Source organism: Spirosoma oryzicola (genome assembly GCF_021233055.1).
GTDB classification, from domain to species: domain Bacteria; phylum Bacteroidota; class Bacteroidia; order Cytophagales; family Spirosomataceae; genus Spirosoma; species Spirosoma oryzicola.
The window spans coordinates 4,417,901-4,648,586 of sequence record NZ_CP089538.1; the positions used below are offsets into that span (position 1 = coordinate 4,417,901).

Below are 230,686 nucleotides of genomic sequence, written 5' to 3' on the forward strand. Positions count from 1 at the left end.
GACATCGTCAACATTGGCATCGGCGGTTCGGACCTGGGCCCGGTCATGGTAACCGAAGCGCTGAAACCGTACGCGAGCCCTGATCTGCGGGTCCATTTTGTGTCGAACGTGGATGGTGTGCATATCTACGAAACGCTACAGACGGTTAAGCCTGAAACGACGCTGTTTCTGATTGCCTCGAAAACCTTTACGACGCAGGAGACAATGACCAATGCCCAAACCGCCCGGCAGTGGTTCCTCGATACGGCAAAGGATGAAGCAGCTATTGCCAAACACTTTGCTGCTCTTTCGACAAACAAGGCTGCGGTAGAAAAATTTGGTATCGATCCGGCCAACATGTTTGGTTTCTGGGACTGGGTTGGCGGACGCTATTCGCTTTGGTCAGCTATCGGCTTATCAATTGCTTTATACATTGGCTTCGATAACTTTGAAGAACTGCTGGAAGGTGGTCACGCAATGGATTTGCACTTCCGGGACACCCCCGCCGAGCAAAGCTTACCCGTGGTGCTGGCTCTAGTCGGCATCTGGTACAACAATTTCTTCGGCGCTCAGACCGAAGCGATTCTTCCGTATGACCAGTACATGCACCGCTTTGCGGCTTACTTCCAGCAGGGCGATATGGAAAGTAACGGTAAATCGGTTGACCGCGATGGCCAGCCGGTTGACTGGCAAACGGGTCCGATCATCTGGGGTGAACCCGGCACCAACGGTCAGCACGCGTTTTACCAGCTTATCCACCAGGGCACGAAATTGATTCCTTGTGATTTTCTGGCTCCGGCCATCAGTCAGCGGCCCATTGGCGACCACCACAAGATTTTGCTGGCTAACTTCTTCGCGCAGACGGAAGCGCTGATGAACGGCAAAAATGCGGAAGAAGCCGGGGATGAACTGCGTAAAGCGGGCAAAAGCGACGAAGAGGTTGCTTTCCTGACCCCATTCAAGGAATTCTCCGGTAACCGGCCAACCAATTCGATTCTGTTCAAAAAACTCACCCCTCGCACCTTGGGCAGCCTGATTGCGCTTTACGAGCACAAGATTTTCACGCAGGGTATCATCTGGGATATTTACAGTTTTGATCAGTGGGGCGTAGAGTTAGGAAAGCAGTTGGCAAGCCGAATTTTACCCGAGTTACAGGACGACGCTCCGGTTAATACTCACGACAGCTCGACCAATGGTTTGATCAATGCGTTTAAAAAATTACGCAACGAATAGAAAAAAATTGGCTGTAAGCGTCAAAAAAGCATTTTCTCAAAAAACAGGTCAAAAATATTGTTTATCCTCCTATGAGAAGATGATCAAACTGCCAGATTTATTTCTTTGTGTATTTTATACAGATTAAAGTTTCCAGTTCATCATAAAATTTAGAAACCTAACGGTCCGTAATCCGAACAAATTGGAAAAATCTAAAAACATTGTTTGTAACAGGGCTGTTAATGGGGTGTAATACAAATTACACCCTTTTTTTATACAACTCAACGCTGTAGAAAAATTATGAAAGCTCAAATTACACTACTCGCAGCTGGTCTGCTATGTGCTGGTCTGGCGAACGGACAAAGCACTACAAATGCTTATTCGACGACTACATCATCTTACAATTCGTCTCCAACGACCGAGACAAACAGTACCTATTCGACGACGCCCACCACAACGTCATCGGAGAACACGTCGGACATGAATGCCAACAGTACCTATTCAACGACACCTTCGACGAACAGCTACAACAACACGGGTGCTACAACAACAACTACGACTGACACCTACACGACCACGGCGCGCGACAAAAAAACCAACGATTACAAAAACTTCGTGTTTGGTATCTACGCGGGTCTGAACACAACCAAATTTAAAGGTGAGTCAATCAATACCGGTGGTGGCAGCGAAAATCTGACAGGTCGTTTGGGTTATCAGGCTGGTTTCTTCGTGCGGGGTGGTGGTCGTCTTTACGGTCAGATCGGTGCTGAGTATTTCGCATCTAGCTCGAACTACTTCGTAGCAGGCTCAGGTCAATCGCCAGCGGATATTAGAGACCAAATCAACCTCAAATACATCCAGGTTCCAGTTTATATCGGTTACAAACTGGTTGAATCAGATCGTGGTATTTCGGCAGTACGTCTGCAAGTGGGTGTTGAATACGCGAACCAGATTGGATCGAGCAGCAACTCATTCGGTAACCTGAACAACCTAGAGTTCAAAAACGGTACGTTCAACGGCTTAGGTCAGTTAGGTTTTGATGCAGGTCCTGTCTTCCTTGATCTAACGTATCACCACGGCTTCAGCGACGTTATCAACCGCAACACAGGATTTGCAGGATCGCAGCGCCGGATTCTGAGCGCAAGCGTAGGCTTCAAATTCTAATCATAGGTTCTTCATCAACAGACAAAGCCGTCTCTTTCAGGGGCGGCTTTTTTATGACTAGTATCGCTGGTTTACGACCTCATCCGTGACGAACCACAAATAAGCCAAACATTCAATAAGGCGACATAGTTGTAAGAAAACATAGGTATGTACCTTTTGCTCAACTCAACACGTTATGAAAAAATCACTAAATGCAGCATTGCTACTGGCAGGAGTGTGCAGTGCAGGCTTGGCTTTAGGCCAGCAAAATTCTTACAATGACCGCTACGATCGAGATTACCGCCCATCGCGTCGGGACGAACGCCGAATGTACGAAGAGCGTATCGACGAACGACGGGAATTTAATCAGCGAAACGACGATAACCGCCGGTACGACAATCGCTACGAAGACCGGATGGGAAATAGCCGGAACTACGGTCGCATGTTCGATGAGCGCGATCTAAGTAAAGCGTACGATGAAGGATTCGAAGATGGCCAACGTAGTGTAGAAGTTGAAGAGCGGAAGCAGCGTCGGGAAAACTACAAGAATTTTACGCTGGGAATCTATGCGGGTGCCAACTCAACCCGGTTTGAGGGCGAGGATGTGCAAGGCAACAATCTGAGCGGTCGGCTAGGTTACCAACTAGGCTTCTTTGTACGGGGTGGTGGCCGCGTTTACGGTCAGATTGGGGCCGAATACCTTACATCTAGTTCCGACTTTTTCCGGGCTGGCGATGGTCAGGTAAATGGTATCAGCGATATTACCTCTAACGTAGATCAAAAATACATTCACGTTCCTGCGTATATCGGTGTGAAGATCGCGCAATCAGAGCGGGGTATCTCCGGTGTTCGCCTTCAGATTGGGGCTGAATACGCGGCTCCGCTGGGCGTCAACAACAACGCATTTAACTTTTCTCAGAGTGATTTTGCCGCAGCAACCGTCAACGGTTTGGCCAACATTGGTTTTGATGCGGGTCCGCTGTTCCTTGATTTCGTTTACCACTACGGATTTGCAGATGTGCTGAACAACGTCAGCAACACCAAGCGCCGGATTCTGGGCGTCAATTTGGGTGTTAAGTTCTAAAAAAGAACTTCATTTCTACTAGTCGATAGTCGTTCGTTAATACCGTAAGTTTGTTAGTCCCTACTGCAAACGACTGTTGACGAACAACTATCGACTATTTTTATGAATACGCTATTCCCTATTTTTGTCAAAGCTGAAAACCTGCATACGCTCATTGTGGGTGGTGGTTATGTAGGACTGGAAAAGTTAACGGCTCTGCTCGGCAATTCACCGAATGGCCGTATTACGCTGGTTGCCCCCGAAATCCGCTCCGAGATCCAGGAATTAGCCCAAAAATACCCCAAGCTAGAGCTGATTCAGGAGCCTTACCACGAGTTGTTCCTGGCCGATAAAGATCTGGTCATCGTCGGAACCAACGATAAGAACGTTAATCGACAGGTTCAGGCCGATTGTAAATCCAGACGGATTCTGGTCAACGTAGCCGATACACCCGACCTGTGCGACTTTTACCTTAGTTCGGTTGTGAAGAAGGGAGATCTGAAAATCGCTATCTCGACCAACGGTAAGTCGCCCACCTTTGCCAAACGATTCCGCGAAGTACTCGAAGATATTCTACCCGATAGTTTACAGGAAACACTCGACAACCTGACCGCCATTCGCAATCAGTTGAAAGGTGACTTCGTTCAAAAAATGGAAAAACTAAACGAGATTACGAAGGTGTTGAAATAAGCGCAAATAGCGCTAAAACAAACCTGATCCGAATAGATGATCAAGCGATACCGGTTCGTTGTGCAGAACAAAAATGTACACTAACACAGCAAGTACTAAATAACTAAAGGCAAGCCACTTCTTTTTCTGAGCGAACTCAAGCGGATGGTGATAGTAGTCGTAAATCATTGATGCTGACAGTCCCATTACCATCAAAAAAAACGAGAACACCCCAAAATCGGTACGGTACATACTCACCGAATGCATGAACCGCGCCCCCGACACAATATAAAGCAGCCAGCAAGCAAAGCCCGCCCGGTAAAGGTAGACGCTCAGCCGCCTGTCATTTTTTAGATCAAAGAGATCGTCGGTGAATTTCTCGGACATGATATGGGTTGTTTGAATTACGAAGCCGCCCGTGCGGTGAAAATACAAACTCTACGCTATAAACGCAAAAAGTACGATGCTTGATTCACAACCAGTTGACGCCGTCCAAGAATTTAATACCATGCAGGTAGAACTCGTTCGTGTTGACGATGCCTTTCACTTTGAAGCCGTCGGCACATCGGGGGTAGCTCAGCACATCGACGCAGCAACGGATATTGGTGGCCATAACGCGGGCGCGCGCCCGATGGAAATGCTGCTGATGGGACTTGCGGGTTGCTCGGCTATTGATGTCATTCTTATCCTTCAGAAACAAAAGCAGGTTATCGAGGACTTTCGTTTAAAGGTGGACGGTCTGCGGGAGAAAGGCGCTACGCCCGCACCGTTCAAGAAAATACATATCACTTATTTGCTGAAAGGCCAGCTAAGCGAAGACAAAGTCAAACGAGCTATCGATCTATCGATGGATAAATACTGCTCGGCAACGGCTCAATTCCGGCCATCCGCCGAAATAACCTATTCATTCGAGATTTCTGAGTAACTCCGTAAGCCTCTGAGACGATCAGCGATCATCTCAGAGGCTCTCGAACGGTTATGATTTGTACGCTGATTTTTTACGGAGGGCATCGTAGCGTAGCAGCCCTTCCAGAAAATAGTAATCTGCGTAGATCAGGGGCGTATCAATTTCGCTCTTGCCGGGTTTGTTGCCCACGCTATGCTTCAGGATAAAGTTGTTGTTCTCTCCTGCATTAGCTTTATAGGCCGGACTCGCCAGACTTTGCAGCATCTTTACTGCCGATTGGTAATACGTTTTGGCCGAAGGACCACCGTAGGTCGATAATTCAAGCAGCGCTGAAGCCGCAATAGCTCCCGCCGACGCATCACGCTCCTCATTTGGGATGTTAGGCGCATTGAAATCCCAGTACGGAATCTTGTCTGCTGGCAAGTTTGGGTGATTTAGATAAAAATCGGCAATATGCCGGGCCTGCTCCAGATACTTTTTGTCTTTCGTTTCGCGGTACATCACCGTATACCCATACAAACCCCACGCCTGTCCACGCGCCCAGGCCGAATTATCAGCCGCTCCCTGTGCTGTTTTCTTATCGGCTACGGTGCCATCTGAGTTATAACAAACTACGTGATAGCTACTATGATCAGGCCGGAAATGATTTTTCAGGGTGTTATCGGCGTGCGTAATGGCGATGTTGCGTAGCTCTTTATTACCGGATTCCTTGGCGGCCCAGAACAGAAACTCCAGATTCATCATATTGTCGATGATCACCGGGTAATTGTAGTTCTGAAATTTGTTCCACGACTTGATCACCCCCACTTTAGGATCAAAACGAGTGGCCAGCGACTTGGCTCCGGTCAGCATAATCGGCTTGTACGCTTCGTTTTTGGTTAAGCGATACCCGTTTCCAAACGGACAATACAGCATAAAGCCGAGGTCGTGCGTACCCGTATTGTACTGTTCCTTCGCTACCGCCATCGACCATTTGTGAGCTGCTTCTTTCAAGGCCGGGGTCTTGGTCCGCTCATACAAATACCATAACGATCCTCCGAAGAATCCACTGCACCACCAGTCTGACTTCATATTGCGGATGCTCCCGTCAGGATTGGTCGATTGGGGAAATTTGGTGGTGTCAGGGTGGGTTTTCAGCATGCCTTCATACTGCTGAGCGGCAAACGCAAACTCTTTGTCAACGTCGATGGGCGACTGAGCCGCGACGGAAAAGGTTAGCAAGGCTAAGGGAATAATGAAAAAACGTTTCATAAAAAATGAGAGTTAGGAAAGTCCGTTGTGTTACCGCAGATCGGCAATGGCTGTCATGTCCATATCGGCGTAGTCTGTATTTTCACCCGCCATACCCCAGATAAATGAGTAGTTCGTTGTGCCGCAACCTGAATGGATGGACCACGGTGGCGATAAAACAGCCTGATGATTGGCGACCAGCAAATGCCGGGTCTCGGTGGGTTGTCCCATCAGATGAACAATCCGGTGGGCCGGGTCGAGATCGAAGTAAAAGTAAGCTTCCATCCGCCGGTCGTGAACGTGGGCAGGCATCGTATTCCAGACACTACCCGGCTGGAGAATAGTAAGCCCCATCACCAGTTGGCAACTCGGCAACCCGTCGCGATGAATGTAGCGGTAGATCACCCGTTCGTTAGCACCTTCTTTCGATCCCATCGGTGCCGAAAACACATCCTGCTGTGCCGCTTTCTGGGTTGGATAACTCGTATGTGCCGGAGCTGACAGCAAGTAATAAAGAGCCGGATCGTTGGCGTTCTGACTCCCAAACGTGATGTGACGGCTTCCGCGCCCGATGTATAAGCAATCCAGTTTACCCAGTTCGTACGCTTGCCCATCGACCTGAATGGTTCCAGCGCCCCCCACATTGATCACCCCCAGTTCACGTCGTTCCAAAAAGTAATCGCTTTTCAGTTCGCTGTAGGTTGGCAGCTCTGTCGATGTGTCAACGGGCTTGGCACCACCGACGATAACCCGATCGAAATGGCTATAACACAGTTGCACGGTGTCGGCAACAAAAAGGGTTTCAATCAGAAAGTTCTCTCGAAGGCCATTCGTATCTAAACGACGGGTTTCGTTTGGTCCAATTGCGTAACGTACCTGCATGGGTAAAGTATGATAGTTAATGCTAATGAAAGGCTGTTTTCTCTGGTAAATCCAATTTCTATCGTCGGTAATCTACCCGATTGAACTACCTCAATCACTGGCTTTTTCCTGAATATTACCCGAATTATACAACTATTCGCAAGAATCAGCTGACAAAATCCTTGATAATGGCGACGATTTTTATGCAAACGATGCCGCAACCGTTTGCATTCTGAGCGGAACAGAATGCCGCTTGGTCTATTTTTCCGCCGATATTTTTTGGTGAAGCGTTTATGAAGGTACCTGAGTATTTGTGAAGAGCCGGAGACGGTCTAAGAAATCTACAATCCGGCTATTTGCCAACGCGAAGCCATGCGTGTGGGCAGGAGGGGCTACATAATCTACTATCCGACTGGGTTAGCAGAACGATCTACACCGAATAGAGATAGCTGTGACGCATGATGCGTGAGGGTAGCAAGTGGGATTCTTTGTTTTCCTGAATCGACAAAGGAAGTGTTTGAGTTGGTCCTCGTCTTTTTCTGGTCAGCCTTAATGGGATAAAGAAACAAAAAGGGCTGATGTAAAAAGACGTCTACACGCCCACATCAGCCCTTTTTAGTCACTACTGTTTTTTGATATCACCCCGAATCTCCCCGGCAGGGTAGAGCGTAGTGTGCAGGTTTGCGTAGTAGAATCCGTTCAGCATGCTATCCACTTTCGTCTGTGGCAAAGCAGCTGTCGTTCCCGTGATTGGCGATGTAAGGCTATTAAACGGAACGTCGATGGGACCAGTACCGTTTGCGTTCGTGATCCGGTGCAAATGCCCACCCGTCAGCGATGACGAGAACGGACCCGTATAAGTAAGCGTGTAGCTGAGCACCCGCGTCGTCGTGTTCAGATCGCCAACGAAATTACCGGTAGCAGTTGATGTGGTTGACGTCGGTTTCTCACTGGCACCGTTTAGGGTTGCCACCAGACGCGTGGTTGTTGGTGTTGTCGTACTGGGAACAGTGGTTGGGTTCTCTTCGTCTTTGCACGACATAAACGACATTCCTAGTGCCAGAAAGGCTACCATTGAGAAGAGTGTGTTTTTTTTGATCATAAAATTAGGGTGTCTGTGTACTGATGTTAAAAGATCGGAGACGAACAAAGGTACGCAGTTTCAATAAGTAGAATAGAGGAATAAACGGTTTATTGCTTAGCATTGAACAAACCGAGGAAACGGGCAAACTGTTTACGTCTCGATAAGGACTCTAACGACTCATTGTCAGATTATTTCCAAAACGCGACAGAATCTTCTAATTTTGAGCCACGAACAGGAATCCATTTTGTGAATTCCTTGGTTATTTCTATAGAGTATACCTTTTTTAGTAACCCCGTTATCTTATTTGCTATGGCTTTTGATTTAGACATGATTCAGCGCGTTTACGCAAACCTCGGCGAACGCGTCGAAGCAGCCCGGAAGGCAGTGGGCAGACCGCTGACCTTGTCGGAAAAGGTTTTATACAGCCACCTGTTTGCCGGAACGCCCACGCAGGCGTTTGAGCGGGGTAAGGCCTACGTGGATTTTGCACCCGACCGGGTAGCGATGCAGGATGCTACGGCTCAAATGGCTCTGCTGCAATTTATGCAGGCAGGTCGGCCTCAGGTAGCCGTTCCGTCAACTGTTCACTGTGACCACCTCATTCAGGCCGAAGTAGGTGCTGACAAAGATCTGGATATTGCTAAGAGCAAAAACAAAGAAGTATACGACTTTCTGTCGTCTATTTCCAATAAATATGGCATTGGCTTCTGGAAGCCCGGCGCCGGTATCATTCACCAGGTCGTGATTGAGAACTACGCGTTTCCGGGTGGTATGATGATCGGTACGGACTCACACACGCCAAACGCGGGTGGTCTGGGTATGATCGCTATCGGTGTTGGTGGTGCGGATGCCTGCGACGTGATGGCTGGTCTGGCCTGGGAACTGAAGATGCCGAAACTGATTGGCGTGAAGTTAACCGGTAAACTAAGCGGATGGGCGTCAGCGAAAGACGTTATCCTGCGGGTAGCTGGTATCCTGACCGTAAAAGGCGGTACGGGCTGCATCGTTGAGTATTTTGGCGAAGGGGCTGAAAGCTTGTCAGCAACGGGTAAAGGAACGATCTGTAACATGGGTGCTGAGATCGGTGCGACTACCTCGATCTTCGCTTATGACGAAAAGATGGCCGATTACCTGCGCGCTACAAACCGCGCCGATATTGCCGACGCAGCGACTGCCGTAAAAGCTGATCTTCGTTCGGACGAAGAAGTATACGCTGATCCGGCTACGTATTACGATCAATTAATCGAAATTAACCTATCGGAACTGGAGCCGCACATCAACGGTCCGTTCACGCCCGATCTTGCGTGGCCGCTGTCGAACTTTGCGAAAGCCGTAAAAGAAAACAACTGGCCTGAGAAACTTGAAGTAGGTCTGATCGGTTCGTGCACCAACTCGAGCTACGAAGACATGACCCGTTCGGCTTCGGTAGCAGCACAAGCAACAGCGAAGAACCTGAAAACGAAAGCTGAATTCACGGTAACGCCGGGTTCAGAATTGGTTCGGTTCACGGCTGAGCGTGACGGTCTGCTGGATACGTTCGAAGAAATCGGTGGTGTCGTCCTGGCGAACGCTTGCGGTCCTTGTATTGGTCAATGGGCACGTCATATGGACGATCCAACCCGTAAGAACTCGATTATTACGTCATTCAACCGGAACTTCGCGAAACGGAACGACGGTAACGCCAGCACGCACGCGTTCGTAGCCTCGCCTGAAATTGTAACGGCATTGGCGATTGCGGGTGATCTGACGTTCAACCCGATGACCGATACGCTGACCAACGAAGCAGGTGAGCAGGTTATGCTTGACGAGCCACAAGGTATCGAGCAGCCCGTTAAAGGCTATGCCGTTGACGATGCTGGTTATCAGGCTCCGGCAGCCGATGGCTCAGGGGTACAGGTTATCGTTAGCCCAACCTCGGATCGTCTGCAACTGCTGGCTCCGTTCGCAGCTTGGGAAGGTACTGATCTAACGGGTCTGAAACTGCTGATTAAAGCGAAAGGCAAGTGTACGACTGACCATATTTCGATGGCAGGTCCGTGGTTGAAATACCGTGGTCACCTCGACAACATCTCGAACAACATGCTGATCGGTGCGGTGAACTACTTCAACGAGAAAACCAACAGCGTGAAAAACCAACTGACGGGCGAGTACGGCGAAGTTCCAGCCGTACAGCGGGCTTACAAAGCAGCTGGCATCGGTTCGATTGTGGTTGGTGACGAAAACTACGGTGAAGGTTCATCGCGCGAACATGCCGCTATGGAGCCTCGCTTCCTGGGCGTTCGGGCGATCCTGGTGCGTTCATTCGCCCGGATTCACGAAACGAACCTGAAAAAACAAGGTATGCTGGCGTTGACCTTCGCGAATCCTGCCGATTACGACAAGATTCAGGAAGATGATGTCATCGACATCGAAGGACTGACCGAATTTGCACCAGGTCGCCCGCTCGAAATCGTGCTGCATCACGCCGATGGTACGACGGACGAGTTCCTGGTTAACCATACCTACAACGAAGGTCAGATCGAGTGGTTCAAAGCCGGTGCTGCTCTGAACATCATTCGGATGAAGCAGAACGCATAAGCACCTGCATTCGTTATTGTCAATAAACCCGATCCGCTGGCGGATCGGGTTTATTTTTTTTAGAATTAGTACAACTACTCAGGCTGGTAAGACAGCGTGAAGGATTTATAAACGTCGTTGCTCCAGGACTGACGGTTTTCGAGTACCAGTTGCCCGGTTCCCACCCGCAGTACGTGAATGTGCACCGTTCTGATGCCTCCTCCCCCAATACCAGCCGATTCGTAAAGCGTATACGCGTTATTGACAATGGTTAGCTGCTCGTTGTTTATCTGAGTTATTTCCCAACGGTACCCGGTAGTGGGGTTCTCCTCGAGCCGCAACTCAATCTGATCGCCTTCCGCCACAGCAATCGTCTCTTGGCTGACGCTATCGGTCACTTGAATTGTTTTCATAAGATTAAACACACCCTGTAGTCACTTCCGTCTGTTATCCGATTAGGCGTCGAAAGCTGTAGTTTTCGCAAAAGACCGTTACCACACGTAAATTTCCGTCGTTACGCCAGCGTCGATGGCGTAATCGATTCTTGAATTTTTCGCACGGGCAGCCGATGCCAGTGTAGTCATGGCTTCACAGGCCGCATCGGTATTGGTCGTTAGCTTTACCCAGCCCGTTCCGTTGATACTCATCCAGGAGTTGCGGGCATTGAACGTCGTGTACAAACCGTTGACTCGCTTATCCGTATTCCAGACAGCCGCTCCGATAGCATCGTTCTGACTAGCGGAAGTCGGAGGAGTCAGCGTGGGATCCGTCATAACATCAAGGGCTGATTTACTGGACTCACTGATTGGAAGGGATGGTGGCGTACCGTTCACGGCAACAGTGACGGCGCCATCGGTAGGCGGATTTTTCTGGGGAGATGTCATTTTCTTAGACATGTTAAGAATTATTTTTTAAAACACGTAAGCAGTGGTAATCAAACCATTATCGACGTACACATTCACGTCCGCGTTGGTAATTTTAGCGGTTGCAAGCTGCGTCAGCGTGTTGATGAACCCATCATCGTTGTTGTTGGAAATTTTCTTCCAACCTTCGTCCGACAGGTAAGCCCAGGCGTTGCGTTCTTCGTTTTTCGTCCAGAGACCAACCACTTTTTTAGTATTAATCCAGCGCGTGTCCACAATGGAATTCGCACCCATCATTTCCGAATCGATACCACATTGTCCGTACCCGATTCTAAAAAAACCGTTATCACCCCAGCCCGTCCCCCAACTATTTTTAGCGATCCAGCATCCGGCACCGTCATCGTAGCCAATAATGCAGACGCAGTGTCCACCCTCGAGTTTATTCGATGTTTTCTTGTAAACACCGGACTTATAGCTGTAAAAATCGTCGTATACGGTAAAACAGGCTTCCATGGGACCGTTCTTGGAAATCCAGTCCTTCATGTCGGCGATGTTGGTCAATCGGGTGTAGCCGCTGATCTTGGTTACGCGGTTGGCCCAGTCGGCACAGCGCCCGGTGCAGTTTTGGTCACCGGCTGTGTAGGGGTAGCACGTTTCGTCGGTAACTCCGATATCCCGAAAACCGTCCATCGCCGGACCCGGCCACCAGCCTCCCGAACTTCCCCCGCAGGTCCGCCCCTGCGAACGGGCGATGCAGTAAAACAAATGAGCCTCTGACAAATCAACGGGATAGGCTGCCCCACGAATGATTTTCAAGCGGCTTTCTACGGCCGCAACCGTTCCAAAAGCCACGCAGGAACCGCAGCCCCCCTGATTTTTCACACCCGTTACAAAATTTTGCCCGTTGACATTCCGCCAATCGATAGAAGCGGGTGCCATTATGGCTTCATTGCTTGCCAAATTCGCTTGATACGCATCGAGATTGGCCGCTGCAATCTGTTCCTGCTCTTCAAGGCTGGGTTCGTTCGGACCGGGGACGTAGCCCAGATAATTCCGGCGCTCCTCCTCCGACAAATTGTTGAGCGATGTAAAACCAGCGGTCCATGTGTGACCTGAGCTGGCAATTGCTTCCTGAATGGCTCGTAACTCTTCTGAATTTGCCATGTTTTTTTGGTTTGGGAAAAGGTTATCACTGAAGCGTATGATCGGTGAACAATTCCGTACCGCTTCCTCAGGGTGTCGGCCAAGACGCCTGCGCAGTTTACAAAACCGACATGGTCAGGTTTGCGAACCAGACAGCTATTTTATTCGCTTCGCGAGCAGCGATAACAGGCAATCTGGCAATGGTACGGATTTACGCATGGATCAATAAGCCCACTCAAAAACTTCATAAGCAAAGTAATAGCGCAGTACTATTACTACTTCGTTTTCTTGATTTATCGGTATAACTATCTGATTATCAAATAAAATCATGTGAATATAGGATACTACCGGTACGACGATTTCAATAAGCGACGGACAAGTAAGCGCTCCCGAAAAACCAACTCCCTCTATCGATACAAGCCGTCAAAAACAGCGGGGCCGGGCCATTTCGAAAAATGGCCCGGCCCCGCTATGCATACCGATTTTTGGCAGATCGGTACTTTTGTCTATGGATACGCTACGGCGTTCGTGTCAAACTCGAATTGGTTTCTGAATTTATTTTAGTTTTTCCATTGCCTTCTTCATGCCAGCAAATTGCCGTTTCTTCTGCAATACGACTGGCGCGGCAACTCGTTCACGACAATCGAATAGACCACAACGTTCACAGGCTTCGTTGACCACCCGATGCGGAACTTCGTTCGATGCCGTATTCATAAATTTCATTTTACTTCTTAATGCGTCATTCACGGCAAAGCACATGGAAACACTGATGTTCTGCTGCGTCTGGGAATGAAACGGATGGGCGACGGAAACAATAAGGTACTGAAGACCCGAATCCGCGTATTCGGAGAGTTGCGCCCGACAAAGCGTTTCGTCAAAGCCTTTGGTTTGCTGAAGAGACTGGAGTTCCTGCAAAATCGTCCAGGCGATCCACCGTCGGCAAAAATGTTCGTCAACAATACCCCGTGGTCCTTGCTGACGCGACAGATGCATCTCTTTGGTTAACTGAAACGTAGACTGTCCGGCAGTATGGTTGAAGCGGTAAAAGAATAACTGGTCGATACCAAAGTGGCTCGGCAACACATTACTCAGCCGATAGAAGAACCGCTCGGGTGTTGAGCCAAAATCGGCGATGAGCTGTAAAAAAGCTTCGTTACTCCAGGTATCACGCGCAAATAAATCCGTCAATCTGGCAACGAGTGCGTCGCGCCGAATGAGAATCGCTCCCGCAAAATACGAAGCTTTATAGTTGTTCAGGATCTGTTCAAACGACTCGGCTTCAACCCATGAATACGTATAGGGCCTGTTTTTCAGATTCATGTACTGAAAGCCAACCTCCCGCGCCAAAATAAACGACCGTTGTTCTCCCGACAGGGCGACATTCAGGTATAACCGGCGGTGTTCGGGGCGGAACACGGAGCGCAGGGATACCAGCTCGGGTTGCGTAAGCGGATCAAAAAACTCAATCTGAACTTCGTAGCGCGTCTTGAGTAAATTCATCAGCAACGCTTCACTGACCGGCTGTCCAGCCTGAGCAAAATCATTCAGAAAGCGCTCGGCGTCGGCTTCGATCTCCGGAAAATGGTTGTCGTGCATTTCCTGATACGACCGTAGCATAGCCAGGTATAACCGCTCAACACTCATGTTGTAACTCAGCGCAATGTCCATGAACGTGCGGATCATGGCACTCACCTTGGCGGGGGCTTCAGCCAGTAACTCCAGCAGATCGGAAGGGTCGATTCCGAACAGTTCGAGTGGAATTTCGGTCAGAAACTTTGAGCGGAGCAAGTCCGAAATTGGCTCTAGCTTTTTGCTTAGTTTTAGCGAAACCAGCGTATCGTAATCCACTTGCATCGCATTGGCCAACGCAGCTATCTTATCCGCTTTAGGGTATTTCCGGCCTTTTTCGATCTCGGTAACGTAGGAAACCGAAAGCCCTGACTGCTGTGCCAGCTCACTGACTGACAAGCCTTTGTCTAATCGCATCTGGCGCATTTTCAGGCCAAATAACAGGCGTATATGGTCAGCGGGTAGATTCAATGGATACGTGAGTAATTAATGAGAAGATAGACCGTACGGCGAGACGGCCGACTAATAATATGCTATTAAAGAATTGGTAAAATTACAAAACTGTAGCGAATCAACCTTATACGTCTGCTCATAGATCTCACTCATAGTAACATGAATTATCAGGTAATATCAAAAATAGTGTAGCTCTGAACAGCAACAAATAGTAAAAAACAGTGGCAACATAAGTGACTCCTGATTAATTCGTCAGTCAATAAGTTACAAACTACCTTAGTTATGGATACGCAGGATACGATCAAGTACAAATATGAAGCGTTAAAAGCGGCCAGCGTTTCACAGGATCTTGGCACAATAAACGATCTTGTCGTTGATATTCTTTCGTTGCTCCATAAAGAATGGAGTAGCGTAGCTGGTATTCAGAAAGATACGTTTGAAGAGGCTTATTGTCAGGTAGATAACACATTCGCTGCTCATAAAAAAACAAAGCAGGACACCAGCAACAGCAGTTATTTGAATGAAATTGGCTTGCAAATTGGCCGTGATTTGTATCCGGTCCTATCCTCCCCCACCCGACGCTCGCCCGTAAAAAATAAGTATACCATAAGCTAACCTATTGTTTTACCATATAGCCTCTACTGAGTACAAGGTGACGTTTTACCGGGCTGGGTGCCCATAACCTCACTTTCTGTTTGCTAGGTGGCAAGGCTATTAAAGAGTCTGGTTATCATCTTGTTGGATTTTATATTCTTACTTCTAGCAACGATGATGCTCTTTATCAATGGAACCAGCCGGGGCATCCAGTGCTCGAACTTAGGTTATTGGGTAAAAGACTACGAGTCGGCTTTCGAAACGTTAACGCAGTTGGTAGCTGAGCAGTGGACCTTGCAGGACGCTACCATTGTCGATGAGCATAATCGTATGAGCATACCCGTAGAAGCGTTTGACGGGCAACCAATCCAAGTACACATTCACACCCTGCAACAACAATGGAACCGCATCTTGTTCGCTAAACCTGAACTGCTAGAACTATCGGACGAACAATGGCTCAAAAATCACTTCACCCAGCTAGATACGTATTATAAGGACATGTTGACGCATTTAGAAAAAATGATTGTCCTGTACGAAATAAGAAAAACAAAGCTGAATGTTATGCGTGACAAAGACCTTAGAACTCGCGTAAGAGCACAGTATGACCTGCTGTTGGAAGGCAACAAAAGAATGTACAAGCAGATAAGAAACAGTCGTCAGAAAAACCAGATTCGGCTCAATCGATTTGACAAGGAAACGTAGCTACATAACTGCTCTGCTGTTTGTTAAGCTTCGTCTATTGCTATCGTTCGAATTTTGAACGCTTGCTGCTGAGCATCTTCCGCTTTCTGCCAGTACGTTTGGGCAGCTTCAGGATTGCCCCCTTCGTCAAACGCTTGGGCCGCCTGGTTCATCAAGATCGTTACTTCGTCCAGGCTACGGACAGCACTCCATAACGAATCTTCTACACCTTGTTTTATTTCGGCCAACAACGAACTGGCTGTATAAGCATGGCCGGTATGGCAGCGGTACCGGATAATCGTACCCTCCCGGATGCTGACCAATGAACCATGACATTGCGGACAGGTTAACGGCGTTAACTCTCCTTCTTGCAAAATATTCATAGCAAATGCACTATCAGTCATTGCGGTTTTAACTTCTGTTTCCATTCGCTTACGCTCTAGCCCGGAGAGAGTCGGTTGCGGGCTGACATCCTGCTGAATCAGTTCACTCAGTAAAGGAGCTAACTGAGCCAGTTCAACAACATAATCGACTTCTACATGCTGCTGGACACTTTCGGGCATACTGGGATACATGGCTTCCTCAGGCTGCTGAATAACGCTTATTCCGCCTAGCCGCTTGATCGACCACATGCCGGACGTTCCGTCGTCGAGCAGCCCTGTCAGGACAATACCAATCACGCGTGGACCGTACGTATAGGCAGCAGAACGAAATAACGCGTCAATAGACGGACGAAAGCGGTTCTCTTTTGGCCCTTTCTTGACTAATACACGATCTTCTTCTATGAGCAAATGATGGTCAGGCGGAGCGACATAGATATGTCCTGTTTTAATGGACTCTCCATCGACCGCATGAGACGCGGGTAACTTACCAGAGAAATTAAGAATCGTAGGTAGGTAGCTGGTCGTATAAGGTGCCACATGCTGAACGATGAAAATTGAAGCGGGTAAGTCGGCGGGTAGCGTAGCAGCTAGCTCTTTGAGAGCGTAAATGCCACCGGCTGAAGCGCCGATTACGATGATGTCACGTTTAGCCATATACTGATAGTGGAGTAAGTCCTACTATGACAGGGTCGTAAGACAACAGGTTTGTACGAAACCCTGATAAGCTGAATTAGTGAGGCAAAGGAGTTTATTGGTACTTCTTCATTAGCACACCAAAATCTGCTTCGGGCCATTCGCCTTTACGTGGCTTTTCGGTATTGCCTGAATAGGTAAACATCCTAATGGTAACATAAGAATCGGGCAAACGGACGCAAAAATAAAGCCCGGACCAGTTCAGGTTCGGGCTTGTTCATGTCTTAACGTTGAGTGAGAAGCAATCGATCTATAGCTAGGCTACATGTAAAAGTAGCGAACAACTGAAGTATGAAGTAATCGTATGAATCATCGTTTGCCTAAATCATGCCACATATGCTTTCTATACATAATTTACTGTATATAAGCACCTTGCGACTTGGTCCACAAGTATGAAATAGCTAATATTGTGGCTTTTTTACTCAATAGTGTACTGACAAGCACACATACCAGATGTACTTGCTGAAAGTAATCTTGTTTGTGCGTTACAAGTTTTCGACCCGATTTTTGATGCAGCTATAAACCCAGCAGGGAAGGTCTATCACGCTGGACAAATTGAGGATATTAAAAAGACTAGTTCATATAATTATTAAGATATTTCCATATAAAATAAATCGGTAACAAAACTATTTGCGTTTATATACCACATACCACTTCACTAATTAGCTATGAATAAGAATAAGCCAAAGCTCAGACCAGATCAGGTGTCTAAAGAAGGCCTTAGCATTCAGGAGTTTACAAATCTGTTTGCTCAATATAAAAGAGCGATGTACGAAAGCCTGTACCAGCCAAAAGGAAATCTCCAGCCTTTGTATTGTCCGCTACCCATTCGATAAGTTGTATAAAAAGCGTTTTTCCGAACAACGTAAAAACGGTCTGTGCACAATCAATGATTAGATCTTCTCATTAGCAGAAATCTATATACCTCTCTCTACTAGCTGTAAATAGGCATGGCCTTCTATAGCTAGCAGAGGAATTTTGCGGCAATATTGATAATACTTGACAATTGTTAGGCTAAGTCGAAAGGCATTTAGAAGACTATTGTATGCGTAGTCTATAGTGCAGATAACTGTTGCGTTACTTGCATTATTACCAAACAGCAGAAAGCCCGATACGAAGTTCGTACCGGGCTTTTGTTATTCATTGTATCTCTTTTGCAGAGAGAGAGGGATTCGAACCCCCGGACCTGTTACAGTCTTCGGTTTTCAAGACCGACGCAATCGACCACTCTGCCATCTCTCTTTACGGGTGCAAATATACGAACGTTTTGAGATTTGTCAACCCATAACGGAACATTTTAGGGCAAAAAGCGTAATTTTGGGCAATGTTTAAAGAGCGAAAACGTAAATGAGCGGATGTACAGTACGCTTCCATTACTCATAAACCTTTTCCTCTTTCATTCTTTCGCTCTTTATAATGGACGCAACAGAATCGTTACCCACGCTTGACACTGCCCGCAAACTGGGCTTGCTCCCCGACGAATTTGACCGTATCAACCAGATCCTGGGTCGTCAGCCAAATTTTACTGAACTGAGTATCTTCTCGGTGATGTGGTCGGAACATTGCTCGTATAAGAACTCCATCGTCTGGCTTAAGACCCTCCCCCGCGACTCGGAACGGATGCTGGCAAAAGCCGGAGAAGAAAACGCCGGACTGGTTGACATTGGCGACGGGCTAGCCTGCTCGTTTAAAATCGAATCCCACAACCACCCTTCCGCCCTGGAACCTTACCAGGGTGCTGCAACGGGCGTTGGTGGTATCAACCGCGACATTTTTACGATGGGCGCGCGACCCATTGCCCAGCTCAACTCGCTTCGTTTTGGTAGCCTCGATCTGCCAAAAACCAAACGGTTGTTGCGCGGTGTCGTCAAAGGGATTGGCGATTATGGCAACGCATTCGGCATTCCGACCGTTGGTGGTGAAATCTATTTTGACGAGTGTTACAACACAAACCCCCTCGTCAATGCCTTTTCAGCAGGTATTGTTGAGGTCGGCAAAGTAGCGAAAGCCACTTCGTACGGCGTCGGCAATCCAGTATTTATCGTTGGCTCGGCAACGGGCAAAGACGGTATCCACGGGGCTACGTTTGCGTCGGAAGATATCTCGGCAGCATCGACGGATAAGTTGCCTGCGGTTCAGGTGGGCGATCCGTTCATGGAGAAGTTGCTGTTGGAAGCCACGCTCGAAATCATTGCAACGGGCTACGTGATCGGCATTCAGGATATGGGTGCGGCTGGTATTATCTGCTCGACATCTGAAATGAGCGCCAAAGGTGAGCACGGCATGATTATCGACCTGGATAAAGTGCCTACGCGCCAACCTAACATGGCTCCTTTTGAAATATTGCTTTCTGAATCGCAGGAACGAATGCTGGTTGTGATTGAGAAAGGAAAAGAATCCGTTATCCAAGCTATTTTCGACAAGTGGGATTTGAACTGCGCGCAGATCGGTGAAGTAACCGATACGCAACGCCTGCATTTCTACCGTTATGGCGAACTCGTGGCCGATGTTCCGGCTTATGATCTTGTGCTAGGTGGCGGGGCTCCGCAATATCATCGCGAATACAGCGAACCGGCCTATATCAAAGAGTACGCCAAATTCGATCCATCGGACGTGGATGATCTGGAAAAAGATGAATTGAAGAAAGTAGCCCAGCACCTGCTATCGCACCCGAATATCTGCTCCCGCAAATGGGTCTACGAACAGTATGACTCGATGGTAGGTACTGCCAATCGGAGCACCAATGCGCCTTCTGACGCTGCTATCGTGCGCGTAAAAGGTTCTGACAAATCCATTGTTATTACGGTTGACTGCAACAGTCGCTACGTCAATGCCAACCCGCGCAAGGGAGCAATGATCGCCGTTGCCGAAGCCGCCCGGAACATTGTTTGTTCGGGTGGTGAGCCGCTGGCCGTTACCAACAACCTGAACTTTGGTAATCCTTACGTGCCGGAGGTTTACTGGCAGTTTGTGGAAGCCGTACAGGGAATGGGTGAAGCCTGCCGCCGGTTCAGTACGCCCGTGACCGGTGGTAACGTTAGCTTCTACAACCAAAGCTCTGATGACGGTCCGGTCTTTCCGACACCAACCATCGGCATGCTGGGCCTGATGGAAGATCCGACGCACCAGATGACACTCGATTTCAAGAATGAAGGTGATTTGATTTTCCTGGTGGGTCCCATAACCGATGATATTGCTTCGTCGGAGTACCTGTACTCATACCGGGGTATCAAAGCGTCTCCGGCACCAAGTTTCGATTTCGAAACCGAATGGCGTGTTCAGGAGTCGATCAAAACCATGATCCGCAACGGCTGGATTCAGTCGGCGCACGATATTTCGGACGGTGGCCTGTTCGTTACGCTGGCTGAGTCGGCAATGGCGGGAGGTAAAGGATTCCAGATTGAGACCGATGATCGCTATCGGTTGGACGCGTTCCTGTTTGGCGAAAGCCAGAGCCGGGTCGTAGTTTCCGTTTCGCCCGACAAGCAGCATCTGGTCGCCAATTATCTGGAAGATACGATCCTTCCTTTCCGGTACCTGGGTAAAGTGACGGCGGGCGGTTTTGACGTCGACGACGTGGCCGTTGCCGACTTCGCCGACGCAAAAGCTCTTTATGATAACGCACTGGGCAAGATCATGGGCAACTAACTCCGTATAGCCATGAATAAAGCTTATTTTGAAGCGTACCTAGAACGCCAGAAAGCCGCTTACGATGCCATTCCAATCGATCAGGTTGAACGAATCATCAACCTGATCAAAACGTGTTGGGAAGAAGATCGGCAGCTTTTTGCCTTTGGCAACGGGGGAAGCGCGTCAAACGTATCGCATTTTATCACCGATCTCGGCAAAAGTGCGTCTGACTGCATGGGCAAGCGTTTTCGCTGTCATTCCCTGAACGAAAGTATTTCGTGGATAACAGCCTTAGGAAATGATTATGCCTACGAAGATGTGTACGTGCAGCAACTGCATAACTACGCTCAACCCGGTGATCTGGTGCTAACGCTGAGCGTTAGCGGTAATTCCCCCAATGTGGTCAAAGCTGTCCACTGGGCCAAGGAACATGGGCTGAAAACGGTAGCGTTAGTCGGTGGTAAAGGTGGCCGTTTGGCTGCTATCGCGGACGAAGTGATTATCGTTCAGGATGAGCATTACGGTCGTGTCGAAGATGCGCAGATGACTATTTGTCACATGCTTTGCTACGGCTTTATTGATACAGTGTAGAAAAGAAGTAAGTAGAGACGTAAAATACGTCTCTACTTATCATGAATAGCGGTCATTCCGCCAGGGGTAAGCGGTATTGGAATAGCCGCGTTCTTCCCAGAACCCTAGCTGGTTCTTTGTCAGAAACTCAATTCGCTTAATCCACTTCGACCCTTTCCAGGCGTAAAGCTGCGGAGTAATCATGCGCAATGGTCCACCGTGTTCACGAGCGAGTGGCTGACCGTCGGCGGTATGAACGAGCAATACGTCGAGCTTCAAGGCTTCTTCCAGCGATAGATTTGTCGAGTAACCGTCGTATCCATAGCACATTACGTGCGTCGCCGTTTCTTTGGGTTCGGCCAGAGCTGCCAAATCCATGAACCGAACGCCTACCCAGGGTACGTTCAGCCGTGACCAGGTTGTCACGCAATGAAAATCACTCGTATCCTCAACCTGTGGTAAAGCCATCAGATCGTCCCACTTGAGCCGAACGGGGTTGTTTACCTCACCGTCGATGTTTAGCTGCCATTTGTCGAGCGGGATGTTTGGCTGGTAACCAAGATCCAGAACCGGCCATTTAGCCGTTACCGTTTGCCCAATCGGTACGGTAGGCATTCCATGTCGATTTAGCGGGCCGGTGCCACGGGGCGTCTCATCGATCATCGATGGCGTCTGGGCGATTTTCTCCTCAAACCGTCGTTTCAGCTTCATCCGGGCTTCAACGATCCGGTCAAGTTTATCCGTCTGTTCGGATGGTGTGTTCGTGTCCATACGTTTACTGTTTCCTATACAACTACAAACGACAGGGGTAGTTTAAGCGACCCGAACGTAACTTCCCAGTAGCTTAACTTCGGCAGCGTGGTGGTTTAGAATTTCCTGCAAAGCCGGTTCGTCCGAGTGACCTTCGCACTCAATCAGGAACCAGTAGCGGAACGTCGCACCTTCCCGCAGGGGACGGCTTTCGATCTTGGTCAGGTTGATTTTACGTGCGTTAAATTCCTGAAGAAACTCCGCAAGTACCCCCGGCGATTCGGTATTGGCAAGCTTGGCAATGAGGGTGGTCTTGTCGCTACCGCTTGGCTGATTCTTAAAGTTTTTCGCCAGAATCAGAAATCGCGTCCGGTTGAGGTCGCTGTCTTCAATGTTATCAAACAGAATCGGAACGTCGAACAACTTGGCTGCAATATGCGAACAGACTGCCGCCGTATTCGGCTCCAGCGCAGCTAGTTTGGCAGCTCTCGATGTCGACTCAACCGGGATCAGCTCCGCCTGTAGCCCTTCGAACGAATCTTTAAGAAATTTGCTACACTGCCGGAACGCAATGTCCTTGGAATAGATATGCGTGATGCTAGCGAGATTATCGGCTTGGGAAGCAAAGGTAAAGTGAACCGGTATCTGCGCTTCAGCCGCGATGGATAGATCTTTTTCGAGAAGCAGGTCGATGGTTTCCAGTACCACCCCTTCCTGGTTGTTCTCGATAGGAACGACCCCAAAGCGTACTCTGCCGGTTTCCACGCTTTCAAACACCGAGCGGATGGTAGGTAACGCCATGTATGCGCTCATCGCCCCAAAACGACTCTCGGCGGCCTGATGCGTAAAGCTTCCTTCTGGTCCCAGGAAGGCTACTCGTTCGGGTAATTCGAGGTTACGCGAAACGGCAAAGATTTCGAGAAAAATAGCTTCGATGGCTGAGCGGTTCATTAAACCGTCGTTCATCTGCTGCAAACGGTCTATTATTTGCTTTTCGCGCTCGGGCCGGTAGATAACGGTATTGGAGGAGCGCTTTAGCTCGCCAACCTGACGAACCAGCTCCATTCGTTGGTTCAACAACGAAAGTAACTGATCATCAATGGTGTCGATGCTATTACGGAGGGATTCGAGAGTCATTCTACTACGGTTTCAGCTTTAAGTTTTCAGTTTTCGGCCACGCTGATTTGCAAATGACCCACTGAAAACTGAAAACTCAAAAACTGTAAACCTAAAACTTACGCTAAAGCGGCATCTTCGATGTCTTTTTCAATGCGGAGGTTATCGATAATGAACCGCTGACGGTCGGGCGTATTCTTGCCCATGTAATAACTGAGCAGCTTGGAGATTGAGGTTTCTTTCTCCATAATCACCGGCTCCAGACGCATGTTTTCGCCGATGAACAGTCCGAACTCTTCCGGCGAAATCTCCCCTAGTCCCTTGAACCGGGTGATCTCCACCTTTTTGCCCCCTTTGGTCAACTTATCGATGGCCGCCTGTTTCTCTTCGTCCGAATAACAATAGGTTGTCTCTTTGTGATTCTTTGGATTGCGTACCCGGAACAAAGGAGTTTCAAGAATGTACAAATGCCCGTTCCGAACCAGATCGGGGAAGAATTGCAGGAAGAAGGTCAGCATCAGCAGCCGGATGTGCATGCCGTCAACGTCGGCGTCCGTGGCAATCACGATTCGATTGTAACGCAATCCTTCCAGGCCATCTTCAATATCGAGGGCGTGCTGAAGCAAGTTAAATTCCTCGTTTTCATATACCACTTTCTTGGTCAGGCCAAAGCAGTTGAGCGGTTTACCCCGCAAGCTAAATACTGCCTGCGACTGTACGTTGCGCGATTTTGTGATTGATCCACTCGCCGAATCTCCCTCGGTAATGAACAGGGTCGATTGATAGCGATCTTCCGCTTTCAGGTCGGGCAGGTGGTTGCGACAGTCACGCAGCTTTTTGTTGTGAAGACTCGCTTTTTTGGCACGATCATTGGCCAATTTCTTGATGCCAGCGAGTTCCTTCCGCTCCCGTTCCGATTGCTCAATCCGCTTTTTAAGCGCATCGCGCACGGTGGGGTTCATATGAAGAAAATCGTCCAGGCGCTCTTTAATGAAATCTTTGACAAATGAGTTGACGGACTGCGCATTCGGCTCGGGCGACATGTTGATCGAACCCAGCTTCGTTTTGGTCTGCGATTCGAAGACCGGCTCCTGAACCCGAATACTGATGGCCGCAATAATTGACGCACGGACATCGGCTACGTCATAATTCTTGTCAAAGTGTTTGCGAATGGTTTCAACCACGGCTTCGCGCAGGGCCTGGAGGTGGGTTCCTCCCTGGGTTGTATACTGCCCGTTAACGAACGAGTAGTATTCTTCCCCGTATTGATTACCGTGCGTCATAGCGACTTCCAGATCATGCCCTTTCAGGTGAATAATCGGGTAGCGCAAGGAGTCTTCGTCTTTTTTGGTCTTGTCCCGAAGAAGGTCGAGCAAGCCATTCTGCGAAACGTATTTTTGTTTGTTAAACGTAATGGTCAGACCCGCATTCAGGTAGCAGTAATTCCAGACCATGTTTTCCAGAAACTGCGGGATATAATGAAAATGCTTAAACACCGTATCGTCCGGCTCGAAACAGATAAGCGTTCCGTTGCGCTCGTTCGTCGGCTCGTCCCCCTGATTTTTCAGTTCGCCCCGGTCAAACTCAGCCCAGACGGTCCGACCATCACGAAATGCCTGTACCCGAAAGTAGCTCGACAGCGCGTTCACGGCTTTGGTGCCGACACCGTTCAGGCCCACCGATTTCTGAAAGGCTCCGGAATCGTATTTACCACCGGTGTTGATTTTAGAAACGACTTCAACCACTTTACCGAGCGGAATTCCCCGACCGTAGTCACGAACTTCGACCCGGTGATCGGTTACACGCACGTCGATGTTCTTCCCAAAGCCCATCACGTGTTCGTCAATGCAGTTGTCGATGGTTTCTTTGAGCAGAACGTATATACCGTCGTCGGCGGCTGATCCGTCGCCAAGTTTACCAATATACATGCCCGGCCGCAGACGAATGTGTTCACGCCAATCAAGGGATCGGATGCTGTCTTCGTTGTACTGCGCGGGCTGAGGTGTCTGTTCTGTCATAGACGATTTATAGGTATTTTAAAGTAAAGCAACTAACGCTGCCTACTAACGTGTAAATTGTAACATTAGAAAAATCATACCAGCATGAGGTATGGAAAGAAAAGGTTCCTTACAGTAAGAAATCGTTCATAATCCGGCAAAAGTTCATTTACTTTGCCGACTGAACACAAGAAACGTACTACACAGGCAATTATGTCGTTACATACAAGCCCATACAACTGCTTAAGCGGTAGGCTTCGACATCTTAAAAATATGCAAAAAATTCGAAATAATCACAACTTCGTGTTAAAATATTTTTACGACATTACGGCTCTATTCACGCGTCAACTAAGCACTAGCCTCACCATAGTCAGTGTAGTTTTATTTAGCCTGTCTGCACAGGCACAGGTAGCACCTGCCCCAGCTGCTGGCACCGGAGCAGGTAGCGGAGCTTCGGGAACATCGGGTGCGGGTGGCGTGCGTTCGGGCGCTTCTCCAGGCGCAACGCAGGGCGCGCCCGCCGGTTCAGGGGTTGCGTTGCCACCAGGTGTCAACATAAATAATCTGCCTGCCAATATACAACAGCAAATCCGGCAACAAGCCGGACAGGGAAACGGCAGAGGAGCTAACGGCGCAACGACACCTGCCGACCAGTCGACCAGTCAGAACGAGCGTAACATAGACTCGACAGGCACGGGTGTAGAAACCAACCAAAAGAATACGGCTGTAGAATCCGGTTATGAAGCTGCCCGTCGTCAAGAACAGGAAGAGCAACGACGGAAGATATTTGGCTATTCACTTTTCAATGATCCAGCCATTCAGGCAACGTTCCAGCCTAACGTAAACATGGCGACCCCCCGGAACTACATCGTTGGTCCCGGCGATCAGCTCAACATTCGCCTGTACGGCTTTTCAGAATTTGACTTTAGTCAGAAAGTATCGCCGGAAGGGGCGGTCTACTTTGCCAATCAAACCGGTATAGGTCCTATTTACGTCACAGGCCTGACCGTTGAACAGGCTAAAGCAAGAATGGTCAGCCGACTAGCTACCAAATTTGTCGGGCTTCGCAATTCATCGTACGGTCCGGCCAATACGTTTCTGGAAGTATCATTGGGTACGATTCGAAGCATTCGGGTAACGGTAACGGGTGATGCGGTCCGGCCTGGTACGTACACCATGTCGTCGTTGTCAACCGTTATGAACGCCATCTATCAGGCTGGTGGTCCCAACGAGCTAGGTTCGTTCAGAAGAGTACAGTTGATTCGTAATAACAAAGTTGTTGCAACGCTTGATTTATACGATTACCTGCTCAACGGCACACAACGAAACGATTTCCGTCTACAGGACAACGACAATATTCGCTTTACGACCTACCTCGAGCACGTTGAAATAACGGGAACCGTCAAGCGCAATAATATCTTTGAAATGATACCGGGCGAAACCTTTGACCGGCTCCTGTTTTACGCTGGTGATTTCGCGGCTAATGCCTACAAAGGGCGGGTTAAAGTCAGACGCTTAACGGATCGTGAATTGAAAGTAGTGGATGTCACAACGTCCGAGTTTAAAACCTTCGTGATGCAGGATGGAGACTTGGTAACGGTTGAACAACTACTGGATCGTTTTGAGAACCAGGTTACCATTGAAGGAGCTGTGTACCGCCCTGGTCAGTACTCGCTCGATCAGAATAAGTCTCTGAAGCAACTCATCAATTCGGCAGAGGGCCTCAAAGGCGATGCGTTTCAAGGACGCGTAAACATTATCAGAACGCGTGAAGACTTAGCCATCGAAAACATCACGGTCAATCTGGGTGATATTTTGGCAGGAACAGCTCCCGACCTTCAGCTACAGCGCGAAGACCAGATCATCATCACGTCTCGCTTCGACTTGGCCGAGCAAGCGGCTATATCCGTACAGGGAGAAGTCAATTTGCCAATCGAGGGCGTTCCCTACATGGCGAACATGACACTCGAAGATGCCTTGTTACGGGCTGGTGGCTTAAAAGAGTCAGCCGCAGCTTCGCTGGTGGAAGTTGTGCGTCGTAAAAAAGATGCTGATCCTCGTTCGTCTTCTGCACAGATTGCGGAGACGTTCCGATTCAATGTTAACCGGGATCTGTCTATCGGTGCCGATCAGAACAGATTCGTGCTGGAGCCTTTCGACCAGGTTATTGTTCGGAGATCACCTAACTACCGCGTACAGACCTACGCGAACGTAGAAGGTGAAGTGATCATACCAGGCGCTTATCCAATCCGTAGCAAAGACCAGAAAATTTCGGATCTGGTAACATTGGCGGGCGGTCTGACTCCCCAGGCCTACGTTGAAGGAGCTACACTGATTCGACGCGTACAACTCAGTGCCGATGAGCTAGCCCGGCGCCAAAAGTCGGTCGAAGACTTAGCGGAAGCAACAACTACCGGCAAAGCTGTTGTGGAAACCGAAACGCTGTCGCCTGATCAGCCTGAATCGATTGGTATCAACCTAAAGAAAATCCTAACTCAACCTGGGTCATCGGAAGACATTCTGGTGCAGGAAGGCGACATTTTACGGATTCCTAAATTATTAGAAACAGTACGGGTTCAAGGCGAAGTATTGCTACCAACAACGGTGAAATTCCGCACGGGCCAGACCTTCCAGGATTATATTTCACAATCGGGCGGCTTTACATCGAAGTCGCAACGGCGGAAGTCGTTTATTGTGTACGCGAATGGATCGGTTGACCGGACACGTAAATTTATATTCTTCAACATTTATCCAAGAGTTGAGCCCGGATCGGAAGTAATTATTCCGAAAAAGACGTCTGTACCGTTGACGCCACAACAGATTCTAAGCTCTACAGCAGGTACTATCTCATCACTGCTGTCTGTAATTGGACTAGTCATTGCCTTAAGTAACGTTGCTAGATAAACCTTCTCAGGACATGAGTGCTACAAACCTGACAACAACAGATACGAATGGTCTTGCCCCGAAGGCATTGCCACCCGATCAGATTTCGCCCAAGTCCGTTGTGGTCCGTCTGTTTAAAATTAAAGACGTAGCCCGGCGTAACTGGAAGTTACTGCTAATTATGGTCGCCATTGGTGGAACCATCGGTTTCATCTACGACATCACGCATAAGAAGCAGCCCGTTTACAACGCGACGATGACATTCAACCTGGGTGGCGGTAGCAGCAACAGCTCCTTTGGTGACCTGAGCGCGCTGGCTGGTGCGTTTGGTTTATCGCAGGGGGCACCGGATGCCAGCATTTTCGTTGGTGATAACTTTCTGATCTACGCCAAGTCGAGACCGGTTGTCGACAAGACATTGATGAAAACCGTTAAAATCGACGGTCGCGATACATTGCTAGTCAATTACTACATCCGACACAGCGGTATCCGGGACGAAGAATGGGAAGACAGTGACAGCCTGCGATCCTTTTATTTCACGCGAAGCAAGAAGCCAGAAGAGTACACCAAGCTTGAGCGTATTGTGATGTCACAAATATACGCGCGCATCAAGGGGGAAATGAGCGTAACGCAACCCGAGCGGAAGTCATCCTTCATGGAATTGCGTAGTGCTATGCAGGACGAGATGCTGGCAGCGTCATTCCTCGAAAATCACCTGGCAACGATTGAGCAGGACTATCGTCAGAAGCAAACGAAGAAAACAAGCGAAATGTATGAACTGCTCAGAACACGGGCCGACTCAATTGCTCGCATTCTGACTGGCACTGAAAACAAACTAGCGCAGTACATGGACCAGAACCAGCAAATGGTTGTGGCGCAGGGACAGATTACGCAGACAAAATTGACGCGTAACTCTACCTTCTTAAGCACTATCTATTACCAGGCATTGCAGAATGCGGAAAACATGCGCTTATCGTTGATTCGTGAAGCTCCTCTGTTTACCATCATCGAACCCGTTGAGCTACCGCTTTACAAAGAGATCATTACGCCGGTTGGTATGCAGGCTGGTATTGCACTCGGATTGATACTAGCATTTATCATTATATTTTTGCGGGAAACTTACCGTTCCGTGATGCGAGAAGGATAATACGTACTGGTTCGAACCAGTACGTATTATCAACTCACCACCACCATGAAAACACACGAAGTAGTTATAGAACCCGGCCGCGCAGAACGGCACTATTGGCGCGATTTGTGGCGAAACCGAGAATTGCTGTATATTTTATCGATGCGGGATGTATCGGTTCGTTACAAGCAGACTGCTCTCGGTACGGCATGGGGCTTGATCCGCCCGTTGACAACGATGCTCATCATGGTATTTGTTTTCAGTAAAATCGCCAAACTACCTGCTGACCCCGGTGTCCCCTATCCACTTATGGTCCTGGGCGGCATTACGATCTGGACGTTTTTCTCTACGGCATTCACGCAGATCAGCAACAGTGTCACGCTCAATTCTAACCTTGTCACGAAAGTTTACTTTCCACGACTGATCATGCCAATCAGCTCGATAGCCGTTAGCTTTCTTGACTTTTTGGTGTCGCTCGGGCTTTTTATTATTCTAGCGATCTGGTATCAGTTCATCCCTGACTGGCACTTATTACTTGTCCCGTTCTTTATTGTTTTGGCCGCTTTGGCAGCCTTTGCGTTCGGGTTATTTTTTGCGGTTGTCAACGTCCGTTTTCGGGACATCGGTCAGCTTATTCCATTTATTGTGCAGGTCGGTTTTTATGCCTGTCCGATTGCCTACAGCAGCCGATTGGTAGCGATGGAACGGTGGTACCCACTGTACATTCTTAACCCGCTCGTGGGTATTATTGATGGCTTTCGTTGGGCTTTGCTCGGTGAAAAAGCGTATTTTAACCCCCAGAGTCTTTTAGCCTCCGTTATTATTGTTGGCATTTGTTTAAGTTTGTCACTTTACTTCTTCCGGAAGCGCGAGAATACGTTTGTTGATGATATATAATAGTCGCTCCTTATTGGTTACTGTTAGAATTTCTTTCTGCACAAGAACCTACAAGGAACAGCTAATACCTAGATGCTATGTCCGTCATTACTGTCGAAAATATAAGTAAGCACTACATCATTGACCACCAGAAAGGCAAGGGTGTTAACACCCTGCGGGACGTACTAACTGAAAATTTAAAGCAGTTATTCGGTGGAAAAAAAGCGCAGGAGCAACATACACGAGAGGAATTCTGGGCCTTGCGGGACGTAAGTTTCTCCATCGAGCAAGGGGATCGTGTCGGTATTGTTGGACATAATGGCGCGGGGAAGTCAACGCTTCTGAAAATATTAAGCAAAATTATTGAACCCTCCTCGGGCTCCGTTCGCATTCGTGGACGAGTGGCTTCGCTGCTGGAAGTCGGAACCGGCTTTCACCCGGAGTTGACGGGTCGGGAGAACATCTACCTGAACGGCTCATTGCTGGGCATGAGCCGCAGCGAGATTCGGAAGCAGTTTGATGAAATCGTTGCGTTTGCCGGAGTCGAGAAATTTCTGGACACACCCGTCAAACGCTATTCGTCGGGTATGTACGTCCGGTTAGGCTTCGCTATTTCAGCGCACCTTGATCCTGAAATCATGATCGTCGATGAGGTGTTGGCCGTTGGTGACGCTGAGTTTCAGAAAAAGAGCTTGGGCAAAATGCGCGACAACTCGGCCAGCGGTCGAACGATTCTTTTCGTTAGCCACAACCTGACGGCGGTTCAGGCGCTTTGCAACAAAACGCTATACTTCGAGAAAGGACAGCTACTCGAAAATGGGGAGACTAACCAAGTTATTGCAACGTACTTAAGCAAAGTCTCGAAAACCAAGCTGCTTCGGCAATGGGCAACGCCGGAAGAAGCTCCCGGCAACGACCTCGTTCGGATCAAGCGAATCGAGTTGATTCCCGACTATCAGGATGAGCTGACCCATATCGATGTGCGGACGCCGATGAAGTTTCGGTTTGAGTTCTGGAACATGATGGACCACGCCAACCTGAACTTGTCGATGCACCTTAACTCACTTACCGGCGAATGTATTTTCAACGTCGGTACGCAGTCGAAACCGTACGAAAAAGGGTTGATTGTAGGTGAGTGCACAATTCCAGGGTATTTCCTCAATGACGGCTCCTACACCATCTCGATTATGGTGGTAAAAGACACCGTTACCCCACTCTACGTCATGGAAGAGGGTATTACGTTCGAGGTGGAAGACTATCGGGAGGGCATTGCCTGGTATGGTAAGTGGCCAGGTTACGTACGCCCACAGTTTCCTTTCGCAATGGGTATGCTTGAACCAGCAGTTGTTAAATGAGTTTTCAGTTCCTTCTGATTGCTGAACTGAAAACTGAAAACTTGACCAATGATTAACGTTACTAAATCATACCTGCCAGACTTTGACGAGTACACCAACTACCTGAAGGGGATCTGGGAACGCGTACATCTGACCAACGACGGTCCGTTACTGCGCGAACTGGAAGGAAAGTTAAAGGATGTTCTAGGCGTCAAACACCTGAAATACTGCACAAACGGCACGATTGTCCTGCAAATGGCTCTCAAGGCGATGGACATCACGAAAGAAGTGATTACAACGCCCTTCTCGTACGTAGCCACAACCAATGCGCTGCTCTGGGAAGGTTGTACGCCCGTCTTTGCTGACATTCGGCCTGATGACTACAACATTGATCCGGATAAAATAGAACCGCTTATCACCGAAAACACGCAGGCTATTATGGCTACGCACGTGTACGGTAATGCTTGCCGGATTGAGCAGATTCAGGCTATTGCGGAGAAATACAAGCTAAAAGTTATCTACGATGCGGCCCATACATTCGGCGCATCTTATCAGGGCCGCTCGGTTCTTAGCTACGGAGATGTCAGCACGTGTAGCTTCCACGCCACCAAAGTTTTCCATACGGTCGAAGGAGGCTGTATTGTAACTGACGATGACGAATTAGCCCAGAAACTACATTTCTATCGTTCGTTCGGCCATCGCAACGACGATTACTACAGCATTGGTATAAACGCTAAAAACTCGGAGTTCCACGCGGCAATGGGGCTTTGCGTTCTCCCTAAAGTTCCGGATTTGATCGCGGCTCGCAAGCAGGTATTTAGCTGGTATGGCGCCCGGTTAAATTTTGAAAAAATTACGCGCCCGACGTTGACGCCGGGTGTCGATTACAATTACGCTTACTACCCGATCGTACTGGATTCAGAAGCAACGTTATTACGTGTGATGGACGCCTTGAAAGCGCAGGATATTGTGCCAAGAAGGTATTTCTATCCTTCACTTAATACGTTACCCTTCTCGGTCGGCCACCAACCCTGTCCGGTATCTGAAGATGCATCCCTGCGGGTTCTGTGCTTACCTCTGTATCCAGACCTCCCCAAGGAAGACGTTGACCGGATTGCAGCCATTGTCAATGAAGCCGTTGCTATTATGAGTGAACCAGTATAGCGAAGTGACTGGCCTTTTTTGTCAATCTATCTTTCGTTATCATGACTGTTCTTTTTCTTGCTTCGTTCTTTCTCTACATTATTTACCTCGGACGACTCGCGACTAAGCTATGTCGTGAGTCACTTACCGAGTGGTTCCTAACGACTTTTTTGCTTGGTGCGGGCAGCACCATTCTGACCGGGTTCATTCTATCGGCGTTTTATCTTACGGCTAATACGTTTGCCTGGGCGGGTGCCGTGTTTGTAACGGCAACTATTCTCGGCTTTTTGCTGAACCGATTGATCGCACCGAGAAACCGTGCCGAACCTCAAGGTTTTTCTGTTTTGGCTCTCTTCCAGCAACGCTGGCAAACGTTCGGTGATTGGTTTAGTGGTCTCTCGACGTACACTAAATTCCTGTTTTCAATACTTTTCGCAACGCTGTCTGTTATTGCGATTACCAATTTACTGCTGGTATTCTTCACCGTTCCAAACGAATGGGACAGCATGACGGGGCATTTGAACCGGGTCATGCAGTATGTTCAGCGAGGAACCATGCGGCATTTCGGCGGTACCAACTGGAATATCGATACGTATCCGAAAAGCGTCTGTACACTACAGATTTATTCGTTTCTGATTACTGGCCGCTTCGAAAATGGATTCAAATTTATCCACCATCTAAGCTATTGGACGGCTATTGTTGCTGTTTTCGGCATTGTACGACGAATAGCCGCTAACCGCCCTGAGAGAACGTCGCTATCAGCCAGTTTTTTCTGTGCGCTGGCTTATGCTCTGCTTCCAGACTTTCTGATGCAGTCCATCACGACGGAAACGGATATTGTGTTGACGGCCTACCTGAGTGTGCTGCTCTACATGCTGTTCACGTATCGACAAACTCAGGATAACCGCTATCTCTGGTTGGCGGGTATGGCATTTGGTATCGCTTTTGGCCACAAAATCACATTTGCGCTACTACTACCATCGGTGTTTGTCATTATGATACACACTGTTTTTCTGTCGCCTTCCTGGGTTACAACCTTTGCACGGACCTGGCGTCTGGCCGCTGCTATTGTAGTAGGAGTTTGTCTGTGGACACTTCCAACGGGCTACCTGAAAAACATTGAGGTGTTCGGTCATCCGATTGGGCCGCCAACGGCCTTAAAACACCAATCGGTAGAACGCGCCGGATCGTTTAGAAACCTGATGGAGCAGGGAAGCCGAAACGTTGTGCGCTATGGCTATGATCACGTTAACCTGGATGGTATTCGAAATCTGAAAGTTGGCGCGGACCTGAATCATATCATGCGGCAACCGCTTGTGGTGCTTGAAGATAAGCTTCATATGCGGCTGGACGAAGAGACCGATTTTTCGATTCAACCGTTTTCCTTCGACCGTCGATTTATTTTTTACAATGCAAACCCGTATTGGGGCGTGTTTGGCTTCGGCCTTATTTTCCCGTTGCTATTGCTGGTCCTGGTCGGCTATGTTCGATCAACGGCTCACATTTTTCTGGGGATAGCCCTACTGCTGCATTTTGTGGCGCTCTCCTACTCGGCCCCCTACGATCCGTTCAAAGGGCGCTATTTCATCGAAACCGGCTTATTTGGCGCTACTTTTCTAGCTCTTATTTTTCTCCATCCCCGTACCACAGTGGAATCGCCAGGTCGGTCTATCTGGAAAAGTTATGTGGGTTTGGTAACTGTACTTGGTTGCGTATCGGCATTGCTGTGTGTATTTCTGAATACGCGCGCTTTACCCTTTGCCTGGACAACACCCGATGGCAGGCATATTCTATCCGCATTCGAGTCGGATCGTGTTCGACAAATTACGCTTGGCCGGCCCGATACCTACGTTGCTTACAAACGTTTCGATGAGCTTGTCCCCGAAAACGCGACGGTTGCGCTCGGTACGATCAATGATGATTACGAGTATCCGCTTTATGGTCCACATCTGTCTCGTAGACTAATTGCCATTAATCCGTTTGAACAGGGACTAAAGCCTATTCCTGCGAACGCAGATTACTTATTCTTCGCCAAAAGTGTGATTGCACCCCGGCCCGGTGATATTCGGTTAGGAACCGACACAACCCTGCGCGAAGGAGTGGTTGTACCGGGCGAAGATTATTACCTACGTAAACTACACTGATGGTCCGGGAATGGCGTTGCTTTCGTAATGCGCCTGATTTCATGGACTGTCCTACTTAATTTGAAATTCGATGACTCTAGCCATCATGCAGCCTTATTTTCTGCCTTACATTGGCTACATGCAGTTGATGAACGCGGTTGATACGTTCGTGCTGTATGACGATGTAGCGTTTATTAACCGGGGCTGGATCAATAGAAATAAACTGCTTATAAACGGGCAGGAATATCTTTTTACTGTGCCGCTGAAAGACGCCAGTCAAAACAAGCCGATCAACGAGGTACACTTAGCTGACGACCCAAAATGGCGTGGAAAGCTGCTAAAAACAATCGAACAGGGTTATCGGAAGGCACCCCATTACGGAACGGTAATGCCAGTGACCGAAAAAATGGTGAATTTTACGACCGATTCAATCGCTGATCTGATTTATTTCAGCCTCGTTGAACTCAATCAGCACCTCGGCCTGACAACTCGCTTGGTACAATCGTCTACAATTTACAACAACGGTCATCTGAAAGCGCAGGAGCGCATTCTAGATATCTGCCAACAGGAAAAAGCGTCGGCTTATATTAACCCGATTGGCGGCATGGAATTGTACGACAAACCTACCTTCGCTCAAGAAAAAATCGCCTTGAGTTTTATCAAAGCAAAACGGGTCGAGTATCCCCAGTTTAATCGGAATCAGGAATTTATACCCTGGCTTTCTATTTTGGATGTGCTTATGTTCAACGATGTGACTACCGTTCGGGCGATGTTGGATGAATATGAACTCGTTTGATTAGTGAATACCTGAATGCTTAACTACCCGCGTTTGCGGTCTGATCACTCAACAATTCAGTCTATATGGCAAAGGTTATCATTTTTGGGGTAATGGATACCGCCGAGCTGGCTCACTTCTACCTTACTCACGATTCTGAACACGAGGTAGCGGCCTTCACGGTCAGCCGGGAATACATGAATGGCTCAGAATTCAAAGGTTTACCCTTGGTCGCTTTTGAAGATGTAGAGACGTTGTTTTCACCGCAGGAGTATAAATTCTTCGCTCCGATGACGGGACGGGGTATGAACCGCAACCGTGAGCGAATTTACCTTGAAGCGAAGGCCAAAGGCTACGAATTTATCTCTTACGTTAGCTCAAAGGCTACGACATTCGGTAATCCAATCGGCGAAAACTGCTTTATCCTGGAAGACAACACCATTCAGCCTTTCACCACAATTGGCAATAACGTTGTACTCTGGAGCGGCAACCACATCGGCCACCACGGACAGATTAAGGATCACGTCTTTTTTACGTCGCATGTGGTCATGTCGGGTCATTGCGTGATTGAGCCGTATTGCTTCTTTGGGGTTAACAGCACCATTCGCGATTTTCTGCATATCGCAACCGGTACGCTGGTAGGGATGGCAACTGCCATTTACAAAGACACCGACGAATGGGGTGTGTACATCGGAAACCCGGCCAAGAAATTACCGACACCAAGTCACGAAACGTATTAAGTTCATGGTTTCGGGTATACGCTACGCTTGTTAGAGCGAGAACAGCTAGAAAACCCTAAACCCACAAACGGTCTGCTACACTCTGAAAAAGTTACTGTTAATCGGCAATGATGCCAACCGGGCCGGAGCACAGCTGGTGTTACTAAACATCATGCGGTTACTGAAAGCGGAAGGATTCCAGATGCATTTGCTTTTGGGTGAAGGCGGGCCGCTTCTTGACGAGTATCGATCCGTGTGTACCGTTACGGTCTGGCCTGCATCTGACCGATATGTGATGGGCGTTTTAGCCGATAAGGTTCTGGGAAAACTAGGCTTGTGGGAGCAATTTTATCAACGCCAGCAACAAAAACGTCAGGCGGAAATCCGCTCAATTCTTAAGCTAGATTCCTTTGATCTGGTATTCGTCAATACCGTTACCAGCAGTCGGTGGTTTAGTCAGTTAGGCATTCCTGAAACCATTCCGGTGGTAACTTTTGTCCATGAACTGGCCATGTCTGTGCGGATTTACACCCGCCCCAATGAATTAGCTTATCTGTTAGGTCGAACCAATCATTTGCTGGCTGTATCCGAAGCAACCGCCCGGTACTACAAAGAAGAACATCACTTCGATCCGTCCCGCATTACGCTGTTTACGCTCATTGACACACCATCGTTGAAGCGCAACGTAGACAAGGCACGACAACAGCCCAATATCTATAAGGAGCTAGGCTTACCCAACAACGCCTTGATTGTCGGTGGATGCGGTAATGCGGAATGGCGCAAAGGAAATGATTTATTCGTAACCCTTGCCCGACAGGTAATCGGTAGAACACCCGAAGCCAACGTTCATTTTGTCTGGGTCGGCATATCGCCTGGGCCGTTGTACGACGACCTGCTGATGGACATTCAGAAAGCAGGGATCGCCGAACGGGTTCACCTGATCGCGCCCACCCCGGATGTACTGCGATACATGAGCCATTTTGATGTGTTTGCGCTTTGTTCGCGTGAAGACCCCTACCCGTTGGTTGTGTTTGAAGCCGGTTTGAGTGAAGTACCCGTTGTTTGTTTCGACGGTGCGGGCGGCTCTCCCGAACTGATTGAAGCCGACGGTGGTTTCGCGGTTCCTTACCTCGACCTCGACGCGATGAGCAGCCGCATTGTTACGTTGTTGAATAATCCTGAACAGCGTCGGCAGATGGGGAAACGGCTTAGCGAAAAAATTCTCGAACGTCACCCTGCGCAACAAAGCATCGAAACTCTCGTAACTTTGTTTCATCAATTAACCTAGGATCACGCGTGTCACAGCCCGTCGTTGTGGCATTTTCCAAACGCAACACCGCGAATGTCCAAGATTCCTTCTGGCCATATGCCTCAGTTAGATTCCCTGCGGACATTCGCGGTGTTGCTGGTGGTTATTTACCACTGGTTTCCAACGGGCGAGGGATTCAATCGACTTCCCAACGGCACGATTGGCGTGATGGTCTTTTTCGTAATCAGCGGTTTTCTAATTACGCGCATTCTTATCGAAAACCGCAATCGGATAGCCGCAGGTCAGAGTACGCTTACCGATACGTATCGCAATTTCTTTGTCCGGCGCGCCTTACGGATTTTTCCGCTTTATTACCTCGCCATTACGTTTGTTCGCGTTTTTCATCCCGAAACATCGGACATTGACGATCAACCACTTTATTATTATCTGTACGGGTATAATATCTTGTTGAGCAAGACAGGTAACTGGGCTGATATTCTATCCCCTTTCTGGACATTAGGCGTTGAAGAACAATTGTATCTGGTCTGGCCCTGGCTTGTCTTGCTGACCCCGCGTCACCTGTTTCGGTGGGTCATTGTTGGCATGGTCGTAGTAGGTGTGCTATTCCGTGGTTATGGGTATTCGCAGGGCAATCTGGATGGTGTACTGACACCTGCCAGTTTCGATGCTTTTGGGTTGGGAGCCTTGTGGGCCTACGTGGCGACCAGTCAACCCGATGCTTTACCGTCTTTTCTGAAAAGATTATCGCTAGCAGCAGCTTTGGCATTACCCGGCTTTATTGCCCTACAGCTATTACCCGGTGATGATTTATTGGTCGTCCTGTTCCAGCGTTTATTCATTTCAGTCCTGGCCTTGTTTATCATCGTACGAGCCAGTATGGGCATAAACGGCTTGGCCGGACACGTACTCAACAGCAAAGCCTTGCAATACGTCGGTCGCATTAGCTACGGTATCTACGTCTTTCACATGCTCGTACCGGGCTTTGTTACGCCTGTTGTCATGCGCGTACTGAATCGTGTTGGTATAAACCTAACGCTGGGCTTCTGGTCACATCGAATTATTAGTCTTGTAATGCTATTAATCGTAGCTTCGCTGTCCTGGTATTTGTTTGAGAAGCCGATTAACGAGTTAAAACGATATTTTTCCTATACTAAATCAGTCGGTAAGTCAGTTGGTCAATCAGTGAGCTAGTTCGAAAAGCCCAGATATTCAGACTCCTTTCCGACCTGTAGTTATGACACTTGCTTTCACTATATGCTCCATTAATTATTTAGCTCAGGCCCGAACGTTAGGCGATTCACTCAAAGAAACGAATCCCGACTATACGTACGTAATTGGGCTGGTTGATAAGCTTAGTGTAGCCAACCTGCCCGCCGAGCTGATGCCGGAGTACGCCATGCTGGAGGTAGACAAGATCGGTATCCCCGATTTTGCCGCTATGTGCGACCGGTATGATATTACAGAACTCAACACCGCTGTCAAGCCTTTCTACATCGATTACTTCTTCAAGAATAATCCAGATGTCACTCAACTTATTTATTTTGACCCTGACATCATCATTTACCAACCGCTGCATAAACTGAACCAGGCGCTGCAACAACACAGTCTGGTGTTGACTCCGCACACATGTTCACCCACACCGGACTGGGAACGCCCCAACGAGATCCACCATTTAGGTACGGGAATTTTCAACCTGGGTTTTATTGGCCTGCGTAAGGACCAGACAGCACAAGAGTTTGTTGATTGGTGGAAAGAGCGACTGGTCTACGAATGCCGGATCGATCTATGCAACGGTCTTTTTGTTGATCAACACTGGGTTAATTTTGCACCAGTTTACTACGACAATGTTTTGATTGATCGTCACGTAGGCTATAACGTTGCTTACTGGAATTTACACGAGCGCTATTTCTCCCAGGATTCAGGTGGACAATGGCGCGTAAATGACACCGAGCTTCTTCAATTTTTTCATTACAGTGGGTACAACCCCTACCGGCCAAACGATGTGTCTAAGTACCAAACGCGGTTTACGTTTGATCCTGTGGAAATTCCCGGTCAGGAGCGCCCCGATGTAAAACCACTCTTTGATATCTATCGGAACAGGCTATTGAAAAACCACAATGATATTTATCGGAAATACCCCTGCGTATACATAAAACCCCCGAAGGTACTCCGGTACAAACGGGTGAGAAAGGTGCTAAACACGCCCTTTACTAGACTTATTTCGCTCTTAGAAACGCATTGATATGGCTTATTGGTCGCGCCAACGAGCCCTCTGGACTCACCGTTATAATAAATATACCCACATTGTGGGTAAGTATTGGTCGTTCGTTTGGAAATACCTCGAATTACGTCAGCTTAAATCTAAGCTGGGCGATAAGCCGCTGGTAGCGATCATCTTGTCCGAACAGATGGGTGATATCATTGCCTGTGAGCCTGTTGCACGTGAAGTTCGGCAACGCCATCCTGATGCACACATCCTTTGGGTTGTTCGGCAGCAATATGCTGAACTGGTTAAATACCACCCGGACTTAGACGGTTTTTTTGTTGAAAAGTGCCCTAGTGAGCGAGTCCTGCTGTTGCGTACCGGTATTTTCGATCAGGTCTATAACATGCATATTTCGCACCGCAAGTGCAAATACTGCCCGGAAGATCCGATCAACCCAACTGCTGATCAGATCAATCTGACGTTTGATAATTACTACGACCGTGGAGACTTGCTGTACATGTTTTCACAGGCTGCCGGTTTACCGGCTCTGACAGCAGAGCCTAAAATGTACATTCCAGAGGAAGTTCGACAGCGCGTAGCGGCACTTCAACTTCAGGAATCCCCGATTGTCATTCACTGTCAATCAAGTCATATTATGCGCGACTGGCCGGTAGAGAACTGGAACCGGCTGGTAAAATGGCTGCTTGATATGTATCCTTATCCCGTCATAGAAGTTGGCCTGCAATCGATTATCACTGAAGCGCACCCCAATTTCCGAAGCCTATGCGGTCAGTTGAGCCTGCTGGAAACGGCTGAGGTAATCCGGCAATCGCATTTATTTATCGGGATTGATAGCGGTCCGGCTCACATGGCTAACGCAACCGGTGCTACCAGCATTCTTTTACTTGGCCAGTTGTTCGACTTTGTCGATTACCTTCCTTATTCGGGACGTTACAAACGTGGGGAGGATGTTACCATTCTGAATAATTTCGGCCATCCCTGTGCGGAACTTCCTTACGCGTGGGTACAGGACGCTGTCTTACAGCGATTAGGTCAACCAAAATTTGTATGAAGTATCCGGTATCCGTGAGCGTCGGCGTAGTCATCCCTGTTTATAAACCAGATTTAACTGATAACGAGCGCATTGCGTTGACGCAGTGCATGCGCGTTTTAGGCCATTACCCGGTCTGGCTTGTAGCTCCACAATCCCTCGACATTTCTCTTTACCAGAAATTATACCCTTCTTTGCAAGTCAAAACGTTCGATGATTCGTTTTTTGCCAGTATTCAGGGCTACAATAAGTTGATGCTTTCAGAGGTCTTCTACAAGGCATTCACCGATGTAGAGTACATCCTCATTCATCAGTTAGACGCATTTGTTTTTCGCGACGAACTGGCGGACTGGTGTCAGAAAGGATACGATTACATTGGAGCGCCCTGGTTGCGGGATCGGGATTTTACGGGCTGGCGCGACGAGCTTTGGTTTACGGTCAAACAACGAGCTGCCACGTGGCTTGATTTAAAAAAGCCAGACGGCGTGACACCTAAAGAAATTATTAGTTTAAATGGTGTGGGCAACGGAGGACTTTCGCTACGTCGCGTTTCGGCTATGCTGCGCCATTTACCCGAACTAAAGCAAAAAATAAACAAGTACGAGCAAATTCATGTACACCAGTATAACGAAGATGTGTTCTGGGGAATCGAAGTCAATCGGTACTGGCCCCGGTTACGCATTCCAGACTATCGGGAAGCCATGAAATTTGCCATTGAGTTTTACCCAAAGCGGGCTGTTGAAGACTATAACAAGGGGCAGTTGCCGTTCGGATGCCATGCTTGGGATATTCACGGCACCGCCTATTGGCGACCTATTTTTGCTCAGTATGGTTACCAAATTTGATTAGTGAGAATGGAAAATCCGGTTCGACCGACAATATCGGTTGCCTTGTGTACCTATAACGGTGAAACTTACTTACCTGCGCAGTGGCAAAGCCTACTCGACCAGCACTTATTACCCGATGAGATAGTGGTATGCGACGACCGCTCCACCGATGGTACAGTCGCCCTGCTGGAACGCTTAGCCGCTGAGGCTCCTTTCCGCGTACGGATTCTGGTCAACGATGTCCAACTGGGCTCCAATAAAAACTTTGAGCGCGCTCTGTCAGAATGTACTGGCGATTTAATTTTCATCTGTGATCAGGACGACTATTGGTTTCCCAACAAGATCAGTGTGATGACTGATTATATGGAGAAGCACCCCAATGATCAGCTTGCTTTCTCTGACGCCTGGGTGACTGATGAACATTTGCAGGGACGCGAACGACGGTTCTGGACCTGGATTCGCTTCGATGAAGAGGCACAAAATCGTTGGCGAACGGGCGAGATGATGGAAGTAATGCTCGATGGCAATCGGGTCATGGGTTGTGCAACGGTTGTTCGTCGATCTTTTCTGAACAGAGTGATGCCTTTTCCCGACGAAGTTCCCGGCTATATCTACGATGGCTGGCTTGGTCTGGTAGGAGCCGCTTACAACGCCATTCAATTCGTTGATGAGCCGCTGCTGTTGTACCGAACGCACGTCCGGCAGCAGGTAGGTGTTCGTCAAAAAGAGCCACCTCAGCGCGTTCGTTTGCGAGACCGTTTTTCCAGACACCGCGCTATAAAGCTAGCCCCCTTGCGTGAAAAGCAGGCGACACTGGCTACGATCAGTCGCTTGCTGGCCGAGCGAGTACCGCAGGAAGCGCCAGGACTTACGTTACTTCGTCGTCGTCTTTCTCATTTTACGATGCGAAGCTGCCTGCCGCATGATCGACTGCGACGCTTGAAACCCGTGTTAAACAGCCTTCAGCAAGGTAATTATAACCGCTATGCCGACGCTGCCGCTAACTGGTATGCGCCGTATCTGGCGGCTCTTGGTGATGTGCTTGAATAATTAGTTCTGACTCGACTGTGCTACTAACCCTTTGTACGATCCGACAACTGCCGCAGGCATTGTCATTAGGCGATAGTTTTACGAAATATGCGTCTACGGATAAATCCTATCCCGTTATCATTGGTCTAGTTGACGATCCCGCTAATTTGCCGGCCGGTTTTCAATCGCCTTACCCTCTTTGGCCAGTTAGTGAATGGATGGATCAGGATCAGATTCGCACGCTTTCTAGTCAATACACGCCAACAGAGTTTGCAGCGGCCTGTAAACCAGCCTTTATCCAGGAGACCTTCCGGCGTTTTCCCGACCAGAACAGCCTGATCTATGCCGATCCAAATAGTCTGTTCTTTAGTAGCCTAGAACCGATCTGGCAGCAACTCAAGTCCGCCAATGTGTTGCTGACTCCTCACATCACCCGCGCTCCTGGCGGCTCTGCTAAACCGGGTCAGGAATGGCCCGACGAAAAGTTTTTCCAGAACATTGGCCTATACAGCGCTGACTTTTTGGCCTTTCGGCGGTCGGCTGAAACCGATAGATTGCTAGCCTGGTGGAGAGATCGTGCTGAAACCCGCGCTTTTATCGATTTCTGTAAAAGCTTATGTACGGATCAAATCTGGCTGATGCATCTGCCGGTTTTCTTTCAGAACGTAGCGATTGTTAAAGATACGACCTGGCACGTAGCCCTCTGGAACCTTCCTCAACGGCGTTTGCAGCAGGAAAACGGTACATGGAAAGTAAGTGGCAATACAGCGCCGTTGTTATTCATGAACGCTAAAGGGCTGTATAATCCGAACGAAGGCTTTTTTCCCTATCAAAATCGCCTAAAATTCGCGGAAAGGCCAGATGTGGTATCGCTGATTGCGGCTTACAGAAAAACCATTTCGGCCCATAACGATCCGAACATGACAGCCACTCAGTCTGCGTATGGGCAGCAACCGGAGCCTGTTGTATTGCGAGGTTGGCGTCGGGTAACTGTCGAAGCCATGCGCATTGTCACAAAGTTCGTGGAAGAAGTCCCACTCCCTGTCCTACGATAAATATCCAGCTAAGGAGAGTCAGGTATAATCTTGGCTTTGTCGCTATAAGTTGTATTTTTGCAGGCGTATTTTCTCAAAAAAATACAAACTAGCTGATTCTTGTTCAATGAATGTTCTATACGACCATCAATGCTTTACAGGGCTGACATACGGGGGAGTATCCCGCTATTTCTTCGACTTGATGAGTTCGTTTTCCAATCGCTCTGACATCGAGTTTGAACTGTCTCTGCGGCTTTCCAACAACGAGTATCTTAGTAAAGCGTCATTTAGCAGGCACCTTCGCTATCGGCAGTTAGCCCATCTCCGGAATGTAAACCGGGCGGCCTCACTGTTTAATCGGCTGTATAGCTTACAACGCATCAAGGCTGGTCAGTATGATATTTTTCATCCTACTTACTACCACCGGTACTTTTTAAAATCCATTAATAGACCGTTCGTTCTGACCTTTCACGATGCCACTAGTGAACGCTATGGTAAGCAATACCCTGACGTTGGCGAAGGGCTATACGAGGTAAAGAAGCAACTGTTGCACCGGGCCGACCGGATTATTTCAGTCTCAGAATTTTCCAAGCAGGAAATTCTGAGATTCTTCCCGATTCAGCCTGATAAAATTAGTGTCATTCACCTGGGCACTAATTTTAAAGACGATTCTTTACAAAACGCACCAAGAGCTTTTGATTTTCCTTACCTGCTGTTTGTGGGAAAACGGGGGCTCTACAAAAATTTCAATGTCTTTTTTCGGGCCATTCGACCGGTTCTGAACCGTTATCCCGATTTGCATCTGGTTTGCGCTGGCGGTGGCGCTTTCACCGCTGAAGAACAGGGCTTGTTCCATTCGGCCCGAGTTAATGAACGCGTTCATTATCGCCCGATTACTGATGCAAGTTTGTTTGGACTCTACCGGCACGCGCAGGCTTTTGTCTTTCCGTCACTCAACGAAGGGTTTGGCATTCCTGTTCTGGAAGCATTTAGCGCTGGCTGTCCGGTCATCGTTAGTGATCGAAGTTCCTTGCCCGAAGTTGCTGCCGACGCTGCCGTTTATTTTGATCCTGAAGACGATGAATCGATTGCTGATGCGGTTGAAAAAGTCGTTATGAACGACAGCCTACGTAATGAACTGCGCCAGAAAGGTGCCGAACGGCTAACGCATTTTTCGTGCGAACAAACAGCTCGTCAAACACTGGCCGTCTACCAATCTTTACTGTAAACTCATGACCCGTTCCGATAACTCGCTTTCTTCGTTCGTTACGCAGCCCTATCAACCGCTTGTGGCAAACGATGGCCGATCTTATCCGAAGCTAACGGTGGTAACGCCTTCGTATAACCAGGATGAGTATCTGGAGCGTACGATTTTAAGTGTATTGAATCAGCAATACCCAAATCTTGAGTATTTTATAATTGATGGTGGTTCGACAGACGGAAGCTTAGACATCATAAAAAAGTACGAACCGTATCTGGCAGGCTGGGTGAGCGAGAAAGATCGCGGACAAACAGACGCGATTAATAAAGGTTTTCGACTGGCGACTGGCGACTATGTAGCCTTTCAGAATTCGGACGATGTTTTTGCGCCAAACGCGTTCACGCGGGTAGCCGATGCCTGGCGGAAAAATCCAGATACGGACGTTTTTTTCGGTGATATGTATATTACTGACGAAGATGACGTTATTCTCGAAGAGATGCGTGCGCCGAAGTTCTGCGTCGAATGTCAGATCTACGAAGGAATGCAGGTTTTTAACCAATCGCTATTCATAAGCAGAAAGCGTTTAGAGCAGTTCGGACTGCTGGATGAGAGTCTTCGCTTTGTGATTGATTACGAAATTGTATCGCGCCTAGGGGTTCAGCCAAGCGTTCGCTTTCAGCACGTTGACGGCTTTTGGGGAGGATTTCGCGTTCAGCCCAATGCCAAATCGTCTACGATTCAAACCGTTGGGCTTAATGAACACCAACTGGTGAAGGAAAAGTACCGTCCTCAGCTACAAAGTTCGCTTGGGCCTTCGTTCTGGAGTCGGTATTGTCGGTTACGCAAACTGGTCACATTTGTCTTACAGGGTGAGTTTGGTTATGTCCGACACCGGCTACAGCTACGTCGTTCCAACCAAAATTGAATTTACGTTCGTCGTCCATGTGCGAGTCAACAGCGTATCTAATCTGCTGACCGTACGTAATAAACCATACTATTTATGAGCGGTCTCATTCGTTTTTTGCAGACACTCGATTACATGCGCCTTGTGCTGGGTATATGCATCCTTGTAGATGGATACCCACTCATTTTCTTTTTCCGGGAAACCCTCAAGCTAGCTCCGGGCAGCACGGCCTTTACGGCGGCAGCGCTGGCAGGTGGATTAGTGCTGATGGTTCCTTTCACACTTTTCAGGCGCTTGTACCGTCCAAACATCACTATGTTAGGGCTGGGCGTTGGATTCCTGCTGCTCTGTATATTTTATATGTATGTGTACATGGGTGATCCCGGTTTCAAGGATTACACCAAGGATATGATCTATTATACATACATTTTCATTTTCATTTTTCTCCTTATAAACATTCCCAACGATATTATCAGGGTGTTTATCCCGGTTGTCATTCTGTTTACGTTTATATCCAATCTGGGTCTTATCTACTCCCTGATGACAAATCCAACTTGGGCACTTGGGCAACGAGCGACCATTACGTTGGGTGATAACGATGAAGGTTCGGGAAACCCCCACGCGTTTGCCCGCAACGCGTTTATGGGCCTAGTAGCCTGCGCGATTTGGCTGGTACGACCACAAACAGGTGTAATCTTTCGGTTATTCGCGTTGTTTGCCGGCATTCTGAACCTCGCTATTCTGATATTGACGCAAACGCGGTCTGGTATTTTGGCTATGCTGATAGCGTTAGCCTTTTTTATGTTCTACAATGTACGTCCGGCCCAAATTCGAATGGCAGTCCGGGGTATTTTTCGACCCATTCCTATTATCACAATTATCCTAGGTTTCGTTGGCGTGGTCATCTTCTTTCAGAAGTTTAGTGATACCTACGGAATCTTGTATAGTTATGTACTGGCCTTTGCGGAACGGAATCTTGAAAACGTGTACGCTTTATTGGGACTAAAAGCAAAAGGAGCGGCCTATCAGGCAACGCTGGACGCTTCGGCAGCGAACCGATCCGTCAGCGCAAACTTCTTCTCGAATGTATTATCCGGACACTTATATATGCTGATTCTAGGCTACGGGTATAAGTTTTTGTATCTCGACGTACCGGTCATGGAAGCCTTAACGAATCATGGCATACTGGGTTTCGTGTTTTTTGGCGGTCTGAATGGCCTGATTTTCTATCACATATTGACAATCATGCGGACCAATCCGAACCCGTTGAGCACGTTTTTAGCTTATTTCTATATGTTGATCCTTGTCACCCTGTTTACCAACGGACGACCCAACGAAATAGCCTTCTGGTTTCCCTTGGCACTGATGATTCGGTTTATTGGCGTTGAGCACTTATTCCCGACTTATTTATCAAATCATCCAACAGCGGCTGACGGTACGGATCAATATGTTGTTGTACCTAACAATCAGGCCTCCTGATGCGTATTCTGATTGTTCATAACATCCTATGGGCACACTATAAATCCGTTGTGTTTCAAGCATTACAGCGCCTGGTTGATCAACGACCTGATGTGACTGTGCTTGTGCTGCAAATTGCGCGTAACGAACGCTCCAGAGCTGGGCTGGAAGCTGAAGTAGGCACGACAGCCCCTACTTATGCTTATGACTACGACTTACTTTTTGATCGGTATTTAGAGGATGTAACCTTGGTTGAGCGAATGCAAGCTCTGCTCCAGAAAGCCAGGAAATTTCGACCCGATGTAATACACCTTACTGGTTACTACGACCCAGCTCAACTATTACTGCTAGGATGGGCTAAGGTTCAGGGCATACCCGTTGTAATGCAGAATGAGAGCACAGCCGTAGATCACAAGCGAGGCAGCTTAAAAGAGTACTTTAAACGGTTCGTCTTTAGTCAATGTGCCGGTTTTTTTTGTTTTGGTAGTCAGTCCGCTCAATACCTGATTCAATTAGGCGTAAAATCGGCAAAGATCCTGCTTCAGAAAAACGCGGTAGATAATGCTACGCTTCGTTCGGTTTACGAAAAATCCGTTAGCCAACGCTCTAACCAGCAGCAGGCTTTGGGCTTACGACAGCATAATTTCATTTTCGTTGGCCGGCTGATCGAATTCAAAAATTTACCAACGCTCATTACAGCATTTGCGCAGGCTATTACTCAGTCGGCCATGGCGCATCAGTGGGGCTTGGTTTTACTGGGCGATGGTGTAGAGAAAGACTCTTTACAAACTCAGATCAATGCGTTAAACCTTACTGATCGGGTAACTCTGTTATCAGGTCGTCCGTGGTTCAGGGTACCGGAGATACTGGCTCTCAGCGATGTCCTAGTGCTACCAAGCCGGTCAGAACCTTGGGGTTTGGTTGTTAATGAAGCAATGGCTTGTAGTTTACCCGCTATTGTGTCAGAACGATGCGGCTGCGTTCCGGATTTAGTGCACGACGGTCAGAATGGCTTTGTGTTTAATCCTGATCAGCCTGCTCAATTAGCCGATCAGCTTAAGCAAGTTATGGACGGATTGGTTGATCTAAAGCGGATGAAAAACGCGGCTGAACAATCAGTTGTCCCTTATTCTCCCGAAGCGGTAGCTCAGGAAATGTTTGACGGTTTTAGTAAAATCACGACATAACGTTTTACTTCGCAGCACGTTTATGCGAATCTTAAATATTTGTGCTTATACCTGGGAAGCCGGAGGCCCACCCAAAATCATCTTCGACCACACGCAGGTTGCTTTGCGCTATGGTCATCAGGTCGATATTCTCAGCCCCATTACTGCTGGCGAAAAACCGTATCCGGTTCCAGAGGGTGCTAGACTGATTTTATGCCGACGCACACCGGTGATCAGCCGTTACTTCAGAGAATTCTCGGGCGAGCTTTATCAGTATATCAAAAAGCACAGCAAAGAATACGACGTTATTCACTGTCACGGTCTCTGGCATTTTGGAACGCTGGCTCCGTTCATGATTGATCACAGTGTAGCAAAAGTGATCACGATTCATGGCGTGCTCGACCGCTGGGTATACGCGCACAACAATTGGAAAAAACAGTTGATGGACACGCTGGCTCAGAAACGATTTCTCCGCCGGGCGGATCTAATTCAAATAAACAACACAGACGAGCGAGAAGACATACTTCGCTATCTGGGTACTCCTCATTCCAATGTTGTTATCCTTCCGAATGGCATTAAGCTGAGTGATTTTGCGCAGTTACCGCCAAAAGGCAGGTTTCGACAGAAATTTGGCTTACCCTCGTCCAAAAAGCTGGTCTTATTCATGAGCCGGCTTAATGTAAAAAAAGGGCTTGGCCTGTTATTACCGGCATTCAAAGAATATGTCCGCCACCATCCAGATACTGTCCTGGCAATAGCCGGGGGTAACGATGGCTATGAAGCGACTACCCGGCAGTTTATAGAAGACAATAAGCTTGGTGATTCTATTCACCTTGTAGGTATGCTGACCGGTGACGACAAGAAGGCAGCCCTTGTAGACGCCGATCTATTCACGCTGCCTTCGTACTCGGAGGGCTTTTCTATGGCGGTGCTCGAGGCTATGGCGGCTGGCACCCCCGCTTTAGTGTCGGATCGAGTCGGTTTTGGTGAGACTATCCGTCAACATGAAGCCGCTGGCCTCATCAGTGATCTGACTCCTGAAGCGCTTCAGAAAGAGCTAGAAAAAATGCTTGGCGATTCTCAACTCCGCCAGCAGGTTGCCCGAAATGCTACTACACTGGTACAAACACAGTACGATATCGACATTGTTGCTAAGCGCCTGCTGGATGAATACGAAAAAATTGTACGCGCAAAAAAACTTAAATCGTCACCTGTTTCTGAACTACCTTAGACCAGTCTACCTGCCGATCAGCCTCCGCCAGATCAACGAAAGGAAACTCCATTAGAAGCTGTTTGAGCTTGGGCAAGCAGTTTTTCAGACCGTAGTACGATTTGAACTGGCGCGACCGGCTCAGACCCGGAATCATGGGTTGTTCTGCGTCGAAGTCGCGGGGGTGAAAATACGTCATTACGTAGGGCGAGCGGTTCATCAAGCCCCTAATTGCCCGGTAAGGTAGCAAGCGGAAATAGCCCCCGCCTGAGAAGATCAAATCCTGACCCATCACTGCCGCCGTATTGATCGGAAACTCCTTTAGCAACGTGCCATTGATATTCAGGTAGCCCGGCTCGAACATGCCCAAAGACGCGTCGCCACCGTGCGCCCGCCGAGCCGAAAAGACGGAACAATCAATTTCGATACCTTGCTCCATCAAAATCGGGAAAACCCAGCGATTGTAGGCTTTGATCGAGAAGCCGGGCGCTCGGTACGACCGAACTTTCTTACCCGTAATATCCTGCAAATGCTTAATGGATCGTTCCAGATCAGCCTGAAACTCAGCCGGGGTCTGCTCGTAAGCAAGCTGGTGCGCGTACGAATGCGTTGCAATTTCGTACCCTGCCGCATCAATGCGACGGATAACGTCAGGATGCTTGTCAGCTACCCACCCTAAGCAAAAGAAAGTCGCTCGGCTGTTTGTGTCTTCCAAAAGCTGAAAAATGCGGTCCATATTGGCATGAATCCGCGTTTCGTAGCGGCTCCATTCAGCCTCAGTTCGCGTCGACGCATTGTCCAGAATATGAAACCACTCTTCAATATCAAATGTCAGGATATTCATAAGTATAAACGTCGCTAACAACCGGAGCAGACCGTTGCTAGCGACTACAATTAATAGAAACGCTTTCCGGCGGCAAGAAACGCTTTAACGTCATCGCGGGTCGGGAACGTAAAATAGGTCATTTGGGCAGCGTCATTTTCGATTAGCTTATAATCGCCCGAGTGGATCTTCTCAATGGACTCCAGGATAGCGTCCATGCCCATTTTCTTTGTAACATCGATCAACTGAGCCTGACTCATCCCCCCGATCTCCAATTTTTTCTGAACGAGAATCGGCCCACTGTCAATACCTTCGTCAACAAAGAAGACAGATACACCTGTATGTGTCTCACCGTTTTTCAAGACCCAGAACGACGGCATTAAACCCCGGTACTTCGGTAAAAGAGCGGTGTGGAGATTGATGCAACCGTACGTCGCCACATCTAACAGCTTCCGTTTGAAAATCTGATTACCGGCAATTGACACTAACAAATCAGGTTTGTAAGCCCGGATCTTCTCCAGATTTTCGTCTTTGTTAATCGCTCCTTCGATTGTAATCAGAGGTATGTTCCGGTCAGCCAGCACCTTTCTGACGTTATTACGGCTATCCATTTTAGAAAGCACGTACTTAAATCCGTACCGGACAAAGAAGGGTAACCCAAAAATATCGTAGGTTTTCTTCATCTTCTCCCCGAAGCTTTCCCGCTTACCAAATGGCGATACGTCAAAAACTACGGTAGCTACAACTTCAGCATAGGGAGGCAGTTTTTTCAGCAGGTAATCAATATTTCGGGCGAGGTAGAACGGATCGTCCTGCGTCAGAATCACAAGGCGCATAAATCGTTAGATAGAGGTTGTTGGTCACAAAACTAAGCAATCCATCGTAAAGCAACGCTTCATTTCTTAACGAACGATAATCTTGTGGCTAAGCTGTTGTCCATCTGCCGTTTCCAGATAGGCGATGTAAAGACCCGCAGCGGCTTCTTCCAAACCAATTGACAACTCATCATAAGCCTTACCGCGCCAGTCTTTCACCAGCCGCCCCATCAGATCCCGCACAGCAACCGACGTGATTGTCATATTCTTCGCTTCGATGTGCAAAGTACGGTCAGCAGCCAATGGATTCGGATAGAGTCGTACGGGAGGCTCCACTTCTGCAACACCCAGGACGAGTGGTTTCGAAACAACCTCGTTACTGTATGCTGACTCCGAAGTATTGCTGTACGCGCGGAGCCGATAATAGTACGTGCCGAACGGATTTGACAAACTGCCGTCTGTATATGAACTTGGCAAGACAGATGAGTTCGTAGTAAAGGTGATAAGTCGCTTAAATCCACCTCGTGTGCTATCGCTTCGTTCCAGAACTAGTGTCTGAGCCGTTGGGGGTGTTGTCCAGCTTAGTTGGATAGCTTTTTCAGAAATCGGTTTTGCAGCCAGGGTCGTTATAGTCGAGATGGCGTCCGCAATGGGTACGCCATCGAAGCTAAACGCCCGCATTCCTCGCGAATTTTTAAGCGTTGGTCCGTTGTAAAAAGGGGACAAGGCATCCGAAAAATAAGCGGGAAGGTACCGAATTGATTTAGCCGACGACGGCTGTCTAAGGCTTACGACTACTTGGTTTCCTTTAGTGGTTCCCCCCGAAAGAAGTCCAGCCTGTCCGTCCAGATAAAAGTAATCTTTCAGCGCCCGACTTCCAATCATCTGCCCGGTTGCGAAGTTGTAATAGGCTGTATCTTTCCAGACCATCTGCATGTCGTTATCGAACACAAGCGTGATGGAGTCTTTACGAGCGTTATAGAACACTTTTTTAATATCCGGCGAGTTAATCTGCAAGGTGTCTTTGTAGCCATAAAAGTCCCGCGCTATCTGCCGGAACTGCTCATAAGCCAGTTGCTGATGTCCGAGCGGATCATAATGGATTCCATCATAACCGCGTCCGCCGATTGTCGCAATCGATTCTACGTTAGAAAACAAATATTTCGTTCGTCGCTGGAAGTCTCGCAGAGCAGCCGCCCCTTCCACTTTATCGGCCAGAATGTTGATTTGGCCAACGTACAGCCGGGCATTTCCATAGTCTTCGTGAAACTGATTGTAGAGCGTTTTAAATTTCTCGTCATAACCGGCAGGTTCATTACCAGCCTCGTCTTCGCCCTGCTTCCAGATAATGGCTTTTACATTTTTATCGACGCCAGCCCACTTCGCCCGAAAAAGTAATCGTCCGTAGAATGTGCTTAAATCGGCATGATTGGCCGGATTCCTCGCCGAAAGCGCTAGAATTCCCGTTCCACCGTAAGCCCCGTTCAGGACCAGCGTTGGTATGCCATACTGCTCTAGAATTAGCCGCTGGAGTGTCAATCCGAACCCACCTACGCTCCCATACGGGTCTTTGGCCCCGTACCACCGCATATCGTTCGGAATGTCCGTAGATCCATAAACGTAACTGGCATTACGCAGGTATTTATCATCAAAATTAAAGGCATAATATTCTTCAAGACCCGACAGCGCCAAGGCATTCGATTGGCCGTGAATGATATAAACGTCTCCGCAGACAATACGCTTCCGATCCGCTACTAACGTAGAGTCAATCCCCTTGTACATAAAAACCCGGAATTCATATTCGGCCCGTTCCGCTTTAATTGTGCTCGTCAACTTAAACGACGCATTAGCGACTGACGACACAAGCGTCTGGCTAACAGCTTGTATTAGCTGGCCTTCGCGCAGCACCTGCATCCCAATTTTCTGGTAGCCAGTATTGGTAACGGTACCGCTAACGGTTACATCGGCTTGGCCGGCGGCATTGCGCGGATAAAGCTGAAGGTCTCGCGGTATCTGGTCGAAACGTACTTGCGCTGTGACCGTAAAATAGCATAAAAACAATATCAAGCTGGTGTGGAGTAACTTCATTGACTTTTTCCTCTCTAAAAAAAGTGATAATATTGCACCATAAATCAGGAGTAAACGCTTCTGTAAAAATAACCGGATTTCGGAATTACAAGCTGTTTTTGATAAAGCGATTTTAACAGGAGTATTACTTGGGCATGGCCGACGTATCAGTCATAATTTTAACGCATAACGAGGAAAAACACATTGCCCGGTGCTTGCAGAGCCTGCATCCCTTTACTGACAAAGTATTTATTGTCGACTCGTTTTCAACCGACCGAACCGTCGAAATTGCTCGTTCGCTCGGTGCAGTTGTTGTACAGAACCCCTGGGTTAATTACGCGATGCAGTTCAACTACGGCATTGATAATACGCCGTTTAAGACGACCTGGCTGATGCGGATGGATGCGGATGAGTATGTACTACCTGAATTAGCGGCTGAAATCAATCAGCGTCTGGCGACGTTATCACATGATGTGTCGGGCATATACGTTAAGCGACGAGTTCTTTTTTTCGACAAATGGATACGGCATGGTGCTTACTATCCAATCTGGCTGCTGCGGCTATGGCGCCGTCAGCAAGGTATCTGCGAGGAAACCTGGATGGACGAACACATTAAGTTATCACAAGGTAAATCCATTCAGTTTCAGCACGATCTGGTTGATCATAATCTGAACAACCTTACTTGGTGGACACAAAAACATAACAATTATGCCATCCGGGAAGTCATTGATTTATTGAACATTAAATACAATTTCGACAAGACGCAACGAGTCGAACCTAAATTATTTGGCTCGCAGGAACAACGAGTCCGTTACCTAAAAATACAATATGCGTCATTACCTTTGTTTACCAGACCGTTTTTGTATTTTTTCTATCGGTACTTTGTTCGACTAGGGTTTCTGGATGGAAGACGAGGATTAGTTTGGCACTTTTTGCAAGGACTTTGGTACCGTTTCTTGGTAGACGCCAAAATGTTCGAAGTGTATTTTCACGCTGGACGAGACAAACAGGCAATTATCGAATTTTTCAGAACGCATTATGGCAAAGACCTCAGCCCAAACAACCGACCCTGAGAAGGCAGTCGGCCGCACGGATCTGTCGGTTTATGATATTAGTTGGTATAAGCCCGGTCCGCGCTGGAAAATCATTTTATGGTTTCTGGTAAACTCGGTTACGCTCAATACATATCTGCCTATTCCTATTGCCATCAAACGATTTATCTTGAAACTGTTTGGGGCAAAATTAGGCGTTGGCGTAGTTATCAAGCCTGCCGTCAACATCAAATACCCTTGGTTTCTGCGGGTAGGCAATCACGTCTGGATTGGCGAACAGGTATGGATTGACAATTTAAGCGAGGTTGTGATCGGCGATCATAGCTGCCTGTCTCAAGGTGCTCTTATTTTGACAGGCAACCATAATTATCGGCGATCCACTTTTGATCTAACAAGCCAACCTATTACAATTGACGACGGCGTCTGGATCGGTGCTAAAGCGGTAGTCTGCCCAGGGGTACGTTGTCATTCGCATTCGGTTTTGGCGGTTAATTCGGTAGCTACCCGTTCGCTGGAAGAATACGGAATCTATCAGGGTAACCCGGCGGTCTGGGTTCGTAAACGAGACATTGCAGCGTGAAAGTATCTATCATTACGGTTGTCTTCAACGGAGCCGAACACATCCGGGATTGCATCGAATCAGTCCTGAACCAGACATATACAGATATAGAGTATATCGTTGTAGACGGAAAATCGACAGATGGAACTGTTGACATTATTCGCTCTTATGGTACAAAAATTGCTCGATTTGTATCTGAACCGGATAAAGGGTTATATGATGCAATGAATAAAGGCATTGGCATGGCTACCGGCGACGTGATTGGCTTGCTCAATGCGGATGATTTTTACCGGCATGATCGGGTTATTGACAACATGGTTGCTACGTTTGTCCGGACAAACAGCGATGCGGTTTATGGCGACATGATTTATGTAGACCGACTTGATAGTCAAAAGCTTAAGCGTTACTGGCGTTCAGGCTGGTATCGGGACAATGCTTTTTTGTGGGGCTGGATGCCCGGCCATCTGTCGTTTTTTGCCAAACGATGGTTGTACGAAAAACACGGTCTTTTCCGACTCGACATGAAGAGTGCCGCCGATTATGAATTGATGTTACGCTTTATTCACAAAAACAAAGCCAAGCTGGCTTATATGGACGAAGTGACGATTGTTATGCGGGCGGGTGGTATTAGCAATAGCAGCCTTAAAAACAGGATTCGGGCCAATCAGGAAGACCGAATCGCCTGGGAACTGAATGGATTGACTCCTTATTTTTTCACCTTATGGCTAAAACCATTGCGCAAACTAAAACAATACATTACCAAACCCCCAGCCATACCGACAACTACGGTTAAGTAGTAGCCGTACCGTTTGATCAAATTATACTTGTGCTTTTGCGTAAAGAATAGATTTTTACGCCAACCTAAAGTACCTCTGCACTTAGTTTTGTGCAAAAAAACGCTCCACACCTTTTAACATAAATGGGCTTTGTCTGATAAACTGCTCTAATAAAGGGTCACTCGGTGGTAATTCACCTAACTAAAAAGCCTTATGAATCTCGATCTATTAATTGCTTACCTACAGAATAAGATGACCGATGAACTGTTCAAGCTCGGCTTGTATCAGTGCATTCTTTCTTTTCTGGTAGCCTGTTTTGTATCTGTCGTATCGATTCCGGTCGTCATAAAGATTTCCGAGCTTAAATCGCTCATGGAAAAACCGGGAGAACGCCGTGCACACTCCACCCCTACACCAACATTCGGTGGTATCGCTATTTATGCTGCCGTTCTGATTGCTTACTTCCTATGGCCTAGCATTGACCAGACGGATGTATACCGGACAAATTTGTCAGTGGCGGGGATGACTATCCTGTTTTTCATTGGTATTAAGGATGATCTGGTAGGGATCGATCCCAACAAAAAAATTATATTCCAGATTCTGGCGGCAATGATTCTGATTTTTTTCGGCGATCTGCGCGTCGATTACCTGTACGGAATCATGGGTTTCCACCACATCGCCGAAATTGTTGGCATCCTGTTGACGTGCTTCATTTTTATCGCGCTCACCAATGCTATTAACCTTATCGACGGTATTGATGGATTGGCGGGTGGTATTGCGACCATTGCCAGCGGCACATTTGGGGCGTGGTTTTTACTGACTAACCACTTCGCGATGGCTTGCTTAGCCTTTACACTGACCGGAGCACTGCTAGGCTTTTTGCGGTTTAACTTCTCGAAGACCAGTAAAATCTTCATGGGCAATACAGGCTCCCTGATTATCGGTTTCATGCTGGCTTTTTTCGCCGTTCGTTTTGTCAATCTAAACGCTTCTTACCGCTTCGAACCTACAGCTTTCTTCAATGCGCCCATCATCGCCATCGTTATTCTGATTGTCCCCATATTTGATACATTGCGCGTGTTTCTGGTGCGCATTCTTGCACGTCGCTCACCGTTCTCCGCCGACCGCAACCACATGCACCATATCTTACTGGATAATGGCCTTTCTCACGCTCAGGCTACGGCTGTACTTTGCGGAGCATCACTGGCAAACACCCTGCTGTTTTTTCTGCTACACCGCAATATCACAAATACCCAATCCCTGCTGATTTTAGGAGGTTTGTTTGGGGTTTATATGATTGCAAGCTTTTCGCTGAAGATGCGAGCTATGTACGTATCAACCCACCCACGTCGTCGCCGGGCGGTTTTACGTCGGGAGCTGCAAAGTGGCATCATTGGCCGTCGTATCGTAGACTACCTATAGCCCCTAACGGCGGCTTAGTTTTTCTCATTTACTTAGATTATGGAAAAGCAGGACTGTACTACACCAGTCCTGCTTTTTCGTTTCGTTTAACCGAGGTTAGAAACAAGTTACGCTGGCGTAAACGGGATTTTAAGAAGGTCTCTTTTGCTAGGCTAGCCGGTTTTGACAAATAACAGAGCCCACATCAACTTTTAGATAGCTGATTTTGTTATCCTCACAAGTCAGATACTGTTTCATCTGTTATCTTTGCGGCTTCATTTGGCCGTCACGTTCTATTTCTATTATGTTATCGATCAGCAATTTACAAGCCTTTATTGGCGACAAACAAATACTAAAAGGTCTCGACCTGCAAGTTAATGCCGGTGAAGTCCACGCAATTATGGGTCCAAACGGGGCTGGTAAGAGCACGTTGGCATCCGTTCTGGCAGGTCGTGAGGACTACGAAGTAACGGGCGGTAGTGTGTTGTTTGATGGCAAAGATCTCCTGGAGATGTCCCCTGAAGATCGGGCGGCAGAAGGAATTTTCTTGGCGTTTCAGTATCCGGTCGAAATTCCGGGTGTGAGTACGACCAACTTTCTGAAAACAGCCATGAACGAGATTCGCAAATATCGGGGGCAGGAGCCACTCGATGCGGTGCAGTTCCTGAAGTTGATGAAAGAGAAGATGAAACTCGTCAACATCGACCAGTCGCTCCTGAGCCGATCGCTAAACGAAGGCTTTTCGGGAGGAGAAAAAAAGCGGAACGAAATTTTCCAAATGGCCATGCTCGAACCTAAGCTGGCTATTCTGGATGAGACGGATTCGGGATTGGATATCGACGCATTGCGGATTGTAGCTGATGGGGTCAACAAACTTCGTTCGCCGGAACGGGCTACTATCGTTGTTACCCACTACCAGCGCTTACTGGACTACATTGTTCCAGACTATGTGCACGTATTGTACAAAGGCCGCATCGTTAAGTCGGGACCTAAAGAACTGGCTCTTGAGCTGGAAGAAAAAGGGTACGACTGGATCAAAGCCGAAGCAATATAGTCCTCATCAAGCAGTAACGAGTCGGCAGTTAGCCTAACCTATTTACTGCTTGCCGTTAACTGCCAACCGAATATGAATCCTTCTTACGCATCATATAACGAATTTAAAAACCAGCTCCTGGCCGCTTTTCGAACCAACGAAGAGCGCATGAACGGAGAAAGTAAAACCCCGTTGCACCAGCTTCGCCGGGCGGCTTTAAACCAGTTCGATCTGTTGGGCTTTCCGACCATTCGACACGAAGAATGGAAGTATTCCAACGTTAGTGGGTTGTTCAAGGAAGCTTTTGACCTCGAAAGTCCGACTACGCTCACTACAGAAGACCTAGTCCCACTGGAGATACCCAATCTGGATGGTAATATTCTGTACTTTGTCAATGGTCGCTATCAACCCGAACTTTCGCGGATTATCAGCCCCTCAGAACAAGTACAGATTTCAAGTTTTGCAGAAGCGACAAAAGCAAATCCTGATCTGGTAGGTTCGCATTTCGCTCGTTATGCCGACTATCAGGACAACGCATTCACGGCTCTCAATACGGCTTTGGCCAGCGATGGTGTCGTGATTCACGTACCTGCCAACAAGACGGTTGAGCAACCTATCATTTTACGCTTTGTCACGGATGCCCGACAGCAGAATATCGCGTCTCAACCACGTAACCTCATCATCGTCGGTGAGAACGCAGAGGTAACCGTAGCAGAATCGTACAGAACGCTTGGCGATCGTTCCAGCTTTGTCAATGTCGTGACGGAGATTGCGCTGGACCGTGAAGCGCGGATGCAGTATTACAAAGTCCAGGACGAGAGTGAGAAAGCTTACCACATCGGTACAACACAGGTAAGCCAGACCGACAGTAGTCATTTTTATTCGGCTACCGTCACGCTTAACGGCAACTTCATCCGTAACAATCTCAATATTGTTCTCAACGGTCAGCACGCCGAAGCATTTATGTACGGCCTTTACATGCCGAACGGGCGTCAGCATATCGACAACCACACGCTTGTTGACCACGCTATGCCTAATTCGTACAGCAGTGAGTTGTACAAAGGCATTCTTGACGACAATAGTACGGGGGTCTTTAACGGCAAGATTTACGTACGGCCCGATGCCCAGAAAACCAATGCCTACCAATCGTGTAAAAACGTGGTGTTGTCTTTGGGAGCGTCCATGAACACCAAACCGCAGCTGGAAATTTTTGCCGACGACGTGAAGTGCTCTCACGGCACGACGACGGGTCAGCTTAACGACGAAGCGCTGTTTTATATGCGGTCGCGGGGTATTCCAAAAGACGAAGCAAGAACGTTACTTCTTTACGCCTTCTCGCAGGATGTACTAAGCCAGATCAAGATTCAACCTATTCGGGAATACCTGGAACGGGTTGTAACAGAAAAGCTAACTAAGTAAGCGGAGCACAAATTTTTTGCAGAAAGCCGGGTAATCGTCAACGATGCCCGGCTTTTTCTATGGAAGCTGGTTTTCTTTTTTTACGCTTCATTGACGGCAGCCTGTTGCTTTCCAGCGATTCATTTAAAAAACTTACAGACTATGGACGCAAATTAATTCCAGCTTATTTTAGCGTATCTTTTCCGAACGATGAGAACACTCTTATTTATTTCTTGCTGGCTTTTCATCAATACGTTTACGCTTGGTCAAAGCATACGCTTCACATTCGAGGGAGATTCAACCACACTGCCATTCGTTCGGGATAGTCTGCGAGGAATTTCCGGACTTGAAATAATACCCGCTACTGGTGATTGGCATTTTGTCAGCGATAGAGGCTGGCACTTTACGTTCACATCCATCCATAAAATCGGAGACTTAAGTGACGGTGCCCGTGTTAAGGCTGCTCAGAAAACCCCATTTTGGTTTGAAAGCATCCGCTACAACGCCCAGGACAGCACTTATTTCTGGACGGACGAGCATGAATTTGTAACTTCGCTTCATTACGGAAAAACAATCGGTAATGACGATTGCAAATTACTGATAAAGATCCCTCTTCCTGGTTCGAACAAAGGACTTGAAGGAATAGCATTGACACCTTCCGGCACTCTTTGGGTAGCCCCTGAAGCAGGTTGGGAAGGCCAAACGCAACTAAATCAGGACACGATCAGCTTTATCCGGTATGCGGACCCACAGGTTGCTGATCCCATTGCCGAGCGGTACAAATACAGAATTGATCGTTGCCCGTTCGCGCAGGGAGAAGAGCGGTTAGGCGGTATTTCGGAAATACTCGCTGTTGATGATCAGCGTTTACTAGTATTAGAACGCTGCTATGATGCCGCACAAAAACGTGTAACAGCTAAATTGTACCTGGCTACCTTGGACACAACGGCCAAAACGTTACAGAAACAGCTGGCTTTCGATTTCAATACTCAGTTTCCCGGAATCGTTTGTAACTTGGAGGCAATGGCTTGGGCGGATGCTCAGAAACAAACACTTGTTTTGGTTGCAGATGATAATTTTCGTCGGCAAGGAACATTGCGAAATCAGATTATCCTACTTCAACGGCGCTGAAAGTAACTAGGTCACCTGGTAAGGAGTATTTAGATCATTTATACGTGATCGTTATTTCGCTTACGACTTGGTATAAATGGCATTGCTGCCAACTTATCAAATAGGATAAAACTAATATTTAACTTAACAATATAATATATGATCGCTACAACCGCGTTAAAAGATAATGCAACTCTAATTTTTAACAAAAGTTTTATAAGCATAAATAAGCATCACATTAAATAAATAGGCATAGTAAATTTCTAATTAGGTATTACTAGCTTTCCTTTTATTATTTATAAAATCGTTATAATTATATAGTTACCTAAACAGCTTTATTTTAAACTAATAAATACCGTAGCAGCTTGATTAGGACTTAAAATGTAAACTTGATTTAATTCCTAAATTACTCAGATAGACCTTATTGTCTTTGACTGGAATTGCCCCCTCTTTATCTTCGAGTGATTTATAAGGCAGGTAACTAACAAATTGTTGGCAAAACTTGCTCTCCACCGTGCTTCACTTTTCTTAGAAATAGCCAGTTGTCCACTACGCTGGTGACCAGTAAGTATTACTACTGGTTAATTGTACATTTTATCAGTTTCATCGGAGCTTGTAAATGTATTTCACAGGGCTACTTTGTCCAAAAACGGTTTCTATTACCAATTGTAAATAAGTCTGAGTGGTTTTCTGAAGCGCTTAGGCTAAGTCAGAAGTACCACACCAGGGGATCAATGATGCATAACGTGACAAGGAAAAAAGAAAATTTCTGTGTAATCGCATGGGTAGGTTTAATAACAATTGTTCTTTTGGGGGGTTCTCTAGGAGGCTGTACGTCGGCTAAGAAATTAGTCTACTTTCAGGAAACGACCACCCGCGACGATACGGTGACAATACCGGAACCATTTATTCCTACCATTAAGAAAGGCGATTTGCTGTCGGTTCAGGTTAGTAGCCTCAATCCCGAAGCATCAACCTATTTTAATCCTTCAGCCATGGCTGAAGCTAGCGTAGTCCCTAACACGACCAATCAGCTAACGAGGGCGTCTGGTTATTTAGTTGGCCAAGATGGTACCATAAAACTACCTCTGATCGGCCAATTGACAGTAGTCGACCTTACGACCGCCAAAGCTGGTGAGTTAATCAGCAGTCGGCTTAAGTCTTACCTGAAAGAACCAACTGTCAACGTACGAAATCTTAATTTCAGAATCTCGGTACTTGGTGAAGTAGCACGGCCATCGCTCTTTACGATCCCCAGCGAGCAGATCACATTACCTGAAGCGCTGGGCTTAGCAGGTGATCTAACGATTTACGGCCGCCGTGATAACGTCTTGATCATTCGGGAGCAGGGCAATCAGCGCGTTTTTGCCCGCATTGACCTGACCCGACGCGACGCCTTTCGGTCGCCTTATTACACGCTGCACCCCAACGATGTGGTTTATATTGAGCCAGCTAAGGTGCGTGTTACCAGCGTAGACAGAGCCTATCAACTTGCCCCAATCATAACGGGGATTTTATCAATTATTGCCATCATAGCAACCCGCCCTTAACGAAACCACCACAACCCCTGAACGTTACTTTTAATTGATATGGCATCCAAATCGGCACATTCGTACGCTAATTATCAGGTAGTCGAGTCGCAGGAGTCCCCCCTGCGTACCTACTTACTACCTTACTTCCGACACTGGCCGTGGTTCGTGCTGTCGCTAGCCCTGGCACTGGCAGGTGCTTATGCGTACCTGCTTTACAAGCAGCCTATTTACCGTATCCAGGCTAGTCTTATGCTTCAAGACGAAAAGCGGGGTACAGTAGATAATACGCCACTGAAAGAACTGGAAACGTACTCGCCCAAAAAGGCAGTTGAAAATGAACTGGAAGTAATCCATTCGTCAATGCTTATGGATCGGGTGGTGACAAACCTGCATCTGGATACCCGCTACTACCGAAAAGCGTCTTTCGGCAAACGGGAGATTTACGGCGATTCGCCAATTTGGTTACTCGTTGAATCAGGCAAACCCGAGCTCTACAAGAAGATGCTTGAGGTGTCTTTTCCGTCTAGCCAGTCTATTCAGATCAACAACCAGACTTACCCGCTAAACCAACGCATCCAGACACCGCTGGGCACTATGCGCGTTATGACCCGCAAGCCGATAAGCGCCGAAACGGCACCGATGCTGGTGCAGGTCATGCCACAAGCTGCGGCTGTTGGCTTGTACCTGGGTAATCTGAAGGCAGAACCAACGAGCAAAACATCTGCGGTTATTCATCTTACGCTCGAAGATCCCGTACCTCAGAAAGGGGAAGCCATTCTGAATAGCCTTATCAATGAATATAACCAGGCGGCCATTGCCGATAAAAGCAAAGTAACTGCTAATACGCTCAAGTTCATCGAGAACCGACTGAATATGGTGTCGAGCGAGCTGTCCTCGGTTGAGAGAAACGTAGAGCAGTATAAGTCTACACTGGGCATTACTGATCTTAGCTCACAAGCGCAGACAATGTTGCAAACCGCTCAACAGAACGACGCGCAGCTCAATCAGGTGACCATTCAATTGGCGGCACTCAACGATCTACAGGAGTTTGTCAACGATAAGTCTGATAAACGGGGTAGTACCCCCGCAACGGTTGGTTTGAATGATCCGGCCCTCTTGGGTCAGATCGACAAGCTGTCTCAGCTGGAGCTTAAGCGTAAGGAACTGATCCAAACAACGTCGGAGGAAAACCCAAACCTCCAGATTATTGACAACCAGATCAAGGATACGAAGAACAACATTGAGCATAACATCAAGACCATGAAGTCTATGCTCAGCCGTTCGCAACAGCAGTACGTCGCTCAAAACCAGAATCTGGAAAGTGTTATCCGGAAGATTCCAAAGCAAGAGCGTACCCTGATGGATATTACCCGTCAGCAAACCATCAAAAATAATCTGTACACGTACCTGTTGCAGAAGCGCGAAGAAATGGCGGTCACGTTTGCGGCTACAATATCGGATAGCCGTACTATTGATGCCGCCAAGAGTAGCATCAGCCCAGTTAAGCCAGTAGGTATTGTTATCTACGCCCTGTTTGGGTTAGTCGGTCTGCTGGTACCAACGGCAGCTATCGCCGGTAAACGTGCCATGAATACGCGGGTGATGCGTCGGGGCGATGTCGAGGAAGTTACGCAGGTACCCATCATGGGAGAGGTAATGAGCAAGAAGCACCGTGACGTGTTAGTGGTAGCACCAAACAATCGGTCGGTTATTGCCGAACAGATTCGGGCGATCCGTACGAACCTCAACATCGATAAACATGATTCGGAGGAAAGTCAGGTGATGCTGTTCACGTCCAGCATCAGTGGTGAAGGAAAATCCTTTCTGTCACTGAATCTAGGCGCCAGTCTCGCTTTGTTACGCCAGCCGACCGTCATTTTAGAAATGGACATGCGGATGCCTCGTCTGCACCAGTCATTCAACATTGACAACTCGATTGGGTTGAGCAACTACCTGAACGGAGAAGCGACTATAGGAGAAATCCTGAAACCCATTCCAGGTTATCCTAACTACTTCCTTATTCCGAGTGGTCCTCTACCACCAGATCCATCGGAACTATTGAGTGGTCCGGCCATTAAGCAATTATTGCAGTCGTTACGCCAACAGTTCCGCTATGTCATCATGGATGCTCCGCCAGTCGGCGTAGTGACTGACGCCCAAATCGTTGCTCCGTATGCCGATAGCACACTGTTCGTTATTCGTCATGGCGTAACGCCCTTACAAAGTTTGAAAATGCTGAATACGCTTTACCGCGAACAGCGCTTCCAAAACATGAGTATCATTCTGAATGCGGTAGGTGGTAGCGACGCAAGCGCATACCATTTTAATCATGGTTACAAAAATAGCTACTCGTACAAGTAGCCCGCGATCCTGATTCTAACCGAGCGTTTGGCCTTTCAAAAAGCTGAACCAGCGCCTTCGGGCGAACCCTATTAAACAACAGGCTAATCCAACACTGTGAACATAACTAGTAATTCATATGCAGGCTTCTACCAATGGCAAAACAATCGACCTGTATCTAGACTACGACGTTCAAACGCGTCCAAATACCAGCAGAATGATCAGTGGAATTAAAAAGCGGGTATTCGACATAACAGTAGCTAGCTTGGTATCAGTGGCTATTCTTAGTTGGCTAATACCGCTTATAGCTATACTCATCAAGATGAACTCGCGGGGTCCTGCCTTTTTCATACAACCGCGAACGGGAAGAAGTGGGCGTGTCTTCCCGTGTCTGAAGTTTCGGACAATGCGGTATGAACCCGGTGCAGACTTTAAACAAGCTAGATTCGGCGATGATCGGGTAACGCGTATCGGCAAAATACTACGCAAGACGAATCTTGATGAAATGCCTCAGTTTCTGAATGTACTGGCAGGGCACATGAGCGTAGTAGGACCACGCCCCCACCCGCTTCCACTAGATGCCAAGCACTGGGATAGTTTACCTGGCTACCGCGAGCGCTACGCTGTGCGTCCTGGTATTACGGGCCTTGCGCAGGCACGGGGAGCGCGCGGTGAAACCGACGAACTGTACAAGATGAAGATCCGGGTCCGGTACGATCACCTGTACATCCATAAGCAATCAACCCGTTTGGATGCGCGAATTTGCTGGTGGACAGTAAAGTCAGCCATCAATGGTAATAAGAACGCTTGGTAATCCATTTGTAGACCTCAATACCAGTTATCAATTCTATGGCTAAAGTTCTACAAGTAGATCTCTATGATGCCGGGCTGGATTCAGCCGTAAGTGAAATGGTTCAGCAGTGCGATCCGGCATTGCCTCGTTCTAATTACTGCGTCAGTGCCACAGGCGCTCATGGTTTAGTCACCGCTTTTAAAGAGCCCGACTTCAAAGCCGTTCTGGATTCGTTCTACTGGAATCTGCCTGATGGTATGCCTGGCGTCTGGGTTGGAAAACTCAAAGGAGCACAACAGATGACCCGTTGCTACGGCCCTGACGTATTCCGGTATGTGTTTGCAAATAGTGCTAATAAACCAGTTAAACACTTTTTGTGCGGGGGTAAAGAAGGTGTAGCCGATGAACTAAAGGCAGCTGTTGCCAAAAAGTTTGGTAACTCACAGGTAGTAGGAACCTTCTGTCCTCCATTCCGTGAGATGTCGGACGATGAGTTTAAGGCCCTGGCCGAAACCATTAATAGCTCAGGGGCAAACATTGTGTGGATTGGCCTGAGCACCCCAAAGCAGGAACGATTTGCCCGACGGCTGGCCCAATGGACAAAGGTTAATTTCATCGTAACGGTTGGTGCTGCCTTTGATTTTCATACCGACCGGGTAGCGCAGGCACCAAGCTGGATGCAGCGCCTTTCGTTGGAATGGTTGTTTAGACTCATGGCAGAACCAAAGCGGCTGTACAAGAGGTATTTAGAAATTGTTCCGCTTTTCATTTTGCTCAATATTAAAGAAGTTTTCTCACCCGTTAAATAGTACACAATTATGAAAAAAGCGCTCGTCTGTGGTGCCGGTGGCTTCATTGGGGGTCACTTAGTAAATCGACTCAAATCGGAAGGTTACTGGGTTCGCGGTGTCGATATCAAAGAGAACGAATACGACAACAACAACTCGGATGAGTTCGTCATTGGTGACCTTCGGGATCCGCTCGTAGCCAGCAAAGTCGTTACGGCTGATCTTGACGAAATATACCAGTTGGCTGCTGATATGGGAGGTGCTGGCTTCGTCTTCACTGGTACGAATGATGCTGCCATCATGCACAACTCGGTTCTTTGCAATCTGAACATTCTGGAAGCGGCAAAAGACAAAGGTGTTCGGCGTATCTTCTACTCGTCGTCGGCTTGCATGTACCCTGAGTACAACCAAATGGACCCCAATAACCCAAAATGCTCGGAAGAGTCAGCTTATCCAGCGGCTCCTGACAGCGAGTATGGTTGGGAAAAACTATTCTCGGAACGCCTGTTCCTTGCTTACCAAAAGAACCACGGTATCGAAGCCCGTATCGCTCGCTTCCACAATATCTTTGGTCCACAAGGTACCTGGGATGGCGGTCGTGAAAAAGCACCTGCGGCAGTATGTCGGAAGGTAGCGATGGCCGAAGATGGCGGTTCAATCGAAATCTGGGGTGATGGTCAGCAGACTCGTTCGTTCCTGATCGTTGATGAATGTGTTGATGGTATCCGTCGGTTGATGAATTCGGATTTCTCGGGTCCGGTTAACCTGGGTTCAGAAGAAATGATCTCGCTGAACGACTTCGCGAAAATGGTGATTGACATTTCAGGCAAAAACCTGACAATCAATAATATTCCGGGTCCACTTGGTGTTAGAGGCCGTAATTCTGACAACCACTTGATTCAGGAAAAACTAGGTTGGGCTCCATCGACTCCACTTCGCAAGGGTGTTGAGAAAACCTACGACTGGATTACGGAACAAGTTCAGAAAAAAGTGCTTGTCCCGGTTGAAGCGTAATGGAACGTATCACTGCTACACTAACCAATCTTGAGCGTGAGGTAACAGCTCATGCTCAAGGGGTTAAGCAGGTTTTTCTGCGCAACAACGATACTCCGTCCAACATAACGCAGGTTGCTTACGGGCACTTTGCCCCGACGGATTATTGTGATTTACATTCGCACCAAACGATGGAGGAATGCTTTTTCTTCCTGAATGGTACAGGCGTCTACTTTGTTGGTGATCAAGCGATTCCTTTGCATCATGGTGTGTTCGTCAGAATTCCAGCGGGAGTTCTACATCGTCTGGAAGCCACCGGCGACGCCCCTTTGGAATACGTGTATTTTGGCGTGGCAACAGAATAACTTGCAATTGAGGTATTATGCTTAGTAAAGAGGTGTCAGATAACGATTCGACGGATGTGAACGCAGCTGTTGCTACACCAGTAGCTGAAAAACAACCCGTTTTATCGAGACCCATCTTGAAGCGGTTTGCGATCAACGTAGCATCGCTGTTCAGCGTTCAGGTAGCAAACATGTTATTACCTCTGCTTACCGTACCGTACGTTGTGCGGATCATTGGACCAGAACGATTAGGCTTACTCAATTTCTCACAAGCCTATGTAGCCTATTTTACATTACTGATCAATTACGGTTTTGAAACGGCATCCCTGCGATCTATCGCGGCCAACCGATCCGATAAAGCACATGTCAACCGGATCTTCAGTGAAGTGATTGCGGGTAAAGCCGTACTGTGGGTGTTGTCAACGTTGATTTTCGGCACGCTTTCTTACTTCGTTGCTGAATTTAGGGAACACCTTGTACTTCACATCTGTACGTATCTGATGTGTATAGGCACTGTTCTTTTTCCCGTCTGGCTTTATCAGGCGATGGAAGATTTGGGGAGAGTAGCTATTTTTAATCTGGTCGTCAAAGTAATCTTCTCCTTATCGGTATTTCTGCTGATCAGAAAACCCGAAGATTATATTTACCAGAATCTGTCCATTAGTATCGCTCAGATCGTGGTCAGTGTCATTGCGTTTAAAGTAGCGCTCAGCCGGTTCAACTTAACGTTTACCTGGCCAACGTTACAGCAGTTTGTAAATCGGTTTCGCGAAGACAGTACGTTGTTCTTTTCGTCTGTCATGATCACGTTGTATGCTGGCTCAACTGTCTTTTTACTGGGGCTGCTTAGCAATCCGTATGATGTGGGTATTTTTTCGGCCGGTACACGACTCGAAACGCTTTCCCGCTCATTTGTTTCGATGGCGCTCAACCAAGCGTTTTTTCCGATTGTGGCTAGTGCATTTGGGACAGGTCGCGAAGAAGGGCTGCGTATTGTACGAACAACGTTTTTTCCGCTGGCACTTTTGATGATCCTGATGTCCGCAGGGCTCTGGATAGTGGCTCCCTGGTTTATTGATCTACTGTATGGCAGCAAATTTCACGATGCCATTCTGGTCTTACGCATTGTATCACTGTTACCAATTATGATTGGTATCAGTAATCTTCTGGGTCTGCACACCATGTTGAATCTGCGCATGGACAAAGCGTTTTTCCGCATTACAGCCATTGGATCTGTAGTGGGATTAGCGTTGAATACGATGTTGATTGACAGAATGGGCTATGTCGGAGCAGCGTATGCCTGGGTAGCCGCCGAAGCCTACATTACGCTGTCAATGTACATTTACTTACGTAACAAAGGAGTTGAAGTTATAAATCTATCATACCTAAAAGAAGCCGTGACCTTCAGCAAAACTCGATTAACAACGCTATTTAAATAGTTCTGATGGAAACTGTTGCAGCAGTAGTAGTCACGTATAACAGGCTTGAGGATTTGAAGAAATGCATTACAAGTTTGCGCCAACAGACTTGTAAGCTAAGTGAGATCGTCGTGGTTAACAATGGCAGCACAGATGGAACGGACAACTGGTTAGCTGAGCAGTCGGAGTTAACGGTGGTAACCCAGGCCAATTTAGGCGGGGCGGGCGGTTTTGCAACGGGCATCGACACAGTACACAAGGCTGGCTTCGACTGGTTTTGGTGTATGGACGATGATTGTCTGGCGGCTCCAACAGCGCTCGCGCAACTAATGGCATCACCCGCCATGGGTCCTTGCATAAAAAATTCGGTGTCGGTCAGCACGACGGATCACAGCGAACTAGCCTTTCACGTAGATCGACCCAATCAGTCGTACCGAAAAGTAGCCGACATGACTCAATTCGATCTGGTGTACGGAGTAGCTTCCTTTTTTAATGGAACGCTCATCAACGCCAAGGTTGTCGAGAAAATTGGGTTACCTGATCGGAAACTGTTTATTTGGGGTGATGAAGTAGAATACATGACGCGGGCCGAAAAAATGGGGTTTCCTGTTGTAACGGTTCCAAGTTCGGTATTCTATCATCCTCCCTCCTTCGACCGCAATGGCATTCCCTGGCCGGGTGCCTGGAAGCAGTATTATGCGGTACGCAACCAGCGTCGGATCCTTCAAAACATCCACGGTGGTAAGTTTGGTTGGCTTTTGTTTATCCACTGGTCGCTAAGAGCCCTGACGGAACAAATGATTGCTAAACGCAAAAATCGGGTTTATAACTTTCTTCTGTACGGAGAAGCAACCATTGATAGTTTGTTCAACTATTTTGGTAAAAAGCCGAATCACATTTTAACCGTGCGCTTGTACCGGCTGCTGAATAAATAGTCCCGCAGCCAATACTATTTACTTTGTCTACAATTGATTAACATGGAAACTGTTGCAGCCGTCGTAGTAACCTTCAACCGGCTTACCGATTTAAAACGTTGCATTGGCAGTTTGCGGAAGCAGTCGTACCCATTGAGTAGCATCATTGTCTTTGATAATGGTAGTACGGATGGTACAGCGGACTGGCTATCTGAGCAAACCGACGTATGCACGATTATTAATAAGGTCAATCTGGGAGGAGCTGGCGGATTTCATCATGCCCTCAAATATGGCTATGAGGAGAAATCCGATTGGTTCTGGATTATGGACGACGATTGCTGCCCGGAAGAAAAGTGTCTGGAGAAGCTACTCGCTATTCCTGATAAAGAGAAATACGCAGGGCTGGCTCCAACGGTTTACGAAGACGGTAAAGTACCCGTATCCCACCGGGCTAACCTAACCTATAGCCCAAACCTTGCCACGATACAAAGCCCATTGGAATACGGTGTTTCCGAAGAAGCCATCTCCGAAATAGATTACGCGTCTTTTGTTGGTTTGCTGCTCCCCTATCGTTCTGTATCGGCCATCGGCTTACCCCGCCCCGAGTTTTTTATTCATTACGACGACGTAGAGTATAGCCTGCGGCTGAAACGGAAAGTTGGTAAAATTGCCTTATTGCACTCCGCTCGGATTGATCACTATCAGGCGGCTAAACCATCCGTTACAACGTACCCGATTGACAAGTTGTGGATTCGTTTTTACGGCATTCGGAATAGTGTCTGGCTGAAACGCGAACCCTGGTCCGATCTAAAGCCAATCCATAAAGCCCGACTGACGGGTAGTTTCATCAAGACCTTATCAGCGCAGTTGCTCAACGTCATTCTGCACGATGACCATAAAGTAAAGCGAATCAAGTTCTATACAGCCGCTTATCTGGATGGCTGGTTTGGCGTGTTTGATAACGAAAAACCCAGAGTTATTTTAGGACAAAAATGAACGTGCTTATCGTAACAGTACTGGCCTCACATTCACCTTCGGGCGTTGTTACGTATTACAACACCCTGGCGCAGGATTTAAGAAACCAGGGCGTACAGGTTAGTATTGTTGACGCGTCGGATACTCCATTTCTCTGGCGCAAAGTGCTGGCGGTATTATTCAGGATCATGCCGTTGTTTGGCAATGCTGGTCGTGCTTTGTACTACGAGTTCGCTCAGTTTACGGGCATGTACATGGCTATTCGTAGCAAGAAAATAGACAAGCCTGATCTGATTCACGCACAGGATGCGAAGTCGGGAGCCGCTGCGCATCTGGCTTTGCGCGAAAAGGTACCGGTTGTTATGACGTGTCATTTTAACGACGATCCAGCCAGTGAGATCATCCAGAAGTATAAGCTCAAAACCGGGCTTGCAGCACGATTCGTCAAGTGGTACACGTATTTATTTTCGCACATCAAGAGTTACGTGTTTGTTTCGAATTATGCGTACAGCAAGTCCAAACACCTGCTGCCTGCCGACGCGAACAGAATCATCTTGTACAACACCGTTAGTATTAAGGCAGTCCCTAGTGCAAAAGATCTTTCTACAGCCAATAAGCTGATCATCAGCAACGTTGGTTATATTGATGAACGTAAGAATCAGAAATTGTTGATTCAGATTGGCGACGAGCTGCGCAAGCGGGGAATCAGTGATTTTGTCATTTGGTTAATCGGCGATGGTCCTAAACGGGCCGAGTACGAACAACTGGTCGAAAAGCTTGATCTGAGTAAACAGGTCAAATTTTATGGTCAGCAGCAGACCCCCTGGCAGTTGGTGGCCCAAACTGATCTGTACGTGCATACAGCGCTGAATGATAACTGCCCGTACTCGATTATTGAGGCTTTTGCGGTCAAAACGCCCGTACTGGCTTTGCCCGTTGGTGGCATTCCGGAAATGCTGCCGGATCACTTTGGGCTTTTACAAGGAACCGATGTAAAAGCACTAGCGGACGAAATAGCTACATATTTCAGCCCTGAAAAACGGACACAACTCGTGAATGCTCAGTCAGCTTACGCGGGTAACAATTTTGATCACTACAAGACGTTGGCCAAGTTGATTTCATTTTATAACCAAACCGGACAAGCAGCATGAATATCTGGATTGCTCGAATCGCTTTGTTCACCATGCTGTTTGGGCTGAGTGCGTCGACTTACGCTGGTAATCACGGTAGTGCCCTGTTGAATGCGCTTACAAATCTGTCACCGCTCATCGCCATGGCAATTTTTGTACGCTACTACTTCGAATTGCCTGGCTTTTATAAAGTAATGGCCTGGGTTCTCGTCCTGAGCGTAATTTTGCTGGTGCTGGAATCAAAGTACGAATACGACCAGTTTGTGTACTCCTACTTTGTCATTAAGCGTTTTGCTTACTGCGGAGTAGCCCTATGCTGTTATTATCTTGCCAGTAGAGCAGGTCTGTTGAAAATAGAATACGCCGTTTATCTGATTTTTGGCTTTTTCTTTTTCAACCAGCTTTTGTTAGGCCAAATTTTCAGCTACAACCTGACGTCTGAAAGCCGGACAACATTATCGCCGGATGCGCTTTATCTGGTCATACCCTTTATTTACTACCTGGTACTCTACTTAAGAGAGCGTCGATTAAGGCAACTCATGGCGTCATTGTTTACGCTGTTCATTATCATCTTCTTGCTGCACCGAACGGTTATCTCGGCAGCTGTAGTGGCGGCTTCGGTAATTGTCGGTATATCGTTTCTGGGAAAGGTTACAATCAACCCGCTGCCCGTTTGGCGGACCCTTATCCTGTTCACCATCATGCTGGCCATTTCGTTGCCATTTACCGATCTGTTGCCCGAATCCAAAGTGACTTCGTTCATGGAGAATATCAACGGTATATTCGATCCAAAAGAAGATAACACGGGTAGCTGGCGCGTGGAGCAGAGTACGTACTATCTGAGTCAGGTGCCGGAGAAGCCGATTTTTGGCTGGCGCTACGAAGGATACGACCGGGGCGAAATCATGGAGAACGAAGACTTTCCGGACAAAGGAACGATCATTCACTCTCAGTACGTAGATATGCTTTATAACTACGGAGCCTTTGGCCTCGCCATCAATCTGATATTGATGTTAAGCGCCATCATAGCTTTGTACTTTTCCCGTCGTGTGCTGACCGTAGATCAACTCGTACTCTTTGGCTTTCTTGTCAGTGGGGTCGTATATGGAATCTCGTATCAGGAACCTGTTTACTTCTGGGGTTTCGTTGGCGTCAGCATGTTTTACGGTCTCCACCCTCCGCTTGATTCTCCCGAACATGAAGAAGTAGCGATAGAGGATGAGGACATTGATGAGTATGATTCTCCGAAAACGATAGCCATCTAGACTGGCTCAATTTATACAACCATGGTTAGTATTGTCATTCCTGTTCATAACCGTAAAGCGTACACGCGTGAGTGTCTGTCGTGTTTGCACACCCAGACCTACCGCAATTTTCAGATCATTGTGGTCGACGACGGTTCTACGGATGGAACCGATGAAATGATTTACCACGAGTTTCCGAACGTAGTAGTTCTGAAAGGTGATGGAAATCTGTGGTGGGCCGAAGCAACGAACTGGGGGATCCGTTATGCGCTCGAACATCTGGATAAGACGCAGGAAAATTTTGTGCTTACCCTGAACGACGACACACGGGTCAATAACGATTATTTGCAAACACTGCTCGACGCCTACAAGCAACACAAACCTTGTTTGATCGGCTCCGTCAGCGTGGATAGTAACAATCCGGATAAGCTTGAGTTTGCGGGTACGTACATGGAATTGTACACGGCCAGCGGACGGCATCTGGCAGAAGATTATCAGTACAGCTATCCAGAATTAATTAGCAAAAAGACCTACGTTGAATCGCATTCGCTACCGGGCCGGGGTACGCTGATTCCGATGGAAGTCTTTGATAAGATCGGCTTATTCGATTCGAAAAATTACATCCACTACATGGCCGATATCGAGTTTTCGCTTCGGGCACGTAAAGCGGGTTACCACCTTATTGTCAACGCAAAAAGCATTGTCTACGAATTCGTAGCGGCAACGGGTATTCAGGTGGAAAAGGGCGTGACTCTCAAGCAGTTTATCAACGGCTTCACCTCTGTCAAGTCAATGACCAATCTGACCGTTCGCTATAATTTTGCCATTGCGCATTCTAAAACGAAGCTACTTTACTTTTTCTTCGACGTAGGCCGGATTTGCGCTGGTTTTTTACTGCGAAAAATCAGATTGATGAAAGCTTAATTGGCAATTAGCCTCTGTTGGCTAATCGCTGCTATATCCAATTTAGTGGTATGAAGAAAGTTCTGCTATCTGCCTACGCCTGCATTCCTAACTGGGGTTCCGAAGAAGGAACAGGCTGGACGTACGCAACGACCTTAAGTCTGAATAATATGGAGGTGCACTGTCTAACCAAAAAAGACGGTAAAGCTTCTATTGAATCGATTCAGGCCAATGGTTTTTTCCCGAATCTGACGGTTCATTATGTGCTTGTACCCGACTGGGTGGACAAGTTCTGTAATTCAAATCTGATCGGGATGTACTTCCATTACATTTACTGGCAGTGGACGGCTTACAAACTGGCAAAGAAGCTGGACCAAAGCCACAAGTTTGATTTGGTCCATCACGTAACCTACGGTAGTATTCAGTTGGGTAGCTTTATGTACAAGCTGCGCAAACCGTTTGTGTTCGGCCCTGTCGGGGGCGGGCAACGGGCTCCTAAAGCTTTCAAGCGTTATTTTGGTCAGTACTGGTCCCGCGAATGGATGCGCGACTGGGTCGGCAAAGTGCTTGAATACACGAATCCAGGGTTTTACAAATCCGTAAAATCAGCGGATCAAGTCATTGTGACAAATATGGACACGTTTGCGCTAGCCCGTCGTCTGCGTCCAGACCGCCCCATCGAACGCATCTGGGACGCGGGGTTAGCCAGCACCTTTATTCCATCGCAGGCGATTGAGCGTAATCCAGATTTCAATCAGCCCTTAAAGTTGCTTTGGGTAGGTCGTATGCTTCCCCGAAAAGCATTGGAACTTACCATTCAGGCACTTGGTAAAGTGAACCCAGCTATTCCCGTTAGTCTGACGATTGTGGGCGGAAAAGGCGAAATGGCCGAGTATGTCCCGCAGTATATCAAGCAATACGGCGTTGAAAATCGGGTGAACTGGGCGGGCCACGTGACGTTTCAGGAGGTGAAAGAATTCTACGAGCAGTCAGACGTTTTTTTCTTCACCAGCCTGCGCGATTCATGTCCCCATCAGTTACTCGAAGCGATGGCTTATTCCTTACCAGTAATTACGCTGAAGCTTCACGGACAAGCCGAACTGGTTGACGACACAACAGGTATTCGAGTTGCAATAACTACCGAAGAGCAGGTAGTAGCCGAATTAGCGGCAGCGGTCGAGTGGATGTACAACCACCCCACCGAACGGCTATCTATGGGCCGTGCTGGTTACGCCTTTGCCCAAACTCAACTGTGGGATAAAAAAATAAGACGTTTCATTGACGATCTGTATCCGGCGATGCTAGCCTCGAGTCAACATGGCAAACCTGTTCAAACAGCCGACGCAGCGCCCCTTGTCAGTTCTGAAATTCCTAACACCAATAGTAAATAAACCCTGATTAGCTTTACCAACCGTTTAGTATCAACTCTAATGGATATGAAAGAGACACTAAGAGCGATCAAGCAGAATGTTAAAGAGACTTATTTGATGACGTCTCAAGTTTATTATAACATTGCCGGAAGCGACGTAGAATGCAACATCTGTCACTATAAAGCCAATAAGCTTACCAGCGACTCCTGGCACTTGTACTGCATCTGCCCCAACTGTTACTCAACGGTTCGTCACCGCCTGTTAGTAGCCTCTCTCTCTTTACTGAATAATTTCAGTTTCGAAAAAATCATCGACGGTAAAAACGTTCTGCACTTTGCCCCGGAAAAGAAACTGGAGAAAATGATTCGTTCCCGAGCTAGTTTGTACAAGACTGCCGACTTCTTCACGGAGGGGTACTCTTACAAGAACATCGACTTCAACCTCGACATTTCGAATATGAAGACGGTGGCTGATCAGTCGTACGATTGTGTCATTGCCTGCGATGTGCTTGAGCACGTACCAGACCACATAAAGGCGATCCAGGAAGTATACCGTGTTTTGAAACCAGGCGGCTACTGCATTTTTACCGTTCCGCAAAAAGATGGTCTGGATGTTACGCAGGAAGATCTGACAATCACGGACCCCAAAGAGCGGGAGCGTATATTTGGTCAGTACGATCACTTGCGTATCTATGGCAACGATTTCGTCGATATACTAGCCAATTGTGGGTTTGATGTAACAGCCGTCAATGAAGAATACTTTGACAAAGATACGGTTCATAAATACGTTCTTTTCCCGCCCGTTCTTTCCCAAAACCCCTTAGCGACGAATTACAGAAAAGTGTTCTTTGGTAAGAAATAAACAGGCCAACGGGTAAGCTATCCGATGTACAACGCTGTTATCCTGAAGATTACGAAGTCATTGACTTTGTTCGTCAGCACCGCCAGCAGATTCGTTTATTGGTCATGCATGCCTGTCTTGTTCATCTTCAACCATTTTTCACTTTTCAAGAATCTTATTATCAGACAACTACGATACTCATGTTTGACGTTGACTTTTTCAGCTGATCAGAAAATCAATGTCGAACAAATTATTTTTATCAATGTTGATTTGTTCATGTAAGCTGATAATTTTTACAATCACGACAAGTGAATCCCAGTAGACAGGAAAATGCTTGATCAACGCCGTCAGTTGGCGTTGTTGGCCCTGTCCAAAACATAACATAGCATGTATATTGGCGTAGTAGGTCCGATTGCCACAAAAGACCTGTTGTCAGAGTCTGAGCTGCAACAGCATCAATCGTGTCCTAAAGGTCGGGCAGGAGCTCCTTTAGTAAGTAGTCTCATCAAAGAATACATCAGTCGTGGCCATCGGGTGCTCGCCATTACGATTGACCCTGCGATGAACGACGACGATGCGCCTTACATTTATACGAAAGGACTGCTCACGTACGTCATAGCGCCTAGCCGCAAACGTATTTTTCGGCCAAACGGTCGACGCATGGGCCGTACAGCGGATTTCTTTCGGTTTGAGCGGAAACATATTTTAGAACTGCTCAACCAGTTTAAACCAGAGGTTGTCCACGCTCACTGGACGTATGAATTTGCGCTGGCGGCATTGGATTATAATCCAAATACGCTGATAACAGTACACGACAATGCCAGAACGATCCTGAGCTACATACGTACGCTGGAACGGGTATTCATGTTTATGCTGGCACGCTATGTTTTTAATCGGGGCCGGTGGTTTACAGCGGTATCGCCCTACATGGCAGAGTCGGTTAGCGAATGGACATCGGCGAAAGTACACGTCGTTGGCAATCCCGTCCCAATTCCCAACGTGACCGGTCGAACGACAATACCCGATAAGCCAGTTATCAGCCTTATTGTAAACGGCTGGGAAAAGCGTAAAAACTGTGGCAACGCGCTGCTAACCTTTAAAGCGTTGCAAGAGCGGTATCCGCAAACTGTTCTATGGGGCATGGGTGATGCCTTCGAACCCGACGGCGAAGCGGTTAAGTTCTGCCAGGAGCACGCTATTGATATGTCGAACATCGTCCTTTTCGGGTCGATACCTTATGCCGATGTATTGGCTAAAATCGCTCAGAGTACGCTCGTTCTACATGCGTCGAAAGAAGAATCGTTTGGGATGGTGCTGGCAGAAGCCATGAGCTACGGTGTTCCGGTTGTGGCGGGTAAGTTCAGCGGGGCCGTACCCTGGGTTGTGCAGGATGGCGGCTTGTTGGTGGATATTACGAATGTTGACGAGATGGTGGCCGCAGCGGACAGACTTCTTTCTGACCAAGCCCTGTACGCACAGTTGTCGAGCAATGCCATCGAAGCCGTTAAAACACGATTTGCTCTAAAAACTATTGCAGATCAGTACCTTGACCTTTATCAGAAGTGTAGCGCGGACACGATAGCTGGATCAAACAAGCTCCGTCGTACTGCTCCCGCAATGACTCAAATTGAGTAAGGTTCGTAGTGGAACCTTTCCAAATACTTTTCACCGTTGCTGTAAGCTAAATTGGTCAGGGGCTGGTACACTGTCTTGTTGTATAAGCCCCTTCAAGATTAACACCCATTGGAATAATTCCATTAAACTAATTGGCTATGGTCTTGGTGAAACAGAAGGAGGAAATTCAGTTGCTAAGCGTCGGTTTATTCACCCTCTTTGCGCTTAGTATTATTGTCGGTTTGGTCTGTAGAGAACCCTGGCTTTGGATGGATGAAGTCCTCAGCTACGTATTTGTCTCTGATCCGTCATTCACGCACATGAATAGTGCAGTGATCAGCAGTATGGATCAAAATCCACCTTTGTTTTTCAATCTTTATTGGTTGATTGGTCACACCATTAATCTGGACCCGCTGTTTTTGCGGATCATATCCGTCCTATTATTTGCCGCGACAATCAGCTTATTTTTCCTGTACACAACCCGGCTGATTGGCGACCCTGCTACCAATTTCGTACTGATTTCAGTCATGGTATACATGACTTACCAAAACTTTGCCCATGCAACCGGTATACGTCAGTACGCACTTTTGTTTCCGCTTTGCTGCGTGTACTTCATTCTTTTACAACAGCTCATTGGTCGGCCTGCCAGCAAGCGACTTCTAATTTTCCAGACCTTTGTTGGAATGATGATCGCTTTTTGCCACAATTACGGGCTGTTTTACCTAGCGGCTTCAGGCGCCTTTTTCTTAGGTCTACTACTTTGGTCGAAAAATCGACATTATCTATTGCCAATGGCCACGCATGGGTTGATTGCCATAGTCTGGCTGGTCGGCTGGTATCCAAATTTTGTCATTCAGTCGCAGGCTGGTAATCCGCATTCATGGATTCCCTTTCCTACTATTCAATCGTTCTTCGGCGCTTTTGGTGACCTAATACCAGGCCTTCCCATCAAAGTAACTGGCTTCGATTACTCGTCTTGGTTCCCGATTGCACAGGTTGTGCTGGTAGTAGGCTTATTTGTTTACCTGGCCCTACCAATGCTGAAAGCAGGCTTCCAAACGATACGTCACGATCCAGCTCGTCAGTTTTTCTTACTGTCGGGGTTCATCTACCTGACTACGATGCTGATAGCCTTGATAGTTTCTCTGTTCCATACGCCTATTCTACTTGGTCGGTATATGTGGCCTAGCCAGTTGCTGATCATGTATCAATTGGTATATACTTATTATCACTTTGCGGGTCAGCGCCGTATTTTACCACAATTAGGCTGGTTACTGTTAGCGTATTCGCTGTTGCTATCAGGCGTTATTTTTTACAAAGTGTCGAAAATGGAATCGCCATTTCCGAGCCAGATCTTAACCTACCTGCCACAGTTGAAGCCAGAATACCCGGTTTTTGTCGAACGGGCTGATTATTTTTTACCGATCTGGTTTCACAAAAAGCGTTCTAACATTTCATTCTTATTGGACTGGAAAACTGCTGACTGGCCTGACAACATCAAAAGTGCAACTGTGAATTATAAGGTTCTTCAAACGATGAAGGAAACATATAATGTAAGCGGCATTGTACCAGTCAATCAGTTTAATGCCGATCGTTACCCACGCTTCTACGTTGTTGACGAGCAGGACGTTTATCAAATAGAACATTTTATTAAAACAGGACATGTCAAAGTGATTCGAGAATTGCCTATCGCGATGTCAGGTCATAGACTCTTAGAATGTGCTTTTTAATCTACTTTCGATCAACGGCAATACAAGTATAAATAGACATTCAACTTTTTAACAGTCAACGGATACACAGATGAAACGTTTTGAAAACCTACTTTACCCATTGCTCCTGCTATTGAGCATGTCTGCCATCATTATTGGTTGTAAGAAGACCCCGGAGGATCCCCCCCAGCCGCAGCAGCCTACAACCACTATTACGAGTATTGACCCAGCCACTGCACCCGTCGGCAGTACCATTGCGATCAACGGAACGAATTTTAATACCAATCCCGGTAGCAATACAGTGTCTATCGGTGGTGTTACGGCAACGATTGTATCAGCGACGGATTCGCGCCTGGTCGTTGTTGTCCCTGCTGGCGCTGCGAGCGGTCCCGTTTCAGTAACCGCAGGCGGGCAAACCGTCCAAAGTCAAACTCAGTTTACACTAGCGACTCTTCCTCTCAAGCCGACTTCGATAAAGCAGGGTACTTTATTCCGAAATCAGACCTGGACCAAAGACAGCGTTTATATACTTCGCGGCATGGTGTATATTCCTGAAAACTACACCTTAACTATTCAGGCGGGAACCGTTATCAAAGGGGCTGGACCGGAACAGGACCCCGAGGGGAAAAGTACGCCTGGGGCACTCGTCATTGAGCGAATTGGCAGCCTGATTGCAAGGGGTACAGCCACGCAGCCAATCGTATTCACCTCATCAAAACCCGCTGGTCAACGCAATTACGGCGACTGGGGAGGCATCGTACTAACTGGAAAATCACAGGTGAACCGCTCGTCATCGACTCCTTACCCAAACGGTGTGCGTGGTACAGTGCAGGCGTATGGTGAGCCCTTCGACAACTCCGGTGCGCTTCAATATGTGCGCATTGAATACGCGGGGGCTTTGCAACCCAGCGTACCAGGTGCCCGACTAAGTGGGTTGACGATGATCGGGGTAGGGATTAACACAGCGATTGACCACGTTCAGGTTTCGTACAGCGGTGGCGACGGTTTCTCGTGGTTTGGCGGTTCGGCTAATGCAAAAAACCTGGTTTCCTTCCGAAACTCCGATGATGACTGGACAGCCGATTGGGGCTATGTTGGTAACGTACAGTTTGGCGTAGCGCTCCGCGATGCGCAGGTTGCGGATCAATCCGGCTCGAACGGCCTCGAGGTAGAAAACTACGAACCAAACGCCACTGCTGATGTAGCGCCCGTAATTCCCACGAACGGACTACCACAGAATGCACCTGTCTTCGCAAATCTAAGCAATTTTGCGTTTCAAACGACACCACCAGCCAGCAGCACCGTAGCGGGTACCAGCACGTACCGATCGGGTATCTTATTACGCCGGAATTCTATTATCTCGGTTTATAACTCCCTGTTTTATGGGTATCCAGAGGGGCTTCGGATCGAAGGAACAGCGGCAGGCTACTTGGTAAATGCAACCAGCAGTGCGCTTGACCTCCGAGGTGTTGTTCTCGCCAATACAGGAACACCCATTGTCGGTGCCGGTACAATCACAACCGATCAGATAACAAGCTACTTCACGTCGACGGCACGAGGCAATCAAATTATTGCATCGTCGGACCTGGCTTCACTACTGCTGAACAGCAATAGCTTTACGCTGAATTCGCCAAACTTCGTACCTCAAACCGGTTCACCACTGTTATCGGGGGCGGCAACAGGTGGTAAAGTCGGCAATACGTTCTTCACGCCAGTGAATTACCGGGGTGCGTTTGGTACGGACAACTGGCTCACAGGCTGGACGAACTTTTCACCCCAAAATACGGATTATGACAGGTAACCAGCCTGGATGAACTCGCAATAGTCAGGGCTAGGTCGTATATTGTACACGAATATATAAAACTGCAAATCATGCCTATTCGACAGCCTCTTCAAACACCCGATAGTGCTGAAGACTCTATAACCAAGTCGTCTCGGTTTATGGTGACCCCTGATCCTATAGCGGAGAAAAGCGACTCCAACGAATTATCGCTGACTACACCGTTAGACAAACCTGTTCTAACGGTTAGTCACAGCGAATTAACATTCGCTAAAACGCCCCCCGGTCATCCAAAGTATTTGGTACTGACCATCTCTCAGCAGAACACGAACACACCTGTAACCTTAACAACCGACGCACCGGATCATTTCCAGCTAGCCAGCGACAGTCACCCGAACTTCGCTCCTAGCCTGACGTTGGTTCCTTCAGCAAAGGGAACGTATGTACACGTACGGTACGTGGCCAAAAGTCTAGGCACGCATCAGGGTCAGTTATTCATCGAGGCACCTTACGATAAGGGTACACTACCACTGAAAGGAAGCAGTTCAGGTATTTTGCCGGCTATAGGAAGTTCGGACAATAGACGAGCCAAAGTAAGCCCCGCAGGAGGAATAACCGGTACTTTACTGGCCGGTCTCCTAGTTGGCGTCGGTGGACTAACGTTAGGCGGTTACTATTTCCGATGCACGCTTTTTCCTAGCCTTTGTTCGGAAAACGTAACAAACCAGCGTGTTCTGGACAATGATCGTCCGCAAGCAAGTCAAACAAGCTCAGATAATGGTCTGGTAGCAGTGCCTGCACAGCCAACCGAAGAGAAGAAAACAGAAAAAAGACTAGCTGTTCCTGCGAGAAAAAAATCGATTGTAGTTGACGAGCAAACCAACCAGACGTCTCTTCCCAATCCGGTTGACAATCAACGTACCACACCGCCAACCGACGGTGTTGCTAATAAATCGGAGCGCATTCGAACGGAACCTAAGCAGGAAACCAGCCAACGTTCAACCGTTCGTCCACAGAAGCCGCCCGTTACTACTCCTGCTGAGGAAGAAAGCGAACTCGAACAGGAACTTAACCAAAAACCACCCCGCCAGCAAAATAAGTAAACTGCTGGCAGATTTCGTCTTTTATTCAGCTACTCATAGGCTATACCAATTCACACAACTGCTTATGAGTAGCTGAATAAAGGACCCTATACACGTCTATGGATTCATTCTATAGCTGAAATCAATAAAACTATTAAACGGCAGAAAGCATAACTAATTGATTTAAAACAATATATACCTTAGAATACTTTCTCTATAGCGCATAAAATAAATATTCGACAAACAGCTAATCGTCAAGAGATACAGCTTTATTGCTAGCAGCTATCTTTACACTAATACAGAAATTTCTTTTCGCTTAGGACAAGCAACGCCTATCCGATGTTCACTGGAGCACGAAATGCAGCGCTTGGCCACCCATTATCATTAGATTAGCTGGTTACTACTCATGGGGAAGTCTACTACACCAAAACGTCGAAAAGCAAACCGCATGCCTATTTTGGTAGTAGAGGATAACGCTGATCAGTGGCTGATTATCCGTTCTGCTCTGGCTCAGTGTTTTCCGGAAGTCGAGCCTATATGGGTAAACAATCCTATGCAGGCTTTAAAATATCTGGAAAGCTGCTTAAGCGATGAAACAAAATTACCACGGCTCATTTTACTGGATTTATACCTGCCACGCCGGGAAGACAGTTGGATATTGCTAGAAGCGATAAAATCCAATTCCGTTTATCGTCAAGTTCCGATTGTTGTTTTGAGTGGTTCACAAGACCACGACGACGTTGTAAAATCATATACGTTTAGCATTGCTTCGTACATCGTTAAGCCAATTACGTATCATCAATGGCTGACATGTTTTTACACCTTCCGGCGCTATTGGTGGGAATCGGTTACCCTGCCTCAACGCTCGCTGAAATCGAGTGTGTAGCTCGCGTTCAATTTTAGCAATCCGTTATTTTCAATGAAAATAGAACCTCGGTTGATTAACTTTTTCAAGCTAATTAACCGAGGTTCTATTTTGTGCAGTTTCTAATTTAACTTTTACTCAATACTCATTGGCATTACTCCTTGAAAAGAACTTTACTGGTAAGGCGCTGTTGCCCCTGAGTAAGCGTCAGTACGTAGCCTCCCCGGTTAAATTGCCCTACTCCTATCTTGATCAGGTTCTCGCCTTTGACAGCCTGGTAGGTTGTCTGCATAACTTCTTGGGCTGCCATATTGATCAACTGAACCGTCACATCACCAGCATTTTCTGTAGAATAACGTATCCACATGTTGTCCTGAGCGGGTATGGGGTACGCCTGCATCTGAAACGTGATTTCAGGAGTTACCTCACCAACAGCTGCTTCACGTCCACCGGAAGTCACCCGTCGGAACGCCGAAGCGGGGATGTTCTGCTTGCCGATGTTGGGACCGCTGTAGCTCACCGACAAAGCCGCTCCACCGCCCCCCTGGAAGTAGACCACCGTGATAGCATGCAAACCTGCTTTCAAACCAATCGTGCCTGACTTCTCCTGATCACCATGCACTCCGTCATTGCTGACTACCTCGGTGCTGCCGATGTAAAGCTTGGTGCCATCGTCCGAAGAGGTGTAGAAGGTGTACTGTCCATCGGTAGGTACGCTGATGTAGCCCGTGAACCGTATCCCATAGCTCTCCTCCCGATTGCGTACCGAAAGGCTGGGCACTGAGGTGGTACCGCTCTTGGTGGGGGTGAGACTGTTGAAGTCGGGCAACGTCGTCCAGTAGCTCTCGTAGTAGCTGTAGTTCAAACCCACCACCGCGTTGGCTGGGTTGTCGGCATCCCGCAAGCCAGTGGTCGGTGTAGTGGTCGTGGTGGTGCCGGTGTTGACCCGGTACCAGGCCGAAGCCGGGATGGTCTGCTTGCCGATGTTGGGGCCGCTGTAGCTCACCGACAAAGCCGCCCCCCCATTGCCCTGGAAGTAGACCACCGTGATAGCATGCAAGCCCGCCTTCAAGCCAATGGTGCCTGACCGCTCCTGGTCAGCGTGTACCCCATCGTTGCTGACCACCTCGGTGCTGCCGATGTACAGCTTGGTGCCGTCGTCCGAAGAAGTGTAGAAGGTGTACTGCCCATCGGTAGGCACATTGATATAACCTGTGAAACGCAGCCCATAGCTCTCCTCCCGGTTGCGCACCGAGAGGCTGGGCACCGAGGTGGTGCCGCTCTTGGTGGGGGTGAGGCTGTTGAAGTCGGGCAACGTCGTCCAGTAGCTTTCGTAGTAGCTGTAGTTGAGCCCTACCACTGCGTTGGCCGGGTTGTCAGCGTCCCGCAGGCCAGTGGTCGGCGTAGTGGGCGTGGTCGTGCCAGTGTTGACCCGGTACCAGGCCGAGGCCGGAATGACTTGTTTGCCGATGTTGGGGCCGCTGTAGCTCACCGACAAAGCCGCCCCCCCATTGCCCTGGAAGTAGACCACCGTGATAGCATGCAAGCCCGCCTTCAAGCCAATGGTGCCTGACCGCTCCTGGTCAGCGTGTACCCCATCGTTGCTGACCACCTCGGTGCTGCCGATGTACAGCTTGGTGCCGTCGTCCGAAGAGGTGTAGAAGGTGTACTGCCCGTCGGTAGGCACATTGATGTAGCCCGTGAACCGCAGTCCGTAGCTCTCTTCCCGGTTGCGCACCGAAAGGCTGGGCACCGAGGTGGTGCCGCTCTTGGTGGGGGTGAGGCTGTTGAAGTCGGGCAACGTCGTCCAGTAGCTCTCGTAGTAGCTGTAGTTCAAACCCACCACCGCGTTGGCCGGGTTGTCAGCGTCCCGCAGGCCAGTGGTCGGCGTAGTGGGCGTGGTCGTGCCAGTGTTGACCCGGTACCAGGCCGAGGCCGGAATGACTTGTTTGCCGATGTTAGGGCCGCTGTAACTCACCGACAAGGACGCTCCCCCACCCCCCTGAAAGTAGCTCACCGTGATAGCGTGCAGACCCGCTTTCAAACCAATGGTGCCTGACTTCTCCTGCCCCGTAAAGGTGCCGTTGTCAACCACTTCTGTACTGCCGATGTAAAGCTTACTACCGTCGTCCGAGTTTAGATAGAAGGTGTACTGCCCGTCGGTAGGCACGCTGATATAACCCGTGAAACGTAGTCCGTAGCTCTCCTCCCGGTTGCGCACCGAGAGGCTGGGCACCGAGGTGGTGCCACTCTTGGTGGGGGTGAGACTGTTGAAGTCAGGCAACGTCGTCCAGTAGCTCTCGTAGTAGCTGTAGTTCAAACCCACCACCGCGTTGGCTGGGTTGTCAGCGTCCCGCAAGCCAGTGGTCGGTGTAGTGGGCGTGGTGGTGCCGGTGTTGACCCGGTACCAGGCCGAAGCCGGGATGGTCTGCTTGCCGATGTTGGGGCCGCTGTAGCTCACCGACAAAGCCGCCCCCCCATTGCCCTGGAAGTAGACCACCGTGATAGCATGCAAGCCCGCCTTCAAGCCAATGGTGCCTGACCGCTCCTGGTCAGCGTGTACCCCATCGTTGCTGACCACCTCGGTGCTGCCGATGTACAGCTTGGTGCCGTCATCCGAAGAAGTGTAGAAGGTGTACTGCCCATCGGTAGGCACATTGATATAACCTGTGAAACGCAGCCCATAGCTCTCCTCCCGGTTGCGCACCGAGAGGCTGGGCACCGAGGTGGTGCCGCTCTTGGTGGGGGTGAGGCTGTTGAAGTCGGGCAACGTCGTCCAGTAGCTTTCGTAGTAGCTGTAGTTGAGCCCTACCACTGCGTTGGCCGGGTTGTCAGCGTCCCGCAGGCCAGTGGTCGGCGTAGTGGGCGTGGTCGTGCCAGTGTTGACCCGGTACCAGGCCGAAGCCGGAATGACTTGTTTGCCGATGTTGGGGCCGCTGTAACTCACCGATAAGGACGCTCCCCCACCCCCCTGAAAGTAGCTCACCGTGATAGCGTGCAGACCCGCTTTCAAACCAATGGTGCCTGACTTCTCCTGCCCCGTAAAGGTGCCGTTGTCAACCACTTCTGTACTGCCGATGTAAAGCTTACTACCGTCGTCCGAGTTTAGATAGAAGGTGTACTGCCCGTCGGTAGGCACGCTGATATAACCCGTGAAACGTAGCCCGTAGCTTGTGTCACGATTTCGAACAGAAAGAGTCGGTGTACTGGTAACATCACTCTTGACCGGGGTCAGACTATTAAAATCAGGGAGACTGGTCCAAAATGATTCATAATAACTATAATTCAAACCCGCCACCGTATTGGCCGGGTTGTCAGGATCACGTAGCGGTAGTGATTGGGTAATATCTCTCAGCAGAACCAACGACGAATACGCCGGAACAGTAACCTGCCCCGAATAGGTGTTATTTTTCGCATCCCGGTAAGTACCGTTCAATGAAGCCTGTATAGAGCTACCCGTAGGATTCGGAATGAATTTGATATAGTCATCTGGATTACCCGACGAGTATGTGACTGGGCTTATCATCGATGATGCATCTTTACCGTACCGGTTACGCCATTCGGCAAGCGAGATGTTGCCGCCACTACTACCATTGTAATAAAAAATAGGGTTGTTGGCAGCAAAAGGACGGATATAAGCGTTGTTGTCGAACTGTCCGTACTCTCCTAGATCGTTCTGCCCAGACTCGTACTTGACATTGTACTGATCGGCCACACGACTCACAAACACGTTGTTTAAAATTGCGTTACTCCGTGGCTGACAGCCGCTGGCGGGTGTGATGGACAGTTGTCCTTCATCGTTATTATAGGCGGTGTTACCTGTTACCCGAACATTGGACGATCCGTGCAGAAATATACCGTACCCTTTACAATTGTAGACCGTATTATTCGCTACCTCAATGTTTGTGGTGCAATCGTCTAGGTAGATACCATTCGCTCCTGTGTAAGTCCCACCGGGAGTGCCTTCATTAGCTCCGATACCATTATATACCGTGTTTGACAGAATACGAATATCAGACATTCCCAGCCGGTTGCCATTCCAGATATACAAAGCGCTTCCATCACTTTTGGTCAGGCAGAAATTGCTAATTAGATTGCGTTGTATCGTTGAACTAGTCGAGAAGTTAATGGCTACATAACCAATATTATCAAATGTATTATTCTCGATCAATGTGTTAGCCGTTGAGTTTGATTGAAACCCAACGTACATCCCATCTCCGCTCTTACCGCGACCGGGTAGCAGTCCAATGTTCCGGACATTGTTTCCTCTAAAGGTGATATTCTGATAAGTAGAAATGGCAACCCCGTTGTTGTTGATGTTATCGATATTATTGTTCTCGAAAGTGATCTGACTCCCACTTCCCTGTAAAACAATACCATCTTCACCAGCCTGCGTGATATCGTTATTACTGATCACTAAGTTAGAACTGTTCGTAACCACGAGATTAGTTGCCAGCGCCTGCGTAATTTGCAGGTTACGAATTGTCACAAAAGATACATTCGCCAGATTTACCGCTTCGGACGAAGTGGTGGCCGTAACAGTCTGACTATTCAGATTTCCCTGGTTGTCGTATATCCGAATCGTTTTGTTGCCGGGATTATAATACCACTCTCCCACCTGATCCAGCGTAGCCGGATGGTTCTGGACAAAAAATCCCCAGTTGTCGCTAATATCGTAGGAGCCGGAACCGTCTAAATACAGGGTGTTACCACTTTGTCCCGTAATTTTGGATCGATTCAGAATCCATTGTACTGGCCGAAAAACTACCTCCCCTCCTGTCCAGTTTGTTGACAAACCTACCTGACTGGTAAGCTGACTTCTGCCAGAGTGCGATTGTACAGTTATATATCCTTTGTTCGAGGCATCAAGATTTGGATATCGTCCAAGCGGCAGGGCAGCATTATCTCGGTAAACTCCTGTTACCCGATCCCCACAAGCAGGACAGTCGGCCTGCCATATGTTGTTGCCTAAGTTGGTCCAATTTCCTACGGCCAATGAGCCGGTTAAAACTGGTTTGTTACCCGACCCGTAAGCGTCAATTACTATCGGTTTATCAGAAGATCCTGACTGGCGCAGTTGTAGGCTTCCCCGAAAGGTGTCATTACGCCGAAATAAAACTTGATCGCCAGGTTGTAACCCAAGGCTGCTCACTTTTGCCAGTGTTTGAAATGGAGCATCACTTGAGCGTCCGTTATTCGAATCACTACCAGCGTTGGATACGTAATAAGTTGTTTGAGCTAATGAAGTGGAGAGTCCACCGAGGAGTACAAATGGTATAGCTTTTCTAGCTAATGTTACCATTTTCCTTACTGGATTACCTTTAGAGATATGCACGGAGAAACTATTTTAGGTTTAATAAGTATGCGAGCGTACAAGGTAAGGTGCACATTGCTGTACATCCGTGTAACCTATTGATATCTTACTTATTAGACAAATATTATACCAATAAATTACGTGAGTTTGCTATTTATTCTAATTAATTGTGCCAATAGTCCTAATCAAAATTGACCGCTTAGAAAATAAAATTGGTAGTTCTTGGTATATTAACTATATGTTAATAACCAATATATAGTTACCTTATTTTGTGATACCTAACACGTTAAATGACTTTTTGTTACATAAGCATATTATTTTTAATTTAGACAAACAAAATTTACCGATTCAATAGCTTAGATATTTATATTATTCAATCACCAAATTTAGTAACATAAAAATTACCAAAAAAGCCAGTATGCTAGCATACTGGCTTTTTTGGTAATTTTTATGTTACTACAGATCAAACGATACTATTTGCTGGTACGTATATCAACTTGAGCCTCGTCATCTTCACCATTTGTGAACCCGTTTCCTGGTGTCGAATCGGGATCAGCAGTGCCAGAGGCACTGATTTGAGCTTTATTCACCCAAGATCCTGGTGAGCTGACACGCACCTGAAAAGATGTGCTGACAGTCGCTCCTGCTGAAATTGAAGGAAGCGTAGCATTTAATAAACGTCCACTAGCCGTCCAGTCCGTAAGGTTTACAGGTGTAAGACCCTCAGGCAGCTGGTTTTGCAACTGAACTCCGTCGGTAGCAAGGCCACCAGCGTTATTAACATACAAGGTAATCCGTATGACTTCATCCTTAGCTGGTGTTCGATTGCTTACTTCAATCCGTAAACTAAGGTCTGCTTTAGTAGGATCAGGTGTTGGCTGATTCGATTCTATTGGAGGCAATGCACGCTGATTCGGGTTAGGCGATTCAAATACAGTGTCACTTGGCCCGCCAACACGCAGTTCGGTCATAGCTGTATCATCCTCGCCATCAGCCGTACCCGAGTTCGGTTCACTGTCTGGATCAGGAGCTGTTGCCGTGGTTATCTGAGCAGCCGTTCGAAAGATACCTGCAACAGTAGGTTTGACGGATAAAATAAATGTCGTATCAGTTAAGGGCGCGAGTTGCTGAACCGTTCCCGTCAGGACATTATCGCTGTAAGGCTGACCGTCACTATTGATAAACTGGAGGTTAGCAGGCAACCGGTAAGTCCACCGCGACAACGCAGCCGGAGTCTGTCCCTGGTTGCTAATACGAAGCTCAATAGTGGTTGGTTCATTAACCTGTACTAGTCGCTTACGACTTTGTAGCGAAAGGCTCAGATCAGCGGGAGGTACTGGCAGCGTGTCTTTCAGCAAAATAACCGACGTGTACGGTTTAAGAGTAAATGAGCCGCTGTATGCTTGGTTTTTCACGTCACGATATACATCGGTCAGGGTAATAACGCTATCCTTCAGCGTCGGATTATAGAACAGCTTTATAAAATCATCTGGGTTGTTTTGAATAGGAACACCTTCCTGAAGACGAATGTTATCGAGCCAGAACGTTGGCCCTTCTCCATCTATCTGGAACATTACAACCGCGTCAGTACCACTTTCTGATGCCGTAAAGACAAATTCATAGCTTTTTCTGGTCGGCCCAATTGATACAGTGTAACGTTTGTCGTATTCTACGTAAGGCGGTCCATATGACCGTAGATATGCCAGAATATTTACGTTTACCGAGGCAACGGCATCAAACCGCAAAACATAGGTTTTACCTTTTGTAATCGTACCAAACCGATTGACGGCTTGTGCATACGAATTGCTTTGACCGGAAGGGGTTGGAAACCCAACTCGCAGACTCCCCCCATCTAGTTTATTTGTTGCATCCCGAGTAGCTTCTGCATTGTTATAGTTACTATAGACAATAAACCAACCATCGGCATCGGCATCAAAGGAACTGTTTATACGATTAGTACCACCAGCACCTTCATTTCTATACGAGTTATATACAATAGGACTTCTACTAGAATGGATATCTTTACCACCAGAGAAATTACGCCAATCTTCTAAGCTAAATGTTCCTCCTTGTGTATTGTTTATTATACCCAGAATAGTGGCTGGTTCACTAAAAGGACGAGCGTAATAGTTACTATCTATATCGCCGTATAGGTTTATATCATTTGTATTCGATTCGTACTGACTTGTTAGTTGAGATGGTTCTTTGCTAAGGAAGATATTATTTTTTACTGTATTATTTCTGAAGGGGCAATAGCCAGCGTTATGGTACATGGCGAACTGGCTAACTCCATTGTTATAGGATGTATTACCAATTAAGGTAATGTTGCTGGTTGCATGTAAGTAGATTCCCCATTGGTGGTTATTGAATACTGTGTTGTTTCTGAATGTGACATTTTCAACGCAATCATCCAGAAAGATTCCGTTAGCTCCCGAATATTCTCGTCGGAACGAACCTTCGGGGGCGCCAATGCCATTGTAAATGATATTTGAATCAATGTAGATATTTGTCATTGAGGCTTTCGCCTTATTCCAAACATACAAAGCACCGCCATCGCTCTTTGTCATACAGTAGTTCGAAACTACATTTTGCCGAATGGTCGTATTGTTCCAGAATGAGATACCATTATAACCTATGCTATCTATAGTGTTTCTCTCAATTAACACACCTACATTTGCGTTAGACTGAAAACCGTTGTATTGTCCATCCCCGCTCTTACCGCGTCCCGGTATCATTCCAACGCGCCGTAACGTGTTACCTCTAAAGATAACATTTTGCAAAGCATCTATACGAACGCCGTTGTTGTTTACATCTACAATGTGATTTCCTTCAACGAGTAAATTATTACCAGATCCTGTAATTATTACTCCATCCTCCCCGGAGTTTGTAATATCGTTATCTGCAATTGTAACGTTTGTTGCATTATCCATAAAGACCCCTTCATTGAGCGTCTCCTTAACATGAATATTATTCACGCTAACGTTAAAGATATTATAAGCTTCTATACCCCTATTTTGTGTTGTTATCGTAATAAGCTGATTATTAGGGGCAGTCTGATCACCATACAGCCAAACAGTCTTGCTAGCTGCATCATAGAACCATTCTCCATTCTGGTCAAGTGTTGCAGGGTGACTTTGGATAAAGAAACCCCACCCGTCAGCTGGCATGTAATTTGAGTTGTTTATTATGTTGAGTATATCGCCATTTTGATTATCAATTACAGCACGATCGATAATCCACTGTGTAGGCCTCATGACTACTTCTCCACCTTTCCAATTTATGTTGTTAGGCAAACGCTCCTGACTAGTGATTTGATTCTTATCATTATGCGATTGTATAGTTAAGTAGCCCTTATTAGGAGCATCCATATTAGGATAACGACCAAGAGGTAGAGCCACTCCGTTCTGATATAGTCCAGTAACTGTATTTCCGCAAGATGGACAATTAGCTTTCCATATGTTTCCTCCTGCGTTTGACCAGTTTACTACCGGCACAGATCCTGATAGTACGGGTTTTTGACCAGTTCCATAAGCGCTGAAGACAATAGTACGATTTATTGAGCCAGATTGCCGAATTATTAATTTACCAGGAAAGGTATCCCCCCGACGAAATAAAACGGAATCACCAGGTTGCAATCCTAAACGGTTAACCGGATTTAAAGTCTGAAACGGAGATGTACGTGACCGCCCATCATTGGAGTCGTTTCCATTACTTGCCACATAATACGTCGTCTGAGCTAAGCAGAGCGACACTGTCGAGAAGAGCGTAAGTAGTAATCCATAACGAGTTATGTTTCTCTTACTTAGTAGCCATAAATGCACTTCGTGGTGTGGTTTAGTTGAGTATTTATTTAACGAATAAGCTTAAGCAGCCAGCAATTGTTTTCCCTCGTTAAAGCCTTGATGATAGGGTCGTTTATCGTGCTCTAAAGAATCAAAATCAGATCTATTATTTCTAGCCGTTTTTATTCTTTATAGTACAAAAATATGATCTTATATAACGTAATATCTGGTTAATTTCTAAACAGGTATTAATCTAAAATATCCTAACATGACTATTTTTAATGATAGAATGTTGTTTCTTAAATACTACTAAGTATTCCTTTACTTATCTTCTTTTCAAATAAAGAATACCAATTTCATCAATTTAGTATAATGAAAATTGACTGTAACTTAGCTGTATTTCCTGCGTTTTTATTATTCGTGTGTATCTATCAGCTTAACAATCAATAAATCACTTACTTTCGTACCCTATTTGCCTGGAGCATTGGCCGAATAATCAGAGAATATATATCCTGTATATAAGTTCGGGTAGGAAAGCTTATCTTGGCTGTCTCAAAACCAAACATGGCCATACACCATCGTGAGGTTTAGCCGATAATATCCTAGCATGAACACAATTCAGTTAATTGGTCATCCAGATCCTGTAGACGTTGATTCAATTGTGTGGCTGAAGGGTGAAGCTAATTATACGCGCATACATTGCCAAAAGGGTACATTTATTCTTGTTACCCAGCCTTTACATTGGTTTGAACAACACCTTAATTTCATCCGGGTCCACCGTTCAGCCATTGTAAACCCTGTTTACGTTCGAGAGTTCATGCGGAAGAAAAGCCGGTCCGGTTGGGTACGATTGTTTGATGATACTGTTGTAACTGTATCGCGGGACCGACTTGAAACGACTGCGCTTCAATTGATGCTTATCAATCGCGCGAAATCGGTACATGCAGAAAATGGAATTTACAATCTATCAAGTAGCATCAATTATCTAGAAGCAGACTTGTAAGTAGCTAGTTAACCCTATTTTATTTTAACTCAAATCACTCACGTTTATCGCTTGGCAGCAAACACCTTAAACTAGCCAGTCAATAAAGATAGGTAAAGTCTTCAGGCTTATACATCTTCATCAACGGCTTACTAGGTCACAAAACGCCTTCTGACTATGAATGCTCCAGTACTTCTTTTCGCCTACAAGCGCCCTGTCGAACTCAAGGCTACTATTCAAGCGCTTCAGGCAAACTACTTAGCTCCCCAAAGCGACTTGTACATCTTCGCGGACGCTCCCAAACGGCCCGACGATGCACCCAAAGCGGCTCAGGTACGTCAATTGCTAGACGAGGTTACCGGTTTTCGCAGTATTCACAGAGATTACGCTGAGAACAATATCGGCTGTGCGGATTCAATTATTCGGGGTATTAATCGAGTCCTGGAGGAACATTCTTCGGTCATTGTCGTGGAAGACGATATTGTAACAGCTCCGAATTTTCTGGACTTTATGAATCAAGGTTTGGCACAATATGCCAAAACTCGACGCGTATATTCAGTATCTGGCTACACCTTGCCTTTCCAACGGCCCGCTGGTTACTCGTCAGATGCTTATTTTATCCCACGCCATAGCCCTTGGGGATGGGCGACCTGGGCTGATCGCTGGAACTCGGTAGATTGGGACATGACTGATTATCAGGCTTTCATAAAAGATAAGCAACAGCAGAAAGCGTTCATGCAGGGAGGGTCAGACCTAGTCGGGATGCTCCGCGATCAGATGGAAGGCCGGGCCGATGCCTGGGATATCCGCTTTTGTTACAACCGCTTTAAAGAAGGTGGCTTAACGGTCTACCCCACTGTGTCGAAAGTTCAGAATATCGGCTTTAGCAAAGACGCAACGCACACGGATATTTACAACCGCTATAAGACGAACCTAGACAATAGCGGACAACGCGATTTTACGTGGTCTGATGTAGTGGATAACTCCGATTATTACCAGCGTCAGACATTACGCCATTATAGCATCCCTACTCGTATTTATAACCGGCTAAAAACGCTGGCGGGTATTCGTTAACAGGATTTCCTTGATCGCGTAGAGAACTTTCTGGTTTCGTAGTCTGGCAACCACCCAGCTACAAAATCAGAAAGTTCTTTTTTGGGAGCCTCTTATCTTACTTACCGTACTCATCGATACAACTACTTGGGTTGATCAGCATAAAATAGCAGATTCAAAGGCTCCTCGCTGACGTTGTAATTTTATGATGAGTACACTGCGTTGCGCCACTATTGAAGACGAGCCGATTGCTCAGAGACTATTCGAAAATTTATCCAACTCACACTGTGTATTGGTTGACGAGTCTAACCAATACATTATTGATTCGACTTGGGTAAGCTACGACAACCAGTACTTGGCCTCACTTCGTGTTAAGAGTAATCTGTGGTCCCGACGGGAATCGAACCCATATCAAACGTTTAGGAAACGTCTATTCTATCCGTTGAACTACGGGACCAAAAAAGGAGCGGCCATCCTGACCGCTCGGTTTCTTTTACAAAATTGACGAAAATCCGTTAACCTGCCAAACCGTCGCTGTATTCAGCCGATTCGTTTAGTGGAACGTGTACCCAGTTCGGATAAATCTGGTAATGTTTCTCTTTTACCAAATCATAAAGCAACTCACGCAGCTCACCAACGTTCTCGCCTGTCTGTGCCGAAATAAAAGCGACATAGTCTGCCTTTTGAGTCAGATAAGTTTTCTTCAAGTACTCCAACGCAGTTTTTCTCCGCATAGCTACCGGCACGACAACCTCCTCGTGACTCTGCTCGTCATCAATGTCTTCGTCATCATCTCTGTTGACTTTATCCGTCCACTCCTCTCTTGGCACGAATTCATCCATTTTGTTGAAGACTAAAACCATAGGTTTGTCAGCAGCTTTGATGTCGGCAAGCGTGGTGTTAACAACCTCTATTTGTTCTTCGAAATTAGGATGGGATACATCGACAACATGGAGTAGGATATCCGCTTCGCGAACCTCATCGAGCGTTGATTTAAACGACTCAATAAGCGTGGTAGGCAGCTTCCGAATAAACCCAACCGTATCAGTCAGCAGAAAAGGAATGTTGCCAAGCGTCACCTTACGCACGGTTGAATCGACAGTAGCGAACAGCTTATTCTCGGCAAATACTTCCGCTTTAGCCATCGTACGCATCAGCGTCGATTTACCGACGTTGGTATACCCGACCAAAGCCACCCGCACAAGCCGGTCACGCTCTTTCCGACGCGTTACACTTTGCTTGTCAATCTTCGCAAGCTTATCCTTTAGAAAGGCAATACGGTCTTTTACAATCCGACGGTCAGTCTCCAGCTCTTTTTCCCCCGGACCACGCATACCGGTTCCGCCTTTCTGACGGCTAAGGTGCGTCCACATGCGAGTCAGACGAGGATAGAGGTACTGATACTGCGCTAGTTCGACTTGGACACGTGCCTGAGCAGTCTGTGCTCGCATCGAGAAAATATTCAGGATGAGCAGGCTACGGTCAAGTACTTTGATTTCTTTAAACTCGGCTTCCAGGTTACGCACCTGAGCAGGAGTCAAATCATCATCGAAAATTATAGAGTCTACCGGATTGGCGAGGATAAACGTCTGAATTTCCTCTAGTTTACCTTTTCCGACAAAGGTTCTTGTGTCGGGCCGGTCAAGTTTCTGCGTAAATGTCTGTACAGTGGTGACACCCGACGTTTCCGCCAGAAACGCAAGTTCGTCCAAATATTCTTTAGTCTGGTCACCGGTCTGCTTTTGCGTGACCAGTGCTACCAGAACAGCGGTTTCGGGTTGTTTGTGTGTGTCGATCATAATAAAATGGTTTGAGGATGTCGCATAATCGTACGTCGCGAGCTACTTTCGATTCCCGAGAAAATAGGTATATCAACAGCTTCTTACCGAAGATTCGCATTTTTTATCCAACATCTCATAATTAATAACGGACTGATTTTTGGAAAAGTTTCTACTTTTTGGACCCTCAACTGCCTGACCCATATTATAGCTGAACGGTTTTCCAACGACCACGTCGGAAGACCCAAACGGCAATAAGAGCAAGCAGCGACTCGCTAATCGCCACAGACCAGAATACGCCCGGCGGTCCCCAGTGCAGCCATGTGGCGAGCGTATAAGCCAATGGAATTTCGATAATCCAGAAGCAAACAATGTTAATAAGCGTTGGCGTTCGCGTATCACCTGCGCCGTTTAGTGCCTGACTTAACACCATCCCGTACGCCATAAAGACGTAGCCTACGCAAAAGACCTGTAAGCATTCGACGGCAATCTCCATTACGCGAACGTCGCGGTTGAACAAACCAACAACTTCCTTAGCTCCGATAAAGAAGCCGATACCAACGGCGGCAAGAAAAAGCATGTTGCAGAAAGCGGCCCGCCAGGCAGATGTCGCAGCTCGCTCAGGCTGTCCCGCTCCTAAGTTCTGTCCAACCAGCGTTGCCGCAGCATTAGCCAAACCCCAGGACGGCAGAATGGTAAACACGATAATCCGGATGGCTATGGTGTAGCCCGCGACAACGTCGCTACCAAACGCCGATAAAATGCGCGTCAGAAAGATCCAGCTTGCTGACCCAACCAGAAATTGGCTCGTACCGCCAACCGCCAGGTTAAGCAGGTTTCGGATGATGCTCATATCAGGATTCACATCGGTCCGCATGACCCTCACGTTTCCACCAGGACGCGTTAAGGCGTAAAGCTGGTACAAAACACCAACCGTTCGGCCAGTTGTGGTAGCTACCGCCGACCCCATAACGCCAAGTTCGGGGAAGGGGCCAAGACCAAAAATAAAGACCGGACACAGAATAATGTTAACTCCGTTTGCCAGCCATAACGAACGCATAGCGACTGACGCTTCACCCGCGCCACGCAGACAACCGCTCAGGGTATAAAGCAAAATAATCGCTGGCGAACTGGCGAAAATCATCTTTGTAAAGCCTACCCCATTGGCAATCAGCTGGTCGTTACCACCCATCAGCCGTAGAATATGTTCAGCCAACAGAAAGCCAGGTATGCCTAACACGATCGACATAGCAACGGATAGCAACACTACCTGACCGACAGTTCTACTGGCCGCTTCTTTATTCTCTTCACCGATGCGCCGGGCTACCAATGCGGTGGCGGCAGTACTTAGACCGATGCCAATCGAGTAAACAATCGTTAGAACAGATTCGGTTAAGCCTACTGTCGCAACGGCCTCGGTGCCAATTTTCGCCACAAAAAATACATCGACTATGGCAAACAGCGATTCCATGACCATTTCCAGGATCATCGGAACGGAAAGCAGAAAGATAGCCCTATTAATACTGCCGGATGTGAAGTTAGTTTCTGTACCGCGCAATGCAGCCAGAAATAACCGAAAGAATCTGGTCATTAGAATAGAAGAATGGCGTATAGTCCGACGACTACCGACGCAAATGAATGATGTGAAAAAGGGATAGCGGCCCAGTTGGGCGGCAGGCAATAAGTGAAGAAGGGAAACCCGCGTAGGGTCTTATCCGAGGAACTTCATGGGCTTTGTTGGACCGCCAGCGCGGACGCATTTAGGACTGCAAACCTACAATTTTATTTTCAAAAAAATCAAACAGGTTTGAGTAAGCGGTTCAATAAAATAATAAACATGAATCCCAAATCTCAGTTTATATAGCTGATAGTCTGTTATTTATTTTTAGCCGGCACGCCGTAAACTCTGGTTTACAGCGCACAGAACCGGTTCAATGGGTATGACCAATCAACTGCTTAGCTTACGTGAATTAGCCGATTTTTTGCAAAATGAGCTAGCCACGGATCGCTACTTAAAGCGTGAGCAAGGTGGAATTTACCACCACTCTGACCGACCTATTTCCCGCCTGGGACTTGCTCTGGAGCCGTGGCCTGTGTTGCCCAAATGGCTCGAAGAAAACAAGCTTGATGCCTTGTGGCTTCATCGACCCTGGCAGCTTGACCGCACTAAACTACCGCCAGATGTAGGCATTGTTTACCATCATCTGCCATTCGACGAAGCACTGACGATGGGCTATAACACCTTGCTGGCCAATCTGATGAATAGCCTTGGAACGCCCGAACCACTTGGCTACAAACAGGACACTACCGACACCGGCGAGTTATTACCCAAACGGGCTATTGGTATGCTGTTTGACAGAGTTGAGCAGGAGTTTGACGCAGTACTTCGTGAAGTGAGTACTATGTTCGGTGGTTATGACCGAGCCGAGGCCGGACGCTGCCAGACCGGACAGCACACGATAGGTCGTATTGCTGTGGTCGGCGCTATGAATGATGCCTTAGTTCGTGAAGCCCATGAGCGGGGAGCAAGTCTCTACCTGACTGGTCAATACAGAAAGCCAGCGCAGAAGGCTGTTGATGATACCGGTATGGCGGTTATTGCGGTCGGACATTACCGAAGCGAAGAATGGGGTATGCGCGCACTGGCCGCTTTACTGCACGAACGCTGGCCTACCCTGAACGTTGTGCTTCCAGACAACAGCGAACCAGTTGCGTTACCAACCACGAAGAATTTTGTCTAAGGGTACACGAAGCACATTAAACCATTTTTAGCCTCGTTTGTCTTAAGTAGGAAGCGAGCTAAATTGGCTGTCTTCCTTAACTAGCTAAATTGGCTGTCTTCCTTAACTATCGTAAAGTACTTGTTAACTCATTACACCATGAAAACCCTCAATACCAATATTTTCGTTTGGCTGCTGGCCGTATCGCTCTCAGGCAGCGCACTTGTCGCCTGCGCTCAGGCAACTACCGGTACAACGAGCACGAGTACCGGCGCAGCAAGAACAGCTTCTGATCCGTCTAAAGCTCAACTGCTATTGCCTATGCAGCAAATGATGGAAAAGCTAAAAAAACTTCAAGCTACCGGCGACCCTGATTTCGATTATGCTTTCCAGGCAAAAATTCATACGCAGGGTGAACAGGACTTATTGAAGCAGGAAATTCAGAATGGTGCTGACTCGTCATTGAAACAAATGGCACAGAGCCTACTGACGGTTGCTCAGAGCGATGCAGCACTGTTGGACGAAACACTGAAACAAGTTAAGCCATCGCGCCCCAATCAGGCTTTTACCCAGCAACAGGGCCGGAACATTCAGGCTATGGCGCTGAAACTACAACAGGGTGGCGCGGATGATAAACTAACCGGCAATTTTGATAAAAACTTTGTCACTGTGCTGCTTGATCATCGGCAGGATGCTATCGATATGGCCAATACCTATCTTCAATACGGCAAAAACGCTACCTTGAAAGATTACGCTCAAAAATTGGTTGCGAAAGCACAAACTGAAATGACACAGGCTAAAGCGGCACTACCCAAGCAAAACTAAGTCTGCTTTTTAATAATATTTTAACTGTAATAGTGCTGCTGAATGAGTTAATATCATTCAGCAGCACTGTTTTTTTTATGAAGCTATTCGATACTTTCATTCCAACGGCGGGCGTCGTTGGATTGCTTCCAATGGTCACCTATTTTTTCCTCGTCGTGGCCATGTACGCTTTTCTGGGAAATTTCCTCTTTGCCCTACTCTCGCGTACAAGTGTTAGTCCCAAGCACAAAAGTACCCAAGCCCTGACGACCATCATCGCAGCCGTGGCTGGCATCTCCTACTTTCTCATTCAGTCCTATTATCGTGATATGCTGGCCGAATTGGCGACCCTAGCTGATGCGGACAATCGGCAGACGCTCATGCGGGAATCCTACAACGCCATTGGGCAGTACCGATACATGGATTGGGCCGTGACAACGCCGTTGCTGCTTCTGAAAATGGTATCATTCCTGCGGGTTAAGCTGCATGAAATCAAACGTCCACTAGCGATCATGCTACTGGCTGATTTCTTTATGATCCTGACTGGCTACATCGGTGAACAGCAGGTTGGATTTGACAACGAAGTCTTGACTGGCCCCAAACTCATCTGGGGAGCGGTTTCAACGGTGGGTTACATCATCATTCCGTTTACGCTGTACAAGCTTTGGAAACAATACGCAGATCGTGCTTTACCTAAAGAACAGCAGGCTTATCGATTAATGGCATTAACTACCGTTACGTTCTGGGGCGTTTATCCAATTGGTTATATTCTGACCGTCTTTGCAATTGATACAAACTGGATTCACATCACCTTTTCCATAGCCGACTTTATCAATAAAGTGGGTGTGGGCTTAGTGGCGTACTGGGCTGGCCGAGAAACGATCAAGTACGCTCCGCATTGATTCTCCTAATAGATTGCAACCAATCGATTCTGTTCCTGAAAAGTCCATCTTATCTGATAATCCTATTGGGAATGGCTGGTTTTCCAGAATTTTCAACAATCTTGCTTTGTCATTTGACAATTGCATAGCCTGAAGCTGTTTTTGTTGAGAATTATGAAGGAATACATCCGTCCCATCAAACGTCTGTTAGTCGCCAACCGCGGTGAAATTGCAATCCGTATCATGCGGGCCGCTACCGAGTTAGGCATCACGACTGTTGCCGTTTACACTTACGAAGACCGTTATTCACTCCATCGTTACAAAGCCGACGAAGCTTACCAGATCGGCCGCGACGAGGATCCATTGAAGCCTTATCTTGATGTCGAAGGCATTATTCTGCTGGCCAAACATCATAAGATCGATGCCATCCACCCAGGCTATGGTTTTTTGTCTGAAAACGTAAAACTAGCCCGGCGTTGCCGCGAAGACGACATCATCTTTGTTGGACCATCGCCCGAAGCGATGGACGCGCTGGGTGACAAGGTTCGGGCCAAAAATCTGGCAACCAAGGCAGGCGTTCCGCTTATTCCCGACTCACGGGAAGAAAACATGACACCCGAATTTGCCTTGTCCGAGGCCGAGCGAATTGGCTTTCCAATCATGGTAAAAGCCGCTGCCGGGGGCGGTGGACGCGGGATGCGGGTGGTGCGTCAGGCCGAAGAGTTTGAAAAAGCATTTACCGAAGCAAAAAACGAAGCCCGGAATGCCTTTGGGGACGATACTATCTTTCTCGAAAAATTCATTGAAGACCCAAAACACATTGAAGTTCAGCTCCTTGGGGATCAGCATGGCAACATCGTCCACCTGTACGAACGTGACTGTTCGGTACAACGGCGGTTTCAGAAGGTTGTCGAGGTAGCTCCCTCGTTCGGGCTGCGTCAGGAAACAAAGCAAAAGCTTTATGACTACGCGATTCAGTTGGGTCGAGCCGTTAATTATTCCAACGCAGGCACAGTGGAGTTTTTGGTCGATAAAAACGAGAATATCTACTTTATCGAAGTTAACCCCCGGATTCAGGTTGAGCATACCATAACGGAAGAAGTAACGGGTATCGACATCGTCAGAACCCAGCTTCTGATTGCGATGGGCTATAAGCTGTCCGACAACGGGATTTACATTCACCACCAGGACGAAATTCCGCTCAACGGCTTCGCTATTCAGTGCCGTATCACGACCGAAGATCCAACCAACGGCTTCAAGCCTGATTTTGGAACAATCATCGCGTACCGGAATGCCGCTGGTTTTGGTATTCGCCTTGACGAAGGCAGCAGCTACGCGGGGATGAAAATCTCGCCTTACTTCGATTCGATGATCGTGAAGGTATCAGCGCGGGGACGGACGCTCAAGGGAGCTACCCAACGGCTGACGCGGGCACTGCTGGAATTCCGGATTCGGGGCGTTAAAACGAACATCGGCTTCTTGCTGAATGTCATGAGCCATCCCATTTTTCAACGGGGTGAAGCCAGGGTATCATTTATTGAAAGTCACCCCGAACTGTTTAACTTTCGTAAACCGCAGGATCGTTCGACACGGGTTCTCAACTACCTCGCCGATGTGATCGTAAACGGTAATCCGGAAGTCAAAAAAAAGGACGACTCCAAAGTATTCAGAACGCCTGTTGTACCGACATTTGACCAGTATGCTCCTTTCCCCAATGGTAGCCGTGACCGGATGAAGGAGCTAGGACGCGACGATTTCTCGAAGTGGGTACTCGATCAGAAGTGCGTTCTGTATACCGATACGACCTTCCGCGATGGACACCAGTCATTGCTGGCTACGCGCGTTCGGACGCAGGATTTGCAAAAAGTAGCCGAAGGATTTGCGAAAAGTCATCCTGAACTGTTTTCGATGGAAGTTTGGGGGGGCGCTACGTTTGACGTGGCCATGCGATTCCTCTACGAGAGTCCCTGGAAGCGGTTGGCCGCTCTGCGCGAAGCCATGCCAAACATGCTGCTACAAATGCTATTCCGTGGCTCCAACGCCGTTGGCTATTCTGCTTACCCGGACAACCTAATCGAAAAATTCGTTGAAAAATCATGGGAAACAGGCATTGATGTTTTTCGTATTTTCGACTCGCTCAACTGGGTCGAAGCGATGAAAGTCAGTATGCGGGCTGTTCGCGAACGGACTGATGCGATCTGTGAAGCGGCTATCTGCTATACAGGCGATATGCTTGATCCCAACAAGCACAAGAAGTATAACCTTCAATACTACCTGGATTTAGCCCGCCAGCTCGAAGATGAAGGCGCGCACATGCTCGCCATCAAAGACATGGCCGGTCTGCTGAAACCGTTAGCGGCTGACGTGCTGGTTCGTGAGTTGAAGCAAGCCGTAAGTATCCCAGTTCATCTGCATACGCACGATACGGCAGGGATTCAGGCCGCTACGTATCTCAAAGCCATCGACGCGGGTGTTGACATCGTTGACTGTGCCCTCGGTGCGTTGTCGGGTCTGACTTCGCAACCGAACTTCAACTCGGTTGTCGCCATGATGCAGGGACACGAGCGGGAATGCCCCTCAAATCTGGCTTCATTGAACGCTTATTCGAACTATTGGGAAGACGTTCGTGAATATTACTATCCGTTTGAATCGGGTATGAAAGCGGGCAGCGCGGAGGTCTACGACAACGAGATTCCGGGTGGACAGTACTCAAACTTGAGACCTCAGGCGATTGCTACGGGTTTGGGTGACAAATTCGAAACGCTCAAGAAAAACTACTCCGTCGCCAATCAGCTGTTCGGTGACATCGTCAAAGTAACGCCTTCATCGAAAGTCGTAGGCGATATGGCCATCTTCATGACTGCCAACAACTTAACAGCGGACGATGTTCTCAAAAAAGGAGATTCGCTGTCGTTCCCGGAATCGGTCAAAGAGCTGATGAAAGGCATTTTAGGACAGCCCGTCGGTGGATTTCCCGAAGACGTTCAGCAAGTAATTCTTAAAGGCGAAGAGCCGATCACTGGCCGTCCAAACGAACACCTCAAACCCATCGACTTCGACGCTGACTTCGCGGAGTTTCAGAAAAAATACCCGCATAACAGCGGTTTTGAGGACTACCTCTCCTACCAGATGTATGCGAAGGTGTACGATGAATATTACAAAGCCAACGAACAATACGGCGATGTAAGCATCATTCCGACTCCGGCCTTCTTTTACGGACTAAAGGAAAACGAAGAGATTCTGATCAACATTGAAGAAGGGAAAAACATCCTCGTCCGACTGCTGTTCAAGTCCGAACCCGATGAGTTTGGGATGCGCACGATTACCTTCGAGTTGAACGGTCAGAGCCGCCAGGTTCAGGTTCGGGATAAATCATCGAAGGTTGAAAAGGCGATGAACGCCAAGGTTGGCAAAGAAGGTGATGTTGGCGCTCCGTTGCAAGGTCGGTTAACCCGAATTTTGGTGAAGGAAGGTGATGAGGTAAAGAAAAACCAACCACTTTTCGTGATCGAAGCGATGAAGATGGAAAGTATCGTAGCCGCGCCTAAAGCTGGTAAAATCAGTAAGATTGTGCTAAAAGAAGGTATTGTAGTCGAGCAAGACGACTGGGTTGTTGAACTGGCCTAAACCTGCCTTTTACTTTTTATCAGCGGAGGGTGGTGTCGGTTGTGGTGTCAGGTACGAATATCTGACACCACAACCGACACCACCCTCCGCTGATTCATGTATAGGAATAACCTGCCAAGGTCGAGGTACGCGTGTTGGCATGCGTGAGACAAGCGGAACTAGGTCCGTTTCTCCCGCTTCATGTACGTGGAGGCACCCGTACCGCGTCTGGCTCCCATCTTATGCAACTGCTGGGCATCGGCCTGCGACATGATCTGAATGGCCGAATACTCTGTCTTACCCGTAATAAGCGGAAATCCAGCGACTCGCTGAGCCTGCGAACAGTGCACACACGTCTTAGCCGTTGGAAGGGCTTTGAGCCGCGCTTCTGGGATGAGATTACCACATTTGATACAGTACATAACGTTGATTGGTTAGCTATCTATATAACCCCAAACGAGGCTAGATAGTGCCGCAGATTCTCATTTACTTCCATAATCAACCATCTGTTAACCAGTACTTTAATCTAAAAACAATCAGTACTGGTTAGATACCTTTTTATCGCTTAAAATAGGGTACAACTTGATCACGCAGGATGATTTCACCCAGATTAATACGGCTTGTATCAGCGGTTGCGCTCGTGGTGTCGGTTTCTCAAAACAGTATTGTCCGGAATGTTGAATTTGCTCCAATCTGATGTCCTTCTAAGTGGTGTCGGCGGGGCCGGCCGCCCGGTTCAAAAAACCGACACAAATTGCTGACGCCAAGGGTCGGTTTTGAGAAACCGACACCACGAACTTCTATTTCTCATTCCCGATGAACGTCTTTGAACTGAAGCATATCACCTAGCCGCAGTTCTTTTTCTTCATCGAAACCACAGGTCGATTTAAATTCTTTAGGATTCTGATAGGTTCCGAAGAACATGTCCCACCAGACAATGTCGCCGTAGTTGCTGGTGTGTTTCTCGTATTCGTGATGAATTCGGTGCATTTCGGGCCGCTGAAAAATATAGCCAATCCATTGGGGCGTCTTCACGTTAGTGTGGTAAAAAAACTCGCCCAGCGCCGTACAGAGCGTATAAATGGCCCCGGCTTCGGCACTCAATCCGAGCAGTGTATAAACCAGTAAACTGCCAATAATGGAATTGACGGTCATTTCGAGCGGATGTTTGTAAAACGAGGTGATGACTTCCAGCCGCTGCGGACTGTGGTGAATCTGATGAAAGTGCGTCCACAGAAAATCGACTGTGTGCCGCCAACGGTGCCACCAATAGAAGACAAACGTGGCAATAACGTACGCTATTATCCCACCACCAACGTTGTTAACGTAGTCGGAAAGATGCAGAACTGAGTAAGCCGACAGCCATTTCTCCCACGTAAATCCAGCAACCACGACGACAACCAATTGCACAAAATTGATGGCCAACACGCGAATCGTCCAGGTCGGAACGGCAGGCAGTTTCCAGCCCGGAATCAAACGTTCGAGGATGAAACAAAAAGCGAAAACGGCAAAGATAATCGGTAGCATAGCGCATTGAGGTTTAGTAAATTGATCCCCAAAGCAACACGATCCTTTACCGCTAAACATTGATAAATATCAATTTCGGCGGGCTCGTAGACGACTTAGCGTTTCGGGCGAAATACCAAGGTGTGACGCGATGTATTTAAGCGGAACACGCTGAAAAATAGCCGGAAAGTCTGTCAGCAATTGCCCGTAACGTTCAGGGGCGGTTTGCATTCGCAGGTTTTGGGTGCGTAGTTCGCTCTGCACGTAGTATCGTTCGGTGATCAGCCTACCGACGCTGTTGAACTCCGGAAAATCACGATAAAGCTGTTGAAGTTGTGCGTACGAGATAGACCACAAAATACTGTCCTCCAACAGCTCGACGTATTCGCGGGCCGGCTGACGCGTATAAAAGCTCACAATTGATACGATGAAGTCGCCCTCCCGCATGAACCAGGACGTTACCTCACGCCCATCCCTTTGCAAGGAAGCGGCTTTTAAATAGTATTCTCTAACAACACCCCGTTCGATAAAGTAAAGACGATCTGATACCTGACCCGGTTGAAGCAGCCAATGTTTGCGGGGAAGTTCTTCCCGTCGAAGCATCGAGGCCAACGCCATTCGTAAGGAATCGGAGAGTGGCTGGATGGTCTGAATAAAAGAAAACAGTTGCTCCATTCGGTTAGTTGATTGCGATAACACGCTTTCAGTCAAAAATTTAGCTCAGATCATCAATCCGAAATAAATCATGTTGCGTCATGGAAAACCGCCCCCCAACTCCGCCTTTATCGCCCGTACCGTTTAGTGAGTCCGACGCCCGGTTGTGGGCCATGCTTACTCATCTAAGCGCTCTGCCTGGCTCCCTTGTTGTAATCGGTAGCATTGTGCTTCCGCTGGTGATCTGGCGGATTCAGAAAGAAAAATCTGCCTTTGTCGACTTCCACGGTAAAGAAGCCGTCAACTTTAACATAACGATGGCCTTGGCTGCGGCTATATCGGTTATTTTGGTGTTCCTTCTGATCGGTATATTCCTGATCTGGCTGGTAGGAGCCGTATGGCTTATTTTTACGCTGATTGCCGCTATTAAAGCGAATAATGGTGAATACTACCGATATCCCCTAACAATCCGCTTTATCAAATAAGTGTTTCCTATGGCTGCTTGGCAGGGCGTAGAGTAAACCTATTCTGCATAAATGCTCCAACACGATATCCAATTCTAAGAGGCTGTTCCCGAACCTAATCACCCTTTATTTGCGTTTTCACTATGACTCCCTATTGAGTTGTGATCTACTCACCTGAATTATTGCGCCTATCCCATGCAATCGGCTATAGAAACTACTCTTGATATTCAACAAATTCGCCGGGACTTTCCGGTGCTCGATCAGCAGGTTAACGGTCGGCCATTGGTTTATCTCGACAATGCGGCTACCAATCAGAAGCCGCTGGCGGTGATTCATGCCCTAACGCGCTATTACGAAGGATACAACGCCAATATTCACCGGGGTATTCACCACCTGGCCGAGCAGGCTACAGCTGCTTTTGAAGCCTCCCGCCGGGCCGTTCAGGAGTTTCTGAACGCGAAACACTGGCAGGAAATTATCTTTACCTACGGTACTACCGATGGTATCAATCTGGTAGCACAGACCTACGGACGCCGGTTTTTGAAGGAGGGCGACGAGATCATTATCTCGACCATGGAACACCATTCCAACATTGTTCCCTGGCAAATGCTCTGCGAAGAGAAAGGTTGCGTACTCAAAGTCATTCCGGTCGACGACAACGGCGAACTCCTGATTGATGAGTACGAAAAACTGCTGTCAGAACGGACGAAATTCGTTTCCTGCGTACACGTATCGAATTCATTAGGTACGATCAACCCGGTAAAAACGATTATTGATAAAGCCCACGAAGTTGGTGCCGTTGTGTTAATCGACGGTGCTCAGGCTAGTTCTCACCTCGACATCGATGTGCAGGCGCTCGACGCTGATTTTTACGTTCTTTCGGCGCACAAGCTGTACGGTCCGACGGGCATGGGCGTTTTGTACGGCAAAAAAGAGATTCTCGATGCCATGCCGCCTTATCGGGGCGGGGGCGAAATGATCAAGGAAGTCACGTTCGCCAAGACGACTTACAATGAGATTCCTTATAAATTCGAAGCGGGTACGCCCAATATAGCCGATGTTGTTGCGGTGAAAGCCGCGTTCGAATACATGGCTGGCTTGGGGAAAGAAAATATTGCCGCGCACGAAAACGATTTGCTTCAGTACGCAACCGAGCAGTTGACAGAACTTGACGGTCTGCGCATCATCGGTCAGGCGAAGCACAAAATTGGCGTTATATCCTTCGTGATGGATGGGATTCACCACCAGGATACGGGCGTCATTCTGGACCAGCAGGGCATTGCCGTCCGGACGGGTCACCACTGCACGCAGCCTCTGATGCAACGTTTCGGTATAGCCGGAACTACGCGGGCGTCGTTTGCGGTTTATAACACCAGAGATGAGGTTGACCGGCTCGTGCAAGGCTTGCGTCGGGTCCAGAAAATGATGTTATAATAGCATGACAATCAACGAAAAGCAGGACGAAATTATTGACGAGTTTGATCTATTTGACGATCAGCTCGACAAGACTCAATACATCATTGATCTGGGCAAAAAGCTGCCTCCCATGCCCGAAAGCAAAAAAATTGACGAGAACCGAATCATGGGTTGTCAGTCGAAGGTATGGGTTGACGCCGAATTGAAAGGTGATCGGCTGTACTTCTACGGCGACAGTGAACAAACCGCTCAGATTTCGAAAGGATTGGTTGGCTTGCTGATTCGTGTATTGTCGGGCGAAAAACCGGAAGACATTGCCAATGCCGATCTTTACTTTATTCCAAGGGTCGGCATGGGTAACCTGATCACCTCACTCCGGGCGGGTGGTCTGGCGTCTATGATCGAACGCATGAAAGCGTATGGCCGCTCTTACGCGGGTCAGGTAGCTTAAACTAATTCGAAGATTATAACTTTACGCGCTAACGTCTTTTGACAATGACGGACGAAGAACTCAAAGAACAGGTCATACTAGCGCTGAAAGGCGTGTATGACCCCGAAATCCCGGTTGACGTGTACGAACTGGGACTTATTTACGACATCAAAATATTTCCGGTCAATAACGTTTATATTTTGATGACACTGACCTCGCCCTCCTGCCCATCAGCGGGTTCGATTCCAGCCGAAATCGAAGAGAAAGTGCGGGCCATCGAAGGCGTTAACGATGTAAGCGTCGAATTAACCTTCGACCCTCCCTATTCGACTGAACTGATGTCAGAAGTGGCTAAGCTAGAGTTAGGCTTCATGTAAGCTCGGTCCGAACTAAAAACTGTATACAATAAACTTTTTCAACTTTAAATCATGTATCCTCCACATTTGCTTATCCCAATGCGGGAAGACCTGACGAGCGTTGGGTTCGAAGAGTTGACCACTGCTGAAGACGTGGTAAACACCATGGAAAATGCCCAGGGCACAACACTGGTTGTTGTCAATTCGGTTTGTGGCTGCGCAGCGGGTGCGGCTCGTCCGGGTGTTAAGGCAGCATTAGCGGCTAGCCCTGTCAAGCCAGACAAAATGGTAACGGTTTTTGCCGGTGGCGATTTAGAAGCTACGGCTCAGATGCGGGAGTTCCTGCTACCCTATCCTCCATCGTCGCCAGCAATCGGCATTTTCAAAGATGGTGAGTTAGTCCATTTCATCGAGCGGCACCACATCGAAGGTCGTTCGGCGCAGATGATTGCTCAACACCTCGAAATGGCACTGGAAGAGTTCTGCACCCCAGCTAACGCCTAAGTCGATCGGTTTAATTAGTTTGGCCCGTACGGATCAGCGCAACCGTTGATCCGTACGGGCCAAACTCGTTTATGGCTAATGCCCTGCAATCAGCGCTAGTATACAAAACGCATCCACAATCAGTAACCCGATCGGCACCTCCCGACTTTTCCCAACGGCTAATTTGATAACTGTCCACGACAGAAAGCCCCAGACCAGCCCCTGCGTGATCGAATAACTAAACGGAATCAGCACTAGCGCCAGAAAAGCAGGCAGAGCGTCGTCCAACTGTCCCCAGTCGATGCGAACAACCGGCTTCATCATAAAAGCCCCAACCAAGACCAGCGCCGGAGCCGTTGCAATGGATGGAATAACGGACAACAACGGTGATAGGAACAGAAAGGGCAGAAAACAACTGCCCGCTACAATGGCCGTTAGCCCGGTGCGACCTCCCTGCGCGATACCCACCGCTGATTCGATATAAGCCGTACCAGGACTGGTGCCAACTATCCCCGCCAGCGTTGTTGACACGGCATCGGTCAGCAAGGAGCGGTTCAAATTTCGGGGTTGGCCGTTCTCATCCTGTAAACCACCCGCTTCGGCAACCCCCACGAACGTAGATAGGCTGTCGAACAGATCCGTAAAGGCAAAAGCAAAAATAATCGGCCATAACGACCAAGTCAGTGAGTTTTTTAGGTCCAGTTTTCCCAGCAACGAAAAGTCCGGCGCAGCCCACACGCCCTGAAAATTGACCAGCGTTTTTTGCCCGAAATTAATGGCCGATGCATCGCCCCAGTACCGACCAATGGGCCATGCCGCCAGGGTCGTAACGATGATGCCGATAATAATGCCACCCGGTACGTCACGCACAACCAACACGCTTGTCAGTAACAAGCCAACGATAAACGTCAAGACAATCGGATCGGTCAAGTGAGCAATACCGACCAACGTAGCCGGGTTGGCGATAATGAACCGGGCATTCTCGAAGCCAATCAGCGTGATGAATAGACCGATTCCTGCCGAAACGGCGTATCGGATGGGTAACGGAATAATATGGACAATCGCTGACCGGACATTGAGCAGCGACATAATCAGGAACAGGATACCCGCCCAAAAAACAGCCCCCAGCGCAACTTCAGGCTGGATGCCCATTCCTTTGACCGCTGTGAACGTAAAGAATGCGTTGAGGCCCATACCCGGCGCTACCACAATCGGATTCCGGGCGTAAAGCCCCATCATCAGGCTACAAAAAAAAGAAAGCAATATAGTAGCCGTCAGCACACCACTAAACGGCAAACCGGCCTGACTCAGGATGGATGGGTTAACAACGATGATATACATCGTTGCCAAAAAGGTTGATATACCGGCCAGCACTTCGGTACGGCGGGAGGATGAAGCAGACGTATCAATTGTCATAGGATGCACAGGTTGTCATTCGTTGCTGAACATACAACGAATAACGAACAATGCCAACCCATCCCACAACGCGGACCGCACGATTGGGCCCGCTCCTGTCCACCCCGCCGTTTACCTACACCAGCAAACGCCCGGCGTCTTCATCGACCCAAACGCACGCATCCGTCCGCGTCTGAACAATGCTGGCCGGAACTTCTTCCGTAATGGGTCCGGTCAATGCCTGACGCAGCATGGGTGCTTTTTTTTCACCGCTAACGATTAGAATAACCGCGCGCGCTTCGGCCAGATGACGGAGACCAGTCGTAATACCTTTAGTCAGTTGGGTTTCTTGATCGAAATATTTTTGTCCAACGGTCTTTGTGCTTTCGGCCAGTTCGGCAACGTGACAACCGAGATTGAAGGGCGTACCGGGTTCGTTTAGTGCGATATGACCGTTCATACCCATCCCAACGAGCAGCAGATCCAGCCCACCCCACTTCCGAATGACGGCATCGATGCGAGTGCATTCAGCTTGTAAGTCAGTCGATTTGGCGTTGAAAACGTAAATTAGATCGGGTCGAAGGTTTAAGGGAGTGAACAAATCGCGGTATAGCGAATGGGAGCAACTTCCGACATCTTCCGGCCCAAAGCCAACCCATTCATCAAGACCAACAAAAGAGCATCGGCTGATATCGACTTTTCCGGCCTGAACCAGCGCTACAAACCGGCGATAGGTTTCAGTGGGTGTGTCGCCCGATGCCACACAAAGTAATGCGTCGGGCTTACGATTAATGACAGCAGCCATCTGTTCGGCGGTCCGCTGTGAGAGCGTATTGTAATCAGGAAATTTTTGAAGATTCATAAACGGGTCCAGGACATTCTCTTTAGACGCCAAAGCATTTTTTCGCGTCAGCCTACCCTGCCTGATAGCCTAAATCCTGAATCAACTCGTTTATTTCAACGCATTGGCTACAAGCCGTATCCGTTGGAAATAGCGGGTCATTAAGAAGCGGGTCAATGCCGGTCGCGCTGACGAATAAGGAGTTTCTTTCGCCGGAACCCAAAGCCCATTGGCCCATCAGTTATGGCTACCGGCTTGGGATTTGATACGGGTTCGGGGAGGGCAGGCTCACCGTTCTGCCCTTTGCTGCCGGAGCTTACGCGTGTTCGTTGCCGAGGTCCACCCGTGCGGTGAGCAGGTGGTCGATAAAAGACGCTTGTCTACCGGAATAATTACTGATTAAACTGGCTAAACGTTTATTACCGGGCGTAGATGCCTGCGCCGACGACCCGACCATTACCAACGGGTTGACAAACAGTATCCACAAGAGTAGGTGCCGCATGTTGTACATAGTAGAAAGATGGCGTAATTTTGCGGTTCGTTTACGAAAACCATGCAATTAAAAGACCGCAACTATCAGATTCAGGGCGTTGATGTACTGGCCATTGCCGACCAATTCGGCTTGCCTTTGTACGTATACGATGCTAACAAAATTATCGAAAAAATAAGCTTACTTCGGTCGTCATTTTCCGGGGTTAACTTAAAAATAAAGTATGCGGCCAAAGCCCTGACGAATCTGTCGATCCTGAAGCTAATGCGCCAACAAGGCGTTGAGATGGATTCCGTGTCGGTCAACGAAGCACGCATGGGTTTGCTGGCAGGTTTCGAGCCGGGCCAGATTATGTTTACGCCCAGTGGTGTGTCGTTTGAGGAAATTCGCGAAGCGGTTGAGCTGGGTTTGCAGCTCAACGTCGATAGCTTGCCGTTGCTGGAATGGGTCGGTAAAACGTATGGCAGTACCGTGCCCGTCAGTATCCGCATCAATCCGCATATTGCCGAGGGAGGCAACATCAAGATTTCGACCGGCCATGCTGATTCCAAGTTCGGCATCTCGATTCTGCAACGGCCTGAAATCCGGGCACTCGTTGAGCAGTATCACCTGTCCGTCACCGGCCTGCACGTTCATACCGGATCGGATTTCAAGAATGCCAACGCGTTTCTGCGGGGAGCCGAGATCTTATTCGACTTAGCGAGCGATTATCCAGACCTGACGTTCATCGACTTTGGTAGCGGCTTCAAAGTGGCCTACAAGGAAGGCGATCATGTTACAGACATTGCCGATCTGGGCCAGAAGGTTTCGGAAACGTTTCAGCGCTTTTGTCAGCAATACGGTCGGGAATTGGAGCTGTGGTTTGAACCGGGCAAGTTTCTGGTCAGCGAATGCGGGCATTTGCTGGTACGGACTAATCTTGTCAAAGAAAACCCATCACGGACGTTCGCAGCCGTCGATTCCGGTCTGAACCACCTGATTCGGCCCATGATGTACGACGCTTATCACGACATCAAAAATGTTTCGAACCCACTAGGAGCCGAAAAGACGTATAACGTCGTTGGGTATATCTGCGAGACAGATACGTTCGCTACCGACCGACCACTCCCTGAAGTTCGCCCCGGCGACGTGTTGTCATTCGAAAATGCCGGTGCTTACGGCTTTAGCATGGCTTCGAATTACAACGCCCGCTTTCGGCCAGCCGAAGTACTGGTTTATGACGGAACTCCTTATTTGATTCGCCAGCGCGAGACATTCGACGATTTGCTGCGCGGACAGGTTGATGTTCCTGTGTTAAATTCGGAAGTAATAGAGCAATAAATACCGTTTATAGCGTTTCACGGAGCATCTGTATGGTTCATTGACCAATTGGAAAACCAACAGACCGCAGTGTTGAAACCATAAACTCATAAACTATCAATCAACAATGGGAAGAGCGTTTGAATACCGAAAGGCGCGTAAAATGAAGCGGTGGGGTCAGATGGCGAAGACCTTCACCCGCATCGGAAAAGATATCGTAATCGCCGTTAAAAGTGCTGGTCCTGATCCAGATACCAACGGTCGTCTGCGGGCCATTATCCAGAATGCGAAAGCGGCAAACATGCCGAAAGAAAACGTAGACCGTGCCATCAAAAAGGCTTCGTCGAAGGAGCAGGAGGATTATAAAGAAATCGTGTATGAAGCGTATGCACCTCATGGCATCGCGCTCGTCATCGAAACGGCGACCGACAACCACAACCGCACCGTAGCTAACGTGCGCAGCTACCTAAATAAACTGGGTGGTAGCCTGGGTACTCAAGGAATGCTTGACTTTCTCTTTGATCGTAAGTCTGTTTTCCGGATTCCGGCAGAAGGCGTCGATCAGGAAGAACTCGAACTGGAACTCATTGACGTGGGGGGCGACGAAATTGAATTTGACGAAGAAACAAACCAATTTGTTATCTACGGTGAGTTCACCGCTTTTGGTGCGATCCAGAAATTTTTGGAAGAAAAAGGGTTTGAGATCAAACAGGCTGAATTCGAACGGATTCCAAACGATTACAAAGAACTGACCGACGAAGAAGTTGCCGATGTTGAAAAACTCATCGAACGCATCGAAGAAGATGACGATGTACAGGTGGTTTATCACAACATGAAATAATACAGCGACGATTTACTCAGATAAAATCAAACGGCCTGCGTGATAACTCACGCAGGCCGTTTGATTTGTAGGGACTAAAATGGAATCTATCGCATACTGACGCCTTCGCGCAGGATTTGTACCCAACCTTTCAGGACCTGAGCCGGTGCAGCACGGTCCAGCACCGCATACCGCACACTCACCTGATAGTAGTACAACCCGCTCGGCAGGTCCGTACCGTCACTCGACTTGCCATTCCAGGCTAGGCTGGTATTACTGCCTTCGTAGACCTTGCTGCCATTCCGGTTGTAAACCACCAGGGCGACGCTCTCCACAAACCGGGGGCAACTCAAGGCCGCGAATACATCGTTCTTGCCGTCGCCGTTAGGCGTGAACACATTGGGCAACACAAACAACGGACACGCATCATTGCACACCCGGTTCGAGGGTAAACTCTCTACCCCCGAGCGGCTCACCGCCGTCACGTAGTAACAACCCGCTACGGTACTCAAGCTGCTGTGCTCGAAGCTGGTTGTCGGGGCGGGGATGCTCACTAACTCAGCGGGGGTGTCCTGCTCATAGCGACCGTAGTAGAGCTTGTAACCTACCACGTTGGGGTCACAAGTAGGACCAGTAGTGGGTGTCCAGCGCAGTTTGTTGGTAAAGCTGGTCTGGTTGCACAGACTTTCGGGGCTCAGGCTGGCGCAGTTCAGACTATCCAGCCCTAGCTGGGGAGGGCAAGGCCTGGTCGTGTCAGTGGGCGTGGCGCAGAGAATCTGGCTGTAGTTCTCGATGAATCGGATGCCAGCCAGCTTGGGGTCGGCATACGCCCCTCGTGTCATCACGCGATAGCAGTAGCTGCTGTCAGCGGACAACACCCGACTCGTATTGCCGTCTACCAGATACGTATCCGTACCCGTGTCGGTGAAGTTATAGCTCTGCGCTCCAGTAACGCGCACCTCGGCAATCTTGTTGAAAGGACCGTTAGGGCCTGACCGACTCCGGTACACATCATGCACCTGATTGTCATTGCTCCAGGGTACACTCGCCTGCCAGCTCAAGGTGACCTGACGCTGAGCCGGAGCCGCCGACAGCCGCACACTCGAAGCGCCCTCGGTCACATCCAGCCGCGTCAACCCACCGCCCGGAGCCGTGTAGTAAAACTCTACCCGGTAGCGGTAGGCGTTGGCCGTCGTGTTCAGCGCGCTCGTCGAGCTGCCTTTGTCCACGTAGACCGTGTCAGCCAGCCCCGCTTGCAGATTGGTGTTAATGGTGGCTACGGTCACAAAGTCAGTACCTGTCAAGCCAGTGGCCCGCTGCAAGCGGTACTGGTAAGGAGCGCCCAGATCGCCCGGTTGCAGGCCCAGCGGGCGGGTCCAGCGGACGGTGATTTGGCCTCGTTGGGTGTCGGTGCTGTCAACGGTGACTCGAGTCATGACCGGTGCCAGCAGGGGCAGTTCCAGACAGGCTTCGGTGGAGACCACGCTAAAGCCGCCGTTGTTGCCGATGCCGGGGTTGCGGGCCACGATGCGGTAGGAGTAGCTTACTCCCCGACGTAAGGCACTGGTGTCGATGTAGCTGGTAGCGGTGTACGGTATGCGGGCGATTTCCTGGTAGCCAAAGCTGGGGGCCAAGCCCGTCACACACTGCTGTGGAGTGATGGGTGTACAGCCTTCTTTGCGGTAGATGACGAGTTGAGTGGTGTCATTACCCGCGCCGAGGGCTGTCACACGCCCGCAGCTGTAGGCACTCCAGTTGAGCTGGATGGCTCGTCCGGCAGTGGTAGCGGTGGGCCGGGCGGTGAGGTTTTTGACCGAAGGGGCGTAGAGCCGGATGCGCAGGGTGGCGAAGGAGACCAGCGAAACAGCCCCGCGTCCGGGCACGTCGTTGACTTTGAGGGTAATGTCGTAGGGCTCGGCTCGGGCCTGATTGCAGTTGGTTTGCCAAGTAAAGGTCGCTGTAGCGGGTTGAGCTTGAGCCACCCCTCCATTGACCAGCCGGGCAAATTCGGGCGGAATGCGTAGATCGACTGGTAATGGCAAGCCATCGTTGTTGACATTGAGCGGTCCTCCATAACCAGTAATAATAACCCGCTGTCCGTCGGGGTCGGTGGCCGTGATGGCCTGCTGAATCAAGGTACCGGCTTCCACGCAGATTTCCGTTCCTACAATCAGAGGGCGTTTGTTGGGCTGGTCAATGACAATAATCTGCATGTCGCGCGTGATCTCCCCGATCTTTACGCCGTTACGCCATTCTTCGATAATAAAGGCAAAGTTGAATTGCCCCGCTTGGCCGGGAGAATCCCAGCACAAATCACCCGTTCGGGGGTCGATGCTAAAGGTAGGTGGTGAACTACCGTCTTCTTTAGCCGTACTGAAATTACTGGCAGGATCTAGATAAGCAGGAATAAAGCGGCTACGGCAGCTGTTTGCAATTCCTTCCTGAGGTCTGCTGAGCCGATATGCCAAGCTGTCACCATCGGCGTCGAAAGCGGCTGGATTGTGGCAGAATTTCTGACCAACGCGCGCCGAATCCAGTGGTGGGTTTAGCATCACCGGTGTCGAGTTGACCTGTAAGGCTGCGTTAATCAGAATGGTTGTCGACACGTAAAAGGTAAGCTGGTCAGAGCTGCCCGGCGGGGGTAGGTTTACAGTTCCTTTGTTTCGGTTCGCGATTTGTACCCCAATGGTATAGGTGGCTGGCCCCGCATAGGTATGCGTGGTAATGTAGGTATTAACGGATGAGGTACGTCCGTTGATGTAGCGACGAGCCGCTCGCCTTACGTCCGCCTGGGTTCCGTCGCCGAAGCAGAAGATGTACGAGCCGGCATCATCGGCGGCTGCTTTACCCGTTACTTCATCAAAATAAGTCGTTAGCGTTATTTCATACGTCAGGGAAGCTCCGGGTAATCGTCGGGTAGTGATTTCGCCAGCCCGCACGTGCGTAGCCTGACTGACAGTTGGCCACAAAATGGCCCCAATAGAGAAGGCAATCAGCCCAATTGTATAAATTAAACGCATAGAGTTATCGCATTTCATTTACAACGAATTCTCGTCATAAAAGTATATTTCTTTTATACGCAGAAAATGCCCGTTCTACTGCACAAGCGTATTTTTTTTCTACGCCAGCATCGGGTCACACTTTATAAAAGCCGCGTTGATTGAAAAGGGTTTTCCAGAAAAATCGTAGGAATATACCGACTTGCTGAGCAAACGCCCGCTGGTTCGTTAAATCCGACCAGGGCGAACGCCGGTCGCGTAGATTGACGGCAACTTTCCAGGCGAAAACAACGGGAATCATGAACACATAGTGAAGAATCAGTACGAGGTAGGCTCCTACACCATATTGCTTGCGGACCCACAATAATTGCGACACCTGAATTTGCGGTTTGAACCGGTTGATGTGCGTTACCACATGTTGTTGATTATTGTCGCTGCTGCCGTATTCGAGGTGAACAAAACTGGCGTCCTGAAGCAGCAGGAGCCTCCCTTGTTTTCCTAACCGATAGCCCCACTCAACGTCCTCACCATACATGAAAAAGTTTTCGTCTAGTCCGCCAGCGCGGGCAATCGTGGAAAGGCGTGTCATGAGGAAAGCCCCGGAAAGCCATTCTACCTGATTGGGGTCCGTAAAGTGAGGGTCGGGAATAAGCCGCTGAAGCCAATTCTGAAACGACGCTCCGGCAGGCAGGATGTAAAACGCCCGTCGCATCTGGCCGAAAGTCGTGTACAGGTTAGGGCGAAGCTGCCGGTCGGCTCCGCGTTGCAGGACACTTACGGCGGCTACATCTGATTGTTTGTCCAAGACCCCTACACAACGGGCCAGTACGTTGTCCATCAATAACGTATCCGAGTTCAAGAGCAAAACGTTTCGCGCCTTTGCCTGACCAATTCCGTAATTATTTGCCCGCGCAAAACCCGAATTATAACCCATATCGAACCAGCGTACCACTGGATAATGCGCCTGTATACGGCTTTGACTGTCATCTCCCGACTGATTATCAACAATGATAACCTCAAATTCGACATTTTTGGTGTGGGTGTAAATCGAAGCCAGACAGTTCAGAATCAGTTCCGGCGTTTTATAATTGACGATGACAATACTTAAATCGAGCAAGACCTGTTGAATTAGCGAGCCATAAAGATAGGCGAAAAGCGAGTAGGGTGAAAAGCAAGGATGTGGTCCTCTCTCTTCACCCTACTCGCTTTTCAGCTTGATCAGCTTAGTACAATACCCAGGTGTCTTTGCCTCCCCCACCCTGCGAGGAATTAACGACGAGTGAACCTTTGCGTAAAGCTACCCGTGTGAGACCACCCGGAATTACGTTGACACCATCGCCATACAGGATGTATGGGCGCAGGTCAACGTGGCGTCCCTCGGCACGGTCGCCAACGATACACGGCACCCGCGAGAGCGAAATGGTTGGTTGCGCAATGTAGTTTCGAGGGTTGTCCTGAATCTTCTTTCTGAACAGTTCGTGCTCTTCAGGAGTCGCTTTAGGGCCAATAAGCATCCCGTAACCACCGGCTTCGTTTGCTTCCTTTACAACCAGCTGTTCAATGTTTTCCAGTACGTATTTGCAGTCTTCCTCCTCCCGACATATATAGGTTTTGACGTTTGGAATGATCGGCTCCTCGCCCAGATAATATTGAATGATCCGGGGGACGTAAGCATAAATAACTTTATCGTCAGCAACGCCCGTGCCGGGTGCATTCGCCAGTGCTACGCGACCCTTTTTGTACACCTCAAAGATACCCGGTACGCCGATCATCGAATCAGGATTAAACGCTTGCGGGTCCAGAAAGGTGTCGTCGATACGCCGGTAAATTACATCAACAATCTGGAACCCTTTGGTAGTCCGCATCTTGACGTAGCCACCTGATACCACCAGATCACGCGCTTCTACCAGCTCGACGCCCATTTGCTGAGCCAGATAAGAATGCTCGAAGTAAGCCGAATTGTAAATACCCGGCGTCAGGACAACAACCGTGGGGTTGGGTCGGTCGGCAATGTACTGAAGCATCTGGAGCAACCGCATCGGATAATCCGAAACAGGCCGAACACCGGTCTGCGTCAACACTTCGGGGAACGTTTGCTTCGAAAGCTCCCGATTTTCGAGCATGTACGATACGCCCGATGGACAACGCAGGTTATCTTCCAGCACCATAAACTCGCCGTCATCGCCCCGAATAAGGTCTGTTCCGGTAATATGGCACCAGATTCCTTTCGGCGGACGAACACCCAGGCAAGGTTGCAGAAAGGACTGACTGGATTCGATCAGATCGCGCGGTACAACGCCGTCGTTCAGGATTCGTTGTTCGTTATAAACATCATCAAGAAACATATTCAGCGCCTTGATCCGCTGAATTAATCCGGCTTCCAGCTTATTCCATTCAGCCGATTCGATTACGCGCGGAATGATATCGATGGGCATAATACGTTCTGTACCTTCTCCTTCTGAATACACATTGAAGGTGATGCCCATGCTCATCAAAGCACGCTCAGCCGCGTGTTGACGGCCAACAATATCCTCGCGGCTTAGCTGTTCGACGCGCTGCTGAAAAGGAGCGCAGCCCGCCCGAACCTGGGACTGGCCGTCAAACATTTCATCGAAAAAGCTCTCGGTCTGGTAATCCTCAAAGGTGAAATTAGCTGTTGGCTGACCCTGCGACTGAGTCATACCGTTCATTGTCTGCGATTGAAATTTTGCGGTGGATTTTTGTTTCATGGAACAATATATTGCCGTTTACCGAAAGGACAAAATAGATGAGTAGTTTAAATGCTATTGTACAAATACGACACCGGAAAAGACAGAAAATACAGACAGGCTTACCCTGCTGGACATTTCTATTTGTTAACCTGATAAAAGAATCACAGCCTCACCCCTATGTATTTTTCTATGTACTGAGCAACGAGTGACGCTCGAGCGTACAAGAGAATGAACAAGTGCCGTAGAGTCAATAGTGATTTTTACGGTCAATTGTTTCAGCCTGTTTTAATCTAGCCAGCCTTCAGATACGTTCTTTGGGGCTTTTTTAACATTTTTTAAGGGTAATGCAACAGTAGAAATACATAGCGCGTATCGGCAATAGAATTAGCAGAAAGGTCCGTTGCTGGCTCTCAGGTCTGTTAATCAACTAACAAAACCAACCCTATTTTTATGAAAACCCTGCTTGCTTTTAGTTGCGTTGCCGCTATCGTATTAAGTCTGAACGCCTGCAACCGCAACTCGGTAGACCCGTCTACGACCACTGCCTCTGCCCGTTCGGGATCGGGTCCTAGTTCTACGACAGCCGGACCTCGCAGTCTGACGACCGTAGACGTATCGAGTCTTCCCGCTACGATTACAACGTACATTAGTGCAAATTATGCCGGAGCTACCGTCAAAGAAGCCAAGAAAAACGCCGAAGGTAGCTACCTGGTTATGATTACGGTGAACAGCACTGTAAAGCTACTGGCCTTTAAAGCGGATGGCTCTTTCGACAAGGAATTTGACGGCAAAGGGGGACACGCTCGTGGCGACTCAGCGCATCGTCCTAAACACGCTCCCGGCGATTCGACGCATCACCCTAAACCAGCACCTGGCGATTCGGTTCGTCACAACAGACCCGGTCAAGGCCCAGCCGTAACGGTGATTAATGCATCGAGTTTGCCCGCTGCTATTACGACTTATATCACGACCAATTATGCCGGAGTAACGATCGAAAAAGCCGCTCAGGACAAAAAGAGTAATGATTATGTCGTATTGGTTAAAACCGCCGACAGTAAGCGTGTGATGCTGTTGTTCGGCTCAGACGGCGCCTTCAAGAAGGCCGTTACCGGTAAATAACCGCCTAGGTTTTCGTTGGAATTATCCACAACGATACGCCATGTCTTCAAGATATGGCGTATCGCTTATTGAATCAAAATCTCATACTCAGCTACAGACGAACACCGAACCGTTCGCCTAACTCTTCCAGACTTTTGATAACGGGTTCCAGCACCGGAATTCCGTTAGCAAGTCGCTCGGCTTCCATCATTCGCTCCGGATCGCCAGGAATCAATACGCGCTGACCTTCAACGGCTTTTGCCTGCCGGAAACGTTGTATCCAGGTATCCATGTGCGCTTTAAACTCATCGGCAGGTCGGAAAGCGTCGATGCGCATAGCGCCGAAGAAATGACCAGTCCCCTGCCCGACCCCTTCGTTCGCCTGCATAAAACCAGCCGTTGCAAAGGGAGGAACCCAGGGACCATAATTAGCTCCGGACAGCACCCCCGAAAAAATATCGACAACGGCTCCTAGTCCGTACCCTTTGTGGCTGCCGTGTTCGCGGTCTGTGCCAAGTGGCAATAAGGCCCCGCCGTTGCGAATGGCGTTGGCATCGGTTGTCGGTTGCCCTTCGCTGTTCTGCGCCCAGCCCAGCGGAATATCCTGCCCTTTTCGCTGTAGGATTTCCAGCTTACCGTAAGCAACCGCCGTTGACGCAAAATCGGCTAAAAAAGTTGGTTCTGTTGCCGCCGGGATAGCCACCGCAATCGGATTGGTACCCAACAGTTTATCCAGCGAAAATGTCGGCGCAACCAGCGGAGCCGCGTGGGTCATAGCTTGCCCAATCATGTCATGGTCAGCGGCTAACAGGGCATGGTAGCCCGCTATGCCAAAGTGATTCGAGTTACGCACGGCGACCCAACCCGTTCCGGCAATGCGCGCTTTTTCGATAGCCACCTGCATAGCCCACGGCCCAACGATCAGACCAAGCCCCCGGTCACCGTCTACAACAGCAGTCGATGGTGTTTCGTGAACAATCCGAATGTGAGGCTGGGGATTGATTCGTCCGTTATCATAAAGCCGAACGTAGCCCGGCAGTCGGGCCACACCGTGCGAGTCGACACCACGCAGGTCAGCACTTACCAGTACATCAGCGGCCAGGCGAGCATCCGCTTCCGAGCAGCCGATGGCGACAAAGATTTGTTCCGTGAAGGAACGAAGTTGATTGGCTGTAATCATGCCGCAAATTAGTGAACACTGGGCGAACCGGTTAAACTTCGCTAAAATTTGGGCCAAATCGGTATGTTTTGCGTTATATCAGACAACGCCATTTTCATGCACATGAAGTCACGCAACGCCCACCGCTCCATTTTTGTCTTTCTTATCGCGCTATTCTCAGGTTATTTTTCTGTCGCACAGCCCACCGACACACTGACAACAGAGCAGCTTCTCCAGCGGAGGGGAACGGCTTATTCAGCCCTTATCCGTCCTTCCCGCTATCTGGCGCTGGATGCCAATCATAGCCTCGGCGGTTTCCGTAGGTATCGTTTTTTTGAAGGCGACGAGTTTCATTTCAAAGCAAGGGGCGAAAAATTTCGGGAGGAGTTGTATGCTGTTACGGATAGTACGTTCACGATCCTGATGGCTAATGAAGTAATGAATCGGGACGAACCCGTAACCTTTCGGCTCGATGAGGTGGAAAAAGTTATGCTGCATCGGCGGATACCATTCATTACGGCTGCCGGGACGATTTTCCCATTGGCTGGTGGTGTCTACCTGATCGCGGATGTCGTCAACAACCGTCAGTTGAATGCTAACGTACTTCCTGTTACGGGTGCCTTTATTTTAAGCGGACTTTTGTTCCACTGGATGAGTAACCCGCACGTCCGGATCAACAAAAACCACCGACTGAAGGTGTTGCGAACCTATTAAGTTGGCGTAACGATCTCGTATGGTGTATCTTTGCGGCAATGAACGCCGTCAAACTTACAACCCCTACCGGCCCCGTCCGGGCTACTATTCCGCTGGCTTCGTCGAAGAGCGAAAGCAATCGCGCCCTGATCATCGACGCACTAACCGATTTTCAGTGCGAGTTGCGTAATCTTTCGACCGCGCGGGATACGCAAACCATGATTCGTCTGCTCAAGTCAGATGACACTACCGCCGACGTGCTCGACGCCGGAACGACCATGCGTTTTCTGACAGCCTATTTTGCGGTGACAGGTCAGCAGAAGATAATGACGGGTACACCGCGCATGTGCGAACGTCCGATTGGTATTCTCGTGGATGCGCTACGGACGCTCGGGGCCGACATCACATATGTAAAAAACGACGGCTATCCGCCATTACAGATCAATGGCTTTACCCCTTCTGCGGAAGCAAAAGTAAGCATCCGGGGCGATGTCAGCAGTCAGTATATTTCGGCGTTGCTCATGGTAGCTCCCACGCTGCCCAACGGCCTAACGCTGGAATTGACCGGTGCCATCGGTTCACGACCCTACATTGAGATGACGTTGGAGCAAATGGTATATTTTGGCGCTGACCTCCAAGCCGACTGGGAAGCCAAAACCATCACGGTGAAGCCTAAACCGTACACCCCCAAACCATACGCCATCGAGTCAGACTGGTCGGGAGCGAGTTATTGGTACAGCATTGCGGCTCTGGCGCAGGACGAAACCAGTGAACTGGAGCTATTAGGTTTGAAAGCGAAATCCTTGCAGGGCGACAGCGCAATTGTGGATATCATGCGTCCTTTAGGCGTTGGAAGCACGTTCACCGATACAGGCGTTCGGCTGACCAAACAACCGGCAGCAACCGCTTTATCGTGGGATTTTACGCATTGCCCTGACTTAGCCCAGACAGTAGCCGTTTGTGCAGCCATGAAAGGCGTGATTTTGACGTTGACTGGTATCGAAAGCCTTAAAATCAAAGAAACCGACCGCGTAGCCGCTTTGCAGGCTGAACTGCAAAAAATTGGGGCTGAACTAGTCGAAATTGAGTCGAATCATCGTTATGAGGTTAGACCGCTCGGCAATCAGTCGGCGACTTTACCCAGCATCGAAACGTACGACGATCATCGAATGGCGATGGCCTTCGCCCCCGTAGCGATGCGTCGGGAAGTTGTGATTGAAGAACCAGGGGTTGTGGCTAAATCCTACCCCAGCTTTTGGGAAGATATGGCCCGCATTACACAGGTTCAGGCTATCGAAGAAGGTTCTAACGTAGCCGGATAATTCGAAAGCTTGTCCGACTCTGTAGTTTTGCCGGTCTGATCGACTAACCACCTTAAACTAATTTACACCAGCCATGACGCGTCGGGAGCAGTTCGAACAGCAAGGTTATCTTATTGTTCGCCAGTTATTTACAACCGAAGAAGTAGCAGAACTTCGCCAGGCAGCCTATCACCATCGCGACCAGCATCAAAAACGAGGCTTAGTCGCCCAAGTAAAACAGGCGGCTTCGGTAAAAGGGGATCTATTAAGTAAAGATGGGCTTGGCTGGGTTATCTACGACCCACGCGTTGTCGCTATTGCTACCGAGTTGCTGGGCGATACCCCCGTTTATTTTTCGGATAGTACGTATCAGATTGGCACCGGAACGCGCGGCTTCCACCGCGATAATATCGACCGGTTGCAATTCGGTCAGGGGTCCGACTGGGAAGGCTCGTATCCACTCATCCGCTTTGGCATTTACCTGCAAGACCACGATAAATACAGCGGAGGCATTCGATTTAAGGCGGGTAGCCACCAGGCCGCCGATGGAGCCGATGTGTTTGCCGACACCCGCGCGGGAGACATCGTTGTCTGGAACATGCGAACGCTGCACAGCGGCAATGCCCGACGCATGAAGTTGTTCAATAACGTAGCTTTGCACGTCGGCCTGGAGAATCGGCTACCCGACTTCTTGTTTCGCGAACAACAGGGAGAGCGTGTATCACTTTTTTTCAGCTACGGCCTGAAAGGAAAACACCTCGATCATTACCTGCAACAGCATATACTCAAGCGGGCTGATATCCAGGAAAACGTTCGTCTTTCCGACTATTCACCCGAAGTGCTGGCGAAAGCCCAACAGAATAACGTTGACGTGCTGGATGTGAAAAAACTATTGAAATAAGTCAATACTGGCTCAACGCAAGCGTTATAAACCTAGTCTAAACGATACAGCGCAGACAAGTTGCGTTTATAGCTTGGCGGACGGCGGGCGTAATACCGCTTTTTGCTTATAATTTTCAACGTTAAGTAATTTTTAAGCTATAATTAACGTTTATTATAAAATTACTCACCAATTTTGTGAGGTGAATTAGTTATCGCATTCAGCAGCAAGCTGTTTTGCAAACTACAAAGACATTGCTTTTTTAGCATAAAGATCCTTTACAAAGGGAAGGTTGAACATCAAGATTTGATGACCGCTCGGTCGTCAATCTTGAAATGGTGTGGATAGAAGCGGAAAGCCGCCCCGAAGTTTCGGAGCGGCTTTTTTGTTTTTAATCGAATAGAAAAAAAACCTCGTTAACTTGCTGAATAATTCTATTTTGAGAGTAAATTGTACAGTTTAACCTTTCCTTGAGGAGCTATTTGTTACAATGACAGAAATACCCTTAGCGACCCGTTTTGTGGACGATCAGACTGTTTCCTGGGAGTCTGTGGCAGAAGGCGTCAAGCGTAAAATTATGACCTACGATGCCAACCTGATGATGGTCAAGGTTGCGTTCGAGACCGGCGGCATCGGTACTCCCCATCAGCATCGGCATACGCAGATGAGTTACGTTGAACGTGGTGCTTTTGCCATCACTATCGGCGAAGAAACCAAAACCCTTCGTACCGGCGATGTTTACTACATTCCACCCGATATCCGGCACGGAGCCGTTTGTTTAGAGGCTGGTGTACTGATCGACGTCTTCACGCCCATGCGTGAGGATTTTGTGTAATCCATGACCTTCTATCGCGAATACCCAATCCTGTTTTTTAACTAGTATTACTCATTTTTCATCGTTAATCATGCAACGCCCTTTTTGTTGTTTGCTTTTGTGCTTACTGCTTTACGCTGGTAGCACATGGGCACAGAATCCTGAATTACCTTACACTACGATTAACCTTCAGAACCTAAACGATTTTAAGCCGACCGGCAGTAACTGGAAACTGGTTGGCGACGTTTTTTACGACCTCAACAAGATCGGGGGCGGCAACACAAAATCAGGTAGCGGTATTCTCGTCAATGATTTTTCGGGCAAGAGTAAAGAGCATTTAGCCACCAAAATGGAACATGGCGACCTGGAGCTGGAGCTGGATTTCATGATGGATAAAGGCGCTAGATCGGGCATTTTCTTGCAAGGCCGTTACGAGATACAGTTATTCGACAGCTGGGGCGTAAAAGATCCTAAATCGACGGACTGCGGTGCGATTGCCCAACGGTGGGACGAAAACCGTCCGGAAGGTCGGAAAGGATACGAGGGACACCCACCCGCTCAGAACGTAAGCAAAGCACCAGGTCTATGGCAGCATTACGCCATTATATTCCGGGCTCCCCGATTTAACGAAAAAGGCGAAAAAGTTGCCAATGCCCGCTTTATCAAAGTAGTTCAGAACGGCGTTACCATCCATGAGAATGTCGAGGTAACCGGTCCAACGCAGGGGGCTCCTTTACAGGACGAAAAGCCGACTGGCCCTCTGATGATCGAGGGAGATCGCGGCCCCGTTGCCCTTCGCAACATCAATTACAAGTCATACGGTATTGAGCCGGTTACGCTGACCAAGCTGCGGTTGAGCGCCTACGATGGTAAATTCAAATCCGTTGATGAGCTGAAAGCGCTTACCCCGAAGCGGGAAATGGACATCGATGTCCTGGCGCATCAGGCTCCCGGTAGCCGCGATAATTTTGCGGGTAAGATAACCGGCACGATTCATATTCCCCGTTCGGGCGAATACCTGTTCAACCTGAATCTGCGCTGGATACCCGCCGAAGTTAACCCAAAGGTTCGTAACGGGGCCGGTGAGTTGAAAATTGCGGGTAAAAAGATTTTCGGTATCGACACCGAAGACGGTGGTAAAGCATCGACAAAAGTCAATCTGGAAGCTGGCGATTACCCGATTGAACTGTCGTATTACAAAAATTTTGGCCTCTGGTACGCCCGTAGCAACGACATTCTCCTCGCCGTAGAGGGGCCTGGCGTTCAGTATACAACCCTGAACCAAATTATTCGTGTCGAAGATCCGGTTAGCGAGATTTCGGTGTTGGCGAAAAGCGACCCTGTTATGCAACGGGGTTTCGTGAATCACCACGGCAAAAAACACACGCATACAATCTCGGTTGGTGAGCCGGGCTACGCGAACTACAGCGTTGACCTTCAGAAAGGTGAATTTCTGCAAATCTGGCGGGGTGACTTTCTGGAAACAACACCCATGTGGCACGGTCGGGGCGAAACGCAGCTATCGGTTCCGATGGGTAGCGTGATTGAACTGTCGGGAAAACCGTCGCTTGCCTTTTTATCGGATAAAAATACGGTCTGGCCTGATTCCAACGCCACCTATAACAACTTAGGCTACGATGTCGATCAGGCAGGTCGTCCTATTTTCAAGTATACGCTAGGTACCGCAAACGTGCGCGAGTCGTTGGCTGCTACCGACGAAGGCCGGAAGTTATCCCACACGTTTACAGTGACGCCCGCAACGGAAGGAATCTGGTGCCGCGTTGCCGAAGGCAGTGACATTGTCCAGCTCGGTAATGGCCTCTACGCAATCAACGACAAACAATATTTTATAGAGCTACCGGGCAAAGAGAAACCCGTTATTCGTACGACCTCAACAAACACGAAAGAGCTGTTACTACCAATCGGTGCGAAGAATAACGCAGGAACTGTTACGTACTCAATCATCTGGTAAGGCTCTATTTTTCAATAGCATCATGAAATCGTATTCTCATACTATAAATCAACTGGCGCTGAAGGCGTTGCTCACGTCGAGCCTTGCCGTTCTAACGCCTTTCATCACGTCAGCGCAGATCCAGTCCAAAACGGGTCTACCCGTTAGTTCCAGCAGTAAGCAACCCGCCCCGGCTCCCAAAGGACTGGCCAAAATAGAAGCTGATCCGGAAAAGGAAGATGATTTTTACAAGCTCATTTCGCTGCCCGTTCCCGAGGATATCATTCTGGAAGTAGGTGGTATGGCTACGCTGCCCGACGGCGGTCTGGCGGTTTGTACCCGCCGGGGTGAAGTCTGGATCGTTTCAAATCCATCGATAAGCGGCACCGAACGCCCTACCTACAAACGGTTTGCATCGGGTCTGCACGAGCCACTGGGACTCGCTTACAAAGACGGTGACATTTACGTAACCCAACGCAGTGAAATAACGCGTCTGCACGATGCCGATGGCGATGGTCGGGCCGATTCGTACGACAAGATTTACTCCTGGCCGTTATCGGGTAATTACCACGAGTATTCATACGGACCAACGTTTCTGCCTAACGGCAACATGCTCGTGACGCTAAACGTGGGCTGGAGCAACAGCCTGGGGCATGGCGTTAGTCTGGTCCCCTGGCGCGGCTGGACCCTGGAACTTACGCCCGACGGTAAGATGACGCCCTTTGCCGCTGGTATGCGTTCTCCGGCTGGTTACGGCATGAACGCAGCGGGTGATTATTTCTACACCGAAAACCAGGGCGACTGGGTTGGTTCGGGCCGTATTTCGCAAGTTGAGAAAGGTGATTTCCTGGGTAATGCCGAAAGCCTTCGCTGGACCGACCTACCGGGCTCTCCCCTGAAACTAAAACCCGACGAAGTACCCAATACGGGCGAACCGCTGTACGACGTAGCGAAACGGGTCCCCGCCTTGAAAGCACCGGCGGTTTGGTTACCACACGGTATTTTAGGCATATCAACATCGGGCTTACTAACCGACAACACGAAAGGAAAATTCGGGCCGTTTGAAAACCAGATGTTTATCGGCGATCAGGGCCAAAGTATTTTATCCCGCGTTGATCTTGAAAAGGTGAAAGGCAAATACCAGGGTGTAGTGTTTCCGTTCCGCGAAGGCTTTTCCTCCGGCGTTCTTCGGCTGGTGTGGGGCCACGATGCGTCCATGTTCGTAGGGATGACCAGCCGGGGTTGGTCATCAACGGGGAAAGAGCTGTTTAGTTTGCAGCGCGTCGTCTGGACGGGTAAGACTCCGTTTGAGATGAAAACGATTCACGCGATGCCCGACGGTTTCGAGATCGAGTTCACAGCTCCGGTCGATCAGGAACTAGCCGCCGATCCCGAGTCTTACAAGGTTACGGGCTTCAATTACAAGTATCACGCGACTTACGGTAGTCCGGTTATCAACCGGGCGGGTTGCCCAATTCGAGGCATCGTTGTCTCGAAAGACGGTATGAAAGCGCGGTTGGTTGTTGACAGCCTGCGGTTGGGTTACATTCACGAAATCACGACGAACGGTGTGCGGTCAGAAAACGGTCGGGCGTTATTGCACAATGTCGGCTATTACACGCTAAATAATCTGCCTGACGGTGAAAAGCTAACGATTACGGCGGCTCCCAAACACAATCATGCGGACATGGCGATGGCATCTACAGCAGCGACTCCGCCAGTCAACAGCAAGTCAGCAGCAGGTAAAGCAAAGGCTACGGCGAAACCCGCTGCAACAAAACCAGCCGCCAGTGCCGTTGCTAAACGAGTAACTGAAATGCCTGCTTCGTGGAGTGAACCGGATTATACAATTACGATGGGAACCAAACCCGGACTCAAATTCGCACCGGAGCAGTTCCAGGTAAAAGCGGGCAGTAAGGTTCGAGTTGTCTTCAACAACGAAGATGACATGCTTCACAATTTTGTGGTTGTGATGCCGGGCACCGCCGTTCAGGTTGGCGAGTTGGCGATGAAACTGGGCCTGGAAGGGCAGGAACGTAATTACATTCCGCAGACGGACAAGGTATTACACCACACTAATCTGCTACAGCCGAACACCAACGAGACGATCTATTTTACGGCTCCTGAAAAACCGGGCGATTATACGTACGAATGTTCGGTCCCGGGTCACTTCTACGTCATGCAAGGCACAATGAAAGTCGTAAAATAAACTTTCTGCTAATTATTACCTGTAAGTTAGTACCTTGATCTGTCTAGTGCCACGCCCATTTTTGTGCGTGGCACTGCTGTTAACGCCAATACCAAACTTGAATTCGTTATGAATAAACGTTTAAAACCTGCGGTCCTTTGCTTCCTCGCACTAAACCTGTTGGGCCTATCGGCCCAAAGTCAGTCCTTATCCGAATCGATTCGGCTTAATCAAATCGGGTATTACCCGAACGCAGCAAAAATCGCGGTTGTCGTTGGTGAAGCACAAGGGTCTTTTCAGGTAGCTACGCCTGATTTGAAAAAGACCTTGTTTACAGGTACATTGGGCGAACCACGTAAGAATGTCATTTCGGGTAAAACAACCCGGACGGCCAATTTCTCGTCATTCACGAAGGCCGGAACGTACGTACTTGTTATTCCGGGAACCGGCCACTCCTACCCGTTTGAGATTCGGACTGATGTACATAAGCCTGTCGCCACTGGCGCTCTGAAAGGGTTTTACTACCAACGCGTCTCAACCGACCTACCCGCCAAATTTGCCGGCAAATGGGCACGCCCCGCCGGACATCCCGACACACGTGTACTGATTCATCCATCAGCGGCATCGGCAGACCGTCCAGCGGGCGCCGTGATTTCGTCGCCCAGAGGATGGTACGATGCCGGAGATTACAACAAATACATCGTCAATTCGGGTATAACGATGGGTACGCTCCTATCGCTTTACGAAGATTTTCCGGCCTATACAAAGTCGTTGAATACCAACATTCCAGAGAGCACCAACAAAATTCCTGACCTGCTCGACGAAGCGCTCTGGAACCTACGCTGGATGCTTACCATGCAGGACCCCGCCGACGGTGGTGTTTACCACAAGCTGACCAATCCTAGCTTCGACGGAATGGTTATGCCTGACAAAGCGGTTAAAGACCGGTATGTCGTTCAGAAAAGCATTACGGCGGCTCTGGACTTTGCGGCAGTGATGGCGCAGGCCGGACGTGTGTACAAAGCTTACAATCGTGAGCTACCTGGCCTGGCCGATTCCTGTGTAACCGCAGCGAAAAAAGCCTGGACTTGGGCTAAAGCAAATCCGAATGCGGTTTACAAGCAATCGGAGATGAATACTAAGTTTGACCCCGACGTTGTAACGGGTTCCTACGAAGATCATTTTTCCAGCGATGAGTGGATTTGGGCAGCTGCTGAGCTTTACGTTACCACGAAAGACGACTCTTACTACAAAGCGGTAAATCTGTTCCCTGATGCCAAAACCCCGCTGCCGTCCTGGCCACAGGTGCGTACGCTGGCTTATTACACACTAGCCCGTTTTGGAAATGAATTGACCGATGCAGGCAAACAAGCGTTGCCAGTTGTAAAACAGCACCTGACAACGTTTGCAGATTCGTTGATCCTGGACGCGGATAAACAAGCGTTTCAGACCGTAATGGGAAAATCGGCGAAGGACTTTATCTGGGGGAGCAGTGCCGAAGCGGCCAACCAGGGTATTGCCCTCCTACAAGCGTACCGGTTCACAGATTCGCCAAAGCGAAACCAATACTTGCGATATGCGCTGAGCAATCTGGATTATTTGTTAGGTCGCAACGCGGTTGGTTATTCGTTCGTGACCGGCTTCGGCGATAAGACACCAATGCATCCTCACCACCGTCCGTCCGTCGCTGATGGCATCGATGAACCCGTTCCTGGGCTTTTGTCGGGCGGTACGAATGCGAATGCGGCCCGGCAGGATAAATGCGCCGGATATACGTCAACAGTGGCCGATGAAGTGTTTATTGACGCTGACTGTTCATACGCATCCAACGAAATTGCAATTAACTGGAACGCGCCATTGGTATATCTGGCAACTGCACTGGAAGCTTTACAGAAAGAGCAGAAGACGAACGACTAGATTCTAAAGCTAATCAAATTGTGCGGTCAGGTTTGAGAACCTGACCGCATAGAAACAACCCGACCGAACACAAGATCACTTGTTTTAAGCGGGTTTGTTCAACGAGTTCACCAAAGCAATCAACTCCGGAATATCCAGAATAGAATCGACAGGTGCATTGGCGATAGCCTGCTGAGGCATAAAGGGAGTCTGGGCGGTTTCGGGTTTTTGCACAACCGTTGTTCCACCCGCTTTCTTAACCGCTACCAACCCCTGCGTACCGTCCGCGTTAGCGCCTGACAACAAGATACCAACCAGTTCTGGCCCAAACACATCGGCAGCAGACTCAAACGTTACGTCAAGCGACGGACGGCTGTAATTCACTTTTTCGGAATCATCGAGCGAAAACGTCAAATCTGGCTCGATCAGGAGGTGATAGTCGGCGGGGGCAATGTAAATGGTTCCTGGACTTATTCCGTCCTTATCCTCAACTTCTTTCACTGGGATTTTTGTCCTGCTGGCCAACAAGCTTTCCAGCGTCGAATCAACAGAATTCTTCCGGTGCAATACAATAATTACGGTAAATGAGAAGGAGGTCGATAAGGAAGGCAGCACTTTTAACAGTACATCGAGACCACCTGCCGAACCGCCTATTACGACAGCTTTGCAAGAAATAGTCAGCTTACTTTCCGCCATATTTTTTCCTTGTTCAATTGCGTAAACGTAGACTTCAGCGCCGAAAATTTCAAGGTCTCTTTTGATCCTAGAGCCAGATAACCAAGCTGCCCCAGGCTATCGTCGAACAAATTCAAAACACGGTCTTGCAAAGCCTTGTCAAAATAAATCAATACGTTCCGGCAAAGAATAAGATCAAACTCATTGAAAGAACGATCTGACACTAAATTGTGAATGGAAAAAATCATTTTTTCGGCTAGCGACTCGTCAAATTTCACCTGACCGTACATAGCGGTATAGTAGGAAGAAAAATCCTGCACACCTCCCGATTCAATGTAATTTTCCGAATACTGCTTCATCTGAGCCAGCGGAAAAATACCTTTTTTTGCTTTGTCGAGAGCAGCCGGATTCAGATCGGTAGCATACAGTAAAGATTTGTGAAGGAGTTTAGCCTCTTTCAGCAAAATAGCCAAAGAAAAAACTTCTTCGCCGGTTGCACATCCGGCATGCCATACGCGAATAAAGGGTTTGGTGGCTAACGTCGGAATGACTTCGGTTCGCAGCACTTTGTAAAAAGAAGGATCACGAAACATCTCCGTGACTGTGACGGTAATTTCCTCTACAAATCGTTTCAAATAATCCGCGTCTGTTCGGATTCGGTAACGGAACTCGGCGAAACTAGGAAATTTGTCCAGCATTAAAAGCCTGACAATTCGCCGTTTTAAGGACGCTTTGGCGTAGTTGGTAAAGTCATATCCGTACAATTCATACAGATCATTTACTAATAAATCAATTTCAGACTCTTCAATCATTGCGTAACTCAATTAAACACGCAGCAACAGTTGCAACAACCTGTCCACATCGACTGGTTTAGAAATATAATCGGCTGCTCCGGCCTCTAAACACTTTTCCCGGTCGCCCACCATCGCCTGTGCCGTAACCGCAATAATGGATGTATGACGACGCTTCTCAATGTTTTTTATCCGAGGGATTGCCTCATACCCATCCATTTCGGGCATCATCATATCGATTAGAATGATGTCAACTACCGCATCCGTTTTCAATAAATCGAGCGCTTCCTGCGCGCTATTGCAGGAAACACAGTCGAATGATTTCGCTTTTAGGGTGGCCGTCAACGCAAAAATATTTCTTGCATCATCGTCAATTATTAAAACCCGTTTCTTACTCATGTTTCAGATTGTATAAGAATAGCCCGCTTACAAAAGACACGATTACTATCAAGCCCGGTCGTACAACCAAACCCGTAACAACGAAATTAGCTGATCGATATCGACTGGTTTGGTAATATAGTCAGAAGCGCCCGCCTGAATGCATCGTTCCCGATCACCGGTCATTGCTTTGGCCGTAACCGCGATAATAGGCAACGATTTCCACTGATAATTCTCGCGAATTTTTTTAGCCGTTTCATAACCGTCCATCTGCGGCATCATCATATCCAGCAACACCAGATCAATGGCTGGATTTTCTTCTAATTTTTGCAGCGCTTCTTTTCCATCCAATGCCGTGACAACGTTCATTTTATAATTCTCCAATGCCTTCGACAAGGAGAAGATATTTCTGACATCGTCGTCCGCTACAAGTACCGTCTTATTCGTCAACACCTGGCTTAGTGCGCCTAGTTTTTTTCGATCCGACAAGGCACTGGGTGCTTTCCTATTTTCATCGACCAGATGAAGAAAAAGCGAAACTTCATCCAGCATTCGCTGATACGAATGAGCCGTTTTAACAATAATTGAATCCGCGTATTTTTTGATCTTCAACTCCTCGGCCATCGACAGGCTTTTTCCCGTGTAGATGATAATCGGCAGGTTTTCCAGGCCCGGATTTTTCTTGGCTTCCTCTAGTGTATCGTACGCTTTTTTATCCGGAATACCCATGTCCAGAATGACACAGTTGATTTCTTCCTGTTTGAGCGCTTGTATGCCTTCTGTTATATCACTTTTTAGTTCAGAATTGATGTTGAACGACTCCAGAAAATACGCTAAGGCCTTGGCATGTTTCGGGTTGTCTTCCACGATCAGTACTTTTTTAGAGGTACTATTCAGCACGTATTCTATTTTACTGAACACCTCCTGCATTTGCTCAAAAGCCATCGGCTTGTCCATGAAGTCGACAGCGCCTTTCAAAATACTTTCTTTTTTGAGCTTGTGCGACGACATAATATGCACCGGAATATGTCGGGTTTTCGGGTCCGCTTTTAACGCATCCATTACCTGCCAGCCACTCATGACCGGCAATTGAATGTCCAGCAGGATACCAAGCGGTTTGTAGACACCGGCGAGTTTAAGCCCTTCATCACCCCGTACGGCCACAATGCCTTTATACCCTTTCTTGCGCGAATAATCCAGCAGCGACTTGGCAAAGCCGGTATCATCCTCAACGATCAAGATTATTTTATCGTTTTCTGTAATCGTATCCCGATCATCAGGAATCGACGGCGGAATAACGGTACTGAGGTATTTACCCAATTCAGCTTTAACCGGTTCGGGTTCTTTTACTTCCGGGGCAGGTGCGGGTGTCGGCTCAGGCCGTCGGCTTACGTAATTAGTATCGGTTTGGGTAGCTGCCTGCGTATTGGCTATCGGCAAGTGAATGGTGAACGTACTTCCTTCATTTACCTTACTGGTCAATGTAATTTCGCCACCGAGCAACTTAGCCAGCTCCCGGCTGATAGAGAGTCCTAAGCCGGTTCCACCGTACTTGCGCTTCGTCGATCCATCAGCCTGCTGAAATGCTTCGAAGATGAGCTGTTGCTTTTCGGGTGGAATGCCAATGCCGGTATCCGCAACAGCAAACTGTAAGCCGGAGTCGGTTGATTCGGACCGTTTTACCGTCAACGTTACGTTACCGGAAGACGTAAATTTGAGTGCATTGGAAATCAGATTTTTTAGAATCTGTCCTACCCGCATTTTGTCCGTTTCGATAACCGCTGGCAAGCCTGGCGCTATGTCTACGTTAAATTCAAGTTTTTTCTCATTAGCCAATGGACCAAACAGAGCCTGCAATTCGTCCGTTATTTCCTGAATTGGTACACTCATGTACTCTAACTTCATCTGACCGGCCTCAATCTTGGACAGATCGAGAATTTCGTCGATCAGGCCAAGCAATCCGTTTCCAGACGACTGAATGACTTTGGCGTATTCGACCTGATCGTCGGTCAGGTTCTCTTCGTTATTTTCCGACAGTAATCGGCTAAGCAGCAAGATTGAGTTCAGGGGTGTCCGGAGTTCGTGCGACATGTTGGCCAGGAACTCTGATTTGTACCGGGTACTTATTTCCAGCTCTTCGGCCTTTTTCTGAATCTCCTCGTTTTTCTCTTCGAGCAGGAAGCTACGTTCCTCGAGTTCGGCATTGGTCTGTTGCAGTTCCTCCTGCTGTACGCGCAATTCCTCTTCGGAAGCCTGGAGCTTCAATGCCTGGGCTTCCAGTTCAGCATTCACATTTTCAAGCTCGTTATGCTGCGCCTGTAATTCTTCCGACTGAGCCTGTGTTTCTTCGAGGAAATTTTGCAGCTTCACATAGTCCAGTGCCGAATTAATCCCGATTGCCAGCGCATCCAGGTTAGACTCCAAGAAAGCAATTTCCATCGGGCTGGGCTTGCGTAGAAGCCCGATTTCTAACGCGCCCAGGCATACGTCCGCATAAACTAAGGGAGCGATTATGACCGAAGCAGGTAGTGCGTTACCCAAAGAAGAGTTGACGGCCAAGTACGACTCAGGCAGGTCCTCAATGATGATGGTTTTTTTAGCTTTAATCGCCTGACCAACCAACCCCTCTCCCGATACGATTGTTGTCGGTGCATGGCTGGCGGCATAACTACCTATCAGCTTAAAATTCGAATCGTTATCAATAATATACACTGTACCTAAAGGTGCCTGTAGGTACCCATTGATCGTCTCAATCAGGTTATCGGCCAGCTTTTTCAGATCACGCTCCCCCCGAATGGCCTCCGTTAGTGTCAGCGTTCCCGTTTGCAACCAGTTTTTGTTTTCCAGTTCCGTAAAGGTACTTTCTAGCGCCGATGACATGGTGTTGAGCGCCTTTCCGATCCGTCCTAAATCATCGTCACGCGTATCTTCACTCCTCACGGAATAATTACCCTCCGCGATATCGCCGGTAATGTCCTCCATCACACCGATTCGCCGGTTTGTTTCTTTAAATTCTGCTTCTGCTCTCAGCTGATTGGCGATCCGGTCGTCAAGGTCTTTTTTGATGCGCAGGTACGTACTGATGGTAATCATCACTGAAATGGCAGCGGCCAACAACAACAGAAAAGGCGTGTACGTGATGTATATCTGCTGCTGCTCAATACGGGTGTTCAAGATCGCGCTCTCTTCTTTCTTTATGCGATTGACGGTTGTTCTGAGCCCATCCATTATCTTCTTACCCCGGACCATTTCGGCGTAGCGCGCAGTAGTATCGCGACTAAAGCCTTTATAGCGCCGTGTGAGATTGATGATGCGCTGCATCTGTTCGAATTTGGCTTCGTACAGCGTTTTTAACTCGGCCAGATTTTTCTGCTGGGTCGTATTCTCTGCGGTAAGCGACTTTACAGTATTATAACTGTTGGTGACTTTATCATACGCTCCATTGTAAGGTTGGAGGAAAAGTGGATCAAGCGTTAGCAAGTACCCACGCTGTCCTGTTTCAGCGTCTTTCACATGGGAGATGACGTTCTCCGACTCGATTAATACCTGATTGGTGTGGTTGACTAATTGGGAATTAGTAATAAGCTTCTGAATGCTGTAATACGAAGCAACAAGACTGACAATCAACAGAATCGTTGATATGGAAAAGACAATCTGCAACTGTCGTATCACCGAGTTTGACGTCGAGTAGTGCGGCATGTTTACTTGGAAAGAAATGCGTTAATAGGTAGCGACTGGCTCATTGACTTGCTGAACGGGCAGAACAAGGATAAATCGAGTTCCTTCATCCAGTCGGCTCTGGGCGGAAATAACACCGTTGTGTTTGTCAATATTCTTTTTGGCAATGGCTAGTCCGATACCGGTACCTTCGTAGCTGGTTCGGTTGTTCAATCGTTGGAAGATTACAAAGATCCGATCCAGGAATTTTTCGTCGAATCCGATCCCATTGTCACTGACGATAATGCGGCAGAACTGCCCATCGGCACTGGGTTCACTGTTCACGTCTTTACCACCAATGAGTTCGGCGCTAATGGTAATGACGGGCGCAACATCTTTTTTAGAGAACTTGAGCGCATTGCTGATCAGATTCTGGAAGACTTGCCTGATCCGTCCCGGTACCGTATCAATTATGGGCAATGAATCGATTGAAACAACCGCGCCCTTTTTGCTAATCGTGTCCTTAAAGTCAACCAAAATCTCGGTAAGCAATGTATTGAGGTTCGTTGGCTTGAACACCGCCGGTTTGGCTAATTGCGAGTATGCCAATAGATCATCAATAAGCTTCGACAAGCGAGCGGATGACTTAATGGACCGATCAAGATAAGAAATGGCTTCCGGGTTTTCTTTTAAGTACCGATCCTTAATGAGGTCGTTCAGGAGTTGTATTTTCCGTAACGGCTCTTTCAGATCATGGGATACCACCCAGGTAAATTGCTGAAGCTCGTGGTTGGTTGTTTCCAGCTCTGTATTTTTAAACAGCAATTCTTTCGTTCGGGTCGACACCTGCTCTTCAAGCAGCTCCGTAGTCATCTTTTGCGGGTGAATGTCCGTGAAGGTACCCACCCATCGAACCGTTACGTCTTGCTGTTTTATGGGGATAATCCGCAGCAGATGGTATCGATACTCACCCGTAGCAAGCTTTTTCAAACGCACTTCACGCGTAAACTCAATTCCTCTCCCGAAATAGGTTGGCCACTCTCGACACACATCTTCGTCATCATGGTGAACAGCGGGAAAAGCCATTGGGTCCATTGAGTAATCGAACCAGTACTCATTCGAGTATTCGATTCGTCCGTCCGTGTCGACCGTAAACGCCATTTGCGGCAACGAAGCCAGCACCAACCGCAACTCTTCTACGCGTCCGGCCAGTTCTTCCTGCGCCCGCTTTCGTACCTCAATCTCATTACGGAGAGAGTCCTGCGTTGCTCGTAGTTCCTGCTGCTGTTCGTAAAGCCTTTGAAGCGTTTTGACCTTCAACACCAAAATGTCGGGATCAACAGGTTTTGTCAGGTAATCTATTCCGCCGGATGTATAGCCTTTTGTAATAAACTTTTTCTCAGTGTTGACAGCCGACAGAAAAATAATGGATGTGTCCTTCGACTTACTAAACCCACTTATTGCGTTAGCGACTTCAAAGCCGTCCATCCCAGGCATTTGTACGTCCAGAATGATGACAGAGTAGTTCGTTTTGAGTATCTTTTTTAAGGCTTCTTCACCTGAATCTGCAATGTCAACAGAAAACTTATGAAGCTCTAAGATCTTTTTAAGCGGAAGGATGTTTTCTGGTCTATCATCAACAATAAGAACCATCTTTGTGATAACTGTTTGTAACGTTGTATAAGCCGCAATTTGCGGTTTTTTTGTTAGAGTAAGCGGATTTCTTCAGGATGAGTCGTTGTGAACGCTCAGAAACGCCCCCCTACCAAATAGTATGTGAAGATAACGCTGTTAGACAAGTGCCACCAAATCAATCGTGTTCATAACAATCAAAAAACGGTGTTACTTCTTGTATGGCCCGGCTGAATAGTCGATATGGCTTGGCCAGTTACTTACTCACTTTCTCTTTTGTCATGCGTGCATGGATCATGCCAGCAACTTCCCCTGTTCACCTTCGCAATTAGTTCTATTTTTTCTATTGATAGTTCAAACTATTGTTCATTTTTACGTTTCTTAGAAAAGACTATTCATGAATCATGATCCAGACGAAACTGATTCCGCGTACTTCTGAGGCATTTGAGCCGCCAATGCTTATAAAAAACATATTAGCGGAGTCGCTTAAGTACGAGCCACATCGTGAAATTGTTTATCGGGATTTATTCCGGATGAATTATATCGAATTCAACAAACGGGTGCGCCGGTTGGCTAATGTTTTGACCGGACTCGGTGTTAAACCGGGCGATACGGTTGCGGTGTTAGACTGGGACAGCCATTGGTATCTCGAATGCTTTTTCGGTGTAACGAGCATTGGTGCTATTCTCCATACGGTCAATGTCCGCTTATCCCCCGCGCAAATCCTGTACACCATGAATCATGCGCAGGATAATATTGTGCTAATTCACGAAGATTTTCTGCCGATCCTTAATGCCATAAAAGACCAATTAACAACCGTCGAAACCTTTGTCCTTATAAGCGATAAAGTATATACCGACCTGAATGCTGTTGGTCAGGTGCCTGCGGGCTTTGTGGGTGAGTACGAAGCCATGCTCCGTGATGCTCCCGATCAGTTTGATTTTCCTGATTTTGACGAAAACACGTGGGCCACTACGTTCTACACGACGGGCACCACGGGCAATCCTAAAGGCGTTTATTTTTCGCACCGGCAGTTGTTCATGCACACAATGAGTCTGCTGACTTATTTGATCGGCTACGAAGCCCTCCCGTTCAAATCGCGAACGGATGTGTACATGCCTATTACGCCCATGTTTCACGTTCATGCCTGGGGCTTTCCGTTTCTAGCTACGATCATGGCGGCAAAACAAGTTTATCCAGGCCGTTACGAACCTGAAATGCTCCTGAAGTTGCTCGTTACCGAAGGCGTCACACTGTCGCATTGCGTTCCTACCATTCTGAATATGCTCGTCAGCAGCCCCGCTGCGCAGAAATTTCGTGACCAGCTGAGCCGCTGGAGCGTGTTGATTGGTGGTTCTGCATTGACAAAAGGACTTGCCAAAGCCGCTATGGATCTGGGCATCAACATAACGTCAGGCTATGGCATGTCTGAAACGGCACCCATCTTATCAGTTGTGTATTTAAACGATAGTGAGCGGACGCTACCGCTTGACGAACAGATTGATTTGCGTACGCGCGCGGGTCGCATTGCGCCTTTTGTGGAAGCTAGACTTATGGACGATACGGGACAGTTTATCGCTCATGATGGCCAATCGCTTGGCGAGATTGTCGTGCGAACGCCCTGGACAACACAAGGGTATTACAACGATGATGAACGAGGAGCCGAACTCTGGCGTAACGGCTGGCTGCATACCGGCGATGTTGCCAGCATAACGCCTGACCACTGGGTCGTCATCGCTGACCGAACCAAAGACGTGATCAAAACGGGTGGTGAATGGGTTTCTTCCCTGGATATGGAAGACGTTTTATCGCAGGTCGAGGGTGTAGCAGAATCCGCTGTTGTCGGCTTGCCCGACGAACGCTGGGGAGAACGTCCTTATGCGCTTATTGTTCAGAAACCGGGCTATGACTTAACAGCAGAAGGCATCAAAGCACGTTTGCAGTCTCAAATTGAACGGGGCGAGTTACATAAATGGTATATGCCCGACCGGATCTTGTTTGTTCCGGAAATTCCGAAGACCAGTGTTGGCAAGATTGACAAAAAACGCATCCGTGCTGAACTGAAAGAGCAAATATTTCCCTAAACAATTGCCCACTGACAACATATAGAACCCGTAGCGGTTTATTTTTCACAGCCAACGATCCACAACGCATCAGGCTCCTCACTAATGACCCGCATAGGCTTACTTTCAGATACCCATAGCTTTTTAGACCCGCAAATCTTCACTCATTTTGATCAGTGCGATGAAGTATGGCATGCAGGAGATATCGGCTCATTGTCCATTGTAGAGCAATTACGTGCTTTTCGGCCACTTCGTATTGTCTGCGGAAACATCGATCGTGAAAGCAACGATCTACCCGCTCATCAACGATTTCACCTGGAAGGTCTTGATATTTGGATGACCCACATTGGAGGAACACCACCAAAGTACAACCCGATAACCCGGCCCAATCTGCAGTTAAACCCTCCGGATCTATTTGTGTGTGGACACTCCCATATTTTGAAAGTCGTACGTGACGCGAAAATGCACGATCTACTTTTTATGAATCCAGGCGCAGCTGGTAAAACGGGTTTTCATCAAATGCGGACAGCTTTACGATTTACGCTTGATGATGGGCGCATTGCCGATATGCAAGCGATTGAGCTTGGAAAAAAATAAGGTGTTTTGGCATAAAACAAGAAGGCCCGCATTCTCAAATGCGGGCCTTCTTGTTTACTTATTCTATCTTACAAAGGAAGCGATTCCGGTTCGGTCTCAGCAGGTTTTGCTTCTTTACCGATTTCTTCTTTCACTTCTTCTGCAACACCTTTGTTCTTATAGGCTTGGTAGACCGTTTCACGCTCGAATGGACGTTTACCGATTAACCGAACTAGGTCATTTTGATAAAGAATCTCTTTCTCGAGTAATTCTTTAGCAATGACTTCTAACTCTTGACGCTTATCGGTTAGCATGTCCTTAGTGCGTGTGTAAGCGATATCAACAATCTTACGAACTTCCTCGTCAATATGCTTCGCTGTTTCTTCCGAATAAGGCTTGTTGAAGGCATAGTCTGATTGCTTGGAGTCGTAGAACGATACGTTACCGATTTTGTCGTTCATACCGTACATCGTCACCATGCTGTAAGCAAGCTTGGTAATACGCTCCAGATCACTCAGCGCACCCGTCGAAACCTTACCGAAGATGATATCTTCTGCGGCCCGTCCGCCTAACGCCATGCACATCTCATCCATGAGTTGCTCAGTACGGTACAAGTACTGCTCACGCGGCAGGTATTGCGCATAACCAAGCGCGGCTACGCCACGTGGTACGATCGTTACTTTTACAAGTGGGTCGGCATGCTCGAGGAACCAGCCTGCTACAGCATGCCCAGCTTCGTGATAAGCAACAATTTCCTTTTCCTCGGGCGAAATCAGTTTGTTTTTCTTTTCCAGACCACCAATAACACGATCCATCGCATCTTGGAAATCTTTCATGTCCACTGCCTCTTTGTCACTCCGGGCAGCAATCAGAGCCGCTTCGTTACACACGTTGGCAATCTCAGCTCCGGCAAAACCAGGTGTCTGCGCAGCTAATTCTTTCGGATCAACATCTGCTGCCAGTTTTATTGGCTTCAAGTGTACGCGGAAGATCGCTTCACGACCAACGATATCTGGCTTATCAATGCTAATCTGACGGTCAAAACGGCCAGGACGTTGCAAAGCGGAGTCAAGTACGTCAGGACGGTTCGTTGCGGCCAGGATAATAATACCTGAATCCGTAGCAAAACCATCCATCTCAACGAGCAGCGAGTTCAGCGTGTTCTCGCGCTCGTCATTGGCACCAGGCATGGAACCACGGCCCCGCGAGCGACCAACTGCGTCAATCTCATCGATAAAGATGATACAAGGCGCTTTCTCTTTAGCCTGCTTGAACAAGTCACGAACGCGGGCAGCACCCACACCGACGAACATTTCAACGAAGTCAGAACCCGATAGCGAGAAGAATGGAACACCAGCTTCACCGGCAACGGCTTTCGCCAGCAAGGTTTTACCCGTACCCGGAGGGCCAATCAACAGCGCACCTTTAGGAATTTTAGCACCAAGCTTCGTAAACTTAGTAGGATTCTTAAGGTAGTCGACTATTTCTTTGATCTCTTCTTTCGCTTCGTCCAGACCAGCTACATCGTTGAACGTGATCTTTACTTTGTTATCAGCGTCAAACAGGGCGGCTTTCGATTTACCAATGTTGAAGATCTGACCACCAGGCCCTCCTGCTCCAGACATACGGCCCAGTAAGAAATACATAGCCAAGATCATGACAATCAGGAAGCCCCAGGTACTGATGATACTGCCAAAGTCGCTCCGCGTCTCGAACTTATAGTCGATCTTTTCATTGTCAGGTACACCCTGCTGCAATTGGTCCAGATCTTTTTTGAACGATTCGCCAGAAGCAACCTGAAACTGAAAATGAGGCCCGTGACTCGTACCAAAGTAGGGTTTATCAGCAAACATGTTCCGATATTTCGGACTCTGAGCTGCCTGCTGCGTGAGCGTTACTTCGGCAATCTTATCGTTAACGACGATAACATCGGCTACCTCACGTTCCTTCACCATACGCTCGAAACGCTTTTGCGAAATATCGTGTGTCGAAGAGCTTTTGTTGAAGAACGTGATGCCCAGAATAGCTGCGATTAACAGCGCAACAATCCACCCCTGAAAGTTAGGCTTTCTTGGACCACCACGGGGTACTAATGGATTTCTATTATTGTTTTCTGACATTTCCTCAGGTTGTACATAACGGATTTTAACAGTAACACCGTTTAGAAGACGAATGTTTCTATAACGGAACGGTTCGGACAGACGGTTTGTCCGTCCGATAAGCGGTTAATTAAGACCTTCTTCTAGCTTGCTACCGACAGCATACTTTCGTCAATATGCTGAATTTCGGCGTCGCCCCAGAGTTGTTCGAGATCGTAAAACGACCGGCGGTCTTTTTTAAATACGTGGGCAACCACATCCACGTAATCCAGCAAAATCCATTCCCGGTTTAATTTACCTTCCTTATGCCAGGGGTCCTGGTGGCTAGCTTTATAAACTTCTTCTTCTATCGAAGTCGAGATGGCGTCAATCTGCGTGTCGGAGTTACCCGAACAAAGTACAAAGTAGTCGCAAATGGCATTTTTAACATTCCGCAGGTCCATTACGACAATATCCTGCGCTTTCTTTTCGAGCATGCCGCGTACGACAAAATCACGGATCTGCTCGGGCGAAAATTCATTGCTTTTGTTAATTCTCATGCTTTCGGTTTAACATTGCACGATAAGTCAACCAGCGGGTACTTCATCAAATGGACTGTATACTATCCAGAGCACCATTCATCGACTTCCTACTACTAAACTATACAATATTTTGTACAAAATCTATCCCAAAACTCTTTTTGTCGGGCAAATAATTAAATACCTGCCAAGCTGTCAGTCTACTAACGATGAAGCGTCTATTTTGATTGCCCAGCAAGACCCAGCAGAGGGTATTCTTGTCGTAACTGACCAGCAAACGGCGGGTCGCGGTCAACGTGGTAACGTATGGGAGGCAAAGTCGGCACAAAACCTGACATTTTCGCTGATTCTTAAACCATCCTTTCTGATGCCTACCGAGCAGTTCTGGCTTAACATGGCTATTTCGCTCGGTATTTATGATACACTAAAACCACTTATTGGTAACTCACTCCGCATCAAGTGGCCCAATGATATATACGTAGATGATCAAAAGCTCGGTGGTATATTGATTGAGAACATTTTGCACGGTCAGGGCATTGCCTGGTCAATTATCGGTATCGGGCTAAACGTCAACCAAACAGAATTTAGTTACCCAACGGCCACCTCGTTGCAGCAACAGGCTCCTTTGCCTGACAACTACGATTTGCCTGGACTGCTCCGTTCACTTTGCGAAAAGATTGAACAGCGCTACCTCCAATTACGGTCGGGCCAACGGGATACGATAAAGGTAGACTACCTGCAAACACTTTTTCGCTATCAGGAAGAGCATCTATTCGAAAGTAACGGAATCCGGTTTCGGGGAACAATCATCGGCATCGACGCCGTTGGCCGCTTAGCAATTTCAGAAGGTGGCTTGATTCGTTACTTTGCGTTCAAAGAAGTAGCCTTTGTCAATCCGTGATAAAGCGAAAGCGCGAACCAATGACTGTCTGAGCGTTTACCCACACGGCCATCGATTCGCGCGCTCATCTTTCTTACTTTTATTTCGCAATAGCTTCTTCTACGGGGTTGCCAATGCAGCCGTTGGGTTCAAGAAGACTCAGCAGGGCCGTAATGGTAGGCGCAATGTCGTGAATGTGCGTTCGGCGTAGCGTCTGTCCGGGGCGTACACCCCAGCCGTACATTAGAAACGGTACGTGTGTATCGTAGGCGTAGGTTGTACCGTGCGTTGTACCCCTGTTTCGCCCCTCCAACCAGCCCGGTGGCTGCATCACGTAGAAATCACCACTGCGGTTAGGATGGTACACATTCCGGAACAAATTCTCCTGAAGTAGTGGCAACGCTTCCGCCCCAAGATTATGCAGGTTAACGACGTTAACAATAGCCCGTTGTTTCAAAAGAGCGCTTCTTAGCAACTCGTAAACGTCCTGAATAGCAATTTTCTTCTCGATCAGCAACGCATGGTTTAGGTACACCTGCTGGTTGATGTACGAAAGCATCCACTGACCCGGACCGTAGGCTTTTTCAAGCGTCGCTTTTACGATATCGCCAATTTCGCCGTAGCCTTTGAAACCTGATGGAATCCGGTACTGCTGCAAAAAACCCGGTGCGTCAACGACCCCATGATCGGCGGAGAGAAATGCCAGCCACTGCCCTTTTCCAACGGTGGCGTCAAGTTGCGCAAAAATGTCCGCCAACTGACGGTCAAGCCGGATGTAATTGTCCTCCGTTTCGATAGCATGGGTACCAAATGCGTGACCAATATAATCGGGCGACGAAAAGCTCAGGCAAAGCATGTCAGTTACTTTGTGCTGACCAAGTTGCTCCCCTTTGATCGCAGCAAGCGCAAACTCTTTGGTGATCTGGTCACCGAACGGGCTCGTTCTCAACGGTTCGTACTTACTACCGCCGGCCTGAATCGCGTTAAACGAGTGCGGGAAAATAGATTTGGTTTCACCCGCCAGAATCGACTCGTACGGCTCGTCGTCAACGGTACTTTCGGTATACTGATCCATCGGTAGAACAGGCTCCCATTTCTGACCGAGGAATTGTTCGGGTAGTTTACGCGCGTTGAAATCCTGAACCCACTTGGGCAGGTCTTTCTGATAAAACGTACTGCTGATAAAATTACCGTCTTTCGAATCGAACCAGTAAGCGGCATCGGCGGCATGACCAGCGGGCAAGATAGCGCCCCGGTCTTTCAACGCAATACCAACTACTTTCGCCTGACCGTCGGTAGCGAGTTTAAGCTGGTCGCCAATAGTTGTCACAAGCAAATTGCGGGGCGACATTTTACCAGCGTTTCCGGTGTTACCAACCGTGCTGACCGTTGTGTCTTCGGCGCAGTACATCAACCGGCCAACGTTCCGCTCGTAAAAATCATTACCGACAATGCCGTTCAACGCCGGAGCCGAACCGGTATAGATAGCCGCGTGTCCGGGTCCCGTGTAAGTAGCCGCGTAATGGTAGTGATTATTCCGAGCGTTGAACCCGCCATCCATCATGCGCCGAAAGCCACCCGTACCGAATTTAGTGTAGTACCGATACAGGTAATCGTAGCGCATCTGGTCAACTACAATACCGACAACGAGTTTTGGCCGGGCCAACGCCCGAGGATCTACTCGCTGCTGAGCGCCAGCTGGTACTGATGCAGTTGTTTTTCTGGTTTGTGCAAAGCTGGTTGCTGCCAGTAGACCTAGTAATAAAAGAGGAGAATATAGGCGCATGGAGCCGTTCGAATTTAATTAGGGTCACTTTGCGCAAAGGTACAAACATTCCATTGAGCAGACCAACTAAGCCAAACGTTGCCACAAAGGCGATTTTGACTGGTCGGGATCGCTTGCTTACCAAAACAATAGAATTTCCAACATTCAGTAAGGGATTCGGTTGAGCCTACAGCGGCTAATTTGACCGTATCAACGTTTATGATTCAGATCACCAACCCAGCTACGTTCTGGCTGACGGGACTGTTGTTTTTCATCGCCATTTTCGGGCGGTACGTACTTTTTTCGCTGCTTTTCTGGTGGTTATTCAACGTGTCCATGAAAGACCAGTTTGCGCACCGGGCTGTACAGACACGACCGCGCAAACCGGGTCAGGACTGGCGCGAAATTGGCTGGTCGGTATTGACATCGCTTATTTTTACCGCTATTGCCCTGGCTGTTATTGTCGCTTATCAGAAAGGCTACACGCAGATCTACACCGCTGCCCAAACGTATCCGCTGTGGTGGTATCCGATCAGTATTCTATCCGTGCTGTTTATTCACGAAACATACTACTACTGGCTTCACCGATGGATGCACAAACCGGGTGTTTATCGGTGGGTACACAAGACGCATCACGACAGTATCACAACTTCGCCCTGGACGGCCTTTTCGTTTCACCCACTCGAAAGCACGCTACAGGCTATTGTCATTCCGGCACTGACCTTTGTATTGCCGCTGCATATTTCAGCCGTTGGGATTATACTGATGATCATGACGTTTTCAAGCGCCGTCAATCACCTGAATACCGAGATTTATCCCCGCGATTTTGATCATCACTGGCTGGGGCGATGGCTCATCGGTGCTACTCACCATGGGCTGCATCATGCGCAGTTTCGATTCAACTACGGGCTTTACTTCACGTTCTGGGATAAATGGATGAAAACAGAAAGCCCTGATTTCCACCGCTTGTTTAAAGAAAAAACGAAGTCGGCACTGGGGGTTGAGGACAAGAAAGGTTAAACGCTATTTGCTGCGCTCGATGGTGTACTGTACCAACTGGTGCAACGACCGGCGGTAAACCGACTCAGGAAAAGAATCAAGCAATACCTGCGCTTCGGCAACGTAACGGTTCATGGCTTCCGTAGCATACTCAATGCCACCTGAATTCTTGACAAATTCAATGACCTCATTTACTTTTTTAGGATTCTCGCTGTCGTTCTTGACAATGTTGATAATCCGGCGCTTTTCCAGAAAACGAGCTTGGTTGAGGGCGTAAATAAGCGGCAACGTCATCTTTTTCTCTTTGATGTCAATGCCAAGCGGTTTACCTACTTCCGCAGTACCGTAATCAAAAAGGTCGTCTTTTATCTGGAACGCAATACCCACTTTTTCGCCAAAGGTGCGGGCTTTTTCGATCGTCTCTGAATCGGTACCAGTAGAGCGCGCCCCTACAGCGCAACAGGCTGCGATCAGCGACGCCGTTTTCTGACGGATAATTTCGTAGTAAATGTCTTCGGTAATGTCCAACCGCCGGGCTTTGTACAACTGAAGCAGTTCGCCCTCGCTGATTTCACGTACTGCTGTCGATACGATCTGAAGCAATTCAAAGTCACCATTGTCGACAGACAGGAGTAGCCCACGCGATAACAGATAATCCCCGACCAGCACCGCCACTTTGTTTTTCCAGAGCGCATTCACCGAGAAAAAGCCCCGTCGGTAGTTTGAGTCATCGACCACATCGTCGTGAACCAGCGTAGCCGTGTGCAGTAGCTCGATAAGCGATGCCCCCCGATACGTCGACTCGGTGATTTGCCCACACACACCGGCCATCAGAAAGACGAACATGGGACGGAGTTGTTTGCCCTTTCGCTTCACGATGTAACTCATGATCTGATCGAGCAGCATAACGTCGCTTTTCATTTGACCCCGGAATTTCTGCTCAAACAACTCCATTTCGGCAGCAATCGGGGCTTGTATGTCAGCGACAGTAAGAGGCATATTGGAAGTAGTGATCAACAGTCGTTTTACGAACGGTTCGTGTTAAGTCAACAATGAAGAAGCGCAGAATGTGCCATCGACGACTACTGAACAACCATCAAATCGAGACTATCGATTAAATTTTCGGCAAGTATAGCAAGGAAAGTGCAGACGCCGAAAAAGCCGGTCATAAAAGCCGCACCCCTTCCGACCATTTTATAATCTGTTTTCTTTTGTTTATAGCGTAAAAACTGTCAACTTTCCGCCCATCTACCTGAACCAAATGCGGCTTCCATGATTAACAATCCGGTCCCACCAACTCCTCATCCTACAGCAGTTACGTCCGAACCTAACGTTACCAGAGCCCTTGTTTTAGGCGGAGGCTCACTGAAAGGGGCTTTCCAGGCCGGGGCCGTGATGGCTCTTTTCGAATCAGGCTTTGTCCCCGATCAGCTGTACGGGATTTCAGTGGGTAGTCTTAATGCTACCTTTATTGCCAATGAGGCCGCCCGCCAGCACGCAGAAACGGGAACGATAAACTGGGAGAAAGTAGGCAAATACCTGATTGAATTCTGGATTCGAAACATAACCAAGCCCGACGATGTGGCCGTCATTCGGTCGCGGTTTCGGTTGGGTTACAACACGCTTATCCGCCGGTTCGATGGCTTGCTCGATAACTCGCCCATCAAAAACCTGATCCGTAACCATGTAGACATGGAGGCTATCAAAAATGGCCCCGTGAAGATTAAGGTCGGAGCCGTGGACATTATCGAAGGCGATATGCGCTACGCCGACGCGCAGGACCCAAACTTTCTGGATTATGTCTACGCGAGTAGCTCACTACCTTTTCTCATGCCTGCGGTGCAAATTGGGGGTGACCACCGACGAGCCTTTCTGGACGGTGGCCTGCGCGAAGTAGCTCCGCTTCGTGTAGCTATCGAAGATGGCGCGACAGACATTGCCTGCGCAGCCTGCCACGCCCGAAAGATTTACAACGAGAAATTCAATTACCGGAATATATTGAATCTGATGGACCGGGTAAAGGACATTACGGTCAATCAGTTGGTTAATAACGATATCGCTTGGGCTGAACGTTACGCGGAACGAGAGCACCTTCACGGTCGTAATCTCAATCTAACGATTATTCGCCCTACGGAACCACTTTTCTTCAACCTAATGAAATTCACTTCCGACGATATTGGTCGAATGATTGTTTCAGGTTATCAGGCTGGGACCGATGTACTAAAACCAAAGAACAGCCAATAGCGTGGTAACGAGAACGTTTCGCTAGAACAAGGGAGCTACCTCTTTGGGACGATCAGTTGTAATAATGTCCCCTCCTTGCCGGAATAGTTCGCGGTATCCAGCAGTAGCCTCTTCTAACGGTTTCTCGTCCAGTTGATTCGCTCCGTACGTACCGACAGAGCAGAGCATACCAAGTTTATGCAACCGCTTATAGAACGTAGCGGGTTGTAGTTTCTGCGGAGTCAACGCAATTAATCGGCCTGTTGCGGGTAGCTTTTCTTTCTCAAACCGGTCCAGATCAGCCATGCTGTTAACGCCCACCGCCAGCCAAAGTAATGGGAAACGGTCCCGCATCCGTTGCGCTTCAGCAACCGAGTAGCAAATCACAAAAACCGAATACTCCGCCCGATGCTTCAGTACTTTGTCCATGACTTTAATAGGGTCAGTCCCCGGCTTTACATCGAGCGCCAGCACATACCGATTCTTATTCCAGTCCAAAACCTCATCGAAGGTTGGCATCCGTTGCTGGGTTCGTTTCCCGGATAAATCATTCAGAAAGATCTTTTTCAGATCAGGAAGCGACCACTCAGCTACCGGTCCCGTTGCGTTCGACTCCCGATCTAAAGTAGGATCGTGCAGCAGCACGTAATTGCTGTCGCGGGTGATTCGCACATCCATCTCCAGGATAGCATTGGGTAACACACTGGCGGTTTGGTTGAACGTTAGAATCGAATTTTCCGTATCCGACGCGCCCGGCCCACCCCGGTGTGCCAGTATAAATGGCGATTTCCGATCAGAGCGGTATTGCAGAAAATCATCAATCGTTTTACTGTCTTTAAATCGGTCAACGGCTTGTGCGACGGATTCGCTCGAAACAAGGCCAAGCAGTCCGAAGCAGTAACACACAATACCTAAAAAACGCGCTTTACGTCTCTTTTTCATGTTTAAGAGGGTGCTTGAAAATTTGTTGCTGTACGGTCTATATCATTCCGAAGGAATAATAAAAAAACATTTATACTTTCAGTGGAGTCGGTTTCTCAAAACCGACACTTTGCAGTAATCTGTGTCGGTTTTGAGAAACCGACTCCACTGAAAAAATAGAAACAATCCACTAGTGTCTATTTTGCTGCATAAGGCCCATGCACAGCTTTAATGCGAAGCGACTCGTCCCGATCATCCAGAATAAACACGCGGTATGCTTTGCCTCCAGGATCAACGCGGACACATACATGACCTGACGTACTAGTTAGTCGATCCGCCAGATTGCCAAGGGCGACTTTGGTCTCGTCAAGCAGATTCGTTACGAAGACATCGCGCGGACCAGCGTAGGTTTGTTTCGAGTAGAGACGTTCGAGAACGTCTCTTCCGGGATGCGATGCGGCCCAGGCTGGGATGACAAGCACCCTTGGTTTCAGACGAGCCAGCAAAGTCCCGTTTTCCGAATCGGCATACCCATGATGATCCAGCACCTGAACGTCTATGGAATCAACGACTTGTGCAACTGGCGTTTCGACATCGTGCCATTGGGGTTCACCAAATTGCAACACGCCCGTTAGATCACCACCGGCAAAGTACTTAAAATCGCCATAGCGGACGGTTAATGCGAGACTACACATGTTTTCGTTGGGATACTGAGCAGGCGCTATTGTCTTCAAATCAGGAAATAGCTCGCGCGTTATTGTATCCTTACCACTCCAGATTTTACCATTAGCCGCCACATTTATGATTTCAAACAGCTTCCAGTACCGCTTCGGCTTTTTCAGCAAGGTAATTTGATCGTTTCGTCCCGGTTTGAATCGCTCTACCGTCAGGCCTTTTTTCTTAACCTGGGCGCGAAGGAACTGTCGATAGTTGATAACCATCGAATCGCTGGCTAGTGAACGGGGATAGTCATAGTCTGGCCAACCCCGGTCTAACATTGTTCGGATCGGAACAAATTCGGCAACTTCGGTAATGCCCGTCAGTATATAGCCTTCCGCCGATTTACTAGCCCTGTGAGCCGGCGAACCCATATGATCATCGTGAAAATGCGTGATGACGGCGTAGTCAATCGCTGGATTATGTTGCGGACGGAGGACGTTTCTGATGTACCGCGCGATCCATTCCCCTGCATGCCGGTCGCCGTTCGGTTTGATGGGCAAATTACGGGGCTTGTTTGTCCGCCAGTCGATTGGATTAACCGAACCGGCATCAATCAAGAGCGTCGTGCCATCAGGTAAGATAGCGAACGTCACGTTTCCCCGCCCAGTGTTGATATGGTGTATGTCCAGATAACCCTGTCTCCAGACAGGTAGCGATTGGCCTATTTGCTGAGCCGTAGCGGTGCAAAACGGCCAGCTGGCTAACAGTATGATGAGCAGACGATAACCAAGCATATACCGATTTGGTCAGGTTCTACAGCTAAAAACAAAAATCCCCCGCATCAGTACGATAACGGGGGATTTTCTAATCACTTGAAATCGACTAGAAGAGGTAACGAACGCCAAGCTGAGCCTGCCAAACGTTATCAATCGTAATATTTTTAACAAATGAATCTCTCAGCAGAATCGTTCTGGTCGTGCCGTTCTCAACGATCGACTGCGTTCCCATGCGGTAGGTTGGCACACCAGCTGCGCTAACACTTGCCAGCGACAATGGGCTCGATGACGTGTTCTGCCAGCCTACACCCCACTTGTTGTTCAGCAGGTTACCAATGTTCAGGATGTCGGCCCGGAATTGGATGGTATGACGCGTGCCTTTAGAACCAGTACGTACGTAGAACTCCTGGATTGCCGTGAAGTCGAAGCGAGTCAACCAGGGCGCATAACCACCGTTCCGCTCAGCGTATTGACCACGACGGCTTTTCAGGTAATCGTTACCGTTGATGTATGCTTCAAAAGCAGCCTGTTGCTGTTCGGGAGAGTACGTTACTGCCGACGAACCAGATCCTACGGTCAGTGCCGAGAAATTCAATTCAGACGCGCTTCTTGGTACGTAGATCAGGTCATTGCTTGTCTGACCATCACTGTTCAAATCACCACCCACTACGTAAGACGCTTTGTAACCACTGGTCGATTGCATACCCAGCGTAAAGGTTGTCGAGCCACCGAACTTACCACCGTAGTTTAAGCGGTAGTTTGCGTAGCCGATGATCCGATGACGCAGGTCATTGTCGCCATACGACATGGTTAGGTAGTTCTGTCCTTGTACAGTTGGTGTGTTACCAACAACCGTGCTACCTACCAGTTGCAAGTCTCTCGCTTGGCCGTAGGTGTACGCCAGCATTCCGCCCAAACCATTCACAGCCGGTTTTTCAAGCTTACCCGTGAACGTGTACGAGTTACCTACGTTTGTGTTCTTCAGAACGAACGCGTTCGTATTATACGGATAGTTGATATAACGAGCCGTGTTGATTGCATTGGTACCCGTTACGCCCGAGGCTGGGAAAAGATTACGGGTATCAGGACCACTTAACTGACGGGTTGGCGTAGCTAAGTTAGCGTCAATGTAACGAAGCGCCTGGATTGTCTTGTTGTAGATCACTTCAACCGTTCCGATCAGTCCCCAAGGCAACCGTTGGTCAACCGCCAGGTTTGTTTTCCAAACCATTGGGTATTTCAACTCTGGATCGGTTGCGTTAACGGCATAACCCGTCAAGCTACGAACATCTGTAGTAACCGCAGGCAGTATACCAGCGGGCAGTTTGCTAGGATCAGTGGCGAATGGAACGTTCGAGTTTGGCAAGTTATAAACACCTGTATTTACGCCATTGTTACCGAGCTGGTTCGAGACCAATACTTCAGGAATACGCGATACGAAGATACCGCTACCACCACGAAGCTGGGTTCTTTTATCGCCTTTGACATCCCAGTTGAAACCAACGCGGGGCGAAACAAGCAGACGAGCTTTCGGGAAAGCACCGGTGTTCAGTTTATATTTCTGGTTGTTTTCATCCTTGTAGTCTTGCTCTGCTACCCGTGGGTTGTTGAAATCTTTAGCCGTTGAGTTATCATAAGCAAAGATATCGGCCCGTAAACCGGCAATCACTTTGAACGCAGGGTTAACCTGGAACTCATCCTGTACATAGGCACTGTAGGTGCTCCGGTGCAGCGTTTGCAGCGGCTCACCACTCACCAGCGAGTAACGCAGGTTGTACTGTCTTACCGTTACGGGAGAAGTCGTTGCCGTAGGATTGGTGATTGAAGCCAATGCTGCGGTCTTGAAATCAGCAATCGAATTATACACGTACACACCATTCGACGCAGGGAAGAATACGTTGTTCGAGGTGTATTTCTCGTAAGACAGACCAAACGTCAGCGTGTGTTTACCAGCGAAATAGCTAAAGTTATCCGTAATGTTCAAGGTCGAATAATTCAGCTTATTGTTTGGCGTGAACGGGTCAAAACCAATCGATGTGTAGGTGGTGTTATCTTTCAGAATGTCGATCGTTGGAAAGATATCGGTCCGATAGGTTCTGTCTTCGATTTGCTTGTTGTACGTAGCAACCAGTTTGTTAGCAAACTTACCACCGAAGGTCGAGTTCAGTTCTACAGCAATCGAGCGGGTGTTATCGGCAATTTTGTAGCCCGTATTCTGCGGAGAAAGCGCTAGGTTACCCGAGTAAGCACCGGTAGAATAGCCAGTACGGTTACCAAATCCGGCAGTGCCACTACTATTACTGTTGCTGATCGACTGATCAGACTCCGAGTTATGGTGCGAATAACGAACAGCCAGTTTATGGTTATCGTTAATGTTCCAGTCAAGACGAAGGAGTCCTTTTATGCTCTTGACATCGTTGTTATAGTTATCAATAGCGCCCAGATCTCGGTTGAAGTTCGTCTTCATGAACTGGCTAAGATCGTTTAGATCCGCTGCTGTTACCCGTGAGACGTTTCCTGTGGTGCCTGCTCCACGATCGGCTACCCAATCCAATGCTGGCTGGCTGCTGTTGTACTGCTCTACGTTCGCGAAGAAGAACAGTTTATTCTTGATGATCGGACCACCAATCCGGAAGCCTTTCGTCTTTTGGTCAATCGTAACTGGCGGAAGATCTCTACCGTCTGCTTTATTACCTGCTAGGCTGTTGTTACGGAACAGGTAATAAACCGACCCCGAAAAATCATTCGTTCCAGAGCGCGTTACGGCGTTGATACCCGCACCCGAGAAACCGGTCTGACGAACGTCGTAAGGCGCTACGTTTAGCTGAATTTCGTCTAAAGCGTCAAGCGAAACGGCTGTTGTACCCGTCCGTCCACCGGCAATAGCGGATGATCCCAGACCAAAACCGTTGTTGAAAACAGCACCATCAATAGTGATGTTGTTGAAACGGGGGTCCTGACCACCGAATGACTGCCCATTTCCGTAGGCGTTGTACTTCGTAATGTCGTTAATCGTACGACCTAGCGTTGGAATCGTGTTAATGGTTTGGCGACCATACGACGCGGCAGCTCCCGTCCGCTCCGAGCTAAAAATATCGCTCCGAGTACCTGACACAACAATCTCCTGCAACTGTGAACTAGCATCGGACAGGTTGAAATTAACGTCAGCAGCCGTACCGAGGCTAGTGAATACGCCGTCTTTTACCTGATCCTTGAAACCAACGAACGTAGTCGTAATTCTGAAAGGACCACCTACCCGAACACCAGGAAGTGTGTATCGGCCTGAAGCATTCGTTGTTGTACCATACCGGCTACCCGACGGTTCGTGGATAGCGACAACTGTAGCACCCGGCAGTGGAGCGCCTTTATCGTCATTGACCTGCCCATTAATAACTGCGGTCGTAACCTGCGCTAATGCCGCGCTCCCACCGAGTACGGACAGTAGCATACTGCTGACAAGCACAAAGGCTGCCTTAAAATGCAGTAATCGTTTTGACATAGAAGTGATAGATTTGGTTTGTAGCTTTGAGCAACTCATCAAGTTAGATAGGTCTTCCTATTTAAAGACAAAGATGCTACCAATTTTTCGGTTATTAAAGTATGACTTCTTAAAAAAGTACCACTATTTCCTAAGCCTATGGTTAATTTCTATAAATAGCCATATTTGAGATCATTTATATTCTATTATACTATATTAACTAATTGTTAAGCGCACCTTTTCGTTGGATTTGTAAGTAAACAAAATTAGTTGAAAGCTTACAAGCCAATAATCGATAATTTGTCACTTAGTTTTGTCCTATTATGGTACCATCCGAAACTCCATCCGTCAAACTCACCCAATATAGTCATGGCGCAGGCTGCGGCTGTAAAATAGCACCCAAGATACTGGACCGTATCCTGCACAATCGTACGACGAGTCCATCCGATAAGAGCGGAGACTCAGCAACTGGCCAGCCGCACTACGCCAACCTGCTTGTCGGCAACGACTCCCGCGACGACGCTGCGGTACTGGATATGGGCAACGGAGAAGCCGTCATCAGCACGACCGATTTTTTTATGCCAATCGTCGACGATGCGTTCGACTTTGGCCGCATTGCGTCGGCAAACGCGATCAGTGATGTCTACGCAATGGGTGGCGAACCCATCATGGCTATTGCGATTCTGGGGTGGCCGCTGGACAAGCTGTCGCCCGAAGTGGCGGGGCAGGTTCTCGAAGGTTCCCGCGCTATCTGTCTCGAAGCCGGTATTCCTCTTGCGGGTGGTCACAGCATCGATTCACCCGAGCCTATTTTTGGACTGGCCGTAACGGGTCGGGTCCGAATCGATCATTTAAAACAAAACAACACGGCGACCAAAGGGTGCAGGCTATACCTTACCAAACCGCTTGGGGTCGGCATTCTGACAACAGCGCAGAAAAAAGGCATTCTAAAACCTGAACACGCTCACCTGGCCCCCACGCAAATGGCAAAACTAAACAGCTTCGGGGCCGTTCTGGGTAAATTACCTTATGTCAAAGCCTTGACGGACGTAACCGGTTTTGGTTTGCTTGGACACCTCACCGAAATGGCCGAAGGCTCCGGGCTTAGCGCAGTCATTACGTTCGATGCTGTACCTACGCTGCCGTTTGTTGACGAATACCTAAGTCAAAAAAGCTTTCCCGGCGGCACTACCCGAAATTGGGACAGTTACGGCCACAAAATTTCGGAACTGACGGAGATGCAACGCTACATCTTGGCCGACCCCCAAACATCGGGTGGTTTGCTTATCGCCGTTGACCCGAACAGCACGATTGAGTTCGAGCGCGTGGCTAGCGAGAACGGTTTTTTCCTTCAATCATTCGGCGAATTAGTCGAGCAGCGGGAGAAAGTTGTTTATGTTCAATAATTTTGACGCTTCGAGTTGGAGGCAGGCCGACGAAACTTTTTTCGGATTTCGGCCTTTCTGACTATAGGTCCAATTGATTAACTAATGAAATTATTCTTCCGTCAGGCGGGCGATACGGGTCCGGCTATTGTCATCTTACACGGCGTTTTCGGCTCATCGGATAACTGGTTAACCATCAGCAAAGCCATTGCAGCTAGAGGTTACCGCGTTTTTGCGCTCGACCAACGCAATCACGGTCAGTCGCCCCGTGCTGAAGAGCATGACTACCAGACAATGGCTTCTGACTTGCGTGATTTTCTGATTGACCAACAGCTGGATAACCCTATTCTGGTCGGTCATTCGATGGGTGGAAAAGCCGTCATGCAATACGCGATGACCTATCCCGGCACCTTTCAGAAACTCGTTGTCGTTGACATAGCACCTAAGTTTTACCCGGTTCACCACGCTGAATTAATACGCGGTTTAAACGCAATTGATCTAGCTAGTCTGACCAGTCGCAATCAGGCCGACGCGATTCTGAGCCAGTACGAACCAATTCCGACGGTACGCCAGTTTCTGCTGAAAAATCTGTATCGTAACGAGCAGGGGCAGTTTGCCTGGCGATTGAACCTCCCCGTTATCGAGCGCGAGCTGCATGGTATCGGCGAAGAATTGACAAACCCTCAAGTTGTTATCACGCCAACGTTGTTCATGCGGGGCAGCGAATCACCGTACATTTTAGACGAAGATATTCCGACGATCAAACGCATTTTTCCGAACGTGCAAATCGTCGATATTCAGGGCGCTGGCCATTGGGTACAAGCCGAGAAGCCAGTAGAATTTGTGGATGTGTTGCTGCGGTTTGTTGAACATGGGTCGTAGTTTGTTTCTAGTATATACCCTCGAACCCTATTCCGTACCACCATGCCAACGCTTTATTTGATTCCAACGTTATTAGCCGACGACACCGCCGAGCAGGTTCTACCACCGAATATTCGAACGATCATTGAATCGACCGATGCTTACTTTGTGGAGAATGTGCGCTCTGCCCGGCGGTTTATCAGCGGCTTGAAAACATCCCGCGTTATTGATCAGACAACATTTTTCGATCTCGACAAGGACACCCCTCCTGCCGACACGCGCCGACAGATTCAGGAACTGACCGAACGCAAACGTAACGCCGGTGTATTGTCGGAAGCCGGTTGCCCTGGCGTAGCCGATCCGGGTTCGGTGGTGGTTGGTATGGCCCATTCGCTGGGTTGGCGAGTCGAACCGCTCGTAGGGCCCTCATCTATTTTGCTGGCTCTTATGGCGTCTGGTATGAGCGGCCAGTCTTTTATATTTCACGGCTACTTACCCATCGAGCGGCAGGACCGCATCCGGGCGATTCGTCACCTCGAAAAAGAAGCACAGCAACGGCAGCAGACGCAGATTTTCATGGAAACGCCTTATCGGAACGACGCGCTTTTTGCCGATATTATCGCGGCTTGTGAACAGAATACGCGCTTGTGCGTAGCCTGCAATCTGACCGCTGCTGACGCTTTTGTTCGTACCCGAACCATTCGCGAATGGAAAACACAAATCCCGGATTTGCGCAAAAAACCGACGGTATTTTTACTTTTGTGACGATTTGGTAGTTATGATAACTGGTTACTAGTCAGAAAAGACCGATCATTTATCAAAACCACTGACCACCACGCATGATTCAAGCCTTCGAGTTCTCTCCATTTCACGAAAATACGTACGTCATCGCCGACGATGCTACCGGTGAGGCCGTCGTTATTGACCCAGGCTGTTACGAACAGGTTGAAAAAGAAACCCTAAGCAAGTTTATTAATGACCACAAGCTAACAGTCAAATACTTACTGCTCACGCATGCTCATCTTGATCATGTGTTTGGGGTTGCTTACGTGAAGCGAAAGTTTGGCGTAAAAGCGTATCTGCACGAGCTGGACATGGTTATTTACAACGATGTTCCGACGCGTTGCGCGCTGTACGGTCTGCGGGGCTATGACCCCGCCGAGGTTGATGCTTACTTAAAAGAAGGAGACAAATTTACGATCGGCAGTACAACCTTGGATGTCATTTTTGTACCGGGCCATGCACCGGGTCACGTCGCGTTCGTCAATCATGCCGACCGATATATTATTGGGGGCGATGTATTGTTCAGCGGGAGTGTTGGTCGTACGGATCTTCCATACTGCAATCATGCCGACCTCGTCAATAGCATCAAAACGCAATTTTACACCCTGCCTGACGATTATGTGGTTTATGCGGGACACATGGAACCCACAACAATTGGTAAGGAAAAGCAAACAAATCCTTTTGTAAGAATGTAAAACGGACTGATTCACCACCGTTCGTTCGTCTATCTATGAATGTACTCAAACATCTTCCCAACGCCATGACCTGCGGCAATCTGCTGTGCGGTTGTATTGGTTTGGTGATGGCTTTACGCGGGCATTTAGAAACGGCATCCTGGCTGATTGGCCTGGCCGCCATTCTGGATTTTGGCGATGGTTTCGTCGCACGTATGGTCAACGTTTCTGGCCCTTTTGGCAAAGAACTGGATTCGCTGGCCGATGTGGTAACCTTTGGGGTATTGCCAGCCACGATCGTTTTTCAGCTCTGTTGGTTTCAGGAATTGGGTGCAATCTCATACGGCGCTTTTCTGATCGCGGTTTTGTCGGCATTGCGGTTAGCTAATTTTAACATTGATACGCGCCAGTCGGAATCGTTTATTGGCCTGCCCGTACCCGCCAATGCCATGCTCATTGCTTCGTTTCCCTTAATGAGCCGCTACCAACCCCAGTACGATTCTATTTGGCAGAACGATGTGGCATTGGGCATGATGATTGCGTTTTCGTTTATGCTGGTGTCCGAAGTGCCGTTGTTTGCGCTTAAATTCAAAACGTTCAGCTGGGCCGAAAATCGGATTAAATTCAGTTTTCTGATCGCATCCGCGCTACTCTTATTACTTTTGCAGTTCGCAGCTATTCCGCTCATCATTCTGCTTTACATCGTTATCTCACTTTTTACAAAATGACGGGACAGTTGACTTGTAAATAAATGAACTCGTCAGTCAGTCAGTTAGTCACTCAAGTAGTACCAATGAAATACATCGCCCAAATCAACATCATGACCCGTTCGGAAATTCTGGACCCACAGGGAAAAGCCGTTAAACTGGGACTTCACAACCTCCACCTGGACAGCATCGACAACGTCCGCATCGGCAAACACATCCGGTTGGAAGTTGACGCCGAGAGCCAGGAAAAAGCGCACGAGACAGTCGACTCAGCGTGCCGCCAGCTGCTGGCTAATTTGATCATGGAAGAGTATTCGTTTGAGCTACAACCTGCTTCATAGCATCATTTCGCCGAACCATCAATCCGTAGATGAAGGCGCGAGTAGCAACCCATGTGTGCTATAGTCGCCCAAAAAAGTGCTATTTTTGCCGACTATTTTGCCATTAATGAATGAACACAGTCTATTCGAGTATCAAAGGGTTGGGGTTTTACGTGCCTGAGCAAGTTGTCACCAACGACGACCTGACCCAATATATGGATACCTCCGACGCCTGGATTCAGGAACGGACGGGTATTAAACAACGGCGATTTTTCACGTACGGAAAAGAAACCAACGCCAGTATGGCTACAGCCGCGTCGCGGATGGCACTTGAGCGCGCGGGTGTTGAGGCCAAGGACGTTGATTTAATCGTTTACGCGACCCTCTCCCCAGACTACTTTTTTCCCGGTTCTGCTTTCCTCATGCAGCGCGAATTGGGTCTGGAAGGAATTGCCGTTATCGATGTCCGACAGCAGTGCTCTGGTTTTGTTTACGCGCTGTCTATTGCCGACCAATTTATCAAAACCGGCATGTACCGAACGGCGCTGGTCGTTGGATCGGAGATTCAATCGTCGATGATGAATAAAACCACCGAAGGCCGCAACGTTGCTGTTATCTTCGGGGATGGTGCGGGAGCAGCCGTTGTACAGGCAACAACTGACCCGGAGCACCGCATTCTGTCAACGCACCTCCACGCTGATGGCCGCTACGCCGAAGAACTGTACCTGAAAGATCCCGGCAGCAGTCGTCCTGATCGCTTTATTACGTCTGAAACCGCAACATCGGAAGGAATCAACGTTGTTATGAACGGCAATGCCGTGTTCAAACACGCGGTTGTGCGCTTTATGGAAGTAATTAATGAAAGCCTAACCGCGAACGGGTATAACGCTGACGATCTGGATCTGCTGGTACCGCATCAGGCCAATATTCGCATCTCCGGTTATGTGCAGCAGCAAATGGGTCTGCCCGACGAAAAAGTATTTAACAACATTCAGCATTACGGCAACACCACCGCAGCCTCCATACCTATTGCGCTCACCGAAGCCTTTGAACAGGGACGCATCAAGTCAGGCGATTTAGTTTGTCTGGCCGCATTTGGAAGTGGTTTTACCTGGGCTTCTGCGCTTATGAGATGGTAATATAACTATCTGTATCAGCAAATTAAAAAACTGCCGGAACCAGGTTTTACGAACTGTTCCGGCAGTTTTTTAATAGGTTCCAACCGACAACATCACGAGCGTACAGCCTTCAATGGGCTGAATTCCTTCCGCCTTCAGTTGCCGCTCAAACTCGGGATTCTCGGTTCCTGGGTTGAAAATCACCCGTTTTGGCTTCAGGCTTTTGACGTAATCATACAAGTCCGATTGATTCCGCGATCCCACGTATAACGTAATGGTATCTATTGCCTCCAGCTCCGGTTTTCCTGTTTGAATGGGATGACCTTCGATCTGTCCTTTTCGCAGGCCAACCAGTTCAATCGAATGACCGTACCGCAACAAACTACGGGCGGCCCGGTTGGCATACCGATCTGGATTCTCGGAAGCCCCTATTATCAATGTTTTTTTTGATTCTGTATTCATAACGGTCAGTTAAACTGCACTTGTGGCTACTATTTTCACTTTTAGAAACTGATCTGCATACAGTCAAGTTCAGCAAACTGCTTTTTCAGTAACAGACAATAATCTGATTTACCGGCTAACCTTTTCCCTCACAATCAGAAACCGCTGACTATCAGTTTTTTTAACCTAGATTTAGTAACCATTTCATCATACCTTTGTTAAAGGAGAACTAAACAAAACGGCTAATCCGGGGATATCCGACCTGTGATTCAACAGGCTTATAACAATCACTGATGATGAGTGAAAAGAAAAATCAAAGTTTCTGGAACGAGAAGTGGGTACCGATAACGTTCGAAGGTATTGAAAACCCACCTCGTTACGAGGTTTCTAATTATGGTCGTCTGCGCAGCTTTCAGACTGGTACCCGGCTCAGCAGTTCTCCTACTACGATCGGGACCATTATCAAGGGGTCTGTCATTCAGGGCTATCGCTCGCTGAACATACGCTCAGACGGGAAAACGCTCAATCGATACGTGCATAAGCTGGTCGCTGAGCATTTTTCGGATCGAAAGAACATTGAGCAGACCTATGTTATTCACCTCGACCACGATAAACAAAACAACTATTATCAAAATCTACAGTGGGTTACAAAAAATGAGATGATTGAGCATAATCGGAATAATCCGAATCTCAAAAATCGTCCGGCTCCCCGCCCGACCCGAAATTATAAATTGACCGAAAGCAAGGTAAAGATCATCAAGAAGCTTCTCCGGAACGATAAAAACCGGCTGAAGATGATTGCTAAACAATTTGGTATTACCCATACCCAGTTAAACAGAATTCGTTCCGGCGAGAACTGGAAACACGTTACCATCGACGGAGACTAGTACGAAATCAGGTAATAGCTTTAAGTGATGTTTGAGATTGAGAGCAGCAGCCGGTAGAGGATCTCAGCCGGCTGCCTTGTTTGATGGCTTCCGTGACCGAACTCAGCCCATCAACGGTAAAAGCTAGCGATTCGTTGGCTGATTAGTGGGTTCGTCAACAGCCTGTTTGGCTAGTGGCAACGACAAAAAGAAGGACGTACCAACTCCTTCGTCTGTTTCGAACCATATGGCTCCTCCCGCATGCTCAACTCCACGCTTAGCGATGGCCAGTCCTAAACCAGACCCGCCCCGCTTGGTACTAAAGTTGGGCAGAAAAACTTTCTTACGAATGGCCTCCGGAATACCTGCCCCATTATCGTGCACTTCAATCTGAACCTCATCTTCGTTTGTGTAAAGCCGCAGATCGAGCACCGGTTTACGTTCGGCGGGAACAGATTGAATTCCATTGATGATCAGATTCGTTAGAATACGACCAATGAGCTGACGATCGCCCACCACCATGACCGGACCTGGTGCAATTTGGCGTTGCAAGCGAATTCGGTCGTCGTCGGCATACAGGTCAGCCGCTTTGTTGATCACACCCGTTACTTCAAACACTTCGTTCTTGGGCAAAGGCATTTTTGCGAAATCGGAGAACGAAGTAGCAATATCACTCAGGTTGTCGATCTGGTCAAGGAGTGAATCAAACGTTCGCTGAATTACCCGCCGTAGCGCCGGGTCAGTCGCTCCCACCGAGCCATTGCCTTTTCCTAATCCGTTAGCATCCGGAAGCGTCCGTTGCAGGTGCTGCAAGGTCAGTTTCATCGGTGTAAGCGGATTTTTGATTTCGTGAGCAACCTGCTTGGCCATCTCACGCCAGGCTGATTGCTTTTCGTTCTGTGCCAGCGCCAGCTTGCTCTCTTCCAGCTTGACCAGCATCCGGTTGTACTCGTGTATCAGCGCCCCAATTTCATCGTCCGAACGCCAGGGAAGCGGCTCATTCGGTTGATTGAGGTTTGTTTTCCGAATCTTCTGCGTCAGCAGTTTAAGCGGTTTCGTTAGTATGTTCGATGCGAAGTAGGAAAGAATCAGAAAGAATAAAAACAAGCCCGTGAAGATGCTTAGTGCCGATGAAATCACCTCAATGATCTGTCGATCCAGCTCAGGACGAGCGTAGAAATAAGGGATACTCAATACGCCCAACAGCCGTCCATCGTACGATTTTATACCGGCATAGGCGGTACGATACTGCTTGCTGCCCAACGATTCATTCAGCAGTTTCTGATTTTCCTTTTCCTCAATAACGTGGATATACGCCTGGGCATTAATGCGCTTGGAAAGATGGCCACTTTCGTACATCAGCGGGCGCGTGGAAGTGGTCAACCGCCCGGCCGTATCGAACAGATTAATGTCAATATCAGCATCGCGGGCAATCTTGCGCAGTTCCTCTTCCATAGACGCTTTGCTCCGCCTGCCCTGCCAATATTCATCCAGATAGGTCACGAAATTGGCGCCAATATTTCGCGTGTTGCTGATGTACGTATTCTCCTGATTGGTGATGTAGTTTGAGCTGATCACACTCAGGATAATAACGATAACGAGCAGCAAAGGCAGAAAAAAAGCAACGTTTAACAGTATCTGAATTCGCGTTGAATAATTGACGCTGAACCGCGAAAACCCGTAGTGGATTGCATACATAACAATGACAAGCAATACGGTAAGTACCAGCAGCAAGTACAGAAACGAGAAGTTAGAGAAAATATTCTTGAAGGGGTACTCCGCCGACGACACGATCACAATACGCCCATCCTGACCACGTTGCCCGACGTGCTGATAGCCATTGGCTATCAACCCGCTACTGTACAACGACGAATCAGTCAGCATCGTAGCCGGCATTTTACGGTCATAGTTGTAACTACCTGCGCTGTACAGAATTCGCGGAAAAGAAGTGGCAACCGGTTGCTTTTTCAGAATCGCGTAGCTGTACTCCTGCGTATCCGGGTTCTGCATGAACTTTGTGTCCACCAACAGTTCTGGATAAACGCTCTTAGGCCGTTCGTTGCGTAGACTTAAATTGAGTACGACGTAACCAACCGTATCCGAAGTAGCGGGCGACCAATCCGACATCTGCTTGACGGGCACAAAACAGATATACTGCTTAATAAACTGATTACCAACCTCGTTGATGAAATAAATCCCCGGATAAGCAGTCTGATAAGCGGGTCGTTGGTACCGGGTCGTTAACTTGGCGAACGTACCGGCGTTCGGGCTGATGTCAAGAGGCTGTCCATTGGGCCGAAACGATAGCACGTCGATGTCATATTTATCAAAATACTTGTCCAGATGAGCGCTCTTGACTCGCTGTTGGATTCGCTCTCGGACCAAAAGCGTATCGTTCCGTAACGAGCGGGCAATCTCCCCATCAGCCATAATTGATTCCTGCGCTTTACTCATCAGGAACTCACCAAACTCATCGTTTTCAGCCAGCAACTGCTGAGCAAATTCGCGCTCGTGCACCAGCTGCTTTCTGATTTCCTGATGGTAAACTACATAGGCAGTCGTCAGCGCACATACAAAAGCGGCCAAAAACAGATATACAGACGTTTTATAACGAAACGTGTATAGCGAGCGCGGAAAACGGCCTAGATAAATAACGGAGAAATACAGCCCGTTTAACAGAATAACGGGCTTGAGCGGTAGACTTAGTCCGTAAAAAAGAACTACTGTAATAAGCGTACCTGTAACCAAAAACAGCAACCCATTCCCTATTACCCGGTTGAACCGAAGAAAGATGCTGGCTAACAGATGGACCAGCAAAAAGTAGATGGCGGATATAACAACAAAGACAAGTAGGCAAACAATCTTTAGCACCGAAAATCGAATGCTCAGCGTGATATCGAGCGTAAACTGTGACTTCTCGTAGATGTTATTCAATTCACTGTAACAACCCAGGAAGACAAAGTAGCTTGCTACTATGCATCCAACCGATATGATTTTCTTTAAACCCGCCGACAAATGAATCAGTCGGTTGTAAGTTTTGGATCGGTAGTAATAATAGACCCAATAGTACCCCAGCACAACGACCACTAAGGCGTTCAGTAATAAATCGCCCAGCGACGGAACGAGTACCGAGGAAGCGTAAAATTTAGGATTGAACAGGTCCGACTCGACAAATAAAAACGGCACACCGAAGTAAAGCATCCCGGCGCGTAGAAGCACCAGGTAAGATGCTAACCACAAAAATCCGACTTCGTACCGGCGGCTTCGCTTGAAGCGAATAAGCATCTGTAAGACATACAACCCCAGAAAAATAACGCCGAGCGTAGCCAAGATAACGGTATTAACTGGCGTCGAATGGTTGCGATACGCATCAATCTTGGGCGGGACAACCGAAAACAGATACACCGGCGTATTGTCGTAAATAGCCTGATATACGTTTGTCCGTTTATGGCTGATGGCCTCAGGATCAATCGCAAATAACGCTGAATTATACCCTGACTGTAAATAGATGTTGTTGTTACGATACTGCCGGTAAACGTTGATCAGCGAAAAAACGGCAAGCGTATCGCTACTGGTACGTATCCGACGACAACTAACAATGTATTTACCCTGCTCGAAGTCAACCAACGTTGGGAAGGTGATCGACGCGATTCGTTTGTAATCAGGAATAAACCGGTAGTCAGACCAGAAAACAAGCTGCGTCGCATTGGGCTGCCCGGACTTCGTCCGAAAAATAAAATACGGATACTGGGTGGGCTGACTCATGCTGGCAAATGTCCCGTTCGGGTTCTGCCGGAGTTGCTGCGTCACCTGGTCCAGTTCCTCATTGCTCACCTGCATCTCCTCCTTGACACGCTGCTGCACCGCCGTTATGTATTGTTCATCGGTAGCGCCTGGTGCATTCTGTTCAAGCAACCAGTAACACAATACAGAAAGCCCTACAGCCAGTATCGCCAGTACAAGAAAAATATGTTGTTCTATTCGCTTCACAAGCAGAAGGAAGGCTACAATCGGGATGGCCCTAAAATCATGCCAATTTTAGGAAACAACCATCCGCTGGTTGCCGGCCCCAAACAATCAACAGAAGTAACAGGCGATTTTACCAAGAAAAATCTATGGGCTTTCCAGCCTTTCGGCAATTATACGGAGAAATTATACTTTTTCAACGGTAAACCCGCCCGGCTCGTAACCGATTTCGGCACCGAGTACGTACAACAAATGTTTCCGGTCAATAATGATGCGAACCCCTTCGACGTTATACACTTCGTCGGAAGAGCCGGGTGTATCGAAGCCCAGCAACCAGGATGCTCCGCAGCCACCACCCCGAATACCAACTCGTAAACCGTATTCGTCAGGAATTTTATTGGCCCGTAATGTGTCCATCAATTGCTCCCGCGCTTCGGGCCGAACACGAACAGGATTATCAAGTGCCAGCATAGTTTGTTTTGGTTTATCGTTCATTGTCCTGACTAACGAATCAGTCAGCCGCTAACACCGGATAAACGATAACCCCTTTTGTCAAAATTACCCATTTTTGCCTAAACAACGTTTGTCTCTCTATGGAGTTACTGAGTGATTTTCTAAAATTGATTGTTCCAGCCGGATTAGTGCTTTACGGAATGTATGTGACGGTAAAATTACTGTTGGAACGCGAAGCTGACCGTCACCGCTTTGACATCAAAACCCGCTATACCGAAACCGTTGTCCCCGTACGCTTGCAGGCTTACGAACGCATGGTGTTATTTCTGGAACGGATCAGTCCCAATAACCTTCTCTTACGACTAGGAGGAACATCGACCAACGCTTTAGAGTTTCAGCAGCGGCTTTTGCAGGAAATTCGGGATGAGTACAACCACAACCTGTCGCAACAAGTCTATATGAGTCAGGAGGTTTGGGATCGGATTCAGAGCGCGATGAATGATGTCACAACGCTTATCAACCAAGCCGCTGGCGATACGCAACCCGACGCGCCTGCGCTTGACCTTTCCAAGCGTATTTTCGAGCGTATCATTCAGAAAGACCGGCTGCCAACTACCGACGCGCTCAAAGCCGTCAAGGAAGAGATTCAAACGATGTTTATGTAGTTCAAAAAGCTCGATTACTATCCAAATAGGCTAGTCGATAACGTCAACGCTTGCTCAATGGCATTTTGGTTGATTGGCAGGTTGCAGCCAAGCTGGGTAAGCGTACCAATAATTTCTTCGGTTGGCAGGTTGCCCGTCAGGTCGTCAGCGGCCATCGGGCAACCACCAAACCCACGCAGGGCACCGTCGATCCGACGGACGCCCGCCCGATACGCAGCCTCGACTTTGGCGGGAGCCTCTCCCGGACGTGCATGCAAATGCGCGCCAAACTCAACGTCGGGAAAAGTAGCCAGCAGGTGCCGAAAGAGGGTTTCAATCCCCTCGGGCGTTGACGACCCGACCGTATCGGAAGGAGCAATAATCCGAACACCTATATCCACTAATTTGCCCGTGAAATCGCTAATGAGTTCGGGGCTACACGGATCGCCGTAAGGGTTTCCAAAGCCCATTGACAGATAAACAACGAGTTGTTTGTCAAGCTGAACGCAAATTTTTTGCATCTGCTCAACATCCGCCAATGCCTGACCAATTGACTTATTGGTATTACGCTGCTGAAACGTTTCGGACACGGAAAGCGGAAAACCCAGGTAGTCGATCGTAGCAAAGCTGGCAGCCTGTTCAGCACCACGAACGTTCGCCACAATCGCCAACAACTTTGTGCGGGTGTCGGTCAGATTCAATCCAGCCAACACGTCGGCGGTATCACGCATTTGCGGAATTGCTTTGGGAGAGACAAAGCTGCCAAAATCGAGCGTATCGAAACCAACCCGCAACAACGCGTTGAGGTAGCGAATTTTCTCGTCCGTTGGCACGAAATGCGTAAGGCCCTGCATGGCATCACGCGGGCATTCGATTAGTTTCATGGGCGTGCGCTCGGTTGACGTGATACCACTGCCAATACCATCATCACAGCCGCACAAATAGCCAGCCCACCCGCTTCACGAGCCATTTCAATATTCATGCTCCGCATTCCGGCTTCACTAAACATAAACCCTTCAAACGCAGGAGGCCACTGATAAATAGCGGCTACAACGTAAATCAGCGACATAGCTGCCAGAAACCACCAGCGGGCCATACCTGCGTAGGCCATAAAACAAGCCACTGCGGCAAATCCGTAAATCGGTACCCAAATCTCCGGGTCAGGGTCGTTGTACTGGAAGGCCGCAAAAAGGACAAATAGCAGTCCGAAAACAATCGAAAGAATTTTACGCATGACTTAGTCAAAAGTTTACAGCAATGGGCTGGTCTAATTTCTGGTTCGTGAACGCATGCTGGCCGAAATCGGTAGCTTCTCGTAGTAGTGCTGTGCTGTCGGCGGGGACGCCCGCCCGGTTCTCAAAACCGACACCACAGCATTACCATAGCCTATTTGATTACCGGCAATACTGAGCGACTGCATTCGCAGCATCCGCATATCCCAGGTTTTGTGCCTGTTTTAGACTCAGACAGCCACCCTCGCGCTCATCCTGAAGAATCTGGGCGATGCCTAATCCGTAAAAGGCTTTGCCGTATTTTGGGTCAGCCTGTACAGCCTGCTGAAAATCAGCCGTTGCGCCAGGAAGATCTTTCTGCTGAAATTTCAGATTTCCCCGGTTGTATAAAGCTAGTGCGTTCTTCGAATCCAATGAAATAGCCTGCGAAAAATCATTTAAAGCGGGTTGAATCTGCCCTTGCGCGGCAAACAGTTGTCCCCGGTTCAGAAAAATTTCGGCGCTGACACTACGACTCGTGTCAGGAGCTAGCCGAATTGCGTCCGAATAATCTTTCAACGCGCCGGTAAGGTCATTTTGGGCAACCCTAAGCAATCCCCGATTGTAATAAGGCCGGTAGAAGTCGGGAGCCAGTTTAATGGCCTGATCATAATCCAGCGTTGCATTGGCGTATTCTTTTAGCTCAAAATAAGCAACACCGCGCGAATTAAACGCTTCGGCATTATCGGCATCGGCTTCTACAGCCTGGTTCAGCGCCTGGACCGCTTCCCGGAATTTGCCTTGTTTTAAATAATTTCTCCCTTGTTCAAGATAATTATCAGACGAAGTACAGGCGCTGATAATGAACAACGTACACCAAAAGACACAAAAAGAACGATTCATCACTCATGATATTTTGCGCAAAGGTACGGGCGAAATTTGGTCGTTTGGCTACTATTTAATTAACTTTGCATCGGCAAATCGGTGCTACCAGCTCCTGCTGAATCCCCCAGGTCTTGACCGAAGCAAGGGTAGGTGGTCGTAGCGGTGAGACATTGGTTTGCCATTTTTTGTTTCCGCTACCCGCTTATCCAGGTTTTACGGAAACATTTTGTTTGTTTAGCGGATTATGCGGGGTAGCTGTATCAGACCGCTAAAGTGCCTAAACCTAACATGGATCTGCTCAATCAACTTACCGCGTCGTTTCGGGACGCGTTTCATTCCGATCCGCTCCTGATCTGTTCCCCTGGCCGTGTTAATCTAATCGGCGAACACACTGACTATAACGAAGGATTTGTTCTACCAGCGGCTATCGACAAGGCCATTTATCTGGCCGTTGGTCCGCGAAACGACGATGAGCTTCACTTTATCGCTCACGACTTGAACAAAACATATCGTGGCTCGCTCGCCAACCTGACCCCTACAAAAACGTGGGCTGATTACTTATTGGGCGTAGTCGCGCAGTTCGTCCTGAATGGGCAACCCATACGCGGATTCAATTGCTTGTTCAGCGGAACGATTCCGATGGGCGCGGGCCTGTCGTCGTCGGCAGCACTGGAAAATGGCGTTGGCTTTGCCTTGAATGAGCTGTTTGATCTAGGATTAGATCGGCTGACGATGGTAAAGCTGTCTCAACGCGCCGAAAACGAATTTGTTGGTGCGAAGGTAGGCATCATGGATATGTTTGCCAGTATGATGGGCAAGGCGGATCATGTGATTAAACTGGATTGCCGTTCGCTGGAATACACCTACGCTCCTTTACGAATGGATGGCATCAGCATTGTTTTGTGCGATTCGCGGGTAAAACATTCGTTGGTTTCTTCGGAATACAATACGCGCCGGGCTGAGTGCGAAGCGGGCGTACGGTTTCTAAAAACGTTTTATCCGGAAATCAACAGCCTGCGCGATGTGACGATGGATATGCTCGATACGCACCTCAAAAACGCGGAGCCGCTCATTTACCGCCGGTGTGCTTATGTCGTACAGGAAAATCAGCGCTTGCTGGATGGCGTCGCGGCTTTGGAGGAAAATAACGTTGCCATATTCGGCCAATTGATGTACGGTTCTCACGAAGGGCTCAGCCAGTGGTACGAAGTGAGTTGTCCCGAACTGGATACGCTGGTCGAAATTGCCCGCGAGCATCCGGGTGTTCTGGGAGCCCGCATGATGGGGGGCGGTTTTGGTGGCTGTACAATCAATCTGGTACGTGAAGACGCCCTTGAGGATTTTACGGAACTGATTACCAAACAATATAAAGCCAGAACGGGTAAAGATACGTACCTTCACGCCTGCAAAATCCAAAATGGTACGAACCTAGTCAGCAAGGCGGTGAGTTATTAAGGGATCGTGTCTTTTACGTGCATTACCAAGGAATAGCTTTCGGGCTTACTAGCTTAACGGCCTACTTAATTCTATTTAACTATGAAATTTTTCATTGACACGGCTAATCTGGCCGACATTCGCGAAGCTCAGGAAATGGGCGTTCTTGATGGCGTTACGACAAACCCATCGTTGATGGCCAAAGAAGGCATCACCGGTAAAGACAACGTAATGCGTCACTATAAACAAATCTGCGAAATCGTAGAAGGTGATGTAAGCGCAGAGGTTATCTCGATCAAATACGAAGAGATGATCAAAGAAGGCGACGAACTGGCTGAAATCGATGAGAACATCGTCGTGAAGATTCCAATGACCGGCGACGGCGTCAAAGCAATCAAATATTTCTCGGAAAAAGGTATTCGTACCAACTGTACATTGATTTTTTCGGCGGGTCAGGCGTTACTAGCGGCTAAAGCAGGTGCTTCGTTCGTATCTCCATTCGTAGGTCGGTTGGATGATATTTCGACCGATGGTATGGAGCTGATCGAACAGATCGTTACGATTTTCACAAACTACGGCTTCACCACCGAAGTACTGGCAGCTTCTGTCCGTCACCCAATGCACGTTATCAAATGCGCTGAGATCGGTGCTGACGTGATGACGGCTCCGTTGAGCGTTATCAAAGCGTTGCTCAACCACCCACTGACCGACAGCGGTCTGGCTAAGTTCCTGGCCGACCACGAAAAGGCAAACTTACCCGTTAAGAAGTAAAAACTAGTTGTCAAACCTCACGGGTTCGCTGCTTCGCTGGTGAACCCGTGAGGTTTGACAATTTATACGTATAGCTATGTTTTCTTCCGAATCCGTTCTTAGTCTAGACCACGCGGACATCTACCAGGACAACAAACTGATCTTGGGCGATGTGTCGTTTCAGATAAACAAAGGCGATTTTGCTTATCTGATTGGACGAACGGGCAGCGGTAAGACATCGTTGTTAAAGACGCTCTACGCCGATTTATGGCTACGAAATGGTAGCGGTTCGGTGGCTGGCTATTCACTTGACAAACTTAAACCGCGTGACGTGCCTTTCCTGCGTCGCAAAATCGGTATCGTTTTTCAGGATTTTCAGTTGTTTTTTGACCGCTCGGTCGAAGACAACCTGCGGTTTGTTCTGAAGGCAACGGGCTGGAAAAGCAAAGCAGACATGAACAACCGTATCGCCGAAGTGCTGATGCAGGTTGGTCTGGGCACGGCTCAGAAAAAGATGCCTCACCAACTGTCGGGTGGCGAACAACAACGGGTTGTTATTGCCCGTGCTATGCTCAATGAGCCACTGGTCCTGATTGCCGATGAGCCTACGGGTAATTTGGATCCGGCGGTTTCGGATCAGATCATGAAGGTTTTTCAGGCTATCAACAATGCGGGGACGGCCATGCTCATGGCGACTCACAACTACGAATTGCTGAATAAGTACCCTGCCCGCGTTCTGCGTTGTCAGGATGGACAGGTAGTAGAACTAAGCGGTTAGTCATCTTCAGATAATTTCTTGCCACAGCCTCTCATTAGAGGCTTTTTTGTTGCCTATAAAACTGCCTAGGGATTCTACTAGATTATTGGTTGTTCATTGAAACAGCCATTGAAAATGAGGCAAAATAACGTTGCTTTGGTGTTTCGATCAATCGATTGCCATGAAACCAGTACGTTTTGTCTTGATTTGTGTTAGTCTGTTAAGTTGCCTGTTATTGCTCTCCCCTGCTTCGCTCCTGGCGCAAACCCGGCGTAACAAACCGATTGACTCCAAGGCGACGAAAGAAACAGCCGCCTTATACCATAACCTGCGCAAACTGTCAAGAAAGCACATTCTGTTTGGGCATCAGCACGCTACCGAATACGGTCACGGATGGTCCGGCGACTCCAATCGGTCAGACGTTAAATCGGTAAGTGGTTCACATCCCGCCGTTATCGGAGTTGACTTCAGCGGGTTATCGGGACGACCAACCGAAGCGGTTGAGAAAGCAAAAGAATCGCTGCGCAAACAGATCGTTGATACCTACGACCGGGGTGGTGTGACGACCGTTGCCTGGCATTTTTCGAATCCGGCTTCCAAAGGCGGTTTTTACTGGGTTGACTCGCTCTCGGCTCCGGCGGTAGCGCTCCTCGTTCCCGGCGGCTCCCACCACGAGCAATACAAACAGATTCTGCGCACCATCGGTGAGCTGGCTCATTCTGTAAAAGGAAACGATGGCAAGCTGGCTCCGATGATTTTTCGACCTTACCACGAACTCGATGGTGGCTGGTTCTGGTGGGGAAAACCGCACTGCAAAAAAGAAGATTTTGTGTCGCTCTGGCGCTTTACCGTTTCGTACTTACGCGACAGCCTCCAGGTACATAATTTCCTGTACGCTTTTTCGCCCGACTGTCTTTACAAAACAGAAGCCGACTATTTGGACCGGTATCCTGGCGACGAGTGGGTCGATATGGTCGGGGTTGACAACTACGCCGATTTTGGCCGAAACGGTCGCTACAACGTCAACGCTGGTATTCAAAAACTAAAAATCGTATCAGATTATGCCCGCAAAGCCGGTAAGTTAGCAGCCTTCACCGAAACGGGCCTGGAGTCGATTCCCGATACAACCTGGTGGACCAATACGCTACTGAAAGCGCTCAAAGCCGAGAAAATGCGCTTAGCCTACGTGCTCGTCTGGCGCAACGACGTTCGTAGCCCAACGCATTACTACGCACCCTATCCCGGTCAGGCCAGTGTTCCCGACTTCCTCCGCTTCTATCAGGACCCTTACACGTGGTTCGAAACGGACTTACCCAATATGTATCGACGCAAGTGGTTGTTCTTCTAGCTAATGTCGTGGGGTCAGGTTTGAGAACCTGACCCCACGACGACAGACGCGTTGAGGGTAATCCATAAGTCCGACTTGTTTTCCGCTTATCCAAGTTTTGCCCGACACGGTTGAATGATTGCGTATCTTTGTTTTTACGCAATTTTCTACGCATTCAATTTCTAGTATATGAACAAGTTTGTTTGGGGTGCCCTGCTAATTTGCTGCACTGTAGCAAACCCGTTATGGGCAGCCGGACCAGCACCGCTTGTCTACGACGTTGACCTGAACGACCGGGCCGATGATCTGTTCAAAGTAACGCTTCATGTGGACGGACTAAAACCCGAAAACGCTGTTTATCAATTCGCTTCTACGGCTCCTGGTACGTATCAGGTCATGGACATTGGCCGTTTTGTCCGCTCGTTTAAAGCCTTCGACAAGAAAGGAAAAGAACTGGCAACGCAGCAAGTCTCGGTCAATCAATGGAAGATTCAGCAGCCTGAGCAGGTCCGTCAGATCAAGTATCAAATTGCTGAAACCTGGGATACCCCGGTCAAGCAGGATGTTATTTACCGCATGTGCGGCACTTCAATCGAGAAAGATCATGCGCTCATCAACGGGCAGGGCGTATTCGGCTTTCCGCAGGGTATGCAGGCGAGTCCGCTGGCAGTGAAGATTAGCTACCCGATGGAATGGACCGTTGGAACGGCGCTGGAAAAAAACAAAGACGGTTACTACCTGGCTGATAGCTACGACCGCGTTGTTGACTCCCCTATTTTGCTCGGTCGCCTGACCCGCGCCGAAACCAATGTAGCCGGAGCCGCCATCGAGATGTACACCTATTCGAAAACAAACCAGGTTACCTCTGAGCAGTTGCTGAACAGCATGCAGTCGATGCTACAGGCTGCGGGGCAGTTTCTGAAAAAGCTACCGGTTAAACGATACACCTTTTTGTATCATTTTGAAGACGAAAGCTGGGGTGCCTGGGAGCATTCGTACAGTTCGGAGTACATTTTTAAAGAAGTTCCTTTCTCTCCGGCACTGGCGCAAACCGCTACATCCATTGCAGCTCACGAGTTTTTCCACGTGGTCACTCCGTTGAACATACACAGTGAACTTATCCAGCAATTCAATTTCATCACCCCTACTCCATCGGCGCATTTATGGCTGTACGAAGGTGTCACCGAATGGGCCAATGGCGCGATGCGGCTACGGGGTGGCTTGACCACTTTGGAGGATTACTGTACTGAACTGAGCCAGAAAGTAAAAATCGATCAGCAACTCGACACGACCTATAGCCTGCTCAAACTTGCCCTGACGTGCTACACCCCCGAAGGTCAGCGGCAGTATGGTAACATTTACAACCGGGGCGCTTTGGTTGCTGGCCTGCTCGACATCCGGCTGCTCGAACTATCGGGCGGGAAGCGTGGTCTGCGGGAAGTAATCAATGAACTGACTACCACGTACGGTCCTAACCGCCCCTTCTCCGAAAAAGATTTCTTTGCCATTTTCACGCAGAAGACCTATCCGGAAATCGGCGACTTCTTTGATCGCTACGTCAAGAATGCAGAGCACCTGCCACTCCAGGAGTATTTTGACAAGATCGGTATCCTGTACAAGCCAGCCATTGCGACCGGGAAGAAACTGCCTTCGTTGGGGATGCGGATCGGTCCGGTTAGCGACACTCTCCGCCTGCGGCAAGTAAGCGAGCCGCTGCGCCAAGCTGGGATTCAGGAGAATGACGAATTGATTAGCTTCGATCAACAGCCGGTCAATCCATCGTCGTTGCCTACGCTTCGGGAGAAGATTCGTAGCCTCAAAGCGGGCGATAGCTATACCGTAACTGTTCGTCGTAACGGCCAGCCATTAACGGTCAATGCAGCCATGCTGGAGATCGACGAAGTAAATCGCTACGTGTTCGAGCCAAACCAACAGGCGACATCGCAGCAACTTCAGCTACGTGAACGCTGGCAGAAGAATTTGTAGATGCCATCTTTTTTGTGTTGTTGGCGGGGCCGCCCGTGCGGTTTGAGAACCCGACAGCACCTGGGATACTAAGAAATTGGGGTCGTTAGTGGTGTCAGGTTCTCAAACCTGACACCACTAACGACCCCAATTTCTTATACTCTACCTTATCGTTTAGCCGTCAGATAGGCGAATGGAATAATCATTTCTTCCAGTGAGACACCACCGTGCTGGAATGTATTCCGATAGTGATTCACGTAGTAGTTGTAGTTGTTCGGATACGCGAAAAAGTAATCTTCCAGCGTAAACACGTATGCCGTTGATACGTGGGGCTTAGGCAGGAACAGACGCTCTGGTTTACGACCGACAAACAAGTGGTTATCATCGAAGCCCAGGTTCTTGCCTTGCTTATAACGCAGGTTTGTGTTCGTCTCCCGGTAGCCAACGATTTTGGCCGGTTTCTGTACCCGAATCATTCCGTGGTCGGTTGTAACAACGAGCCGTCCACCTTTGGCGGCAATTTTTTGTACGAACTCCAGCAGTGGCGAATGCAAAAACCACGACCGCGTAATGGAACGATAAGCCGACTCGTCCGGAGCCAGTTCCTTAATCATCGCCATGTCGGTACGGGCGTGGGATAGCATATCCACAAAGTTGTACACAATCACGTTCAGATGATTTTGTAGTAAGTTGTTAAAGTTGTCGACCAACGATTTGCCCTGACCAACGTTTAGAATTTTGTGGTAGGACGTTTTTACGTTCAGGCGACTTTGCTCAATCTGACGGCGTAAAAATTCGTCTTCGTGGTTGTTTAACCCTTCGTCTTCACTGTCGTCATTAACCCACAGATCCGGATGCTTGCGCTCCATTTCGCTCGGCATCATTCCCGAAAAAATAGCGTTCCGGGCAAAGCCTGTCGTCGTGGGCAGAATTGAGTAATAGGACGATTCTTCTTCGACCGTAAAGTACTCAGCCAATAGCGGTTCAATAACTTTCCACTGGTCGTACCGCAGGTTATCGATCAGGATAAAAAACAGCGGCCCCGAGTTATTGAATTGATCCAGCAAGGGAAACACTTTTTTGCGCATCAGCTGGTGCGACATAACTGGACTGTCTGCCTTAGGATCGTTGAGCCAGTCCTCGTAGTTGTCCATGACGAACTTACAGAAGGTCGAGTTAGCCTCACTTTTCTGCATGTTCATTACTTCACTCATGCTTCTATCCTGCGACCCATCCAGTTCCAGCTCCCAGTAAATAAGCTTTTTATAAACATCAGCCCATTCGTTGAAATCCATGCGGTCGTTGTACTGCATAGAAATATTTCGGAAATCCTGCTGGTAGCCGATGTTGGTACGTTCCGTCACCAGACGCTTGTTGTCCAGAATTTTTTTGACCGAAAGCAGAATTTGGTTCGGGTTGAGTGGCTTGATGAGGTAGTCGGCAATCTTGGAGCCAATCGCTTCTTCCATGATATGCTCTTCCTCGCTTTTGGTGATCATCACAACCGGCAGGTTTGGCCGCATCTGTTTGATCTGCGCAAGCGTTTCGAGGCCGGTCATACCAGGCATCATTTCATCTAAGAACACGACATCGTAATTGCTCTGCTCTACCTCTTCCAGTGCATCGGCCCCGCTGTTTACGGGTGTCACATCATAGCCTTTATTTTTCAGAAACAGGATGTGCGGCTTGAGCATGTCAATCTCATCGTCGGCCCATAGTATCGAATAATTTTGCATGCAGTCTGGCTTTTCAATGGTTAATAAATTCGTCGGAAAACACTTATAATACATTCCATTTAAGGCAGTTCATGTTCGATTCAGAACCGGTCGAATGCCCTAAAACAAGGCAAATGTATTGAGTAGAAGGTCACCCTCTTCTAAACATCAAACGCCCGCTTGTGTTTGGACGGTTCATAATTAAGGTTTTTTAACAAACCGCACAGGCGTTTTACTACCGATAAATCACCCGTAACCAGGCGATCCGACGAGGATGATAAAAGTTGGCTAACTTTTTACGCTATTTTTACGGCAATCTCTATATATTGAATTCCCTATCGGATTTTGGTTAGTTCTAACCCATGAAAAAATTAGTAGTTCTCACTGTGCTACCGCTGCTGGTAAGTAGTCTGGCAAGCGCCTATACCGTGGCCGATTCAGTGGGTGTTGAGAAAAAAGACGGTAAACGGTTTATTCTGCACCGCGTCGATCAGGGGCAAACCTTGTACGCTATTGCTCGGCGCTATTCCAGTTCGGTGAGTGCGATTAAATCGGCAAATCCTAATATAGGTAATGCCGTTCGATTCGCTCAAGTGGTTCGGATTCCAATTGCTGATGGCGCGCTTAGCCGGAAAGAAGCGAAAGCTATCGACAAGGCCATTCGAAAGGAAGAGAAAGAAAAGGATAAGGAAGCCAAAAACGATACGGGTACTTCGACGAAAACGGCGGAGCGGCAGAACAAAGAAGCCCGTAAAAGCAGCGATCCAGCCAAAGCAGGTATTCACGTAGTAGAATCTGGCCAGACGTTATACAGCCTGGCGGTTCGTTATGGCGTGTCGCAGGCCGATCTTCGCAAATGGAATAACCTACCCGGCAACAACGTCCTGATCGGACAGGCACTAATCGTTACGGAGAAAGCTTACCAGGCCCGCACACCTTCTACCCCCGTTGCGACTGCGCCCGTAAAAGTGCCAACGCCAGCTAATGCCGATACACCCGCTCGTACCGTACCCAAAGTAGAGCGTCCGGCTCCGCGAAAAAGTGAGTCGACAGCAAAAGTAGAAACGCCCAAGCCCGAAAATACGACTGCGCCTAAAACCGAGAATCAGCCCAGTTCGCCTACTTCATCGTCAGCAACGGAGAAATCGGAGGAAGTTGAAATAGAAACGCCCAGACCGGGCAACGACGCGCCAATGCCAACGCGTGGCCGACGGATTGCCACGAGTGGCGTTGCCGAAATGATCGACGGCGATGGTTCGGGTAAGTATCTGGCGCTGCACCGCACCGCCCCCATTGGTACGCTGGTTCAGGTACGCAACGAATTCAACAACCAAAGTTTGTGGGTGAAGGTGATTGGCCGGCTTCCCGACACGGGCGTCAATGACAAGATCCTGGTAAAACTGTCAACGCAGGCATTCGCGAAACTTTCCCCGCAAGACCGGCGTTTTCGGGCAGAGGTCAGTTACATTGCTCCTTAAACAGTTTTCGGCGGTAACCTAGTCAACGCATTGCGCATCGATTTCTGCTGAAAACGGACAACCTAAACGTATGGAAACGAAAGAAGAACGCATTGCCCGGCGAAATCGAGAACGGGATAAGAAAATGAAATCCTCACCGGGTTACGTTACGTTCAGCATCATGTTTACGCTGGCTTATCCATTTATTGCGGTATTCACCTTCGTCATGTCAACGCTGTTGGCTATTTTTTCGAGCGTGTCCCGGGTAATGGCCTGGGCCGTCAGTGGAGGAAAATCACATTGACACATACCCAACTTTCTGATTTACTTAACGAGAAGGCCGATCAGTACAATCGGCCTTCATTTATTGATCGCGATCCCATCAGCATTCCGCACCGCTTTTCGCAAAAGCAGGATATTGAAATCATGGGATTCTGGTCAGCCGTATTAGCCTGGGGACAGCGACCGGTAATTCTAAAAAAGTCAACCGAGTTGGTCACCCTGATGGATGGTGCTCCGTACGACTTTATCCGGAACCACGAGGAAAGCGACCTCAAGCGGTTTCTAGCTTTTAAGCACCGCACCTTTAACGCCACCGACGCCCTGTACTTTCTGCATTTTTTCCGTCAGTATTACCAGCAGAACGACTCGCTGGAAGATGCCTTTCTGACTGTAGAGAACTCCACCGTTGAACCCAATCTGATCGCTTTCCACGACCGCTTTTGTGGGCTTACTGACTTCTTTCCCGAACGGACTCGTAAGCACATTGCCACGCCCGCCCGCAATTCATCGTGCAAACGACTGCTGATGTTTTTGCGCTGGATGGTTCGCCGGGACGACCGGGGTGTCGATTTTGGGCTTTGGACACGCCTTCGCCCTGATCAACTGGTTATGCCGATTGATGTTCACGTCAACCGCGTAGCGCGTAAGCTGGGCTTGCTGGTCAGACCGCAAACCGATTGGAAAGCAGCATTAGAACTCACCGAAAATCTGCGCCAGTTTGACGGCATGGACCCAGTACGGTACGATTTCGCTTTATTCGGGCTGGGCGTCGAAGGCGAAATGTAAGGCTTCACGTTATGCATTCATAACCCATTCGTAAAAACGGTAAACTGTCGGTAATAAGCACGAGTCGAACAATTCGTTATTTTGCCGCATGACAACTCCGTGGCGCATTTTTGGCTTAGTAACGACCTGCTGGCTATTTTCAGTAACGCTTCTTTTGGCGCAGATCCGACCGAAGAAAGCCTTATTTATTATCGTAGATGGGATTCCGGCGGATGTCATTGAGCGGGAATCGACGCCAAACCTGGACAGCATAGCCAAGGAAGGTGCTTACAAACAGGCTTATGTGGGTGGTATCAAAGGCACGTACTCGCAAACGCCAACCATTTCGGCAGTCGGGTACAACAGCCTGCTGACGGGTACCTGGGTTAACAAGCACAACGTCTGGGACAATAGCATCAAAGCACCCAACTACCACTACCCGACTATTTTTCGGTTGTTTAAAGAGCAGTATCCGACGAAAAAGATCGCTGTTTTTTCCAGTTGGGTCGATAACCGAACAAAGCTTGTGGGTGAAGGACTCGCTCAGACGGGCAACCTCAAACTTGATTACCACACGGATGGCTATGAACTGGACACGGTACGTTTTCCGCACGATCCGGAACGTGATTTCATGGCCAAGATCGACCATCAGGTCGTATCGGATGCCGTTGCATCAATTCAAAACCAGGCTCCTGATCTGACCTGGGTATATCTCGAATACACCGACGACATGGGCCATCGTTATGGCGACAGTCCACCCTTTGTCAAAGCCGTACACCAAGTGGATGCCGAGATTGGCCGCATCTGGAACGCTATTCAGCAGCGGCAGAAAAACAACGGGGAAGACTGGCAGATTTTTATAACGACCGACCACGGCCGGGATGAGCAAACAGGCAAGAATCACGGTGGGCAGTCGCCCCGGCAGCGCGCTACGTGGCTAGTTACAAACACCAAAAACCTCAATGCATATGCTGAACGGTTTCAGCCAGCCGTTGTCGATATCATGCCCACAATGGCCCGTTTCCTGACCGTTTCGATTCCCAAGGAACTGAGTCGGGAGATTGATGGCATCCCGCTCACGGGTTCTGTTTCGTTAGCGGAGCCAGTGATCCAGCCTAAACCAAACCAGTTAGACATAACCTGGAAAGCGCTGGCGCAAACCGGAACGGTCAACGTATGGCTGACAACAACCAATCAATTCGAAACGGGCGGTAAAGACACTTACACGCTGATGGCAAAGGTCCCGCTCTCGAAGGAACACGTAGTGATCGGGACAAGTAAACTACCTTCGTCATTTTACAAGATCGTGCTGGAAGGTCCGTCCAACACGGTAAACCGCTGGGTCGTGCTTGGTGAACAGAAGTAGTTCTAAAGCGTGTAGTCTATTACTGATCCGTGAACTACGTTATCAAGTTTGGTGCTGTCAATAGAGTCGTGTGGTCAGGTTTGAGAACCTGACCACACGACTCTATTGACAGAGTTCATAAACTACTGATTGAAAGATGTGAAACTGGTTGACGTTGTTCACACTAAGATGCCAATCCATTTTATGGCCGATTGGCGCGCCAATTGGTCAGTTTCTGCCATTTTTTCTGCTGTAGCTGGCTACGGAGAAATTGGGCAGCCATTCTCCTTTTCGTAAAAGAAATAAACAAAATTATGGTTCGGCAACTTACTTTAGGAAACCATCTTTGCCAGGCTTTATGTCTTTTACGATTACGACTCAGCCTTTTGGTCCATTACCTTCCGACCGGAAGCCGCTGACAGAATATATCCTCCAGTACCCTGGAACGGGCGAGTTTATCTCGGTTATTCCCGAATTCGGGGGTGTTCTCCGTCGCTTGGTCCTCCGTCGTGGCGATCATTTGTACGCTTTGCTGAAATCGCCGGAATCTCCGCAGGCATTGATAGCCGATGAATCATACGCAGGCTCCTTACTTTTTCCTTTTCCAAGCCGCATCCGACACGGGATCTATGCGTTTGAAGGCGAAAAGTATGCGCTGAGAATGAACGAGGCCAGTCGCGATAACGCCATTCATGGTTTTGTGCACGGGCAGACGTTCACCGTAGTCAATCAGGAAACGACGCCTAATCATGCAAGCTTAACGCTTCAATACGATTATGCAGGTGATACCGTTGGTTATCCGTTTCCATTTGCGCTTACGGTCACGTACGAACTAACTCGTGCTGATTGGTTAACCCTTGGCAGCAATCCTTCTGATGACCGTCTGTGTGCGCTGCGCATCAGCTATTCGGTACTCAACACGGGTACAAGCCGCTGTCCAGTAGCCTTTGGCTGGCATCCTTATTTTACGTTTTCGGGAGAATCCATTGACGAATTAACGATCAGTCTGCCCAATCGGCAGGCGATTACGCTCGATGACGCCATGATGCCCAGTGGTCGTCAACCCGCCGAAACGGCTGAAACGATGTCCTTGAAAGAACGGCAGTTCGATGTTCCATTTCTTATCGAACCTACCGGTCAAACGTCTGATGGGATAAGCTATGCGGAAACGGTACTGGAGTCACCGAAAGCAGGGGTCAAGCTCGTAGTTGGCCAGGAGACAGGCGAAGGAAAGCTTAACTATCTGGTGTGTTTTACTCCGCCCCGGCGCGATAGCATCGCCATAGAACCGTTAACCGCCAACGTCGATTCGCTCAATAACGGAGAAGGATTGACGGTTCTCAATCCAGGCGAAGCGACTAGCGGATCGATGTGGGTGCGGTTGCAATAGCGGCTTCGAAACAGGGTGTTAGCCAGGCATAAAGATCAATCTATAGCCTAGCTAACACCCTGTTCTATAAAGACCTGATTTTTATATTTCGAAACCAGACGGTACTCCCCCAATCCTGTAGACCGATACGGCCCGAGAAGTTTCCCTTACTGATTGGGGCAGCATTAAGCTTACTCGCGGCTACTCGTTGCTTCCACTCAGCGCTGGTCAAATCGTGCTCCTGAATGCTGAAGCCGTTGAGAGAGACCGTCAATTTGTTATTTTTCAGGACGAAGTGGATTTGATTCCACTGGCCAACCGGATTCACTTCTCGCAAGCGGGCGTTGGCTACGCTGAAAAAGTCGCCCGCCCGGTGCGTATTTTCCTTCGCTCCTTCGTAGATAGCGTCATCGAGTACCTGAAGCTCTAACCCGGTATCAAAAATGTTTTTGTACTGGGGCGCTTCCTGCACGAAGAAAAAGATCCCGCTGTTGGTAAACCGCTCTACTTTCCATTCCGCTTTAAACTCAAAATTACCGGTAAACGCTGCGTCGGTCACCAGATCTCCCCCGTCGGGCGCTTTGTTGCCGACACGATTTGGCACATTGAGTTTCAAGGCACCCTGATCAATTTGCCAGGACGTTCCCACGGGTTTGCCGCCGTAGGTATGCCAGCCAGCGGTATTTCGGCCATTGAAAAGAAGTTTCCAGCCTTCTTTTTTCTCTTGAGGAGATAACGCATTAGGCGACTGAGCGCGCGTCTCGGCAATGAGAAGGCACAAAAGGAAAACGAGAACATAACGTTTGCGAACCATACGAAAGAGGTATTGCCTACATTCCGAAAGCGGAAAACAGACAATACCTCCTTATGAATCGTGATCTAAAAAACGAACCTACCAGCTAATCGCCTTTAAACGAACACCTTGTGGCGCTTCGGCGTCCGATAGTTTGATACCCGCTTTTCCGCTTTCCACCTGGTAATTCATCGTTTCCTGTTTCAGCTCGCTTTGCTTAGCATCGCGTTTGATGTTGCTTTTGGGTGCGCAGGAATAATAGCCCCGGTAATTTCCGCCGGTCGGTGTAATGACAAACGAATGGTTAGACTCATTGACGGTTATCCGTCCTTTGAAATACGAATACGCTTCCGTCCGGCAGTTGTAGCTCATTACCGAGTTGATCACATATTGTTCGTAGGTACCGTCAGCGTGAAAGTCGAAGACCAGAGCCTGTTCGTAAGCATTGCCCGCGTATACCCCATTGTAGTCCCAAAAGTTCGTTGGCGAGAAAGTTCCGTACGACCATTTACCTACCAACTCAGACGGAATTCGGCTTCCTCCTCCAGTCGATGGGGCGCTCGGACCGTCGGTTGATGGGTCGATGACGGGCTCATTACCTTGTTTGCAGGCTACCGATAACGTTACCAGCGCAAAAAGCGCTATTAAATGCATTTTCATTAGTAGTCGTTTAGTTGTTTCGTTTTGATTCATTTTCTGAATTGTTCACAAAACAAGCAATACGGCTGCCTGTACACTACGCCAGCGTTCACCAAGGTACTAATCCGACGACTGAACTGCCTAAAACAAGGGTTGAACTGTCAGGCTAACCATCTGGCCTGACGACTTACTGATTACTACGGCTGCGCGCCTTTACAATTCAAACGTAATACCCTGTGCAAGCGGTAGGGCGGTGCCATAGTTGACGGTATTCGTTTGCCGACGCATGTACGCTTTCCAGGCATCGGAACCAGACTCACGACCCCCACCCGTTTCTTTTTCACCGCCAAAGGCTCCACCGATCTCCGCGCCCGATGTACCAATGTTGACATTAGCAATGCCACAGTCGGAGCCGACAGCCGACAGGAAGCGTTCTGCCTCACGCATGTTCAACGTAAAAATAGCCGACGACAAACCTTGGGGAACCGCATTTTGCTGTCTGATCGCATCATCCAGCGTACTGTATCGAAGCAGGTACAGGATGGGGGCAAATGTCTCCCGTTGTACGACAGACCACTGATTTTCGGCTTCGGCAATACAGGGCCGAACGTAGCAACCCGACTCAAAACCAAGCCCTTCCAAAAGCCCCGGCTCTACGATAAATCGCCCACCCGACTCACGAATCTCATTTACGGCTAGTTGATAACTTTTAACCGCCTGCTGGTCAATGAGCGGCCCGACATGGAACGACTCATCCAACGGACTACCGATCCGCAGCTGCGCGTAAGCACTTTTAAGCCGATTTTTTACGTCGTCGTATACACTATCCTGCACAATCAGTCGGCGGGTAGTTGTGCAACGCTGCCCTGCTGTACCAACGGCCCCAAAAACAACCGCGGGGATAGCCAGATCAAGATCGGCGTGTTCCGAAATAATAATGGCGTTGTTACCACCCAATTCAAGCAGGCTACGGCCCAATCGACCCGCTACGGCTTCGGCGACTGCTTTGCCCATGCGTGTACTACCCGTAGCCGATACCAGCGCGATACGCGGATCACGCGCCAGCCACTCACCCGCGTCGCGTCCACCCGTAATAAGGCAGGATACGCCTTCGGGCACATCGTTGTTGCGCAGTACTTCACCAATGATCTGCTGACAGGCTAAAGCCGTCAAGGGTGTTTTCTCGGACGGTTTCCAGATGCACACATCGCCACAAACCCAGGCCAGCATGGCATTCCACGACCAGACGGCTACGGGAAAGTTAAAGGCGGAAATGATGCCGACGACACCCAACGGATGCCACTGTTCAAACATCCGGTGCGCTGGTCGTTCCGAATGCATCGATAGTCCATACAACTGGCGGGACTGTCCCACGGCAAAATCGCAGATATCAATAATTTCCTGCACTTCGCCTAGCCCTTCCTGAAGAGACTTTCCCATTTCATAGCTGACAAGCGTACCTAGCTCACGCTTGTAGCGACGAAACTGCTCGCCCATCTGCCGAACAATTTCGCCCCGACGCGGGGCCGGTACCAACTGCCATTCCTGGAAAGCGGCCTGCGCCGTTTCGACAACTCGGTCGTAATCGGCACGGGTGGATGGGTGAACGCGGGCAATAAGCTGCCCATCGGCAGGAGAATAAGATTCAATTGTTTTCTCGGTAGACTGCCAGAACTGCTGCCCAGTGCTTGTTCCGGGCTTTACGGGTTGCGTTGGTAAGGGAAGAATCGACTGCATAACGATCAGTATTCAATAAGTTACACGGCGGCAAATCTATCCGCCTTTGGCTAAACAACGGATACAGGGTAGTAAACTTTTTACGCTCAAATAGGTTGAGAACATAACATTTACTGTCTCAACGACTACGCAACGTTATGAAAATGAACAAAACTCTTAGCTTGCTGACGCTCGGTGCAGTGTTGGCAACAGAAGCCGTCTGGGCTCAATCGACGCCCACCGGAACCGCAACCTCAACCACCTATCCGCAAGGAGCCATAGCTACTGATTCGACGCAGGGCAAAATGTCCAAAAGTCAAAAGCGAGCAATGAAACGCAACCGAAAAGAGATGGAACAAAACTCACGGGGCAACTCTGCTTCAACGACCAATCCACAGGACGGGCAGTATCGGCAAAGTTCAAGCAGCGAAGGAACTGCGGTCAACAACAGCAATACAACCAACTACAACAGCAACAACGTTACCAACGCCCCTACCGGTGCAGGTAGTAATCCGTCAACGATGAATACGCCAACGCCCGCCGATCAGGTAAGCAACGGACAGAACAACTCAGCCGCTCGTAGCTCCGCAAGCAGCGACGGAGCAGGTTATTCGCCCGCTAACGTAAGCACAACGACGGGTGCCACCACCGGAGCTGCCGTATCGGGTGCTTCAACTGGCAAAGAACCAGCCGTAAAAGCTGGTAGCACAGACCGGAGTGCCAGCGTCGGTGATTTTATTTCGTCGTCGCCAAACTTTACGACACTGCAAAACGCGCTTCAATCCTCCGATCTGTTTGAGACGCTGAAAGGCAGTGGTCCATACACGGTTTTTGCTCCTTCGAATAAAGCATTCAAGAAATTACCAGTCAGTGCACAAAGTGGCCTGCTGGAAGGCAAAAACCGCGATGGCTTGAAAAAACTGCTTTCATACCACGTTGTGCGCGGTGAAGTCGATGCAGCCGAACTGGGCCGTCGAATCAAAGCAGGTAATGGCAAAGCTGAACTGCAAACGCTAGCGGGCAGTACCCTTCTGGCGAAACAAGGCTCGAACGGCAGCATTGAGCTAACCGATGATCAGGGTCATTCGGCTGTAATCGATGCCGCCGATACGTATAAATCAGCCAACGGTGTGGTTCATAGCATTGACGTTGTGCTTACGCCCAAGGGAGGTGACAGCCTGTTACGATAGGCTTTCAGTAAGAAAATAGAAACGCCCGGTGCTCGTCAATCCAACGAGCACCGGGCGTTTTGGCGTTTAAGCGATTATCAGATTCAATACCATCACACCCGCCAACCCCGTCACCGATACCAGCGTTTCCATGACCGACCACGTTTTCAGCGTATCAGCCATCGACAGTTGAAAATATTCGCGGAACAGCCAGAAGCCCGTGTCATTGACATGAGAGAACATCATGCTTCCCGCACCGATGCTCAGTACCATCAGGTTAGGCTCGACTCCCGACGCCTTCAACAACGGTGCGACAAACCCCGCCGTCGTAATACCAGATACGGTAGAAGAGCCAACACATACCCGAATAATAGCCGCCATTGTCCAGGCCAGTACGTACGGGTGCAAGGATGAATGTTGCATCAGATCGGCGATAGCCTGACTCACACCGCCATCGGTCAGCACCTGTTTGAGGGCACCAGCACCGCCAAAAATCAATAACAACATAGCCACTTCCTTTACCGAATCGGTCAGTAGAACCGTGGTTTCGGCCATCGATTTTCCCCGTTTCAAGCCAAGCAATCCCACCGCTACCAGCACAGAAACCAACATACTGACCGTCGGTTCGCCCAGCGTGAGCAGTACCTGACTGGCCAGTGAGCGCTCAGCTAAAAATGGTCGAACGAATGTGATTACGCCAATTAGTAGGATCGGCAGCAAAACCGTTAGAAAGCTTACGGCAACCGAAGGCATTTGCTCGTCGGTCAGTTCAGCGGCCATGAACACTTTGTTAGGCAAGGTTGTGTACCGCTTTAAGGTTGAGCCAAATAACGCGCCTGAAATCAGAATGGCCGGGATAGAAACCAGGATTCCGTAGCCGAGTGTCAGCCCCATATCGGCGTTGAACTGCTTCAGGATTGCTAATGGAGCCGGGTGCGGGGGCAAATACCCTTGCGTAACCGACAAGGAGGCCAACATGGGCAGACCGATATAAAGCGCAGGCAACTTATACCGGTAAGCAACGGTAATAACCAAAGGAGCCAATAGCAGGAAGCCAACCGAATAAAACAAGGGCAGCCCAACGATGAAGCCGGTGATCATAAAAGCCCAGCGCGCGTGGCGAGTACCAACCAGCGACATCATCGTTACGGCAATCTGCTGAGCGGCTCCACTAGTGGCTACCAACTTTCCTAACATGGCTCCCAGCGCAATAATGCCAACAATAGAGCCCAGCGTACCGCCTATTCCTTTTTGAATCGATTCGAAGATGGTGGATGGCGACAATCCCAGTGCAAAGCCGACCCCTAGTGAAACCAGCAGAAAAGCCAGGAAGGTATGCAGACGCGCGTAGGAAATCAGAATAATCAGTACAAAAATACCAAGGGTAGTAATCAGCAACGGCATACCGGCAAAAGATCGTTGCCCAACAGATTTACTTTTACTAGTTTATTGAGTTACAGTACCCTAGGCTTTCCTCTACCCGAAGAGTTTTGTTTTCCGTGTTTTTTCTGGCAACTATGATTGAGTCAACTTGTTCTATTTTGCCTTATAAGTTGCCTGAATGCGTCCACTAAATGCACAAAAAATACTTATTTTATTCTAGGGTTCGTTAAATTTACACACTTATTCGTTAGCCGACTCAACGAACGTATTTACCATGGCTACCAGCAAGATATTTGATGATGAACCCGGCCTTTGGAACGCTTTCCAACAAGGGGACATCAGAGCTTTTGAATTAATTTACCGGACGCATTCGTCAATGCTGCTTTCCTACGGCAGACGTTTGTGCAGCGATCATGATCTGGTCAACGACGTAGTTCAGGACGTGTTTGTGGAGATATGGACCCGCCGGAGTACCTTACGTGACCTTCATACAATTAAATACTACCTCTTCCGAATTGTTCGTAACAAGCTGTCGAAGCTACGCGCCAGCAACTTACTGGTAGCCGTTGACGAAGATGATCGTATGGACGATGAGCAATTGCTTTCGCCATCCATCGAGTTTTTGATTACGCAGCAGGAAACAAGTAACGACCAGGCCGTCCGCCTTCAGCAGGCGATTACCAAACTACCCAGTCGGCAGCGTGAAGCGATCACGCTTGCCTTTTATCACGATTTCAGCAACGAAGAAATTGCCGGAATCATGGGAATCAATCACCAATCGGTTATCAACCACCTGAACCGAGCGTTGACCTTCCTGCGCGACTTGCTGACTAATCAGCCAATCATAGCTATCCTGATAGGGCTTTTTTTATGACCCTCATTTTCAGTTTTTTTGTTAACAGTCAAAAAGTTTTTAAAAAAATTCAAAAAAAGTGAGTTGAAAGCAGGTCTTCTTGCCTATTGCATGTAGAAGATCTGTAGATGATGAACCAGTACGATAGTTGTGAGGACTTTGTGGCCGACTCTTATTTTCGGCAATGGGTAAAGCAACCCGACGAAGCCTCTATTCTTTACTGGGAAGCTTACCTCGCGGAATACCCGGAAAAAGCCCAGATGGTACGCCAGGCGGTTGAGCTTGTCAAGCAGCTGTCGGACGCCAGCGCAAGCCAAACTGATCCAGTTACCCGTGACACCGAAGATGCGGTCTGGCAGGGAGTTCTCCATCAGATAGGTCATTCCCATCGGTCGTCATTCGGACCCTTCTTTAACCTCAGCCGAAACTGGCAGAACCTGCTGGCAATAGCCGCGTCTGTCACTGTTGCGCTCGGCCTTGGCTGGTGGCTCCTCATCCACCGTTCGGGTAGTGCAGTTTTGAAAGTTGACCAGCTAACACGGGTTAACCATTCACTGATTGAACAAACCAACACGACCCAGGCAACGAAGCTGATTGCTTTACCGGACGGTAGCTCAATCTTTCTCAAGAAGGGAAGTAAGGTAGCGTACTCCAGGAAATTCGACGAGCCAAACCGCACAGTTCATCTGACTGGCGAAGCGTATTTCGAGATAGCCAAGGATGCTTCCCGGCCTTTTCTGGTCCACGCTCACGAGCTATCGACAAAAGTATTGGGCACAAGCTTTACCATTCGCGCTTATCCCAACGACAAAGACGTGGTAGTTACTGTTCGATCGGGGCGGGTAGCAGTTTTTCCGCAATCGAACCGCAAACAGTCGCCTAAAACCCGTTTGGCAACGCCCGAAGAAATCGTGCTGACCCGGAATCAACAGATCGTTTTTGCGCGGCAGCAAGCCCGGTTCGTGCGGACCAGCCGCGTGCTGGCTACTACTCCCCTTTTTCCTAAAGGGTTGTCGACCAGTTTGCCAACATTCGATTTCAACGCTACACCGATCAGCGAAGTATTTTCCCAGCTGGAAAAGGTGTACGGCGTGAAAATTATATACGATAAAAATGGGCTGGGCACCTGCCGACTGACAGCCGATTTGACGAACGAATCCTTAGCCGAAAAGCTGATGATTATTTGCAAAAGCATTGAAGCCGAATACCGAATGCAGCAACTAACGGTTGTTGTATCCGGGCCGGGTTGTTAGCCCCAAGCCTATGCATCAGCGCATTAATCAGTAACCCCGAACTACTTAAAACCAACTACTATGTAATAAAACAATTTGCCAAGAGGGAGTCAGCAATGCGCCAACATCACTGACTCCGGTACTACCCCAACAGTCGCTAAACCTTCGCCCGCGCAAACGGACGACTGGGAAGATTTTGTCAATAGGTTAACAAAACCCTTTCAAATTTATGAATAACCCCATACTCTCCAAGTCTATTGGATGGAACGTTATGCGATTATTAGTGCTACAGCTCCTCCTGGCTGCGGTTTTTACCAACGTATCGTTGGCAACCGACGGCAACGCACAGGATGTGCTGAATCAGAAAATTACCTTACAGCTTACGAACCGCAACATAAGCGATGTACTGAATCAGATTGAAAAAATAACCGAGGTAAAGTTTTCGTACAGCCCCGATTTGATTCAGGCCAACCGGAAAGTATCGGTTGCGGCAACCAATGAAGCGCTTTCGCAGGTGTTATCGACATTGCTGGGACCGCTACAACTTAAGTACGAAATGGTCGGTAATCGGTTGATTTTGACCAGAAACACCCAGAAAAAACTAACATCGTTGAGTGACCAACCAGCCATTGAAACGGGTGCCCCGCCAATTACAGTTCGGGGTCGGGTTCTGGACGAGAAAAATTCACCGCTGCCGGGCGCAACGATTCTGCTGAAAGGTACGACCTCAACGGGTACAGTGACGGATGCGGAAGGTGTTTTCAGCCTTAGCGTTCCCGATGGAAACGGCACACTGGTCATTTCGTCAATTGGTTACACAGCGAAGGAAGTGCCCATTAACAACCAGGCGAATATTGAAATCGCGCTGGTTCCTGACGTGAAGTCGTTAAATGAAGTCGTTGTTGTTGGGTACGGTACGCAGAAACGGTCGGATCTGACTGGTTCGATTGGTAGCGTCAAAAGCGCTGAACTGCTGGATCGTCCGGCGATCAACGTTGAACAAAGCTTACAAGGCCGCATCGCCGGTGTTAACGTATCGGTCAACTCGGGTCGTCCGGGCGGTAACACCAACATTCGGATTCGCGGTTTTAGCTCGATCAACGCTACCAACAACCCGCTGTATGTGGTTGACGGTATCATCTGGGCGGCTGGTATCGACGCCTTGAACCCATCCGATATCGAATCGATTGACGTACTGAAAGATGCCTCGGCAACGGCGATCTACGGAACACGCGGTGCTAACGGCGTAATTCTGGTGACAACCAAACGCGGTCGCAAAGGCGGCTCGGTGAGCTACGATACGTACGTAAGCTCTAGCCACATTGCCCGCAAACGGGATGTACTGAACGCAAAAGAATTTCTGGCGCTCGAAGATCTGGCGTATCAGAACGTAGCCAAGTACGATCCAACGGGTTGGGCCAGCGGTAAATACGCCAACAAAGATCCAAAGATCAAACGGACGGCCTTGATCGGTAAACTGTTTGACGCGAACCTGAACCCGCTTTATGACGTAGACTGGCAGGATGAAACGACCCGCACGGCGATTAGCCAGAACCATAACCTGGGCTTTACGGGCGGTAGCGACCAAACCACATATGGTTTGTTCCTGAACTATAACGACAACCAGGGTACAATCAAAAACACGTATCTGAAACGGTATACGGGTCGGTTAGTTGTCGATAACCAAGTGAAGAAGTTTTTGAAGGTGGGTGCTACGCTGAACTACAGTTACTCGGAAGAACGCCGGGCCGACGAAGGTGTGGGTGGTAATAACATTCCCCGGATGCTGATCGAGATGATCCCCATCGTGCCGATTCGTTACCCCGACGGTACCTACGGCAAACGCCAGGATTACCCGGACATGGAAAGTGGCGACAACCCGGTAGCGTTGACCAACGAAGATAACCGGATGTACAAAAAGCAAGTGTTCGGAGCGAATGCTTACGCAAACATCACGCTGATGCCGGGTCTGGACTTCCGCACGACGCTTGGGGCAAACCTCGCCAGCCAGTATAACCCATTCTCGGAAACGAATCTGGTTCAGTTGAGCCGTCCGTTCCGGGGTTACGCTGAAATCTGGAGCTACGATACGAAGTTCTTGCAGTGGCAGAATTACCTGACCTACAACAAGCAGCTCAACGCTACCAATTCGATTAACGTGGTTGCTGGTGCTGAGTTTCAGAAGTACACGTATCTGCAATGGTTTGCGGGTGTAGAAAGTCTACCCGACAACTACTACCAGTACTACAACCTGGGTGTTAGTGCGAACCCACTGCCGCCAACCTCGTCGTACAATGCTTACCAGATGGCGTCTTACTTCGCACGGGGTAATTACAACTACAAAGACAAAATTCTGTTGACCGCAACGGGTCGTTTTGACGGTTCGTCGCGCTTCGGGGCTAACAACAAATTTGCGTTTTTCCCCTCGGCGGCTATTGCGTGGCGTTTGTCGCAGGAAGATTTCCTGAAAAACAACCCGGTTATTTCCGATCTGAAAGTACGGGCGAGCTACGGTCTGACGGGTAACTCGGAGATCAACTCGTACCAATCGCTGGCAACACTGAGCACAAACACCGCCGTTTTTGGTGGTCAGCGGGCATCGGGTACCATCATCGGTACATTAGCTAACCCGAACCTGCGCTGGGAAAAAACTGCACAGTATGATTTAGGCGCATCGGTTGGCTTGCTGAAAGGCCGCATTAACCTGGAAGCCGATGTGTATCTGAAAAAGACCCGCGATTTGTTGTTGTCGGCTCCCGTACCGCTGTCTAGTGGTTACGCCAGCATCTACAAAAACATTGGTAGCATGGAAAACAAAGGGTTGGAGTTATCGCTGAATACCATCAACATCGATAACAAAAACTTTACGTGGTCGACCAACTTCAACATCTCGTTCCTGCGGAACCGGGTAACGGCGCTGGGTGAAGCCAACGACGATATCTTCCCCGATCCGCAGTTCCTGAACAACACCAACATCCTGCGCGTCGGTCAGTCGGTTGGCTCGTTCTACGGACTGGTCCGGACCGGCACCTGGGGATCGAACGAAGCCGATCAGGCAGCTCGCTACGGTCGGAAACCGGGTGATCTGAAGTTCCAGGATCTAAACAACGACGGTCAGATCAATGACCAGGACCGCGTTGTTACGGGCAAAGGGATTCCAACTGGCTACGGAACGTTCAGCAATACGGTTCGTTACAAAGGAATCGACCTGACGCTGGATCTTCAGTTCTCATACGGTAACGACATCCTCAACCTGACGCACCACTCGGCCCTCGACCGTACCGGTCAGGCGAACAGCTACGCTGAAGTGCTGAACGGCTGGACACCAAACAACCAGAATACGTTTATTGCCGAAGCGCGCCCTTCGTACGTGTACTACGATTCTAAAATCGATTCGTACAAAGTGGAAGATGGTTCGTTCCTGCGGGGTCGTAACCTAGTGCTGGGCTACACGTTCCCAACTGATTTCGTACAGCGCATCAAGCTAAGCCGCCTGCGGGTTTACGCATCGGCTCAGAACTTCTTCGTGCTGACCAAGTACACGGGCTACGATCCAGAAGTAAGTACCTACGGCAACGCGTTTGCACAGGGTATTCAGTTCTTCGACTATCCGAAAGCACGGGTGTTCACGGCCGGTCTGAACGTTTCTTTCTAATCTTACTCAATGACAGCAACTCGTATGAAAAAATACATGCAATCCATAAGTCGAGTAGCCGTGTGCGGAGCTGTTATGCTCAGCGCGTTTGGCTGTTCGGATTACCTGGAGGAGGTCAACAAATCCAACTTCACCCAGGGCAGTTACTTTACATCAGCGAGCCAGGCTCAGTCGGCTATCGACGGGCTGTACGCTGGCCTACGGATGTTCAACACCGACAACGGCTACGGTGAGCGTCCGTGGGTGTCGCTGGAGTTGATCAACGGTCACGCGTCAACGCTGGGCCAAAGCTTCTTCAACAGCCAGTTCATTAACCAAACGGCAGATGCGGCCAACCCGCCCTTCCGGACGATCTGGCAAAGCAGCTACAATACCATTGGCAGCGCGAACCTGGCAATTCAGCGGATTCCGTCGATTTCGATGGATGAGTCGCAGAAAAAATCGTTGCTCGGTCAGGCGTATTTTATGCGCGCTTTCTTTTACTATCATCTGGTGCGGTTGTACGGCGATGTCCCGCTCATCACCACACCGATTGATGCGTCGAGCGCTGACCTGTACCCTGCGCGGTCTCCCCAGGAAGATGTGTACAAACTGATCGTGAGTGATTTGACCACCGCCGAACAGGCTGGTCTGCCGGTGTCTGACCAAACGGGCCGTATCACCGTGGGTGCCGTGAAATCGCTGCTATCGAGCGTATACCTGACAATGGCTGGTTATCCGCTGCAAAAGACAGAGAACTACGCGCTGGCAGCCGCTAAAGCCAAAGAGGTAATCGACTCGAAGGTTTATCCGCTGTTTACGTCGTACGAATACCTGCACGATAACGCGCACAAAAACCAGGGTGAGTTGATCCTACAGGCGCAGTACGCAACGGGTATCGCTACCAACTCGATCAGTGCGCTGGTCATTCCTTACTTCGCCCGGATCTCGGTATACGGTGACGAATATGGCGCGATCATTCCGACGGAAGGGTTTTACAACACCTACGAGCCAGGCGATTTGCGCGCACAGGAACGGCAGTTCTATTTCACGCAATACCCGTCGATCAGCGACACGACCCAGATCGTGAAGTTCGGTGTTCACGCGCTTTACAAGTATTTCCACAAGGAAAGCGCCCTGAACCGCAACGTGAACACCGACGAAAACTGGACGCTGCTCCGCTTGCCCGAAGTAATGCTGATCTACGCCGAAGCGTCGAACGAAGTAAGCGGACCTACGCAACTGGCGTACGATCAGGTAAACGCTATTCGCGCGCGGGCTCAGTTGAAACCACTGACGGGTCTTAGCAAAGATCAGTTCCGCGAAGCAATCTGGAAAGAGCGCTACCACGAACTGGCGTACGAGAACAAAGCGTACTTCGATACGCAACGGACCCGGAAGGTATACGATGTTGTCAACAACAGAATGGTCGATGCGATCGGTTTCAAAAACGAAAGCGGTGCGACATTCACCGAAAAATACCTGCTGTGGGGCCTTCCGCAGTATGATATCAATAACAACAAAAAGCTCACGCAAAACCCAGGCTGGTAAGGCGTAGCGACTTTTGCTGAATAATGTAGGGTAAATCAAGTCACATTGGTTTACCCTACTTTTTATCGACTAATCTTCATTTCGCTTACTTTCGCCTGACGCTACGACGTTCAGATCGATATGATAAAAAAATATATTTGTTTGCTTTTGGGGGTATCGCTGGCAACTACCGCCTACCCACAATCCAAAACGCAGTCAACCGACAGGGTTGAGCTGGTCAATCCAATCATTGGCACCGATTCGAAGCCGAGCCTGTCGAACGGCAATACCTATCCGGCGATTGCACTCCCCTGGGGTATGAATTTCTGGATGCCCCAGACGGGCAAAATGGGCGACGGTTGGGCGTATACCTATGCCGCTGACAAGATCCGGGGCTTTAAGCAAACGCACCAGCCCTCCCCCTGGATGAACGATTACGGCCAGTTTTCCATCATGCCCGTTACGGGTAAGTTACGGGTCGATCAGGACGAACGCGCCAGCTGGTATTCGCACAAAGCCGAAGTTGCTAAACCTTACTACTACAGCGTATACCTGGCTGATCACGACGTAACGACCGAGATAGCGCCTACCGAACGAGCCGCCAGCTTTCGCTTTACGTTCCCCAAAACCGATAGCTCATTCGTCGTCATCGACGCGTTCGACAAGGGCTCGTACATCAAGGTATTGCCGAAAGAGCGAAAGATCATCGGTTACACGACCCGGAACAGCGGTGGCGTACCCAAAAATTTCAAGAACTACTTCGTCATCTATTTTGACAAACCGTTCAGTTCAGTCCAAACCTGGCGCGACAAACGGATCGTCAATGACTCACTGGAATTAACGGCCAACCACGCGGGTGCTGCTATCGGTTTCAAAACCGCCAAAGGCGAACAGGTTCAGGCGCGTATTGCGTCGTCGTTTATCAGTTTCGAACAGGCCGAGCTGAATCTGAAAGAAATCGGTACCGATTCGTTTGATGCCGTCAAGCAAAAAGCCAAAGCGGCCTGGAATAAAGAGCTAAGCCGGATTCAGGTCGAAGGCGGATCACTCGCCCAGCAGCAAACCTTTTACTCCTGTCTGTATCGTTCGCTGCTGTTTCCCCGCAAGTTTTTCGAGTTCGACGCCAACAAAAAAGTCGTTCACTACAGCCCCTACAATGGTCAGGTATTACCAGGGTATATGTTTACCGACACGGGTTTCTGGGATACGTTCCGGTCGCTGTTCCCGTTCCTGAACCTGATGTACCCGTCGCTGAACGCACAGATGCAGGAAGGACTAGCGAATGCGTACAAAGAAGGCGGCTGGCTGCCTGAGTGGGCCAGTCCGGGTCTGCGGAGCGTTATGGTAGGGTCCAATTCGGCGTCGGTCATCGCTGATGCGTATTTGAAAGGTGGTCGCGGTTACGACATCAATACGCTTTACGAAGCAGTCTTGAAAAACTCGGAAAATGAAGGGCCGATGGATGCCGTTGGCCGTCGCGGTGTGCAGTACTACAACAAGTTAGGCTACGTACCCTATGACGTAAAGATCAACGAGAATGCCGCCCGTACCCTGGAATACGCTTACGACGATTTCGCGATTTACCAGCTGGCAAAGGCCCTGAAACGCCCTCAGGCCGAAATCGACCGCTTCGCTAAACGTTGCCAGAACTACCGCAACCTCTTCGACAAACAAAGCGGATGGATGCGCGGTAAAAACGAGGACGGTTCGTTCCAGTCGCCTTTTAACCCGTTCAAATGGGGCGATGCGTTTACGGAAGGCAACAGCTGGCACTACACCTGGTCGGTTTTTCACGACGTACAAGGCTTGATCAACCTGATGGGTGGTCAGCAGAAATTTGTTGCTAAGCTCGATTCGGTCTTCACAACACCACCCGTGTACGATGAAAGCTACTACCGGAGTGTTATTCACGAAATTCGGGAAATGCAGATTGCCAACATGGGTCAGTATGCGCACGGTAACCAACCAATTCAGCACATGATTTACCTGTACAACTACGCAGGCGAACCCTGGAAAGCACAGTACTGGCTGCGTGAAGTCATGAACCGTCTGTATCTACCAACCCCCGATGGCTACTGTGGCGATGAAGACAACGGACAGACATCGGCCTGGTACGTCTTTACAGCAATGGGTTTCTACCCTGTTTGTCCCGCAACTGATCAGTACGTTATTGGCGCTCCTTTGTTCAAGAAGGTTACCGCAACGCTGGAAAACGGCAAAAAGGTCGTCATCAACGCTCCGGCAAACAGCGACTCGAACCGCTATATCAACGCACTGCGGTTGAATGGCAAGTCGTACGACAAAAACTGGCTGAGCCATCAGGGATTGCTTCAGGGAGCCACTATCGATGTTGATATGTCAGCGACGCCTAACAAACAGCGCGGAACGCAGGCAGTTGCTTTTCCTTTTTCCATCTCGGCCAAACAAGACTAATTAACTAGCCGTAATCCTGAGGAGCTTGCCGCCAGGATTACGGCTTTTTTCAACTAGATTTTAGCGAAAATACGGACCAATCATACACAGCCATCTAATAAATATTCTGAACCTAGCTACAAAACTTCCTATCATTAGTTTACTCTAAAGACCCCGTTTTCGATTAAGCGTTTGTTCGTATATAGTTTCTATTATATTTGGCCTATCTAACCTTATTTGTGTGAAACGTCAGTCATCTTTAGTATCGGAAAGTGTCCTGATCGACAAGCTTACAAAGCGCGATGAGCAGGCTTTCCATTGGCTGTACGATCAATACTCGCCCGCTCTCTACGGCGTCGTTCTGCGCATTGTTCGTGATGAGGAACACGCCCAGGACCTTGTGCAGGATATTTTCGTAAAAATCTGGAAAAATCTGGATGCTTACGATTCCAGTAAAGGTCGCCTGTTCACTTGGATGCTCAATGTAGCGCGTAATACAGCCATCGACGCGCTTCGTGCGAGAAAAACGCAACCTTCTCCTTCCAACGCAATCCGAACCGACGAAGAGAACGTACATATTGTTGATCGTCAGCACAACACCGAACAGCCCAATCCTGAACACATCGGAATCAAGGATGTTGTGAGTCAATTGCGGCCCGAACGCAGGCAGTTAATCGATCTGGTCTACTTTGGGGGATATACCCACGAAGAAGCCGCCGACGAACTAAATCTACCGCTTGGTACAGTGAAAACCCGTATCAGAGCTGCCCTGCAAGAACTAAAACAATTATTCAAATCATGAACATACCGGAGTATTTAGCGTCAGGCATTCTAGAATCTTACGTTGTGGGCGCAGTAAGCGACCAGGAGCGACGTGAGGTCAATTGCTTGGCGGCTATTTACCCTGAGATTCAGCAGGAGTTGGATCTGTTGAGTCTATCCATCGAAAATTACGCTTTATTGCACAGCGTCGAGCCACCAATCGAACTCAAGTCGCGGATTATGGCTCAGCTTTCTTTCGAGAAGACCGACGATCCGATTATTCGGCCAATGCCCGTCGATTACAGTACCGACCGTCCAACGTTCAAAGCAACCTGGATCGTGGCCGCGTCGGTAGGCTTACTCCTGCTTGCTTTCTCGTTTTTCCTGCTGTCGCAGTTACGAACGACTCAGGATACACTTGCTCAACTACAATCCGCAAAAGATTCCCTTCAACAGGAAGTTGGCCAACTAAAAAATACGCAGGACTATAGCAATCAGGCACTGGCTTTGTTCCGGCAGCCCGGCACGCGTACGCTCGAACTACGGGGCAATGAAAAAGCTCCTAACGGCGATATGCTGGTATTCTGGAACGCTAAAACCCATCAGGTAGCCGTCGAAGTCCGTTCGCTACCGCCCTTGCGTCCCGATCAGCAATACCAGCTTTGGTCGCTGGTAGGTGGGAAACCCGTTGATGCAGGTGTGTTTAATGCGGATGGAACCAATGCGCTTCTTCAACAGCTTAATCGTCCCATTGATCGTGCTGACGCCTTTGCGGTAACGATTGAAAAACGCGGTGGTAGCCCTACCCCCACCCTGTCAACCCTGCTGGCAATGAGTCCGGTAGACGCCTGAACGATAGCTCTGTCATTTTTGTTTTTATACTGAAAGCATCGAGACGTTTTCTTTATGCCGATCATTGGCGTGTCGGCTGGTCAGGTTTCGGTATCTACTTTCCTTTTTCTGGCAACTTCCAACCTATGAAAAACAAGCTAATTCTTTTAGTACCATTCTGTCTTTTAACGGGCTTCCTGTTTCTGAACGCTTCTAGTACACCATCGTTTGATCAACCAGTTAATCAGTCGAAGCGTCTGGTTGACGACAAACCACAGGCGGGAAAACGCGTTGTTAAAACGGACGCGGAATGGAAGAAGACCCTGACTCCCGATCAGTATGCGGTCCTGCGGGAGCACGGTACAGAACGGGCTTTTACCAGCCCGCTGAATGATATCCATGATCGTGGCGTATTCTACTGCGCGGCCTGCCATAACCCGCTTTTTTCATCGACCACAAAGTTTAACTCGGGTACGGGTTGGCCGAGTTTTTATACCCCCATCGCGAAGAATGCCGTCAAAGAAAACGTGGATAAAAGCTACGGGATGGTTCGAACGGAAGTCCTCTGCAATGTCTGCGGTGGCCACCTCGGTCACGTCTTCGATGATGGTCCCAAACCAACCGGGCTCCGCTATTGCATGAACGGTGTAGCAATGACGTTCGAGAAAAAGTAAAAGCAGCTTTATTTTGAAAAGGAGACAAGAAAGCAAAGACCTTTTTATAGCGTTGCTTTCTTGTCTCCTTTTTTCTTAAAGAGAAACCCTCATTATTAACCGAGTTGTAGCAACAGCCGGATTCCTGTATATCACATCGGCTGAAAATCCGTTATATTTGAAGCTCGGCGATGATTCGACGTACGCAACGCTAGTAGGGCAAATTGACTAAGTAGCACCAATGCGGAGCGTTCATCGTAACAATTTCATCCCATAACCGAGAACTTACCGAATTAAAACGCATGAGTGAAAATAGGGAGCGATTCCGCGCTGTCCGGCACGCGTTTGGAGCGTTTCGGCGACGAATTCGACACCGCCGGTCGCAACTTGGCGATGTTAGACGCGGGGTCGGTCAACGTATCTACCGGCAAACGGCACGCATCGCCGGTGAAGAGCGAGTCAGTTCGTGGGTCACAACGTATCGCAGCTATCGTGGCCGTCTACGCTCATTTGTTCACCAATACATCGACCCTGACGCCTGGTACTACCCCTACCTTAAATTTGGGGTAAAGGGTAGCTTGATTACTGCACTGGCACTGGGTTTTTACGTGTTCATTCTCAATTACAATTTCCTGTACCTGACCGGCGAAATACCCAGCGTAGAGGAATTGAAAAACCCCAAGCTGAACCAATCGTCGGAGATCTACTCGCAGGATGGGGTGATGATCGGCAAGTTCTACGCCGAAAACCGGACACCGATCAAGTTTGAAAACATTCCAAAGCCACTGATTAACGCGCTCATCGCCACCGAAGATGCGCGGTTCTACGATCACGGTGGCGTCGATCCGCGCGCCATTGGTCGGGCAATGATCAGCTTCGGACGTGAAGGGGGCGGTTCGACTATTACGCAGCAATTAGCCAAAAACCTGTTCAAGACGCGCCGTAAATCGAACTCGGGCCTGCTGACCCGCATTCCGTTTATTCGAAAAGTCATTTATAAGTCGAAGGAATGGCTGATGGCGCTGAAGCTGGAGCGTAATTTTTCGAAAGAAGAGATTATCACGTACTATTTCAACACCGTCGATTTTGGGAGCAACGCGTTTGGTTTAAAAACAGCGGCCCGCACCTTCTTCAACAAAGCGCCCGATAGCCTGAATGTACAGGAAGGAGCGGTACTTGTTGGCTTGCAGAAAGCGACAACGAGTTATAATCCACTCAAAAATCCCAAGCGTTCCAAAGAGCGCCGAAACGTGGTGTTGGGACAGATGGCGAAGTACAAGTACCTGACCAACGTTCAGGCTGATTCGATCAGCGCGCTTCCTCTCGTAACGGATTTCACTCCGGAGAACCCTTACTCAGGCCCCGCCAGCTATCTTAAAAATGCGGTGCAGGATTATGTAAAACGGTGGGGGGAAGAAAACGGCTACGATTTGTACACCGATGGTTTACGGATCGTCACTACGGTTGATTCCCGGATGCAGAAATACGCCGAAGAAGCGACCGACGAGAAAATGAAGCAGTTGCAGCGGACGTTCGACAACCACTGGCGCGGACGCAATCCCTGGACCGACGAGGATGGCAATGAACTGCCGGGATTCATTGATTCGGTAGCCAGACGCACCGAACGCTACAAAACCTTGAGCCGTCGCTTTTTGCCCCTGTACCCCGACTCGATCATGTACTATATGAAAAATAAGAAGTACAAGATGCGGGTATTCAGCTGGACCAGCAAGCGCGGCTACGATTCTACCGAAATGACGCCCTACGACTCCATTGCTTATTACAAGCATTTTTTGCAGTCGGGCATGGTGGCGATGGACCCGCATACGGGTTACATCCGGGCCTGGGTCGGCGGTCTGGATTACGATTATTTCAAATACGATCACGTCAAACAGGGCAAGCGACAGCCCGGTTCTACGTTTAAACCGTTCGTATACACCGCTGCTATCGACGATACGTTGGTCAACCTCAGCCCCTGCGACCGGGTTCAGGATCGACCGTTTCGGAAAGAGTTTATTAATGCGGAGGGTAAAGAAGACGTATGGGAGCCACGCAACTCAACGGGTTATTATACGTATTCGAACATGACCCTGCGCCGGGCGCTGGCTCGTTCGGTGAACTCGATCACGGCTCAATTAACAGACCGCGTCACACCGGAACGCGTGGCGGAATACGCACACCGAATGGGTATTAAAAGCCGGCTGGATGCGGTACCTTCCATTGGCCTGGGCTCGTCGGATGTATCGCTCTACGAGCTTGTCGGCGCTTACTGTACCTTTGTCAATGATGGCCAATCGATTGAACCCATGATTGTGCAGCGCATCGAAGACCGCGATGGTAATGTTATCGAAACGTTCACATCAAAACAAAAACAGGCTATCAGTCCGGAATCAGCCTTTCTGATGCGCTACATGCTCCAGGGTGGTTTGCAGGAATCGGGCGGTACATCGCAGAACCTGTGGTCATTCGATCTGTTTAAAAACCGCAATGAAATCGGAGCCAAAACCGGCACAACCTCCAATAACTCCGACGGCTGGTTTGTTGCGGTATCCGATAAACTGGTCGTTGGCGCCTGGGTTGGTGGCGACGACCGGAGTATACACTTCCGCTCTACCGACCTCGGCGAAGGGGCAAAGACCGCCTTACCACTGGTAGGCGAGTTTTTAGAGAAAGTATACGCCGATCCGAAGTTCAAAAACCTACAGGGCCCACTGGCAAAGCCATCTTTCTCGGTTGCGAAGAACTATCTGAACTGCGGTCCTTCGGGTGATGAAGAAAGTACCGAAGAGTCTGATTCAACGGATACGGGCGAAGTCGGTGATTCAACCTTTGTTCCAACGGTTCCGGCCCCTGATGCAACGGCTCCTCCCGATACAACGGGCAGGTCATTGTAATCATACGGTACTAAAAAAGGCAAGAATCGATTCTTGCCTTTTTTAGTACCGTACTACCAGAACCAGGTTAAACTCAGCCGGGCAAAAAACGGCGTTCCAGGTGTGAAGTGAATTTCATCGACGGGTGCGGCTTCCCCCTGTAATCGGCTTTCCGTAGCAAACTGCGTTTCTTTCCAGCGCGTGTTGAGAAGATTCTGAATGGACAAGCCGACGTTGTAATTCCGCTTTGTGTAGTTAGCCTGTAAATCTGTAACAAAATAGGCTTGAGCCACGATAGAATTATCCTCATTAGCGGGCCGACTGCCTATGTACCGGTACCGGATAGACCCATTTAACCCCGAACTTGTTTGCAACGACAACCCACCCGTTGACGTAAACGTGGGCGCAAGGGGCAGGTAATTCTGGCCTGCTTCGACACCGATGGCGCGGGGCCGGGCCGTGTTCAGGTCTACATCAGCGTATACGTTTTTGGTGAGTTGGTAGCGGGCCGACACATCAATTCCCTGCCTCCGGGAGCGACCGCTAGGCTCAACGACACCTTCGTCACCGACGTACACAAACTCCTGCTCTAACCACAGGTACCAGGCAGCGGCATTGATCAATAGTCTGGGAAACGGCTTTACAATCACGCCCAGATCAGAGCCGTAAGCACCCGGTAAAATTTCGCGTCCGTCCTGAGCAACTACAACGCGCGCATCGTTTGAGTGGAAGCCTTTGCCCGTGTTGAGATAGAGTTGAAAGTGAGGATTTAGTGTGTAATACAGATTCAGTTTCGGCGATACGATAGCCTGTGTAGCCCGTTTGGTCAATGCAGGTGTGGTCAGTAAGTCTTCGTACTGGCTGCGGAAGTAATCGAGACGAACGCCCGCGTTGAGTGAGAAGTGGTCCGAAAACTGAATCAGCTCATCGGCATAGGCAGCCGCATTGATTTCATTGACATTGCCAAACTGAACCGGGTTGAGCGTTTCGACTCGATTTTTCGTATGCGACAACTCCGTGTGATGGGTGATATCCTGCCGGTATTGAGCGCCCAAGGTAGTAGTCCATCGGCTTTTCCCGAGGTAAGTCTGCGCCGAATAACTCCCGTTATAACCGAACAGATTACGGTGTTCTTTCTGCCGAATCTGGTCACCATTAATGCTGTCGTTCCGGAAAAACGTAAAGTTGGAATACAGCTCGAAATTGTAGTTGCTGTAAAAAAACTGATTTTTGATAACGTGGTTTTTCGGTGTCACCGTTACCAATTGCGCATTGACGTTGGTACGGCTGGTTTCTCCACCCTCAGTCGGATCGATAGAACCAAACCAGCCAATCAGTCCCGATTCAACCGCCCGGTCGGGAATCTGGCCGGAGTGATTCCATTTACTCCAGAACGTCGATCCGGTCAGCGTCAGGTTTGTATTTGGCGTAAGGTGTCCGTGGTACTTGCCAACCACGTTTAGCCGCTTGAAGTGCTGCGGATTGTCAAAATACGAATCCGAATACGAGTACTCCGAAGCGAGGTAAGCCGACTGATTTTTTGCGCGTCCCCGCTGCCCCAGTAAGTCCAGTCCAGCAACGGCGCGATAGGTATTGTATTGTCCGGCTTCCAGTTTCACAAAAGAGCGGTCCAGCGCGGTTTTGGTTCGAAAATCGACCCAACCGGCTGTAGCCAGGTTACCCTTATCAGTCGTATACGGTCCTTTCTTAAAGTCTGCTCCTTCAACCAGTTCGGGAATAACAAAGTGTAAGTCAGCATACCCCTGCCCGTGCGCGTGCGACACCATATTGACGGGCATTCCGTCAACCGTCAGCCGAATGTCGGTGCCGTGGTCGAGATCGAAACCACGCAGGAAGATTTGCTCGGCCTTACCCCCGCCCGCATGCTGGCCAATAAACAAACCGGGAACCAAACGCAAAATTTCCTGGGAGTTGACTATCGGGCGCAGTTTAATGTCCAGACTACTAATCAATTGCTGGTCGTGCGCCCGCTGTGAGGACACGACCACTTCACTTAGCTCCACAGAAGCACTCGTAAGGTACGCTTTCAGCGAGGTCGTCTGATCATCGAGCACCGTTACGGCTATCGTTTGCGTCTTAAAGCCCAAATGCGATAGCTCTATCTTGTAAGGAGCGGCTACCAGTCCAGTAAACCGAAACTGGCCTAACTCATTGGTCAACGTGGCTTTGCCTAAACCGGTTAATTGCACTGTGACACCACGCAACGGCACGTTCGTCGTTTGATCATAAACAACGCCCGAAATACCGCCCAGGTGAGCGTACGCCTGCAAACTGATCAAGACAAGAAATAAAGGCAGAAATCTCCGCATAAAACAACAGTATGTACTTTTTTACAAAGGTAGAGCTTGTTTGCCGCAAAAAACTAGGCCAGACGAAACGCCTGGCCTAGTTAGTCTATAATTGAATAGTTTTGCGGCTTATTTACCCGTTGCCTGTTTAATAGCAGCGACTTCAGCCGGATCGACGGGCGTACCATCCTGCTTGAACACTTCGTGGAACCAGATTGCCGGCTCTCGCCCATTGACGTAGGGCTTCTGCCAGCTATCCCAGGGAAGGAACGTCTGCGTTTTACCAGCAACAAACCCCCAGTTGATCATGCCTATCTTTGCTTTTTTAGCGATGGGCAGGTGTGTCTGGAATTTACTGTTCACGCCCCGCGCCATGTATTCGGTGCAGATGACCGGACGGCCCATCGATTGCAGCGCTGGAATAACTTTCTCCAATTCTGTCGGATTCGAGTATTGATGGAACGTGATAATGTCCGAGTTTTCAAATTGCACCTTTTCCATTGGCGTCCATTTTTCCGGATTCTGCCAGTCGGCTGGACCCCGATACACCCACACGCCCGACGTCAACGGCTGTGAGGCACCAGCAGCCCGCGCCCATTGAAAGACGTGGGGTAACAGGTTGGTCACAATGGCTACTTTGTTTGCCGGTTCGATGTTTTTCTCGTTCTTCCCGTAGCTGTTGTCGTTCGTGTTGTCAGGCTCATTCCAGAGATCCCAGGCCAGTATCCGCTTGTCGTTCTTAAACGCGCTGACAACACCTTTAACGTAGGCTTCCAGACGGGGATATTGCGATACATCGGTCAAAGCCGCAGCTCCCGGACTTTGTACCCAGCCGGAATTGTGAATACCGGGTACCGGCTCATGCTGCTTACCCAGTTTTGGGTACGGGTCCCAGCACGAGTCGAACAAGACCAGCATCGGGCGGATTTTATGCTTGGCGCAAATGCCTAAAAACTGATCCAGCCGCTTGGTAAAACCCGCCGGGTCCTGCCAGAGCAGATCATGCAAAAAAACCCGCATGGTATTCATCCCAATGCTCTCGGCCATTGCCAGCTCTTTGTCAATCGTTGCCGGGTCAAAACTTTCGGCCTGAAACATTTCCAGCTCGTTGATCGCATTAGCCGGTGCGTAGTTTGACCCGACCAGAAATGGTTCTTTCGCGTACCACGCCTTTGCCTTCTCGGCTGACCAGCGGGCATCCTTTTGTCCAAAAGCACTAAACGCGACGACCAGACAGACTATAACTAATAAACGCTTCATGATTGAGTAAGAAAGAAGTTCTTGAACTGTCGGCATTCATTGTCAATTACTTGACCGTCGAAAACCGATACTCCGTCGTCTGACTGTAGGTCTGACCAGGTTTCAGGATTGTAGTTGGATACGATGGATGGTTCGGCGAATCGGGATAGTGCTGCGTTTCCATGGCAAAAGCGCCCCGGTAGACGGTTGGTTTACCGTACTTACCGATGTCCGTGCCTTTGAAGAAGTTACCACCGTAGAACTGCATGGCAGGCTCGGTCGTCAGCACCTGCATCTTGATGCCCGATTTATCACCAATCACTTCGGCAGCGGTCGTCATTTCGCCCGGCTTGGTTTTGTTTAGTACCCAGTTGTGGTCGTACCCACCGGCGAATGTAAGCTGTTCGTTTTTCTCGTTCACGCGCGCACCAATAGCGGTCGGTTTCCGAAAATCAAAAGGCGTTCCTTCCACAGAAGCGGGTTCACCTTGTGGGATAAGCCCTTTGTCAACCACGGAATATTTATCGGCATTGATCATCACTACGTGATCGTTGACGGTACCGCTTCCTTCCCCGTTCAGGTTGAAGAACCCGTGACTAGTTGGGTTGTACGGTGTTGCTTTGTCCGTTTTGCCCGAGTAAACAATTTTCAGGGCATCATCATCGGTCAGCGAGAACGTCACCTTGGTTGTTACCGTACCCGGAAAACCACCTTCGCCATCTTTCGAGACGTAAGTCATTTCAACGGTTTTATCATCCACCTGCTTGGCATCCCAAACGTGGTTATGGAAACCGCTCGGTCCACTGTGCAGCGTATTGCCGTTGTTATTTAATTCGAGTGAATACGGTTTACCGTCCAGCGTGAATTTCCCTTTTGCGATCCGGTTGCCAAACCGCCCCACGACGGGGCCAAAAAAAGCGCCATCCGGTTTTTGGTACTCCGCCACAGTCGAGAAACCAGGAGCGACATCGGTCATTTTTCCGTTTTTGTCCGGCACCAGTAAACCGACAATACGAGCGCCGTAATTGGAGATAGCGACCTGAATATCTTTATTTTTGAGAATGAACAGCTGGGCTTTTTTGCCTTCTACTTCGCCACCGAACGAAGCGGGATCAGGAAGTTTAGCGTCAATCATAGCGGTCGTATCACCGGTTGCTACGGCGACTGAATCGGTTGCTTTTTGTTCTGATTTGTTGGCGGGTTGACAGGCGTTCAGGCCGATCAGCGTGGCCGCAAGGACCGGAAGAATTAGTTTTTGCATTGGTTAGGAAATTGGATCTAAATAGGACAATGAAACTTGAACACGATGAAATCAGCTGGTTTAGGCAGCCAGTTCCACCGTTTGCTACTGTTCTGCGGGCACCGGAATGGGTATGTTACCAACCGGTTTGCCAAAGTTAGGTGTTCCGTCGGCATTCCACGTAAAAGGCTGAATACGCGGGGCGCGTTTGTTGCCACAACCATCCGTAGCAGACGGGTTCGCGTGGTAGATCATCCAATCTTCCTTCCCGTTGGCCGACTGAAAAAATCCGCCGTGTCCCGGTGCCCATACGCCATTCTCCGGGGCTTGCGTAAACACAGGCTCCGGGCTCTTGGTCCAGCTAGCAGGGCTCAATAAATCGCCTTTGCCGTTGTACGTCAATAAGCCCAGGCAGTAATCGAGCCAGCAGGCGTTGGCCGAGTAAACAATGAACAGCTTATCGTTGTGACGCAAGAACTCGGGTCCTTCGTTCACGTATATTTTGGGTACTTCCCCGTTTTTCTGCCATTCCTGGGGTACATCCCCGTGCATTTCCCACGGCAGATCGGGCTGCGAAATCTTGACACGGTCACCGTCGATAGTCCAGGGATTTTTGAGCCGGGCAATGTAAATATCCTGCCGCCCGTTTGTTGGCCCTTCCCAACCCGACCAACTCGCGTATAATTGTCCGTTGAAGTCAATCACCGACATATCGATTTCCCAGTGGTCATCTTTGTCGCCAATTTTTCCCTTCATTACCCACTCCCCCTGCATCGGATCGGCGGATTCGTTTTCGATTACCCATATGCGGTGCGACAGATTGTTGAGCGAGTCAGCGGAGAAATAAATGTACCAGCGTCCGTTAAAGGCATGAATTTCGGGGGCCCACAAATCCTTTGAATACGCTTGTCCGGTGGGCGGTGTGTACACAACTTTCGATTCAGCCGTAGCCAGATCGGCCATGTTGCGGGTACGCCAAAGCGTCAGATTGCGTCCCGTCGTGTTCATGTAATAGTACCAACCGTCTTTTTGGAATACCCAGGGATCGGGGCCGGACGATTTGACGGGATTGGTAAATGTGCGCTGGGCCGTGGCGTAATGACTTAGACCAACCAGCAAAAGCAGACAAAGCAGTTTGTATACATACGTTCCGGATCGAACGAGGACGACCGGAAAAGGCAGACGACTGGCTATGGGCCAGCCGAGGCAGTGTTGACGTACTTGCATAGAACAGGCAATCGGGTTTGTTAGGTAAAGACCGAAAGTGCCGATTTTACCCCGTTGCCTACCCCAGATAATTTGCGTATTGTTCTCCAACGATCAGACGGACGCTATCTAAACCGCATCGTTGCGCTTTTTAGCTACCTCCTGAGCAGCCTCATTCGGCTTCGTCTCGCATGAATCGTCGGTACATTGTCCGTAAAAGACCAGTGAGTGAGACTCTACTTCAAACTGCAACGCGTTACCAACATTCGTTTGAATCAAGTGCAGACGTGGGTCGCAGAATTCTTTTACCCGATGACAAACCGTACAGACCAAATGCGCGTGCTGTTGCCGTCCCAGCGATTTTTCATAGCGGCTTTTGCTGTTATCATCTTCGCCGAAGCGGTGTTTGCGAACCAATCCGCAATCCAACAGCACATCAAGCGTGTTGTAGACCGTTGCACGGCTGACTCGATACGATTTCTGCTGCATCGCCTGAAACAATTCCTCCGCGTCGAAATGATCGTTTCGGGAATATACTTCTTCCAGTATGGCGAACCGCTCCCCCGACCGGCGCAAGCCTTTCGCGAGTAGCGACTTTTCCAGTTTTGCGCGTGCTGTGGCGAGTAATGATTGTGGTTCCTGCATGAACGTACGATTTATTCAGAAAGGAACTAGTCAAACGCCAGCTCCTTTGCTCATAACCTATGACTTGTCTCTAACTTGTAAATCACTAACTAACACGATCGTATCCGCTGATTCTCCCTGTTGAGAGGAAATCAGTTTTCCTGGCGATTATTTTCGGCTGATGTCTGTAAAATCGTATCCACTTCCTTCAACAGTTCCGCATCACTCATCATCTGGCATAGCTCCTCAATCTCCTCATCATTAAGCATCAGGTGATATTTGGGCATGGGCGTTTTCAGCAACCACTCTTTTCCATGCATCGTGTAGAAGGGACGCATACCAACCCGGTCGGCTATCGCCTGACGAAAGAGCGAAAACTCCTGATCCGACAGTATGAATAGCATATTCTTATAAGCCACGTTGTAGGACTGACAACCGGCGCAATACCCGATATAACCGTTTTCCTGTTGAGTCAGGCACTTCAACTGATGCTGATGCTCCATATACGTTGTAACTGGTTGCTGATGGAAAACTCAGGTTAGTCTATCTTCTTATTTAGACTAATTTTAAACAAACATAAAGCGGCAAGACCGTAATCGCAAGCGCTTGACTAAAAAAAGAGAGTCAATCGCCGATAAAACTAAAGAAAGGAATGTACTAGCACCCGAAAAAGGAACCGGCGTTTTTAAAACGCGGTTCTGCCGCTGCCCGCTGAAGTCGTGATCGGGCTTGGTGCAATTGGCTCACTGGCTGGTTTTTCTACCGGTGCTAAGCCGGGGGCATTGCGCTTGCTGCCAAACAGGCGATTGAACGAACGGGTGTACAGAAAGCTTAGCCCACCACCCGTTGTAATAGTACTGTTGAGACTGTATTGCCCCAATATGCTTTGCTGGTTGCGGTTATACACTTTAGCCCGGAACCGACCATCGGGGGTAATAAAATACTCCAACGTCCACTCCCCGAGCAAGCTAGCCGCGTTGTATTGACTCTGACCGTACGTGAATCCGCCATCCCGGCTGATGCGTAAGCGGTCATTCAGAAGCCGGTACGAAAAGCGAAGCTGCAAATTGTTGAGCAGGTTTTCGTTTTGGGTATTACCGCTGGTGAATCCGCCGATAGACACGCCGATGTCCAGGTTCTCGTCCAAGTTTGACGCCAGCCGACTGATCTGGTTTGAGATCAATTCACTTACGCTGTTGGCGACTCCAGAGTTGACTTGCCCTTGATCGAAGAGGTTGGTTCCTTCGGGTAGTAGCTGATTGAACAGCAGAACGCTACTGACCTGACGCGTCAGCTCCTGATCGTTGCTTTGAATTCTGGATTTGAATGCCGTTACGGCCTGTCTGAAGTCCGAAGAAGCCGGATATTCTTTCACGTCCAGATCGTAGCTGATCGCCGGAGATCCCAAGTCGCCGTTTAGTTTAATGATCAGATCGACCGGATACCGGCGCGTCTGATCGCCACCCGTGCTCGATACTGGCAATAGGGGCGACAAGGATGTATATTGGGTGTAAGCGGCTGCTACATCCAGTAGGGCACCATACGGATCGCCCGTCCAGGTAATCCGGCTGTTTGGCCGAATCTGGAAGCGTTTGTTGATGATATTCTGAAACGTAAACGTGTATTCACCCCGCTGGATTTCGTAATTACCCGTCATGGAGAAATCACCCTTCGTATCCACTTTCATCGCTAAGCGTCCTTGTCCATACGCCTTGATGATATCGCCCGTTTGCCGGTCCAGCTGAATTTCACAATACGCATCGGGTGTGATGTTGAAGTTGAAATCCATCTGGATGCGCGACATGTCCAGTTCGGACGTAGTCGTTCCCGAGCCGTTTGTGGCATTGGTCACGGTTTTGCTACTCGGCGAACTGCTCCGGTTCACAAAGCGAATCTGGTCGTCGGACGTTAGTGAGGTTGCTCCATCCAGCGGAATGTAAATGCGCGTTCCCTTGTTGCTGGCAACGTTGGCACGAATAGTCAGGTTGTTGATTGGTCCGTACAATTCAGCCTTACCCGTTACCAACGCCTGACCGTAGAACAGGTCATTGTCCTTTGCCGATGTATTCAGGATTCTGAAGTTTTTCAGGTCGGCGTCGAAACCCAACGTAAAGTACCGGAAACCATCGTGGTAAACACCCCCGCGCACCTGAGCCGTGTTACCGTCTGGATCACGCAGGGTCAGCTTCCGGGTAATGATTTCATTTTCGCCAAAGTAAATTTTATCGTCGAACGTGAAATCGGCTTTCAGGTAATCAAAGCGCCCGCGTCCACCACTTACGCTCACATCGCCGTTTAGAACCGGAGCCGTTGGCGTCCCGGTGATAGCAACAACCCCGCTGGCCGTACCACCCAGATTGGAAAACAAATCTGTGGTAAAAGCCTCCAGAATGTGCAGATCAGCGTCGTTAAGGCTTGCTTTCAACGCTAATGGGTCAGTTTTTTGCTGAGGAGTATAGCTTCCTCGTAACGTGAGCACATCGGCTCCACTCCGATTCAGGTTCACATTAACATTGAGCTTTTGGGTCAGTTGATCCCACTTGGCCCGCCCCCGCAGATCGCCCACCAGTGCCTGCTGATACGACAAAGTATCGACTGAAAATTCGCTTTCGAAAATTGGTGTTGCGTAGATATCACGCACGGTCACGGTTCCGTTGAGAATCCCGCCAAGCGTTGTATTCAACAAGGGATTCAGTGACCGAAGCCGGAAATTCTGCGCCTGCACATTGAGCCGTTGTACCGAATCGGATGAAAGCTTTCCCGATGCCTGAATCAGTTGGTTCTGATTCAAGACCGACAGATTTCGTATCGTATACTCGTCGCCAACTTTCCGAATCAAACTTTGGGGGTTAAGTGTCCAGTCGCCATCCAGCACCCGTACTTTCGACTGGTTGAACGTAAGATCGACCGCATCCCCCTTGAAGTACATCTGACCGTTCAGATTAGCCCGGTTCGAACTACCCGCCTGATCAATGCTACTGGTAAAACTGATGTGATCGACATCCCAGGAGGCTTCCGCCTGAAGATTACGCGTAGGCAATACGGTACTGAACGTTTGTCGATCCGAGGAAACAATCGCCGATGCCAACACTTCTTCGCTATACGTGAATTTGGAAGTCGTTACATCCAATTCCGTTGGTCCAAACCCGATTTTACCGAACTGTAATGAATCCGTTTTGACGTTTGCCGTTAGAAACGACGTGTTGTCAGCCATAAAACGCCCCTCAAGACGGGTCGCCGGAGCGACGTGTACCGCCGGGCTCAAAAACGCCATTAATGGTGCTATATCTTTGGCTATAAACTGAAAGTCAAGCCCATACCGTGGGATAACTTTACTCCGATTAGTATGCGCATGCCGTTGTTTTTGCTCATAGTAAGCCTTCATCCCGACGGCATCTCCGGCGAAATGCATCTGGTATTCGCGCGCGAGTCGTTTCAGGTCATCAATCGTGCGCTGAGGCTGAAAATTCCCTTGTAGCCGGGTTGTCAGAAAATCAGAATCAAGGTCAAAGTAGCGCTGCGTGCCGACTGAATCCTTCCGTTCGATGGACGACATAAGCGCGAGCGTTCCGACGCTGAGCCGACGCTTACCCAGCGTCAATTCACCGTTTTGAAAATACGCGTTGCCGACAATGTCATCGAGTTTACTGCCTTCCAGCTTGACATCCAGATCAGTTTTTACAACCAGCGAATCATCCAGATACCCCAGCGCTCTAAAGTCGGCGTGCCGCACCGTACCGTGCAGATCATAGCGATTTTGGGGACCGCGCAAATCAAATTCACCGTTCAGCGCAAAATCCAGATTGACGTCATTTAAAATGAGTTGCCCCTGGAAAAAGGCTTTTTGCAAATTGCCCTGCGCTACAATGTTGCGGTAATCATAGCCCTGCCAGCCAAACCGGGTCAGCCGACTGTCGATGTCAATATTAGCTCGTTCGAGATCCGTTCCGTGGCCATTGATGCGCCCTTCTCCATCAAGCTTGCCAAACTGATCCGGCTGATCGATCAATTGACCGAGTTCCAGATTCTCGCTTTTCAGATTAGCCGAATACGTCGTCCGATCCGCGTTATCGGCTAGCTTGAGGGCAAGGTCACCCGTGACGCTGCCAATGCCGGTTCGGAATGTTCCTTTCGTCTTGAAATCGTCGAATGCCCCGGCAAACTTGGCGTCGAAACTAACCGTTCCGAGTTTCTGAATTGTATGGTTGAACGATGTATCGGGATAGTACTGCCGAATATCGGCCATATTGACCTGCGAAGGCGTAAAATTGAAGTCAACCGTTGTTCGGTCCATGTCGGGCAGTCCTTTCCAGGCAATATCACCCGCCAACCGGCTTCGTCCATTCGGTCCAAAGCGCAGGTCGGTATGGCTCAGCCGAAAATCATTGACCGTACCGGTAAAAATACCGGTTAGATACCAAGTTTCGTTTAGCTCCCGCAGGTAATCGGAGAACAACCCCAGGTCTTTCGATTTCACTTCGCTGTCGCGAAAATTTGCGACCATTAGCACCCGGCTGTTAAAATTGCTGAAAGCCGACGGTTTGTCGTAGAAAAACGTCAGACTATTGCGAATTACTGAACTACCAATGTGCGCGTGCAGCTTGGCCAGCTCCATTTTGGTATTGCAATACAGGAAGCGTGTGTCAAGCCGCCGAATTTTTAATCGCGAATCGCGGTCAAATCCCGTCAACCCCTTGATGTCAAGTGCAATCGTATCACCGAGCACCAGAAAATTCGAGACTTCGGCGGTAAGGTTTTTTAAGGTGAAATGGTTATAATCGAAACTTTTCGGATCGCGCATAAAGGGTTCGCGCGGATCTTCAAGCGTGTACGCTCCCTCAACCAGATGAATGTGGCTAATCGTGAAAGGCACATTTTGATTCGGGACGCTCGGCTTCGTGGGGTCGGAGGTCAGTTCTTCGATGCGGGCAATGAATTCATCCAGGTTCGTATCACCCGTTTTCGGATTTTTGATCATCCGTACGTCGGGCCGATACAGCACTACCTCGTCCAGATGAATGTTATGCGCCGACGAGTCGATCAGGTTTCGCAGGTTGTAGTCCGCATCGAGCCGCCCCACCTGAATCATGGGTCGCCCTTCCCGATCGCGGATTCGAACGCCCGTCAGCGTAAGCGAATCAAACCATTTAATTGATACATGTTGAATATCAACCGGAAATTGAAGCTTTTCTGATAAGCGCGTCGCCAGTTCGCTTACTACCCGCGTCTGAACAGCCGGAACCTGTAATCCCAATACCACACCCAATAGCAAGCCAACTGCTGTGAGCAGCAGGTACAGCAGCGTTTTAAGGAATATGGCAAAGAATTGACGCATCCGGGCCCGAAATGCCTAAAGTACAATGATTATTGGAAAAAGCTTATCCTTCAGACAACTAACAGAGGGAACGGTTTAGCAGCAACTTCCATTATATATTCTACAAGAATCATTATCTATTAGTTTTGTACGGTGAATATTTTAGCGATTGAATCCTCCTGTGACGAAACATCAGCGGCCGTTTTAGCCAACGGTCAGTTGAAATCCAATATCATCGCCACCCAACTGATTCACGAACAATACGGCGGTGTTGTGCCCGAATTAGCGTCGCGCGCTCACCAGCAGCATATATTACCCGTTGTCGAACGTGCCTTAGCCGACGCAAATATAGCCAAAACCGACCTGTCGGCCATTGCCTTTACGCGCGGACCGGGCCTGCTGGGGTCGCTGCTGGTTGGTACGTCGTTCGCCAAAGCGATGGCGTTGGGCCTCTCGATCCCACTTATTGAGGTCAACCACATGCAGGCGCACGTACTGGCCCATTTTATTGACGATCAGCATGATGATCGTTCACGTCCGAAGCCAGGCTTTCCGTTCCTGTGTCTAACCGTCAGTGGTGGACATACGCAGCTGGTACGCATCAACAGTCCGCTTGAGATGGTCGTGATCGGACAAACGCAGGACGATGCGGTTGGGGAAGCATTCGACAAATCAGCGAAGTTGCTCGGCCTGCCCTACCCCGGCGGTCCGCTAATCGATAAATACGCGAAAGAAGGCAACCCGCTGGCTTACAAGTTTCCAATGGGCGAAATGTCGGGCCTGGACTTCTCGTTCAGTGGAATAAAAACGGCTATCCTTTATTTTTTGCGCGATAATATAAAAGCAAATCCGGCTTTCATTACCGAGAATCTAGCTGATATCTGTGCCAGTATCCAGCATACACTGGTACAAATGTTGCTGAACAAACTAAAACGGGCTGCCCGCGAAACCGGTATCCGGGATATTGCCATTGCCGGGGGCGTATCGGCCAACAGCGGTTTACGCTCAGCCTTGACAAAACTCGGTGACGAACAAGGCTGGACGGTGTTTATCCCGCGTTTTGAGTACTGTACCGATAATGCAGCTATGATTGCGATGGCCGCTCAATTCAAGTACGAACAAAGCGATTTCACCGCGCAGACAGTCAGTCCACTACCCCGAATGAGTTTTTAAGATCAGCCATGACCACTATCTCCGAACTCCATATTTATCCCATAAAATCGTTGCGGGGTATTTCCGTAGCCGAAGCAGTTGTTGAAGCCAAAGGACTCCAATACGACCGGCGATTTATGCTGGTTTCACCCAACGGACAATTTATCACCCAACGGGCGAATCCGCAGATGGCCTTGATTGATGTAGCGATTGACAAGGATCAGCTCCGCGTCTGGCATGTCAACCGTCCCGACGATGTGCTGGTGTTACCGCTAGTGGTGCCTGAACAGACGAGCACGTCGCAGGAAACCATGTCGGTAACTATCTGGGATAGTCACGATGTGCCAGCCATGACGGTGAGTGCGGAAGCGGACCAGTGGTTTTCGGAGGTGCTTGGACAACCTTGCCGACTGGTGTTTATGCCCGAAACCACCCACCGGGCGGTCGATCCGGAGTACGCGCGGCAGGATGATGCGGTCAGTTTTGCCGATGGGTATCCATACCTGCTCATTGGGCAGGCTTCGCTCGATGACTTGAACCGGCGATTGCCCACTGATGAGCCGGCCAAACCGCTTGACATGCTTCGGTTTCGACCGAGTATTGTCGTTACAGAAAGCGCCCCCTACGAGGAAGACACCTGGGCGCATTTTCGAATTAGCGACATCGATTTTTACGGAGTAAAACCCTGCGCCCGCTGCGTACTGACGACGATTGATCCGGCAACAGGGCAAAAAGGCAAAGAGCCGCTACGCACCCTGGCAACGTACCGCCAGTGGAAAAACAAGATTCTGTTCGGTCAGAATGTCCTGGCCGGTTCGAGCGAGGATCTACCGCTAGGTATTCTTCGCGTTGGGCAGGTTGTGGAGGTGGTTAGTCATCAGGAGCCGAGACTACAGCCTCCCATTGAGTAATCCTACTGCGTTTTTAAAACCTATAGGCACTACTGCCGTTTATTGCCTAGTGTTTATTGTTATTCAAGTCCATTGCTTACACCTTTACGCAACGCCTATTACTTGAGTTTACCGGTCGTGTTCGGCGCCGTACTGTCAAATCGAATGGCAGCTCGACTGTCTGATGTTACACCGATACACTGGGCCACGCCCATCGTCCTGGCGCTGGTTGTTTTTATTATCTACACCGTTGACCGACTTCTCGACATCAGAAAGCCGAACGAACCCGCAACGGCCCGACATCAGTTTCACCGTCGATATGCTCATTTGCTCTGGCGCTCGGTGATTGTAGCAGCGGTGTTAGCCTTCATCCTGTGCTTTTTCTTACCCGGTAGCGTCATAAAGTTTGGTATCGTATTAGGAGGCATTTGTGCTGCTTACATTGGCGCGGTATACCGGCTTCCTGCCCGTCATCCGGCTTTGTTGTTGAAAGAGCCGCTAGTAGCCGTGCTTTACTCAGCAGGGGTATGGGGAAGCGTGTGGGTGCAGCGCCCAGCCATCAGTGGTATTGAGATGGCTCAGTTGGCGATGTTTCTGGGCATTGCCTTCCAGAATCTGCTTTTGTTTGCCGTTATGGAAAAGCGTGACTTGCCTGGTCAACCGGAGTTTTCGCTAGCCACCGAATGGGGCGAAGAACGCTGTGACACCCTGTTACGATGGCTGACCTTTGCCATCATCGCTACCGGATTGACCGTTTGCTTTCTGACCGAAGACCGATTTGCGCAACGATCGGCGATCATGCTGGCGCTGATGAGTTTGACACTTTACGGAATTCAGCGCTACCCGGCTTATTTTCTTAAACATGAACGCTACCGCTGGCTTGGCGATGGTGTATTCTGGTTCCCCGCGCTGGTTCTGTAACAGTCGATTTTTGGGCAACTGATACGTATAGAATTGCTGTCTGTCCCTAGGCTACACTATAGAGTTATCATCTACAATCGCCTATTACTTCCTATTTCGGCAGCAATTATCCTCACTATTTACATCAAAATAAAAACTAAACTAAACCTCACAGTACTATTATTATATTTTATCATACAACCCGATCATATCCTTTAATTCTGGGTTTTAACAAAAATTATCCTTTTATACATAAATATTGGTCGAATCGCCTAGATCCTGATTTTCCTGTCAAAACGTATCTCTTCTTTTCATTTACTTTACTGATAAAGCGGTAAGGAAGCAACGATCAGCGGTAACTCTTTCACCCGTTCACCGGATTGATTTTGCCCATCATAGCCGCTTTTTGAAACGACCGGCAACGTAAACGCAGCCCCCTGTCTGGTCAGCAACCAACGTTGCCGTTTCGATAAAAAGTCGTGGTCAGCAGACAGCGTCCAATGCCCTCGAACGCATAGATGCTCCTGGAGAATTTGCAACATCATAAACACGCCCCTATATGAAACAATCTCTAACTGCAATGCGAGGTTACGTGGCACTACTGGCCGCTTTCGTTTGCCTGCTGGCAGAAAGCCGGGTTTTTGCCAGCGCTGAACCGGCCAGGCTAGCCGATGTTGACGTGACCGGTGTTGTTACGTTCAAGGATGATGGTACACCCCTACCGGGTGCCTCGGTTTTGCTAAAGGGCAGCACAAACGTGGGAACCATAACCGATGCGAGTGGTAAATTCCGGATTCGGGTTCCCGACGAAGCCACACTAGTCGTTAGCTATATCGGGTACATATCGCAGGAGATTAAACTGAACGGACGCACATCGCTCACGGTTGCGATGGAATCCGATGCGCAACAGCTCAGCGAGATTGTCGTGACATCGTTTGGCATCACCCGCGACCGTAAAACGTTGGGCTATGGACTGAGTGAAGTAAAAGCAGAGCAGCTCACCAAAGCGCCGACCACCGACGTGACAAACTCGCTGGCGGGCAAAGTGGCGGGCGTTCAGGTAACGGGAGCTGGGGGCGGTTTCGCCGGTTCGAACGTAACTATTCGTGGATTCTCGACGTTTACGGGTAGCAACCAGCCGCTCTACGTGGTCGATGGCATTCCACTCGACAACTCGGGCGGCAGCAATAGCGTTAATACGGGTGTCGTCAATTCCAGCCGGATCTCCGATCTTAATCCGCAGGACATTGAAAGTGTGAACGTGTTAAAAGGAGCAGCGGCTACCGTATTGTATGGGTCAAGAGCCGCTTCGGGCGCGATCCTGATCACAACCAAAAAAGGCAAGAAAGGCACCAACCGTCAGATCTCGTTCTCGACCAATACCGCCGTCGGTACGGTTAGCCGCTTTCCCAAATTTCAGAACGAATACGCGCAGGGAAGCAATGGAAATTACGCCAGCAACGTAGCAGGATCGTGGGGACCTCGGATTCAGGGTCAGACCGTTACAAACTGGTTTGGTCAGCCGGAGCAACTTCAGGCGTATCCGAATAACGTTCGCGACATTCTTCAAAACTCCATCTCGTCGCAAAACAACATTAGCTTCTCAGGCGCTGCGGACAAATTCGATTACCGGGTTTCGTACGGCAACTCCATAGAAACGGCGCTGGTGCCCAACAACAAACTCAACCGCAACAACCTGACCGTAAACGCAAGCACTCAGTTGACCGATAAATTCCGCGTGGGAACCTCGTTTACCTACACCAATTCGACATCGGATCGTACGCAGTCGGGCAATCAGGGCGCAAATCCCTTATGGCGTGGTATTTATGCGCCCCGCAGCTACGATTTAACCAATCAGCCTTACCAGGATGCTGCCGGTAACCAGCTTTGGTTTGCGTCCGAAGATCAGCCCTACTGGTCAATCGAACACATCAGAAACCACCAGGAAACCAATCGCTTCTTCGGCAACATCAACCTGAAATACGATATTCTGAGCTGGCTACAGGCCGACCTGAAAGTTGGGACGGACGTGTACACCTTCAACACCAAAGGCTTTGACGATAAAGGTGTACGCAGCAACGCCAACACAACGTCTGCCGGGGCCGGTGGGGTGCTGGACCGTACCGAAATGATTCGCAACCTGAACTCGTACTTTACCCTGACCGCCAACCGGAAAATCAGCAACGACCTCCAGTTGATGGCGACGGTGGGTAACGAGATCGTTTCGAACTACAGCAGTTCGTTACAGGATATCGGATTGGGAATTGTGGTAGCCGGATTCGACAACGTGAAAAACTTCCTGACCTTCAACCCATCGTCAAGCATTACGCAACAGCGGCTGGTTGGTGTATTCGGAGATGTGGTACTTGATTACAAAACCTGGCTGTCATTCAACGCCAAAGCCAGAAATGACTTTTCCTCAACGCTGGCTCCTGGCAACCGCTCTATTTTCTACCCAGCCGTGGCAGTAAGTTTTGTGCCCACCGAAGCCTTTCCAACGCTTAAGTCGAAAGTGCTGTCGTCGGCCAAGATTCGGGCCAACGTGGGTGAAGTGGGTAAGGGAGCCAGTCCGTACGCTATCAACACCTACTACGGCAAAGCCAGCGGAAGCGACGGCCTTGGCTCCACGGGGGTCAGCTTCCCGTTCAATGGACTGGCGGGTTATACCTACGACAACGGTACCGGCAACCCGAACTTAACACCAGAGTTTACCCGGGAGATTGAATTAGGCACCGAACTAACCTTTTTCAACGGACGGCTTTCTTTCGACGGATCGGTTTACCGCCGGGATAGCCGAAACCTGATTTTCTCCGTTCCGGTCCCATCCACTTCCGGTTTTACCAGCCTCGTTACCAACGCGGGCCGGCTATCGACAAAAGGGATCGAGTTCCTGATCTCGGCAACACCAATTGAAAAAGAAAACTTCAGTTGGGAAACGTCGCTTAACTTCACCAGCTTCCGGTCAGTTGTCGAAGAGCTGGCACCGGGCGTGAGCAACATCTCGATTGGCGGCTTTACATCCCCGAACATCCAGTTGGTTCCGGGACAGCTCTACGGACAAATCTGGTCGAACGCTTACCAGCGCGATGGTCAGGGCCGTATGATTATCGGAGCCAACGGTTTGCCGAAAGTATCGACCAACGTACAGGCCGTTGGCAATCCGAATCCACGTTTTACGGCAGGGTTCAGTAATACGTTCAATTACAAAGGGTTCAGTCTATCGTTTCTGCTCGACTACAAGCACAAAGGAGATCAGCTTTCGCGGACCATTGGTGATCTGCGCATTAACGGCGTATCGGCTGAAACGGCTGAATTTCCCCGCTTCAACGCCGACGGCACACCCAACAAAGCGTACTTATTTGACGGCGTACGCGAAGACGGAACACCGAACACAACCGCAGTAACGGCTCAGCAATACTTTAGTCTGCAAGGAAAATACGTGGCCTGGGAAGGTTATGTCCTCGACGCTACGTTCCTGAAGCTGCGGGAAGCCAACCTGACGTACAAATTCCCAACGACCTGGTTTGGTCAATCCAAGTTCATCAAGAACCTGCAACTGTCAGTGTACGGACGGAACCTGTTCATCTACGCGCCGAACTACCCGGACCTCGACCCGGAACAGAACCTGCTGGGTGTCAGCAACGCGCGTGGTCTCGAATTCGGTATTACGCCAACCGCCCGTACTGTGGGTGGTAGCTTACGCGCTACGTTCTAACAGCCCCCTACTACCCTCAAAAACTTGACATCATGAAGAAGTTAATTTACACAAGCGTATTGGCGGCAGGTCTTTCCCTGAGCTCCTGTAGCGAGTTTCTGGACGTCAACAACGACCCGAACAACATTCAGGCCGTTCAAGTCTCGCAGCTATTGCCATCGGTTACGGTCAACGTGGGCTACATGGGGGCCAGTGATTTATTCCGATACGCCAGCCTGTTGGTTCAGCAGTTCAGCGGACAAGGACCGAACACGGGTTTTGCGACCTTCAAAGAATACGAACGCTACAACATCAATAACTCCGACGTAAACAACCAGTGGGTACGCATTTTCTCTACCACGCTGAGCGATACGGAGCTGATGATCGATCAGGCCACCAAAGAAGGCAGTCCGCACTACGCTGGTGTTGGTAAAATCCTGAAAGCGTACGTATATCAGACAACCGTGGATGCCTGGGGTGATGTGCCCTACAGCGAAGCCAGCAAACACAGCGCTAATTTTTACCCGGCGTTTGACGATGATGAAGCGATTTACAAAGATTTGATCCGGCTGATCGACGATGGCATCAAGGACGTTAGCGCAACAACGTCGGCCTTATCACCGAACGTCAACACAACAATCTACGCAGCCGGTACGTGGGCAGCTTCGTAAGCGCAATGGATCAAATTTGCCAACACGCTGAAACTACGCATCTTCCTGCATTATTCGGCCAAAGACCCGGCGTATACCACGCAGCAGATTACGGCGTTGATCAACAGTGGCGCTAAGTTTATGGAAAGTACATCCGATAATTTCCAGATGGCTTTTCTGTCAGAATCACAGCGTCAGAATCCGCTGTACAGCATGGAAAACGGTCAGTTCAAAAACCAGTTTTTCCCGCATCGCTTTCTGGTCAATCTAATGAACGCCAAGACCGATCCGCGCCGGTCAGCCTACTTCGTTCCGTTCCCGTACACCGCCAATACGGCCACCGCTACGTACAAAGGAGCCAGTGCCCTCGATCCCGATCCGTCGTCGGCGTATTCGCGCAACTACCGGTACATTTACGGAACCCCCTCCGCGGTGAATGTGGCGCTGGTCAACGCCGATGGGAGCTTGAAAGATGGAGCGATCACGTATTCGGGTAATGCACCCGCTCGACTGCTTACGTTTGCCGAGTACAATTTTATCCGGGCCGAAGCGGCACTGGCTTACGGCGCTCCCGGCAGTTCGCAAAGCTTTTTTGAGGCAGGAATCCGGGCGTCGATGACCGATGCGGGTGTTGCTGCGGCTGATGTAACGACGTATCTAGCGGCCAATGGCACACTGAAAGGAACACCCGCCCAGATGCTTGAGCAGATCATCACGGAAAAATACGTGGCGAACCACGGCGTCCTGATGGAACCCTGGACGGACTACCGCCGAACGGGTTACCCGGCTCTCACACCTTTAAAAACGCCGTTTGCGATTTATGACGAGGTGCCGCATTCTTTATTCTACGCCCAGTCTGAGATCAGCAATAATATAAAGGCCAAACAACGAAGCACGATGCTGGAGCGGGTATTTTGGGATACGCGCAAATAATTAGGAACTAGTCTGGCGTTTGGCACCCGAAGTCGATTATACTTCATCAACAGACACTTCACCTGCCGAACGTCGGACTAGTTATTCAATGGGATCTATCGTCGGTGGTGTCGGCTTCACTGTGGTGTCGGTTTTGAGAACCGCGCGGGCGGCCCCGCCGACACCACCGATGATAGATCAGGTTTGAGAACCTGACCGCGCAACTTTATTTTTGGCAAACTATCCGTTGTCAAACCCGGTCGGGTTTGAATCTCTACCCGCTAACCCGTATGCCATGCTGAACGTATACACCCAGACTCTATTCGTATTTTGCCTTGTCGGTAAACTCTCCGCTCAACCGGTGAACGACACGAAAGTCGCCCACGAGTTGTTGGCAAAAGCCCGAACGTCGGTTCGTAGTCAGTTACAGCAAGGCACGACCGGCAAAGCACCGCTTATTAAACGAATGCTGGACCTGGGTATCTGGCGAGAAGCAACCGACGCTTTACAGTCCGGTAAAGGATTGAGCAATACGGACAAATCGCTGTTATGGGCCGAATATTATTGGTTAAACAACGATTTTAAGCAGGCAGAGAAAAACGTCAGAAACGCGCTTACTGCAGATAAAAACAGTCGATGGGGCAAGCGGTTAAAAGCGCAGTTGGCCATTGAAGCCTGGGATTTACCCAATGCCGAGAAACAATGCAAAGCGCTCTTAGCCAGCAACCCGACCGACGACGAGACCGCGTTGGTTTTGGGACGAGCCTTGCTTTTGCAGAAGAAATACCCTGAAGCGTTAGCCGTTGCCAAAGCCCTTCAGCAAACTAATCCAAAACTGGCGGGCGCTTACCAGCTGGAAGCAAATGTGTATTTCTGGGATCAGCACCCCGAACAGGCCGAAGCACCCCTGGTGAAGTCGCTGACGCTCGATCCGCTGAACGCCGACGCCCGGTTCAGTTACGGCTACGCCATCTGGCGCCGGATCGACGCGACGCAGCTCAACGATATGGCCGCTCAGTGGCAACTTGCCCTCGCCATCAATCCGCTGCATTTTCAAACCCACTGGCACTGGGGCAACGGCCACACGAACCTGACGTACGCCGACTACGCGGATAAAAACGAAAAGGAAATTCGCGAAAAATTAAGGGAGGCCGACAAACTATTTCATGCCAAACGACTGTCCGATGCGGTTGCCGTTACGTACCGGGTTGAAAAGGAATACCCGGCTTCGGTGCTGCCAGCCATGCACCGGGGATCGCTGTACTACAGTGACTTCGACACACCAAACCGGAAAGCGAATCTTGATTCAGCGGAACAGGCCTTCGTGACGATCCTGAACAAGAAAAACCATTACGGTCCGGCGCACAACGGCCTATCGGCGGTCATCAAATCCAAGCGGATACCGTACCTAATGACCTACGATTCGATTACCAATGTACTCAAGACCACGAAGATTAAAGACCCCGAAAACTTCGCAAACGTATTTCCTGATCTAAGCTATTACCCCGGCGACTGGGCGAAGGCGATGGTCTGGAACCAGATGTATACCAGCGTCGTATACTTCCCGTTTCTGTCGAAGCAGGGCAATGCATTTGCGGTTTCTCCGCTTCACATCGATCTAGCCCTAACGATGCGATCCCCTCAGTTTCGCTACACCACAACGTTCGACAACCGCCAGTGGATGGATATTCGCGGGGTGGGAAGTGGAGCTGCCGACATCGAATACGTGGAACGGGGAGCGTACGAAGAACGAAACGTGGTACTGCATGAATACGTCCACCTGTTTCATGGCCGGGTGCTGACCGACGCCGAAAATCGTAAAATTCGGGAGCGCTATTACCACGCCATGAAGAACCACCTGACGCTGGATTATTATTCGCAGAATAACGAATCCGAATATTTCGCGCAGACCTATCCGGCTTACTTCGAAAAGATAAAAGTACACCCGCTCGATTTTAAATCGATGAACATCACCGCCGAACTGAAAAGCAAAGACCCAGAGATGTATGCCTTTCTGGATGCACTGGTCAAGAAAGAGCGGGCGTACCTGAACGGCGATCAGTCGGTGATGGCATCCAACTGGGCGCAGGTATATCTCAACATGAGCAACAAAGTAGCTCGCTCCGACTCCGCCAAAGCGGGTAAATACCTCGATACAGCGCTAGTCTACGATAACAAGTACCAGCCCGCCTATCTAGCTTATGCCCGACTCAAGCAACAGCAGAACGATTTTGATAAAGCGCTGAGTTACATCAAAGCCGCTGAGACAATCGACCCCAATTACGCACCAGTCTACGCGGCCTACGCGCATCTGGAAGAAGCCCGCTACACGCCCGACAAAAGCCGGGATGATCTGATAACGACGCAGACTCACTGGTACCAGAAAGCCCTCGATCTGGAGAACGACTACCAGACACGAGCAGCCGTAGCTATTCAATTGCAGGAAATGTTTTTCCAGAACGGACGGATTGGTCAGGCGATCAAAGCCGCCGAAAACTATGCCGCTACAGGCCCCGACGTGTCTACCTATCTGCGTGACCGACGCGACGACGCCAAGGCTTTCGCGGCTGCCCAACGGGCAATGCTCGGCTACGCGGATCAACTCGATGTATTGAAAAAGCTGGTGTTGCAGCGGCCACAGAATTACCCATTACGGAGTCTGTACGCCGATGCGCTGTTGGCCAACGGACGCTATCAGGACTGCATTGAAACCATGAAGCAGGTGCAGCGCATTCTGGAAGCAAGTAAAAACGGACGCGCTGACTTCGACCTGCGGATTGCCGAAAGCTACGCCAAACTAAACAAGCAGGATTCGCTGTCCTATTATCTGAACAACGTTATAGCCGAGAAATCGGATCTTGATCCGCTTAGCAAGCAACGTCTGGTTCGGCTACTGGCAACGACCAACCGACTGACCGATGCCGAAGCGCTTTTTAAGACCTTGTCTACAAAAGGAACGTCGCTTTATCAGTCGGCTGCGTTACAATCGGGTGGCGTTCTGCACGCCTTAAGCGGCAAAGCGGATGAAGCCGTCACCGCCTACAAGCAATCGCTGGAACGTAACCCGTATAACATGCACAGCTATGCCGCTTTGGCGGACCTTTACAAAAAAACAGGAAAACAAGCAGAGCTAAAAGAGCTGACGACAACAGCTAACCAACTAGATATTAAACCGGGAACGGTCGCTGGCTTATAAAATCAGATAAGCGGTAGCTTACTGTATTTTTAGTGGTGTCGGTTTCTCAAAACCGACACCACTGCGCGGGTGGCCCCGCTGATACCATAACAAATTCCTCACGATCAACTCTTATTACGCATTACCAAAAAGTACGCTATACATGAAACGAATTGTCTTTTTATTACTTTTCTGCCTGACAACAGGTTCGTTATCCATTGCGCAAAGTCAACGTGGTCAGGGTCAACGCTCGGCAGCTCCCCCGCCAGCCGATGATCAGGCAGCTCGGGCCACGGCCAGCCCTGCCCCGAAACCATCGCCCGGCGACTTGACGTTGCCAATGGATTCCAGTGTTATAACGACCCATGCCGTAACCATCAAAGGGCAGCGCGTTCCCTACACCGCTACCGTTGGCACACAGCCCGTCTGGGACGAGAATGGCAAGCCGATAGCGGGAGTCTTTTACACGTACTACGAGCGCTCCGATGTGAAAGACCGGACGACTCGCCCGCTGGTCATTTCCTTCAACGGAGGTCCCGGTACAGCCTCAGTCTGGATGCACCTCGCTTACACGGGTCCCAAGCTCCTCAACATTGACAGTGAAGGTTATCCCTTGCAACCTTACACCGTAAAAGACAACCCCAACTCGATTCTGGATGTAGCCGACATCGTGTACATCGACCCGGTCAACACGGGCTATTCTCGGATGGCAAATAAGGATGTGCCCCGCTCCAAGTTCTTTGGCGTGAACGCCGATATTAAATACCTGGCCGAGTGGCTCAATGTATTTGTCAGCCGCAAAAATCGCTGGCCGTCACCTAAATACCTGATTGGCGAAAGTTACGGTACAACGCGGGTTTCGGGATTGGCCCTGGAATTACAAAACGCCAGCTGGATGTATCTCAATGGAGTGATTCTGGTTTCGCCAACGGATCTGGGTATTAACCGGGAAGGCCCCGTTGGTGCCGCTAACCTGTTGCCGTATTACGCAGCGACAGCCTGGTTCCACAAAGTACTTCCCGCCGACCTGCAACAGAAAGACCTGACGGCTATGCTGCCCGAAGTCGAACAGTTTACGATTAATGAGTTACTTCCGGCACTAGCTAAAGGTGGTTTTCTGGAAGCCGACAAGAAAAAGCAGATAGCCGCGAAGGTAGCCCGCTATTCGGGTCTATCCGAGAAAGTCATCATGGAACACAATCTGATGATTCCAACGTCTTTCTTCTGGAAAGAATTATTGCGGGACAAAGGAAACACCATTGGTCGGTTGGATTCACGCTACCTGGGCATCGACCGCGAAGATGCGGGTGAGCGTCCCGATTATTCGCCGGAGCTAACATCCTGGCTTCATTCGTTTGCGGCTCCGATCAACTACTACTTCCGGGAGTTTTTGAATTACAAGACGGATCTGAAATACTACATGTTTGGTCCTGTACATCCGTGGGCACGGACGGGTGCGGATACCGACCGGACGGGTGAAAACCTGCGGCAGGCCATGGCGCAAAATCCTTATCTGCATTTACTGGTTCAGTCGGGCTATTACGATGGCGCCTGCGATTACTTTGGTGCTCAGTATAACATGTGGCAGATGGACCCAAGTGGAAAGCTGAAAAGCCGGATGGACTGGAAAGGCTATCGGAGCGGACACATGATGTACCTGCGTCAGGAAGACCTCGTTAAGTCGAACGATGATTTGCGCGATTTTATCAAGAAGTCAACACCGAAACCAAATCAACCGGCCAAGTACTAACGCTTAGTTGCGCCGGTGTTTCTAAGCGATCACCGGCGCAACCAGGCATTAAATACCTCTCCTCTTTATTTCCTTCTCAATCAAAAACAGCTCCCGGCTGGTTTGTCCAGCAACGGAGCTGTTTTCTTGTGCCCGTCTCATCAAATACGGAATAACATCTTCAATGGGACCATATGGCAGATACTTGCTGACATTACACCCGGCTTTGGCAAGGTTGAACGTAATGTTATCGCTCATGCCATACAACTGCGAAAAATGAACGTGCGGGTGATTGGTTGGTAAGCTGGCTTCCTGAAGCAGTTGAACCGCAAGCTGAGAACTGTATTCATTGTGCGAAGCAACAATTACCGAGATGCTATCCAGATGCTGAATGCTGTAGGCAATCGCATCGTTAAAATCCTGATCACTGGACGACTTATCGGGTTGGATCGGGGATAATTTATTCTGGGAACCAGCCCGTCTTCGCTCTTTCTCCATGTAAGCCCCCCGTACGATTTTTGCGCCAAACAGAAACCCGTTGGCTATCGCTAGTTCGTGGCAGTACTTTAAAAACTCCAGCCGGTCGTGTCGATACAGTTGGATGGTATTGTAAACAACCACCTGTTTTTGGTTGTATCGCTGCATAACCTTCATTGTCAATGCATCGATGGTGTTTTGTATCCACGACTCCTCGGCATCAATGAGAATCCCTACTTTTTTTTGAGCCGCCAGTTCGCAAATTTCGACAAGCCGCCGTTCAACGTTGGCCCACTCCTGCTGTTCGGCTCCACTCAACGGCGCATTATCGATAGTGATTTGATCAACCGCTATTTTGGTCGAACCATTCAGTTTTTCGAGAAGGGCGAACCGGGCCAGCGCCGTTAGTTTTATGCCGATAAACGGTATGTTTTCAAAGCGAGCGCTGTAGTTGATTACGCGGATAAATTCGTTCTTGGCCTTGTCAAAATCCTGCTCACTCTCTTTGCCTTCCGCACCGTAGTCCAGAATCAGGCTGATACCGTACTTTTTAAAATCATTGACAATTGTGGAGGTCTGTTCGAGCGTTTCTCCCCCGACAAACTGCTCAAATATCGTCGAACGAAGCAGTCCGTTAATCGGCAATCGCCACTTGACAGCCAATATCGTTAAACTGGTCCCAGCCTTGACCAGCCACGACTGATTCATTAATTGAAACAGCCGGTATGTCTTTTTCAGTTGAGCGTCAGACTTGTAAACAAAAGCCTGCTTTGTATCGTCAAAAGATACTTTATCCTTTACGTTCATACTCTTTTTATTCAAATTTATTGATGAAAGTGTAACAGAAAACGTAGCAACAATTTACGATAACACTTGGATAATTATTGCCCAATCGTAAAGGATTGCCGACGGCATTGTGACCACAAAATTAGCAGGAAACGACTAATCGGTTGACCTCGATCCACAGGAAAGAAACAGCCTTTCCATCCGGTTTAGAATTAATACGTTAAAAAATAGTCTTATAGTAGACTACAGCTTTTTTTTACGCACTTTTCTTTTCGTATCGATCACGCTGTGAGATTTACGGCGTTATATTGCATATTGTATTTATAGGCGAATGCAGAATTTTATTTATGCCTTGATAGTGTTTATAACATTATAATTCGTATCAATCATGAAAGTGTTGGAATTTACGCCCCCGGTTCCAAAAG

The 230,686-nt window shown here is 48.9% G+C and carries 180 protein-coding genes, 2 tRNA genes and 1 pseudogene (2 of these 183 cut by a window edge); 120 read left to right on the plus strand and 63 right to left on the minus strand.

Going from position 1 to position 230,686, the window contains the following annotated elements:
* From pgi to LQ777_RS18775, 4 genes are all read left to right on the plus strand, one after another.
* Positions 1 to 1,212, plus strand: partial view of a glucose-6-phosphate isomerase gene (pgi, locus tag LQ777_RS18760; protein ID WP_232559471.1) — the 3' portion only. The gene continues 444 nt to the left of window position 1, outside the view; only the last 1,212 of its 1,656 coding nucleotides appear in the window; its start codon lies beyond the left edge, outside the window; its stop codon occupies positions 1,210 to 1,212.
* A 279-nt stretch (positions 1,213 to 1,491) separates the two neighbouring features.
* A complete protein-coding gene (locus LQ777_RS18765) occupies positions 1,492 to 2,355 on the plus strand; it encodes a PorT family protein (protein WP_232559472.1) in 864 nt (287 codons plus the stop codon).
* Positions 2,356 to 2,530: 175 nt separating this feature from the next.
* Positions 2,531 to 3,418, plus strand: coding sequence for a hypothetical protein (locus LQ777_RS18770; RefSeq protein WP_232559473.1), 888 nt, complete (start codon positions 2,531 to 2,533; stop codon positions 3,416 to 3,418).
* Positions 3,419 to 3,520: 102 nt separating this feature from the next.
* A complete protein-coding gene (locus tag LQ777_RS18775) occupies positions 3,521 to 4,087 on the plus strand; it encodes a precorrin-2 dehydrogenase/sirohydrochlorin ferrochelatase family protein (RefSeq protein ID WP_232559474.1) in 567 nt (188 codons plus the stop codon).
* 12 nt (positions 4,088 to 4,099) lie between these two features.
* Here LQ777_RS18775 and LQ777_RS18780 read toward each other — a convergent pair whose 3' ends face one another.
* Positions 4,100 to 4,453, minus strand: coding sequence for a hypothetical protein (locus LQ777_RS18780; RefSeq protein WP_232559475.1), 354 nt, complete (start codon positions 4,451 to 4,453; stop codon positions 4,100 to 4,102).
* Between the two features lie 76 nt (positions 4,454 to 4,529).
* Here LQ777_RS18780 and LQ777_RS18785 point away from each other — a divergent pair, with 76 nt between their 5' ends.
* Positions 4,530 to 4,991 (plus strand): OsmC family protein, encoded by a 462-nt coding sequence (locus tag LQ777_RS18785; RefSeq protein ID WP_232559476.1) that lies wholly within the window; start codon positions 4,530 to 4,532, stop codon positions 4,989 to 4,991.
* A gap of 51 nt (positions 4,992 to 5,042) precedes the next feature.
* Here LQ777_RS18785 and LQ777_RS18790 read toward each other — a convergent pair whose 3' ends face one another.
* From LQ777_RS18790 to LQ777_RS18800, 3 genes are all read right to left on the minus strand, one after another.
* Entirely contained in the window at positions 5,043 to 6,224 is a 1,182-nt protein-coding gene (locus LQ777_RS18790; protein WP_232559477.1) for a glycoside hydrolase family 88 protein, read from the minus strand.
* A gap of 30 nt (positions 6,225 to 6,254) precedes the next feature.
* Positions 6,255 to 7,085, minus strand: coding sequence for a 5-dehydro-4-deoxy-D-glucuronate isomerase (gene kduI / locus LQ777_RS18795; RefSeq protein WP_232559478.1), 831 nt, complete (start codon positions 7,083 to 7,085; stop codon positions 6,255 to 6,257).
* 601 nt (positions 7,086 to 7,686) lie between these two features.
* The gene (locus tag LQ777_RS18800) at positions 7,687 to 8,163 is read right to left on the minus strand and encodes a CHRD domain-containing protein (RefSeq protein ID WP_232562873.1); all 477 of its coding nucleotides are present in this window, start codon (positions 8,161 to 8,163) and stop codon (positions 7,687 to 7,689) included.
* 294 nt (positions 8,164 to 8,457) lie between these two features.
* On the opposite strand from LQ777_RS18800, the gene LQ777_RS18805 reads away from it, so the two are divergent.
* A complete protein-coding gene (locus LQ777_RS18805; protein WP_232559479.1) occupies positions 8,458 to 10,725 on the plus strand; it encodes an aconitate hydratase in 2,268 nt (755 codons plus the stop codon).
* Positions 10,726 to 10,799: 74 nt separating this feature from the next.
* On the opposite strand, the gene LQ777_RS18810 is transcribed toward LQ777_RS18805, so the two are convergent.
* The 4 genes from LQ777_RS18810 to LQ777_RS18825 form a co-directional block, all read right to left on the minus strand.
* Positions 10,800 to 11,117 carry a protease inhibitor I42 family protein gene (locus LQ777_RS18810; RefSeq protein ID WP_232559480.1) on the minus strand — a complete coding sequence of 106 codons (318 nt, stop codon included), beginning with the start codon at positions 11,115 to 11,117 and terminating at the stop codon, positions 10,800 to 10,802.
* 78 nt (positions 11,118 to 11,195) lie between these two features.
* A complete protein-coding gene (locus tag LQ777_RS18815; protein WP_232559481.1) occupies positions 11,196 to 11,600 on the minus strand; it encodes a hypothetical protein in 405 nt (134 codons plus the stop codon).
* Positions 11,601 to 11,615: 15 nt separating this feature from the next.
* Positions 11,616 to 12,731, minus strand: a complete 1,116-nt coding sequence (locus tag LQ777_RS18820; RefSeq protein WP_232559482.1) for a C1 family peptidase — start codon at positions 12,729 to 12,731, stop codon at positions 11,616 to 11,618.
* 534 nt (positions 12,732 to 13,265) lie between these two features.
* A complete protein-coding gene (locus tag LQ777_RS18825) occupies positions 13,266 to 14,750 on the minus strand; it encodes a helix-turn-helix domain-containing protein (protein ID WP_232559483.1) in 1,485 nt (494 codons plus the stop codon).
* 264 nt (positions 14,751 to 15,014) lie between these two features.
* On the opposite strand from LQ777_RS18825, the gene LQ777_RS18830 reads away from it, so the two are divergent.
* Together LQ777_RS18830 and LQ777_RS18835 are read left to right on the plus strand one after the other, a co-directional pair.
* On the plus strand, positions 15,015 to 15,347 hold the full coding sequence (locus LQ777_RS18830) for a hypothetical protein (protein WP_232559484.1): 333 nt from the start codon (positions 15,015 to 15,017) through the stop codon (positions 15,345 to 15,347).
* Between the two features lie 153 nt (positions 15,348 to 15,500).
* The gene (locus tag LQ777_RS18835; RefSeq protein WP_232559485.1) at positions 15,501 to 16,028 is read left to right on the plus strand and encodes a hypothetical protein; all 528 of its coding nucleotides are present in this window, start codon (positions 15,501 to 15,503) and stop codon (positions 16,026 to 16,028) included.
* 23 nt (positions 16,029 to 16,051) lie between these two features.
* Here the strand turns inward: LQ777_RS18835 and LQ777_RS18840 are convergent, their stop codons facing one another.
* Positions 16,052 to 17,044: a chemotaxis protein CheB gene (locus LQ777_RS18840; protein WP_232559486.1), complete on the minus strand. Its 993-nt coding sequence runs from the start codon at positions 17,042 to 17,044 to the stop codon at positions 16,052 to 16,054.
* Between the two features lie 707 nt (positions 17,045 to 17,751).
* Here LQ777_RS18840 and LQ777_RS18845 point away from each other — a divergent pair.
* Positions 17,752 to 17,919, plus strand: coding sequence for a hypothetical protein (locus tag LQ777_RS18845; RefSeq protein WP_232559487.1), 168 nt, complete (start codon positions 17,752 to 17,754; stop codon positions 17,917 to 17,919).
* Between the two features lie 321 nt (positions 17,920 to 18,240).
* On the opposite strand, the gene LQ777_RS18850 is transcribed toward LQ777_RS18845, so the two are convergent.
* Positions 18,241 to 18,325: transfer RNA gene (locus tag LQ777_RS18850), tRNA-Ser, on the minus strand.
* Positions 18,326 to 18,499: 174 nt separating this feature from the next.
* On the opposite strand from LQ777_RS18850, the gene purL reads away from it, so the two are divergent.
* Both purL and LQ777_RS18860 read left to right on the plus strand, forming a co-directional pair.
* Positions 18,500 to 20,731 (plus strand): phosphoribosylformylglycinamidine synthase subunit PurL, encoded by a 2,232-nt coding sequence (gene purL, locus LQ777_RS18855; protein ID WP_232559488.1) that lies wholly within the window; start codon positions 18,500 to 18,502, stop codon positions 20,729 to 20,731.
* 12 nt (positions 20,732 to 20,743) lie between these two features.
* Complete coding sequence (locus LQ777_RS18860; RefSeq protein ID WP_232559489.1) at positions 20,744 to 21,304, plus strand: D-sedoheptulose-7-phosphate isomerase; 561 nt, start codon at positions 20,744 to 20,746, stop codon at positions 21,302 to 21,304.
* Between the two features lie 39 nt (positions 21,305 to 21,343).
* Here the strand turns inward: LQ777_RS18860 and LQ777_RS18865 are convergent, their stop codons facing one another.
* The 3 genes from LQ777_RS18865 to LQ777_RS18875 all read right to left on the minus strand — a co-directional run bounded on the left by LQ777_RS18865 (position 21,344) and on the right by LQ777_RS18875 (position 25,167).
* Complete coding sequence (locus LQ777_RS18865) at positions 21,344 to 22,054, minus strand: sulfite oxidase-like oxidoreductase (protein ID WP_232559490.1); 711 nt, start codon at positions 22,052 to 22,054, stop codon at positions 21,344 to 21,346.
* Positions 22,055 to 22,096: 42 nt separating this feature from the next.
* On the minus strand, positions 22,097 to 23,170 hold the full coding sequence (gene pheA / locus LQ777_RS18870; RefSeq protein WP_232559491.1) for a prephenate dehydratase: 1,074 nt from the start codon (positions 23,168 to 23,170) through the stop codon (positions 22,097 to 22,099).
* A gap of 98 nt (positions 23,171 to 23,268) precedes the next feature.
* Positions 23,269 to 25,167 carry a DNA topoisomerase IV subunit B gene (locus LQ777_RS18875; protein WP_232559492.1) on the minus strand — a complete coding sequence of 633 codons (1,899 nt, stop codon included), beginning with the start codon at positions 25,165 to 25,167 and terminating at the stop codon, positions 23,269 to 23,271.
* A gap of 252 nt (positions 25,168 to 25,419) precedes the next feature.
* Here LQ777_RS18875 and LQ777_RS18880 point away from each other — a divergent pair, with 252 nt between their 5' ends.
* From LQ777_RS18880 to LQ777_RS18975, 20 genes are all read left to right on the plus strand, one after another.
* Positions 25,420 to 28,050: a polysaccharide biosynthesis/export family protein gene (locus LQ777_RS18880; RefSeq protein WP_232559493.1), complete on the plus strand. Its 2,631-nt coding sequence runs from the start codon at positions 25,420 to 25,422 to the stop codon at positions 28,048 to 28,050.
* A 13-nt stretch (positions 28,051 to 28,063) separates the two neighbouring features.
* A complete protein-coding gene (locus LQ777_RS18885) occupies positions 28,064 to 29,176 on the plus strand; it encodes a GumC domain-containing protein (protein ID WP_232559494.1) in 1,113 nt (370 codons plus the stop codon).
* Between the two features lie 45 nt (positions 29,177 to 29,221).
* The gene (locus LQ777_RS18890) at positions 29,222 to 30,052 is read left to right on the plus strand and encodes an ABC transporter permease (RefSeq protein WP_232559495.1); all 831 of its coding nucleotides are present in this window, start codon (positions 29,222 to 29,224) and stop codon (positions 30,050 to 30,052) included.
* Between the two features lie 77 nt (positions 30,053 to 30,129).
* Positions 30,130 to 31,386, plus strand: coding sequence for an ABC transporter ATP-binding protein (locus tag LQ777_RS18895; RefSeq protein WP_232559496.1), 1,257 nt, complete (start codon positions 30,130 to 30,132; stop codon positions 31,384 to 31,386).
* Between the two features lie 48 nt (positions 31,387 to 31,434).
* The gene (locus tag LQ777_RS18900) at positions 31,435 to 32,529 is read left to right on the plus strand and encodes a DegT/DnrJ/EryC1/StrS family aminotransferase (protein ID WP_232559497.1); all 1,095 of its coding nucleotides are present in this window, start codon (positions 31,435 to 31,437) and stop codon (positions 32,527 to 32,529) included.
* 41 nt (positions 32,530 to 32,570) lie between these two features.
* Entirely contained in the window at positions 32,571 to 34,652 is a 2,082-nt protein-coding gene (locus LQ777_RS18905) for an ArnT family glycosyltransferase (protein WP_232559498.1), read from the plus strand.
* Positions 34,653 to 34,722: 70 nt separating this feature from the next.
* Complete coding sequence (locus LQ777_RS18910; protein WP_232559499.1) at positions 34,723 to 35,427, plus strand: WbqC family protein; 705 nt, start codon at positions 34,723 to 34,725, stop codon at positions 35,425 to 35,427.
* A 65-nt stretch (positions 35,428 to 35,492) separates the two neighbouring features.
* Complete coding sequence (locus tag LQ777_RS18915; RefSeq protein WP_232559500.1) at positions 35,493 to 36,146, plus strand: acetyltransferase; 654 nt, start codon at positions 35,493 to 35,495, stop codon at positions 36,144 to 36,146.
* 151 nt (positions 36,147 to 36,297) lie between these two features.
* On the plus strand, positions 36,298 to 37,413 hold the full coding sequence (locus tag LQ777_RS18920; RefSeq protein WP_232559501.1) for a glycosyltransferase family 4 protein: 1,116 nt from the start codon (positions 36,298 to 36,300) through the stop codon (positions 37,411 to 37,413).
* A 78-nt stretch (positions 37,414 to 37,491) separates the two neighbouring features.
* The gene (locus LQ777_RS18925; protein ID WP_232559502.1) at positions 37,492 to 38,586 is read left to right on the plus strand and encodes an acyltransferase family protein; all 1,095 of its coding nucleotides are present in this window, start codon (positions 37,492 to 37,494) and stop codon (positions 38,584 to 38,586) included.
* Positions 38,587 to 38,629: 43 nt separating this feature from the next.
* Positions 38,630 to 39,637, plus strand: a complete 1,008-nt coding sequence (locus LQ777_RS18930; RefSeq protein ID WP_232559503.1) for a glycosyl transferase — start codon at positions 38,630 to 38,632, stop codon at positions 39,635 to 39,637.
* 1 nt (position 39,638) lies between these two features.
* Positions 39,639 to 40,673, plus strand: a complete 1,035-nt coding sequence (locus tag LQ777_RS18935; protein ID WP_232559504.1) for a glycosyltransferase family 9 protein — start codon at positions 39,639 to 39,641, stop codon at positions 40,671 to 40,673.
* Positions 40,670 to 41,497, plus strand: coding sequence for a DUF5672 family protein (locus LQ777_RS18940; RefSeq protein ID WP_232559505.1), 828 nt, complete (start codon positions 40,670 to 40,672; stop codon positions 41,495 to 41,497). Before LQ777_RS18935 ends, LQ777_RS18940 begins: the two co-directional genes overlap by 4 nt.
* 9 nt (positions 41,498 to 41,506) lie before the next feature.
* A complete protein-coding gene (locus LQ777_RS18945; protein ID WP_232559506.1) occupies positions 41,507 to 42,529 on the plus strand; it encodes a glycosyltransferase family 2 protein in 1,023 nt (340 codons plus the stop codon).
* 17 nt (positions 42,530 to 42,546) lie between these two features.
* Positions 42,547 to 43,563 carry a hypothetical protein gene (locus LQ777_RS18950; protein ID WP_232559507.1) on the plus strand — a complete coding sequence of 339 codons (1,017 nt, stop codon included), beginning with the start codon at positions 42,547 to 42,549 and terminating at the stop codon, positions 43,561 to 43,563.
* 106 nt (positions 43,564 to 43,669) lie between these two features.
* On the plus strand, positions 43,670 to 44,770 hold the full coding sequence (locus tag LQ777_RS18955) for a glycosyltransferase family 4 protein (protein WP_232559508.1): 1,101 nt from the start codon (positions 43,670 to 43,672) through the stop codon (positions 44,768 to 44,770).
* Between the two features lie 4 nt (positions 44,771 to 44,774).
* On the plus strand, positions 44,775 to 45,668 hold the full coding sequence (locus LQ777_RS18960) for a glycosyltransferase family 2 protein (RefSeq protein WP_232559509.1): 894 nt from the start codon (positions 44,775 to 44,777) through the stop codon (positions 45,666 to 45,668).
* Positions 45,669 to 45,743: 75 nt separating this feature from the next.
* Complete coding sequence (locus tag LQ777_RS18965; protein WP_232559510.1) at positions 45,744 to 47,126, plus strand: O-antigen ligase family protein; 1,383 nt, start codon at positions 45,744 to 45,746, stop codon at positions 47,124 to 47,126.
* Positions 47,126 to 48,292: a glycosyltransferase family 4 protein gene (locus tag LQ777_RS18970; RefSeq protein ID WP_232559511.1), complete on the plus strand. Its 1,167-nt coding sequence runs from the start codon at positions 47,126 to 47,128 to the stop codon at positions 48,290 to 48,292. The genes LQ777_RS18965 and LQ777_RS18970 overlap by 1 nt, the downstream gene beginning before the upstream one ends.
* A 22-nt stretch (positions 48,293 to 48,314) precedes the next feature.
* Positions 48,315 to 49,502 carry a glycosyltransferase gene (locus LQ777_RS18975; protein WP_232559512.1) on the plus strand — a complete coding sequence of 396 codons (1,188 nt, stop codon included), beginning with the start codon at positions 48,315 to 48,317 and terminating at the stop codon, positions 49,500 to 49,502.
* Here the strand turns inward: LQ777_RS18975 and LQ777_RS18980 are convergent.
* The 3 genes from LQ777_RS18980 to LQ777_RS18990 all read right to left on the minus strand — a co-directional run bounded on the left by LQ777_RS18980 (position 49,471) and on the right by LQ777_RS18990 (position 53,207).
* Complete coding sequence (locus tag LQ777_RS18980; RefSeq protein ID WP_232559513.1) at positions 49,471 to 50,325, minus strand: polysaccharide deacetylase family protein; 855 nt, start codon at positions 50,323 to 50,325, stop codon at positions 49,471 to 49,473. The two genes, LQ777_RS18975 and LQ777_RS18980, sit on opposite strands and share 32 nt — an antisense overlap.
* 50 nt (positions 50,326 to 50,375) lie before the next feature.
* A complete protein-coding gene (locus LQ777_RS18985; RefSeq protein WP_232559514.1) occupies positions 50,376 to 51,140 on the minus strand; it encodes a methionyl-tRNA formyltransferase in 765 nt (254 codons plus the stop codon).
* A 66-nt stretch (positions 51,141 to 51,206) separates the two neighbouring features.
* Positions 51,207 to 53,207, minus strand: coding sequence for a sialate O-acetylesterase (locus LQ777_RS18990; protein ID WP_232559515.1), 2,001 nt, complete (start codon positions 53,205 to 53,207; stop codon positions 51,207 to 51,209).
* 134 nt (positions 53,208 to 53,341) lie between these two features.
* Between LQ777_RS18990 and LQ777_RS18995 the strand changes: the two genes are divergently transcribed.
* The 26 genes from LQ777_RS18995 to LQ777_RS19120 all read left to right on the plus strand — a co-directional run bounded on the left by LQ777_RS18995 (position 53,342) and on the right by LQ777_RS19120 (position 83,170).
* Complete coding sequence (locus tag LQ777_RS18995; protein WP_232559516.1) at positions 53,342 to 54,259, plus strand: glycosyltransferase family 2 protein; 918 nt, start codon at positions 53,342 to 53,344, stop codon at positions 54,257 to 54,259.
* Entirely contained in the window at positions 54,225 to 54,818 is a 594-nt protein-coding gene (locus LQ777_RS19000; protein WP_232559517.1) for a WcaF family extracellular polysaccharide biosynthesis acetyltransferase, read from the plus strand. Before LQ777_RS18995 ends, LQ777_RS19000 begins: the two co-directional genes overlap by 35 nt.
* Positions 54,815 to 55,594, plus strand: a complete 780-nt coding sequence (locus LQ777_RS19005) for a glycosyltransferase family 2 protein (protein WP_232559518.1) — start codon at positions 54,815 to 54,817, stop codon at positions 55,592 to 55,594. The genes LQ777_RS19000 and LQ777_RS19005 overlap by 4 nt, the downstream gene beginning before the upstream one ends.
* A 192-nt stretch (positions 55,595 to 55,786) precedes the next feature.
* Positions 55,787 to 56,995 (plus strand): MraY family glycosyltransferase, encoded by a 1,209-nt coding sequence (locus tag LQ777_RS19010; protein WP_232559519.1) that lies wholly within the window; start codon positions 55,787 to 55,789, stop codon positions 56,993 to 56,995.
* A gap of 283 nt (positions 56,996 to 57,278) precedes the next feature.
* A complete protein-coding gene (gene sufC, locus LQ777_RS19015; protein ID WP_232559520.1) occupies positions 57,279 to 58,028 on the plus strand; it encodes a Fe-S cluster assembly ATPase SufC in 750 nt (249 codons plus the stop codon).
* A gap of 72 nt (positions 58,029 to 58,100) precedes the next feature.
* Positions 58,101 to 59,426: a Fe-S cluster assembly protein SufD gene (gene sufD / locus LQ777_RS19020; protein WP_232559521.1), complete on the plus strand. Its 1,326-nt coding sequence runs from the start codon at positions 58,101 to 58,103 to the stop codon at positions 59,424 to 59,426.
* Between the two features lie 189 nt (positions 59,427 to 59,615).
* Positions 59,616 to 60,536, plus strand: coding sequence for an esterase-like activity of phytase family protein (locus LQ777_RS19025; protein ID WP_232559522.1), 921 nt, complete (start codon positions 59,616 to 59,618; stop codon positions 60,534 to 60,536).
* 788 nt (positions 60,537 to 61,324) lie between these two features.
* Entirely contained in the window at positions 61,325 to 62,065 is a 741-nt protein-coding gene (locus LQ777_RS19030) for a polysaccharide biosynthesis/export family protein (RefSeq protein ID WP_232559523.1), read from the plus strand.
* Between the two features lie 39 nt (positions 62,066 to 62,104).
* Positions 62,105 to 64,408: a GumC family protein gene (locus tag LQ777_RS19035; RefSeq protein WP_232559524.1), complete on the plus strand. Its 2,304-nt coding sequence runs from the start codon at positions 62,105 to 62,107 to the stop codon at positions 64,406 to 64,408.
* A 196-nt stretch (positions 64,409 to 64,604) separates the two neighbouring features.
* Complete coding sequence (locus tag LQ777_RS19040) at positions 64,605 to 65,201, plus strand: sugar transferase (protein ID WP_232562874.1); 597 nt, start codon at positions 64,605 to 64,607, stop codon at positions 65,199 to 65,201.
* Between the two features lie 35 nt (positions 65,202 to 65,236).
* Entirely contained in the window at positions 65,237 to 65,989 is a 753-nt protein-coding gene (locus tag LQ777_RS19045) for a WecB/TagA/CpsF family glycosyltransferase (protein ID WP_232559525.1), read from the plus strand.
* A 9-nt stretch (positions 65,990 to 65,998) separates the two neighbouring features.
* Positions 65,999 to 66,982, plus strand: a complete 984-nt coding sequence (locus LQ777_RS19050) for an NAD-dependent epimerase/dehydratase family protein (protein WP_232559526.1) — start codon at positions 65,999 to 66,001, stop codon at positions 66,980 to 66,982.
* Positions 66,982 to 67,326: a cupin domain-containing protein gene (locus LQ777_RS19055; RefSeq protein ID WP_232559527.1), complete on the plus strand. Its 345-nt coding sequence runs from the start codon at positions 66,982 to 66,984 to the stop codon at positions 67,324 to 67,326. The genes LQ777_RS19050 and LQ777_RS19055 overlap by 1 nt, the downstream gene beginning before the upstream one ends.
* Before the next feature lie 17 nt (positions 67,327 to 67,343).
* On the plus strand, positions 67,344 to 68,744 hold the full coding sequence (locus LQ777_RS19060) for a flippase (RefSeq protein WP_232559528.1): 1,401 nt from the start codon (positions 67,344 to 67,346) through the stop codon (positions 68,742 to 68,744).
* 74 nt (positions 68,745 to 68,818) lie between these two features.
* Positions 68,819 to 69,658, plus strand: a complete 840-nt coding sequence (locus LQ777_RS19065; protein WP_232559529.1) for a glycosyltransferase — start codon at positions 68,819 to 68,821, stop codon at positions 69,656 to 69,658.
* Between the two features lie 42 nt (positions 69,659 to 69,700).
* On the plus strand, positions 69,701 to 70,633 hold the full coding sequence (locus LQ777_RS19070) for a glycosyltransferase family 2 protein (protein WP_232559530.1): 933 nt from the start codon (positions 69,701 to 69,703) through the stop codon (positions 70,631 to 70,633).
* On the plus strand, positions 70,630 to 71,763 hold the full coding sequence (locus tag LQ777_RS19075) for a glycosyltransferase family 4 protein (protein ID WP_232559531.1): 1,134 nt from the start codon (positions 70,630 to 70,632) through the stop codon (positions 71,761 to 71,763). The genes LQ777_RS19070 and LQ777_RS19075 overlap by 4 nt, the downstream gene beginning before the upstream one ends.
* Positions 71,760 to 73,007 carry an O-antigen ligase family protein gene (locus LQ777_RS19080; protein WP_232559532.1) on the plus strand — a complete coding sequence of 416 codons (1,248 nt, stop codon included), beginning with the start codon at positions 71,760 to 71,762 and terminating at the stop codon, positions 73,005 to 73,007. The genes LQ777_RS19075 and LQ777_RS19080 overlap by 4 nt, the downstream gene beginning before the upstream one ends.
* 21 nt (positions 73,008 to 73,028) lie before the next feature.
* On the plus strand, positions 73,029 to 73,910 hold the full coding sequence (locus LQ777_RS19085) for a glycosyltransferase family 2 protein (protein WP_232559533.1): 882 nt from the start codon (positions 73,029 to 73,031) through the stop codon (positions 73,908 to 73,910).
* A 50-nt stretch (positions 73,911 to 73,960) separates the two neighbouring features.
* Positions 73,961 to 75,280, plus strand: a complete 1,320-nt coding sequence (locus LQ777_RS19090; RefSeq protein WP_232559534.1) for a glycosyltransferase family 4 protein — start codon at positions 73,961 to 73,963, stop codon at positions 75,278 to 75,280.
* 45 nt (positions 75,281 to 75,325) lie between these two features.
* On the plus strand, positions 75,326 to 76,120 hold the full coding sequence (locus LQ777_RS19095) for a class I SAM-dependent methyltransferase (protein ID WP_232559535.1): 795 nt from the start codon (positions 75,326 to 75,328) through the stop codon (positions 76,118 to 76,120).
* A gap of 366 nt (positions 76,121 to 76,486) precedes the next feature.
* The gene (locus tag LQ777_RS19100) at positions 76,487 to 77,734 is read left to right on the plus strand and encodes a glycosyltransferase family 4 protein (RefSeq protein WP_232559536.1); all 1,248 of its coding nucleotides are present in this window, start codon (positions 76,487 to 76,489) and stop codon (positions 77,732 to 77,734) included.
* Positions 77,735 to 77,871: 137 nt separating this feature from the next.
* On the plus strand, positions 77,872 to 79,443 hold the full coding sequence (locus LQ777_RS19105; protein WP_232559537.1) for a hypothetical protein: 1,572 nt from the start codon (positions 77,872 to 77,874) through the stop codon (positions 79,441 to 79,443).
* 70 nt (positions 79,444 to 79,513) lie between these two features.
* A complete protein-coding gene (locus tag LQ777_RS19110; RefSeq protein WP_232559538.1) occupies positions 79,514 to 81,223 on the plus strand; it encodes an IPT/TIG domain-containing protein in 1,710 nt (569 codons plus the stop codon).
* Positions 81,224 to 81,294: 71 nt separating this feature from the next.
* Positions 81,295 to 82,305 carry a hypothetical protein gene (locus tag LQ777_RS19115; RefSeq protein ID WP_232559539.1) on the plus strand — a complete coding sequence of 337 codons (1,011 nt, stop codon included), beginning with the start codon at positions 81,295 to 81,297 and terminating at the stop codon, positions 82,303 to 82,305.
* A 427-nt stretch (positions 82,306 to 82,732) separates the two neighbouring features.
* Complete coding sequence (locus tag LQ777_RS19120; RefSeq protein WP_232559540.1) at positions 82,733 to 83,170, plus strand: response regulator; 438 nt, start codon at positions 82,733 to 82,735, stop codon at positions 83,168 to 83,170.
* 133 nt (positions 83,171 to 83,303) lie between these two features.
* Here the strand turns inward: LQ777_RS19120 and LQ777_RS19125 are convergent, their stop codons facing one another.
* A complete protein-coding gene (locus LQ777_RS19125) occupies positions 83,304 to 88,145 on the minus strand; it encodes a PA14 domain-containing protein (RefSeq protein WP_232559541.1) in 4,842 nt (1,613 codons plus the stop codon).
* 791 nt (positions 88,146 to 88,936) lie between these two features.
* Positions 88,937 to 92,215: a right-handed parallel beta-helix repeat-containing protein gene (locus LQ777_RS19130; protein WP_232559542.1), complete on the minus strand. Its 3,279-nt coding sequence runs from the start codon at positions 92,213 to 92,215 to the stop codon at positions 88,937 to 88,939.
* 637 nt (positions 92,216 to 92,852) lie between these two features.
* On the opposite strand from LQ777_RS19130, the gene LQ777_RS19135 reads away from it, so the two are divergent.
* Both LQ777_RS19135 and LQ777_RS19140 read left to right on the plus strand, forming a co-directional pair.
* A complete protein-coding gene (locus tag LQ777_RS19135; protein ID WP_232559543.1) occupies positions 92,853 to 93,248 on the plus strand; it encodes a LytTR family DNA-binding domain-containing protein in 396 nt (131 codons plus the stop codon).
* A 156-nt stretch (positions 93,249 to 93,404) separates the two neighbouring features.
* Positions 93,405 to 94,301, plus strand: a complete 897-nt coding sequence (locus tag LQ777_RS19140; RefSeq protein ID WP_232559544.1) for a glycosyltransferase family protein — start codon at positions 93,405 to 93,407, stop codon at positions 94,299 to 94,301.
* A gap of 364 nt (positions 94,302 to 94,665) precedes the next feature.
* On the opposite strand, the gene LQ777_RS19145 is transcribed toward LQ777_RS19140, so the two are convergent.
* From LQ777_RS19145 to LQ777_RS19155, 3 genes are all read right to left on the minus strand, one after another.
* Positions 94,666 to 94,737: transfer RNA gene (locus tag LQ777_RS19145), tRNA-Arg, on the minus strand.
* A 58-nt stretch (positions 94,738 to 94,795) separates the two neighbouring features.
* Positions 94,796 to 96,079 (minus strand): GTPase HflX, encoded by a 1,284-nt coding sequence (gene hflX, locus LQ777_RS19150; RefSeq protein WP_232559545.1) that lies wholly within the window; start codon positions 96,077 to 96,079, stop codon positions 94,796 to 94,798.
* Positions 96,080 to 96,263: 184 nt separating this feature from the next.
* Positions 96,264 to 97,649 (minus strand): MATE family efflux transporter, encoded by a 1,386-nt coding sequence (locus LQ777_RS19155; protein WP_232559546.1) that lies wholly within the window; start codon positions 97,647 to 97,649, stop codon positions 96,264 to 96,266.
* Between the two features lie 349 nt (positions 97,650 to 97,998).
* On the opposite strand from LQ777_RS19155, the gene LQ777_RS19160 reads away from it, so the two are divergent.
* The 4 genes from LQ777_RS19160 to LQ777_RS19175 all read left to right on the plus strand — a co-directional run bounded on the left by LQ777_RS19160 (position 97,999) and on the right by LQ777_RS19175 (position 104,090).
* Entirely contained in the window at positions 97,999 to 98,799 is an 801-nt protein-coding gene (locus tag LQ777_RS19160) for a Nif3-like dinuclear metal center hexameric protein (RefSeq protein ID WP_232559547.1), read from the plus strand.
* A gap of 138 nt (positions 98,800 to 98,937) precedes the next feature.
* Positions 98,938 to 99,603 (plus strand): DUF305 domain-containing protein, encoded by a 666-nt coding sequence (locus tag LQ777_RS19165; protein ID WP_232559548.1) that lies wholly within the window; start codon positions 98,938 to 98,940, stop codon positions 99,601 to 99,603.
* A 77-nt stretch (positions 99,604 to 99,680) separates the two neighbouring features.
* Positions 99,681 to 100,484: a bacteriorhodopsin gene (locus LQ777_RS19170; RefSeq protein ID WP_232559549.1), complete on the plus strand. Its 804-nt coding sequence runs from the start codon at positions 99,681 to 99,683 to the stop codon at positions 100,482 to 100,484.
* A gap of 153 nt (positions 100,485 to 100,637) precedes the next feature.
* Positions 100,638 to 104,090, plus strand: a complete 3,453-nt coding sequence (locus tag LQ777_RS19175; protein ID WP_232559550.1) for a pyruvate carboxylase — start codon at positions 100,638 to 100,640, stop codon at positions 104,088 to 104,090.
* A 158-nt stretch (positions 104,091 to 104,248) separates the two neighbouring features.
* Here the strand turns inward: LQ777_RS19175 and LQ777_RS19180 are convergent, their stop codons facing one another.
* From LQ777_RS19180 to LQ777_RS19190, 3 genes are all read right to left on the minus strand, one after another.
* Positions 104,249 to 104,491 (minus strand): TraR/DksA family transcriptional regulator, encoded by a 243-nt coding sequence (locus LQ777_RS19180; protein WP_232559551.1) that lies wholly within the window; start codon positions 104,489 to 104,491, stop codon positions 104,249 to 104,251.
* 385 nt (positions 104,492 to 104,876) lie between these two features.
* Positions 104,877 to 105,596, minus strand: coding sequence for a sterol desaturase family protein (locus LQ777_RS19185; protein WP_232559552.1), 720 nt, complete (start codon positions 105,594 to 105,596; stop codon positions 104,877 to 104,879).
* A gap of 69 nt (positions 105,597 to 105,665) precedes the next feature.
* On the minus strand, positions 105,666 to 106,250 hold the full coding sequence (locus LQ777_RS19190) for a Crp/Fnr family transcriptional regulator (RefSeq protein ID WP_232559553.1): 585 nt from the start codon (positions 106,248 to 106,250) through the stop codon (positions 105,666 to 105,668).
* Positions 106,251 to 106,330: 80 nt separating this feature from the next.
* Here LQ777_RS19190 and LQ777_RS19195 point away from each other — a divergent pair, with 80 nt between their 5' ends.
* From LQ777_RS19195 to LQ777_RS19215, 5 genes are all read left to right on the plus strand, one after another.
* The gene (locus tag LQ777_RS19195) at positions 106,331 to 106,714 is read left to right on the plus strand and encodes a DUF4870 domain-containing protein (protein ID WP_232559554.1); all 384 of its coding nucleotides are present in this window, start codon (positions 106,331 to 106,333) and stop codon (positions 106,712 to 106,714) included.
* A 174-nt stretch (positions 106,715 to 106,888) separates the two neighbouring features.
* Complete coding sequence (locus LQ777_RS19200) at positions 106,889 to 108,127, plus strand: cysteine desulfurase (protein ID WP_232559555.1); 1,239 nt, start codon at positions 106,889 to 106,891, stop codon at positions 108,125 to 108,127.
* Positions 108,128 to 108,131: 4 nt separating this feature from the next.
* The gene (locus LQ777_RS19205) at positions 108,132 to 108,560 is read left to right on the plus strand and encodes a SufE family protein (RefSeq protein ID WP_232559556.1); all 429 of its coding nucleotides are present in this window, start codon (positions 108,132 to 108,134) and stop codon (positions 108,558 to 108,560) included.
* A 44-nt stretch (positions 108,561 to 108,604) separates the two neighbouring features.
* Complete coding sequence (locus tag LQ777_RS19210) at positions 108,605 to 108,916, plus strand: DUF59 domain-containing protein (RefSeq protein WP_232559557.1); 312 nt, start codon at positions 108,605 to 108,607, stop codon at positions 108,914 to 108,916.
* A 51-nt stretch (positions 108,917 to 108,967) separates the two neighbouring features.
* The gene (locus tag LQ777_RS19215) at positions 108,968 to 109,399 is read left to right on the plus strand and encodes a BrxA/BrxB family bacilliredoxin (RefSeq protein WP_232559558.1); all 432 of its coding nucleotides are present in this window, start codon (positions 108,968 to 108,970) and stop codon (positions 109,397 to 109,399) included.
* A 75-nt stretch (positions 109,400 to 109,474) separates the two neighbouring features.
* Here the strand turns inward: LQ777_RS19215 and LQ777_RS19220 are convergent, their stop codons facing one another.
* From LQ777_RS19220 to LQ777_RS19230, 3 genes are all read right to left on the minus strand, one after another.
* Positions 109,475 to 110,794, minus strand: coding sequence for an NCS2 family permease (locus LQ777_RS19220; RefSeq protein ID WP_232559559.1), 1,320 nt, complete (start codon positions 110,792 to 110,794; stop codon positions 109,475 to 109,477).
* 115 nt (positions 110,795 to 110,909) lie between these two features.
* On the minus strand, positions 110,910 to 111,635 hold the full coding sequence (locus LQ777_RS19225) for a 6-phosphogluconolactonase (RefSeq protein ID WP_232559560.1): 726 nt from the start codon (positions 111,633 to 111,635) through the stop codon (positions 110,910 to 110,912).
* Between the two features lie 295 nt (positions 111,636 to 111,930).
* Entirely contained in the window at positions 111,931 to 112,116 is a 186-nt protein-coding gene (locus LQ777_RS19230; RefSeq protein ID WP_232559561.1) for a hypothetical protein, read from the minus strand.
* A 51-nt stretch (positions 112,117 to 112,167) separates the two neighbouring features.
* On the opposite strand from LQ777_RS19230, the gene lysA reads away from it, so the two are divergent.
* Positions 112,168 to 113,424 (plus strand): diaminopimelate decarboxylase, encoded by a 1,257-nt coding sequence (gene lysA / locus LQ777_RS19235; RefSeq protein ID WP_232559562.1) that lies wholly within the window; start codon positions 112,168 to 112,170, stop codon positions 113,422 to 113,424.
* A gap of 106 nt (positions 113,425 to 113,530) precedes the next feature.
* Positions 113,531 to 114,244 carry a YebC/PmpR family DNA-binding transcriptional regulator gene (locus tag LQ777_RS19240; protein WP_232559563.1) on the plus strand — a complete coding sequence of 238 codons (714 nt, stop codon included), beginning with the start codon at positions 113,531 to 113,533 and terminating at the stop codon, positions 114,242 to 114,244.
* Positions 114,245 to 114,330: 86 nt separating this feature from the next.
* Here the strand turns inward: LQ777_RS19240 and LQ777_RS19245 are convergent, their stop codons facing one another.
* The 3 genes from LQ777_RS19245 to LQ777_RS19255 form a co-directional block, all read right to left on the minus strand.
* Positions 114,331 to 117,243, minus strand: a complete 2,913-nt coding sequence (locus tag LQ777_RS19245; RefSeq protein ID WP_232559564.1) for a T9SS type B sorting domain-containing protein — start codon at positions 117,241 to 117,243, stop codon at positions 114,331 to 114,333.
* Between the two features lie 115 nt (positions 117,244 to 117,358).
* Positions 117,359 to 118,339, minus strand: a complete 981-nt coding sequence (locus LQ777_RS19250) for a glycosyltransferase family 2 protein (RefSeq protein WP_232559565.1) — start codon at positions 118,337 to 118,339, stop codon at positions 117,359 to 117,361.
* Positions 118,340 to 118,445: 106 nt separating this feature from the next.
* Positions 118,446 to 119,951, minus strand: coding sequence for a circularly permuted type 2 ATP-grasp protein (locus LQ777_RS19255; RefSeq protein WP_232559566.1), 1,506 nt, complete (start codon positions 119,949 to 119,951; stop codon positions 118,446 to 118,448).
* A 432-nt stretch (positions 119,952 to 120,383) separates the two neighbouring features.
* Between LQ777_RS19255 and LQ777_RS19260 the strand changes: the two genes are divergently transcribed.
* Positions 120,384 to 121,052 carry a PepSY-like domain-containing protein gene (locus LQ777_RS19260; protein WP_232559567.1) on the plus strand — a complete coding sequence of 223 codons (669 nt, stop codon included), beginning with the start codon at positions 120,384 to 120,386 and terminating at the stop codon, positions 121,050 to 121,052.
* A 91-nt stretch (positions 121,053 to 121,143) separates the two neighbouring features.
* Here the strand turns inward: LQ777_RS19260 and LQ777_RS19265 are convergent, their stop codons facing one another.
* Positions 121,144 to 122,211 (minus strand): Ldh family oxidoreductase, encoded by a 1,068-nt coding sequence (locus LQ777_RS19265; protein WP_232559568.1) that lies wholly within the window; start codon positions 122,209 to 122,211, stop codon positions 121,144 to 121,146.
* Between the two features lie 102 nt (positions 122,212 to 122,313).
* Between LQ777_RS19265 and LQ777_RS19270 the strand changes: the two genes are divergently transcribed.
* The 7 genes from LQ777_RS19270 (at position 122,314) to LQ777_RS19300 (ending at position 131,934) form a co-directional block, all read left to right on the plus strand.
* On the plus strand, positions 122,314 to 122,904 hold the full coding sequence (locus LQ777_RS19270) for a hypothetical protein (RefSeq protein ID WP_232559569.1): 591 nt from the start codon (positions 122,314 to 122,316) through the stop codon (positions 122,902 to 122,904).
* A 38-nt stretch (positions 122,905 to 122,942) separates the two neighbouring features.
* Positions 122,943 to 124,205: a 3-phosphoshikimate 1-carboxyvinyltransferase gene (locus LQ777_RS19275; protein WP_232559570.1), complete on the plus strand. Its 1,263-nt coding sequence runs from the start codon at positions 122,943 to 122,945 to the stop codon at positions 124,203 to 124,205.
* 73 nt (positions 124,206 to 124,278) lie between these two features.
* On the plus strand, positions 124,279 to 125,085 hold the full coding sequence (locus LQ777_RS19280) for a phytanoyl-CoA dioxygenase family protein (RefSeq protein ID WP_232559571.1): 807 nt from the start codon (positions 124,279 to 124,281) through the stop codon (positions 125,083 to 125,085).
* A gap of 469 nt (positions 125,086 to 125,554) precedes the next feature.
* A complete protein-coding gene (locus LQ777_RS19285; protein ID WP_232559572.1) occupies positions 125,555 to 125,899 on the plus strand; it encodes a cupin domain-containing protein in 345 nt (114 codons plus the stop codon).
* A gap of 70 nt (positions 125,900 to 125,969) precedes the next feature.
* On the plus strand, positions 125,970 to 127,850 hold the full coding sequence (locus LQ777_RS19290) for a 3-keto-alpha-glucoside-1,2-lyase-like domain-containing protein (RefSeq protein WP_232559573.1): 1,881 nt from the start codon (positions 125,970 to 125,972) through the stop codon (positions 127,848 to 127,850).
* A gap of 22 nt (positions 127,851 to 127,872) precedes the next feature.
* Positions 127,873 to 130,038 carry a plastocyanin/azurin family copper-binding protein gene (locus LQ777_RS19295; RefSeq protein WP_232559574.1) on the plus strand — a complete coding sequence of 722 codons (2,166 nt, stop codon included), beginning with the start codon at positions 127,873 to 127,875 and terminating at the stop codon, positions 130,036 to 130,038.
* Positions 130,039 to 130,146: 108 nt separating this feature from the next.
* Positions 130,147 to 131,934 carry a glycoside hydrolase family 9 protein gene (locus LQ777_RS19300; protein ID WP_232559575.1) on the plus strand — a complete coding sequence of 596 codons (1,788 nt, stop codon included), beginning with the start codon at positions 130,147 to 130,149 and terminating at the stop codon, positions 131,932 to 131,934.
* Between the two features lie 84 nt (positions 131,935 to 132,018).
* Here the strand turns inward: LQ777_RS19300 and LQ777_RS19305 are convergent, their stop codons facing one another.
* The 5 genes from LQ777_RS19305 to LQ777_RS19325 are packed head-to-tail and all read right to left on the minus strand — an operon-like array spanning position 132,019 to position 139,067.
* Positions 132,019 to 132,609, minus strand: a complete 591-nt coding sequence (locus LQ777_RS19305) for a chemotaxis protein CheB (protein WP_232559576.1) — start codon at positions 132,607 to 132,609, stop codon at positions 132,019 to 132,021.
* Positions 132,591 to 133,400, minus strand: coding sequence for a CheR family methyltransferase (locus tag LQ777_RS19310; RefSeq protein WP_232559577.1), 810 nt, complete (start codon positions 133,398 to 133,400; stop codon positions 132,591 to 132,593). Before LQ777_RS19310 ends, LQ777_RS19305 begins: the two co-directional genes overlap by 19 nt.
* Before the next feature lie 12 nt (positions 133,401 to 133,412).
* Positions 133,413 to 133,778, minus strand: coding sequence for a response regulator (locus tag LQ777_RS19315; RefSeq protein WP_232559578.1), 366 nt, complete (start codon positions 133,776 to 133,778; stop codon positions 133,413 to 133,415).
* 48 nt (positions 133,779 to 133,826) lie between these two features.
* A complete protein-coding gene (locus LQ777_RS19320) occupies positions 133,827 to 137,456 on the minus strand; it encodes a response regulator (RefSeq protein ID WP_232559579.1) in 3,630 nt (1,209 codons plus the stop codon).
* Positions 137,457 to 137,477: 21 nt separating this feature from the next.
* On the minus strand, positions 137,478 to 139,067 hold the full coding sequence (locus tag LQ777_RS19325; RefSeq protein ID WP_232559580.1) for a hybrid sensor histidine kinase/response regulator: 1,590 nt from the start codon (positions 139,065 to 139,067) through the stop codon (positions 137,478 to 137,480).
* 383 nt (positions 139,068 to 139,450) lie between these two features.
* On the opposite strand from LQ777_RS19325, the gene LQ777_RS19330 reads away from it, so the two are divergent.
* Together LQ777_RS19330 and LQ777_RS19335 are read left to right on the plus strand one after the other, a co-directional pair.
* Positions 139,451 to 141,130, plus strand: a complete 1,680-nt coding sequence (locus LQ777_RS19330) for a fatty acid--CoA ligase (protein WP_232559581.1) — start codon at positions 139,451 to 139,453, stop codon at positions 141,128 to 141,130.
* Positions 141,131 to 141,214: 84 nt separating this feature from the next.
* Positions 141,215 to 141,706 (plus strand): metallophosphoesterase family protein, encoded by a 492-nt coding sequence (locus tag LQ777_RS19335; protein ID WP_232559582.1) that lies wholly within the window; start codon positions 141,215 to 141,217, stop codon positions 141,704 to 141,706.
* 68 nt (positions 141,707 to 141,774) lie between these two features.
* Here LQ777_RS19335 and ftsH read toward each other — a convergent pair whose 3' ends face one another.
* Positions 141,775 to 143,805, minus strand: coding sequence for an ATP-dependent zinc metalloprotease FtsH (gene ftsH, locus LQ777_RS19340; RefSeq protein WP_232559583.1), 2,031 nt, complete (start codon positions 143,803 to 143,805; stop codon positions 141,775 to 141,777).
* Positions 143,806 to 143,927: 122 nt separating this feature from the next.
* On the minus strand, positions 143,928 to 144,323 hold the full coding sequence (rsfS, locus tag LQ777_RS19345; RefSeq protein ID WP_232559584.1) for a ribosome silencing factor: 396 nt from the start codon (positions 144,321 to 144,323) through the stop codon (positions 143,928 to 143,930).
* Positions 144,324 to 144,435: 112 nt separating this feature from the next.
* On the opposite strand from rsfS, the gene LQ777_RS19350 reads away from it, so the two are divergent.
* Positions 144,436 to 145,203, plus strand: coding sequence for a biotin--[acetyl-CoA-carboxylase] ligase (locus LQ777_RS19350; RefSeq protein WP_232559585.1), 768 nt, complete (start codon positions 144,436 to 144,438; stop codon positions 145,201 to 145,203).
* A 79-nt stretch (positions 145,204 to 145,282) separates the two neighbouring features.
* Here the strand turns inward: LQ777_RS19350 and pafA are convergent, their stop codons facing one another.
* On the minus strand, positions 145,283 to 146,968 hold the full coding sequence (gene pafA, locus LQ777_RS19355; protein ID WP_232559586.1) for an alkaline phosphatase PafA: 1,686 nt from the start codon (positions 146,966 to 146,968) through the stop codon (positions 145,283 to 145,285).
* A 198-nt stretch (positions 146,969 to 147,166) separates the two neighbouring features.
* On the opposite strand from pafA, the gene LQ777_RS19360 reads away from it, so the two are divergent.
* The gene (locus tag LQ777_RS19360) at positions 147,167 to 147,967 is read left to right on the plus strand and encodes a sterol desaturase family protein (protein WP_232559587.1); all 801 of its coding nucleotides are present in this window, start codon (positions 147,167 to 147,169) and stop codon (positions 147,965 to 147,967) included.
* A 3-nt stretch (positions 147,968 to 147,970) separates the two neighbouring features.
* Here the strand turns inward: LQ777_RS19360 and LQ777_RS19365 are convergent, their stop codons facing one another.
* Positions 147,971 to 148,945 (minus strand): polyprenyl synthetase family protein, encoded by a 975-nt coding sequence (locus tag LQ777_RS19365; protein WP_232559588.1) that lies wholly within the window; start codon positions 148,943 to 148,945, stop codon positions 147,971 to 147,973.
* A 273-nt stretch (positions 148,946 to 149,218) separates the two neighbouring features.
* On the opposite strand from LQ777_RS19365, the gene LQ777_RS19370 reads away from it, so the two are divergent.
* Positions 149,219 to 150,190 (plus strand): patatin-like phospholipase family protein, encoded by a 972-nt coding sequence (locus LQ777_RS19370; RefSeq protein ID WP_232559589.1) that lies wholly within the window; start codon positions 149,219 to 149,221, stop codon positions 150,188 to 150,190.
* Between the two features lie 21 nt (positions 150,191 to 150,211).
* Here the strand turns inward: LQ777_RS19370 and LQ777_RS19375 are convergent, their stop codons facing one another.
* The 3 genes from LQ777_RS19375 to LQ777_RS19385 form a co-directional block, all read right to left on the minus strand.
* Positions 150,212 to 151,111, minus strand: coding sequence for a glycerophosphodiester phosphodiesterase family protein (locus LQ777_RS19375; protein ID WP_232559590.1), 900 nt, complete (start codon positions 151,109 to 151,111; stop codon positions 150,212 to 150,214).
* Between the two features lie 176 nt (positions 151,112 to 151,287).
* Entirely contained in the window at positions 151,288 to 152,544 is a 1,257-nt protein-coding gene (locus LQ777_RS19380; protein WP_232559591.1) for a ComEC/Rec2 family competence protein, read from the minus strand.
* A gap of 88 nt (positions 152,545 to 152,632) precedes the next feature.
* On the minus strand, positions 152,633 to 156,025 hold the full coding sequence (locus LQ777_RS19385) for a TonB-dependent receptor (protein ID WP_232559592.1): 3,393 nt from the start codon (positions 156,023 to 156,025) through the stop codon (positions 152,633 to 152,635).
* A 302-nt stretch (positions 156,026 to 156,327) separates the two neighbouring features.
* Here LQ777_RS19385 and selD point away from each other — a divergent pair, with 302 nt between their 5' ends.
* The 7 genes from selD (at position 156,328) to LQ777_RS19420 (ending at position 161,873) form a co-directional block, all read left to right on the plus strand.
* The gene (selD, locus tag LQ777_RS19390; RefSeq protein WP_232559593.1) at positions 156,328 to 157,410 is read left to right on the plus strand and encodes a selenide, water dikinase SelD; all 1,083 of its coding nucleotides are present in this window, start codon (positions 156,328 to 156,330) and stop codon (positions 157,408 to 157,410) included.
* Positions 157,411 to 157,494: 84 nt separating this feature from the next.
* Positions 157,495 to 158,271 (plus strand): alpha/beta fold hydrolase, encoded by a 777-nt coding sequence (locus LQ777_RS19395; protein WP_232559594.1) that lies wholly within the window; start codon positions 157,495 to 157,497, stop codon positions 158,269 to 158,271.
* A 42-nt stretch (positions 158,272 to 158,313) separates the two neighbouring features.
* Complete coding sequence (locus LQ777_RS19400) at positions 158,314 to 159,015, plus strand: SAM-dependent methyltransferase (RefSeq protein WP_232559595.1); 702 nt, start codon at positions 158,314 to 158,316, stop codon at positions 159,013 to 159,015.
* Between the two features lie 74 nt (positions 159,016 to 159,089).
* On the plus strand, positions 159,090 to 159,728 hold the full coding sequence (locus LQ777_RS19405; RefSeq protein WP_232559596.1) for an MBL fold metallo-hydrolase: 639 nt from the start codon (positions 159,090 to 159,092) through the stop codon (positions 159,726 to 159,728).
* Positions 159,729 to 159,763: 35 nt separating this feature from the next.
* Complete coding sequence (pssA, locus tag LQ777_RS19410; protein WP_232559597.1) at positions 159,764 to 160,435, plus strand: CDP-diacylglycerol--serine O-phosphatidyltransferase; 672 nt, start codon at positions 159,764 to 159,766, stop codon at positions 160,433 to 160,435.
* Between the two features lie 65 nt (positions 160,436 to 160,500).
* On the plus strand, positions 160,501 to 160,755 hold the full coding sequence (gene purS / locus LQ777_RS19415) for a phosphoribosylformylglycinamidine synthase subunit PurS (protein WP_232559598.1): 255 nt from the start codon (positions 160,501 to 160,503) through the stop codon (positions 160,753 to 160,755).
* Between the two features lie 110 nt (positions 160,756 to 160,865).
* Positions 160,866 to 161,873 (plus strand): 3-oxoacyl-ACP synthase III family protein, encoded by a 1,008-nt coding sequence (locus LQ777_RS19420; RefSeq protein WP_232559599.1) that lies wholly within the window; start codon positions 160,866 to 160,868, stop codon positions 161,871 to 161,873.
* Positions 161,874 to 161,942: 69 nt separating this feature from the next.
* On the opposite strand, the gene LQ777_RS19425 is transcribed toward LQ777_RS19420, so the two are convergent.
* On the minus strand, positions 161,943 to 162,314 hold the full coding sequence (locus LQ777_RS19425) for a CoA-binding protein (RefSeq protein WP_232559600.1): 372 nt from the start codon (positions 162,312 to 162,314) through the stop codon (positions 161,943 to 161,945).
* A gap of 275 nt (positions 162,315 to 162,589) precedes the next feature.
* Here LQ777_RS19425 and LQ777_RS19430 point away from each other — a divergent pair, with 275 nt between their 5' ends.
* A complete protein-coding gene (locus LQ777_RS19430) occupies positions 162,590 to 163,180 on the plus strand; it encodes an NUMOD4 domain-containing protein (protein WP_232559601.1) in 591 nt (196 codons plus the stop codon).
* Positions 163,181 to 163,303: 123 nt separating this feature from the next.
* Here the strand turns inward: LQ777_RS19430 and LQ777_RS19435 are convergent, their stop codons facing one another.
* Complete coding sequence (locus LQ777_RS19435; RefSeq protein ID WP_232559602.1) at positions 163,304 to 167,149, minus strand: sensor histidine kinase; 3,846 nt, start codon at positions 167,147 to 167,149, stop codon at positions 163,304 to 163,306.
* Positions 167,150 to 167,311: 162 nt separating this feature from the next.
* On the minus strand, positions 167,312 to 167,596 hold the full coding sequence (locus LQ777_RS19440) for a HesB/IscA family protein (protein WP_232559603.1): 285 nt from the start codon (positions 167,594 to 167,596) through the stop codon (positions 167,312 to 167,314).
* Between the two features lie 122 nt (positions 167,597 to 167,718).
* Here LQ777_RS19440 and LQ777_RS19445 point away from each other — a divergent pair, with 122 nt between their 5' ends.
* A complete protein-coding gene (locus LQ777_RS19445) occupies positions 167,719 to 168,243 on the plus strand; it encodes a DUF7935 family protein (RefSeq protein ID WP_232559604.1) in 525 nt (174 codons plus the stop codon).
* A gap of 17 nt (positions 168,244 to 168,260) precedes the next feature.
* Here the strand turns inward: LQ777_RS19445 and LQ777_RS19450 are convergent, their stop codons facing one another.
* From LQ777_RS19450 to LQ777_RS19460, 3 genes are all read right to left on the minus strand, one after another.
* Complete coding sequence (locus tag LQ777_RS19450; RefSeq protein ID WP_232559605.1) at positions 168,261 to 169,106, minus strand: hydroxymethylglutaryl-CoA lyase; 846 nt, start codon at positions 169,104 to 169,106, stop codon at positions 168,261 to 168,263.
* Positions 169,103 to 169,456, minus strand: a complete 354-nt coding sequence (locus LQ777_RS19455; protein WP_232559606.1) for a transmembrane 220 family protein — start codon at positions 169,454 to 169,456, stop codon at positions 169,103 to 169,105. Before LQ777_RS19455 ends, LQ777_RS19450 begins: the two co-directional genes overlap by 4 nt.
* A 160-nt stretch (positions 169,457 to 169,616) precedes the next feature.
* Positions 169,617 to 170,336, minus strand: a complete 720-nt coding sequence (locus LQ777_RS19460; RefSeq protein ID WP_232559607.1) for a tetratricopeptide repeat protein — start codon at positions 170,334 to 170,336, stop codon at positions 169,617 to 169,619.
* A 270-nt stretch (positions 170,337 to 170,606) separates the two neighbouring features.
* Here LQ777_RS19460 and galK point away from each other — a divergent pair, with 270 nt between their 5' ends.
* The 5 genes from galK to LQ777_RS19485 all read left to right on the plus strand — a co-directional run bounded on the left by galK (position 170,607) and on the right by LQ777_RS19485 (position 176,572).
* Complete coding sequence (galK, locus tag LQ777_RS19465) at positions 170,607 to 171,773, plus strand: galactokinase (protein ID WP_232559608.1); 1,167 nt, start codon at positions 170,607 to 170,609, stop codon at positions 171,771 to 171,773.
* 81 nt (positions 171,774 to 171,854) lie between these two features.
* Positions 171,855 to 172,523, plus strand: a complete 669-nt coding sequence (gene fsa, locus LQ777_RS19470) for a fructose-6-phosphate aldolase (RefSeq protein WP_232559609.1) — start codon at positions 171,855 to 171,857, stop codon at positions 172,521 to 172,523.
* 76 nt (positions 172,524 to 172,599) lie between these two features.
* Positions 172,600 to 173,280: a cell division ATP-binding protein FtsE gene (locus LQ777_RS19475; protein ID WP_232559610.1), complete on the plus strand. Its 681-nt coding sequence runs from the start codon at positions 172,600 to 172,602 to the stop codon at positions 173,278 to 173,280.
* Positions 173,281 to 173,440: 160 nt separating this feature from the next.
* On the plus strand, positions 173,441 to 174,607 hold the full coding sequence (locus LQ777_RS19480; RefSeq protein WP_232559611.1) for a glycoside hydrolase family 26 protein: 1,167 nt from the start codon (positions 173,441 to 173,443) through the stop codon (positions 174,605 to 174,607).
* A 168-nt stretch (positions 174,608 to 174,775) separates the two neighbouring features.
* Complete coding sequence (locus tag LQ777_RS19485) at positions 174,776 to 176,572, plus strand: M61 family metallopeptidase (protein ID WP_232559612.1); 1,797 nt, start codon at positions 174,776 to 174,778, stop codon at positions 176,570 to 176,572.
* A 146-nt stretch (positions 176,573 to 176,718) separates the two neighbouring features.
* On the opposite strand, the gene porX is transcribed toward LQ777_RS19485, so the two are convergent.
* Positions 176,719 to 178,287, minus strand: a complete 1,569-nt coding sequence (porX, locus tag LQ777_RS19490) for a T9SS response regulator signal transducer PorX (protein WP_232559613.1) — start codon at positions 178,285 to 178,287, stop codon at positions 176,719 to 176,721.
* Between the two features lie 341 nt (positions 178,288 to 178,628).
* Here porX and LQ777_RS19495 point away from each other — a divergent pair, with 341 nt between their 5' ends.
* The 5 genes from LQ777_RS19495 to LQ777_RS19515 all read left to right on the plus strand — a co-directional run bounded on the left by LQ777_RS19495 (position 178,629) and on the right by LQ777_RS19515 (position 183,505).
* Complete coding sequence (locus LQ777_RS19495; protein WP_232559614.1) at positions 178,629 to 179,744, plus strand: LysM peptidoglycan-binding domain-containing protein; 1,116 nt, start codon at positions 178,629 to 178,631, stop codon at positions 179,742 to 179,744.
* A gap of 70 nt (positions 179,745 to 179,814) precedes the next feature.
* The gene (locus LQ777_RS19500; protein WP_232559615.1) at positions 179,815 to 180,027 is read left to right on the plus strand and encodes a hypothetical protein; all 213 of its coding nucleotides are present in this window, start codon (positions 179,815 to 179,817) and stop codon (positions 180,025 to 180,027) included.
* Positions 180,024 to 180,791 carry a TIGR02757 family protein gene (locus LQ777_RS19505; RefSeq protein ID WP_262923845.1) on the plus strand — a complete coding sequence of 256 codons (768 nt, stop codon included), beginning with the start codon at positions 180,024 to 180,026 and terminating at the stop codon, positions 180,789 to 180,791. Before LQ777_RS19500 ends, LQ777_RS19505 begins: the two co-directional genes overlap by 4 nt.
* Positions 180,792 to 180,879: 88 nt before the next feature.
* Positions 180,880 to 182,136 carry an alkaline phosphatase family protein gene (locus tag LQ777_RS19510; RefSeq protein WP_232559616.1) on the plus strand — a complete coding sequence of 419 codons (1,257 nt, stop codon included), beginning with the start codon at positions 180,880 to 180,882 and terminating at the stop codon, positions 182,134 to 182,136.
* A 337-nt stretch (positions 182,137 to 182,473) separates the two neighbouring features.
* Positions 182,474 to 183,505 carry an aldose 1-epimerase gene (locus LQ777_RS19515; RefSeq protein ID WP_232559617.1) on the plus strand — a complete coding sequence of 344 codons (1,032 nt, stop codon included), beginning with the start codon at positions 182,474 to 182,476 and terminating at the stop codon, positions 183,503 to 183,505.
* Between the two features lie 64 nt (positions 183,506 to 183,569).
* On the opposite strand, the gene LQ777_RS19520 is transcribed toward LQ777_RS19515, so the two are convergent.
* From LQ777_RS19520 to amaB, 3 genes are all read right to left on the minus strand, one after another.
* Positions 183,570 to 184,298, minus strand: a complete 729-nt coding sequence (locus tag LQ777_RS19520; RefSeq protein WP_232559618.1) for a 3-keto-disaccharide hydrolase — start codon at positions 184,296 to 184,298, stop codon at positions 183,570 to 183,572.
* Between the two features lie 78 nt (positions 184,299 to 184,376).
* Complete coding sequence (locus LQ777_RS19525; RefSeq protein WP_232559619.1) at positions 184,377 to 184,937, minus strand: hypothetical protein; 561 nt, start codon at positions 184,935 to 184,937, stop codon at positions 184,377 to 184,379.
* Positions 184,938 to 185,129: 192 nt separating this feature from the next.
* Positions 185,130 to 186,653 carry an L-piperidine-6-carboxylate dehydrogenase gene (gene amaB, locus LQ777_RS19530; RefSeq protein WP_232559620.1) on the minus strand — a complete coding sequence of 508 codons (1,524 nt, stop codon included), beginning with the start codon at positions 186,651 to 186,653 and terminating at the stop codon, positions 185,130 to 185,132.
* A gap of 137 nt (positions 186,654 to 186,790) precedes the next feature.
* Here amaB and LQ777_RS19535 point away from each other — a divergent pair, with 137 nt between their 5' ends.
* Entirely contained in the window at positions 186,791 to 187,822 is a 1,032-nt protein-coding gene (locus LQ777_RS19535) for a fasciclin domain-containing protein (RefSeq protein WP_232559621.1), read from the plus strand.
* 66 nt (positions 187,823 to 187,888) lie between these two features.
* Here the strand turns inward: LQ777_RS19535 and LQ777_RS19540 are convergent, their stop codons facing one another.
* Positions 187,889 to 189,205 (minus strand): gluconate:H+ symporter, encoded by a 1,317-nt coding sequence (locus tag LQ777_RS19540; protein WP_232559622.1) that lies wholly within the window; start codon positions 189,203 to 189,205, stop codon positions 187,889 to 187,891.
* Positions 189,206 to 189,458: 253 nt separating this feature from the next.
* Between LQ777_RS19540 and LQ777_RS19545 the strand changes: the two genes are divergently transcribed.
* From LQ777_RS19545 to LQ777_RS19585, 9 genes are all read left to right on the plus strand, one after another.
* Positions 189,459 to 190,058 (plus strand): RNA polymerase sigma factor, encoded by a 600-nt coding sequence (locus LQ777_RS19545; RefSeq protein WP_232559623.1) that lies wholly within the window; start codon positions 189,459 to 189,461, stop codon positions 190,056 to 190,058.
* A gap of 110 nt (positions 190,059 to 190,168) precedes the next feature.
* A complete protein-coding gene (locus tag LQ777_RS19550; protein WP_232559624.1) occupies positions 190,169 to 191,290 on the plus strand; it encodes a FecR family protein in 1,122 nt (373 codons plus the stop codon).
* Positions 191,291 to 191,498: 208 nt separating this feature from the next.
* Positions 191,499 to 194,924, plus strand: coding sequence for a TonB-dependent receptor (locus tag LQ777_RS19555; protein WP_232559625.1), 3,426 nt, complete (start codon positions 191,499 to 191,501; stop codon positions 194,922 to 194,924).
* 9 nt (positions 194,925 to 194,933) lie between these two features.
* Entirely contained in the window at positions 194,934 to 196,454 is a 1,521-nt protein-coding gene (locus tag LQ777_RS19560) for a RagB/SusD family nutrient uptake outer membrane protein (RefSeq protein ID WP_232559626.1), read from the plus strand.
* A gap of 120 nt (positions 196,455 to 196,574) precedes the next feature.
* Positions 196,575 to 198,866: a GH92 family glycosyl hydrolase gene (locus LQ777_RS19565; protein ID WP_232559627.1), complete on the plus strand. Its 2,292-nt coding sequence runs from the start codon at positions 196,575 to 196,577 to the stop codon at positions 198,864 to 198,866.
* Between the two features lie 220 nt (positions 198,867 to 199,086).
* Positions 199,087 to 199,647, plus strand: coding sequence for an RNA polymerase sigma factor (locus LQ777_RS19570; RefSeq protein ID WP_232559628.1), 561 nt, complete (start codon positions 199,087 to 199,089; stop codon positions 199,645 to 199,647).
* Positions 199,644 to 200,459 (plus strand): anti-sigma factor, encoded by an 816-nt coding sequence (locus LQ777_RS19575; protein ID WP_232559629.1) that lies wholly within the window; start codon positions 199,644 to 199,646, stop codon positions 200,457 to 200,459. Before LQ777_RS19570 ends, LQ777_RS19575 begins: the two co-directional genes overlap by 4 nt.
* Before the next feature lie 125 nt (positions 200,460 to 200,584).
* Positions 200,585 to 201,112, plus strand: coding sequence for a peptide-methionine (R)-S-oxide reductase MsrB (gene msrB / locus LQ777_RS19580; protein ID WP_232559630.1), 528 nt, complete (start codon positions 200,585 to 200,587; stop codon positions 201,110 to 201,112).
* Between the two features lie 281 nt (positions 201,113 to 201,393).
* Positions 201,394 to 203,985 carry a penicillin-binding protein 1A gene (locus LQ777_RS19585; RefSeq protein ID WP_232559631.1) on the plus strand — a complete coding sequence of 864 codons (2,592 nt, stop codon included), beginning with the start codon at positions 201,394 to 201,396 and terminating at the stop codon, positions 203,983 to 203,985.
* A 53-nt stretch (positions 203,986 to 204,038) separates the two neighbouring features.
* On the opposite strand, the gene LQ777_RS19590 is transcribed toward LQ777_RS19585, so the two are convergent.
* From LQ777_RS19590 to LQ777_RS19620, 7 genes are all read right to left on the minus strand, one after another.
* Positions 204,039 to 206,294 carry a TonB-dependent receptor gene (locus LQ777_RS19590; protein WP_232559632.1) on the minus strand — a complete coding sequence of 752 codons (2,256 nt, stop codon included), beginning with the start codon at positions 206,292 to 206,294 and terminating at the stop codon, positions 204,039 to 204,041.
* A 108-nt stretch (positions 206,295 to 206,402) separates the two neighbouring features.
* A complete protein-coding gene (locus tag LQ777_RS19595; protein ID WP_232559633.1) occupies positions 206,403 to 207,533 on the minus strand; it encodes a cellulase family glycosylhydrolase in 1,131 nt (376 codons plus the stop codon).
* Positions 207,534 to 207,579: 46 nt separating this feature from the next.
* Positions 207,580 to 208,773 carry an aldose epimerase family protein gene (locus LQ777_RS19600; RefSeq protein WP_232559634.1) on the minus strand — a complete coding sequence of 398 codons (1,194 nt, stop codon included), beginning with the start codon at positions 208,771 to 208,773 and terminating at the stop codon, positions 207,580 to 207,582.
* 84 nt (positions 208,774 to 208,857) lie between these two features.
* Complete coding sequence (locus LQ777_RS19605) at positions 208,858 to 209,886, minus strand: glycoside hydrolase family 43 protein (RefSeq protein WP_425276952.1); 1,029 nt, start codon at positions 209,884 to 209,886, stop codon at positions 208,858 to 208,860.
* Between the two features lie 201 nt (positions 209,887 to 210,087).
* Positions 210,088 to 210,603 (minus strand): Fur family transcriptional regulator, encoded by a 516-nt coding sequence (locus LQ777_RS19610; RefSeq protein WP_232559636.1) that lies wholly within the window; start codon positions 210,601 to 210,603, stop codon positions 210,088 to 210,090.
* A gap of 131 nt (positions 210,604 to 210,734) precedes the next feature.
* Positions 210,735 to 211,085 carry a DUF6686 family protein gene (locus tag LQ777_RS19615; protein ID WP_232559637.1) on the minus strand — a complete coding sequence of 117 codons (351 nt, stop codon included), beginning with the start codon at positions 211,083 to 211,085 and terminating at the stop codon, positions 210,735 to 210,737.
* A gap of 182 nt (positions 211,086 to 211,267) precedes the next feature.
* Positions 211,268 to 215,917 carry a translocation/assembly module TamB domain-containing protein gene (locus LQ777_RS19620; protein WP_232559638.1) on the minus strand — a complete coding sequence of 1,550 codons (4,650 nt, stop codon included), beginning with the start codon at positions 215,915 to 215,917 and terminating at the stop codon, positions 211,268 to 211,270.
* Positions 215,918 to 216,049: 132 nt separating this feature from the next.
* Here LQ777_RS19620 and tsaD point away from each other — a divergent pair, with 132 nt between their 5' ends.
* From tsaD to LQ777_RS19635, 3 genes are all read left to right on the plus strand, one after another.
* Positions 216,050 to 217,069 (plus strand): tRNA (adenosine(37)-N6)-threonylcarbamoyltransferase complex transferase subunit TsaD, encoded by a 1,020-nt coding sequence (gene tsaD / locus LQ777_RS19625; protein WP_232559639.1) that lies wholly within the window; start codon positions 216,050 to 216,052, stop codon positions 217,067 to 217,069.
* Between the two features lie 8 nt (positions 217,070 to 217,077).
* Complete coding sequence (locus tag LQ777_RS19630) at positions 217,078 to 217,959, plus strand: MOSC domain-containing protein (RefSeq protein ID WP_232559640.1); 882 nt, start codon at positions 217,078 to 217,080, stop codon at positions 217,957 to 217,959.
* Positions 217,960 to 218,103: 144 nt separating this feature from the next.
* Positions 218,104 to 218,859 (plus strand): UbiA prenyltransferase family protein, encoded by a 756-nt coding sequence (locus tag LQ777_RS19635; RefSeq protein WP_232559641.1) that lies wholly within the window; start codon positions 218,104 to 218,106, stop codon positions 218,857 to 218,859.
* Between the two features lie 299 nt (positions 218,860 to 219,158).
* On the opposite strand, the gene LQ777_RS19640 is transcribed toward LQ777_RS19635, so the two are convergent.
* Entirely contained in the window at positions 219,159 to 219,383 is a 225-nt protein-coding gene (locus LQ777_RS19640; RefSeq protein ID WP_232559642.1) for a hypothetical protein, read from the minus strand.
* Positions 219,384 to 219,397: 14 nt separating this feature from the next.
* Here LQ777_RS19640 and LQ777_RS19645 point away from each other — a divergent pair, with 14 nt between their 5' ends.
* The 4 genes and pseudogenes from LQ777_RS19645 to LQ777_RS19660 all read left to right on the plus strand — a co-directional run bounded on the left by LQ777_RS19645 (position 219,398) and on the right by LQ777_RS19660 (position 229,019).
* Positions 219,398 to 222,553, plus strand: a complete 3,156-nt coding sequence (locus LQ777_RS19645) for a SusC/RagA family TonB-linked outer membrane protein (RefSeq protein WP_232559643.1) — start codon at positions 219,398 to 219,400, stop codon at positions 222,551 to 222,553.
* 32 nt (positions 222,554 to 222,585) lie between these two features.
* Positions 222,586 to 224,115, plus strand: a pseudogene (locus LQ777_RS19650) (SusD/RagB family nutrient-binding outer membrane lipoprotein).
* Positions 224,116 to 224,389: 274 nt separating this feature from the next.
* A complete protein-coding gene (locus LQ777_RS19655) occupies positions 224,390 to 227,290 on the plus strand; it encodes a tetratricopeptide repeat protein (protein ID WP_232559644.1) in 2,901 nt (966 codons plus the stop codon).
* A 142-nt stretch (positions 227,291 to 227,432) separates the two neighbouring features.
* Complete coding sequence (locus LQ777_RS19660) at positions 227,433 to 229,019, plus strand: S10 family peptidase (RefSeq protein WP_232559645.1); 1,587 nt, start codon at positions 227,433 to 227,435, stop codon at positions 229,017 to 229,019.
* 48 nt (positions 229,020 to 229,067) lie between these two features.
* Here LQ777_RS19660 and LQ777_RS19665 read toward each other — a convergent pair whose 3' ends face one another.
* A complete protein-coding gene (locus LQ777_RS19665; RefSeq protein WP_232559646.1) occupies positions 229,068 to 230,282 on the minus strand; it encodes a proline dehydrogenase family protein in 1,215 nt (404 codons plus the stop codon).
* A gap of 367 nt (positions 230,283 to 230,649) precedes the next feature.
* Between LQ777_RS19665 and LQ777_RS19670 the strand changes: the two genes are divergently transcribed.
* Positions 230,650 to 230,686, plus strand: the 5' end (the start) of a protein-coding gene (locus tag LQ777_RS19670) for an AraC family transcriptional regulator (RefSeq protein WP_232559647.1). The gene runs 857 nt beyond the window's last position; the window shows 37 of its 894 coding nt (coding positions 1-37); it begins with the start codon at positions 230,650 to 230,652; its stop codon lies off the right edge, out of view.

Bases quoted from the DNA above. Each gene is read 5' to 3' on its own strand.
- LQ777_RS19100 (WP_232559536.1), top strand. From the start codon at position 76,487: ATGTATATTGGCGTAGTAGGTCCGATTGCCACAAAAGACCTGTTGTCA.
- LQ777_RS19200 (WP_232559555.1), top strand. From the start codon at position 106,889: ATGCAATCGGCTATAGAAACTACTCTTGATATTCAACAAATTCGCCGG.
- LQ777_RS19205 (WP_232559556.1), top strand. From the start codon at position 108,132: ATGACAATCAACGAAAAGCAGGACGAAATTATTGACGAGTTTGATCTA.
- LQ777_RS18920 (WP_232559501.1), top strand. From the start codon at position 36,298: ATGCGGTTACTGAAAGCGGAAGGATTCCAGATGCATTTGCTTTTGGGT.
- LQ777_RS18865 (WP_232559490.1), bottom strand. From the start codon at position 22,054: ATGGACACGAACACACCATCCGAACAGACGGATAAACTTGACCGGATC.
- LQ777_RS18980 (WP_232559513.1), bottom strand. From the start codon at position 50,325: ATGAATATCCTGACATTTGATATTGAAGAGTGGTTTCATATTCTGGAC.
- LQ777_RS19190 (WP_232559553.1), bottom strand. From the start codon at position 106,250: ATGGAGCAACTGTTTTCTTTTATTCAGACCATCCAGCCACTCTCCGAT.
- LQ777_RS19520 (WP_232559618.1), bottom strand. From the start codon at position 184,298: ATGGTTCGCAAACGTTATGTTCTCGTTTTCCTTTTGTGCCTTCTCATT.
- LQ777_RS19045 (WP_232559525.1), top strand. From the start codon at position 65,237: ATGGCTAAAGTTCTACAAGTAGATCTCTATGATGCCGGGCTGGATTCA.
- LQ777_RS19195 (WP_232559554.1), top strand. From the start codon at position 106,331: ATGGAAAACCGCCCCCCAACTCCGCCTTTATCGCCCGTACCGTTTAGT.
- LQ777_RS18900 (WP_232559497.1), top strand. From the start codon at position 31,435: ATGATTAACGTTACTAAATCATACCTGCCAGACTTTGACGAGTACACC.
- LQ777_RS19460 (WP_232559607.1), bottom strand. From the start codon at position 170,336: ATGAATCGTTCTTTTTGTGTCTTTTGGTGTACGTTGTTCATTATCAGC.
- LQ777_RS18820 (WP_232559482.1), bottom strand. From the start codon at position 12,731: ATGGCAAATTCAGAAGAGTTACGAGCCATTCAGGAAGCAATTGCCAGC.
- LQ777_RS19545 (WP_232559623.1), top strand. From the start codon at position 189,459: ATGGCTACCAGCAAGATATTTGATGATGAACCCGGCCTTTGGAACGCT.
- LQ777_RS19660 (WP_232559645.1), top strand. From the start codon at position 227,433: ATGAAACGAATTGTCTTTTTATTACTTTTCTGCCTGACAACAGGTTCG.
- LQ777_RS19175 (WP_232559550.1), top strand. From the start codon at position 100,638: ATGAAGGAATACATCCGTCCCATCAAACGTCTGTTAGTCGCCAACCGC.
- LQ777_RS19375 (WP_232559590.1), bottom strand. From the start codon at position 151,111: ATGAAAAAGAGACGTAAAGCGCGTTTTTTAGGTATTGTGTGTTACTGC.
- LQ777_RS18805 (WP_232559479.1), top strand. From the start codon at position 8,458: ATGGCTTTTGATTTAGACATGATTCAGCGCGTTTACGCAAACCTCGGC.
- LQ777_RS19330 (WP_232559581.1), top strand. From the start codon at position 139,451: ATGATCCAGACGAAACTGATTCCGCGTACTTCTGAGGCATTTGAGCCG.
- LQ777_RS19325 (WP_232559580.1), bottom strand. From the start codon at position 139,067: ATGGTTCTTATTGTTGATGATAGACCAGAAAACATCCTTCCGCTTAAA.
- ftsH (WP_232559583.1), bottom strand. From the start codon at position 143,805: ATGTCAGAAAACAATAATAGAAATCCATTAGTACCCCGTGGTGGTCCA.
- LQ777_RS19025 (WP_232559522.1), top strand. From the start codon at position 59,616: ATGAGAACACTCTTATTTATTTCTTGCTGGCTTTTCATCAATACGTTT.
- LQ777_RS19070 (WP_232559530.1), top strand. From the start codon at position 69,701: ATGGAAACTGTTGCAGCCGTCGTAGTAACCTTCAACCGGCTTACCGAT.
- LQ777_RS19295 (WP_232559574.1), top strand. From the start codon at position 127,873: ATGAAATCGTATTCTCATACTATAAATCAACTGGCGCTGAAGGCGTTG.
- LQ777_RS18765 (WP_232559472.1), top strand. From the start codon at position 1,492: ATGAAAGCTCAAATTACACTACTCGCAGCTGGTCTGCTATGTGCTGGT.
- LQ777_RS18840 (WP_232559486.1), bottom strand. From the start codon at position 17,044: ATGGCTAAACGTGACATCATCGTAATCGGCGCTTCAGCCGGTGGCATT.
- amaB (WP_232559620.1), bottom strand. From the start codon at position 186,653: ATGCAGTCGATTCTTCCCTTACCAACGCAACCCGTAAAGCCCGGAACA.
- LQ777_RS19085 (WP_232559533.1), top strand. From the start codon at position 73,029: ATGGTTAGTATTGTCATTCCTGTTCATAACCGTAAAGCGTACACGCGT.
- LQ777_RS19565 (WP_232559627.1), top strand. From the start codon at position 196,575: ATGATAAAAAAATATATTTGTTTGCTTTTGGGGGTATCGCTGGCAACT.
- kduI (WP_232559478.1), bottom strand. From the start codon at position 7,085: ATGCAGGTACGTTACGCAATTGGACCAAACGAAACCCGTCGTTTAGAT.
- pafA (WP_232559586.1), bottom strand. From the start codon at position 146,968: ATGCGCCTATATTCTCCTCTTTTATTACTAGGTCTACTGGCAGCAACC.
- LQ777_RS18970 (WP_232559511.1), top strand. From the start codon at position 47,126: ATGCGTATTCTGATTGTTCATAACATCCTATGGGCACACTATAAATCC.
- LQ777_RS18930 (WP_232559503.1), top strand. From the start codon at position 38,630: ATGACACTTGCTTTCACTATATGCTCCATTAATTATTTAGCTCAGGCC.
- pheA (WP_232559491.1), bottom strand. From the start codon at position 23,170: ATGACTCTCGAATCCCTCCGTAATAGCATCGACACCATTGATGATCAG.
- LQ777_RS19280 (WP_232559571.1), top strand. From the start codon at position 124,279: ATGACGCGTCGGGAGCAGTTCGAACAGCAAGGTTATCTTATTGTTCGC.
- LQ777_RS18995 (WP_232559516.1), top strand. From the start codon at position 53,342: ATGGCCGACGTATCAGTCATAATTTTAACGCATAACGAGGAAAAACAC.
- LQ777_RS19475 (WP_232559610.1), top strand. From the start codon at position 172,600: ATGTTTTCTTCCGAATCCGTTCTTAGTCTAGACCACGCGGACATCTAC.
- hflX (WP_232559545.1), bottom strand. From the start codon at position 96,079: ATGATCGACACACACAAACAACCCGAAACCGCTGTTCTGGTAGCACTG.
- LQ777_RS19585 (WP_232559631.1), top strand. From the start codon at position 201,394: ATGAGTGAAAATAGGGAGCGATTCCGCGCTGTCCGGCACGCGTTTGGA.
- LQ777_RS19155 (WP_232559546.1), bottom strand. From the start codon at position 97,649: ATGACCAGATTCTTTCGGTTATTTCTGGCTGCATTGCGCGGTACAGAA.
- LQ777_RS19115 (WP_232559539.1), top strand. From the start codon at position 81,295: ATGCCTATTCGACAGCCTCTTCAAACACCCGATAGTGCTGAAGACTCT.
- LQ777_RS19285 (WP_232559572.1), top strand. From the start codon at position 125,555: ATGACAGAAATACCCTTAGCGACCCGTTTTGTGGACGATCAGACTGTT.
- LQ777_RS19240 (WP_232559563.1), top strand. From the start codon at position 113,531: ATGGGAAGAGCGTTTGAATACCGAAAGGCGCGTAAAATGAAGCGGTGG.
- LQ777_RS19555 (WP_232559625.1), top strand. From the start codon at position 191,499: ATGAATAACCCCATACTCTCCAAGTCTATTGGATGGAACGTTATGCGA.
- LQ777_RS18945 (WP_232559506.1), top strand. From the start codon at position 41,507: ATGGAAAATCCGGTTCGACCGACAATATCGGTTGCCTTGTGTACCTAT.
- LQ777_RS18830 (WP_232559484.1), top strand. From the start codon at position 15,015: ATGGATACGCAGGATACGATCAAGTACAAATATGAAGCGTTAAAAGCG.
- LQ777_RS19000 (WP_232559517.1), top strand. From the start codon at position 54,225: ATGGCAAAGACCTCAGCCCAAACAACCGACCCTGAGAAGGCAGTCGGC.
- lysA (WP_232559562.1), top strand. From the start codon at position 112,168: ATGCAATTAAAAGACCGCAACTATCAGATTCAGGGCGTTGATGTACTG.
- LQ777_RS19335 (WP_232559582.1), top strand. From the start codon at position 141,215: ATGACCCGCATAGGCTTACTTTCAGATACCCATAGCTTTTTAGACCCG.
- LQ777_RS18965 (WP_232559510.1), top strand. From the start codon at position 45,744: ATGAGCGGTCTCATTCGTTTTTTGCAGACACTCGATTACATGCGCCTT.
- LQ777_RS19420 (WP_232559599.1), top strand. From the start codon at position 160,866: ATGAACACAGTCTATTCGAGTATCAAAGGGTTGGGGTTTTACGTGCCT.
- LQ777_RS19110 (WP_232559538.1), top strand. From the start codon at position 79,514: ATGAAACGTTTTGAAAACCTACTTTACCCATTGCTCCTGCTATTGAGC.
- LQ777_RS19230 (WP_232559561.1), bottom strand. From the start codon at position 112,116: ATGCGGCACCTACTCTTGTGGATACTGTTTGTCAACCCGTTGGTAATG.
- LQ777_RS18845 (WP_232559487.1), top strand. From the start codon at position 17,752: ATGAATAAGAATAAGCCAAAGCTCAGACCAGATCAGGTGTCTAAAGAA.
- LQ777_RS19425 (WP_232559600.1), bottom strand. From the start codon at position 162,314: ATGAATACAGAATCAAAAAAAACATTGATAATAGGGGCTTCCGAGAAT.
- LQ777_RS18835 (WP_232559485.1), top strand. From the start codon at position 15,501: ATGATGCTCTTTATCAATGGAACCAGCCGGGGCATCCAGTGCTCGAAC.
- LQ777_RS19455 (WP_232559606.1), bottom strand. From the start codon at position 169,456: ATGCGTAAAATTCTTTCGATTGTTTTCGGACTGCTATTTGTCCTTTTT.
- LQ777_RS19055 (WP_232559527.1), top strand. From the start codon at position 66,982: ATGGAACGTATCACTGCTACACTAACCAATCTTGAGCGTGAGGTAACA.
- LQ777_RS18915 (WP_232559500.1), top strand. From the start codon at position 35,493: ATGGCAAAGGTTATCATTTTTGGGGTAATGGATACCGCCGAGCTGGCT.
- porX (WP_232559613.1), bottom strand. From the start codon at position 178,287: ATGCAAAATTATTCGATACTATGGGCCGACGATGAGATTGACATGCTC.
- LQ777_RS19405 (WP_232559596.1), top strand. From the start codon at position 159,090: ATGATTCAAGCCTTCGAGTTCTCTCCATTTCACGAAAATACGTACGTC.
- LQ777_RS19305 (WP_232559576.1), bottom strand. From the start codon at position 132,609: ATGGCGGAAAGTAAGCTGACTATTTCTTGCAAAGCTGTCGTAATAGGC.
- LQ777_RS19540 (WP_232559622.1), bottom strand. From the start codon at position 189,205: ATGCCGTTGCTGATTACTACCCTTGGTATTTTTGTACTGATTATTCTG.
- LQ777_RS18785 (WP_232559476.1), top strand. From the start codon at position 4,530: ATGCTTGATTCACAACCAGTTGACGCCGTCCAAGAATTTAATACCATG.
- galK (WP_232559608.1), top strand. From the start codon at position 170,607: ATGGATCTGCTCAATCAACTTACCGCGTCGTTTCGGGACGCGTTTCAT.
- fsa (WP_232559609.1), top strand. From the start codon at position 171,855: ATGAAATTTTTCATTGACACGGCTAATCTGGCCGACATTCGCGAAGCT.
- LQ777_RS18975 (WP_232559512.1), top strand. From the start codon at position 48,315: ATGCGAATCTTAAATATTTGTGCTTATACCTGGGAAGCCGGAGGCCCA.
- LQ777_RS19365 (WP_232559588.1), bottom strand. From the start codon at position 148,945: ATGCCTCTTACTGTCGCTGACATACAAGCCCCGATTGCTGCCGAAATG.
- LQ777_RS18905 (WP_232559498.1), top strand. From the start codon at position 32,571: ATGACTGTTCTTTTTCTTGCTTCGTTCTTTCTCTACATTATTTACCTC.
- LQ777_RS19450 (WP_232559605.1), bottom strand. From the start codon at position 169,106: ATGAAACTAATCGAATGCCCGCGTGATGCCATGCAGGGCCTTACGCAT.
- LQ777_RS19445 (WP_232559604.1), top strand. From the start codon at position 167,719: ATGGAGTTACTGAGTGATTTTCTAAAATTGATTGTTCCAGCCGGATTA.
- LQ777_RS19275 (WP_232559570.1), top strand. From the start codon at position 122,943: ATGAACGCCGTCAAACTTACAACCCCTACCGGCCCCGTCCGGGCTACT.
- rsfS (WP_232559584.1), bottom strand. From the start codon at position 144,323: ATGAGAATTAACAAAAGCAATGAATTTTCGCCCGAGCAGATCCGTGAT.
- LQ777_RS19485 (WP_232559612.1), top strand. From the start codon at position 174,776: ATGAACAAGTTTGTTTGGGGTGCCCTGCTAATTTGCTGCACTGTAGCA.
- LQ777_RS18985 (WP_232559514.1), bottom strand. From the start codon at position 51,140: ATGCGCCTTGTGATTCTGACGCAGGACGATCCGTTCTACCTCGCCCGA.
- sufC (WP_232559520.1), top strand. From the start codon at position 57,279: ATGTTATCGATCAGCAATTTACAAGCCTTTATTGGCGACAAACAAATA.
- LQ777_RS19380 (WP_232559591.1), bottom strand. From the start codon at position 152,544: ATGCTTGGTTATCGTCTGCTCATCATACTGTTAGCCAGCTGGCCGTTT.
- LQ777_RS18810 (WP_232559480.1), bottom strand. From the start codon at position 11,117: ATGAAAACAATTCAAGTGACCGATAGCGTCAGCCAAGAGACGATTGCT.
- LQ777_RS19225 (WP_232559560.1), bottom strand. From the start codon at position 111,635: ATGAATCTTCAAAAATTTCCTGATTACAATACGCTCTCACAGCGGACC.
- LQ777_RS19165 (WP_232559548.1), top strand. From the start codon at position 98,938: ATGAAAACCCTCAATACCAATATTTTCGTTTGGCTGCTGGCCGTATCG.
- LQ777_RS18790 (WP_232559477.1), bottom strand. From the start codon at position 6,224: ATGAAACGTTTTTTCATTATTCCCTTAGCCTTGCTAACCTTTTCCGTC.
- LQ777_RS19060 (WP_232559528.1), top strand. From the start codon at position 67,344: ATGCTTAGTAAAGAGGTGTCAGATAACGATTCGACGGATGTGAACGCA.
- LQ777_RS19655 (WP_232559644.1), top strand. From the start codon at position 224,390: ATGCTGAACGTATACACCCAGACTCTATTCGTATTTTGCCTTGTCGGT.
- LQ777_RS19095 (WP_232559535.1), top strand. From the start codon at position 75,326: ATGAAAGAGACACTAAGAGCGATCAAGCAGAATGTTAAAGAGACTTAT.
- pssA (WP_232559597.1), top strand. From the start codon at position 159,764: ATGAATGTACTCAAACATCTTCCCAACGCCATGACCTGCGGCAATCTG.
- LQ777_RS18935 (WP_232559504.1), top strand. From the start codon at position 39,639: ATGGCTTATTGGTCGCGCCAACGAGCCCTCTGGACTCACCGTTATAAT.
- LQ777_RS19645 (WP_232559643.1), top strand. From the start codon at position 219,398: ATGAAACAATCTCTAACTGCAATGCGAGGTTACGTGGCACTACTGGCC.
- LQ777_RS19075 (WP_232559531.1), top strand. From the start codon at position 70,630: ATGAACGTGCTTATCGTAACAGTACTGGCCTCACATTCACCTTCGGGC.
- LQ777_RS19170 (WP_232559549.1), top strand. From the start codon at position 99,681: ATGAAGCTATTCGATACTTTCATTCCAACGGCGGGCGTCGTTGGATTG.
- LQ777_RS19050 (WP_232559526.1), top strand. From the start codon at position 65,999: ATGAAAAAAGCGCTCGTCTGTGGTGCCGGTGGCTTCATTGGGGGTCAC.
- LQ777_RS19035 (WP_232559524.1), top strand. From the start codon at position 62,105: ATGGCATCCAAATCGGCACATTCGTACGCTAATTATCAGGTAGTCGAG.
- LQ777_RS19210 (WP_232559557.1), top strand. From the start codon at position 108,605: ATGACGGACGAAGAACTCAAAGAACAGGTCATACTAGCGCTGAAAGGC.
- LQ777_RS19665 (WP_232559646.1), bottom strand. From the start codon at position 230,282: ATGAACGTAAAGGATAAAGTATCTTTTGACGATACAAAGCAGGCTTTT.
- LQ777_RS18890 (WP_232559495.1), top strand. From the start codon at position 29,222: ATGAAAACACACGAAGTAGTTATAGAACCCGGCCGCGCAGAACGGCAC.
- LQ777_RS19595 (WP_232559633.1), bottom strand. From the start codon at position 207,533: ATGAAGCGTTTATTAGTTATAGTCTGTCTGGTCGTCGCGTTTAGTGCT.
- LQ777_RS19220 (WP_232559559.1), bottom strand. From the start codon at position 110,794: ATGACAATTGATACGTCTGCTTCATCCTCCCGCCGTACCGAAGTGCTG.
- LQ777_RS19560 (WP_232559626.1), top strand. From the start codon at position 194,934: ATGACAGCAACTCGTATGAAAAAATACATGCAATCCATAAGTCGAGTA.
- LQ777_RS19315 (WP_232559578.1), bottom strand. From the start codon at position 133,778: ATGAGTAAGAAACGGGTTTTAATAATTGACGATGATGCAAGAAATATT.
- LQ777_RS18770 (WP_232559473.1), top strand. From the start codon at position 2,531: ATGAAAAAATCACTAAATGCAGCATTGCTACTGGCAGGAGTGTGCAGT.
- LQ777_RS19290 (WP_232559573.1), top strand. From the start codon at position 125,970: ATGCAACGCCCTTTTTGTTGTTTGCTTTTGTGCTTACTGCTTTACGCT.
- LQ777_RS18775 (WP_232559474.1), top strand. From the start codon at position 3,521: ATGAATACGCTATTCCCTATTTTTGTCAAAGCTGAAAACCTGCATACG.
- LQ777_RS19615 (WP_232559637.1), bottom strand. From the start codon at position 211,085: ATGGAGCATCAGCATCAGTTGAAGTGCCTGACTCAACAGGAAAACGGT.
- LQ777_RS19320 (WP_232559579.1), bottom strand. From the start codon at position 137,456: ATGCCGCACTACTCGACGTCAAACTCGGTGATACGACAGTTGCAGATT.
- purL (WP_232559488.1), top strand. From the start codon at position 18,500: ATGGACGCAACAGAATCGTTACCCACGCTTGACACTGCCCGCAAACTG.
- LQ777_RS19620 (WP_232559638.1), bottom strand. From the start codon at position 215,917: ATGCGTCAATTCTTTGCCATATTCCTTAAAACGCTGCTGTACCTGCTG.
- LQ777_RS19140 (WP_232559544.1), top strand. From the start codon at position 93,405: ATGAATGCTCCAGTACTTCTTTTCGCCTACAAGCGCCCTGTCGAACTC.
- LQ777_RS19360 (WP_232559587.1), top strand. From the start codon at position 147,167: ATGATTCAGATCACCAACCCAGCTACGTTCTGGCTGACGGGACTGTTG.
- LQ777_RS19040 (WP_232562874.1), top strand. From the start codon at position 64,605: ATGATCAGTGGAATTAAAAAGCGGGTATTCGACATAACAGTAGCTAGC.
- LQ777_RS19575 (WP_232559629.1), top strand. From the start codon at position 199,644: ATGAACATACCGGAGTATTTAGCGTCAGGCATTCTAGAATCTTACGTT.
- LQ777_RS19590 (WP_232559632.1), bottom strand. From the start codon at position 206,294: ATGCGGAGATTTCTGCCTTTATTTCTTGTCTTGATCAGTTTGCAGGCG.
- LQ777_RS19105 (WP_232559537.1), top strand. From the start codon at position 77,872: ATGGTCTTGGTGAAACAGAAGGAGGAAATTCAGTTGCTAAGCGTCGGT.
- LQ777_RS19300 (WP_232559575.1), top strand. From the start codon at position 130,147: ATGAATAAACGTTTAAAACCTGCGGTCCTTTGCTTCCTCGCACTAAAC.
- LQ777_RS19090 (WP_232559534.1), top strand. From the start codon at position 73,961: ATGAAGAAAGTTCTGCTATCTGCCTACGCCTGCATTCCTAACTGGGGT.
- msrB (WP_232559630.1), top strand. From the start codon at position 200,585: ATGAAAAACAAGCTAATTCTTTTAGTACCATTCTGTCTTTTAACGGGC.
- LQ777_RS19265 (WP_232559568.1), bottom strand. From the start codon at position 122,211: ATGATTACAGCCAATCAACTTCGTTCCTTCACGGAACAAATCTTTGTC.
- LQ777_RS19135 (WP_232559543.1), top strand. From the start codon at position 92,853: ATGAACACAATTCAGTTAATTGGTCATCCAGATCCTGTAGACGTTGAT.
- LQ777_RS19500 (WP_232559615.1), top strand. From the start codon at position 179,815: ATGGAAACGAAAGAAGAACGCATTGCCCGGCGAAATCGAGAACGGGAT.
- LQ777_RS19525 (WP_232559619.1), bottom strand. From the start codon at position 184,937: ATGAAAATGCATTTAATAGCGCTTTTTGCGCTGGTAACGTTATCGGTA.
- LQ777_RS19430 (WP_232559601.1), top strand. From the start codon at position 162,590: ATGAGTGAAAAGAAAAATCAAAGTTTCTGGAACGAGAAGTGGGTACCG.
- LQ777_RS19385 (WP_232559592.1), bottom strand. From the start codon at position 156,025: ATGTCAAAACGATTACTGCATTTTAAGGCAGCCTTTGTGCTTGTCAGC.
- LQ777_RS19550 (WP_232559624.1), top strand. From the start codon at position 190,169: ATGAACCAGTACGATAGTTGTGAGGACTTTGTGGCCGACTCTTATTTT.
- LQ777_RS18895 (WP_232559496.1), top strand. From the start codon at position 30,130: ATGTCCGTCATTACTGTCGAAAATATAAGTAAGCACTACATCATTGAC.
- LQ777_RS18925 (WP_232559502.1), top strand. From the start codon at position 37,492: ATGCCTCAGTTAGATTCCCTGCGGACATTCGCGGTGTTGCTGGTGGTT.
- LQ777_RS19215 (WP_232559558.1), top strand. From the start codon at position 108,968: ATGTATCCTCCACATTTGCTTATCCCAATGCGGGAAGACCTGACGAGC.
- LQ777_RS19260 (WP_232559567.1), top strand. From the start codon at position 120,384: ATGAAAACCCTGCTTGCTTTTAGTTGCGTTGCCGCTATCGTATTAAGT.
- LQ777_RS19010 (WP_232559519.1), top strand. From the start codon at position 55,787: ATGAATCTCGATCTATTAATTGCTTACCTACAGAATAAGATGACCGAT.
- LQ777_RS19120 (WP_232559540.1), top strand. From the start codon at position 82,733: ATGCCTATTTTGGTAGTAGAGGATAACGCTGATCAGTGGCTGATTATC.
- LQ777_RS19600 (WP_232559634.1), bottom strand. From the start codon at position 208,773: ATGCAAAAACTAATTCTTCCGGTCCTTGCGGCCACGCTGATCGGCCTG.
- selD (WP_232559593.1), top strand. From the start codon at position 156,328: ATGGTACCATCCGAAACTCCATCCGTCAAACTCACCCAATATAGTCAT.
- LQ777_RS18860 (WP_232559489.1), top strand. From the start codon at position 20,744: ATGAATAAAGCTTATTTTGAAGCGTACCTAGAACGCCAGAAAGCCGCT.
- LQ777_RS18780 (WP_232559475.1), bottom strand. From the start codon at position 4,453: ATGTCCGAGAAATTCACCGACGATCTCTTTGATCTAAAAAATGACAGG.
- LQ777_RS18990 (WP_232559515.1), bottom strand. From the start codon at position 53,207: ATGAAGTTACTCCACACCAGCTTGATATTGTTTTTATGCTATTTTACG.
- LQ777_RS19640 (WP_232559642.1), bottom strand. From the start codon at position 219,383: ATGATGTTGCAAATTCTCCAGGAGCATCTATGCGTTCGAGGGCATTGG.
- LQ777_RS18955 (WP_232559508.1), top strand. From the start codon at position 43,670: ATGAATGTTCTATACGACCATCAATGCTTTACAGGGCTGACATACGGG.
- LQ777_RS19185 (WP_232559552.1), bottom strand. From the start codon at position 105,596: ATGCTACCGATTATCTTTGCCGTTTTCGCTTTTTGTTTCATCCTCGAA.
- LQ777_RS19270 (WP_232559569.1), top strand. From the start codon at position 122,314: ATGAAGTCACGCAACGCCCACCGCTCCATTTTTGTCTTTCTTATCGCG.
- LQ777_RS18910 (WP_232559499.1), top strand. From the start codon at position 34,723: ATGACTCTAGCCATCATGCAGCCTTATTTTCTGCCTTACATTGGCTAC.
- LQ777_RS18875 (WP_232559492.1), bottom strand. From the start codon at position 25,167: ATGACAGAACAGACACCTCAGCCCGCGCAGTACAACGAAGACAGCATC.
- LQ777_RS19610 (WP_232559636.1), bottom strand. From the start codon at position 210,603: ATGCAGGAACCACAATCATTACTCGCCACAGCACGCGCAAAACTGGAA.
- LQ777_RS19370 (WP_232559589.1), top strand. From the start codon at position 149,219: ATGATTAACAATCCGGTCCCACCAACTCCTCATCCTACAGCAGTTACG.
- LQ777_RS19160 (WP_232559547.1), top strand. From the start codon at position 97,999: ATGACCAATCAACTGCTTAGCTTACGTGAATTAGCCGATTTTTTGCAA.
- LQ777_RS19255 (WP_232559566.1), bottom strand. From the start codon at position 119,951: ATGAAACAAAAATCCACCGCAAAATTTCAATCGCAGACAATGAACGGT.
- LQ777_RS18940 (WP_232559505.1), top strand. From the start codon at position 40,670: ATGAAGTATCCGGTATCCGTGAGCGTCGGCGTAGTCATCCCTGTTTAT.
- LQ777_RS19310 (WP_232559577.1), bottom strand. From the start codon at position 133,400: ATGATTGAAGAGTCTGAAATTGATTTATTAGTAAATGATCTGTATGAA.
- LQ777_RS19510 (WP_232559616.1), top strand. From the start codon at position 180,880: ATGACAACTCCGTGGCGCATTTTTGGCTTAGTAACGACCTGCTGGCTA.
- LQ777_RS18960 (WP_232559509.1), top strand. From the start codon at position 44,775: ATGACCCGTTCCGATAACTCGCTTTCTTCGTTCGTTACGCAGCCCTAT.
- LQ777_RS19400 (WP_232559595.1), top strand. From the start codon at position 158,314: ATGCCAACGCTTTATTTGATTCCAACGTTATTAGCCGACGACACCGCC.
- LQ777_RS19630 (WP_232559640.1), top strand. From the start codon at position 217,078: ATGACCACTATCTCCGAACTCCATATTTATCCCATAAAATCGTTGCGG.
- LQ777_RS19495 (WP_232559614.1), top strand. From the start codon at position 178,629: ATGAAAAAATTAGTAGTTCTCACTGTGCTACCGCTGCTGGTAAGTAGT.
- LQ777_RS18815 (WP_232559481.1), bottom strand. From the start codon at position 11,600: ATGTCTAAGAAAATGACATCTCCCCAGAAAAATCCGCCTACCGATGGC.
- LQ777_RS18880 (WP_232559493.1), top strand. From the start codon at position 25,420: ATGCAAAAAATTCGAAATAATCACAACTTCGTGTTAAAATATTTTTAC.
- LQ777_RS19180 (WP_232559551.1), bottom strand. From the start codon at position 104,491: ATGTACTGTATCAAATGTGGTAATCTCATCCCAGAAGCGCGGCTCAAA.
- sufD (WP_232559521.1), top strand. From the start codon at position 58,101: ATGAATCCTTCTTACGCATCATATAACGAATTTAAAAACCAGCTCCTG.
- purS (WP_232559598.1), top strand. From the start codon at position 160,501: ATGAAATACATCGCCCAAATCAACATCATGACCCGTTCGGAAATTCTG.
- LQ777_RS19080 (WP_232559532.1), top strand. From the start codon at position 71,760: ATGAATATCTGGATTGCTCGAATCGCTTTGTTCACCATGCTGTTTGGG.
- LQ777_RS18885 (WP_232559494.1), top strand. From the start codon at position 28,064: ATGAGTGCTACAAACCTGACAACAACAGATACGAATGGTCTTGCCCCG.
- LQ777_RS19440 (WP_232559603.1), bottom strand. From the start codon at position 167,596: ATGCTGGCACTTGATAATCCTGTTCGTGTTCGGCCCGAAGCGCGGGAG.
- LQ777_RS19395 (WP_232559594.1), top strand. From the start codon at position 157,495: ATGAAATTATTCTTCCGTCAGGCGGGCGATACGGGTCCGGCTATTGTC.
- LQ777_RS19480 (WP_232559611.1), top strand. From the start codon at position 173,441: ATGAAACCAGTACGTTTTGTCTTGATTTGTGTTAGTCTGTTAAGTTGC.
- LQ777_RS19535 (WP_232559621.1), top strand. From the start codon at position 186,791: ATGAAAATGAACAAAACTCTTAGCTTGCTGACGCTCGGTGCAGTGTTG.
- LQ777_RS19245 (WP_232559564.1), bottom strand. From the start codon at position 117,243: ATGCGTTTAATTTATACAATTGGGCTGATTGCCTTCTCTATTGGGGCC.
- LQ777_RS19515 (WP_232559617.1), top strand. From the start codon at position 182,474: ATGTCTTTTACGATTACGACTCAGCCTTTTGGTCCATTACCTTCCGAC.
- LQ777_RS19635 (WP_232559641.1), top strand. From the start codon at position 218,104: ATGGCAGCTCGACTGTCTGATGTTACACCGATACACTGGGCCACGCCC.